208 protein-coding genes, 1 tRNA gene and 3 pseudogenes (2 of these 212 running past the window's edge) are annotated in these 225871 nt (G+C 66.9%); 111 read left to right on the top strand and 101 right to left on the bottom strand.

Features of this window, described 5'->3' with window-relative positions:
• Positions 1-191, top strand: partial view of a GAF and ANTAR domain-containing protein gene (locus ACZ9J7_RS04320; RefSeq protein ID WP_476207308.1) — the 3' portion only. The gene continues 544 nt to the left of window position 1, outside the view; only the last 191 of its 735 coding nucleotides appear in the window; its start codon lies beyond the left edge, outside the window; it ends in the stop codon at positions 189-191.
• A gap of 34 nt (positions 192-225) precedes the next feature.
• Here the strand turns inward: ACZ9J7_RS04320 and ACZ9J7_RS04315 are convergent, their stop codons facing one another.
• Positions 226-954: a Type 1 glutamine amidotransferase-like domain-containing protein gene (locus tag ACZ9J7_RS04315; RefSeq protein ID WP_476207306.1), complete on the bottom strand. Its 729-nt coding sequence runs from the start codon at positions 952-954 to the stop codon at positions 226-228.
• 90 nt (positions 955-1044) lie between these two features.
• On the opposite strand from ACZ9J7_RS04315, the gene ACZ9J7_RS04310 reads away from it, so the two are divergent.
• From ACZ9J7_RS04310 to ACZ9J7_RS04300, 3 genes are all read left to right on the top strand, one after another.
• Positions 1045-1377, top strand: a complete 333-nt coding sequence (locus ACZ9J7_RS04310) for an ArsR/SmtB family transcription factor (protein WP_476207304.1) — start codon at positions 1045-1047, stop codon at positions 1375-1377.
• Positions 1378-1389: 12 nt separating this feature from the next.
• Positions 1390-1887, top strand: a complete 498-nt coding sequence (locus tag ACZ9J7_RS04305) for an SRPBCC family protein (RefSeq protein ID WP_476207303.1) — start codon at positions 1390-1392, stop codon at positions 1885-1887.
• Between the two features lie 151 nt (positions 1888-2038).
• Positions 2039-2632 carry a DnaJ family domain-containing protein gene (locus ACZ9J7_RS04300; protein ID WP_476207301.1) on the top strand — a complete coding sequence of 198 codons (594 nt, stop codon included), beginning with the start codon at positions 2039-2041 and terminating at the stop codon, positions 2630-2632.
• Here ACZ9J7_RS04300 and ACZ9J7_RS04295 read toward each other — a convergent pair.
• Entirely contained in the window at positions 2629-3597 is a 969-nt protein-coding gene (locus ACZ9J7_RS04295) for an IS481 family transposase (protein ID WP_476207300.1), read from the bottom strand. The two genes, ACZ9J7_RS04300 and ACZ9J7_RS04295, sit on opposite strands and share 4 nt — an antisense overlap.
• A 247-nt stretch (positions 3598-3844) precedes the next feature.
• Positions 3845-6016 carry a transglycosylase domain-containing protein gene (locus ACZ9J7_RS04290; protein ID WP_476207299.1) on the bottom strand — a complete coding sequence of 724 codons (2172 nt, stop codon included), beginning with the start codon at positions 6014-6016 and terminating at the stop codon, positions 3845-3847.
• 177 nt (positions 6017-6193) lie between these two features.
• On the opposite strand from ACZ9J7_RS04290, the gene ACZ9J7_RS04285 reads away from it, so the two are divergent.
• Complete coding sequence (locus ACZ9J7_RS04285; RefSeq protein ID WP_476207298.1) at positions 6194-6820, top strand: PadR family transcriptional regulator; 627 nt, start codon at positions 6194-6196, stop codon at positions 6818-6820.
• Between the two features lie 8 nt (positions 6821-6828).
• Here the strand turns inward: ACZ9J7_RS04285 and ACZ9J7_RS04280 are convergent, their stop codons facing one another.
• From ACZ9J7_RS04280 to ACZ9J7_RS04270, 3 genes are all read right to left on the bottom strand, one after another.
• The gene (locus ACZ9J7_RS04280) at positions 6829-8148 is read right to left on the bottom strand and encodes an ammonium transporter (RefSeq protein WP_476207296.1); all 1320 of its coding nucleotides are present in this window, start codon (positions 8146-8148) and stop codon (positions 6829-6831) included.
• Positions 8149-8469: 321 nt separating this feature from the next.
• Positions 8470-9264, bottom strand: coding sequence for a carbon-nitrogen hydrolase family protein (locus ACZ9J7_RS04275; RefSeq protein WP_476207294.1), 795 nt, complete (start codon positions 9262-9264; stop codon positions 8470-8472).
• On the bottom strand, positions 9264-9500 hold the full coding sequence (locus tag ACZ9J7_RS04270) for a DUF2630 family protein (protein ID WP_476207292.1): 237 nt from the start codon (positions 9498-9500) through the stop codon (positions 9264-9266). Before ACZ9J7_RS04270 ends, ACZ9J7_RS04275 begins: the two co-directional genes overlap by 1 nt.
• 85 nt (positions 9501-9585) lie before the next feature.
• Between ACZ9J7_RS04270 and ACZ9J7_RS04265 the strand changes: the two genes are divergently transcribed.
• Complete coding sequence (locus ACZ9J7_RS04265; protein WP_476207291.1) at positions 9586-9984, top strand: hypothetical protein; 399 nt, start codon at positions 9586-9588, stop codon at positions 9982-9984.
• Here ACZ9J7_RS04265 and ACZ9J7_RS04260 read toward each other — a convergent pair.
• The 4 genes from ACZ9J7_RS04260 to ACZ9J7_RS04245 form a co-directional block, all read right to left on the bottom strand.
• Complete coding sequence (locus ACZ9J7_RS04260) at positions 9981-10313, bottom strand: DUF202 domain-containing protein (protein WP_476207289.1); 333 nt, start codon at positions 10311-10313, stop codon at positions 9981-9983. The two genes, ACZ9J7_RS04265 and ACZ9J7_RS04260, sit on opposite strands and share 4 nt — an antisense overlap.
• A 3-nt stretch (positions 10314-10316) precedes the next feature.
• The gene (locus ACZ9J7_RS04255) at positions 10317-10667 is read right to left on the bottom strand and encodes a YidH family protein (protein WP_141161464.1); all 351 of its coding nucleotides are present in this window, start codon (positions 10665-10667) and stop codon (positions 10317-10319) included.
• A 91-nt stretch (positions 10668-10758) separates the two neighbouring features.
• Positions 10759-11961, bottom strand: a complete 1203-nt coding sequence (lhgO, locus tag ACZ9J7_RS04250; RefSeq protein WP_476207287.1) for an L-2-hydroxyglutarate oxidase — start codon at positions 11959-11961, stop codon at positions 10759-10761.
• 57 nt (positions 11962-12018) lie between these two features.
• Positions 12019-12378: a YnfA family protein gene (locus tag ACZ9J7_RS04245; RefSeq protein ID WP_476207285.1), complete on the bottom strand. Its 360-nt coding sequence runs from the start codon at positions 12376-12378 to the stop codon at positions 12019-12021.
• Between the two features lie 202 nt (positions 12379-12580).
• Between ACZ9J7_RS04245 and ACZ9J7_RS04240 the strand changes: the two genes are divergently transcribed.
• Both ACZ9J7_RS04240 and ACZ9J7_RS04235 read left to right on the top strand, forming a co-directional pair.
• Positions 12581-13678: a ferredoxin reductase gene (locus ACZ9J7_RS04240; protein ID WP_476207283.1), complete on the top strand. Its 1098-nt coding sequence runs from the start codon at positions 12581-12583 to the stop codon at positions 13676-13678.
• A 13-nt stretch (positions 13679-13691) separates the two neighbouring features.
• A complete protein-coding gene (locus ACZ9J7_RS04235; protein ID WP_476207281.1) occupies positions 13692-14876 on the top strand; it encodes a fatty acid desaturase family protein in 1185 nt (394 codons plus the stop codon).
• 66 nt (positions 14877-14942) lie between these two features.
• On the opposite strand, the gene ACZ9J7_RS04230 is transcribed toward ACZ9J7_RS04235, so the two are convergent.
• From ACZ9J7_RS04230 to ACZ9J7_RS04215, 4 genes are all read right to left on the bottom strand, one after another.
• Positions 14943-16004 (bottom strand): cation diffusion facilitator family transporter, encoded by a 1062-nt coding sequence (locus ACZ9J7_RS04230; protein WP_476207280.1) that lies wholly within the window; start codon positions 16002-16004, stop codon positions 14943-14945.
• Complete coding sequence (locus ACZ9J7_RS04225; RefSeq protein ID WP_476207279.1) at positions 16001-16378, bottom strand: ArsR/SmtB family transcription factor; 378 nt, start codon at positions 16376-16378, stop codon at positions 16001-16003. Before ACZ9J7_RS04225 ends, ACZ9J7_RS04230 begins: the two co-directional genes overlap by 4 nt.
• A 146-nt stretch (positions 16379-16524) precedes the next feature.
• Positions 16525-16935 carry a response regulator transcription factor gene (locus ACZ9J7_RS04220; RefSeq protein WP_476207277.1) on the bottom strand — a complete coding sequence of 137 codons (411 nt, stop codon included), beginning with the start codon at positions 16933-16935 and terminating at the stop codon, positions 16525-16527.
• Between the two features lie 68 nt (positions 16936-17003).
• On the bottom strand, positions 17004-17747 hold the full coding sequence (locus tag ACZ9J7_RS04215) for a GAF and ANTAR domain-containing protein (RefSeq protein ID WP_476207276.1): 744 nt from the start codon (positions 17745-17747) through the stop codon (positions 17004-17006).
• Between the two features lie 292 nt (positions 17748-18039).
• Between ACZ9J7_RS04215 and ACZ9J7_RS04210 the strand changes: the two genes are divergently transcribed.
• The 4 genes from ACZ9J7_RS04210 to ACZ9J7_RS04195 all read left to right on the top strand — a co-directional run bounded on the left by ACZ9J7_RS04210 (position 18040) and on the right by ACZ9J7_RS04195 (position 22459).
• On the top strand, positions 18040-18633 hold the full coding sequence (locus ACZ9J7_RS04210) for an adenylate kinase (RefSeq protein WP_476207274.1): 594 nt from the start codon (positions 18040-18042) through the stop codon (positions 18631-18633).
• A 46-nt stretch (positions 18634-18679) separates the two neighbouring features.
• Positions 18680-19558, top strand: a complete 879-nt coding sequence (locus ACZ9J7_RS04205; RefSeq protein ID WP_476207272.1) for an NAD-dependent epimerase/dehydratase family protein — start codon at positions 18680-18682, stop codon at positions 19556-19558.
• 129 nt (positions 19559-19687) lie between these two features.
• Positions 19688-21523 (top strand): S8 family serine peptidase, encoded by a 1836-nt coding sequence (locus ACZ9J7_RS04200; RefSeq protein WP_476207270.1) that lies wholly within the window; start codon positions 19688-19690, stop codon positions 21521-21523.
• Between the two features lie 138 nt (positions 21524-21661).
• Positions 21662-22459 (top strand): phosphatase PAP2 family protein, encoded by a 798-nt coding sequence (locus ACZ9J7_RS04195; protein WP_476207269.1) that lies wholly within the window; start codon positions 21662-21664, stop codon positions 22457-22459.
• 24 nt (positions 22460-22483) lie between these two features.
• On the opposite strand, the gene ACZ9J7_RS04190 is transcribed toward ACZ9J7_RS04195, so the two are convergent.
• Positions 22484-22801 carry a MerR family transcriptional regulator gene (locus tag ACZ9J7_RS04190; RefSeq protein WP_476207267.1) on the bottom strand — a complete coding sequence of 106 codons (318 nt, stop codon included), beginning with the start codon at positions 22799-22801 and terminating at the stop codon, positions 22484-22486.
• Positions 22802-22947: 146 nt separating this feature from the next.
• Here ACZ9J7_RS04190 and ACZ9J7_RS04185 point away from each other — a divergent pair, with 146 nt between their 5' ends.
• The 4 genes from ACZ9J7_RS04185 to ACZ9J7_RS04170 all read left to right on the top strand — a co-directional run bounded on the left by ACZ9J7_RS04185 (position 22948) and on the right by ACZ9J7_RS04170 (position 25916).
• The gene (locus ACZ9J7_RS04185) at positions 22948-23373 is read left to right on the top strand and encodes an Hsp20/alpha crystallin family protein (protein ID WP_476211800.1); all 426 of its coding nucleotides are present in this window, start codon (positions 22948-22950) and stop codon (positions 23371-23373) included.
• A 58-nt stretch (positions 23374-23431) separates the two neighbouring features.
• Positions 23432-23806, top strand: coding sequence for a J domain-containing protein (locus ACZ9J7_RS04180; RefSeq protein ID WP_476207265.1), 375 nt, complete (start codon positions 23432-23434; stop codon positions 23804-23806).
• Positions 23807-23896: 90 nt separating this feature from the next.
• Positions 23897-24274 carry a hypothetical protein gene (locus ACZ9J7_RS04175; RefSeq protein WP_476207263.1) on the top strand — a complete coding sequence of 126 codons (378 nt, stop codon included), beginning with the start codon at positions 23897-23899 and terminating at the stop codon, positions 24272-24274.
• 97 nt (positions 24275-24371) lie between these two features.
• On the top strand, positions 24372-25916 hold the full coding sequence (locus tag ACZ9J7_RS04170; protein ID WP_476207262.1) for a glycoside hydrolase family 1 protein: 1545 nt from the start codon (positions 24372-24374) through the stop codon (positions 25914-25916).
• Between the two features lie 4 nt (positions 25917-25920).
• Here ACZ9J7_RS04170 and ACZ9J7_RS04165 read toward each other — a convergent pair whose 3' ends face one another.
• Complete coding sequence (locus ACZ9J7_RS04165; RefSeq protein ID WP_476207260.1) at positions 25921-27033, bottom strand: App1 family protein; 1113 nt, start codon at positions 27031-27033, stop codon at positions 25921-25923.
• 32 nt (positions 27034-27065) lie between these two features.
• The gene (locus ACZ9J7_RS04160; RefSeq protein WP_476207258.1) at positions 27066-27797 is read right to left on the bottom strand and encodes a DUF72 domain-containing protein; all 732 of its coding nucleotides are present in this window, start codon (positions 27795-27797) and stop codon (positions 27066-27068) included.
• Positions 27798-27860: 63 nt separating this feature from the next.
• Here ACZ9J7_RS04160 and ACZ9J7_RS04155 point away from each other — a divergent pair, with 63 nt between their 5' ends.
• The 3 genes from ACZ9J7_RS04155 (at position 27861) to ACZ9J7_RS04145 (ending at position 30786) form a co-directional block, all read left to right on the top strand.
• Entirely contained in the window at positions 27861-29669 is a 1809-nt protein-coding gene (locus tag ACZ9J7_RS04155) for a glycoside hydrolase family 15 protein (protein ID WP_476207256.1), read from the top strand.
• Between the two features lie 113 nt (positions 29670-29782).
• Positions 29783-30073, top strand: a complete 291-nt coding sequence (locus tag ACZ9J7_RS04150) for a hypothetical protein (protein ID WP_476207254.1) — start codon at positions 29783-29785, stop codon at positions 30071-30073.
• Positions 30073-30786 carry an HAD family hydrolase gene (locus tag ACZ9J7_RS04145; RefSeq protein WP_476207252.1) on the top strand — a complete coding sequence of 238 codons (714 nt, stop codon included), beginning with the start codon at positions 30073-30075 and terminating at the stop codon, positions 30784-30786. Before ACZ9J7_RS04150 ends, ACZ9J7_RS04145 begins: the two co-directional genes overlap by 1 nt.
• 9 nt (positions 30787-30795) lie before the next feature.
• On the opposite strand, the gene ACZ9J7_RS04140 is transcribed toward ACZ9J7_RS04145, so the two are convergent.
• On the bottom strand, positions 30796-31044 hold the full coding sequence (locus ACZ9J7_RS04140; RefSeq protein ID WP_476207250.1) for a hypothetical protein: 249 nt from the start codon (positions 31042-31044) through the stop codon (positions 30796-30798).
• Between the two features lie 183 nt (positions 31045-31227).
• On the opposite strand from ACZ9J7_RS04140, the gene ACZ9J7_RS04135 reads away from it, so the two are divergent.
• The gene (locus ACZ9J7_RS04135) at positions 31228-32409 is read left to right on the top strand and encodes a zinc-dependent alcohol dehydrogenase (protein WP_476207248.1); all 1182 of its coding nucleotides are present in this window, start codon (positions 31228-31230) and stop codon (positions 32407-32409) included.
• Positions 32410-32487: 78 nt separating this feature from the next.
• Here ACZ9J7_RS04135 and ACZ9J7_RS04130 read toward each other — a convergent pair whose 3' ends face one another.
• The 4 genes from ACZ9J7_RS04130 to ACZ9J7_RS04115 are packed head-to-tail and all read right to left on the bottom strand — an operon-like array spanning position 32488 to position 37672.
• Positions 32488-33300, bottom strand: coding sequence for a bifunctional allantoicase/(S)-ureidoglycine aminohydrolase (locus tag ACZ9J7_RS04130; protein ID WP_476207246.1), 813 nt, complete (start codon positions 33298-33300; stop codon positions 32488-32490).
• Positions 33301-33317: 17 nt separating this feature from the next.
• Entirely contained in the window at positions 33318-34592 is a 1275-nt protein-coding gene (locus tag ACZ9J7_RS04125) for a DUF6986 family protein (protein ID WP_476207244.1), read from the bottom strand.
• A gap of 1 nt (position 34593) precedes the next feature.
• The gene (aceB, locus tag ACZ9J7_RS04120; protein WP_476207242.1) at positions 34594-36192 is read right to left on the bottom strand and encodes a malate synthase A; all 1599 of its coding nucleotides are present in this window, start codon (positions 36190-36192) and stop codon (positions 34594-34596) included.
• A 34-nt stretch (positions 36193-36226) separates the two neighbouring features.
• Entirely contained in the window at positions 36227-37672 is a 1446-nt protein-coding gene (locus ACZ9J7_RS04115; protein WP_476207240.1) for an NAD-dependent malic enzyme, read from the bottom strand.
• A 221-nt stretch (positions 37673-37893) separates the two neighbouring features.
• Between ACZ9J7_RS04115 and ACZ9J7_RS04110 the strand changes: the two genes are divergently transcribed.
• Positions 37894-38649 (top strand): IclR family transcriptional regulator, encoded by a 756-nt coding sequence (locus tag ACZ9J7_RS04110; RefSeq protein ID WP_141159335.1) that lies wholly within the window; start codon positions 37894-37896, stop codon positions 38647-38649.
• 83 nt (positions 38650-38732) lie between these two features.
• Here ACZ9J7_RS04110 and ACZ9J7_RS04105 read toward each other — a convergent pair whose 3' ends face one another.
• Together ACZ9J7_RS04105 and pucL are read right to left on the bottom strand one after the other, a co-directional pair.
• A complete protein-coding gene (locus tag ACZ9J7_RS04105) occupies positions 38733-40265 on the bottom strand; it encodes a nucleobase:cation symporter-2 family protein (RefSeq protein ID WP_476207237.1) in 1533 nt (510 codons plus the stop codon).
• Between the two features lie 179 nt (positions 40266-40444).
• Entirely contained in the window at positions 40445-41353 is a 909-nt protein-coding gene (pucL, locus tag ACZ9J7_RS04100; RefSeq protein ID WP_476207235.1) for a factor-independent urate hydroxylase, read from the bottom strand.
• A 349-nt stretch (positions 41354-41702) separates the two neighbouring features.
• On the opposite strand from pucL, the gene ACZ9J7_RS04095 reads away from it, so the two are divergent.
• Complete coding sequence (locus ACZ9J7_RS04095) at positions 41703-41909, top strand: hypothetical protein (protein ID WP_476207233.1); 207 nt, start codon at positions 41703-41705, stop codon at positions 41907-41909.
• A gap of 11 nt (positions 41910-41920) precedes the next feature.
• On the opposite strand, the gene ligD is transcribed toward ACZ9J7_RS04095, so the two are convergent.
• The gene (gene ligD / locus ACZ9J7_RS04090; RefSeq protein WP_476207231.1) at positions 41921-43165 is read right to left on the bottom strand and encodes a non-homologous end-joining DNA ligase; all 1245 of its coding nucleotides are present in this window, start codon (positions 43163-43165) and stop codon (positions 41921-41923) included.
• 228 nt (positions 43166-43393) lie between these two features.
• On the opposite strand from ligD, the gene ACZ9J7_RS04085 reads away from it, so the two are divergent.
• From ACZ9J7_RS04085 to ACZ9J7_RS04050, 8 genes are all read left to right on the top strand, one after another.
• Positions 43394-43969 (top strand): nucleoside deaminase, encoded by a 576-nt coding sequence (locus ACZ9J7_RS04085; RefSeq protein ID WP_476207229.1) that lies wholly within the window; start codon positions 43394-43396, stop codon positions 43967-43969.
• Positions 43970-43978: 9 nt separating this feature from the next.
• On the top strand, positions 43979-45517 hold the full coding sequence (locus ACZ9J7_RS04080) for an NCS2 family permease (RefSeq protein WP_476207227.1): 1539 nt from the start codon (positions 43979-43981) through the stop codon (positions 45515-45517).
• Between the two features lie 97 nt (positions 45518-45614).
• The gene (locus ACZ9J7_RS04075; RefSeq protein ID WP_476207225.1) at positions 45615-46838 is read left to right on the top strand and encodes an XdhC family protein; all 1224 of its coding nucleotides are present in this window, start codon (positions 45615-45617) and stop codon (positions 46836-46838) included.
• A complete protein-coding gene (locus tag ACZ9J7_RS04070) occupies positions 46829-47764 on the top strand; it encodes an FAD binding domain-containing protein (RefSeq protein WP_476207224.1) in 936 nt (311 codons plus the stop codon). The genes ACZ9J7_RS04075 and ACZ9J7_RS04070 overlap by 10 nt, the downstream gene beginning before the upstream one ends.
• A gap of 2 nt (positions 47765-47766) precedes the next feature.
• Positions 47767-50601, top strand: a complete 2835-nt coding sequence (locus ACZ9J7_RS04065) for a molybdopterin-dependent oxidoreductase (protein WP_476207222.1) — start codon at positions 47767-47769, stop codon at positions 50599-50601.
• A gap of 87 nt (positions 50602-50688) precedes the next feature.
• Entirely contained in the window at positions 50689-51669 is a 981-nt protein-coding gene (locus tag ACZ9J7_RS04060; protein ID WP_476207221.1) for an aldo/keto reductase, read from the top strand.
• Between the two features lie 21 nt (positions 51670-51690).
• Positions 51691-52338, top strand: a complete 648-nt coding sequence (locus tag ACZ9J7_RS04055) for a uracil-DNA glycosylase (RefSeq protein WP_476207219.1) — start codon at positions 51691-51693, stop codon at positions 52336-52338.
• Between the two features lie 54 nt (positions 52339-52392).
• On the top strand, positions 52393-53904 hold the full coding sequence (locus ACZ9J7_RS04050; RefSeq protein WP_476207217.1) for an HNH endonuclease signature motif containing protein: 1512 nt from the start codon (positions 52393-52395) through the stop codon (positions 53902-53904).
• A gap of 12 nt (positions 53905-53916) precedes the next feature.
• On the opposite strand, the gene nboR is transcribed toward ACZ9J7_RS04050, so the two are convergent.
• Together nboR and aceE are read right to left on the bottom strand one after the other, a co-directional pair.
• Positions 53917-54561, bottom strand: coding sequence for a nicotine blue oxidoreductase (gene nboR, locus ACZ9J7_RS04045; protein WP_476207216.1), 645 nt, complete (start codon positions 54559-54561; stop codon positions 53917-53919).
• 24 nt (positions 54562-54585) lie between these two features.
• A complete protein-coding gene (gene aceE / locus ACZ9J7_RS04040) occupies positions 54586-57327 on the bottom strand; it encodes a pyruvate dehydrogenase (acetyl-transferring), homodimeric type (protein WP_476207215.1) in 2742 nt (913 codons plus the stop codon).
• Positions 57328-57456: 129 nt separating this feature from the next.
• Between aceE and ACZ9J7_RS04035 the strand changes: the two genes are divergently transcribed.
• Positions 57457-58218 (top strand): SDR family oxidoreductase, encoded by a 762-nt coding sequence (locus ACZ9J7_RS04035; protein ID WP_476207213.1) that lies wholly within the window; start codon positions 57457-57459, stop codon positions 58216-58218.
• Positions 58219-58236: 18 nt separating this feature from the next.
• Here ACZ9J7_RS04035 and ACZ9J7_RS04030 read toward each other — a convergent pair whose 3' ends face one another.
• Genes ACZ9J7_RS04030 through ACZ9J7_RS04020 form a run of 3 tightly spaced genes read right to left on the bottom strand, consistent with a single transcriptional unit; the run spans position 58237 to position 61282 of the window.
• Positions 58237-58614, bottom strand: coding sequence for a sterol carrier family protein (locus tag ACZ9J7_RS04030; protein ID WP_476207211.1), 378 nt, complete (start codon positions 58612-58614; stop codon positions 58237-58239).
• 40 nt (positions 58615-58654) lie between these two features.
• Entirely contained in the window at positions 58655-59671 is a 1017-nt protein-coding gene (locus tag ACZ9J7_RS04025; protein ID WP_476207209.1) for an asparaginase, read from the bottom strand.
• A 24-nt stretch (positions 59672-59695) separates the two neighbouring features.
• Positions 59696-61282 (bottom strand): molybdopterin-dependent oxidoreductase, encoded by a 1587-nt coding sequence (locus ACZ9J7_RS04020; RefSeq protein ID WP_476207207.1) that lies wholly within the window; start codon positions 61280-61282, stop codon positions 59696-59698.
• Positions 61283-61381: 99 nt separating this feature from the next.
• Between ACZ9J7_RS04020 and purD the strand changes: the two genes are divergently transcribed.
• Together purD and ACZ9J7_RS04010 are read left to right on the top strand one after the other, a co-directional pair.
• Positions 61382-62698 (top strand): phosphoribosylamine--glycine ligase, encoded by a 1317-nt coding sequence (purD, locus tag ACZ9J7_RS04015; RefSeq protein ID WP_476211799.1) that lies wholly within the window; start codon positions 61382-61384, stop codon positions 62696-62698.
• Position 62699: 1 nt separating this feature from the next.
• A complete protein-coding gene (locus ACZ9J7_RS04010; RefSeq protein ID WP_476207205.1) occupies positions 62700-63638 on the top strand; it encodes a phosphoribosylaminoimidazolesuccinocarboxamide synthase in 939 nt (312 codons plus the stop codon).
• 72 nt (positions 63639-63710) lie between these two features.
• Here ACZ9J7_RS04010 and ACZ9J7_RS04005 read toward each other — a convergent pair whose 3' ends face one another.
• Positions 63711-64976 carry a helix-turn-helix domain-containing protein gene (locus ACZ9J7_RS04005; protein WP_307362754.1) on the bottom strand — a complete coding sequence of 422 codons (1266 nt, stop codon included), beginning with the start codon at positions 64974-64976 and terminating at the stop codon, positions 63711-63713.
• 128 nt (positions 64977-65104) lie between these two features.
• Between ACZ9J7_RS04005 and ACZ9J7_RS04000 the strand changes: the two genes are divergently transcribed.
• Complete coding sequence (locus ACZ9J7_RS04000; protein WP_141159357.1) at positions 65105-65335, top strand: hypothetical protein; 231 nt, start codon at positions 65105-65107, stop codon at positions 65333-65335.
• A 156-nt stretch (positions 65336-65491) separates the two neighbouring features.
• Here the strand turns inward: ACZ9J7_RS04000 and ACZ9J7_RS03995 are convergent.
• The 5 genes from ACZ9J7_RS03995 to ACZ9J7_RS03975 all read right to left on the bottom strand — a co-directional run bounded on the left by ACZ9J7_RS03995 (position 65492) and on the right by ACZ9J7_RS03975 (position 72755).
• Positions 65492-65568: transfer RNA gene (locus tag ACZ9J7_RS03995), tRNA-Pro, on the bottom strand.
• 84 nt (positions 65569-65652) lie between these two features.
• Entirely contained in the window at positions 65653-67476 is a 1824-nt protein-coding gene (locus tag ACZ9J7_RS03990) for an ABC transporter ATP-binding protein (RefSeq protein ID WP_476207201.1), read from the bottom strand.
• Positions 67473-69281 carry an ABC transporter ATP-binding protein gene (locus ACZ9J7_RS03985; protein ID WP_476207200.1) on the bottom strand — a complete coding sequence of 603 codons (1809 nt, stop codon included), beginning with the start codon at positions 69279-69281 and terminating at the stop codon, positions 67473-67475. The genes ACZ9J7_RS03990 and ACZ9J7_RS03985 overlap by 4 nt, the downstream gene beginning before the upstream one ends.
• Positions 69282-69473: 192 nt before the next feature.
• Entirely contained in the window at positions 69474-70418 is a 945-nt protein-coding gene (locus ACZ9J7_RS03980) for a metallophosphoesterase (protein WP_476207198.1), read from the bottom strand.
• Positions 70419-70424: 6 nt separating this feature from the next.
• Entirely contained in the window at positions 70425-72755 is a 2331-nt protein-coding gene (locus ACZ9J7_RS03975; RefSeq protein WP_476207196.1) for a transglycosylase domain-containing protein, read from the bottom strand.
• Between the two features lie 37 nt (positions 72756-72792).
• Between ACZ9J7_RS03975 and ACZ9J7_RS03970 the strand changes: the two genes are divergently transcribed.
• Genes ACZ9J7_RS03970 through ACZ9J7_RS03960 form a run of 3 tightly spaced genes read left to right on the top strand, consistent with a single transcriptional unit; the run spans position 72793 to position 74410 of the window.
• Positions 72793-72948 carry a DUF4177 domain-containing protein gene (locus ACZ9J7_RS03970; RefSeq protein WP_009359196.1) on the top strand — a complete coding sequence of 52 codons (156 nt, stop codon included), beginning with the start codon at positions 72793-72795 and terminating at the stop codon, positions 72946-72948.
• A 1-nt stretch (position 72949) separates the two neighbouring features.
• Complete coding sequence (locus ACZ9J7_RS03965; RefSeq protein ID WP_476207191.1) at positions 72950-73483, top strand: RidA family protein; 534 nt, start codon at positions 72950-72952, stop codon at positions 73481-73483.
• A 15-nt stretch (positions 73484-73498) separates the two neighbouring features.
• Complete coding sequence (locus tag ACZ9J7_RS03960) at positions 73499-74410, top strand: NUDIX hydrolase (protein ID WP_476207189.1); 912 nt, start codon at positions 73499-73501, stop codon at positions 74408-74410.
• A gap of 86 nt (positions 74411-74496) precedes the next feature.
• Here ACZ9J7_RS03960 and ACZ9J7_RS03955 read toward each other — a convergent pair whose 3' ends face one another.
• On the bottom strand, positions 74497-75174 hold the full coding sequence (locus ACZ9J7_RS03955) for a Crp/Fnr family transcriptional regulator (protein WP_011775987.1): 678 nt from the start codon (positions 75172-75174) through the stop codon (positions 74497-74499).
• 196 nt (positions 75175-75370) lie between these two features.
• Between ACZ9J7_RS03955 and ACZ9J7_RS03950 the strand changes: the two genes are divergently transcribed.
• Positions 75371-76555, top strand: coding sequence for a MarP family serine protease (locus ACZ9J7_RS03950; protein WP_476207188.1), 1185 nt, complete (start codon positions 75371-75373; stop codon positions 76553-76555).
• Positions 76556-76565: 10 nt separating this feature from the next.
• On the opposite strand, the gene aroQ is transcribed toward ACZ9J7_RS03950, so the two are convergent.
• The 3 genes from aroQ to acs form a co-directional block, all read right to left on the bottom strand.
• Positions 76566-77030 carry a type II 3-dehydroquinate dehydratase gene (gene aroQ, locus ACZ9J7_RS03945; RefSeq protein WP_476207186.1) on the bottom strand — a complete coding sequence of 155 codons (465 nt, stop codon included), beginning with the start codon at positions 77028-77030 and terminating at the stop codon, positions 76566-76568.
• A 79-nt stretch (positions 77031-77109) separates the two neighbouring features.
• The gene (locus tag ACZ9J7_RS03940; RefSeq protein WP_476207184.1) at positions 77110-77871 is read right to left on the bottom strand and encodes a DeoR/GlpR family DNA-binding transcription regulator; all 762 of its coding nucleotides are present in this window, start codon (positions 77869-77871) and stop codon (positions 77110-77112) included.
• A gap of 95 nt (positions 77872-77966) precedes the next feature.
• Entirely contained in the window at positions 77967-79985 is a 2019-nt protein-coding gene (gene acs / locus ACZ9J7_RS03935) for an acetate--CoA ligase (RefSeq protein ID WP_476207182.1), read from the bottom strand.
• A 407-nt stretch (positions 79986-80392) separates the two neighbouring features.
• On the opposite strand from acs, the gene ACZ9J7_RS03930 reads away from it, so the two are divergent.
• From ACZ9J7_RS03930 to ACZ9J7_RS03920, 3 genes are read left to right on the top strand one after another with little or no spacing between them, the layout of a single operon-like run.
• Positions 80393-81838, top strand: a complete 1446-nt coding sequence (locus ACZ9J7_RS03930; RefSeq protein WP_476207180.1) for a reticulon family protein — start codon at positions 80393-80395, stop codon at positions 81836-81838.
• Positions 81839-81882: 44 nt separating this feature from the next.
• The gene (nth, locus tag ACZ9J7_RS03925) at positions 81883-82677 is read left to right on the top strand and encodes an endonuclease III (protein WP_476207178.1); all 795 of its coding nucleotides are present in this window, start codon (positions 81883-81885) and stop codon (positions 82675-82677) included.
• Positions 82674-83351, top strand: a complete 678-nt coding sequence (locus tag ACZ9J7_RS03920; protein WP_476207176.1) for an NUDIX hydrolase — start codon at positions 82674-82676, stop codon at positions 83349-83351. The genes nth and ACZ9J7_RS03920 overlap by 4 nt, the downstream gene beginning before the upstream one ends.
• Before the next feature lie 16 nt (positions 83352-83367).
• On the opposite strand, the gene ACZ9J7_RS03915 is transcribed toward ACZ9J7_RS03920, so the two are convergent.
• Complete coding sequence (locus ACZ9J7_RS03915; RefSeq protein WP_476207174.1) at positions 83368-83556, bottom strand: YegP family protein; 189 nt, start codon at positions 83554-83556, stop codon at positions 83368-83370.
• Positions 83557-83717: 161 nt separating this feature from the next.
• Entirely contained in the window at positions 83718-85457 is a 1740-nt protein-coding gene (locus ACZ9J7_RS03910) for a bifunctional 3'-5' exonuclease/DNA polymerase (RefSeq protein WP_476207173.1), read from the bottom strand.
• A 281-nt stretch (positions 85458-85738) separates the two neighbouring features.
• Between ACZ9J7_RS03910 and ssd the strand changes: the two genes are divergently transcribed.
• From ssd to ACZ9J7_RS03875, 7 genes are all read left to right on the top strand, one after another.
• Entirely contained in the window at positions 85739-86779 is a 1041-nt protein-coding gene (ssd, locus tag ACZ9J7_RS03905) for a septum site-determining protein Ssd (protein WP_476211798.1), read from the top strand.
• Positions 86776-88077 carry a TadA family conjugal transfer-associated ATPase gene (locus ACZ9J7_RS03900; protein ID WP_476207171.1) on the top strand — a complete coding sequence of 434 codons (1302 nt, stop codon included), beginning with the start codon at positions 86776-86778 and terminating at the stop codon, positions 88075-88077. The genes ssd and ACZ9J7_RS03900 overlap by 4 nt, the downstream gene beginning before the upstream one ends.
• Entirely contained in the window at positions 88074-88946 is an 873-nt protein-coding gene (locus ACZ9J7_RS03895) for a type II secretion system F family protein (protein ID WP_476207170.1), read from the top strand. The genes ACZ9J7_RS03900 and ACZ9J7_RS03895 overlap by 4 nt, the downstream gene beginning before the upstream one ends.
• On the top strand, positions 88943-89551 hold the full coding sequence (locus ACZ9J7_RS03890; protein WP_476207169.1) for a type II secretion system F family protein: 609 nt from the start codon (positions 88943-88945) through the stop codon (positions 89549-89551). Before ACZ9J7_RS03895 ends, ACZ9J7_RS03890 begins: the two co-directional genes overlap by 4 nt.
• Positions 89552-89702: 151 nt before the next feature.
• Positions 89703-90179, top strand: coding sequence for a DUF4244 domain-containing protein (locus ACZ9J7_RS03885; RefSeq protein WP_476207168.1), 477 nt, complete (start codon positions 89703-89705; stop codon positions 90177-90179).
• Positions 90176-90670, top strand: coding sequence for a TadE family type IV pilus minor pilin (locus ACZ9J7_RS03880; RefSeq protein WP_476207166.1), 495 nt, complete (start codon positions 90176-90178; stop codon positions 90668-90670). Before ACZ9J7_RS03885 ends, ACZ9J7_RS03880 begins: the two co-directional genes overlap by 4 nt.
• Positions 90670-91026, top strand: a complete 357-nt coding sequence (locus ACZ9J7_RS03875) for an Rv3654c family TadE-like protein (RefSeq protein ID WP_476207165.1) — start codon at positions 90670-90672, stop codon at positions 91024-91026. Before ACZ9J7_RS03880 ends, ACZ9J7_RS03875 begins: the two co-directional genes overlap by 1 nt.
• Positions 91027-91048: 22 nt before the next feature.
• Here the strand turns inward: ACZ9J7_RS03875 and ACZ9J7_RS03870 are convergent, their stop codons facing one another.
• On the bottom strand, positions 91049-93424 hold the full coding sequence (locus tag ACZ9J7_RS03870) for a DEAD/DEAH box helicase (RefSeq protein WP_476207164.1): 2376 nt from the start codon (positions 93422-93424) through the stop codon (positions 91049-91051).
• A gap of 85 nt (positions 93425-93509) precedes the next feature.
• Positions 93510-94202, bottom strand: a complete 693-nt coding sequence (locus tag ACZ9J7_RS03865; RefSeq protein WP_476207162.1) for a GNAT family N-acetyltransferase — start codon at positions 94200-94202, stop codon at positions 93510-93512.
• A gap of 134 nt (positions 94203-94336) precedes the next feature.
• Here ACZ9J7_RS03865 and trhO point away from each other — a divergent pair, with 134 nt between their 5' ends.
• Positions 94337-95233, top strand: coding sequence for an oxygen-dependent tRNA uridine(34) hydroxylase TrhO (trhO, locus tag ACZ9J7_RS03860; protein WP_476207161.1), 897 nt, complete (start codon positions 94337-94339; stop codon positions 95231-95233).
• A 51-nt stretch (positions 95234-95284) separates the two neighbouring features.
• Here trhO and ACZ9J7_RS03855 read toward each other — a convergent pair whose 3' ends face one another.
• Positions 95285-95848, bottom strand: coding sequence for a hypothetical protein (locus ACZ9J7_RS03855; RefSeq protein WP_476207159.1), 564 nt, complete (start codon positions 95846-95848; stop codon positions 95285-95287).
• A 49-nt stretch (positions 95849-95897) separates the two neighbouring features.
• Complete coding sequence (locus tag ACZ9J7_RS03850; protein ID WP_476207158.1) at positions 95898-96371, bottom strand: hypothetical protein; 474 nt, start codon at positions 96369-96371, stop codon at positions 95898-95900.
• A gap of 43 nt (positions 96372-96414) precedes the next feature.
• On the opposite strand from ACZ9J7_RS03850, the gene ACZ9J7_RS03845 reads away from it, so the two are divergent.
• The 5 genes from ACZ9J7_RS03845 to proC all read left to right on the top strand — a co-directional run bounded on the left by ACZ9J7_RS03845 (position 96415) and on the right by proC (position 103468).
• The gene (locus ACZ9J7_RS03845) at positions 96415-98064 is read left to right on the top strand and encodes a DUF7059 domain-containing protein (protein WP_476207156.1); all 1650 of its coding nucleotides are present in this window, start codon (positions 96415-96417) and stop codon (positions 98062-98064) included.
• A gap of 123 nt (positions 98065-98187) precedes the next feature.
• Entirely contained in the window at positions 98188-100914 is a 2727-nt protein-coding gene (topA, locus tag ACZ9J7_RS03840) for a type I DNA topoisomerase (RefSeq protein ID WP_476207155.1), read from the top strand.
• A 52-nt stretch (positions 100915-100966) separates the two neighbouring features.
• Positions 100967-101386 (top strand): SseB family protein, encoded by a 420-nt coding sequence (locus tag ACZ9J7_RS03835; RefSeq protein WP_141159392.1) that lies wholly within the window; start codon positions 100967-100969, stop codon positions 101384-101386.
• A gap of 7 nt (positions 101387-101393) precedes the next feature.
• Entirely contained in the window at positions 101394-102383 is a 990-nt protein-coding gene (locus tag ACZ9J7_RS03830) for a Ppx/GppA phosphatase family protein (protein WP_476207154.1), read from the top strand.
• Between the two features lie 251 nt (positions 102384-102634).
• A complete protein-coding gene (gene proC / locus ACZ9J7_RS03825; RefSeq protein ID WP_476207152.1) occupies positions 102635-103468 on the top strand; it encodes a pyrroline-5-carboxylate reductase in 834 nt (277 codons plus the stop codon).
• Between the two features lie 8 nt (positions 103469-103476).
• On the opposite strand, the gene ACZ9J7_RS03820 is transcribed toward proC, so the two are convergent.
• Entirely contained in the window at positions 103477-104163 is a 687-nt protein-coding gene (locus tag ACZ9J7_RS03820) for a potassium channel family protein (protein WP_026265713.1), read from the bottom strand.
• Positions 104156-105589 (bottom strand): TrkH family potassium uptake protein, encoded by a 1434-nt coding sequence (locus ACZ9J7_RS03815; protein ID WP_476207149.1) that lies wholly within the window; start codon positions 105587-105589, stop codon positions 104156-104158. The genes ACZ9J7_RS03820 and ACZ9J7_RS03815 overlap by 8 nt, the downstream gene beginning before the upstream one ends.
• Positions 105590-105693: 104 nt before the next feature.
• Between ACZ9J7_RS03815 and ACZ9J7_RS03810 the strand changes: the two genes are divergently transcribed.
• Positions 105694-106905: an acetoin utilization protein AcuC gene (locus tag ACZ9J7_RS03810; RefSeq protein ID WP_476207148.1), complete on the top strand. Its 1212-nt coding sequence runs from the start codon at positions 105694-105696 to the stop codon at positions 106903-106905.
• A 69-nt stretch (positions 106906-106974) separates the two neighbouring features.
• Positions 106975-107586: an ArsR/SmtB family transcription factor gene (locus tag ACZ9J7_RS03805; protein ID WP_476207146.1), complete on the top strand. Its 612-nt coding sequence runs from the start codon at positions 106975-106977 to the stop codon at positions 107584-107586.
• Positions 107587-107589: 3 nt separating this feature from the next.
• On the opposite strand, the gene ACZ9J7_RS03800 is transcribed toward ACZ9J7_RS03805, so the two are convergent.
• The gene (locus ACZ9J7_RS03800) at positions 107590-108927 is read right to left on the bottom strand and encodes an alpha-hydroxy acid oxidase (protein WP_476207144.1); all 1338 of its coding nucleotides are present in this window, start codon (positions 108925-108927) and stop codon (positions 107590-107592) included.
• A gap of 66 nt (positions 108928-108993) precedes the next feature.
• Here ACZ9J7_RS03800 and ACZ9J7_RS03795 point away from each other — a divergent pair, with 66 nt between their 5' ends.
• Positions 108994-109713, top strand: coding sequence for a FadR/GntR family transcriptional regulator (locus ACZ9J7_RS03795; protein WP_476207143.1), 720 nt, complete (start codon positions 108994-108996; stop codon positions 109711-109713).
• On the opposite strand, the gene ACZ9J7_RS03790 is transcribed toward ACZ9J7_RS03795, so the two are convergent.
• Complete coding sequence (locus ACZ9J7_RS03790; protein ID WP_476207141.1) at positions 109710-112208, bottom strand: beta-glucosidase; 2499 nt, start codon at positions 112206-112208, stop codon at positions 109710-109712. The two genes, ACZ9J7_RS03795 and ACZ9J7_RS03790, sit on opposite strands and share 4 nt — an antisense overlap.
• Positions 112209-113507: an MFS transporter gene (locus ACZ9J7_RS03785; RefSeq protein WP_476207139.1), complete on the bottom strand. Its 1299-nt coding sequence runs from the start codon at positions 113505-113507 to the stop codon at positions 112209-112211.
• A gap of 109 nt (positions 113508-113616) precedes the next feature.
• Between ACZ9J7_RS03785 and ACZ9J7_RS03780 the strand changes: the two genes are divergently transcribed.
• Entirely contained in the window at positions 113617-114207 is a 591-nt protein-coding gene (locus ACZ9J7_RS03780; RefSeq protein ID WP_476207137.1) for a TetR/AcrR family transcriptional regulator, read from the top strand.
• Between the two features lie 6 nt (positions 114208-114213).
• On the opposite strand, the gene ACZ9J7_RS03775 is transcribed toward ACZ9J7_RS03780, so the two are convergent.
• The gene (locus tag ACZ9J7_RS03775; RefSeq protein WP_476207136.1) at positions 114214-115248 is read right to left on the bottom strand and encodes a LacI family DNA-binding transcriptional regulator; all 1035 of its coding nucleotides are present in this window, start codon (positions 115246-115248) and stop codon (positions 114214-114216) included.
• A 346-nt stretch (positions 115249-115594) separates the two neighbouring features.
• Between ACZ9J7_RS03775 and ACZ9J7_RS03770 the strand changes: the two genes are divergently transcribed.
• From ACZ9J7_RS03770 to ACZ9J7_RS03750, 5 genes are read left to right on the top strand one after another with little or no spacing between them, the layout of a single operon-like run.
• Positions 115595-117007 carry a Gfo/Idh/MocA family protein gene (locus ACZ9J7_RS03770; RefSeq protein WP_476207135.1) on the top strand — a complete coding sequence of 471 codons (1413 nt, stop codon included), beginning with the start codon at positions 115595-115597 and terminating at the stop codon, positions 117005-117007.
• 9 nt (positions 117008-117016) lie between these two features.
• Positions 117017-117982: an NAD-dependent epimerase/dehydratase family protein gene (locus ACZ9J7_RS03765; RefSeq protein WP_476207134.1), complete on the top strand. Its 966-nt coding sequence runs from the start codon at positions 117017-117019 to the stop codon at positions 117980-117982.
• Positions 117979-118884: a 5-dehydro-4-deoxyglucarate dehydratase gene (locus ACZ9J7_RS03760; RefSeq protein WP_476207133.1), complete on the top strand. Its 906-nt coding sequence runs from the start codon at positions 117979-117981 to the stop codon at positions 118882-118884. The genes ACZ9J7_RS03765 and ACZ9J7_RS03760 overlap by 4 nt, the downstream gene beginning before the upstream one ends.
• Entirely contained in the window at positions 118884-119987 is a 1104-nt protein-coding gene (locus tag ACZ9J7_RS03755; RefSeq protein ID WP_476207132.1) for a mandelate racemase/muconate lactonizing enzyme family protein, read from the top strand. Before ACZ9J7_RS03760 ends, ACZ9J7_RS03755 begins: the two co-directional genes overlap by 1 nt.
• A 30-nt stretch (positions 119988-120017) precedes the next feature.
• Positions 120018-121469, top strand: a complete 1452-nt coding sequence (locus ACZ9J7_RS03750) for an aldehyde dehydrogenase (NADP(+)) (protein WP_476207131.1) — start codon at positions 120018-120020, stop codon at positions 121467-121469.
• Between the two features lie 57 nt (positions 121470-121526).
• On the opposite strand, the gene ACZ9J7_RS03745 is transcribed toward ACZ9J7_RS03750, so the two are convergent.
• The 3 genes from ACZ9J7_RS03745 to ACZ9J7_RS03735 are packed head-to-tail and all read right to left on the bottom strand — an operon-like array spanning position 121527 to position 125799.
• Positions 121527-122642, bottom strand: a complete 1116-nt coding sequence (locus ACZ9J7_RS03745; RefSeq protein WP_476207130.1) for a M24 family metallopeptidase — start codon at positions 122640-122642, stop codon at positions 121527-121529.
• Positions 122639-124648 (bottom strand): DUF6807 family protein, encoded by a 2010-nt coding sequence (locus ACZ9J7_RS03740; RefSeq protein ID WP_476207129.1) that lies wholly within the window; start codon positions 124646-124648, stop codon positions 122639-122641. The genes ACZ9J7_RS03745 and ACZ9J7_RS03740 overlap by 4 nt, the downstream gene beginning before the upstream one ends.
• Positions 124645-125799, bottom strand: coding sequence for a dienelactone hydrolase family protein (locus ACZ9J7_RS03735; RefSeq protein ID WP_476207128.1), 1155 nt, complete (start codon positions 125797-125799; stop codon positions 124645-124647). Before ACZ9J7_RS03735 ends, ACZ9J7_RS03740 begins: the two co-directional genes overlap by 4 nt.
• Positions 125800-126129: 330 nt before the next feature.
• On the opposite strand from ACZ9J7_RS03735, the pseudogene ACZ9J7_RS03730 reads away from it, so the two are divergent.
• Positions 126130-127503 (top strand): annotated as a pseudogene (locus ACZ9J7_RS03730) (ABC transporter substrate-binding protein).
• Between the two features lie 116 nt (positions 127504-127619).
• On the opposite strand, the pseudogene ACZ9J7_RS03725 reads toward ACZ9J7_RS03730, so the two are convergent.
• The 10 genes and pseudogenes from ACZ9J7_RS03725 to ACZ9J7_RS03680 all read right to left on the bottom strand — a co-directional run bounded on the left by ACZ9J7_RS03725 (position 127620) and on the right by ACZ9J7_RS03680 (position 141205).
• A pseudogene (locus ACZ9J7_RS03725) lies at positions 127620-129144 on the bottom strand (HNH endonuclease).
• Between the two features lie 878 nt (positions 129145-130022).
• Complete coding sequence (locus ACZ9J7_RS03720) at positions 130023-130397, bottom strand: VOC family protein (protein ID WP_476207127.1); 375 nt, start codon at positions 130395-130397, stop codon at positions 130023-130025.
• Positions 130398-130439: 42 nt separating this feature from the next.
• Entirely contained in the window at positions 130440-130934 is a 495-nt protein-coding gene (locus tag ACZ9J7_RS03715; protein WP_476211797.1) for a helix-turn-helix transcriptional regulator, read from the bottom strand.
• A 72-nt stretch (positions 130935-131006) separates the two neighbouring features.
• A pseudogene (locus ACZ9J7_RS03710) lies at positions 131007-131180 on the bottom strand (helix-turn-helix transcriptional regulator); the annotation flags it as partial.
• 204 nt (positions 131181-131384) lie between these two features.
• Positions 131385-133394 (bottom strand): beta-galactosidase, encoded by a 2010-nt coding sequence (locus tag ACZ9J7_RS03705; protein WP_476207126.1) that lies wholly within the window; start codon positions 133392-133394, stop codon positions 131385-131387.
• A gap of 33 nt (positions 133395-133427) precedes the next feature.
• Positions 133428-136652: a family 78 glycoside hydrolase catalytic domain gene (locus ACZ9J7_RS03700; protein ID WP_476207125.1), complete on the bottom strand. Its 3225-nt coding sequence runs from the start codon at positions 136650-136652 to the stop codon at positions 133428-133430.
• The gene (locus tag ACZ9J7_RS03695; protein WP_476207124.1) at positions 136649-137893 is read right to left on the bottom strand and encodes a Gfo/Idh/MocA family protein; all 1245 of its coding nucleotides are present in this window, start codon (positions 137891-137893) and stop codon (positions 136649-136651) included. The genes ACZ9J7_RS03700 and ACZ9J7_RS03695 overlap by 4 nt, the downstream gene beginning before the upstream one ends.
• A 144-nt stretch (positions 137894-138037) precedes the next feature.
• Positions 138038-138976, bottom strand: coding sequence for a carbohydrate ABC transporter permease (locus ACZ9J7_RS03690; protein ID WP_476207123.1), 939 nt, complete (start codon positions 138974-138976; stop codon positions 138038-138040).
• Positions 138966-139907, bottom strand: coding sequence for a carbohydrate ABC transporter permease (locus ACZ9J7_RS03685; protein ID WP_476207121.1), 942 nt, complete (start codon positions 139905-139907; stop codon positions 138966-138968). The genes ACZ9J7_RS03690 and ACZ9J7_RS03685 overlap by 11 nt, the downstream gene beginning before the upstream one ends.
• Positions 139904-141205, bottom strand: coding sequence for an ABC transporter substrate-binding protein (locus ACZ9J7_RS03680; RefSeq protein WP_476207120.1), 1302 nt, complete (start codon positions 141203-141205; stop codon positions 139904-139906). Before ACZ9J7_RS03680 ends, ACZ9J7_RS03685 begins: the two co-directional genes overlap by 4 nt.
• Before the next feature lie 394 nt (positions 141206-141599).
• On the opposite strand from ACZ9J7_RS03680, the gene ACZ9J7_RS03675 reads away from it, so the two are divergent.
• The 6 genes from ACZ9J7_RS03675 (at position 141600) to ACZ9J7_RS03650 (ending at position 147172) form a co-directional block, all read left to right on the top strand.
• Positions 141600-142268, top strand: a complete 669-nt coding sequence (locus ACZ9J7_RS03675) for a YesL family protein (RefSeq protein ID WP_476207119.1) — start codon at positions 141600-141602, stop codon at positions 142266-142268.
• A 112-nt stretch (positions 142269-142380) separates the two neighbouring features.
• Complete coding sequence (locus tag ACZ9J7_RS03670; protein WP_476207117.1) at positions 142381-143910, top strand: extracellular solute-binding protein; 1530 nt, start codon at positions 142381-142383, stop codon at positions 143908-143910.
• Positions 143911-144885, top strand: coding sequence for an ABC transporter permease (locus ACZ9J7_RS03665; RefSeq protein WP_476207115.1), 975 nt, complete (start codon positions 143911-143913; stop codon positions 144883-144885).
• Positions 144885-145757 carry a carbohydrate ABC transporter permease gene (locus ACZ9J7_RS03660; protein WP_476207113.1) on the top strand — a complete coding sequence of 291 codons (873 nt, stop codon included), beginning with the start codon at positions 144885-144887 and terminating at the stop codon, positions 145755-145757. Before ACZ9J7_RS03665 ends, ACZ9J7_RS03660 begins: the two co-directional genes overlap by 1 nt.
• Positions 145758-145789: 32 nt before the next feature.
• The gene (locus tag ACZ9J7_RS03655; protein ID WP_476207112.1) at positions 145790-146500 is read left to right on the top strand and encodes a rhamnogalacturonan acetylesterase; all 711 of its coding nucleotides are present in this window, start codon (positions 145790-145792) and stop codon (positions 146498-146500) included.
• Complete coding sequence (locus ACZ9J7_RS03650; RefSeq protein ID WP_476207110.1) at positions 146501-147172, top strand: DUF1961 family protein; 672 nt, start codon at positions 146501-146503, stop codon at positions 147170-147172.
• 63 nt (positions 147173-147235) lie between these two features.
• Here ACZ9J7_RS03650 and ACZ9J7_RS03645 read toward each other — a convergent pair whose 3' ends face one another.
• A complete protein-coding gene (locus ACZ9J7_RS03645) occupies positions 147236-147739 on the bottom strand; it encodes an ABC transporter substrate-binding protein (RefSeq protein WP_476207108.1) in 504 nt (167 codons plus the stop codon).
• Positions 147740-147917: 178 nt separating this feature from the next.
• Here ACZ9J7_RS03645 and ACZ9J7_RS03640 point away from each other — a divergent pair, with 178 nt between their 5' ends.
• Positions 147918-148295 (top strand): DUF7793 family protein, encoded by a 378-nt coding sequence (locus ACZ9J7_RS03640; protein ID WP_476207106.1) that lies wholly within the window; start codon positions 147918-147920, stop codon positions 148293-148295.
• Here ACZ9J7_RS03640 and ACZ9J7_RS03635 read toward each other — a convergent pair.
• Complete coding sequence (locus ACZ9J7_RS03635; protein WP_476207104.1) at positions 148292-149308, bottom strand: LacI family DNA-binding transcriptional regulator; 1017 nt, start codon at positions 149306-149308, stop codon at positions 148292-148294. The genes ACZ9J7_RS03640 and ACZ9J7_RS03635 overlap by 4 nt on opposite strands.
• 152 nt (positions 149309-149460) lie before the next feature.
• Here ACZ9J7_RS03635 and ACZ9J7_RS03630 point away from each other — a divergent pair, with 152 nt between their 5' ends.
• The 8 genes from ACZ9J7_RS03630 (at position 149461) to ACZ9J7_RS03595 (ending at position 157599) form a co-directional block, all read left to right on the top strand.
• Positions 149461-149808: an L-rhamnose mutarotase gene (locus ACZ9J7_RS03630; protein WP_476207102.1), complete on the top strand. Its 348-nt coding sequence runs from the start codon at positions 149461-149463 to the stop codon at positions 149806-149808.
• A 104-nt stretch (positions 149809-149912) separates the two neighbouring features.
• The gene (gene rhaI, locus ACZ9J7_RS03625; protein ID WP_476207100.1) at positions 149913-151079 is read left to right on the top strand and encodes an L-rhamnose isomerase; all 1167 of its coding nucleotides are present in this window, start codon (positions 149913-149915) and stop codon (positions 151077-151079) included.
• A gap of 6 nt (positions 151080-151085) precedes the next feature.
• Positions 151086-153122 carry a bifunctional aldolase/short-chain dehydrogenase gene (locus tag ACZ9J7_RS03620; RefSeq protein WP_476207098.1) on the top strand — a complete coding sequence of 679 codons (2037 nt, stop codon included), beginning with the start codon at positions 151086-151088 and terminating at the stop codon, positions 153120-153122.
• Positions 153119-154600 carry a rhamnulokinase gene (locus ACZ9J7_RS03615; RefSeq protein ID WP_476207096.1) on the top strand — a complete coding sequence of 494 codons (1482 nt, stop codon included), beginning with the start codon at positions 153119-153121 and terminating at the stop codon, positions 154598-154600. The genes ACZ9J7_RS03620 and ACZ9J7_RS03615 overlap by 4 nt, the downstream gene beginning before the upstream one ends.
• A 2-nt stretch (positions 154601-154602) precedes the next feature.
• On the top strand, positions 154603-155616 hold the full coding sequence (locus tag ACZ9J7_RS03610; RefSeq protein WP_476207094.1) for an acetylxylan esterase: 1014 nt from the start codon (positions 154603-154605) through the stop codon (positions 155614-155616).
• A gap of 243 nt (positions 155617-155859) precedes the next feature.
• Entirely contained in the window at positions 155860-156981 is a 1122-nt protein-coding gene (locus ACZ9J7_RS03605) for a 3-deoxy-7-phosphoheptulonate synthase (RefSeq protein ID WP_476207092.1), read from the top strand.
• A gap of 155 nt (positions 156982-157136) precedes the next feature.
• The gene (locus tag ACZ9J7_RS03600; protein ID WP_043452394.1) at positions 157137-157349 is read left to right on the top strand and encodes a helix-turn-helix domain-containing protein; all 213 of its coding nucleotides are present in this window, start codon (positions 157137-157139) and stop codon (positions 157347-157349) included.
• A 151-nt stretch (positions 157350-157500) separates the two neighbouring features.
• Positions 157501-157599 carry a 30S ribosomal protein bS22 gene (locus ACZ9J7_RS03595; RefSeq protein ID WP_003792170.1) on the top strand — a complete coding sequence of 33 codons (99 nt, stop codon included), beginning with the start codon at positions 157501-157503 and terminating at the stop codon, positions 157597-157599.
• Between the two features lie 60 nt (positions 157600-157659).
• Here the strand turns inward: ACZ9J7_RS03595 and ACZ9J7_RS03590 are convergent, their stop codons facing one another.
• Positions 157660-158478 (bottom strand): HAD family hydrolase, encoded by an 819-nt coding sequence (locus ACZ9J7_RS03590; RefSeq protein ID WP_476207089.1) that lies wholly within the window; start codon positions 158476-158478, stop codon positions 157660-157662.
• A 78-nt stretch (positions 158479-158556) separates the two neighbouring features.
• Here ACZ9J7_RS03590 and ACZ9J7_RS03585 point away from each other — a divergent pair, with 78 nt between their 5' ends.
• Positions 158557-158811, top strand: a complete 255-nt coding sequence (locus ACZ9J7_RS03585) for a glutaredoxin family protein (RefSeq protein WP_476207087.1) — start codon at positions 158557-158559, stop codon at positions 158809-158811.
• 10 nt (positions 158812-158821) lie between these two features.
• Positions 158822-159526, top strand: coding sequence for a redox-sensing transcriptional repressor Rex (locus ACZ9J7_RS03580; protein ID WP_476207085.1), 705 nt, complete (start codon positions 158822-158824; stop codon positions 159524-159526).
• Positions 159527-159595: 69 nt separating this feature from the next.
• Here the strand turns inward: ACZ9J7_RS03580 and ACZ9J7_RS03575 are convergent, their stop codons facing one another.
• Positions 159596-160378: a hypothetical protein gene (locus ACZ9J7_RS03575; RefSeq protein WP_476207083.1), complete on the bottom strand. Its 783-nt coding sequence runs from the start codon at positions 160376-160378 to the stop codon at positions 159596-159598.
• 221 nt (positions 160379-160599) lie between these two features.
• On the bottom strand, positions 160600-161148 hold the full coding sequence (locus ACZ9J7_RS03570) for a YceI family protein (RefSeq protein ID WP_476207081.1): 549 nt from the start codon (positions 161146-161148) through the stop codon (positions 160600-160602).
• Positions 161149-161363: 215 nt separating this feature from the next.
• Here ACZ9J7_RS03570 and ACZ9J7_RS03565 point away from each other — a divergent pair, with 215 nt between their 5' ends.
• The 10 genes from ACZ9J7_RS03565 to ACZ9J7_RS03520 all read left to right on the top strand — a co-directional run bounded on the left by ACZ9J7_RS03565 (position 161364) and on the right by ACZ9J7_RS03520 (position 175356).
• The gene (locus tag ACZ9J7_RS03565) at positions 161364-162044 is read left to right on the top strand and encodes a histidine phosphatase family protein (protein WP_476207079.1); all 681 of its coding nucleotides are present in this window, start codon (positions 161364-161366) and stop codon (positions 162042-162044) included.
• 2 nt (positions 162045-162046) lie between these two features.
• The gene (locus ACZ9J7_RS03560; protein ID WP_476207077.1) at positions 162047-162658 is read left to right on the top strand and encodes a TlpA family protein disulfide reductase; all 612 of its coding nucleotides are present in this window, start codon (positions 162047-162049) and stop codon (positions 162656-162658) included.
• Between the two features lie 15 nt (positions 162659-162673).
• Positions 162674-163429: a cytochrome c biogenesis CcdA family protein gene (locus tag ACZ9J7_RS03555; RefSeq protein WP_476207075.1), complete on the top strand. Its 756-nt coding sequence runs from the start codon at positions 162674-162676 to the stop codon at positions 163427-163429.
• Entirely contained in the window at positions 163429-165186 is a 1758-nt protein-coding gene (resB, locus tag ACZ9J7_RS03550; RefSeq protein ID WP_476207074.1) for a cytochrome c biogenesis protein ResB, read from the top strand. The genes ACZ9J7_RS03555 and resB overlap by 1 nt, the downstream gene beginning before the upstream one ends.
• On the top strand, positions 165186-166274 hold the full coding sequence (gene ccsB, locus ACZ9J7_RS03545) for a c-type cytochrome biogenesis protein CcsB (RefSeq protein ID WP_476207072.1): 1089 nt from the start codon (positions 165186-165188) through the stop codon (positions 166272-166274). The genes resB and ccsB overlap by 1 nt, the downstream gene beginning before the upstream one ends.
• Positions 166275-166446: 172 nt before the next feature.
• Positions 166447-168582, top strand: coding sequence for an Hsp70 family protein (locus ACZ9J7_RS03540; RefSeq protein ID WP_476207070.1), 2136 nt, complete (start codon positions 166447-166449; stop codon positions 168580-168582).
• A gap of 1 nt (position 168583) precedes the next feature.
• Entirely contained in the window at positions 168584-170671 is a 2088-nt protein-coding gene (locus ACZ9J7_RS03535) for a LuxR C-terminal-related transcriptional regulator (RefSeq protein ID WP_476207068.1), read from the top strand.
• 163 nt (positions 170672-170834) lie between these two features.
• Positions 170835-171890 (top strand): IniB N-terminal domain-containing protein, encoded by a 1056-nt coding sequence (locus ACZ9J7_RS03530; protein WP_476207067.1) that lies wholly within the window; start codon positions 170835-170837, stop codon positions 171888-171890.
• Positions 171891-171985: 95 nt separating this feature from the next.
• Positions 171986-173854, top strand: coding sequence for a dynamin family protein (locus tag ACZ9J7_RS03525; protein ID WP_476207066.1), 1869 nt, complete (start codon positions 171986-171988; stop codon positions 173852-173854).
• Positions 173851-175356 carry a dynamin family protein gene (locus ACZ9J7_RS03520; protein WP_476207064.1) on the top strand — a complete coding sequence of 502 codons (1506 nt, stop codon included), beginning with the start codon at positions 173851-173853 and terminating at the stop codon, positions 175354-175356. The genes ACZ9J7_RS03525 and ACZ9J7_RS03520 overlap by 4 nt, the downstream gene beginning before the upstream one ends.
• A 10-nt stretch (positions 175357-175366) precedes the next feature.
• Here ACZ9J7_RS03520 and ACZ9J7_RS03515 read toward each other — a convergent pair whose 3' ends face one another.
• Positions 175367-175936, bottom strand: coding sequence for a hypothetical protein (locus tag ACZ9J7_RS03515; RefSeq protein ID WP_476207063.1), 570 nt, complete (start codon positions 175934-175936; stop codon positions 175367-175369).
• Positions 175937-175941: 5 nt separating this feature from the next.
• Positions 175942-176331 (bottom strand): PLD nuclease N-terminal domain-containing protein, encoded by a 390-nt coding sequence (locus ACZ9J7_RS03510; protein ID WP_476207061.1) that lies wholly within the window; start codon positions 176329-176331, stop codon positions 175942-175944.
• 61 nt (positions 176332-176392) lie between these two features.
• Here ACZ9J7_RS03510 and ACZ9J7_RS03505 point away from each other — a divergent pair, with 61 nt between their 5' ends.
• Positions 176393-176704 carry a DUF4229 domain-containing protein gene (locus ACZ9J7_RS03505; protein ID WP_476207060.1) on the top strand — a complete coding sequence of 104 codons (312 nt, stop codon included), beginning with the start codon at positions 176393-176395 and terminating at the stop codon, positions 176702-176704.
• On the opposite strand, the gene ACZ9J7_RS03500 is transcribed toward ACZ9J7_RS03505, so the two are convergent.
• From ACZ9J7_RS03500 to ACZ9J7_RS03480, 5 genes are all read right to left on the bottom strand, one after another.
• A complete protein-coding gene (locus ACZ9J7_RS03500; protein WP_141182387.1) occupies positions 176701-177582 on the bottom strand; it encodes a 1,4-dihydroxy-2-naphthoate polyprenyltransferase in 882 nt (293 codons plus the stop codon). The genes ACZ9J7_RS03505 and ACZ9J7_RS03500 overlap by 4 nt on opposite strands.
• A 75-nt stretch (positions 177583-177657) precedes the next feature.
• On the bottom strand, positions 177658-178869 hold the full coding sequence (locus ACZ9J7_RS03495) for an AMP-binding protein (protein WP_476207057.1): 1212 nt from the start codon (positions 178867-178869) through the stop codon (positions 177658-177660).
• A gap of 12 nt (positions 178870-178881) precedes the next feature.
• Positions 178882-179835 carry a 1,4-dihydroxy-2-naphthoyl-CoA synthase gene (locus ACZ9J7_RS03490; protein ID WP_476207055.1) on the bottom strand — a complete coding sequence of 318 codons (954 nt, stop codon included), beginning with the start codon at positions 179833-179835 and terminating at the stop codon, positions 178882-178884.
• Between the two features lie 22 nt (positions 179836-179857).
• Positions 179858-180298 (bottom strand): VOC family protein, encoded by a 441-nt coding sequence (locus ACZ9J7_RS03485; RefSeq protein WP_476207053.1) that lies wholly within the window; start codon positions 180296-180298, stop codon positions 179858-179860.
• A 51-nt stretch (positions 180299-180349) separates the two neighbouring features.
• On the bottom strand, positions 180350-181111 hold the full coding sequence (locus ACZ9J7_RS03480) for a lysostaphin resistance A-like protein (protein WP_476207051.1): 762 nt from the start codon (positions 181109-181111) through the stop codon (positions 180350-180352).
• Between the two features lie 208 nt (positions 181112-181319).
• Here ACZ9J7_RS03480 and ACZ9J7_RS03475 point away from each other — a divergent pair, with 208 nt between their 5' ends.
• Positions 181320-182780, top strand: coding sequence for an amino acid permease (locus tag ACZ9J7_RS03475; RefSeq protein ID WP_476207050.1), 1461 nt, complete (start codon positions 181320-181322; stop codon positions 182778-182780).
• Positions 182781-182878: 98 nt separating this feature from the next.
• Here ACZ9J7_RS03475 and ACZ9J7_RS03470 read toward each other — a convergent pair whose 3' ends face one another.
• Positions 182879-183616 carry a dienelactone hydrolase family protein gene (locus ACZ9J7_RS03470; RefSeq protein ID WP_476207048.1) on the bottom strand — a complete coding sequence of 246 codons (738 nt, stop codon included), beginning with the start codon at positions 183614-183616 and terminating at the stop codon, positions 182879-182881.
• 46 nt (positions 183617-183662) lie between these two features.
• Here ACZ9J7_RS03470 and ACZ9J7_RS03465 point away from each other — a divergent pair, with 46 nt between their 5' ends.
• Complete coding sequence (locus ACZ9J7_RS03465) at positions 183663-184733, top strand: DNA polymerase IV (RefSeq protein ID WP_476207046.1); 1071 nt, start codon at positions 183663-183665, stop codon at positions 184731-184733.
• Positions 184734-184890: 157 nt separating this feature from the next.
• On the opposite strand, the gene ACZ9J7_RS03460 is transcribed toward ACZ9J7_RS03465, so the two are convergent.
• Positions 184891-185067, bottom strand: a complete 177-nt coding sequence (locus ACZ9J7_RS03460; protein WP_476207045.1) for a CsbD family protein — start codon at positions 185065-185067, stop codon at positions 184891-184893.
• A gap of 124 nt (positions 185068-185191) precedes the next feature.
• Here ACZ9J7_RS03460 and ACZ9J7_RS03455 point away from each other — a divergent pair, with 124 nt between their 5' ends.
• From ACZ9J7_RS03455 to ACZ9J7_RS03440, 4 genes are all read left to right on the top strand, one after another.
• A complete protein-coding gene (locus ACZ9J7_RS03455; RefSeq protein WP_476207043.1) occupies positions 185192-185866 on the top strand; it encodes a pentapeptide repeat-containing protein in 675 nt (224 codons plus the stop codon).
• 118 nt (positions 185867-185984) lie between these two features.
• Positions 185985-187211, top strand: a complete 1227-nt coding sequence (locus ACZ9J7_RS03450; RefSeq protein WP_476207041.1) for a thiolase family protein — start codon at positions 185985-185987, stop codon at positions 187209-187211.
• Complete coding sequence (locus ACZ9J7_RS03445; protein ID WP_476207040.1) at positions 187211-188017, top strand: enoyl-CoA hydratase/isomerase family protein; 807 nt, start codon at positions 187211-187213, stop codon at positions 188015-188017. Before ACZ9J7_RS03450 ends, ACZ9J7_RS03445 begins: the two co-directional genes overlap by 1 nt.
• Before the next feature lie 3 nt (positions 188018-188020).
• Positions 188021-188893, top strand: a complete 873-nt coding sequence (locus tag ACZ9J7_RS03440) for a 3-hydroxyacyl-CoA dehydrogenase family protein (protein ID WP_476207039.1) — start codon at positions 188021-188023, stop codon at positions 188891-188893.
• Positions 188894-188917: 24 nt separating this feature from the next.
• On the opposite strand, the gene ACZ9J7_RS03435 is transcribed toward ACZ9J7_RS03440, so the two are convergent.
• On the bottom strand, positions 188918-189151 hold the full coding sequence (locus tag ACZ9J7_RS03435; RefSeq protein ID WP_476207037.1) for a DUF6480 family protein: 234 nt from the start codon (positions 189149-189151) through the stop codon (positions 188918-188920).
• A gap of 72 nt (positions 189152-189223) precedes the next feature.
• On the opposite strand from ACZ9J7_RS03435, the gene ACZ9J7_RS03430 reads away from it, so the two are divergent.
• A complete protein-coding gene (locus ACZ9J7_RS03430; protein ID WP_476207036.1) occupies positions 189224-189832 on the top strand; it encodes a GNAT family N-acetyltransferase in 609 nt (202 codons plus the stop codon).
• Positions 189833-189840: 8 nt separating this feature from the next.
• Here ACZ9J7_RS03430 and ACZ9J7_RS03425 read toward each other — a convergent pair whose 3' ends face one another.
• Positions 189841-190761 (bottom strand): SGNH/GDSL hydrolase family protein, encoded by a 921-nt coding sequence (locus tag ACZ9J7_RS03425; protein WP_476207035.1) that lies wholly within the window; start codon positions 190759-190761, stop codon positions 189841-189843.
• 153 nt (positions 190762-190914) lie between these two features.
• Between ACZ9J7_RS03425 and ACZ9J7_RS03420 the strand changes: the two genes are divergently transcribed.
• Positions 190915-191634 carry a tyrosine-protein phosphatase gene (locus tag ACZ9J7_RS03420; RefSeq protein WP_476207034.1) on the top strand — a complete coding sequence of 240 codons (720 nt, stop codon included), beginning with the start codon at positions 190915-190917 and terminating at the stop codon, positions 191632-191634.
• Between the two features lie 92 nt (positions 191635-191726).
• Positions 191727-193697, top strand: coding sequence for a S1 family peptidase (locus tag ACZ9J7_RS03415; RefSeq protein WP_476207032.1), 1971 nt, complete (start codon positions 191727-191729; stop codon positions 193695-193697).
• A gap of 182 nt (positions 193698-193879) precedes the next feature.
• Here the strand turns inward: ACZ9J7_RS03415 and ACZ9J7_RS03410 are convergent, their stop codons facing one another.
• Positions 193880-194323, bottom strand: a complete 444-nt coding sequence (locus ACZ9J7_RS03410; RefSeq protein WP_476207031.1) for a PaaI family thioesterase — start codon at positions 194321-194323, stop codon at positions 193880-193882.
• Between the two features lie 142 nt (positions 194324-194465).
• Between ACZ9J7_RS03410 and paaZ the strand changes: the two genes are divergently transcribed.
• Entirely contained in the window at positions 194466-196577 is a 2112-nt protein-coding gene (gene paaZ, locus ACZ9J7_RS03405) for a phenylacetic acid degradation bifunctional protein PaaZ (protein WP_476207030.1), read from the top strand.
• A 178-nt stretch (positions 196578-196755) separates the two neighbouring features.
• Complete coding sequence (locus ACZ9J7_RS03400; protein ID WP_476207029.1) at positions 196756-197151, top strand: VOC family protein; 396 nt, start codon at positions 196756-196758, stop codon at positions 197149-197151.
• Positions 197152-197230: 79 nt separating this feature from the next.
• Here the strand turns inward: ACZ9J7_RS03400 and ACZ9J7_RS03395 are convergent, their stop codons facing one another.
• The 4 genes from ACZ9J7_RS03395 to ACZ9J7_RS03380 form a co-directional block, all read right to left on the bottom strand.
• Positions 197231-197536, bottom strand: a complete 306-nt coding sequence (locus ACZ9J7_RS03395; RefSeq protein ID WP_476207027.1) for a hypothetical protein — start codon at positions 197534-197536, stop codon at positions 197231-197233.
• Between the two features lie 103 nt (positions 197537-197639).
• Positions 197640-198266 carry a TetR/AcrR family transcriptional regulator gene (locus ACZ9J7_RS03390; protein ID WP_476207026.1) on the bottom strand — a complete coding sequence of 209 codons (627 nt, stop codon included), beginning with the start codon at positions 198264-198266 and terminating at the stop codon, positions 197640-197642.
• Between the two features lie 97 nt (positions 198267-198363).
• Complete coding sequence (paaK, locus tag ACZ9J7_RS03385) at positions 198364-199740, bottom strand: phenylacetate--CoA ligase PaaK (protein WP_476207024.1); 1377 nt, start codon at positions 199738-199740, stop codon at positions 198364-198366.
• A 7-nt stretch (positions 199741-199747) separates the two neighbouring features.
• Positions 199748-200224 (bottom strand): hotdog fold thioesterase, encoded by a 477-nt coding sequence (locus tag ACZ9J7_RS03380; protein WP_476207022.1) that lies wholly within the window; start codon positions 200222-200224, stop codon positions 199748-199750.
• A 269-nt stretch (positions 200225-200493) separates the two neighbouring features.
• Here ACZ9J7_RS03380 and pta point away from each other — a divergent pair, with 269 nt between their 5' ends.
• The 3 genes from pta to ACZ9J7_RS03365 all read left to right on the top strand — a co-directional run bounded on the left by pta (position 200494) and on the right by ACZ9J7_RS03365 (position 206174).
• On the top strand, positions 200494-202608 hold the full coding sequence (gene pta / locus ACZ9J7_RS03375; RefSeq protein ID WP_476207021.1) for a phosphate acetyltransferase: 2115 nt from the start codon (positions 200494-200496) through the stop codon (positions 202606-202608).
• Between the two features lie 30 nt (positions 202609-202638).
• Complete coding sequence (locus tag ACZ9J7_RS03370; protein WP_476207020.1) at positions 202639-205374, top strand: winged helix-turn-helix domain-containing protein; 2736 nt, start codon at positions 202639-202641, stop codon at positions 205372-205374.
• Positions 205375-205493: 119 nt separating this feature from the next.
• Entirely contained in the window at positions 205494-206174 is a 681-nt protein-coding gene (locus ACZ9J7_RS03365) for a hypothetical protein (protein ID WP_476207018.1), read from the top strand.
• Positions 206175-206451: 277 nt separating this feature from the next.
• Here the strand turns inward: ACZ9J7_RS03365 and ACZ9J7_RS03360 are convergent, their stop codons facing one another.
• Positions 206452-206742 carry a hypothetical protein gene (locus ACZ9J7_RS03360; protein WP_476207017.1) on the bottom strand — a complete coding sequence of 97 codons (291 nt, stop codon included), beginning with the start codon at positions 206740-206742 and terminating at the stop codon, positions 206452-206454.
• Between the two features lie 139 nt (positions 206743-206881).
• Between ACZ9J7_RS03360 and ACZ9J7_RS03355 the strand changes: the two genes are divergently transcribed.
• Positions 206882-208042, top strand: coding sequence for an acetate kinase (locus ACZ9J7_RS03355; protein WP_476207016.1), 1161 nt, complete (start codon positions 206882-206884; stop codon positions 208040-208042).
• A 13-nt stretch (positions 208043-208055) separates the two neighbouring features.
• Here ACZ9J7_RS03355 and ACZ9J7_RS03350 read toward each other — a convergent pair whose 3' ends face one another.
• A complete protein-coding gene (locus tag ACZ9J7_RS03350) occupies positions 208056-209168 on the bottom strand; it encodes a TRAP transporter substrate-binding protein (protein ID WP_476207015.1) in 1113 nt (370 codons plus the stop codon).
• Between the two features lie 159 nt (positions 209169-209327).
• On the opposite strand from ACZ9J7_RS03350, the gene ACZ9J7_RS03345 reads away from it, so the two are divergent.
• Positions 209328-209888, top strand: coding sequence for a GNAT family N-acetyltransferase (locus ACZ9J7_RS03345; RefSeq protein ID WP_476207013.1), 561 nt, complete (start codon positions 209328-209330; stop codon positions 209886-209888).
• 3 nt (positions 209889-209891) lie between these two features.
• Here ACZ9J7_RS03345 and ACZ9J7_RS03340 read toward each other — a convergent pair whose 3' ends face one another.
• The 3 genes from ACZ9J7_RS03340 to ACZ9J7_RS03330 all read right to left on the bottom strand — a co-directional run bounded on the left by ACZ9J7_RS03340 (position 209892) and on the right by ACZ9J7_RS03330 (position 213721).
• Positions 209892-211088 (bottom strand): NAD(P)/FAD-dependent oxidoreductase, encoded by a 1197-nt coding sequence (locus ACZ9J7_RS03340; protein WP_476207011.1) that lies wholly within the window; start codon positions 211086-211088, stop codon positions 209892-209894.
• A 4-nt stretch (positions 211089-211092) separates the two neighbouring features.
• Entirely contained in the window at positions 211093-211299 is a 207-nt protein-coding gene (locus tag ACZ9J7_RS03335) for a hypervirulence associated TUDOR domain-containing protein (protein WP_476207009.1), read from the bottom strand.
• Positions 211300-211504: 205 nt separating this feature from the next.
• Entirely contained in the window at positions 211505-213721 is a 2217-nt protein-coding gene (locus ACZ9J7_RS03330) for a S9 family peptidase (RefSeq protein WP_476207007.1), read from the bottom strand.
• Between the two features lie 208 nt (positions 213722-213929).
• Between ACZ9J7_RS03330 and ACZ9J7_RS03325 the strand changes: the two genes are divergently transcribed.
• Positions 213930-214127 (top strand): hypothetical protein, encoded by a 198-nt coding sequence (locus ACZ9J7_RS03325; RefSeq protein WP_387558462.1) that lies wholly within the window; start codon positions 213930-213932, stop codon positions 214125-214127.
• A gap of 210 nt (positions 214128-214337) precedes the next feature.
• On the top strand, positions 214338-214760 hold the full coding sequence (locus tag ACZ9J7_RS03320) for an Hsp20/alpha crystallin family protein (RefSeq protein WP_476207005.1): 423 nt from the start codon (positions 214338-214340) through the stop codon (positions 214758-214760).
• A gap of 213 nt (positions 214761-214973) precedes the next feature.
• Here ACZ9J7_RS03320 and ACZ9J7_RS03315 read toward each other — a convergent pair whose 3' ends face one another.
• The 10 genes from ACZ9J7_RS03315 to ACZ9J7_RS03270 all read right to left on the bottom strand — a co-directional run bounded on the left by ACZ9J7_RS03315 (position 214974) and on the right by ACZ9J7_RS03270 (position 225523).
• Complete coding sequence (locus tag ACZ9J7_RS03315) at positions 214974-215912, bottom strand: ADP-dependent NAD(P)H-hydrate dehydratase (RefSeq protein WP_476207004.1); 939 nt, start codon at positions 215910-215912, stop codon at positions 214974-214976.
• On the bottom strand, positions 215896-216705 hold the full coding sequence (locus tag ACZ9J7_RS03310; protein WP_476207002.1) for a histidine phosphatase family protein: 810 nt from the start codon (positions 216703-216705) through the stop codon (positions 215896-215898). The genes ACZ9J7_RS03315 and ACZ9J7_RS03310 overlap by 17 nt, the downstream gene beginning before the upstream one ends.
• A gap of 84 nt (positions 216706-216789) precedes the next feature.
• Entirely contained in the window at positions 216790-218481 is a 1692-nt protein-coding gene (locus tag ACZ9J7_RS03305) for an alkaline phosphatase D family protein (RefSeq protein ID WP_476207000.1), read from the bottom strand.
• A 190-nt stretch (positions 218482-218671) separates the two neighbouring features.
• Positions 218672-219811, bottom strand: a complete 1140-nt coding sequence (locus ACZ9J7_RS03300; protein ID WP_476206998.1) for an LCP family protein — start codon at positions 219809-219811, stop codon at positions 218672-218674.
• Positions 219812-219890: 79 nt separating this feature from the next.
• A complete protein-coding gene (locus tag ACZ9J7_RS03295) occupies positions 219891-220565 on the bottom strand; it encodes an arsenate reductase/protein-tyrosine-phosphatase family protein (protein WP_476206996.1) in 675 nt (224 codons plus the stop codon).
• Positions 220566-220699: 134 nt separating this feature from the next.
• A complete protein-coding gene (locus ACZ9J7_RS03290; RefSeq protein WP_476206995.1) occupies positions 220700-221332 on the bottom strand; it encodes a DUF305 domain-containing protein in 633 nt (210 codons plus the stop codon).
• A gap of 53 nt (positions 221333-221385) precedes the next feature.
• The gene (locus ACZ9J7_RS03285) at positions 221386-221805 is read right to left on the bottom strand and encodes a hypothetical protein (protein ID WP_476206994.1); all 420 of its coding nucleotides are present in this window, start codon (positions 221803-221805) and stop codon (positions 221386-221388) included.
• Positions 221806-221837: 32 nt separating this feature from the next.
• Complete coding sequence (locus ACZ9J7_RS03280) at positions 221838-223967, bottom strand: heavy metal translocating P-type ATPase (protein WP_476206992.1); 2130 nt, start codon at positions 223965-223967, stop codon at positions 221838-221840.
• A gap of 70 nt (positions 223968-224037) precedes the next feature.
• Positions 224038-224403 (bottom strand): heavy-metal-associated domain-containing protein, encoded by a 366-nt coding sequence (locus tag ACZ9J7_RS03275; RefSeq protein ID WP_476206990.1) that lies wholly within the window; start codon positions 224401-224403, stop codon positions 224038-224040.
• A gap of 142 nt (positions 224404-224545) precedes the next feature.
• A complete protein-coding gene (locus tag ACZ9J7_RS03270; protein WP_476206988.1) occupies positions 224546-225523 on the bottom strand; it encodes an IS481 family transposase in 978 nt (325 codons plus the stop codon).
• 234 nt (positions 225524-225757) lie between these two features.
• Between ACZ9J7_RS03270 and ACZ9J7_RS03265 the strand changes: the two genes are divergently transcribed.
• Positions 225758-225871, top strand: partial view of a PAS and ANTAR domain-containing protein gene (locus ACZ9J7_RS03265; protein WP_476206986.1) — the 5' portion only. Its footprint extends 567 nt past the window's final position; 114 of the gene's 681 nt are visible here — the first part of the coding sequence; its start codon is at positions 225758-225760; its stop codon lies beyond the right edge, outside the window.

The raw sequence follows: 225871 nt of genomic DNA, 5'->3' as shown, positions 1-225871 counted from the left end.
CCCTGGAAAGCAGGACCGCCATCAACCTGGCCTGCGGCGTCATCATGGCGCAAAACCGGTGTTCGCAGGAAGAAGCGATGGAAATCCTCACCAAGGTCTCCAGCAACCGCAACCGGAAGCTGAGGGACGTGGCCAAGGAACTGATTGAACAGCTCTCCGGAGGCAGTGTCCAGACCCACTTCGACTCCTAGCTTTGCGCCTGGACTGCAAACTGCCCGGGCCCCGTCAGGCGCCGACGCGGAGCGAGACGACGGCGCCGCCCCCTGCGTTGCGAATATCCCAGGCGTTGCCGCTCCCGATAACCCGGTACCCACTGGCGCCTGCCCGGTCCAGCACCACTGCCGTGTTCTCGTCAATGGCGACTGCCCACTCTACCCGGCACGCCGCCACGGCCCCCACTGCGCGGCTTACCGTCCCCGCCTGCGCGGCGTGGACATCCACCGTGAACGGAACCAGTCCCAGGCCCGTCCGGATCTCCACTGCCTCCAGGCCTTCCGAGCATCCCTCCCCGCACACGTCCACCCCGTTGATCCGGTAGCCGCCGATCAGTGCCCGGTGCGGCGCCACCATGGCCCCGGCGGAAAACCCCAAGTAGGGGCTCCCCGCGGCCACCAGGCGGGAAATGGCGGCGGCCACGGGATGCAGGCCTTCCCAATAGGCCGGCGTCAACCCGCCGCCCACCACCACGCCGTCCACGTCATCGAATGCGGCAGGATCCGCCGGCTTGTCCCCGCCCAGCGGGATGGCCACGATCCCGCAGCCAAGCCTGGCTTGGAGTGGCGCCGAGCAGGGCTCCATGAGCTCCTCCAGGCTTCCTCCGCGATGGTGCACAGCCACGGCAATCCTGGCAGCCCGGCCGGGTGCCGCATGCCGGCGGACCGCATCCGCAAACTGGTCAAAGACGCCCGGAAAGCCCAGTGGATCAGGGCCTGCCCCCACAAGGAAGATGCTCATGATCTTCAAGATACCGGCCGGGACCCGCCCGGCGTGGGAGACAGAAAATGCCATTGACCAGGGCGGCCCCGCGGGATATCGTACAACCAAATGGTTGTAGATCAGCTCCGTGAGGCCGAACTGGACCGCCTTTTCCAGGCGTTCGCCGATTCCACCCGCCGTGACATTGTCCGCCGGGTGACCGTCGAGGAGTCCTCAGTATCCGGGCTCGCCGCCCTCTATGCCATGAGCTTCGCCGCCGTCCAGAAGCATGTGGCGGTGTTGGAGCGCGCCTGCCTTGTCACCAAGGAAAAGCGCGGAAGGGAACAGATCGTGCGGGGCAACCATGAAGGACTGCAGCAAGCCCGCCGGCTGCTCGAGGACTATGAACAAGTCTGGCGGCAGCGCGCCGACCGGATGGCCCGGATTCTCACTGAAGGTTAGGAAGGCAATGCCATGACAGTCATCAGTACGGATAAGAACCCCGAGGCCCTGAGCCTCACCCTCGTTGCCGAGTTCGACGCCGGCCTGGAACGCGTCTGGCAGCTCTTCGAGGACCCGCGTCAGCTGGAGCGCTGGTGGGGTCCGCCCACCTATCCGGCGACCTTCTACAAGCACGACTTCGTTCCGGGCGGCCGCGCCAGCTATTACATGACCGGCCCCGCGGGGGACAAGGCCCACGGCTGGTGGGAGTTCACCAGCATCGAATCGCCGCGCCAGCTTGAGTTCGACGACGGTTTTGCGGACAGCGACGGCAACCCCACCGGGGAGTTCGGCATCAGCCATGCCACGGTCAGCCTGGAGCCGCTGGGGGAGCGGACCCGCATGACCATCCACTCCGAGTTCGAATCCGAGGAACAGCTGGAGCAGATGATGGCGATGGGCATGGAGGAGGGACTCAAGGAGGCAGTCGGCCAGATCGACGGCATCCTTGCCGAGCACGCCAACGCCTGACAGTGCAACAACCGCCACCTTTGCCACGGCGCCGGGTGGGCGGACGACGGCGGGCTGTTCCGTCGTCGTACGCCCACCCCGGGCGTTGAACGAGCAGGCCCGCCGCTGAATACTGGAGGTTGGGACCCGGCGAGGGAAGGCGGTGGCAGCGATGAGCGGCGGCGCAGGGGATTTCCGCAAGCGCCTGGAGCGTGCGGCCGAGGTGCGGTCGTATCGTGGTGCCGGCATCAGCGCCGAGGAGGAAGCCGCGCTGGATGCCCTCGACGCGCAGGAGCGGGAGAAGCGCAAAAAAGTCAGTGATGCCGCCCGCGCGGAATACCTGGTCCGGGACGCCATGGCGCAAGGCAAGTTCGACAACCTGAAGTACGCGGGCAAGCCAATTCCCGGCTTGGGCGAGTCATACGATCCCGACTGGTGGGTGAAGGGGCTGATCCAGCGGGAGAACATCAGCGGCCTGGGGCCGGCGGCCATCCTCCTCCGCGCTGAGGACGCCGGGCTCGACGCGAAACTGGACGCCCAGTACACGGAGCAGCAGGTCCGCGATGTCCTGGCGGATTTCAACCGGCGGGTGGTTGATGCGCGCCGCCAGCTGCAGGGCGGCCCGCCGGTGGTCACCAAGACCCGCGACGTGGAGGGGGAAGTGGAGCGTTGGCGCAGCCGGCGTGCCGTGCGGGTCGACGAGGCGCCGGCCGCGCCGGAGCCGGAACGCTCGTGGTGGAAGCGGCTGTGGAAAGGGACCGGCTAGGTGTATTGACCTGAGAGGTTGGTGACGCGGCTGGCCGGTGGCTGACCTTTGAGTGAGGTGTGACCTCGATGATGATTGTAGTGATGGAGCCAGCCAGCGAAAGCGGCAACACGCTCGGCCTCTGATCTGTAAGGACGGGCGTAGGCCCATTCGTCGAGCAGGGTGCGGTTGTAGCGCTCGACTTTGCCGTTGGTCTGAGGCCTGTAGGGACGGGTGCGTTTGTGCTTGATGTCCGGGCCCAAGGCGTCTTTGAACGCGTAGGAGCGGTAGCAGGAACCGTTATCGGTCAGGACCCGTTTGACCGTGATCCCGTGGGACTCGAAGTAGGCGTTGGCACGTTCCCAGAATCCGGCCGCGGTGTCCTTTTTCTCATCGGTCAGGATCTCCGTGTAGGCGAGCCGGGAGTGGTCATCGACGGCGTTGTGCAAGAAAGCGTGGCCCGGTCTCCTGTTCGCCGCGGTGCCGGTCTTGTTCCGGTTTCCGGCGGCCCTGCCGACACTGCGGTGGCCCCCGCCGTCGGGGATCCGTCCAAGTTTCTTAATGTCGACGTGGACCAGGTCCCCGGGTCTGTGGTGCTCGTAGCGGCGGATCACCCGGCCCGTGGCCCGGTCCAGCCACGACAGCCTCGCCAGCCCGAATCGGGACAGGACCCGGTGCACCGTGGAGGGGTGGATGCCCAGCAGATAGCCGATCCGTGCCGGGCCCCAGCGGCGGTTGACCCTGATCGCGACGATCCGCCGCTCCCGCCGCATGGAGGTCCGTCGCGGGGAGTTGATGGGCCGGCTGGAACGATCACCCATCCCGTGCTCACCGTGCTCCCGGTAACGGGCCGCCCACCGCGCTGCGGTCGTCACCGACACCTGGAACCGCTCAGCAGCACGGCGCAGCGGCCACCCGTCATCGACGATGCACCGGGCCAGCCGGAGCCGTCCCTTCGGCGTCAGAAGCGCGTTAGCATGGGACATTGAAGACCTCCTTGTGGATCGGACTCTTAGACAAGCCCCACTCCACTTGGAGGTCTTCTTTTTGTCACCTAACCACGCCGCATGTTCCTAACCTCCGTGGTCAATACAGCTAGGCGTTTTGGTTTACTTTCCCGAACAGCCCGCACCGTGCGTTGTAGTACCTGTCAGTCTGGCCCTGGTGGACCAGGCCGATCCGTGTGCATACCCGCTGCGACGCCGCGTTGGCAGGGTGCGTCACCGCGGGTGCCTAGGGCTTGTAATTCGGGTTGGGTCCGATCATCGAGGCGGGCGGTGGCGCGAACGGGGCTGCGGGATACAGCGGCGCCACCTTGAGCATGTAATTGGCCCACTGCGGTCCGGCAATCATGTACCCGTCAAGGCTGGGATAAAAGGTTCCGTTGATGGTCACGTTCTGCCCTGCCCGCTTTTGGCCTTCCAGTGCATCGCCGAAGAAGGACGCCGTGACCAGGCCGGTGGTGTAACCCACTACCCACGTGGAACCGTTGTTGTTGGAGGTTCCGGTCTTGGCGGCGGTGGGAACTTTGTCCTGTACCTTCGGGTTGATCCAGACGCCGGAACCCTTTTTCAGCACGTCCTGCAGCACCGAGTTGACGCCCCGGGCCACATCGGGTTTGACGGCGTCGTGGCAGTCGGGGGCCTGGGCGGGCAGCTTTGCCCCTGCCGCATCGGTCACCTCGGCCAGGGCGATCGGCGCACAGTAGCGGCCCTCCGTGGCGAAGGTGGCAAAGGCGTTCGCCAGGGTAAGCGGGGCCACGCCCGTGCCGCCCAGCAGGTTGCCCAGCTGATGCATGTTGACCGGCGTGCTGTCCAAGCCACTATGCAGGCCCACGGAGTCCACCATCTTCTGGATGCCGCAAAAATCGAGCTGGGCTGCCGAGGCGAAAGTGGCGGTGTTGATGGAGTTGTACAGGCCGTAGTTGACGGGCATCGGCCGGTAGAAGCCGTCCTCGGCGTTCTGCAGGTCATCGGCGGCGCCAAGGGCCGGGTTGGCCTGCGCCGTGCTGTACGCTCCCAGCACCTTCCCGCAGCTGTCCTTCCACGGGAACCCCAGGGGGTAGACCCGGCGTGAGGCATCCACTTCCGCGGTAAGCGGCTTGCCCTCGTTCAACCACTCCGCGAAGGTAAAGGGCTTCATGGTCGAGCCCGGCTGGAACCCGCCGGCGCCGTTGAGGTCGTTGCCCTGGGCGTCCCTGGCGTCCACGTTGAAGTTCAGGTTGGTATCGAACTTGCCCGGCTGGGGGAGGAACACCGTGTTCTGGGCCATGGCCAGGATCTTGCCGCTGCCCGGCTGCACGGTCAGGAGCGAGGCTGCCCACCGGTCCGGATTGGTACCCGCTGTCCCGTCCACCTGGGCCTGGGCCGCCGCCTGGAGCCTGCTGTCCAGGGTGGTGACGATGGTCAGGCCGCCGCGGTACAGCCTCCGCTCACGCTCAGCCTCCGTGGGGCCGTAGGCGGGATTGTTCAGGATCAGGTGGGAGATGTAGTCGCAGAAGTAGGGCGCCATCGCGGCATTGGCGCAGCCCTGCTGTTGCGGCGTGATCTTCAGTTCGATGGGGGTGGCCACTGCCGCGTCGTACTGGGCCTGCGTGATCCTTCGCAGGCGGAGCATCTCGGACAGGACCTGGTTCCGGCGCACAATCGACTTGTCGGGATTGGTGACCGGGTTGTACAGGGTGGGGCTGTTGACCAGTCCGGCCAGCAAGGCGGCCTGGGGCAGGGTGAGGTCCTTCGCGGTGGTGCTGAAGAAGTAGCGCGCCGCGGCCTCTATCCCGTAGGCGTTGCTGCTGAAAAACACGATGTTGAGATAGCCCTCAAGGATCTGGTCCTTGGTGTACTTCTTCTCCAGCGCGATGGCGAGCTTCATTTCACGCAGCTTGTCGCCGAAGTTCTTCTGCCCGTTGAGCACCACCGCGTCCGGCCTGTCCTGCGAGAGCTCCGCCTCGTTCAGGACGTTGGTGACGTACTGCTGCGTAATGGTGGACGCGCCCTGCTCACCGCCCTTGGTCAGGTTGGACACCAGTGCGCGCAGGATGCCCTGCGGATCCACGCCGGCGTGGGTGTAAAACCTGCTGTCCTCGATGGCGACGATGCCGTCCTTGATGAAGGGCGACATCTGGTCCAGCGGAACCTTGACGCGGTTTTCCGCATAGAAAGTGGCGATTGTCTGCCCGTCGGAGGTGAGGACTTTGGTGGCCTGCGACGGCGGCTGGACTGTCAGCTCCGCGGGCAGGCTTTCAAAGAAGCCAATGGACGAGCTGACCCCCATGCCCGCCGCTGCCACGGCCGGGACCACAAGGCTGGCGGCCAGCACGCCGCACATGGCACTCGCTGCGAGGAACCCCAGGACCCTTCCCAGGGCTGCACCAAAACCGCGCCTGCGCTTCCGCCTCTTTGCCATTCCTCAGCCCCCGCGCTCGAAGGTGGGACCAGAATACGCTCCTCCCGAGGGGTGGAACAGGTCCTTGAAGGTCAGGATTTGGTCACGCCAAACTATTGACCAGCGATAGCTACCGACATATCGTTAACTATCGCTGAAACAGCAGCGACAAACTGAAAGTGAAAGGACGATGCCACCATGAAAGGCATATTCGACGAAAAACAGCAGGGCCCTGAATTCGGCAAAGGCCGCTTTGAACGGGGGAGGGGCCGCCGGGGGCCGCATGGCCACCGCGGGCCAGGCTTCGGTCCGGGGTTTGGGCCCAATTTTGGTCCCGGGTTCGGACCCGGGTTCGGTCCCGGGTTTGGTCCGGGCTTTGGACGCGGCGGACGGCGGGCCAGCCGGGGTGATGTCCGCGCGGCCATCCTCTCGCTGCTGGGAGAGGCCCCGTCCAATGGTTACGGGCTGATCAAGACCATCGCCGCGAAGACCGGCGGCATGTGGCGGCCCAGCCCGGGATCCATCTACCCCACGCTCCAGCAGCTGGTGGATGAGGGGCTGATCGAGGCCGTCGGTGAGGGCCGTGGCACGGAGTTTGCGCTGACGGACGCCGGCAAGGCCTACGTCGCCGAACACGCTGAGGAGATGGACAACGCCTGGAACGCCGAACCGGACAGTGCCGACAGGGACTTCCACCAGAGCATTGGCAAGCTCATGGGCGCCATCCATCAGTTCCGCACCGGGGTGAGCGAGGAGCAGCGGGCCGCCGCCATGGAAAAGATGGACGAAACGCGCCGCGCGCTTTACAAGATCCTTGCGGACTAGGGCCGGACTTACGCGAAGGAGTCTTCCTTGGCGTGCCGTTCAGCGGCAGCCGGGGCCGTTGGAATGTGGGCCGCGGCCTGGCGCAGGGGGTTGAAGCCGGCTCCGATCTCACCGAAGGCATAGGCCGTCTCGGCGTGCTCAGCGAGGTCCACGCCGGCGGTCTCGGCCTCGTGGCTGACACGGAAGCCAACGGTCTTGTGGATCACCCGGGCAATGACCGCGGTTCCGACGCCGGACAGCAGGAGCGTGATGACCACCGCGGCCACCTGGGCGATGAGCTGCTGGACTCCGCCGCCGTAGAAGAGGCCGCCGCCCTGGCCGCTCACCGGGAGGGCAATGAACCCCAAAGAGAGGGTGCCGACAAGGCCTGCGCCGAGGTGGACACCCACCACGTCCAGGGAGTCATCAAGGCCAAACCGGTACTTGAGGTCCACGAACACGCAGCAGGCGGCTCCGGCCACCAGGCCCAGGCCGATAGCGGCCACCGGGCTGATGTTGGCGCAGGAAGGGGTGATGGCCACCAGCCCGGCGACCACGCCGGAGGCTGCACCCAGGGAAGTCGGGTGTCCGTGGCGGATCTTTTCGGTGACCAGCCAGCTCAGCATCGCCGCGGCAGGAGCCACCAGGGTGTTGATCCAGATGAGGCCGGCCTGTTCCACGCTGGTGGCAGCTCCGCCGTTGAAGCCGAACCAGCCAAACCACAGGATTGCAGCGCCGAGCATGATGAAGGGCAGGTTGTGGGGGCGGTGGTTGGGGTCCTTCGCGAACCCGTGGCGCTGGCCAACAATAACGGCGAGCACCAAGGCTGCTGTACCCGAGCTGATTTCCACCACGGCGCCGCCGGCGAAGTCAATGACCTGGCCGAAGATGTCCGTGACGGCCCCGCCGGCGCTCATCAGCCCGCCACCCCAGATCATGTAGGCGAGGGGGCAGTAGATCAGGGTGATCCATACGGGCACGAACAGGACCCAGGCGCTGAACTTGGCCCGGTCGGCGATGGCGCCACTGATCAGTGCGACAGTGACAATGGCGAAGGTAGCGCTGTAACCGGCTTTGAGGAGGTCCGGTGAACCCATCAGGTCCTGCAGGCCAAAGCTGGCAAAGGGGTTGCCGAACAGTCCCAGGACGCCGGTTCCGGTGGTCATCGAGTAGCCCCAGAGGACCCAGACCACGCCGACGATCCCCGCCGAGATGAAGCTCATCATGATCATGTTCAGGGCGGCCTTGGCGCGGGTCATGCCGCCGTAGAAGAGGCCAAGCCCGGGGGTCATCAGGAGGACCATTGCGGCCGAAATCATCAGCCAGACGTGTTGGGCAGTGATTTCCACCGGTGGGTCCCTTCGCAATGTGAACGTGGTGCGGGACCCGTTTGGCCCCGCGGCATTTCCCCCGGGCTCCATTTTTCGCGGCGTGTGTTTCAACCAATGCCGCCTAAAGTTGCGGCCACGTTACACAAATCGCCCGCGCGTGAAGTTCACGTATCAGCTATGTTTCGGGCATGTAAACGGCCTCTTGTCCGTTGACGTCCGCAGTATCCCGCAACCCGGCCCATTCCCTGCAGGCAAAGGCAAAAGCGGCCGACGGCGGGTGAGACCCGCCGTCAGGCGCTCTTTTGCGTGTGTTTCGAAGCTATGAACGTGGCCTCACCCTCAGAAAGTGCGGGCGTTGGCGAGGACCGGCAGTGTGGCCCGGACGTCCTCCACGGTTGACGGGTCGATGTCGACGACGGCGAGTTCAGGCTTCCCGCCCAGGACCACCACGGGCTTCCCCAGGGGTGTGACCACCGCGCTGTGCCCGATGCCGGTGGGTGCGGTGCCCGCCGGGCCGGCGCCCACCGTTTGGGGATCGCCCTGCCCGCAGGCAACCACGAACGTTGTGCTGTCCAGGGCCCGGGCGCGCACCAGCAGGTCCCACTGCTCTGCCTTGCCTTCGCCGGCGCCCCACGAGGCGCACACGATGTTCACCTGGGCGCCTGCATTGGCGTTTGCCGTGAACAGGCCCGGAAAGCGGACGTCGTAGCAGGTGGCCAGGCCAAACACGGTCCCGTCCAGCTCGAATGTCACCGGGGCTTCCCCGGCGTCCACCGTCCTGGATTCCGTGAAGCCAAAGGCGTCAAAAAGGTGGACCTTGTCGTAGGCCGCCTCCACCCCGGGCCCGGTGACCAGGAGGGTGTTACGGACCCGGCCGTCCTTGCCCGGCGTGAACATGCCGGCCACGATCGCCAGGTCCAGCTCAGCGGCCATCCTGCGGACCTCGCCGGCCCACGGTCCGTCCACGGGCTCGGCAATGTCCTTCAGGGAATGGCCAAAGGCGCGCATGGTCGCCTCGGGAAAGACCACCAGTTGGGCGCCGGCGTTCTTGGCCTGGGCGGCGTATTCCCAGACCAGTTCCAGGTTGGCTGCGGGGTCTGAACCGCTGATGACCTGCGCTACTGCAATCCGCATTACTGCCTGTAACCCTCCACTTCGCTGATCGGGCGGGCCTCGGCGTCGTTCGGGTTCTCGCCCGAATCCTTCTTGGCTCGGCGTTGGCGCAGCAGGTCCCAGCACTGGTCCAGGCTTTCTTCCACGTACTTGAGCCGTGCCTGGTCCGGCGCCTGCCCGTCGCCCGGGCCTTCGCGCAGCGAGTGCTCCTCCTCCACCAGGGCCTGGATGTGCGTCAAAATATCCTGATCGTTCATGGCTTCCCCTTACTCCGGTCCGGTCCCCTTCAGCGTACGTACCCGGTGCTGAAGGAGCCAGCCCCTGAGCTGTACCATCAACTCCATGCCCACTGCGCTCGATATGGCAGGTCCCATCCTGGAAGTGCTCACCTGGTTGTGCCTGCCCGCAGGATTGGGGCTGCTCTTCTACACCGGATTCCTCCGCCGCTTCGTGCACCCCTGGGACGTTGCCGAGGCCGTGGTGTACTCGGATTCCACCGGTGTAGGCTTCCGCTGGCTCGACCGGAAGCACCAGGTACACCACGCCCCCATGTCCCCTTATGACATCAGGGACATGGCCGCGGGGGACACCCTGCCCATCTATTACCACCCCAAGCGCCCCACGCAGTGGCAGACCACCAGGCCGGAGGAGGCCGGCAGGACGGCGTCGGTCCTGGGCCGCTGCCTGACGGCAATCGGCGCCGTGGCGCTGCTGGCCGGCTTTGTCCTGCCGATGTTCTAGCTGACCAGGACCACCACAATTCCCAGGCACCCCAGCGCGACGCCCGCAAAGGCAGTCCAAAGCACGGCGGGCAGGTCGGCTTCGATGCTTTCGCCTGCCAGGCCGTGGGACCTGGCCCGGTAACGGCGGCGCTGGGTGAAGTAGATGCCAAGGGCAGCGCCGCCGGAAATCACCGGCAGCATCAGGATGGGCGCGCCGTAGGTGGGGAGCCAGCGCAGGAAGAAAGCGCTCGCCGTGGCCAGCGCCAGCATGGTCCGCCCCCATGCGAGGGCGGTCCGCTCGGGTTGGAGGCCGGGATCGCCGTGGGGGCTGGGTGCGCGTGATGCCACAGGTCAGCGCCAGAGGATGAAGACCAGCACGACGGCGGCGGCCAGCGCGCCTGCCCCGGCCAACAGGGGCACAAAAAGCGGCAGCGGCAGCGGCGCCTTGTTGCGCATGCTCCGTTCCACCCGGAGCCAACGCAGGGCAGCACCACCGCTGAGCATCATGCCCAGCAGCAGCAACAGGATGGCCAGGCCCTTCCGGACAGGTTCGATGAAGAGGCCGGAGGTGAACGCCTCGATGGCGATGCCGCCTGCAAGCAGCGCCAGCGAAGTCCGGATCCAGGCCAGGAAGGTGCGTTCGTTGGCCAGCGTAAAACGCGGGTCCGGTTCCTCGCCGCCGGGGAGCAGCCGTTCGGCCATTCTTCCGCGCGACGGCGGGACGGTGGGCCTGGGGGGCTGCTCACTGTTGATCACCGGGCCAGTTTAGCCGCGGCAGGTGCGGGCCTGCCGGTCAGGGAGTTTGGCGGAACACGGCTTTGCCGGCCAGATGATCCCCGATGGGCAGGGCGGCAGTTGCGGCAGGGGAGGGGGCGTTCAAAACGTGGATCATCCGGTCCGTCTCTGCCAGCAGGAAATCGTGGAGGAGCGTTCCGTCCCGGCGTACAGCCTGTGCGCGGATGCCTGCCTCGTACGGCAGCAGGTCCGCTTTCGCCAGTCCCGGGGCGTATTTGCGGCATTCCTGCAGGTAGCTTCCCTTGAACAGCGAGTTGCGGACCTCGCGCACCGCGGTGGCGGCATTGGTCCGGGCCACATGCCACAGCCCCGGAAAGCGCACATAGCGGCCCACATCCCTGAGGTCCACCGAGAACTTGGGATAGCCCTCCCGGGCCAGGCCCAGCACCGCATTGGGTCCCACCGTGATGCTGCCGTGGATGGTGGGAGTGAGATGGACCCCAAGGAAGGGCAGGTCCGGGTCCGGTACCGGGTAGATGAGGTGCCTGACGTAGCCGGATTTGGCGTCCGGCAGCTCAAAATATTCTCCGCGGAAAGGAATGATCTGCACATCGATTTTCATTCCGGCCATTTCCGCCAGGCGGTCCGACTGCAGGCCCGCGCAGGCCACCAGGCGCCGGCAGGAATAGCGGGCCTGGGCTGTGCCAACGTCCACCCGGTCTGAATGCTCCACGATTGAGTCCACCCGGGCTCCGGTGATGACCCGGCCGCCGGCAGCAGAGATGAGGCCGGCCAGTTTTCGCGCCACGTCCCGGTAGTCCACGATGCCGGTGCTGGGGATGAACAGGGCGCCCAGGCCTGCAACGTTGGGTTCGCGCCGGTTGAGTTCGTCCCGGTCGATGCTCTCGCAGTCCAGCCCATGGACGGCCGCGCGTTCTTCGAGGCGGTTCAACCTGTCCAGCTCCGTGGCGGACGTTGCCACCAGCAGTTTGCCCGGCTCGGCGTACCTGATGCCATGTTCCCGGCAGAACTCCTTGGTCTGCTGCGACCCCGCCTTGCTGAAGCGTGCCTTGAGGCTGTCCGGGGCGTAGTAGATCCCGGAGTGGATGACGCCGCTGTTGTGTCCGGTCTGGTGTGAAGCCAGGGAGTCTGCAGACTCAAGCAGGACCAGCGAAGCTCCCGGTTGCTTCTGCAACAGCTGGTAAGCCGTTGCCAGGCCCACGATCCCGCCGCCGATAACGCAGTAGTCCACCCGGTCCACAGGTCCCGCCTTTCGTCGTGGCTAGAGTTTAGCCACCCCCGCTAACAGCGCGCCCGGCTATCCGCCGCTGCGGGGAGCAAACATGATCACGGCAACCCCCAGGAGGCAGACCAGGGACCCGGCGATGTCCCACCGGTCCGGGCGGAAGCCGTCAAAGGCCATGCCCCAGGCCAGGGAACCGGCCACGAACACGCCGCCGTAGGCCGCCAGGATCCGGCCGAAATGGGCATCGGGCTGGAGCGTGGCCACGAAACCGTAGGCGCCCAGCGCGATCACGCCAAGCCCGGCCCACCACCAGTCCTTGCCTTCGCGAACGGCCTGCCACACCAGCCAGGCCCCACCTATTTCCGCCACAGCGGCCAGCACGAACAACACGACGGTCTTGAAAATATTGACAGTCTCACCAGGGATACCCACGAAGCCATCATCCCAGCCGGGAATGCGGCGGGGCCCCGGACCTGGGATGGAGCCGACAGGACGCTGGGAACCTTTTGCGAGACCGAACCGTTACTCTTAAAGTGCGGTGTGGGGGCTTCGCGCCCCAACTACACTGTGACTGCTGACCGGTCATATGACGGAGAGAGAGAAATATGGCTCGCGCCGCCCTAGGCTTTGACGCATGATCCGGCTACGACAGCTGGCCCAGGCGGCTTCAGTACTCACCACCCCGTTATCGCCGGAGGATGTCCTCTCGCTCTTCAACCCTGTCTATTCAGCCCGGCAGCTCCGGGGCGTGGTGACCAGGGTGGTCCAGGAAACCGCCCAGTCGGCAACCATCTTCTTCCGTCCCGGCCGGGGCTGGAAGGCGCACCTTGCCGGGCAGTGGGCCCGCATCGGCGTCGAACTCGACGGGGTCCGCCACTGGCGCTCCTACTCACTCAGCGCCCCCGCGGGCAAGGACCCGGCCATCACCGTCACCGACGTCGGCGCCGTCTCCGGCACCCTGGTGCGCACCACCAAGCCCGGCGACGTCCTGTTCCTGGCCCCGCCGCAGGGGGACTTCGTCCTTCCGGAGCATCCCCGCCCACTCCTCATGGTCACCGCCGGCAGCGGCATCACTCCGGTGATGTCCATGATCCGTACCCTTGTGCCGCGGCGTCCGGATGCCGACGTCGTCCTGGTCCACTCCGCGCGCACGCCCGGGGACAGCCTGTTCCGGGAAGAGCTGGCAGAGCTCGCGGACCAGTTCCCCAATTTCCGCCTGGCGCACTGGTACACGGGCGAGCAGGGCCGGATGGACTTCTCCAGCACCCGTGAGCTGGACGAGATCTGCCCCGACTGGAAAGAGCGGGCAGCCTACGCCTGCGGCCCGGACAGCTTCCTGGACGACGCCGAGGCGCTGTGGAAGCGCGCGGCCTTGACCACGCGCGCCCCCGGGACCGACGTCGCACTGGCCGGCGATGCCGGCAACCTGATGATCGAACGCTTCAACACCACCTTCAACGCAGGCGTGGGGCACGACGGCGGCCTGGTCACCTTCGAGGCTTCCGACCGCGAGGTGGAGGCCGACGGCGACACCCCCATCCTGGACATCGGCGAGGACGCCGGGGTGCTGATGCCCAGCGGCTGCCGCATGGGAATCTGCCACAGCTGCCTTACGCCATTGCTCGCAGGGCAGGTCCGCGACCTCCGCACCGGGGAAATCCATGGCGAACCCGGCCAACTGATCCAAACGTGTGTTTCGGCAGCCGCCGGACCCGTCAACCTCGAACTCTGAGGAGCAGCACCGTATGACTGTCATCTCACCCACGAAAACCACCACCGCCGCAGGTGCCAGCGCCGGCACCTCCAGGACGCGCCCCGGAAAACTGGCCGAATCGGGAAGCCCCAGCGTCCGGCCACCCGCGGCCGCGCACCTCAGCGACGAACAGGTGGCTGAGCTGGGCCGTGAGCTCGACGCCATCCGGGACGAGATCCTGGGCAAGCGCGGCGCGGAAGACGCCGCCTACATCCGCCGCATGATCAAGATCCAGCGCGGCCTGGAACTTTCCGGCCGGGCCGCCCTGCTGGTCAGCAAGAACAAGGCTGCCTGGGTCACCGGCACCACCCTCCTGAGCCTGGCCAAGATCCTGGAAAACATGGAACTGGGCCACAACATCCTGCACGGCCAGTGGGACTGGATGCGGGACCCGGACATCCACTCCACCACCTGGGAATGGGACTTCGTCACCCCGTCGCGGTCCTGGCAGCACACCCACAACGATCTGCACCACCGCTGGACCAACGTGGTGGGCAAGGACAACGACGTCGGATACAACCTCCTGCGCATGGATGAGCAGCAGCCGTGGAAGCCCATCAACCTGGCTAACCCGCTGTTCAACGCCATCCTTGCCCCGGTCTTCGAGTGGGGCATCGCCATCTACGACCTCGAGCTGACCGAGTACAAAGAAGGCACCAAGTCCAAGGAGGCCCTGCTCAAGGACCTCAAGGCCCTGGGCAAGAAGGTGGTCACCCAGTTCACCAAGGACTACGCCGCCACCCCCGCCCTGGCCATGCTGACCGGCTCCGCGAAGCAGGCCCTCTTCGGGACCATCGCAGCCAACGCCATCCGCAACGTCTGGGCGCATGCGGTGATCTTCTGCGGGCATTTCCCGGAAGGCACCGACACCTTCACCGAAGAGATGGTGGATGGAGAGACCCGCGGGGACTGGTACGTCCGCCAGATGATCGGGTCCGCCAACATCTCCGGTTCCAAGTTCATGCACCTCATGACCGGCAACCTCTCGCACCAGATCGAGCACCACCTCTTCCCCGACCTGCCTTCCAACCGGTACGCGGAAGTGGCACCCAGGGTCCGTGAGATCTGCCAGCGCTACGGCCTGAAGTACACCACAGGTCCGCTCCTGAAGCAGGTGGGTTCATCATGGGCCAAGGTCTTCAAACTGGCGCTGCCTGGAAAGACTGCCCGGGCCTAGCCCAAAAATTCAAAAACACAGAAGTGGCCCGCCGGCTGGCAGGGCCACTTCTGTGTTTGGTGCCTGCTACCGCCGGGTGGCGGGAGCCAGGAGCATATGGTCAAGCTTGGGCAGTGCGTGCCGAAGCCTGTGCCCGGCGCGGTCGAGGATCTCTTCCGCCTGCGACAACTCCGTGTCAGCGACCTCGATCCGTGCCGATCCCTGGAGCCGGTGGCCGGACCACCGAAGCTGCAGGTTTCCTACCGCGAGCACGCCCGGCGTCTCCTCCAGCGCCACCTGTGCGCGGGAGACCAGGTCTGGTTCGATGCCGTCCATGAGCCGCCGGCCGATGCTCCGCACAGTGCCCCAGAGCAGCACCATGATGGCTGCGGAGATGGCCAGGCCGACAATGGGGTCCGCCAGCGGAAAACCGAGCATGACGCCGACGGCGCCGATCACCACAGCCAACGAGGTGAAGCCGTCGGTCCGGGCGTGCACACCGTCCGCCACCAGCGCGGCGGAACCGATCCTGCGGCCCACCCGGATGCGGTAGATGGCCACGGCTTCGTTTCCGGCAAAGCCGATCAGGCCTGCGGCCATGACCCAGCCCAGGTTCTGCAGCGGCTGGGGATGGATCAGCCGGTCAATCGACTGCCAGCCGGCCACGACGGCGGAGAGCGCCACCACGGCCACGATGAACAGGCCTGCCAGGTCTTCTGCCCGGCCATAGCCGTAGGTGTACCGGCGGTTGGCGGCCCTGCGCCCCAGGATGAAAGCAACCCATAGGGGCACTGCGGTCAGGGCATCGGAGAAGTTGTGGATGGTGTCCGCCAGCAAGGCCACCGAGCTGCTGAACAGGACCACCAGGAACTGCAGCACGGTGGTGGCCAGCAGCACGAACATGCTGATCTTCAGCGCCCGGACGCCCTCGGTGCTGGCTTCCATCGCGTCGTCTATGGAATCGGCGGCGTCGTGGGTGTGCGGGACGAACAGTTCAAACAGCCAGCCCTTGAACCCGGAATGGTGATGGTGGTCGTGGTCATGCCCTTCCCCGTGGTCGTGGCCGTGCCCGTGGTCGTGGTCATGCCCTTCCCCGTGGTCGTGGTCGTGGTCATGGGTGTGCGTGGACTCCTGGTGCGGCCGGCTCATGAGGCACTCCGTTGCGCGGGGTGGTTGGCGATCCGGTGGTGGGCCGGTTCCCCGCCGAGGGCATGCTCGGCCTGGAAAATAGCATCGGCCACCAGCTGCCGTGCATGCTCGTTTTCCAGCCGGTAGAGCACACGCGTCCCGTCCTGCCGCGTGGACACCATCCGGGCCAGGCGCATTTTGGCCAGGTGCTGGGAAACAGCGGCAGGGGACTTGCCCACCACGTCCGCAAGGGCGCCCACCGCCATCTCCCCATCACGGAGGGCAAGGACGATGCGCACCCTGGTGGCATCGGCCAGCATGGCGAACACCTCCACGGCCAGCTCCACGTACTGGCTGTCAGTGCCCAGGGAGCAAGCATTCTTATCTGCATTCATGCGCATATAGTGTCACATGCTTGGCTGCGGTGCATCATGGTCCACCGGTACCCCGTGGACGGATCATCCTGGGAAGAGCAGCCAACGCACCGCCGTCGGGCGCCGCCCTGCCGCTGAGGGGTTACGCCGGACTGCCGGCCGGCGGCTCAGCAGTGCGATGTGCCGGGTATGTGCGGCTCCTGGGAGGCGGCCGCCGCCGGGCATAGCTTCCCGGCCAGCTCTTTCAGCTCCTTCGGATGGAAGGGTTTGGTGAGGTAGCCGGCGGCCCCGGACGCCATGCCGGCAAGGACGTCGTCCTCCTCGGAGCGGGCGGTGAGGAACAGCAGCGGCGCGGTGGTGAGGGCGCGGATGGCGCGCGCCACCACGTGTCCGTCCATATCCGGAAGACCAAGGTCCAGGGTGACCAGGGCGGTGGCGGGATCGGCCGCTGCTGCGATGCCCTCCCCGCCCGTGGCCACGGCGGTGACCTTGAAACCTGCGCGGGCAAGGACCACGGAGATCAGGCCCCGGATATCGTCGTCATCCTCCACGACAAGGCAAACACGCTGCTGTTCCAAATTGAGCCCCCCGGCGAAAAGTTGGCACCATTCTACTGGGCGGGCGGGGATGCCGCAGGCCGCGGGGCCTAGCCGTCGTAATGGGTGCGCGCGGGCCCCTGGCCCAGGGCGTTCACCACGGCCGCGGCCACATCGTGGAGCTTGGTGTTGCGGGTGCTCGACGCGGTCTTCAGGATGGCGAAAGCGTCCTCCTGGCTGCACCGGTTCTGGGCCATGATGATCCCCACCGCCATGTCGATGACCGTGCGGGACTCAAGGGTGGCGCGGAGGTTCGCCGCCGCCTCGCTGTAATGTGCAAAGCGCACTGCAAGACGGAGCGCCAGCGATGTTTGGCTGACAAAATCCTCGGCGAACTTCAGCACCCGGCCCTCGAAGCGGTGGGCGCGCCGGGAGTAGAGCAGCAGTGCTGCCTTGGTTTCGCCTTCGAGCCGGAAGGGCAGGGCAGCAACCGACCGGACTCCCTTCGCCACGACGGCAGGGGAGTAGTCCGGCCAGCGCCCATCGTCCTCGAGGTCCGGCGCGTGGACAGTCTCCTGCTCGGTGTATGCGGTCAGGCTCGGAGTCTCGGCGAACCTGTGCTCAAGCCGTCCGATGGACTTTGCCTCCGGGCTGCTGCTGGCGATCGTCGCCGTCTTCCGCTGCCGGAGCAGGGTGATGGCGCACAGCATCTCGTCGCCGGGCTCTGAAAGGTTACGGGCGGACACCTGTGCCAGTTCGTTAAGGAAGTCCTCAACGTCGGAGCTGTTGAGGACCAGTTCATGCAGGTGCTCGGTGATGGATGTATCGGTTTTTGCTGTTGACTCGCCGGCCACGGTTTCTTGGTGCCATTCGTTCAGGTCAAAACGAGCCTGCAACACACACGCATGCCCCACAACTGGGCGGCGGAGCCGGTGATGGTCGCTGGATCGACGAACTTTCCAACGGCCTGCTGCTAAACCGATAACCAGAGTATATACATGTGCCGGTGGGGCGAATCCCATTTACCACCCGGCCGTAACACCGGTTGCTGGCGCCGGACAGGGGCCAACCGGCACAATGAAGCGGGATCCGGTGCTGCCTCCGACGGGCCCATAGACCGTGCCCCCGCTGCGGAAGGACAGGAACATGAGCAGGCTCCTTATCATCGGCCCGCCGGGCTCCGGCAAGGGAACGCAAGCCGAGCACCTGGCGCGGCATTTCCAGGTCCCCGCCGTGTCCACCGGGGACATCTTCAGGAGCAACGTCAGGCGGAAGACGGACTTGGGAAACCAAGCCGCGCGGTACCTCGACGACGGCCACTTCGTCCCGGACCACCTCACCAACGCGCTGGTGAAGGACAGGCTCATGGAAAGCGATGCGAGGCAGGGATTCCTGCTGGACGGCTATCCGCGCACCGCCCCGCAGGCATTGGAACTGGATCACATGCTCGCGGACCACGGCCACGTGCTGGACGCTGTCATCGAACTGACGGCGCCGGACGCGGAACTCGAGGAGCGGATGCAGCGGCGTGCCCTGGAGCAGGGCCGCACCGATGACACGATCGACGTTTTTCGGCGCAGGCTGGATCTCTACCACCGGCAGACCCATGAAGTAGTCTCGGTGTACGCGGGCCGGGGCATCCTGGTGTCCGTCAACGGCAGCGGTGATCCGGACGGGATCACCGCAGCGGCAATCGCCGCCGTCGAACAGTTCCTTGCAGCCCCGCGCCCTCCGTCCTGACCGAAACACCGCACGGGTGAACGCACTCCAACAGAAGGAAACACTGATGAGAATTGCCGTTACAGGCGGAACCGGAAAACTGGGACGGCACGTGGTGCGCCGGCTCACCGACGACGGCCACCAGGTCCTCACCCTGGACCGGGCAGGTGAACGCAGCCCGGAACTCCTGGTGGTGGACCTGCGCAACTACGGGCATGTTGTGGACGCCCTGCTGGGGGTGGATGACCGGCATGAGGGGTTCGACGCCGTGGTGCACCTGGGTGCCATTCCCGCCCCCGGCATCCTCCCGGACGCAGCAACGTTCGAGAACAATATGCTGTCCACCTACAACGTCTTCCAGGCTGCGCGGCGGGCCGGGATCAAGAAGGTGGTGTACGCCTCCAGCGAGACCGTGCTGGGGCTGCCGTTCGACATCGACCCGCCCTACATTCCCGTAGATGAGGAATACCCGCCGCGGCCGGAAAGCACCTACTCCCTGGTGAAGACCCTGGAGGAGCGGATGGCCGTGGAAATGACGCGGTGGGACCCGGAACTGAGCATCACGGGCCTGCGGTTCTCCAACGTCATGGATGAGGCCGACTACGAAAAGTTCCCCTCCTTCGATGACGACCCGACGCTGCGGAAATGGAACCTGTGGGGCTACATCGACGGCCGGGACGGCGCCCAGGCCGTGGCCCGGGCGCTGGAGAACGCCAAGCCGGGGTTCGAGGCCTTCATCATCGCCAATGCCGACACCGTGATGAGCCGGTCCAGCGCCGGCCTCGCCGCCGAGGTGTTTCCGGACGTCAAGGTCACCAAGGAGCTGGGCGAGCACGAAACGATGCTGTCCATCGACAAGGCGCGGCGGCTGCTGGGCTTCGAGCCCGAGCACAGCTGGCGGAACCACGCAGCAGGCGGCCCGGGCGCCGGGGAGAACCAGGCCTAACGAAGGTACGCAGCAACCGGTCCGCAGCACTCGCCAAGGGTTGGCACAGGATCGTCCAAGGAGCCGGAAGCCGTGCGCTTCCGGCTCCTATCCTTTTGGTACCGCCAACTGCCACCGCAAGGACCCCACATGCGTACCCGATTCTTCGTGCTGCCTGCGCTCACGGCGCTGCTCTCCGCCGTCGTCCTTTCCGCTGCGTCCCTGCCCGCCGCCGCGGTGCCTGTGCCCGGACCACCCGCCGCCGGCAACGCAACGGGCCGCTACCTGGTGCAGTACGCTCCCTCTGCCGACCTGGCGGCCGAGGTGTCCGGACTACGCGGGCAGGGCCTCGCCGTCGGCCGCACTTTTGAACACGCCCTGCGCGGCGCCGTTGTCAGCGCGACCCCCGCCCAGGCCGCGGCCCTGGCCCGGTCCGGGAAAGTGTTGTCCGTGGAGCCCGACGCGCCCGTGACGCTGTCCGGGACCGAGCAGCCCGCACCCTGGGGCCTGGACCGCACCGACCAGCGGACCCTGCCGCTGTCCGGGACCTACTCGTGGACCGGGACCGGCGCCGGTGTGACCGCCTACGTGGTGGACACCGGCATCCTGGCCTCACACACCGACTTCGGCGGCCGGGTGGCAGCGGGCTGGACCGCGGTGGCAGACGGCAACGGAACCACCGACTGCAACGGCCACGGCACCCACGTGGCCGGCACTGTGGCCGGGTCCACGTACGGGGTCGCCAAGGGCGCCACCCTGGTCCCTGTCAGGGTGCTCGATTGCAGCGGGTCCGGCTACAACTCGGACGTGGTGGCCGGCCTGGACTGGATCGCCGCGAACCATGTTGCCGGGACACCCGCCGTAGCCAACCTCAGCCTGGGCGGCGCGGCCAGCAGCACGGTGGACAGTGCGGTCCAGGCGGTCCTGGCTGACGGCGTGACCACCGTGGTGGCGGCAGGCAACTCCGCTGTGGACGCCTGCACAGGCTCACCGGCCCGCGTCCCCGGAGCCGTGACCGTGGCAGCCAGCGACTCCACCGACAAGCAGGCCTCTTTCTCCAACTACGGGTCCTGCGTTGACCTGTACGCTCCCGGTCTCGGCATCACCTCCGACTACTACACCTCCACCACGGCCACGGCGTCCATGTCCGGAACGTCCATGGCGGCCCCGCGCACCGCCGGCGCCGCAGCCCTGCTGCTCTCGCAGAACCCCGCCCTGGCACCAGCCGACGTGGCCGCGGCACTGGCAGCCAACGCCACACCCGGAGTGGTCACCGGTGCCACCACAGGAACCCCGAACCGCCTGCTGTTTACGGGCGCGGACGCCGTGGCTCCTGCTCCTGCTCCTGCCCCGACCATCACCTCGGTTTCGCCAACCGCCAAGGCCACCGCTGTGGTCGCGGGTACGAACGTGGCGGCCACCTTCAGCGCCCCTGTCCAGGGCGTTTCCGCCATGACCTTCGTGCTCAAAAACGCCGCAGGGGCCGCCATCGCCGCCACCGTCACGTACAACGCCACCACCAGGACCGCCACCCTCGACCCGGCCGCAAACCTCGCCGCAGACGCTACCTACACGGCCACGCTGGTGGGCGGAACCTCTGCCATCCGGGACACCGTGGGCACACCGCTGGCCACCTCAAGCTGGACTTTCACTACCGGCCCCGCGCCCACCCTCACCAGCTACACCCCGGGCAGCAACGCGCTCCTGGTCCGCCGGAACAGCAACGTCAGCGCCACCTTCAGCGAAGCCATCCAGGGCGCCGGCACCACCACTTTCACCCTCCGGAACGCCTCCACCGGCGCCGCAGTTGCAGCGTCCGTCTACCGGAACGGCACCACCAACCAGTGGATCCTCGACCCCCAGGAACCGCTGGCCGCCAAGACCCGCTACACCGTGACGCTGACGGGCGGTGCTGCCGGAATCCGGGACCTGGCCGGCAATCCGCTGGCCGGCCGCAGCTGGCAGTTCACCACCGGCTCCTACTGACCGCCGCAACGGCTGCCGGCCGTCCTTCCGCCCGGTGATGGAGCGAACGGCCTTACATGGGGATAATCTTCAGCCTAGGCATTCACACAGCACGCCCATCCGGCGTGCACATACCAGGGCGCAGGGACGGGCAGTACATTGGCACAGAAATCAGCAGGTTCCGCAGCCGCGGAGGCCAAATCCGGCAAGTGGCACACCTTCAATGAAAAGTTCGTGGTGGAGGAGCGCTATATCGACCCTGCCGACCGGCGCCGGCTTTACCGGGCTTCGGTCATCCTGGCCGTGGTGGGGCTGGCGCTCTTCATTGCCACGCTGACCAGCGTGCTGCAGTCCAACGGCCTCACTGTTGCGGACCACCCGGTGCACGACTGGCTCCTGACAACCCGCTCGGCAGCACTTACCGCCTTCATGATCTTCCTGGCCGTGTTCTTCGGCCCCATCGCCCTGCCCATCATTGTGCTGGTGGTGATCCTCGTCTGGGGATTCGCAGCCAAACATGCCTGGCGCCCCATCCTGCTGGCATCTGCGATGCTGACAGGGGTGATCATCTCCCAGATCATCCTGCACATCGTCCAGCGCTCGCGGCCCCCCGTTGACCAAATGCTGTTCGGCGCGGACCAGACCTTCTCCTACCCGTCCGGACACGTCCTGGGGGCCTGCGACTTCCTGCTGGTGGGCGCCTACCTGATCTTCTCCCGCCGCCGGAACCCCCGGTCCGCCGTCTTTGGCTTCATCGGGGCCGGGATCGGGATCATCCTTGCCATTGGCAGCCGGCTCTACCTGGGCTACCACTGGCCCACCGACACCCTTGCATCCTTCTCGCTGTCGCTGCTCATCCTGGGCGGAGTCATCGCCCTGGACACCTGGCGGACCGCGAGGATCCCGGGCGAACCGGTAACGGGAGAGCTCTCCAAGGAGGAATCCGGCCGGGAGTAGGGCCCCATCGGACGCGGAGGCACATTACTGCGGCCGGGACCTGGCGCGTTTCAGGGCCCGGTGCAGCTCCACGTTCGCTGCCTCCAGTTCCAGGACCTTGGCAATACCCGCCAGGTTGAGCCCCTCCTCAAGGAGTTCCCCGATCCGCTGCAGGACGGCGATATCGGCGTCACTGTACTGCCTGGTACCGCCGGCCGTCCTGGAGGGCGTCAACAGCCCCCTTGTTTCGTACAGCCTGATGTTCTGCTGCCCGGTGCCCGTGAGCTCAGCGGCCACCGAAATGGCGTAAAGGGCCCGCGACCCGGGCGCACGCGCGGGCCGTCCCGCCCCAGGATCTGCCATCCGTACTCCCAAAATTTGTTCCGGCCGGTACCTTGCTTCAGTTTTCCACGGGTGCTATAAAAAATCTATATCCACTGCCATAGATTTAGCTGGCATTGGACGAAGGCGCAGATCCATCACCTTGGAAGCTGAAGGAGTGGGAAATGATGTTGATGCGTACCGACCCGTTCCGTGAGCTGGACCGGCTCACGCAGCAGGTCTTTGGAACCGCCGCGCGTCCGGCCGCGATGCCCATGGACGCCTGGCAGGAGGACGGCGAATTCGTGGTGGCGTTCGACCTTCCAGGCGTGAAGGTGGACTCGCTGGACCTGAACGTTGAACGGAACGTCCTGACGGTGCGGGCCGAACGCCAGGACCCCACGCAGCCCAATGTGGAACTCGTGGCCTCGGAACGTCCCCGCGGCGTATTCAGCCGCCAGTTGATCCTGGGTGACACCCTGGACACCGGGAAGATCAGGGCCAGCTACGACCAGGGCGTCCTCACCCTGCGGATTCCGGTTGCCGAGCAGGCCAAGCCGCGCAAGATCGAGATCCAGACCCGGCAGGGCGGGATGCAGGAGATCAATACCTAGGTTCTGCCTGCGCGCCCCTGCCGGTCCCGGCGGGGGCGCCGGTGAACAGGAGGCTGGGATGACGGATGTCCCCGACTACTACGCGGTCCTGGGCGTAGGCCGGGATGCCACCCGGCAGGAGATCTCCCATGCGTACCGGGTCCTCATGCGCAGCCACCATCCCGACATGGGCGGCAGCTACGAGGACGTGGACGAACGGCCACTTGGAAACCCCGCGACGGCCGGCGCCCCGGCCCAGCGTGACGAACTCCTGGGAATCATGCAGGCGTTTTACGTGCTCAGTGATCCCGGACGCCGCGCGGACTACGACCGGCGGCCGGCTGCGGGGGCAGCCACCGTGGTTCCGGTCCGGACAGTCCACGGTCCCGGCCGTGCACCCGGACCTGTCATCCGCATCACCCCGGTGCGGTGGGAAAGCGGGCCGTGGGCCTGAAAGCGGGCCGTCGGCCTGAAACCGGCCCCGGCCCTGAACCGGGGAACCAATTAAACCCAGTCCCCATCATCCAAGGAGGCGGAAAGCTGCATGAGCGACTGGCGGCGCTACGATTCACACCTCATTCCCGCATTCCATGAGCGCTTCGAACAGCGCTGGGGCCCGGGAACCGCACCCTTCCTGGACCCTGAGGCGCACGAACAGCCGCTGCCGCGGGCGCAATGGATCAATCCGGCCACGGGCGCGGCGCTGGCAGTGGTCCCCGTCTGGACGGCGGACGAAAACCAGCAGCGTTCCTTCGGGGTGTTCTACCTGCCGCCGGCGGGCGACATCTGGGTCCTGCGGCCCGGCTATACCGGGTACCTTGAACCGTCCGACGGCGACTCGGAGCACCTGGTGACCCTCCGCAATGACGCCTTCCGCAAGGCAGTGGCGCACGCCAAGGAGTTCCTGTTCGGGTCACAGTAGGCGCCCGTGCCCGGCGCGGAGTTGCTGCTCGTCAGCCGTCTTGCGCTGTGACATTCTGGGACGTACCAAACTTCCGTGACCAAAAGGCTGGACCCCCATGCACATCACCGCCAAGGACCTCGCAGCGCTCATCCCCCCGGGGTTCACGCTTGGCGTCGCAACCGCAGCATTCCAGATCGAGGGAGCCCTGGACGAAGACGGCCGCGGACCTTCCGGCTGGGACAGGTTCGCCGCGAAACCGGGCGCCATCGTGGAGGACCACAGCCCGGTGGTGGCCACTGACCACTACCACCGGATGCCGCAGGACGTAGCCCTGCTGAAGCAGCTCGGCGTGGACTCCTACCGGTTCTCCTTCTCCTGGCCGCGCATCCAGCCCGGCGGGACCGGCCCGGCCAACCGCGCGGGGCTCGCCTTCTACGACCGGCTCCTGGACGAGCTCCTGGCCAACGGGATCTCGCCCATGGCCACCATCTACCACTGGGATACGCCCCTGGAGCTGGACGAAACGGGCGGCTGGATGAACCGCGATACGGCCTACCGGCTGGGGGAGTACGCCGCAATCGTGGCTGAGGCTTTCGGGGACCGGGTGGCCCGCTGGGTCACCGTCAACGAACCGGCAACCGTGAGCGCGAACGGCTACGCATTTGGCGTCCACTCGCCGGGCAAGGAGCTCGCCCTGGGCGCCTTCCCCACCGTCCACCACCAGCTGCTGGGCCATGGCCTGGCGGTCCAGGCCCTCCGCGCCGCCAAGGTGCCGGGTGAAATCGGGATGACCAATGTGTACTCACCCATGGTGCCGAACTCGATCAATCCGCTGGACAAGATCAGTGCCGGGGTCATGGACCTTGGCCAGAACCGGCTGTACGCGGACCCGGTCCTGACGGGCAAATACCCGGACCTGATCCGTGCGGCGAAGTTCTTCAGTTCCTTCGATCACCCGGACGGGGACATGGAGATCATCTCCCAGCCCCTGGACTTCTATGGGCTCAACTACTACATGCCCACCAAGGTGGCGGCGGGGCCCGGCAGCGGCACCGTGCCCTCAAGCATGGCGGAAGCCATGGGCAGCGACCTCAACGCCACGGGCAGCGGTGCAACGCCGTTCCACGTGGAAGCCTGGCCGGAAGCGGACATTACCGCCTACGGGTGGCCGGTCAAACCGGAGTACATGGCCGTGGCACTGAAGGAGATGGCGGACCGGTACCCCAACCTGCCGCCCGTGATCATCACCGAAGGCGGCGCCAGCTTCGAGGACATCATTGTCCGGGACAAGTCCACCAACACCCGGTTCATCCCGGATGAACGCAGGCTGAAGTACATCTCCGACCACCTTGAAACCGCGCTGCGGGCAACGGCCCCCGGTGGGGTGGCCGAGTCCGTGGACCTGCGCGGCTACTACGTGTGGTCGTTCCTGGACAACTTCGAATGGTCCGCGGGCTATAAGCAGCCGTTCGGCCTGCTGCACGTTGACTTCGAAACACTGGAGCGCACGCCCAAGGCCTCCTACTTCTGGTTCCAGGAACTCATCGAGGAACGCGACCTGGCAGCAGCCGCCGAGGCCGCCATCGCCCAGGCGGTGGTTCCGGACCTGCTGCCCAGCGACGACCTCCCCGGCAGCGATGACCTGTTGGCCAACCCCTGAGTAGTCAGCCGCGGAGCAGGTCCAACATGGCGAGCTGCTTGGCGATGCCGGCGCCGTCGGGGGAGTAGATCCACGGCACGCGGGAAGAAGCGTGGTCCCCGTCCTCGGAGTGGCCGCCGGCGAACACCGACTCGCTGACGGACAGCTGCCTGATGGCGATCGCCGCGACCTTTTCCGGGTTTTCGGCGGCGAAAGCCGAGTAAATGGCCTCGTCATGCTGCCCGTTGTCGCCGATCAGGAGCCACCGCATGTCCGGGAACTCCTGGGCGAGCCGCTCCAGGTTGCGGTGCTTGTGGTCCTGGCCGCTGCGGAACCAGCGGTCCTGGGTGAGGCCCCAGTCCGTCAGCAGCAGCGTGCCCTTGGGGTACATGTTGCGCGTCAGGAAGCGTCCCAGCGTGGGGGCTGCGTTCCAGGGGCCGGTGGAGAGGTAGATGACCGGGGCCTCGGGATGTTCAATGGTCAGGCGGTCCAGCAGCACGGCCATCCCCGGCGTGGCCATGCGTGCCCGTTCGCTGAGCACGAAGGTGTTCCACAGCGCCAGGAAGGGCCGGGGCAGGGCGGTCACCATGACGGTGTCGTCGATGTCGGACACGATGCCGAATTCCACGCCGGGTGCGATTACCTGGATCAAAGCCTCCGCGGGCTCGGTCCCCTCCGCGCGCAGGACTGCGGTGTGCCAGCCCGGGGAAAGCTGCACATCAACCTCGGTGTCGATGAGTCCGCCCCGGTCCGCCGTGACGTGGGTGACGACGTCCCCGATGGTGATCTCGACGTCGGTAAACTGCAGCGGCACCCCGGTGAAAGCACGCCAGCCCCGGATGTTCTGGTTTCCGTTTTTCGCCTCGTGCTCGGCTTTGCTCCCCGGGAGCGGCTTGTGGGTCAGCAGCACGCGCCCCAGCACCCTGACCCGCGTGGTGGAACCATAGCCCTGGTAGGCGATGGTCTGCGGTACGAACTTCCACCGCTTGGCCAGTGTGATACGGACATCGTTGACCGAGTCGGACACCCAATGCGCCAACCGGAAAAAGCGGCTTCCCGACAACGCGTACTGGCCTATCTTGTCCTGCCGTGGCGCGGGGGCGTTGTCCTGGGCTGGGTTCTGCGGAGCCGTGTCCATGCCCTAACTCTGCCACAGGGCGGCGGCAGCCTTCAGCCTGCGCCCAGGATCCCGCGCAGGGTCCAGGCATTCCGCACGGCGTTCCCGCCGCCGTCGTTATTGAAGTACGCGAAGACGTCGATGCCCGCGCTGTCCCACCCGCGGATGCGGTCCGCCCACCAGTGCATGTCCGCATCCGAATAGGAACCGCCATACAGGTGCTCGTGGTCCGGCCCGTGCAGCCGGACGTACGCGAAAGGCGCGGTGGTCCGGAGGATGCACGGAAGGTTGGCGCCGCTCATGATGCAGTAGGCCGCCTGGTGCCGCTCCAGCAAGGCGAACACCCCGGGGGAGTCCCAGCTGGGGTGCCGGAACTCCACGGCCACCCTGATCCAGGACGGAAGCGCGGCGAGGAAATAGTCCAGCCGGGCGTCGTCGCGCTCCAGCTGCGGCGGCAGCTGGACCAGGAGCACCGCCCGTTTGTCCCCCAGCTCATGCCAGCACCGGGCAATGCGCTCAATCCAGACCTCCGGTGAATAGAGCTTGCGCGCATGGGTCAGGCCGCGGGGCGCCTTGACGGACATGGTGAAACCGGGCGGCAACCGCCGGTTCCAGCCCGCGAAGGTGGTGTCCCGGGGCCACCGGTAGAAGCTGGCATTCAACTCAACCGTGCTGAACCCGGAGACGTAGCTTTGGAGCCTGTCCCGGGCGGGCAGGCCCGGCGGGTACAGGACGTTCTCCCAGTGGTCGTAGCTCCAGCCGGAGGTGCCGATATGGATCGCCATTTCCCTCACGCTACACCTGGATATTCCCCTTCCGTTCGGAGCTCTGTGTGGCAGGGTGTTCTCATGGCGCGAATTGAAGATTATGCGGTGGTTGGCGACCTTCACACGGGGGCCCTGGTCAGCAAGGAAGGCTCGATCGACTGGCTCTGCCTCCCGCGGTTCGATTCCCCTGCCTGCTTCAATGCGCTTCTGGACACCCCTGACGCGGGACGCTGGCTGTTGGCGCCGGAGGGCGGGGGAACCTGCACGCGCCGCAGCTACCGGGACGGCAGCCTGGTGCTGGACACCGAATGGGAAACGCCTGACGGAACGGTCCGGGTCACCGACTTCATGCCGCCCAGGGATTCAGTCGCCGATATTGTCCGCATCGTGGAGGGCATCAGCGGGACCGTCAAAATGCACGGAGAGCTGGTCATGAGGTTCGACTACGGCCATATCGTCCCATGGGTGCGGAAGGATAAACGCGGACTGCACGCCATCGCCGGCCCGGATGCCGTCTACCTGGTGACCCCGGCCCCGCTGCATGGCGAGAACATGCACACGGTCAGCGACTTCACGGTCAGCGCCGGCGAGAAGGTACCGTTCGTGCTGACCTGGGCGCCAAGCCACGTGGGACGGCCGGTCAGCGTTGAGGCAGAGCACGTCCTGGACAGCACTTTCGAATTCTGGCGGGGCTGGTCCTCGCAGTGCACCGTCAAGGGGAAGTACCAGGACGCCGTGGTCCGTTCCCTGGTGACGCTCAAGGCACTGACCTACGCACCCACAGGGGGCATCGTCGCGGCTATCACCACGTCCCTCCCCGAGCAGCCCGGCGGCCAGCGGAACTGGGACTACCGGTACTGCTGGCTGCGGGATGCCGCCATGACCCTGCAGGCCCTGCTGGCTGCCGGCTACACGGCGGAGGCTGCTGCCTGGCGGGACTGGCTGCTCCGGGCCGTCGCGGGTGACCCCGCCGACCTGCAGATCATGTACGGGATCCACGGCGAGCGGCGGTTGCCGGAGATGGAACTGCCGTGGCTGAAGGGCTACGAGAACTCCACCCCGGTTCGGATCGGAAATGCGGCGGCGGAGCAGTTCCAGCTGGATGTGTGGGGCGAGGTCCTTGACTGCCTGGCCCTGACCCGGAACTCACTGCTGAAGCACACGGACGAAGCGTGGGATGTGCAGATCGCCCTGATGGAGCACCTGGAAACCATCTGGGACCAGCCGGACAACGGCCTCTGGGAGATGCGGGGACCACGCCGGCATTTCACCCACTCCAAGGTCATGGCGTGGGTTGCCGCCGACCGGATGGTGAAGGGCGTACGGGAATCCGGGCTTCCGGGCCCGGTGGAGCGGTGGGAGGCCCTCCGGGACCAGATCCACGCGGACATCATGGCCAATGGGTTCGATGCCGAGCGCAACACGTTCGTCCAGTCCTATGGCCGCCCGGAACTGGATGCCAGCCTGCTGCTGATTCCCCGTGTGGGATTCCTTCCTCCCGACGACCCCCGGGTGGTGGGGACCATCGAAGCGATCCAGCGGGAGTTGACCCAGGACGGATTCGTGCTGCGCTACAAGCCGGGGGAGAGCGACGACGGCCTGCCGGGGGATGAAGGGGTCTTCCTGGCCTGCTCGTTCTGGCTGGTGGAGGCGCTGCTGGGTGCCGGGCGCCCCGAGGAATCGCGCGAACTTTTCGAGCGGTTGCTGGAACTGCGCAACGACGTTGGGCTGCTGAGCGAGGAATGGGCAGTAAAGGCCGGGCGGCAACTGGGCAATACACCGCAGGCCTTCAGCCACTTTGCGCTTGTGACTAGCGCCCTGGAGCTCCATCAGGATACGGTTCGCCGCAGTGACACTCCCTTTCCGCAGGACAAGGCGGATTCGCACTGAGGCGGTGCGGAACGGGCTGGAACTTCTCCTTCGCAGGATAGATAAGTATACTTACTAACAACTCATGGAGTGCCCCCAAGCACAGTGCCGTGATTGACGGAGGAGTGATAGTTATGGCCGGATTTTTTGAACTCGTGGATGCCCCCGACGGTGGTTACCGGATCAGGATGATGGACGGAAGCGGGAACCTGATGGCCATCTCGGTTACCTTCCCCACCAAGCGGGCCGCTGTGGCAGGGGTCGCCATGGCCCGGGAAATCGCCGGTACGGGCCTGATCCGGGACAAGAGCCTGGATGGCGCCGGATCCGTCATCCGCGAACGCGTGCGGCCCGTCAGTTCACCCAAGGAAGAAGCGGCCAGGCTTAAAAAGTCGCCCGGCGTCCGACGGGCAGCGGTGGGCTGATGGCTGAATCCACCACACCCCCTGGCGGCTCCCGCCGGGGGGTCCTGTTTGACGTTGACGGGACGCTGATCGACTCGTCGTACATCCATACCGTCGCCTGGTGGGGTGCGTTCCGCCAGTACGGCCACGACGTCCCCATGGCAGCCATCCATCGGCTCGTCGGCATGGGAGGCGCCCGTTTGGTGGACCACCTCCTGCCGTCCGGCCGCGACCGGGACGAGGACGAGGACATCATGGCCAGCCATGGCGCACTCTACGCCTCGCACTGGCCGTCGCTGCGCGCCCTGGACGGGGCCAAGGACCTGTTGGGCCAGTGCCATGCCGGGGGCGTTGCTGTTGCGCTGGCCTCCTCTGCGCGGCAGCGGGACCTGGAGGTCATGCGCTCCGTCCTAGACGCCGACGCCTTCATCGACGCCGCCACCAGCGCCAATGATGCGAAGGAGAGCAAGCCTGCGCCGGACATCCTGGAGGCAGCCCTGGAGGCTGTGGGGGTGGACGCCGCGGACGCCGTTTACGTGGGCGACGCGGTTTGGGACATGAAGGCGGCGGGTGCCTTGGGGATCCCGGCCATTGGACTTACCTGCGGGGGAATCCATGCGGCCGAACTTCGGGAGGCGGGGGCCGTCGAGGTCTATGACGGGCCGCGCCACCTGCTGCAGAACCTGGGTGCCAGCGCCATTGGGCGGCTGCTCGTGCTGGAGCCGCGCTCCTAAATCTTCCGGCTACAGCGGCTGTCCGCCCGGCAAGGAGTCTTCCTCGCCGGCGATGGCGGGCTTTGTCCAGGACACGATCACCTTGACCGATCCGTCGTCGTTCCGTTCGATATCGGTGGTGACTTCGGCGGTAGGCGCCCCCATCTCCTCGATTCGCATCCGGTAGGTGCTGACCAGTTCCGCCAGGCTTTCTTCGGTCCATTCGCCCGGACGCATGCGGGTGGAGATCTCGACCGGTTCCGGCTGGTAGAGCGACATGGCGTTCCTCTTTCTGTTTCCCGACCCTCCTACGCTAGGGGCCCTGGGTGGCGGCCACAAGCTTTTAATCAGCATGCTTACTTTTTTCCGCCAAAACAGATAGCGTCGAAGAAAGGGGTGCCGGCAGGCGCCCTGCCCCGCCCGGGGAGACCCCCGCGGGCACAGCAGAGCGAAAGGGAGACTGTGAAAGCACTGACGTGGCAAGGAAAACGATCGGTAAGCGTGGAAGAAGTGCCCGATCCCGTCATCCAAGAACCTACGGACGCGATCGTTCGGATCACCTCCACGGCAATCTGTGGCTCCGACCTCCACCTCTATGAGGTCCTCGGCCCCTACATGCACAAGGGCGACGTCATCGGACACGAACCGATGGGCATCGTGGAGGAAGTGGGCAGCGGCGTCACCAACCTCCGCAAGGGAGACCGCGTGGTGGTCCCCTTCAATATCTCCTGCGGTTCCTGCTACATGTGCAAGCAGGGCCTGCAGTCCCAGTGCGAAACCACCCAGGTCAAGGAAAAGGGCTCCGGCGCCGCCCTCTTTGGCTACTCGGAGCTCTACGGTTCCGTTCCCGGCGGCCAGGCCGAGTACCTGCGCGTGCCCCACGCCGATTACGGTCCCGTGAAGGTGGGCAGCGAGCTTCCGGACGAGCGCTACCTGTTCCTTTCCGACATCCTCCCCACCGCCTGGCAGGCCGTGGAGTACGCGGACGTCCCGCCCGGCGGCACGCTCGCTGTGTTCGGCCTGGGGCCAGTGGGCCAGTTTGCCGGACGCATCGGCGTGCACCGCGGCTTCCGGGTGATCGGGATCGACCCCGTCGCTGAACGGCGCGCCATGGCGGAACGGCACGGCGTGGAAACGCTCGATTACAGCAAAACCATCGCGGACGAACTCCGGGAGTCGACGGGCGGGCGCGGCCCCGACGCGGTGGTTGACGCCGTCGGCATGGAAGCCCATGGTTCCCCGGTGACAGGGTTCGCCCACCAGGCGCTGGGCCTCCTGCCGGACAAGCTGGCCCAGAAGGCGATGGAGACCAGCGGCGTGGACCGGCTGGCAGCGCTGCATGCTTCCGTTGATGCGGTGCGGCGCGGCGGTACGTTGTCCCTGAGCGGGGTGTACGGCGGGACGGCCAGCCCGATGCCGCTGCTCACCATGTTCGACAAGCAGCTCCAGGTGCGCATGGGGCAGTGCAACGTGCGGCGCTGGACCGATGACATCCTTCCGCTCGTGGAGGACGACGCCGATCCGCTGGGTGTCATGGACCTGGTCACCCACCGGTCCAACCTGGACGGTGCGCCTGCCCTGTACGAGAAGTTCCAGAAGAAGGAAGACGGCTGCATCAAGGTGGTCCTGAACCCCGCCGCCTGACCAACAGCATCGACAGCAGAGGCCGTTATGGACATTCCATAACGGCCTCTGCTGTCTGCCCGGATGGGTCAGGGGCGCTTAGGTGAGCTTCACCTGGCGGTTCATGTCCTTGTAGAGCAGGTAGCGGAATTCCCCGGGGCCGCCGGCGTAGCAGGCCTGCGGGCAGAAGGCGCGCAGCCACATGAAGTCACCGGCCTCTACCTCCACCCAGTCGTTGTTCAGCAGGTACATGGCCTTGCCTTCCAGGACATAGAGGCCGTGCTCCATCACGTGGGTTTCCGGGAACGGGATGACGCCACCGGGCTGGAACGTGACGATGTTGACCTGCATGTCGTGGGCGAGGTCGTTCGAGTCCGTGAACCGGGTGGTCTTCCAGACGTCATTGGTGTCCGGCATGGACGTGGGCTCCACGTCCTTCTCATTGGTCACGAAGGACTTGGCCTCGTACCCTTCAAGACGCTCGTAGGCCTTGCGGATCCAATGGAAGGAAACGACGTCGTCGGAGACGTTTTCCAGGCCCCATTCCGACCCCGCGGCCAGATACGCGTAGCCGCCCTCCTCGAGCGGGTGCAGTTCGCCGTCGAGGGTGAGGTTGACCTTGCCGCGCGTAACGAAAATGACGCCCTCCACGCCGGCCTCGAATTCGGCCTTCGGCGCTCCTCCGCCCGGTGCGATCTCGACGATGAGCTGCGAGAAGGTGGTGGCGAAGCCGGAGATGGGGCGGGCGATGATCCAGGACCGGGTGTTCGAAAAGCCCGGCAGGTTGGATGTGACGATGTCCGTCATCACGCCCTTCGGGATCACCGTGTAGGCCTCGGTGACGATGGCCCGTTCGGTGGTGAGGTGGGTCTGCGGCGGGAGTCCGCCGGTGGGGGAGTAGTACTTGCCCATTGAAAGGAATCCTTTGGCTAGGAATTGGAGGTGGTGGCGAGCCGCGGGTGGGCCAGGGCGGTGAGCTGGGGAAGCCCGACGCCGGCAAGCGCCTGGACTTCCTCGGCGCCGACTGCCCCGCACTGGACGCCGCGCAGGACGAACGCGGCCAGGGCCCGGGCGGTGGCGGGTTCGTCCATGACGCCGCCTTCGGTCCGCTCCACGTAGTTGCGCAGGCGGGCGGCGGCAGCCGGCAGGCCTTCGCGGTAGAAGGCATAAGTAGCGGCGAACCGGCTGGGCAGTTGGGCCGGGTGCAGGTCCCAGCCCTGGTAGTAGCCGCGTTCCAGGGACCTTCGGACCAGGCGCCCGTGCAGCTGCCAGGCGTTCTCCACGTTGTCGCCCACCGGGATGATGTTGGTGGAGCCGTCGGAAAGCCGGATGCCGGTGCCTGCCACGGCCAGCTGCATGACCTCCTTGGCGAAGTCCGCCACCGGGTGCTCCATGGACTGGTACTCCGCGGAGATCTGCAGCGAAGCCGAGTAGTCGTACGTGCCGTAGTGCAGCCCGCTGATCCGCCCGGGCACGGCATGCGGGAGCTGCGCCACAGGTGACGTGCCCTCCGGACCGAGGATCAGCTGTGGCGTTTCCACCTGCACCTCGAACCGCAGCCGTCCCGCAGGAAGGCCGTGCACGTCCTCGAGCCGGGAGACCGCATAGTCCATGGCCTGTACCTGCGCCACAGTAGTGACCTTGGGCAGGGTCAGGACCAGGCCATCCGGCAATTCGCCGGCAGCGGCCAGGCCGGAGACGAAGAGGTCCAGGGTCCGCAGGCCGCGGGCCCGGGTGGGAGCCTCGAAGCATTTGAAGCGGATGCCGATGAACGGGGGAGCTGACCCGGCAGCGACTGCCGTGGCCACCGCGGACGCCGCGGCAACCGCGGCGGCATCCTCGGCGTCGTCGCCCCTGTCCCCAAAGCCGTCCTCGAAATCCAGGCGCAGGTCCTCAATCGGCTCGGTTTGGAGCTTGGCCTGGACGCGGCCTGCCACGGCTTCGGCGAGCCCGGCGTCCTGGCCAAGCAGCCGGCCCAGCTCCCCGAAGCCGCCGTGGGCTTCCGCCGTCGCGATTGCCTGGGCGCCCCAGTCGGCCGCGAGCGAGGGCGTGAACCGGTCCGCTGGCACGTACACCGTGTGCACGGGCTGGCGGGAGCCGTCGTCGCCCGGGTAGTTCTGTTCCAGCAGCCGGTCGGTGCCGGCAAGCTGCCCGTCAATGTGCGCGAGGTCCCCCGCGGAGAGCGAGGACTTGGGTGCTGCCATCTCAGCCCACCAGTTCGTAGGCAGGCGTGGTGAGGAAATCGGTGTAATCGTCCGAGAGGCAGATGTCAGCGATGAGTTCGCCGGCCGGCTGGTAGTAGCGGCGGAATGCCTCGTCACCGAATTCGGTGCGGAGCCGGTCCGTTTCCTCGCCGAGGATCCGTTCTACCAGTTCCCGGGTCACGGTGTTGCCCGTATCCGCGAGGATGGACTTGTTGCGGATCTGCTGCCACACCTGGGAACGGGAGATCTCCGCAGTGGCGGCATCCTCCATCAGGTTGTGGATGGCCACGGCGCCGTTTCCGGACAGCCACACCGCCGTGTAGGCGACGGCCACGTACAGGTTCAGGCGCAGCCCGGCCTCGGTGACCTGCCCGCCGGCGGACTGGACGTCCAGCAGCTGCTCTGCGGTGACCGAAACCTCCGGGCGCTGCTTGTCCACCTGGTTGGGCTTGTCGCCGAGCACGGAGTCGAAGACTTCGCGGCAGGTGGGCACCAGGTCCGGGTGGGCAACCCAGGAGCCGTCGAAGCCATCGTTGGCCTCGCGGGTCTTGTCCGCGCGGACCTTCTCGAACGCGGCCTCGGTGACTTCGGGGTGGCGCCGGTTCGGGATCACCGCGGCCATGCCGCCCATGGCGAAGGCGCCGCGCCGGTGGCAGGTCTTGACCAGGAGCTCGGTGTAGGCGCGCATGAAGGGGGCGGTCATTGCCACGGAGGCGCGGTCCGGCAGGACGAACTCCTCGCCGGCATCGCGGAAGTACTTGATGATGCTGAACAGGTAGTCCCAGCGGCCGGCGTTGAGGCCGGAGGCGTGGTCCCGCAGTTCGTACAGGATTTCGTCCATCTCGAAGGCGGCCGGGATGGTTTCGATCAGCACCGTGGCGCGGATGGTGCCCTGGTTCAGGCCGAGGAAGTCCTGCGCGAACACGAACACGTCGTTCCAGAGCCGTGCTTCGAGGTGGCTCTCCATCTTGGGCAGGTAGTAGTACGGGCCCTGCCCGTTGAGGACCAGCTGCTTGGCGATGTGGAAGAAGTGCAGGCCGAAGTCCACCAGGGCACCAACCGCCGGTTCACCGTTCACCAGCAGGTGCTTCTCCTGCATGTGCCAGCCGCGGGGGCGCGCCACCACGACGGCGAGCGGTGCGTCGGTGCGGAGCCGGTACTCCTTGCCTTCCTCCGAGGTGTAGCTGAGCCTGCCCTGGGCGGCGTCGCGGAGGTTCAGGATGGCGTCGATGACATTGGCCCAGGTGGGTGTGCTGGCGTCCTCCAGGTCCGCCAGCCACACCTTGGCGCCGGAGTTCAGGGCGTTGATGGCCATCTTGGCCGGCGAGGCGGGGCCGGTCATCTCCACCCGGCGGTCCTGCAGGGCGTCCGGTGCCGGCGCAACCTTCCAGTCGCCGTCGCGCACGTCCTTGGTCTCGGGCAGGAAATCGAGCTTGCCCGTTTCCGCCACCCGCTGGCGCTTGACGGCACGGGCTGCCAGGAGCTCGTTGCGGGTGCCGGCGAACCGGTTGTGGAGCTCCTCCACGAAGGCCAGCGCCTTGGGGGTGAGGATCTCCTCTGCGCGGTCGATCGGCCGGGGATCTGCGACGGTGATGGCCATTTCTGGTCCTTTCCTTAGGCTGGGAGTCGGGCGGTCAGGCGGAAGCCAGTGCTGGCTCCGCGGCGGAATCGGCCGGTTCGGCAGCCGTTGCCACGTTTGAAGCGTGTGCCGCGGCGGCAACGGCTGCCGCGACGTCGGCGGTCACGTGCGGGTCGAAAATGCTCGGGATGATGTAGCTCGCATTGAGCTCATTATCATTCACCCGGTTGGCGATTGCTTCCGCGGCGGCCACCAGCATTTCCGGGGTGATGTCGCTTGCCCCCACGTCGAGGAGCCCGCGGAAGAGGCCGGGGAAAGCCAGGACGTTGTTGATCTGGTTGGGGAAGTCGCTGCGGCCGGTGGCCACGACGGCGGCGTGCCGGGACGCGACGGCGGGGTCCACCTCGGGGGTGGGGTTGGCCATGGCGAACACGATGGCGTCCTTTGCCATGGAGGCGATGTGCTCCTCGTCCAGGATGTTGGGGGCGGAGACGCCGATGAAGACATCCGCGCCCACCAGGGCCTGGTGCAGGGTGCCGGCGAAGCCCTCCTCATTCGTGTTTTCCGCGATCCAGGTGCGGTGCGGATCGTTGTACTGCTCGCCCTTGTGGATGGCGCCGGAGCGGCCCGCGGCCACAATATGCCGGGCGCCCTGGGCCTTGAGCAGCTGGATGATGGCAGAGCCGGCGGCACCGACCCCGGACACCATGATCTTCACGTCCGCGATCTTCTTGTCCACCACGCGCAGGGCGTTGACGAGGGCTGCGAGCGTCACGATCGCCGTGCCGTGCTGGTCGTCGTGGAAGACCGGGATGTCCAGTTCCTCGCGCAGGCGGGCCTCGATCTCGAAGCAGCGGGGCGCGGCGATGTCTTCCAGGTTCACGCCGCCGAAGACCGGTGCCAGGAGCTTGACGGTGCGGATGATTTCCTCGGTGTCCTGGGTGTCCAGGCAGACGGGCCAGGCGTCGACGTTGGCGAACTGCTTGAACAGGGCGGCCTTGCCTTCCATGACCGGGAGGGCGGCGGCGGGGCCGATGTTGCCCAGTCCCAGCACCGCCGATCCGTCGGTGACCACGGCCACGGTGTTGCGCTTGACGGTGAGGTTGCGCGCGGCGGCGGGGTCCTCGGCAATGGCCAGGCACACCCGGGCGACGCCGGGGGTGTAGGCGCGGGAGAGATCGTCCCGGTTGCGCAGGGGGACCTTGGGGACGACTTCGAGCTTGCCGCCGAGGTGCATCAGGAAAGTGCGGTCCGAGACGTGCTGGACGGTCACGCCGTCGAGCGCGTTGAGGGCGTCCTTGACGCGTGCTGCGTGGGCGTCGTCGGTGGTGTTGCAGGTGACGTCGACAACCAGCGTTTCGTGGTGGGACTCGGTGACGTCGAGGGCGGTGATGGCGGCGCCGGCAGCTCCGACGGCCGCGGCGAGCTCGCTGGTGGCGCTGAAGCTCGAGGGTGCTTCCACGCGCAGGGTGATCGAATTTCCGGGGCTGGGGTTCGCCATTGAATGTCCTCCTGTTTAGGCCTTGTCCGGCTTCTGCTCTAATCCGAATGTTTTCGTATTATGGATATTATTATCTACTTTATGGAAATACAAGCCCTCCGAATGCGACTGGGGGACCGCGTCGCGGCTGGTACTGCCGTGCTGTATCTTGGGTGTTCTAAGCAACTCTTTTCACGATGCGGATAAGAGTTGTCGGATTCCGAGCCACAGGAGACAACGGAATGGCAGAAAAAGCGTCCGGTGGGGTGCAGTCGGTGGAGCGCGTCTTCGAACTGCTGGAGCTCATCACTGATGCCGGCGGCGACGTCACCCTCAGCGAGCTCTCGTCTTCCACCGACCTGCCGTTGCCCACCATCCACCGCCTGCTCCGCACCCTGGTGTCGCTGGGCTACATCCGCCAGCTGCCCAACCGGCGCTACGCCCTGGGCCCCCGGCTCATCCGTTTGGGCGAGGGCGCCAACAAGCAGCTCGGTGCCCTGGCGCAGCCCCAGCTGAAGATCCTGGTGGACCGGCTGGGAGAGACGTCCAACATGGCCGTGCTGGACTCGGACATGGTGATCTACGTCGCCCAGGTGCCCTCGCTGCACTCCATGCGCATGTTCACTGAGGTGGGCCGGCGCGCCCACACCCACGCCACCGGCGTCGGCAAGGCCATCCTGGCCCAGCTCGACGACGACACCGTGCGGGGCATCGTTGCCCGCGCCGGCATGCCCACCCCCACTGCGAAGAGCATCGGCGACGTGGAGGAACTCCTGGCCGACCTCAAGCTCATCCGTGAGCGGGGCTACTCCATTGACGAGGAAGAGCAGGAACTCGGCGTCCGCTGCTTTGCCATGGCGGTCCCCAACGCGCCGACGCCTACGGCCATTTCCGTTTCCGGCCCGGTGTCCCGGGTGGACGGGAACTTCGCGGACAAAGCCGTGCCCATCCTTCGGGAAGCGGCCGAGGCCATCTCCCGCGAGCTCAACCGCACCTAAGGTCCCCTCTTCACTGACAACCACGACGGCGGCCCGCACCTTTCGCGAAAGGTGCGGGCCGCCGTCGTGGCACCCGGGGAAGGTCAGTGCTCTGACGCCTTTTCGGATGACTGGATGGGGACTTCCTTGCCGTCGCAGTCGATGAGCTTGCCGTCCTCGAACCGGTCGCCGTGCTCAAGGCATTGCAGGTCCTCCTGCCGGACGACGCGGCCGGTGCCGGCGACGAAAACGGACTGGTTCTCTGAATTGCCCGCCTTGAGATGGTTGAACAGCAGGTTCAGCACAATGGCCATGACAGCTGCGGAGCTGATGCCGGAGTGGAAAATGGTGCTGAACCAGGAGGGGAACTTGTCGTAGAAGGTAGGGGCCACGATCGGGATCATGCCGAAGCCCAGCGAGGCGGCCACGATGATCAGGTTCATATTGTTGCGGTATTCCACCTTGGCGAGGGTTCGGATGCCACTGGCAGCAACGGTTCCGAAGAGAACGATGCCTGCGCCGCCCAGAACGGCGGTGGGCACGGCGGCGACGACGCGGCCCAGCACCGGGAGCAGGCCCAGCAGGACCAGAATCACGCCGCCGGCAGCCACAACATAGCGGCTCTTGATCTTGGTGACTGCCACCAGGCCAACATTCTGGGCGAATGCGGTTTGCGGGAAGGAACCGAAGACGGGTGCCACGAGCGTGGAGACCATGTCCGCCCGAAGCCCTGCGGCGATGCGCTTGGAGTCGACCTTCGTGCCCACAATTTCACCCACGGCAAGGATGTCGGCCATGGTTTCGGTCATGATGACCAGGATGACGATCACCATGGAGATGATCGCGGCGATTTCAAAAGTGGGTGCGCCCAGGTGGAAGGGGGTGGGGAATGCTGCGATCGGACCGTCGCCGATCTTGGAGAAATCGGCCATGCCTGTTGCGGCAGCCACGATGGTTCCGCCAACCATGGCGAGCAGGATGGAGAGCCGGGAAAGGGTGGCGTTGCCCACCTTGCTCAGGACCAGGACCAGGGCCAGGGTGACCGCAGCAAGGCCGATGTTGGCGGTACTGCCATAGGTGGGCGCCTTGCTGTTGCCGCCCATGGCCCAGTTGGCAGCAACGGGCAGCAGTGTCAGCCCGATGGTGGTAATGACAGTCCCCGTGACCACTGGCGGGAAGAACCGGATGATCTTGGAGAAGACCGGAGCGATGAGCAGGCCGATGGCGGCGGAGACGATGATGGCGCCAAACACGGCGGGCAGCCCGCCTCCGCTGGTGACGATCGAGAGCATGGTGGCCACGCTGGCGAAGGAAACACCCTGGACCAGCGGCAGCTGTGAGCCGAAGAACGGGAGGCCAAGGGTTTGGATGAGGGTAGCCAAACCGCCCATGAAGAGGGCTGCGGTTACGAGGATGCCGATGTCGGCCGGGGCGAGTCCTGCTGCCTGCCCGATGATTAGCGGGACCGCGATCATGCCGCCGTACATGGTCAGCACGTGCTGGAACCCGTAGGCAAAGCTGCTGCCTATTGACAGCCTTTCGTCTTCGGGGCGTCCCGCTGTGGGGCGCTTGGTCCGTTTCTTGGAGTCGCCGGCGGTCTTGTTCGTACCGGGGGACGGGGCGTTCTTGATGTTCATGGCAGACTTTCCTGGTTCATGGCAGACGTCTTCGTCTGGCTAACTTTGTCTGGCTAACGTCGAAGTTTTAGGGCTACTGCGGTTTTACGGAACTGCGTTTTTTGGTGCAGGAAATGCGGGTTGCGGGTGGCCGGGCCGCCGAAACCTCGGTCGCGGCGGGGCCGGCCACCCGCGTTGGCTCAGCAGAAGCCGGCGATACCGGTCCACGCGTTCTCGGCGGGGACGGCCTCTTCGCGCAGGACCGTGGCCTCGATCAGGCCGTAGGGACGGTCCGCCGCGAAGAAGACCTCGTTGGGGTTGTCCAGGCCGAACGGCGAAAGGTCCACAAGGAAGTGGTGCTTGTTGGGCATGGAGAACTTGATTTCGTCGATCTCGGGGTGGGCCTCGAGGACCTTGGTTCCCATGTCGAACAGCGTCTGCTGCAGGGCGTGTGAGTAGTTTTCGGTGAAGCCTTCGAGCAGCAGGCTCTTCACGTCGTCGTAGTTCTTGTTGAAATCAAACGATGTGAAGTCGGTGCCGGCCTTGAACCGCCAGCGGGCGGAGACGTCGGTGGCAAGGATGCGGTCTGTGGTTTCCGCCAGGGTGGTGTACTTGTCCTTGGGGTACCCGACGAAGCCGGACTGGGTGGACTTCAGGACGGTCAGGTCCTTCAGCCCGGAGATAAGGTGCTCGGCAGCGCCGTCGCGGACCAGCACTGCCGTGCGGACTTCCTGGCCGTTGCGGACGAACGAGTGGTCGTGTTCGCTGCCATGGGCCTGGATGCGGTTCCAGCTGTAGGACTCAGCTTCCCAGCGGCCGCCATCAACCCAGCTGAAGCTCGAGGTGAAGTGCTCGCCGAGGCGAAGCAGGAAGGCTTCCGGGGAACCGATGCCCTCGCGGGCGAAGGCGTAGACGGTGTTCTTCTGGGTGTCGGTGGGCACAACGTGGCTGTTGTCGCCCTCCAGGTGGGCGGCCTCGAAGTCGCCGCGCAGCTGCGAGGTGACATTGAGGTCTTCAATCTGGTGGCGGTCCGTGTCTCGGGTGATCTTGACGACCCGGACCTCGGCCTTGCCGAACTGGTTGCTGCCGAGAATGATCTTGCTGCTCATGGTCTTTTCCCAACTTCCGGTAAGTGGAACCTAGGTTCCATCACTGAAATTAAGCGCGCGTTTCATGCGCGTTTCCGATGGAGCCGACCCAACAAAAAAAGAGCCGGCATCCGTTGATGCCAGCTCATTACGACCCTGCCTGCTGCTCCCAGGTTACGTGACCTGCGCCACGAGTTGCATAACAGCGTACCCCGACTCTGCGGTGGTGTACATCACAGAATCAAAATTCCGTTTGTGACCGGCGGGATGCCCGCGGTCCGTCCTGCACCTATTGACGGGATTGGCCGGCAGCCCTAGCCTTTTCATATAGCAAAAACAAATTTCCACATTACGAAAAGATGAGGTTCCGATGTTCCAGCAGGAAAACCAGCCCATGCCGGCAGCGCCGTCCGCAGGAGCGGGTGCGCAGGAGTTCTACCTCCCGCTCGGCGGCGGAGTCGACCCCGACCTCTATCTGCCAGAGGACCGCCTGCGTCTCACGGGCCGCCTGTCCAGGTGGGTGCAGTCATTGCGTACCCCGGCAGCGGGCGGGTCCAAAAGCCGGCCCCAAGGCTGAGGGTCCGCCGCTCAGGAACCGGTGCGGCCCGGCCATTGCTTTCCGGCCCAAGGGTCGTAGTCCGCGATGAGCTCCTCCTGCTGTGGCCGGTCGGCCTCGGGAACATGCTGCAGGTTCACCCGCACCCGGTACCAGAGCGAGCTTGATCCACGCATCCCGTCTACCAGGATGTCGGCCGGCTGCAGGGAATGGACGACGGCGGCATGCCGGGACTTCCATTCGTCGAGCGCGGCCAGCGCTTCGGGCTTGGTCCTGGTCCGGGCCACCTCGATGAGCGGCATCCGGGACTGCCGGCGGCCGGATCCGTTGCCGCTGCGCGGAGCCTTTTCCGCTGGCCCCAGTTCCTTTGCCAGCGCAAGCAGCCCGTCCAGCGACCCCACCGCCCCGTCTATGCCGGCGTGCGGGTCGCCGATCCCCGCATACCGCTCCGTGACCGTGGCAACAGTGAACTGTCCGGGGCGGGCGGTGCGCATCTCCTCCCAGGTCAGTGGAGTGGACACGCGGGCGTCCGGCAGGGGCCTGACCGAGTAGGCGGATGCGACCGTGCGGTCCTTGGCGTTCTGGTTGAAGTCCACGAACACGCTCTCGCCGCGTTCCTCCTTCCACCAGCGTGCCGTTGCCAGGCCGGGTGCTCGGTTCTCCACTTCCCTCGCAAGGGTCTCAGCCGCCAGCCGTACATCCGGGTACGACCACTCCGGGGCGATGCGGACCAGGATGTGCAGGCCGCGGGACCCGCTGGTCTTGGGCCATCCCACCAGTCCCGCATCGGCAAGGACCTCCTGCGCCACGTAGGCGACGTCGACGATTTGCGCCCAGTCCACGCCGGGCATGGGATCAAGGTCCACCCTCAGCTCGTCCGGGTGTTCAAGGTCTTCTGCCCGGACTGGGTGGGGGTTCAAATCAAGGCAGCCCAGATTGACCACCCAGGCAAGTCCTGCAGCATCCCTGATCACCGCCTCCTCGGCCGAAGTCCCTGACGCGTAATGCAGGGTGGTGGTATCGATGAAGGGAGGGTGGTTTTCCGGCACGCGCTTCTGGAAGAACGGTTCTGCGTCGATGCCCTTGGGGAACCTCTTGAGCACCATGGGGCGGCCGCCGGCGCCGCGCAGTGCCCCCTCCGAGACCGCCAGGTAGTACCGCACCAGGTCAAGCTTGGTCAGGCCCGCCTCCGGGAATACCATCTTGTCCGGGCTCGAGATCCGGACTTCATTGCCTTCGATTTCCAGGACCTCGGCCGGCGTCTTTGACGGAGTCATTCCGTCACGCTAGCAGTTGGGCTTTTGCGCGTCAGCCCTGTGGGACCCGGCGACCACGCTGGAAAGGGTGCCGGGTGAAGCCTTGGAAACATCGATTTCACATTGCGAAATAAATTTTCCAGAAAAGTATGGCGTGGCCCACAAACCGGTGCTAATCTCGATTCTGCCAAAGGCGGGCACCCAAACCCGGGAAGCTATCTACCAGGCGCAACTTAACCTTCACAGCACATGCTGAAGCCTGGTAACCGTTCGCACCTGGTTTTACTGGTCCTGCACGGCAACAGGCTTCCCGGCAAAAGGAAGTCGCATCATGAGTACCACCGTACGGCCGAACAGTTTTTGGCCCGCTCCATCCGGCTGGCAACGGCCAACGTCCTCAACAGCGGCGGCCCCTTCGGCGCCATGATCGTCATGGCGGACGGGCAGGCGTTCGACGGCGTCAACCGCGTCACCGCGGACAACGACCCCACCGCCCACGCCGAAGTTACCGCCATCCGCACCGCCTGCCGCGAGCTGGGCACCTTCGACCTCAGCGGCGCTACCCTCTACACCAGCTGCGAGCCGTGCCCCATGTGCCTGGCCTCGGCACTGTGGGCACGGGTGGAACGCGTGGTCTTCGCCGCGAACCGGCACGACGCCGCCTCCGTCGGCTTCGACGACGCAGTCTTCTACGAATACTTCGACAACAAGGACAGGGATTCCCTGATGCCGGTCGCCAAGCTGGAGCTGGTCGATCCCCAGGCCCCGGCCCCGCTGGAACCGTTCAATACCTGGAACACGCTCGAATCCAGGATTGATTACTAGGCGGCAGGAATGACCATCCTGGACCATTCCCACGAGGAGCATTCGGCTCCAACCGCCATCTCCCGGCAGGAGCCGCGCCCATTGGCGCAGGCGTCAAAGACGCCCCGCCCGCCTGCAGCGGACTCCTTCCTTGACCGCTTCTTCCACATCACCCGACGCGGCTCCACCCTGGCCCGCGAATTCCGGGGCGGCCTGGTCACCTTCTTCACCATGGCGTACATCGTCATCCTGAACCCCCTCATCCTGGGCGGGTTCAGCGCGGACAACGCACCCACCGATGTGGCCGGCGGCTGGCTCTCCGCGTCCCAGGTGGGTGCCGTCACCGGCCTCACCGCCGGCGTCATGACCATCCTCTTCGGCCTCATCGCCAACCTGCCGTTCGGCCTCGCTGCCGGCCTCGGGATCAACTCCTTCCTGGCCGTCTCGGTGATCCATGAGGTCACCTGGGCCGAAGCCATGGGCCTGGTGGTCATCAATGGCATCCTGATCGTGCTCTTCGGCGTTACCGGCGCCCGGACGGCCATTTTCCGGGCCGTGCCCAAGGAACTGAAGGCCGCCATCACCGTCGGCATCGGCCTCTTCATCGCCTTCATCGGTTTCGTTGACTCCGGTTTCGTCAGGCCTACGGCAGGCGGCCCGCCCGTTCAACTGGGCGACGGCGGCTCCATCACTTCCGTGCCCACGCTCGTGTTCGTCGTCGGCCTCCTGGCCATGGGCATCCTCGTGGCACGCAAGGTCCAGGGCGGACTCCTGATCGGGATCGTCGGCACCACCGTGCTGGCCGCCGTCGTGGAAGCAATCATGAAGCTCGGCCCCGCCAGTGCCGCCAACCCCGGTGGCTGGCACTTGAACACCCCGGTCCTGTCCGGCCAGCTGGTGTCGGCGCCGGACCTTGGGCTGGTGGGCCACTTCGACCTCTTCGGGTCCTTCGCCAGGATCGGGGGACTCGCAGCCACCATGCTGGTGTTCACGCTGGTGTTCACCAACTTCTTCGACGCCATGGGCACCATGACCGGCCTGGCCAAAAGCGCCGGCGTCGCCCACAAGGACGGCACCTTCCCACGGCTGAAGTCCGCGTTCATCGTGGAAGGCTTCGGTGCCGTGGCAGGCGGGGCCACCTCGGGATCCTCCAACACCGTCTACATCGACTCGGCCGCAGGCATCGGTGAAGGTGCGCGCACGGGCCTGGCGTCGGTGGTCACCGGCGTGCTGTTCCTCGGCTCGATGTTCCTCACCCCGCTCACCAGCGTGGTGCCGCTGGAGGTGGCTGCCGCCGCGCTGGTGGTGGTGGGCGCCATGATGATGGCCCAGATCCGCGAGATCAAGTTCACCAAGTTCACGGTGGCCCTGCCGGCCTTCCTCACCATCGTCACCATGCCGCTGAGCTACTCGATCGCCAACGGCATCGGGGTGGGTTTCGTCAGCTGGGCGGTGATCGGGGCGGCGTCGGGCAAGGCGAAGAAGATCCATCCGCTGATGTGGGTGGTGAGCGCCGGGTTCCTGGTGTACTTCGCCCGCGGGCCCATCAACGCCCTGTTGGGCAGCTAAGCATTGACCATTCTTTCCGGGGGCCGGGGCAACCCTTGGCCCGGCCCCCGGAAGGACCGACAATTGACACCACCGCTGCGGAAGAAGGAGCGACGCCATGCTTGACCTGATCCCTTCGCTCGGCCCGTGGGTACCCCGGCTCGCAGCCCGGGAGTTCGCCGTGGCCACCATCGTGGCGGCCTCCGGATCGGTGCCGCGGCCCGTGGGGACATCCATGCTGGTCGCCGGTTCCGGTGACGTACTGGGCAGCCTCTCCGGCGGCTGCGTGGAAGGCGCCGTGGTGGCGCTCGCCCGGGAGGCAATGGACGACGGCGTCCCGCGCCACGGGACCTTTGGCTTCAGTTCCGCAGATGCCTTCGCGGCCGGACTCACCTGCGGGGGAGAACTGGGCATCCAGATCCAGCCCGTACCCGCCGCCGTGCCTGGCGAAACCCCGCACCCGCTCCGGGCCGCCCTGCTGCAGCTCGCCGGCCTGGGCCCGGCCCACCCCGTGGCGCTGGTACGGCTGCTCGGTACTCCAGGAGGTGCCGCCGTCGTCCTCTCCGATCCGGGCGCCTTCCGCCTGGCGGCATCTTCGGAGCTGACAGGGCTGCTGCATGGGGAACCGGCCCTGCAGGTGGAATCCCTGGTGCGCAGCGGCGGTGCCGGGCTGGTACGGCTCCCGCAGCCGGGCGAATGCGCTCCGGCCAAGTCCGGCGACGCGCACCCTGCCGCGGAGCCGGCCATCCTGGTGGAGTCCAGGCTGGCGCCGCCGCGGATGCTGGTATTCGGCGCCAACGACTTCGGTGCCGCCCTGGTCCCGGCCGCCAAGCTGCTGGGGTACCACGTGACCCTCGTTGACGCCCGGCCGGCCTTCGCGTCGCAGCCACGGTTCGCGGCCGCCGACCAGGTGGTCACCGACTGGCCGCACCGCTACCTGGCAGCGGAAGCGGCGGCGGCCCGGACGGACAGCCGCACCGTGGCCGCCGTCCTCACCCATGACCCCAAGTTCGACCTCCCCCTGCTGGAAACGGCGTTGGCCCTGGACCTCGCCTACGTTGGCGCCATGGGGTCCCGGCGGAGCCACCTCCAACGGGTTGAGCAGCTCCTCAACGCGGGCGTCGCGCCGGAACGGATCGCCCAGCTCCACTCACCCATCGGCCTTGACCTCGGTGCGGTCACTCCCGCCGAAGTGGCGGTATCCGTCACCGCGGAACTGATCGCCGCCCGCACCCGCGCAGCCAGCTGCCAGCCGCTGCGGGAAACCTCCGGCACCATCCATCACCACCCGGCTGCCCCGGCGCCCACAGACCTTAATACGCAGGAGATCGCATGGACATGAACACCATCGAGGCGGTGGTCCGCACCACCGACCCCGCACAATGGCGCGACGGCGACGCCTGGCTTGCCGGCGGCACGGTCCTCTTCTCCTACGGCAGCTACGCGTTTGGCCCGCAGCCGCTCAAGCGGCTGCTGGACCTCGGCGACGCCGGCTGGACGCCCATCACCGTCACCGGAGACGGGATTGAGCTGGCAGCAACCTGCACCATCGCGCAGCTGTACGCCCTGCCTGGCTCCCCGGAGGTGGCCGGCCGCACGTGGCAAGGGCTGGACCTGGTCCGTGCGTGCTGCGATTCCTTCGTGGCGTCCTTCAAGGTGTGGAACATGTCCACCGTGGGCGGCAACCTCTGCACCTCGCTGCCCGCCGGCCCCATCATCTCGCTGTGCGCCGGGCTGGACGGTACAGCCGCCATCCTCACGCCCGGCGGCGGTACGCGCACCGTCCCCGTGGCGGAGTTCGTCACGGGGGACGCGAAAAACTGCCTGGCACCCGGCGAGCTGCTGCGCAGCGTCCACCTGCCGGCGTCGGCCCTTTCCGCCCGCGTAGCCTTCCGGCGCCTGTCCCTGAGCAACCTGGGCCGGTCCGGGGTGCTGCTCATCGGACGGCTCGACGGCGACTCCTCCCTAACCCTGACGGTCACCGCCGCCACCAAGCGGCCGGTCCAGCTGCGCTTTGAGGAAGTGCCGGACGCGGACCGGCTGGCCGCCGCCCTGGACGACGCCATCCCCGCCGGGCTCTACCACGACGACATCCATGGGCTGCCTGCCTGGCGCCGCGACATGACGTACCGGCTGGCCGAGGAAATCCGCGCAGAACTCGCCGCTCCCGCGGACGCCCAGGGTATCCCTGTCTCCGGCGACTTCTGGCCGCCCCGGGCCGGCGATGGGCTGGCCGCCGGGACCATCACACTGCCGAAAGGGGCCTGAGCATGGCCATCGAGATCAACGGAACACCTGCCGGCGCGGACCCACGTCCGGGGCAATGCCTGCGGACGTTCCTGCGCGAGCAGGGCAACACGGGTGTGAAGAAGGGCTGCGACGGCGGGGACTGCGGTGCCTGCACCGTGCACGTGGACGGGACCCCGGTCCACAGCTGCATCTATCCCGCCGTCCGCGCCGAGGGGCACTCGGTCACCACCATCGAGGGGCTGGCAGCCGCCGCCGGCGGTCCCGAGGGGCAGCTGCATCCGGTCCAGCACCAGTTCATGGAACGCCAGGGCTTCCAGTGCGGCTTCTGCACCGCAGGCATGGTGATGACTGCAGCGACGTTCGATGAGAACCAAAAGGAGAACCTGCCCCGCAACCTGAAGGGCAACCTTTGCCGCTGCACCGGCTACCGTGCCATCGCCGATGCGGTCTGCGGGAATGCCGGCCACCCCGACCCCGCCGGCCCGGGGTCCGGGATCGCGGGGGAGGGGCAGCCTGACCCGGAGCCCGGACGCTTGGGCGACGACGTTCCGGCACCTGCCAGCCGGGCAGTGGTCACCGGGGCGGCCCGCTACACCCTGGACCTCCCAAGCGACCAGCAGCGGGCGCTGCTGCACCTGAAGATCCTGCGCTCGCCGCACGCGCACGCCCGGGTGGTCTCCATTGATACGGAAGCAGCCCTGAAGATTCCGGGGGTGGTGGCGGTCTTCACCCATGAGGACGCGCCGGAGCAGCTGTTCTCCACCGCCCAGCACGAGCTCTTCACCGATGACCCGGACGATACGCGGGTGCTGGACGACGTGGTGCGGTTCATCGGGCAGCGGGTGGCCGCCGTCGTCGCCGAGTCGGTGGGCGCCGCGGAAGCCGGGGTGCGGGCGCTCCAGGTGGAATACCACGAACTGCCCGCCGTCTTCTCGCCGCAGGAGGCCCTGCGTCCCGGCGCGCCGTTGGTCCATGGAAAAAAGGACGGCAGCGCGTCCCGCATTGCCCGGCCGGACGGCAACGTGGTGGCCGAACTGCACTCGGAGCTGGGCAGCGTGGCCAGCGGGTTCGCCGCCGCAGATTTCATTCATGAACAGACCTACCAGACCCAGCGGGTGCAGCACGTGGCGCTGGAAACGCACGCGGCCATCGCCTCGGTGGATGACGAAGGCCGGCTTCAGGTCCGCACGTCCAGCCAGGTCCCGTTCCTGGTCCGCCGGACACTGTGCCGGGTATTCGGCCTCCCGGAAGACAAGGTGCATGTGGTGGCCGGCCGCGTCGGCGGTGGATTTGGCGGCAAGCAGGAAGTCCTCACCGAGGACCTCGTGGCGCTCGCGGCCCTGAAGCTGCAGCGTCCGGTCCAGCTGGAACTGACCCGCACCGAGCAGTTCAGCGCCACCACCACCCGGCATCCGTTCACCATCAAGCTGAAAGCCGGGGCCAGCAGGGAAGGGCGGCTGACCGCGCTTGAGTTGGACGTCGTGACCAACACCGGCGCCTACGGCAACCACGGACCGGGCGTCATGTTCCATGGCTGCGGCGAATCGCTGGCCGTGTACAACTGTGCCAACAAAAAAGTGGACGCGCATTCGGTCTACACCAACACCGTGCCGTCCGGCGCATTCCGCGGGTACGGGCTGAGCCAGATGATCTTCGCCATCGAGTCCGCCATGGACGAGCTCGCCGCCGGGATCGGCATGGATCCACTGGAATTCCGGCGCCGGAACATGGTCCGCGAGGGCGACCACATGCTGTCCACCCGGCCGGATCCGGAAGAGGACGTCCACTACGGCAGCTACGGACTGGACCAATGCCTTGACCTGGTCCGGGACGCCCTGGACCGCGGCAAGCCACGCTACCGGGAGGCCGGCCTGGCCGATCTTGGCCCCGACTGGATGGTGGGTGAAGGCGCCGCCCTGTCCATGATCGACACCGTCCCGCCGCGCGGCCACTTTGCCCACTCCCACGTCCGGCTCCTGCCGGACGGGACCTACCAGGCCGACGTCGGGACCGCCGAGTTCGGCAACGGCACCACCACCGTGCACGCCCAGCTCGCGGCCACGGCGCTGTCCACGGAGGCATCCAGGGTGGCGGTCCGGCAGTCCGACACCGACCTGGTGGAGCACGATACCGGTGCGTTCGGCTCCGCGGGCACCGTGGTGGCCGGCAAGGCGACCCTGGCAGCGGCGGAAGAGCTGGCTGTCCGGATCCGCGCCTTTGCCGCCGGGATCCGGCAAACCCAGGCGTCCGCGTGCGTCCTGGACGGCGACGCCTTGGTGGTCGACGGAACCCCCGTGGCACTGGCTGAACTGGCGCAGGCCGCCGCGGAAGCCGGCGTCGAACTCGCCGCCGAAGGCCGCTGGGGCGGTACGCCGCGCTCGGTAGCCTTCAATGTGCACGGCTTCCGGGTGGCGGTGAACCGCTGCACCGGCGAGCTGAAGATCCTGCAAAGCGTGCAGGCCGCCGACGCCGGGGTGGTGGTCAACCCCCGCCAGTGCCGTGGACAGATTGAAGGCGGAATCGCCCAGGCCCTGGGGGCCACGCTGTATGAGGAAGTGGTGGTGGACGACGCCGGGAAGGTCACCACGGACATCCTGCGGCACTACCACATTCCTACGTTCGCGGACGTGCCGCGCAGCGAGGTGTACTTCGCGGACACCAATGACAAGGTAGGGCCACTGGGGGCGAAATCCATGAGCGAAAGCCCCTTTAACCCGGTAGCTCCGGCGCTTGCCAACGCCATCCGGAACGCGACAGGAGTGCGGTTCGCGTCACTGCCCATCGCGCGTGACCGGATCTACCTGGGGCTGAAGGAAGCGGGGCTGGTGCGTAGGTTGGACCACGTTCCGACCTAGGCCGGCGGCAGGTCACACTTCCGCTTGGCAGGATGCATCCCGGGGTCGGATCTGACCCCGGGTTGCATCGTTGCATATAGTCGGGGGATGGAACAGCGGATTTTAGGCAAGACCGGACGCAGCGTCTCCGTCGTCGGGCTCGGTACCTGGCAGCTCGGCGCGGACTGGGGCAACGTGGACCCCGCCCAGGCGCAGGCCATCCTGGCGGCCTCGGTGGAAGCGGGAGTCACCTTCTTTGACACCGCCGACGTATATGGCGACGGCAAGAGTGAGCAGGCCATCGGGGAGTTCCTGAAGGATAACCCGGGCCTCGGTGTCACGGTTGCCACCAAGATGGGCCGCCGGATGGAACAGCGCCCCGAGAACTACACCCTGGCCAACTTCCGCCAGTGGGTTGACCGGTCCCGGAAGAACCTGGGCACGGACACCCTGGACCTGGTCCAGCTGCACTGCCCGCCCACGCCTGTGTACAGCAACAATGAGGTGTACGACGCCCTGGACACCCTTGTAGCCGAAGGCGCCATCCGTAACTACGGCGTGTCCGTGGAGCGAAGCGACGAGGCCCTGGAAGCCATACGGCACGAGGGAACCGCGTCAGTCCAGATCATCCTGAACGCCTTTCGGCTCAAGCCGCTGGACGAAGTCCTCCCAGCGGCCAAGGCGGCAGGGGTGGGAATCATTGCCCGCGTTCCCCTGGCCTCGGGCCTGCTGTCCGGCAAGTACTCCAAGGAGACCACGTTCGCCGAAAACGACCACCGGAACTACAACCGCAAGGGTGAGGCCTTCGACGTCGGGGAGACCTTCTCCGGCGTGGACTACGAGCTGGGCCTCAAGGCGGTCAAGGAGTTCGAACAGCTGGTGCCCGAGGGCGCCACTACCGCTCAGGCGGCCATCGCCTGGATCGCGGCGCAGGACGGTGTCAGCACCGTGATTCCCGGCGCCCGCAACGTCGAACAGGCACAGTCAAACGCTGCCGCGGCAGCCGTCAGCGTTGGCCAGGAGTTCGACGAAGGCGTCCGCTGGATCTACGACCACTACTTCCGCGAGGCCATCCACCCGCGCTGGTAGGGGAGCCCCGGGAGCGTGCCGGTGACGGGTTCCGTCAGCGTCTTTGTGGAACGGCTTGCGGCCGTGGAACTGGGGCCTGCCTGCACCAACTTCTTCAACTACGCAGTTCCGGAGAATGCGCTCCGGCGGCACAACCTGGAGCTCTACCTGCAGGAGATGCTGGAACGCCGGCCCAAGGTACTGCTGGTGGGTGAGGCGCCGGGTTTCAGGGGCATGCGTATCACCGGGGTGCCCTTCACCAACCGGACCATCTTCGATGGACCCGCCAATGGCTTTGGACTTTTTGGACCCGGCAAGGGCTATGTGCTGCCGCCCGAAGCCGCAGGAGTGGCCGCGGAACCTACGGCGACGGTGCTGTGGCAGGTCCTGGAAGAGGTGGGTATTCTGCCCCTGCTGTGGAGTGCTTTTCCCTGGCACCCGCACCAGCCGGGCAAACCCTTCTCCAACCGCACGCCCAAGCCCTCCGAGACCAAACTGGGCACGCCCTTCTGGCAGGATCTTGCGGCTCTCTTTGGCATCGATTCGCTGGTGGCGGTGGGCAACGTGGCCCAGCACAGCCTGCAGCGCAGCGGCCTGGACGTACCGAAGATCCGGCATCCCGCCCACGGTGGCAGGTCCGGTTTCAAACAAGGGCTTGAGCAGTTGCTGGAGCATGGGATGCCGGCCTGAGCTGATTCTCCGCGGCCGGTCTTGAATGTCGTACCCCTTTGTCATGATGGGTTTATGGGGAAGGCAGCGATGGCGAGGGCGTTTGGGGAGATCAAGGCTGCCCTTGCTGTGTTGAGTGCTGAGGTGGATGGGGCCGGTGCGGTGCCTTTTTCTGCGGCTGATCCGTTGGCTGGGTTGGCGGATGCGTGCCTGGAGATTCTGGCTGGCGCCCGTGAGGTGGAGGCCGGGATCGCTGCGGTGAAGGCGAAAGCGGCTGTGGCGTACGCGGAGAGCGCCGGTGTTGTTGCGGGGCCGGGTGTGCCGGTGCGTGCGCAGGAGATGGCGGTCGCGGCGGAGATCGGGTGTGTGCTGGCTTTGGGTCCTCGGGCGGCCTCATCGTTCCTCGCAACTGCGCACGCCGTGATGTCGACGTTGCCGCGGACGTTGGAGGCTTTGCAGGCCGGGACCGTCTCTTGGCTGCACGCTGTGGTGATGGCCGATGAGACAGCGTGTCTGGATGCCGCGGGGGCGGCGGCGTTGGAAGCCCATTTCTTGGACCCGGACGCACCGGACCCGGCGCGGGGGTGCCCGGTGGGGCAGATTCCGGCGCACCGGTTCAAGGCCAAGGCCCGCACCTGGCGGGAACGCCACCACGTAGAGAGCATCGAGAAACGCCATGCCAAAGGGGTCGCGGACCGGCGGGTGGAGTTCCGGCCGGACCAGGACGGGATGGCCTGGCTCTCCGCGTACCTGCCCGCGGACCATGCCCAGGCCGGGTGGAACCGGCTCACCGCCGCCGCCCGTGGCATGCAAGGCCCGGAGGAATCGCGCAGTATGCCCCAGCTCCGGGCCGACACCTTCGCCGGTGCGGTCCTAGGCAGCAGCATGGCCGGCGGCGACACCGCAGTCTCGGGCAGTGCTTCCGAAGCTGCCGATGGCGACGATACGGGCCACAGGGGTCTGCCACCGTCAATCCGGGCGCAGGTGTTGGTGACCGTGCCGGTGTTCTCGCTGCTGGGCCTAACCGATGAGCCGGCGTTACTGGACGGGTACGGTCCCATCCCGCCATCGATGGCCCGGGCACTCGTCGCTGAGGGTGCGGGGTCATTTTACCGGGTGCTGGTGGATCCGCGGGACGGGGCACCGTTGGAGATCGGCCGGACGAGCTACCGGGTCACCGGCGCGATGCGGTCCTGGTTGAGGCTGCGGGACGGGAAGTGCCCGTTCCCGGGCTGCAGCAACAACTCCCTGGACAACGACGCCGACCACATCCTCGCCTGGGCCAAGGGTGGCACCACCGGGATCAGCAACCTGGGACAGCCCTGCCCGAAACACCACAAACTCCGCCACACCACCGGCTGGAAACCCACCCCGGCCACCAAGAACGAACCACCCGGCTGGACCTCACCCACCGGCCGCAACTACCCGAGCGAATACCAGGACTGGGAACCACCACGCTGGCCGGACCGAATGTGGCAGGACGGAAAGCGGCCGGACCGAAGGTGGCCCGGCAGCATCGATCTCGTTCGCCATGGTGCGTCCCCCTGGGAGGATGCCCTTGAGCGGTTCCTGCGTGCTCACGCCTGACCAGCTTCGGTGCTACTGGAGCAGGCCCAGCTGGTCCGGCGTATCCACGTCCTCGCCGGTGGACTGGTCGCTGCAGTCCACCTCGTCCACCAGATCGGGGTGGCTGCGCAGGAAGCGGCGGGCCCCGGCGTCACCCGTCACCGTTGCGCAAACAGCTTCGCGGAGGGAGGCGTCGATGACCAAGGGGTGCCCGCGGCGGAGAGCCGCGCCGCCGCCGTCGTTGGAATCACGACGGCGGCGGTACGCGGCGGCGGTGATCCGCCCGGGGCGGTGGGAGGACAACAGACGTGCCACGGTTTCCGGCGTCAGGCCGGGCTGGTCCACCAGCGCGATCAGGAGGTGGTCTGCCGGGTCCGCGGCCTGGTTGCCGAGCAGGAAGGAACTTCCCATTCCTGACTCCCATTCGGAATTGGTCAGCACGCGGCAGCCGTCCAGCATGGCGGCAGCTTCAACCTGGGCCGCACCTGCACCGAGGACCACCACCACCTCCCGGCAGGCGCCGGTGAGCAGTGCTCCGGCAATAGCCTCCACCAACGGCCGTCCACGGAACGGAAGCAGGGCTTTCGGGCCCAGGCCCAGGCGGGTGCCACCTCCTGCGGCGAGCACCACCCCGGTGGTCCTCATCCCCGCTGAACCGGTCCCGTTACCATCACCCATAGCTGCACCCTATGGGAGTTGCGGTCAGGCGTCCCCACCCGCCCCGCCGGTGGTGCCGGCGTTGACGTCCAGGAGTTTGTAGCGGTCCATGGCGTACGACGGCGCATCCGCCTCCACTTCACCCCTGGCCGCGAGCAGCTGGAGCACCTTCACCACGATGGAGTGGGTGTCGTTCTTGAAGAAGCGGCGTGCTGCTGCGCGGGTGTCGGAGAAGCCGAAGCCGTCGGCGCCGAGGGTGGCGTATTCGTTGGGGATGAATTGGCGGATCTGGTCCGGGACGGCTTTCATGTAGTCCGAGACGGCGACGATGGGGCCGGTGGCGCCTTCGAGTTGCTGGGTGACGAACGGGACGCGGGCGGGCTGGCCGGGGTTGAGGAAGGCTTCCTCTTCGGCGGCGAGGCCGTCGCGGCGCAGTTCGTTCCAGGAGGTCACGGACCAGACGTCGGCGGAGACGTTCCAGTCATCGGCCAGCACGCGCTGGGCTTCGATGGCCCAGGGCACGGAGACGCCGGAGGCGAGGATCTGGGTGCGGGGACCGTCGATCTTGGCCGGGGCGAGCAGGTAGATGCCCTTGATGACGCCTTCGACGTCGAGGTTCTCCGGTTCTGCGGGCTGGATGATGGGTTCGTTGTACACGGTGAGGTAGTACATGACGTTCTGGTCCGTGGAGTCCGTGCCGTACATCCGTTCCAGGCCGGAGCGGACGATGTGTCCGATTTCGTAGCCGTAGGCGGGGTCGTAGGTGAGGACGGCGGGGTTGGTGGAGGCCAGCAGGGGGGAGTGGCCGTCGGCGTGCTGGAGGCCTTCGCCGGTGAGGGTGGTCCGTCCTGCGGTGGCGCCGATGATGAAGCCGCGGGTCATTTGGTCTCCGGCGGCCCAGAAGGCGTCGCCGGTGCGTTGGAAGCCGAACATGGAGTAGAACACGTAGACCGGGACCAGGGGGACGCCGTGGGTGGCGTAGGAAGTTCCGGCGGCGGTGAAGGCTGCCACGGCGCCGGCTTCGTTGATGCCGGGGTGGATCAGCTGGCCGGCGGGGGATTCCTTGTAGGCCAGGACCAGGTCCCGGTCCACCGACAGGTAGTTCTGCCCGGCCGGGCTATAGATTTTCGCCGTCGGGAAGAACGCATCCATCCCAAACGTGCGGGACTCGTCCGGCACGATGGGCACAATCCGGTTCCCGAACTTCTTGTCGCGGAGCAAATCCTTGAGCAGGCGCACGAAGGACATGGTGGTTGCGGCCATCTGCTTGCCTGAACCGCGCTTGGCCACCTCATAGGACTTCGCGTCCGGAAGATCAACCGCCTGGTGTCCGCCGCGACGTTCGGGAACCGGCCCGCCCAATGCGCTCCGCCGTTCAAGGAGGTAGGCGATCTCGGGTGCATCAAATCCCGGGTGGTAGTAGGGAGGCCGGTACGGGTCGGCGTCGAGTTGTTCATCCGAAATGGGAATGCGCAGGTAATCCCGGAAGTCCTTGAGGTCCTCCACCGTCAGCTTCTTCATTTGGTGGGTGGCATTCCTGCCTTCAAACCTGGGTCCGAGTCCGTAGCCCTTGACGGTGTGGGCGAGGATGACGGTGGGTTTGCCCTTGAATTCGGTGGCGGCTTTGTAGGCGGCGTAGACCTTGCGGTAGTCGTGGCCGCCGCGTTTGAGGTTCCAGATCTGGTCGTCGGTGAGGTCCGCGACGAGGTCCTTGGTCTGCGGGGTCTTGCCGAAGAAGTGTTCGCGGACGAACCCGCCGGACTCGGCCTTGTAGGTCTGGTAGTCCCCGTCGACGGTTTCGTTCATGATTTTCACGAGCGAGCCGTCGGTGTCGCGGGTGAGCAGGTCATCCCATTCCCGGCCCCAGACGACCTTGATCACGTTCCAGCCCGCGCCGCGGAAGAACGCTTCGAGTTCCTGCATGATCTTGCCGTTGCCGCGCACCGGCCCGTCCAGGCGCTGGAGGTTGCAGTTGATCACGAAGTTCAGGTTGTCCAGGTTCTCGTTCGCTGCCAGCTGCAGCAGGCCCCGGGACTCGGGCTCGTCCATTTCACCGTCACCCAGGAACGCCCAGACCTGCTGGTCCGAGGTGTCTTTCAGGCCCCGGTTGTGCAGGTACCGGTTGTTCTGCGCCTGGTAGATCGCGTTCATCGGCCCGATGCCCATGGACACCGTGGGGAATTCCCAGAACTGGGGCATCAGGCGGGGGTGCGGGTAGGAGGACAGGGCGTGGCCCTGCCGGGACTTTTCCTGCCGGAACCCGTCCAGGTCCTCCTCGGACAGGCGTCCTTCCATGAACGCCCGGGCGTACATGCCCGGGGAGGCGTGGCCCTGGAAGAAGACCTGGTCCCCGCCGCCGGGGTGGTCCTTGCCGCGGAAGAAGTGGTTGAACCCGACCTCGTACAGGGTCGCGGCCCCGGCGTAGGTGGAGATGTGCCCGCCGACCCCGATATCGGGCCGCTGCGCCCGGTGCACCATGACCGCGGCGTTCCACCGCATATAAGCCCGGTACCGGCGCTCGAACTCTTCATTGCCCGGGAACGCAGCTTCCTGGTCCACCGGGATCGTGTTCACGTAATCGGTGGTGGTCACCATCGGCACACCCACGCTCTGCGCGCCCGCGCGCTGCAGCAGGCTCCGCATGATGTATTGGGCACGCTCGGTGCCCTGTTCCCTGATCAACGCATCCAGGGACTCAACCCACTCGGCAGTCTCTTCCGGATCACGATCAGGCAGCTGGTTAGTCAACCCGCTGAGGATATGGGAGGTCTCTTCTCCTGCAGCCACGGCAGCCTCTTTTCGTCTTTGAAAGCATTAGGCGGTGTTTTCGTATGGTGAGAAAACACTTTTGCCATTCGAGATTAGGAAGACGTGGACGTACGATGCAATTATGACTGCCCGAACGAGGAGAGCATCGTGAGTACCCCTGAGCAAAACAGAAGAGTAGCCGTGGTCACCGGTGCCGGGTCCGGCATCGGCCGGGAGGTCGCACGGCAGATGCTGGCGGACGGCTACCGGGTGGCACTCGCCGGGCGCCGGGACGCGCAGTTGAAGGAAACAGCGCAAGGCCATCCGGATTCGCTCGTGGTGCCTTGCGACGTCACGCGGCCCGACGACGTCGAGCGGCTGTTTGAGGCAGCCCGCCAACAGTGGGGACGGGTGGACGTGCTGTTCAACAACGCCGGCGTCTTCGGCCCGGCAGCGGGGGTGGACGAAATCAGCCTGGAAGACTGGAACGCGACCCTGGCCGTGAACCTCACCGGCTCCATGCTGTGCGCCGCGGCAGCCGTCAGGGCCATGAAGGCGCAGGTGCCGCAGGGCGGGCGGATTATCAACAATGGCTCCATCTCCGCGCATTCGCCCCGGCCAAGAACCGTGGCCTACACCGTCACCAAGCACGCGATGACCGGGCTGACCAAAAGCATTGAACTGGACGGCCGAGGTTACGGCATCACGTGCGGACAGATCGACATCGGCAACACTGCCACGGAGATCATGGACACCATCGGCGTCGGATCAGGGGCGTTGCAGGCGGATGGCTCCCGGAAGATCGAGCCGATGTTCCCGGTGGCGGATGCGGCGCGCGCGGTGCTGATGATGGCCAACATGCCGGCCTCGGCCAGCGTGGGTTCGGTGGTGGTTACGGCCGCGGGCATGCCGTTCATCGGCAGGGGCTGACCGACAGGGAGCGCAGGCCTAGAAGGGGAGCAGGGCCGAAAGGTCCGCACGCAGGCCGGATGCCGCAACCCTGCCGGCCGTGACGGCCTCAGCCCAGGCCAGCTGCCCGGTCACCATCTCAAGCCAGGTGGCGGCGTCGCACTCAATGACGTTGGGCGGCGTGCCGCGGGTGTGGCGCGGCCCCTCCACGCACTGGGTGACGCCGAATGGCGGCACCCGGACTTCGACCGAATTCCCCGGCGCCCGCGCCGTCAGCTCCTCCAGTGAATACCTCACGGCAGTGGCCAGGACGGTCCGCGGAACGGGAGTGTCCGACGGCGGTTGCGCGCCTTCGAGCCACGCCTTCAGCGCTGCTTTGCCTTCCTGGACGTCAATACGACGGCGGGCCACGGCCATGCTTTCAATCTTCCTTTTGCGTCGACAGGGAAATCAGGAGTCAGTCCAGGAGTGCGGACACTGCCGGACCCAACCGGATCTTGCCCACCGGATGGCCGCCGCCAAGCACGGGTTCCACCACTTTCTCCAGGGCGCTGGCGACCCCCGGGATCTCGACGGCCCCGGCGGCAGCAAGCAGCGTCAGGGCCACCAGGGACGTAGCCCGGATGTTCCCGTCCAGGATCTTAACCGCAACGGAAACCCCCTGGGGCGTTGCCATGGCAAGGACCCCCTCGGCCCCGATTTTGGCGATGATCTCAAGTTCATCCATCACCAGGGTGTTGGCTTCACCGCGGCCCTGGACGGCCCAGGGATAATCGAGCATCGACGTGGCAATGGTTGCGGCCCGGGCACTGAAGCTTTGGTCTCCCGGGGCCTTGGCCAGCTGGGAGTACGCCCGGGCAAGGCCTTTGAGGGAAACAGCAGCCACCGGAGCCCCGCAGCCGTCAATCCCCAGGTGGGCAATCTTCTCCTCGGTGTATTCCTCGATCACACTCCGGACCCGCTGCTGGAGTGGGTGGTTGGGCTCGAGGTAGCGGTTGGTGTCCCAGCCGTTTTCCTTGCAGGCCCAGAGGAAAGCGGCGTGCTTCCCTGAACAGTTGAACGCCAGCCGCGACTTCCCCTTCTCGGAACGGACCAGCCAGTTCCTGGCGGTTTCGTCCTGCGGCCAGGCTTCCGGGCACTGCAGTTGGTCCTCGCGGACCCCTGCGGCCTTGAGCATGCCCGCCACCACGTCCATGTGGTCCAAGGATCCGGTATGGCTTCCGCAGGCGATGGCCACCTGGGCGCCTCGCAGCGGAACCCCAGACTGCATGGAGGCCAAGGCCTGGAAAGGCTTCAGAGTGGACCGGGCAAAGATGGGCGTGTTGATGTCGCCAAGCTCGGTAACCACCGAACCGTCGGCGGACAGGAGGACGGCGGAACCGATGTGCCGCGACTCCACAAAGCCGCTGCGTTCGATCACAGCCAGTTCGACGGCGGAGTCCACGGTAAAGGTTGCGTGCGGATTGTGCGGCATACCGCCAGTCTAGGGGCCAGCCACCTACTGGACAGTGACCATCACCGACTGCCAGCCCGAGGCGCCGTCCGGAACCGGGTCCGCGCGCTGGTCAGTCTGGACCTGCCCTGTGCCGTCGGTGGCGCGCACCTTGATGTAGTGCGGGCCGGGCGTGGCATCCCATTCGTAGGACCACTGGCGCCAGGTAACGGTGGAGGCTTCGGTGGACAGGGTGGTTTCCATCCAGTCTCCGTTGTCGATCTGGACCTCCACCTTGGCGATGCCCCGCGTCTGCGCCCAGGCGGTGCCACCCACGGCCACCTTTCCGGCAGGTACTTTCGCGAAGGACTTGGGCACCTCCACGCGCGCCATTGTCTTGATGGGGCCACGTTCGGACCAGCCACGGTTGGTCCAGTACGCCTTGTTGTCGGCGAACCGTGTAACTTCCAGGTCAACCACCCACTTGGTGGCCGAGACAAACCCGTAAAGCCCCGGAACCACCATCCGCACCGGGTAGCCGTGCTCCAGCGGGAGCGGTTCGCCATTCATGCCGATGGCCAGCATGGCGTCCCTGCCATCCTGCAGGACCTCCAGGGGAGTGGAGGCGCTGAAACCGTCGATGGACTTTGACAGGACCATGTCCGCCCCGTCCTTGGGCTTGGCCCGGGCCAGGACATCGCGGATGGGAAGGCCCAGCCATTTGGCGTTGCCGGCGAGGTTGCCGCCAACGGGGTTGGAGACGCAGGTGAGGGTCACGTGGGATTCGATCAGCTGCGCGTCCAGGAGGTCCTTGAAGGTCAGCGTGACTTCCTGCTCCACGAGGCCGTGCACGCGCAGCTGCCAGTCATCAATGTTGATTTCAGGGACGCTCAGGGCCGTATCGATGCGGTAGAAGTCGTTGTTGGGTGTCAGCCATGGGGTCACGCCCGGTACCGGGGACTGGACTCCCGCGGGGACGGGCGCGGCGGACTTTGCCGGCGCGGGCAGCGTGAGCGCGTCGCGTGCCCTGGTGACGTTGCTGCGGGCGGCACCCAGGAGCCGGCCGCCCGTGGCGGCGATGCCGGCAGCCACCGCGGTAACCCCGGCAGTGGCGAAGAATCGACGGCGGTTGGTGCCTTGGCCCTGTTGCCGGGCATCGTCGTCGTACGCCTGGTCCGCCGGTGCTTCGGGCCACTTCTTGAGCCCCCACAGCTGCACCATGAGCCGGCGCAGGACCACCAGGCCGGCAACCGTTCCCAGGACGGACGGGATGGCGTCCGCCGGGCCCACACCCGCACGGGTGACCACACAGGCCACGATCACGGCGCCCATGAAAAGCACCCCGAGGACGCCCAGCATCCACTTCCGGTAGGCCACCACGCCCAGGATGCACGCCAGCACCGCAATGGTCAGGCCCATGCCAACAAAGAGGGCGGCCTTGTCATTGGTGCCAAACGTGGCGATCGCAAAGTCCTTCATCCACGGCGGGGTGAAGTCGATGAAGGTCGAGCCCAAGGCGAACAGGGGCGTTGCGCGGGCAGTAAAGAACGCGCCGATCAGCTCCGCAACGGCAAGCACGACGGCGGCCGCCACCACGCCTGCCAGTGCGGCCTTGGGGGCGGGTCCCGTCAGATGGTTTCGAAGCTTTGTCATGTTAAGAGTTCGGAGCGGCAGGTGGCGCGGATTGACCTGGCGGGCGGCCCAGGACACAGCTTAGGAGCGGAAAGGGTGCACAAAGTACCCTTGGAGACTGTGAAGGTACTCGTCATCGGCCCCGGAGGCCGCGAACACGCCATTGTCCGCTCCCTGCTTGCCGACCCCAACGTGTCCGAAGTTCACGCGGCGCCCGGCAATGCCGGCATCAGCAAGCTGGTCCCCACACACAAAATCGACGCCAACGATCCCGACGCGGTTGCGGAGCTGGCCACCCGGCTCGCCGTGGACCTGGTGGTGGTGGGCCCCGAGGCTCCGCTGGCCGCCGGTGTCTCCGACGCCGTCCGTGAGGTCGGCATCCCCGTCTTCGGACCCAGCAAGGCCGCGGCCCAGCTGGAGGCGTCCAAGGCATTCGCCAAGGAAGTCATGGCCGAGGCCGGCGTTCCCACAGCCATGGCCCTGGTGGCCACGAACGCAGAGGAAGCGGCATCCGCCCTGGACACCTTCGGCGCCCCCTACGTGGTGAAGGACGACGGGCTGGCCGCCGGCAAGGGCGTCGTGGTGACCCGTGACCGCGACGAAGCCCTGGTCCACGCCCAGTCCTGCTTCGACGCCGGCGGCTCCGTGGTCATCGAGGAGTTCCTCGACGGTCCCGAGGTTTCCCTCTTTGTCCTGTGCGACGGCCAGAACACCGTGGCACTCTCGCCCGCCCAGGATTTCAAGCGCATCTTCGACAACGACGAAGGGCCGAACACTGGTGGCATGGGTGCCTACACGCCGCTCGAGTGGGCGCCTGAAGGGCTGGTGCAGGAGGTCCTGGACCGCGTAGCCCAGCCCACCGTGAACGAGATGGCCCGCCGCGGCACCCCCTTCGTCGGCGTGCTCTTCGTTGGACTGGCCCTGACCTCACGTGGCACCCGGGTCATCGAGTTCAATGTCCGCTTTGGCGATCCGGAGACGCAGGCGGTCCTCGCCCGGCTCAAGACGCCCCTGGGTGCGCTGCTCATGGCCGCTGCCAAGGGCGAGCTGGACAAGGCGGAAGAGCTGCGTTGGTCCAAGGACGCCGCTGTCGCCGTCGTCATCGCCGCGGAGAACTACCCGGACAAACCCCGCACGGGCGACCGCATCCGGGGCCTCAAAAAGGTGGAAGCCCTGGACGGCGTGCACGTCATCCATGCCGGAACCGCGCTGGACGAGGACGGCAAAGTGGTGTCCGCCGGCGGTCGTGTCCTGGCGGTCGTCGCCCTGGGCAGCGACCTCGTTGAAGCCCGCGAAAAAGCGTACGACGGAGTGGAGCTGGTCCACCTGGAAGGCTCGCAGTTCCGCAGCGACATCGCCCGCAAGGCCGCCCGCCGTGAAATCAAGGTTCCCTACGGCGCCACCGGCTCGATGCCCATCGTGAAAGCAAAGGCCTGACATGACTGAAACCCCGGAAAACCGCGGCTACGCCACCGAAACCCTGGACCTGCCCGGCTGGACGCACGTCTATTCAGGCAAGGTCCGCGACCTCTACGAGCCGGCCGACGAAGCCGTCCTTCAACGCTTTGGGCAGGACTGCGTGCTGGTGGTGGCGAGCGACCGCATCAGCGCCTATGACCACGTGCTGTCCAGTGAAATCCCGGACAAGGGACGCATCCTCACCCAGCTGAGCCTCTGGTGGTTCGACCAGCTGGGCGTCGAACACCACGTGCTCGGCTCAACCGCCGAGGACGGAGTGCCCGCCGAAGTTGAAGGCCGGGCCATGATCTGCAAGAAACTGGACATGTTCCCGGTGGAATGCATCGCACGCGGTTACCTCACCGGCTCCGGGCTGGTGGAGTACAAGGCTTCCGGTACGGTCTGCAACATTCCGCTGCCTGAGGGGCTGGTGGACGGGTCGCGGCTGGAACGCGCCATCTTCACGCCGTCGGCCAAGGCCTTGATCGGCGAGCACGACGAAAACATCACCTACGACGCCGTGGTTGCCCTGGTGGGGGACGACATCGCCGCCCGCCTGAGCGAGCTGACGCTGAAGATCTACACAACGGCGGAAAAGATCGCCCGGGAGCGCGGGATCATCCTGGCCGACACCAAAGTGGAGTTCGGCTACGACGCCGTCTCCGGGTCCATCACCCTTGGCGATGAGGTGCTGACCCCGGATTCCTCGCGTTTCTGGGACGCTGCCACCTACAAGCCGGGCCAGGCGCAGCCGTCCTATGACAAGCAGTACGTCCGTGACTGGCTGACCTCGCCCGAGTCCGGGTGGGACAGGTCCTCCGACACCCCGCCGCCGGCGCTGCCGGCAGATGTGGTGGAGCGTACCCGCAGCCGGTACGTCGAGGCGTACGAGAAGATCACCGGCAAGACCTTTTCCTAGGACTTAGCCAAAAGCCGGGGAGGCCCATGTGGATGGGCCTGCCCGGCTTTTTGGTCAGCTTGCCCTCTTTGGTCAGCTGGCCTTGGAAGCCGAAGCCGCCCGTTTCTGTGCCAGGTTGATTTCAAGGATCGCATCCAATGCCTGCTGGACCCGGTCCTGCGCGCCGGCGGCGGCAAACGCCTTTCGTGATTCCTCCAGGTGCACCAAAGCCTCCTCTGTTTCTCCTGAGGCTTTCAGGGACTTGCCAAGCAGAAGTGAAACTTCCCCGGCTGTGTGCTTGCCCAGGGCGTCGCGTTCGGCATGGATTTCACGGAGCTTTTCGACGGCGGCCACGATGTCCCCGGTCAGGTAGAGCCAGCGCGCGCGAATAAAGGCGACTTCGAGTTCGTCGCTCTTGGTTCCGCCGACGATCGAGAAGGCCAGTTCCGCACGTTCGATGGCTGCCAGTGTTTCCGGCTCCACGATTCCAGACGATAGACGGACGGCTGCGGAAGCCTTGTTGAACCGGGCCCAAAGCTCAATATCGTTAGCGGGAGAGAGCAGTCGTGCTGCCCGCTCGTGGTGCTTGACGCCTTCGGTGTAATCGTGCCGCATGAACGCCACATTGCCGACAACCCAGGCGACTTCGCCAGCAAGCTGGGACATGGAGTGCTCGTCCACCTGCTCCAGCAGGGCCTGGCAGTACTTCCAGGCTTCATCCAGCCGTCCGCTTTCGGCGAGGGCGCCAATGAGAATCCGGTGCGCGCCGATGAGGACCGTGGACCCCCTGGGAAGGTTGACCGATAACTTTACGGCCTCAAGCGCATGGTCCACAGCGAGTGCCAATTGGCCCTGGCCATGGCAGACAGCGGCCAGCATCTGCAAGGCGCGAACGCCCAGGCCGACAGACTCTCTCGCCATGGGGTGTTCGAGGAGGCGTTCGATAATCTTCTGGCACTCCGGCAGGTCGCCCTGCTTCATGAGGCACTCGGCCTGCATGTAGGTCATATTCCACCAGGCACTGGTGTTTTTGCCGTCGAGCGCTATTTGCGCGGCGGTGGCTGCGTGGCTTGCCGCCAACGGATAATCCCGCAGATCCCATGCTTGGCGGGCGTAAAGCCCAGCGAGGACATATTCGGCGTCGCTTACGGAAATAGGTTGGCTCCAAGCCTCCAGTGCCTTGGGTGCCAACTCGAGCCGCCGGGCCAGTTCTTCGATAACTTCAGCTGTTGGTTCGCGCCGACCCGTCTCAAGTAAAGAGATGTAGCTGGGTGAATACAGGTCCTTGCCCAGTTCGGCCTGTGTCAGTCCACGCTCGAGGCGCTCCGCCCGGAGCTTTTCTCCGAATCCGTTGCCCACGCGTTTCCTCCTTCTGGACAGCCGGGACTGTGAATGCTTGACAGCCCCTGTGGAAAATATTTTACAATGTGTGTCAACAAGGACAGTGCTGGCTTTGTAACGAATCCGACTCGTATTGAGGAACTTATATGTTGAAGAAGATTGCAACCGCGGCCGCCTTGGCTGGGGCCCTGGCCTTTTCCGCGGCGGCTCCGGCCGTTCTGTCTGCAGGTTCCATCGCCGATAACTCGGGTACGTCGGTAGCTATTGGCAACTGGCCTGACCCCGCCTCCACCAAGGCGAAGAAGGACAAGAAGACCACCACTACCACGGACACCTCGATCGTCACCTACATCGGTAACTGGCCTGACCCGGCGTAAATAGCTTCCTCACAACAGGAGGCGAGGACAGCCCCGGAGCAACAGCTCCGGGGCTGTTCCTTTTAAATCGGCGAGAAACTTAGGCCGGCAACAAACTGTCGTAACCACATCGAGATACAAAAAGAGGGCCTCCGTAGGGAGACCCTCTTTCCGTTATGGTCGGGATGACAGGATTTGAACCTGCGACCTCTTCGTCCCGAACGAAGCGCGCTACCAAGCTGCGCTACATCCCGATCCGCTGCAAAAGCAACTTTACAAGGATAGCCGATTCCTGGTCCCGATGCGAAATCCGGGGGCCGGGCCCCGTGCCGGCAACCTCAGACCAGCGAATCCTTCCATGCGCCGTGGAGGTCAGCGAACCGTCCGCCGCCGCCAATGAGTTCTTCGGGCGACCCGTCTTCCACGATCCGTCCGTCGTGGACCACCAGCACCCGGTCCGCCGTTTCCACCGTGGACAGGCGGTGGGCGATGATCAGGGCCGTCCTCCGTGCTGCCTCAGTGCCGGTCAGCAGCCGGGCCAGCCCTGCCTGCACCAGCCGTTCGGACGGGATGTCCAGCGAGGAGGTGGCCTCATCCAGGATCAGCACGGCTGGCCGCGCCAGGAAGGCCCTGGCAAAGCTGATCAGTTGGCGCTGGCCGGAGGAGACCCTGCCGCCGCGCTTGTTGACGTCCGTGTCGTAGCCCTCGGGGAGCTCCAGGATGAACTCGTGCGCTCCCACGGCCTTGGCGGCCTCTTCGATTTCGGCCCGGGACGCTTCCGGACGGCCCAGTGCGATGTTGTCGGCAACGGAGCCACTGAACAGGAAGGCTTCCTGGGTGACCATGACGATGTTGCGGCGGAGGTCGGTGGTGGCCAGGTCGCGGAGATCGACCCCGTCCAGGGTGAGTGTTCCAGAGGTGACGTCGTAGAAGCGGGCGATGAGCTTGGCGAGGGTTGATTTTCCTGCGCCCGTCTGGCCCACCAGCGCCACGGTCTGTCCGGCCGGGATGTGCAGGTCCAGGGCGGGAACCACCAGGGGGCCGTCCCCGTAGCGGAACTCAACGCCGTTGAAGTCGATCCGCCCCGTGGCGGTGGGCAGCGCAACCGGGTTCTTGGGCGGCCGGACCGTGGGCACCTCTTCTAGGAGCCCGGAGACCTTCTCCAGGGCTGCCTGCGCGCTCTGGAACGAGTTGTAGAACATGGCCATCTGGTCCACGGGCTGGAAGAACCGCTTGGTGGACAGGATAAGGGCAAGGAGTACGCCCACTGCGAGGTCGCCGCCCAGCACGCGGAACCCGCCGAAGAGCAGGACCACTGCCACGCAGACGTTGCCGATCAGCACCAGGCCAGGCTGGAAAATCCCGTTGAGGTTGATGGAGCGGACAGTCACCTGCCGGTAGTCTTCAGCCAGTTTCCCGTAGCGCTCCGAGTTCTCCTTCTCCTTGCGGAAGGCCTTCACGGCTCGGATGCCGGTCATGGTTTCCACGAAATGCACGATCAGCCGGGCGGAGACCACACGTGATTCGCGGAAGGCGATCTGCGAGTGCTTCTGGTACCAGCGGGCCAGGAAGAACATCGGTACGCCGGCGGCCAGCACCAACAGCCCGCTGCGCCAGTCCAGCGCAAAGATGGTGGCGGCGGTGAAGGCCATGAACAGCATGCCGGAGGCCAGGGAGCTGACTCCCGAATCAAGGAGTTCGCGCAGCGCCTCCAGGTCAGAGGTCTGGCGCGCGATGATGCGGCCGGAGGTGTACTTCTCGTGGAACTCAAGGCTAAGCCGCTGCGTGTGCCGGAACACCCGGACGCGGAGATCCAGCAGCATGGCCTGGCTGAGCCGCGCCGTGGAGGTGACGTACAGGGCGGTGAGTCCCGCCGTCGCGATCGCTGCCAGCAGGTAAGCGACGCCGGTGAACACCAGCGGGAGGTTATCGCCGGCCTGGAGCGCTGGGAGGGCATGGTCGATGCCGAAGGCAATCAGCGCCGGGCCAGCCACGCGCGCAGCCTGGGAGAGCACCACCATGGCAATAGTGAGCCAGAACCGTACCCGCACCGGACGGATCAGCGACCCCAGCAGGGCCAGGGACCGGCGTCGGACTGCCCGGCTCTCAGCCTTGCTGAGGTGGGCATTGTCCTCGTTGGCTGTGCCAAACGCTGCGCTCATCGGGTCACTTCCTCGGCCTGGTCTTCAAGCGCCGACAGTTCGGAATCCAGGTCCCGCGGCTCCCGGTCCAGGCTGGCGATGACGTAGCGGTAGTGCGGGTTGCGGGACAGCAGTTCGGTGTGGGTTCCGACGGCGGCGATGCGCCCGTTTTCCAGCAGCGCCACCCGGTCAGCGAGGGCCACGGTGGAGGGCCGGTGGGCGACGATGAGGGTGGTGGTGTCCTTCAGCACCTCCCGGAGGCGTGCCTCCACCAATTCCTCGGTGTGGACGTCCAGGGCGGACAGGGGATCGTCCAGCACCAGGACGCGCGGCCGCGCGGCAATGGCGCGCGCCAGGGCAATGCGCTGCCGCTGCCCTCCCGACAGGCTCAGGCCTTCCTCGCCGATCAGCGTGTCCACACCCTGGGGCAGGGAGTAGGCGAAATGGGCCTGGGCAACGTCGAGGGCTTCATCGAGTACCTCCTCGGAGCGGACCGGGGCGCCGAGGAGCACGTTGTCCCGCACCGAATTCGAAAAGAGCGTGGTGTCCTCGAAGGCCACCCCCACCATGCGGCGCAGTTCGTCCACGTCGAAGTCCCTGATGTCGATGCCGTCAATGCTGATGGCACCGCTGGTGACGTCATACAGGCGGGGAACCAGTTGGATCAGGGCACTCTTGCCGCTGCCGGTGATGCCCACCAGGGCCATCGTCTCCCCGGGCCGGACCTCGAGGTTGATGTCCTTGAGGATCGGCTTGTCCGGGGCGTCTTCGAAAGCAAAGGTTGCGTTGGTGAAACGGAGCGCACCGGCGGGCTGCCCCGGGCGCCGTGGCTCCGCCGGGCTGGTGATGGTGTTGGGGGTATCCATCACCTCGTAGTGGCGGTCGACGGCGGTCTTGGCAGTGAGTGCCATGGCCAGCAGCATGCCGGAGAATTCAACGGGGGAAGCGATGACCGCGGCCGTGGCGAAGAAGGCAACCAGCGAGCCGATGCTGAGCTGGCCACTGGCGCACAACATCACGCCGACCACCAGTCCGGCACCGAGGGCAAGTTCGGGGAGCAGGGTGACCACCATGGTGAAGGTCGCCTGGTGGCGTGCTTTCGCAATCTCCGTCTGGCGCAGCTCCTCCGCCTGCTCGTTGAAGTTTTCCAAGGCTTCGCGGCTGCGTCCAAACGCCTTCAGCACGCGGATGCCATGGACCGATTCTTCAACGGTGGTGGCGAGGTCGCCGGCCTGGTCCTGGCTGCGACGGGCAACCTTGCTGAACCGGGTACGGAACCGGAAGCTGTTGATGGTGATGGGAACGGCGGCGGCAAGGAAGATCAGGGCCAGTTGCCAGCTCATGGCAAACATGGCAACGATGCCGATCACCACGGTCAGGGTGGTGACCACCAGCATGATGGCGCCGAAGGCCATCCACCGCCGCAGGAAGTTCAGGTCCGTCATGGCCCGGGACAGCAGCTGTCCGGAGCCCCAGCGGTCGTGGAAGGAGACGGTCAGTTCCTGCAGGTGGTCGTAAAGCGAAACCCGCATCCGGGTTTCCACCGTGGTGGCGGGGTTGATGACGAACTGCCGCCGGAGGGCCACCAGGCCCGCCTCGGCGATGCCCAGCACCAGGATGACGCCCGCTGCGGTCCAGACTGCCTCCGCGGTACCCCCGGGCTGAAGGGCTGTATTGACCAGGACGCGCAGCACCTGGGGGATGGTCAACGCCACGATGCTGGCCAGCAGTGCACAGAGAAGTCCCAGCACAAGCCTGGGAAGGATGGGCCGGACATGCGGATAAACACGGCTGATGGATCGGAAAAAGGGAGTCTGCTTGGCCATGCCCGCTTCTCAAGCTCTAAAACGAATGTAGTTTCCTCTAGCAACTACCCTATGCCATCGAGTGAGACGATTCACAGGGACGTTGGCACCCTTCGACGGCTTGCACAGTTATTGCACTCCGTAATGCCCGACGCGTCTTCAATTCTGGCCCCAGGAACGCTGTTTTGGGACTCCGGCTGATGGGGCGACAAGTCAGCTGGGGGAGGTCAGGGTCAGCAGGACGGCCTCGGGCTTGCAGGCGATCCTTACCGGGGCGAAGCGCGAGGTGCCGATGCCGCCGGAGACGTTGACCGGCGTCGTCCTCCCGTTGCTTGACCAGTCATTGAGGCCCTTGGCGCGCCACGTGGGAATGTCGCAGTTGGCGATGATGGCCCCGTAACCGGGGATGCACAGCTGGCCGCCGTGGGTGTGGCCGGCGAGCAGGAGGTCTGCGCCGCTTTCCGTGAAGTGGTCCAGCACGCGCTGGTACGGCGCGTGGATGACGGCGATCCGGAGGTGGTCATTGGAATCCTGGTTGACCGTTCCCCGGGGCCATCCGGCGTAGCGTTCCCGCTTCAGGTGCGGATCGTCGACGCCGGAGAAATCGAAGCGCATGCCGTTGAGGATCAGCGACTGGTTGCGGTTGGTCAGGTCCACCCAGCCGCTCATGCCGAACCCGGAGCGGAGGCGCGGCCAGTCCAGGGCGACCGGCTTGGGCTTCACCTTGGAAGGACCCAGCAGGTAGGACGCAGGATTCTTGGGGCTCGGGGCGAAGTAGTCATTGGAACCCGGGACAAAAACGCCGGGAAACTGAAGCAGCGGCTTCAAGGCATCCAGCAGCGGGTCCACAGCCTTGACGTGGCTGAGGTTGTCGCCCGTGTTCACTACCAGGTCCGGCCGGAGGTCCGCCAGCGACCCAAGCCACTCAGTCTTCTTCTTCTGCCCGGGGACGAAGTGGATATCGCTCAAGTGAAGAATCCGGAAAGGGTCCCTGCCGGGCGGGAGGATGGCCAGGGTTTCCTCACGGAGGACGAACTGGTTCTTCTCCCAGAGCCCATAACCGAAGGCGGCCATCCCGGCCGCGGTTCCGGCTCCTGCAGTGACGGCAAAGCCGCGCCCGATGGAACGGGCGCGGCTTGCCAGGCTATCGATGTCCATGCGTGGTCAGCCGTTTCCCTTGCCGTTGCCGTTTCCGTTGTTGCTGGGTGCGGGCGCCGGCGCCGGCGCCTGGGTGGCGGGAGCCTGCGTTGGCTGCGTGGACGGGACCGGGACCGGGGCCTGGGTGGCCTGCGGCGCGGTGGTGGCGGGGGTGGTGTTCCGGGTGGGGCCGCTGACCATGTTGCTCGGCGGCGCGGGGAACGGGTTGGTCCCGTACGCCGGGGCAATCTTCGTCATGAAGTTGGAGAACATGGGGCCGGCAATCATGTAGCCGTCAATACCGGGGTAGAACTTCCCGTTGACCGTGATGTTCTGCCCTGCACGGGTCTGGCCGCCCAGGGGGTCACCGAACCAGGCGGCGGTGGCCAGACCGGTGGTGTGTCCAACAACCCAGGTGGAGCCGTTGTTGTTGGACGTACCGGTCTTGGCGCCGATGGGGAAGCTGGTCTTGGTGGAGAGCCGCGGCCGGATGAGGGAGCCGGAGCCCTGGTTCATGACTTCCTGCAGCGCGTAGTTCACGCCGCGGGCAACCTCCGGTTTGATGGCGTCGCGGCAGCTGCTGGACTGGGCCGGGAGCTGCTTGCCGGTGGCATCGACAACCGAGGTGATGGCGATGGGTTCGCAGTACTTGCCGTCGTTAGCGAAGGTGGCGAAGGCGCTTGCCATGGTCAGCGGCGCCGTCTGGGTGGAACCGAGCAGGTTGCCCAGGGTCATCATGTCCACCTTGGGGTTAGGCTCGCTGCCATCCGCGGACGGGAGGCCACTGTGCAGGCCAACGGCGTCAACGATCTTCTGGATTCCGCAGAAGTCCAGCTGGGCGGCGGAGGCGAAGGTCACCGTGTTGATGGAGTTGTAGAGGCCCTCAAGAACCGTGAGCGGTTTGTACCACTGCGGCTCGGCGTTCTGGAGGTCGTCCGCCGCGCCCAAGGACTTCTGCGCCGTGTTGTAGGCGCCGTTGACCTTGCCGCAGGTGTTCTTCCATGGGTAGTTCAGCGGGTAGACGCGCTGGGCTGCGTTGACCACGGTGTTCATGGTCTTGCCCTCGTTTAGCCACTCAGCGAAGGTGAACGGTTTCATGGTGGAGCCGGGCTGGAAGCCACCAACGCCGTTGAGGTCGTTGCCGTCCTTGTCCAGCTTGTCCACATTGAAGTTCAACTGGGAATCGAAGCCCTGGCCGGGCAGGAAGGTGGTGTTCTGGGCCATCGAGATGATCTTGCCGGTCCCCGGCTGCACCGACACCATCGACGATCCCCACTTGTCGGGATTGGACCCCGTGGCTGCGTTGACCTGCTCCTGGGCCGTGGCCTGGGCGTTCGGGTCAAGGGTGGTGGTGATGGTCAGGCCGCCGCCGTAGATCAGGCGCTGGCGGTCCTTGACGTCTGCGCCGTAAGCCGGGTTGTTTTCCAGCAGGTGCAGGATGTAGTCGCAGAAGTACGGGGCAGACGCGGCGTAGGCGCAGCCCTGCTTCGGCTGGGTCACCTTGGGCTCCACCGGGGTGGCGACGGCGGCTTCATACTCTTCCGCGGTGATCTTCTTCTGGTCCTTCATCAGCCCCAGCACCAGGTCCCGGCGCTGCTTGGACTTCTCGGGGTTGGTGATGGGGTCGAAGGCGGAGGGGCTGTTCACCAGGCCGGCAAGGAGCGCTGCCTGCGGCAGGGTCAGGTCCTTGGCGCTGGTGCTGAAGAAGTAATGCGACGCCGCCTCGATGCCGTAAGCGTCACGGTTGAAGAACACGATGTTCAGGTAGCCCTCAAGGATCTGGTCCTTGGTGAACTCCTTCTCCAGGGCGATGGAGAGCTTCATCTCGCGGAGCTTGTCGCCGACACCCTTGTTGACGCCGTTGAGTTTGATCTGGTCCTCTTCGCCGGCGGCCGCGAGGTTGGCGTTCAGGACGTTGTTGACATACTGCTGCGTGATGGTGGACGCGCCCTGCTTGTTGCCGCGGGCCGTGGCGACCAGCGCGCGGAGGATGCCGGTGGTGTCCACGCCGCCGTGGTCGTAGAACCTGCTGTCCTCCACCGCGATGATGGCGTTCTTCATGTTCGGTGAAATCTGGTCCAGCGGAACCTTCGTGCGGTTCTCCGTGTAGACGCTGGCGATCTCGCTGCCGTCCGCAGCCAGGATCCTGGTGGTCTGGCTCGGGGGATCAACCTTCAGTTCGGCGGGAAGGGAATCGAAGAAATCGATGGAACCGCTTGCCGCGCTGCCGGAGACAGCCGCGGCAGGGACCAGCAGGCCCGCCACGAGGACACCGCAAATCGCGCTCACACCAAGGAAAAGAAGGATCTTACCCAGTGTGGTGGCAGTGTCGAATAAGGGGTTGTTGCGAGTCGCCATGTTTTCCACTTTACCGGCAAGGGCTACGCTTTCTCTCATGACCAAATGGGAGTACGCGACGATTCCGCTCATCATCCACGCTACAAAGCAGATCCTTGACCAGTGGGGAGAGGACGGCTGGGAGCTCGTCCAGGTAGTCCCCGGACCCGACGGTAACGGCCTTGTCGCCTACCTCAAGAGGGAGAAGCAGTAGCATGAGCACCCCCGCAGAAGCCCAGTCCAGCGCGGCAACGGCGCCGGTTTCCGCCGTCGAGCAGCGCCTCGCGGAACTTGGCCTTGCCCTCCCGGAAGTTGCCGCCCCGGTAGCCTCCTACGTTCCCGCTGTCGTCTCCGGAAGCCACGTCTACACCTCGGGCCAGCTGCCGTTTATTAACGGCAAACTCGAAGCTACGGGCAAGGTTTCCGCCGGAACGGAAGGGTTCGCCGATGAGCCCACGGTTTCCCCGGAGGACGCCCAGCGTTACGCGGCTGTGTGTGCCGTTAACGCCCTCGCTGCCGTCAAGAGCGTGATCGGTGACCTTGACCGCATCACCCGCATCGTCAAAGTTGTGGGATTCGTCGCCTCGGATCCCTCCTTCACGGGCCAGCCCGCCGTCGTCAACGGTGCCTCGGAACTGCTGGGCCGCGTCCTTGGCGACGCCGGGCAGCACGCACGTTCCGCCGTCGGCGTTGCCGTTCTTCCGCTCGACTCTCCCGTAGAGGTCGAGCTGATCGCCGAATTCAGCTAAGACCGGACAACTCCCTTGCCGCATCTCGCACGACGCCTTTTTGCACTGCCCCAGGATCTTGAAGGGGCAGCGCAAAGCTGGCTCGAACACGGCGAGCGGACCCCCAGGGCCGCACGCTTTGCATCATCCGTAGTCCTCCTGCGCGATTCCCCCACCGGTTTGGAGACGTGGCTGGCTTACCGGCCTGGCTCCTCGCCGCTGGGGGTCCTCGCCTTCCCCGGCGGGTCCCTTGACCCGGCCGACGACGAGCCCATGGGGTGGCTTGGCCCGTCGCCGCAGCACTGGGCTGAGCAAATGGGAACGGACGACGTCGGGCTGGCGCGCCGCCACGTGGTGGGAGCCATCCGGGAACTCTTCGAGGAAACCGGCATCCTGCTGGCCGGCCCGGACATGTCCAATACGGTCGAAGCCACGTCAACGTCCGAATGGATGCGAGCCCGCGTGGCCGTCGCGGACCAGGAAAAGACCCTTGCCCAGGTCCTGGGCAAGCGCGGACTTTCCCTCCGCACCGACCTGCTGAAGTCCCTGGTCAACTGGCGCAGCCCCGACTTTGCGCACCGCAGGTTCGACACCCGGTACTTTGCGGCCACCCAGCCGCTTGGCCAGGAGCCGTCGCTGCTTGAGGGCAAAGGCGTATGGGGCCGGTGGGTCAACGCCGCGCAGGTGGTCCAGGAACGGAACACCAGCAACCTCGGTGACGAGGCAGGCCAAGACAACACCGTGGGCCGGCCCTTGGGCGAACTGCTCGTGCCGGGCTCTGAAATCATGCTGGAAAAGATGGCGACGGCCAACGGCTGCATCGCGTACCTGAGCTACAAGCGGAAGCACCACGTGTACCAGCCGGCCCTGGTCGAAGAAGACGGCAGGCTCATGCTCGAGGTCGAGGCGGCCAAGACCGTGGCGGGGGACCACCAGCGCGAACGCTGACGCCGCCCGGTTGAGCTCGTCAGTGTGACGGCTCCGCCGTGCGCAATAAAAAGGCCGCCCCGTGGGGCGGCCTTTTTTATATGGTCCTAGCGGGAGCGCTGGCGGAGGCGCTGCATGTCCAGGATGACCACCGCGCGGGCCTCGAGCCGGAGCCAGCCACGCTGGACGAACTCGGCCAGGGCCTTGTTGACGGTTTCGCGGGAAGCGCCCACCAGTTGCGCCAGTTCCTCCTGCGTGAGCTCGTGTGCCACCAGGACGCCGTCCGTGGCCGGGCGGCCGAAGCGGTCCGCAAGGTCCAGCAGGGCCTTGGCCACGCGGCCCGGGACGTCGGAGAAGACGAGGTCCGAGAGGGAGTCGTTGGTGCGCCGCAGTCGGCGGGCCAGGGCCTGCAGCAGCTGGGCCGAGACCTCGGGGCGGGTGCGCAGCAAGGCGTTCAGGCTCTCGTTCTTGAGCCCGGCCAGCCGGGTTTCGGACACCGCGGTGGCGGTGGCCGTGCGGGGGCTGGGGTCGAACAGGGCCATCTCGCCGAAGAGCTCACCCGGGCCGAGGATGGCCAGGAGCGACTCGCGGCCGTCCGGGGACGTGCGGCCGAGCTTCACCTTGCCGGAGACGATGAAGTACAGCTGGTCACCCTGGTCGCCTTCGCGGAACACGGATGCACCGCGGGAAAGGTCCACCTCGGTGAGCTCGTCCGTCAGCAGCCGGAATGCGTCGTCGTCGAGCGTGGCGAAAAGGGGTGCTCGGCGCAGTACCTCGATGTCCATGAAATCTCCTGAGTAAAAGTATCGGCTGTGGGCGCTTTTGCCATTGTTTCAGAATTTTCAAGGTTCTGTGACGAACTTGGCACGGGAAACACGGGCGGGCTGGCCGCAGCCGGTCTTCCGCAGGCCGCGGCAGCCCACAGAAGGTTGTCAGCGTCCGCCACTAGAATGGGGGTTCAACTGTAAATAAGGAGCCTTTGTGGTCGGCCTGACTGTCCTGGACATTGTCCTGATCCTGGCGCTGCTGTCATACCTGATCTATGGCTTCCGCAATGGGTTCCTGGTCACTGTCGGCGGCCTTGTGGGCTTTGCTGCCGGCGCCATCGCCGCGTTCTTTGCCGTCCCCCTGGTCAGCACGTTCGTTGAGGACTCCGGGTGGAGGCTCACTGCGATCATCGCTGCCGCCGTCGTCCTGATGGCGTTGGGGCACGGCCTGGGAACCATGGTGGGGCGCCAACTCCGCGGCGTGGTGCGGATCCGGCCCCTGCGGGCGGTGGACCGGCTCGTGGGCGGGGCGCTGAACCTCGTGGTCTCCGCCCTGGTGATGTCCATGCTGGCGTTCAGCGTCAGTTCACTCGGCGTGCCCGTTGTGTCCCAGCAGTTGGCCGAATCCAAAGTCATCCGCTTCATCGACGGGCTGACGCCCACACCGGTCAAGGCCACCATGGCGGAGCTGCGGTCCACGGTGATCGGCAACGGCATTCCCACCCTGCTGGAAGGGCTGGACCAGGGCCAGGCGTTCCAGGTGCCGAACACCAGCACGAATACGCCCGCGCTTAACAAAGCTGCCCAGTCCGTGCTGAGGATTGCCGGCACTGCCTATGAGTGCGGGCAGAACCAGACCGGCAGCGGGTTTGTCGTCTCAGAGGACCGGGTGGTCACCAACGCGCACGTGGTTGCCGGCGTGTCGCAGCCGGTGGTGGAAATGCCCGACGGCGGCGCGATGCCCGGACGGGTGGTCTACTTCGACACCCGGCGCGACCTTGCAGTCTTGGCCGTGGACAACCTGCCCTCGCAGCCGTTGCAGTTGAGCCGCGACCTGCCCGGCGGAAGCCAGGCCGCGTTCGCCGGGTACCCGCACGGCGGTCCGTTCCAGTCCAAGCCGGCCACCGTCCAGGACATTGCCACGGTCCTGGTTCCCGACATCTACGGCAACAATCCCTCTCCGGAGGACATCTACCGCCTTGCCGGTGACGTCCAGCCGGGAAATTCCGGTGGCCCGCTGCTCACCACGGACGGCCAGGTGGCAGGAGTGGTCTTCGCCAAGGCAACCTCGGACGCCGAGGTGGGGTTCGCCATCACCATGGGTGACCTGGACCCGGTAGCCGAGCAAGCGCCGTCGCTGTCCTCACCGGTTTCCTCGGGACAGTGCATCAAGAAGTAGTCTTTTCCGGCTACAGGACCTCTGCCAGGTAGTCGATGGCGAGTTTGTAGCCAAACACTCCCGCGCCCACAATCACTGCCGCGCATACAGGCGACAGGTAGGAGTGGTGCCGGAATTCCTCCCGCTGGTGCACATTGGTGATGTGAACCTCGACGGCGGGAAGCTGCACGGCTGCCAGGGCGTCACGAAGTGCCACGGAGGTGTGCGTGAAGGCGCCCGCGTTCAGGACGATTCCCACGGCGGTATCCCGGGCCGCATGGATGGCGTCCAGCAGGACGCCTTCATGGTTGGACTGGACGCACTCCACGGCGAAACCGTGGTTCTTCCCGGCGGCGGCAGCCAGCTGTTCCACGTCGGCGAGGGTGGAGGTGCCGTACTTTTGCGGCTCCCGCGTACCCAGCATGTTTAGGTTGGGGCCATTGATTACGAGGATGGTGCCGCGGCCGGCTGCGACAGTGGAGGAGGCTTCAGTCATGCCTGCAAATCTATCGGTTGGCCCTCCCCGCCGCGCATTCTTACGAAGTATGCGGACTGCGGGCTCCAGAATTGATGGGCTATACGGGGACCACGCGCAGCTTCGAACGTTCGCCCAGGACGCGCCGGGCCTCGGCGCTGAGGCCGTCATCGCTGATGACCTCGTCCACATCATCAAATGCGGCGATGGAGCTGATACCCAACATGCCCCACTTGGTATGGTCAGCCAGAACCACAGTCCGGCGGGCGGCTGCCATGAAAGCGCGGTCGGTCTCGGCCTCGAGCAGGTTTGGCGTGGTGAACCCGGCGTGGGCATCCATGCCGTGGACGCCCAGGAAAAGGACATCAAGGTGCAGCTGCTTGAGGGCTGCCGTGGCGATGGGCCCGACCAGGGCGTCCGACGGCGTGCGTTCGCCGCCGATCAGGATCACGGTGGACCCGCCGGGGTGGAAGAGGTCGGCAATCCGCATCGAGTTGGTCACCACGGTAATGCGGGGACCCTCGGCCAGCTCCCGGGCCAGTGCCCACGTCGTGGTGCCGGCGCCTAACCCAACCGCCATGCCCTCATGGACCAGGGCCGCCGCTTCCACGGCAATGGCCCTTTTCTCCGCGGTCAACTGCGTGGACTTCAGCTCGAAGCCCGGTTCATGCGTGCTGGCGTCCCCGGGCAGTTTCGCGCCGCCGTGGATGCGCTCCAGCTTCCCGCCCTCTTCGAGCTGCTCAATGTCCCGGCGCACGGTCATCAAGGACACGCCCAGCTGCGCGGCCAGGTCCGAAATCCGCACCACCCGCTCCCGCTGGACAGCATCCACGATGGCCTGGTGTCGGGCGGCTGCAAGCATGTGAACGGGTTCCTTCATCGGGGATACAGGTTTGCTCCCAGCATACGGCGACGGCGCCGCCCGGGGAGGGCGGCGCCGTCGTCTAACTGATGCGACTACTTCCGGAGTGACGCGGCGATCTGCTGCATGATGGTCGGGTCCGACAGGGTGGTGGCGTCGCCCGGGTCGCGGCCTTCGGCGACGTCCTTGAGCAGGCGGCGCATGATCTTCCCCGAGCGGGTCTTGGGCAATTCCGGCACCACCAGGATGTTTTTCGGCTTGGCGATGGGGCCGATTTCCTTGCCCACGTGGTTGCGGAGTTCCTGGACGGTGGCGTCGCCATTGTTCGCGGCGTCGCCCCGGAGGATGACAAACGCGACGACGGCCTGGCCGGTGGTTTCGTCCGTGGCACCCACGACGGCGGCCTCCGCCACGGCGGGGTGGCTCACCAGTGCGGACTCGATCTCCGTGGTGGAGAGCCGGTGCCCGGAAACGTTCATGACGTCATCCACCCGGCCCAGCAGCCAGATATCGCCGTCTTCGTCCCGCTTGGCGCCGTCGCCGGCGAAGTACATGTTCTCGAACCGGGACCAGTAAGTGTCCTTGAAGCGCTCCGGGTCACCCCAGATACCGCGCAGCATGGAGGGCCATGGCTCGCGGATCACCAGGAAACCGCCGTGCCCGTTCGGGACGGACTCGCCCATTTCGTCGACGACGTCCACGGCGATGCCGGGCAGCGGCACCTGTGCCGAACCGGGCTTGGTGGCGGTGACGCCGGGCAGCGGGGCGATCATCTGGGCGCCGGTTTCGGTCTGCCACCACGTATCAACGATGGGTGCCTTGTCGCCGCCGATGACCTTGCGGTACCACATCCAGGCTTCGGGGTTGATCGGTTCGCCCACCGAGCCCAGTACGCGGAGCGAGGAGAGGTCGTACTTCGCCGGGATCTCCGAGCCCCACTTCATGAAGGTGCGGATGGCCGTGGGGGCGGTGTAGAGGATGGAGACCTTGTACTTTTCCACGATCTCCCACCAGCGGCCCTGGTGCGGGGAGTCCGGGGTGCCTTCGTACATGACCTGGCTGGCACCGTTGATGAGCGGCGCGTAGGCGACGTACGAGTGGCCGGTGACCCAGCCGACGTCGGCCGTGCACCAGTAGACGTCCGTCTCAGGGTGGAGGTCGAAGACTGCCTTGTGTGTGTAGGCCGCCTGGGTGAGGTACCCGCCGGTGGTGTGCAGGATGCCCTTGGGCTTGCCGGTGGTCCCGGAGGTGTAAAGGATGTAGAGCGGGTGCTCGGAGTCGTGGCCGACGGCAGTGTGCTCGGCGGACGCGGTGTCCACGGTGTCTGCCCACCAGTGGTCCCGGCCCTCGGTCCAGTCCACGTCCTGGCCGTTGCGCTTGACCACCACCACGTTCTGTACCGTGTGGCCGTCGTGGGCCAGGGCGTCGTCGACGGCGGCCTTGAGGGGGCTGGGCTTGCCGCGCCGGTAGGTGCCGTCCGCGGTGACCACGAGCTTGGCCTCGGCGTCATCGATCCGCGAACGCAGTGCTTCTGCGGAGAAACCGCCGAACACTACCGAGTGGACCGCGCCGATCCGGGCGCAGGCCAGCAAGGTGATCACGGCCTCCGGGATCATGGGCAGGTAAACCGCCACGCGGTCGCCCTTGGCCACGCCCAGGGACTCGAACGCGTTGGCTGCCTTCTTCACTTCTTCGGTGAGCTGCGCGTAGGTGTAGGTCCGCGTATCGCCGGGTTCGCCCTCGAAGAAGATGGCCACCCGGTCGCCGTTGCCAGCTTCGACGTGCCGGTCCAGGGCGTTGTAGGCGGCATTGAGTTCGCCGCCCACAAACCACTTGGCGAAGGGCGGATCGGACCAGTCCAGGGCCTGCGTGAAGTCCTTGTTCCAAGTCAGCAGTTCCCGCGCTTTTTTGGCCCAAAACGCCGGCCGGTCAGCGTCCGCTTCCCCGTATTCGGAGGCGGTAACGACGGCGTTGGCCGCGAACTCAGGGGAGGGCGGGAAGGCCCGGGTTTCGTGCAGCAGGTTCGCGAAGGCATCGCCCTGGTGGCCTTGGTCCGCCGGCTGGGCGGAAGCGGAAGGAACGGTGGCCGTGGAGCTGGGGGTGTCCTGGGACATGTGAACCTCATCATTCATCGATCGTCGCCGCGCGGAACGCCGCCTGCGCAGGGCCCTCCGTTCGCACGGCACTGGGCGCCAGCCGGGCGGACGCACCGCAAAGAGCTGTTCCGCAACCTAGCCTAATGCTTGCCGCGCACGCCTTGTGCTCCCCGTCACAAACACGACCATGAGCGGCATTTTTTAAGCGGTGAATGGCGTCTTCGTTACTTGCCGTGGTCCCCTGCGGGCCTGCTCCAGCTAGTGATCAGCCAGGCTGTTGACTAGGCTGAGATGGAATTGTGACTTCACTTTGGGCCGCCCCGGCCAAGCATAAACAGTGCCCGGCCGGGGCAGGACCGCATGTCAAGACGGCACAGTTTTCGGGTCCGGACCGGGCCCGGTGCCGCCACGCTAAGGAGAGCAGAATGAACCAGCAGAGCTTCGGCCAGCGAACGGCCCCGGACACCGGGTCAGGTCCCGGAGGCTCCGGATCCGCCGCCGGGGGACCAGGGCACCCTGCCCCCGCCGGCAACGCGGCAACGGGACAGGCTGCCGGACCCAAGGCTGCCTCCGGAAAGATCGACCCCAACGCCCACCAGGCGGTTCTGGGCCCGTTCACCGTTCGGGACCTCGCTGTCTTTGCCGGCACGCTGATCCTGTTCGTCGCGTCCCTGCTGCCCCTCTTCGGTACCCGCTACAACCTGTGGAACCTGAACAACCTGTTCTTCCTGGGGCTGGGCATCATCCTGCCGTTGATCGCCAGTGCACTCTTCGCCGCGCGCAGGCTCGCCCCCGCCACGAAGATACGCGTGGGTTCGCTCTCAATTGACCAGTTCGCCTCCGTGGTGGCCTCCTTCGCCGTGGCTTTCTTCTTCCTGTCCGTTGCGGGCGGCTATGTGACCAGCCTGCTGGTGGGCCTGATCGGCTCCCTGGTCCTGTTCGTTGCCACGGTGCTGGGCCGTTTCGTGCCCTATCTGTCCGGTGATTTCAAGGACCGGCCCGAGATGCCGGCGCATGTCGTGGCCCGGGAAGCCGCGGTCCCGGCCCGGAAGCCGCGGGCCCCTAAAGCGCCCAAGCCGGAGACCGGCGCCAACCAGTCCAAGGCCGGCTTCAAGGGCGCCGGCATCTTCGGGGGTGCCGGTGCCGGTTCCTCGGCGGTCCAGCCTGGATCTGCCAGCCCGAGCCCTGAACCTGCGAAGCCTGAACCTGTCCGCTCGGCACATGCGCCCGCCACCGCTGCCGTTCCGGTGGCCGCCGCCGGGACATCAAACCCGGGAACCGCCGGAGCCGCAGCTGCCGCCGCAGGAGCCGGTGCCGCGGCCGCCGCATCCGGTGCCCACGGGCCTGCCGGGTCCGCATCGACCGCGCCCGCCCGCGAAGCTTCCGAACGGACCCCTGAAGTGGAGGCCGGGCCGCCCACCCAGGCAGCCGACGTCGTCCGCCCTGCCCCTGAAGTGGAGGCCGGGCCGCCCACCCAGGCAGCCGACGTCGTTCGTCCTGCCCCTGTGCCGGATGCCGGCGAGACCCGGCACGCGGACATTCCTGCGGCCAATGCCCCCCAGGCGGCGTGGGAGCCGCCCGCTGCCACCGCGGTACACCAGCAGGTCCGGTCCGAACAGCCCATCGGGGCAACGGTGGACCCGGCAAGCCGCCACGATGACACCGACGGGCAGCCGATCCACGAGGCCTTTTGGTTCGCCGTGGCCCAGCACCGCACCGCGTTCGATCCCCGCACCGGAGCGCCCGCCTTCGTGATCGAGCCCGGTGGCTGGGTGCTGGCGCTCGAGGACCGCGGCCACGAGTTCCTGGTGCAGCACACTGACGGACGGCTGGGCGTCCTGCGCGACCTCAGCAACATCGAGCGCGGCTGACACCGGTGGCCGGGGCCCGCACCAAGACCGGCCAGGCCACGGGGATGCCCGTGGTCTCATCCGAATCAGTCCTCGCGCTGAAGCGGAGGGCGCGGCGCATCCATAGGGCCCTGGCCGAGAAATACCCGTACGCCCACGCGGAACTGGACTTCCGGAACCCGTTCGAACTGCTCGTGGCCACTGTCCTGTCCGCCCAGACCACCGACGTCACGGTCAACCAGGTCACCAAGGTGCTGTTCGCGCGCTGGCCTGATGCACGGGCACTGGCAGAGGCGGATCCCACGGAGCTTGAGGCCATCCTCAAACCCACCGGGTTCTTCCGTGCCAAGGCGAAGAACGTCCAGGCCCTGTGCACGCGGCTGGTGGACGAGTTCGACGGCGAGGTTCCGGGCCGGATGGAGGAACTGGTCACGCTGCCCGGGGTAGGGCGCAAGACGGCCAACGTGGTGCTCGCCAACGCTTTCGGCGTCCCGGGCATCTCGGTGGACACCCACTTTGCCCGGCTGGCCAAGCGGTTTGGCTGGACGCAGTCAGAGGATCCCGTGCAGATCGAACAGGACGTGGCGGAGCTGTTCGAGCGCAGGGACTGGACCATGCTGTCCCACCGGGTGATTTTCCATGGCCGCCGCGTCTGCCACGCCCGGAAACCCGCCTGCGGCGCCTGTCCCGTTGCCACCTGGTGCCCCAGCTACGGGCTGGGCGAAACCGACCCCGCCAAGGCAGCCAAGCTCCTCAAATACGAACTGGCCCCCGGCAGCGAGGAGCTGCTGGAGCGGTACCTGGCAGAGCAGCACCGTGCCGCGGAAATCCGGATGGCTTCCCAAAAGAGGACCCCGTGAGCGCACGCGAAGACCTCGCCGAGCTGGTGCGGCGCGCCGAAACCGGAACGGCCGGACCTCCTGATCCGCGCTGGGCGGCGTTGACCGTTGATGCGGCACGTGCCCGCAGGGCTGCAGTCCTGATGCTCTTCGGCGTCCTTGACGACGTCCCCGCTGTATCCGGCAAACCGCTCGCCCCGGCGGACCTCGACGTCCTGCTCCTGGAACGCGCCCACACGCTGGGCTCCCACCCCGGCCAGGTGGCCTTTCCCGGCGGCGGGATCGACAAGGGCGAAACCCCGGTAGCGGCTGCGCTTCGGGAAGCCGAAGAGGAAACAGGGCTCGATGCCGGCGGAGTTGAAGTTCTCGGAACACTCCAGGAACTGGGCCTGGCATACAGCAACTTCCTGGTGACGCCAGTCCTCGGGTGGTGGCACGCGCCCTCACCGGTCCGCGTGGTGGATTACGGGGAATCCGCGCAGGTGTTCCGGGTGCCGGTCCGGGACCTGCTGGACCCGGACAACCGGGTGATGGCCACGGTCCACCGCGCGGGCCGCACCTTCGACAGTCCCGCGTTCACCGTAAATGGCGTGGTGGTGTGGGGTTTCACCGGCATTGTGCTGAGCGGCCTCTTCGACCAGTTGGGCTGGTCGGTTCCCTGGGACCGGAACCGGCTCCATCCGATGGGTGTCTAGGGGGGTATCCGGGGCCTCAGGCCCGCCGGCGCAGATCCACCACGATTCCGGTGGCCGCGTTCTCCCGCATCGCCTTGATGCCGTCGCGCAGCATGGCCAGGGACTTGAACGTCGGTGAAAAAGCAACGGTGTTGCCCTCGGCGTCGGTGAGCCGCAGCCGGTACGAATCGTCGTCTGCGCGGTGTATTTCAAATCTTCCCGCCATGGACGGGGACCTCCCTGGTATGCGTCGTTGCATCAGCGTGTGGACCGGTCTGTTTCAGTCACCGCTTTCGACTGTAACCTCCGCCACCGCACCCGTCGACCTACTGCCGGGTAGGTTACCTTGCGTCTCGTTGGCAGGATTTTCAGGACCCGCGGGACCTGCTATTTGGCCAGGTCGTAGGAGTCGACGACAGCGAGGCTTACCGGGAACTCCACCGGGATCCGCCCGAACAACAGCTCCTTCGCCGCCACGGCTGATTCCTCAATGGCTGCGATGCAGGCGTCCACCCTGTCCGCGGGTGCATGCACCATCACCTCATCGTGCAGGAAGAAGACCAACTCGGCCCGGACAGGGCCGCCGCCGCTGGCGCCGGTTCCCGCCGTCGCCAAGGTGCGCAGGCGCCGTCGTAATTCCGCGAGCCAGCATGCCGCCCAATCCGCTGCGGAGCCCTGGACCACGAAATTCCGGGTGAAGCGCCCGCGGGACCGGGCGATGGACTCTGCCCGCCGCTGCTCTTCGGCGGTGGTGGAGCGCTGGCTCAGGAACCACCGCTCCGAGGGCGGCGGGCTGCTGCGGCCCAGCCGGGTGGTCACCGTTCCACCGGCTTCACCCGCCCGCGCCGCACGCTCCACAAAGTCGACGGCGCGCGGATAGGTGCGCGCCAGCTGCGGCATCAGGCGGCCTGCCTCACCGGAGGTTGCCCCGTACATGGCGCCCAGCAGTGCCATCTTCGCTTTGGCCCGGTCCCCGCCGAAGCCCTTGGCGGCGATGCCGGCATATAAGTCCTGGTCCCGTGCCGCCTCGGCCATGGTGGAATCCTGGGCCAGGGCCACCAGGACACGAGGTTCCAGTTGCGAGGCGTCCGCGACGATCAGTTTGTGGCCCGGATCTGCATGCACCGCACCGCGGACCTGGCGCGGGATTTGCAGTGCGCCTCCGCCCCGGGAGGCCCAGCGTCCGGAAACCACTCCGCCCACCACATACTCGGGGCGGAACCGTCCGCCGTCCACCCAGACGTCCAGCCAGGACCAGCCGTTGGCCGTGTGGAGGCGGGAAAGCTTCTTGTATTCGAGCAACGGCTCGATGACGGGGTGGCTGGATTCTCGAAGCTCCCATTTCCGGGTGCTCTTCACCTCGATGCCGTTGCGGTGCAGGGCCCGCATCAGGTCCTGCGGCGAATCCGGGTTGAGCCCCGGGGAGTTGAGCAGGGCGCGCAGCTCCGCAGCCAGCGCCTCCAAGCGTTGCGGACGCTGTCCGGCGGGCGGGCGGGGACCCAGGTGGCCCACCAGGATCTGTTCGTGCAGGTCCTCCCGCCACGGGACCCCGGCGTGCTGCATCTCCGCGGCCACCATAGCGGCTGCGGACTCCGCCGCGAGCAGCAACTGCAGGCGGTTCCGGCGGTTCTCCTCTGTCCCCACGGCGGCCAGGGCTCCCTGCTGGGCAGCATACTCGGCGCGGAGTTCATCCAGGGTCCACCCCGGCGCCGGCCCGGCGGCAGGTTCGTCGAACAGCGCGCCCTGGTCGGCAGGGGGACGCGGGGGAAGCAGGGTTTTCGGTGGAAGCAGGGGATCCTCCACCGGAACCCTGTCGGTGTTTTTGGCGTAATCGGTCTGGGCGCTGAACTGCGAAAAGGCCAGGATGTTGCCGCACAGCGTGACGTCGTAGCAGCGCTCCACTTCCACGCCGGCGGCGAGCAGCGCGGGGTACCAGTCCTGGGTCCGGTGCCAGATCCAGCGGGGCGGCTGGCCGCCCGGGCGCCGGGCCTCCAATTCACGGACGACGCCGGCAAGCCCGCCAGGTGCCACCACCCTCGGTTCGGGGTTGGCGGGTAAGGGGTGGCCGGCCTGTGTCAGTTCCTGCAGTGCCGCGCCGCGGGGGTGGGCGGCAAGCAGTAGGTACATGCTCCCATTGTGCCCTGCCGGGAGGGGTTGCTTGGTTGTCCACATAGGGGAGGTTCCCCCTTAACTGGCGTTTGCTGCCGCGGCAGAGTGGCTGCATGAGCAGGCATCAGCTGAATGCAGCGCAGCCCGGGCCGGAGCAGGTCCCGGATTCTTTCCGGCGCCCACCGGGCCGGGGATCACCAGCCCGTGCACCGTCGCAGGACAACGCGGCGGCCAGCGCACCCTGGCTGCCGGACAGTTCCCATCCGAATGGGTCAGCGCCGGACGGTGCGGGGGAGGTGCTGCTGGTTACCTCATCCGCCGTCCTCCGCGCCGAAGTGGAACGCATCGTGGCGGCCGCCGGCTCCCGACTGCGCGCTGTTCCGGATGCGGTGGAGGCCGGACGCTACTGGGACGCTGCCTCAGCCGTCCTGGTGGGCAGCGACGTGCGGGAACTGCCACCACGACGGCGCACGCCCGCAGTCCTGGTAGGCCTGGACGGCGAAGGCGACAGCCTCTGGCACCTTGCGGCCGCCCTGGGTGCCGACCGGGTTGCCGTGCTGCCCGATGCTGCTGCCTGGCTGGCGGACCACCTGAGCCGGTCGCGCTCCCCGGGCCCGGGCGGCCTGGTCCTTGGCATCACGGGTGGTTGCGGCGGGGCAGGGGCCACCACTGCCGCTATTTGGATAGCCCAGGCCGCGGCTGGCCTGGGGGCGCGCGTGCTGCTCGTTGACGGCGACCCCTGGGGCGGGGGCCTTGAACTGGCGCTCGCCGCCGAGGAAACCCCCGGACTGCGCTGGCCGGACCTCGCCGAGGCCAGGGGCAGCATCGACCCCCTCCAACTGGCCGATTCCCTGCCGGTGGCAGGAGGCTTCTCCTTCCTGTCCTGGCCCGCAACCCGGGAACAGCCGTCCCCCGTCGCTGCTGCGGCCGCAGCCGGGGTGCTTGACGCCGCCCGCCGGGGCTATGAGCTGGTGGTCGTGGATGTGGGCAGGGGTGCAGAGCCGCTCCGGACTGTGGCCTGGGACTGCGACCGGATCATGGTGGTGGTGCCGGCACAACTGAAGGCGGCGGTGGCGGCGGTGCGGCTGCTCCAGGAACTCCCGCCGGTGGAAGCAGCTCTCCTGGTGCGTGGCCGGCCCGGTGCGGCGCTGGACAGTTCCCTGATCGCCGATGCCGTCGGGCTGCCTGTGCACGGCCGGATGCCGGAGCTCCGGGCTGTCCCCGGGGCCATGGAGTCGGGCCGGCTGCTGGACTGTGGGAAGCGGCGGGCAATCCGGCATTTCGGCGCCACCGTGCTCGACTGGCTTGGCGAGGACCTGCAGGCGGGGGATGCCGCATGAGGCGCGCGACCGGTGCCCCTTCGAGTCCCGCCTCCGCCATCGTCAGCCCGGCCGGTCCCGCAGGCCTGGGCGCACGGCGCAGCGCCCGGATCCTGGAGGCAAGCCAGGCCGTCCGCCCGGAGCGCGGAAGGGATGGTGCCGGACGTGGCCGCGTCGATTCAGGGCTGCTGGAATCTGTCCGTGACTCAATGATGGCCGAGGCAGGGGGTGTGACCCCCTCCCGCGTCGCTGCGGCCGTCCAGGCCACCGGCAAGCTGCTGGGCACCGCCGGAGCGCTCGCCGCGGTGGAACGGATCAGCGCCGAGCTCAACGGGCTGGGCCCACTGCAGGAGCTCACGCGTGACCCCGCAGTTACAGACATCTTCGTCAACGCCCCCGATTCCGTGTGGGTGGACCGCGGCGCCGGCATTGAACGCGCCCCGGTGGTGTTCGATGGCGAATCCCAGCTGCGCGCGCTTGCCTGCCGGCTGGTGGCCGCCGGCGGCCGCCGCCTGGATGACGGTTCACCGTGTGTCGATGTCAGGCTTGCCGGCGGCTACCGTGTCCATGCCGTGTTGCCGCCGGTTTCCACGTCCGGGACGCTGCTCAGCATCCGGATCCGCAGGGAGCGGGTCTTCGCCATGGAGGAGCTGCGGACGGGAGGCATGTTCACCCATCGGGTGCAGGACGTGTTGGAACGGATTCTCGAGCGGCGGTTGAGCTTCCTGGTCAGCGGCGCCACAGGATCCGGGAAAACCACGCTGCTGTCCACCCTGCTGGGCCTGTGTTCCCCGGACGAACGCCTGGTCCTGATCGAGGACGCGGCGGAACTCAACCCGGTCCACCCCCACGTTGTGGCCCTCGAAGCTCGCCATGGAAACCTTGAAGGCGGCGGCGCCGTCGACTTGGGGGAGCTGGTCCGCCAGGCCCTGCGCATGCGCCCGGACAGGCTGGTGGTGGGGGAGTGCCGGGGCGCAGAGGTCCGGGAGCTCCTGACTGCGATGAACACCGGGCACAGCGGCGGCGGCGGAACCATCCATGCGAACACGGCTGCCGCGGTCCCCGCCCGGCTCAACGCGCTAGGAGCACTCGCCGGGCTGGGTCCCGAAGCGGTCCGTCTCCAGGCAGCCAGCGCCCTTGACGTCGTCATCCACGTTGGCAGGACGCCGAGGGGCAGGGAAATCCAGTCCATTGGACTCATTGCCGATGGACCGCAGGGGCTGGCCGTGCAGCCGGCAGTGGGGGAATCGGGCGTCCCCGGTCCGGGCTGGCCGGCGCTTGCTGCCCGGCTGGGAATGGATGCCGAGGGTGCCCTGTGACGCTTCTCCTCACCATCCTCCTGTCCTGCGCTGCGCTGTTGCTCCTCAAGCCTCGCCTGGATGCTGCTTCCAGGCTGCGCACGGCAACGGGCCACAGGACCAAAGTGTCCGGCTCCGGGAAGGGACGGGCGTTGCCGTGGGGCAGGGCTGCAGGCGGCCGCGCGCAGGTCCGGAGCCCAGGCCTGACTCTCATCGTGCAGCAGCTGGCGGCGCTGCTGCGGGGCGGCCGGACGCCGGCGCGGCTGTGGGATGAGCTGTGGACGGTATATGGCACGGGTAACGATGCAAACCAGCGCCCGGGGGACGCACCCCTGCCCGGCGCGGCGCCCTCCGGCTGGGCGCCCTCCGGCTCGGTGCCTTCCGGCTGGGCGCCTTCCGGCTCGGTGCCTTCCGGGCCGGTCCTGACGGCGGGTTCTGCCGCCGTCCTGGCTTCGGCGCGGGCCGCTGCCGCCACCGGGGCACCCGTTTCGGAAACCATCCGCCGGGCGGTATCCACGGCGCTCCCGTCCCAGGGCCGCGACGCAAGGACCTGGCTGGAGCTTGCCGCTTGCTTTGACATTGCCGAGGCGAGCGGTTGTCCGCTCGCCGACGTGCTGACCCGGTTCGCGGCCCAGCTGGAAGCGGGGGATGATGCGGATGCGGCCCGGCAAACGGCCCTCGCCGGTCCCAAGGCAACGGTCCGGCTCCTGACCTGGCTTCCTTTGATTGGCCTTGGGCTCGGCGCCGCCCTGGGCGTGGATCCGCTGGCCACCCTGCTGGGGACACCCCTCGGACTGGCCGCGCTGGTCGGCGGGGTGGTCCTCACCGCCGCGGGCAGGGCCTGGTCCGCCAAGCTGGTTGCGGCTGCTGCCGGGCCAGGGACGCCGTGACTACGGGGTGGGTGCCGGGCCTGGCCTTGTTCCTGCTGCTCGCGGCCGGGGCCTGGCTCGCCTGTTCCAGCCAGTCCGTGACGCGCCGGCGGCTGCACCGGCTGTTGCCTGCCGCTGACAGGACCCAGCGGGCGGCAGGTACAAAGAAGGCGTCAGCCCGTGAGGACAGCGGGCTGAAGGACACAGCCATGATGCTCGAGCTTGTGGCCGCGATGCTGGATGCGGGCGCCGGAATTGGCCGGTCCCTCGACCTGGTGGCCGCATCGGCTGCTCCCCAGTACCGTGACTCGCTGCGGCCGGTGGTTTCGGCGCTCGCCATCGGCGCCGACTGGCACACAGCCTGGCGCAGCTCCGCCGTGCGGCTCCCCGAAATCCTGGAGCTGCGGGACGCCCTCGGCTTCGCTGCACTGACAGGTGCACCGTCATCGGCGATCCTGTATGCCCAGGCCGCACGGCTTCGCCGGGAACGCTTCCGGGAGGCCGAAAAGCGCGCCGCTTCACTCGGCGTGAAGCTGGTGATACCCCTGGGCCTTTGCTCGCTGCCGGCCTTCATCTGCCTTGGCGTCGTTCCGGTACTGCTTGCCCTGGTGCCGTCCGGGTCCTAGGCATCCCTTCGCGGCTGCACGTCCCCTCCTCCACAGCGGCGAAGGGGCACGGCTTATCCACTTAGCCCATCCCATCACTTACCGGCAACTGCTGCGCCGGGAAGAGTCAGGAGCGCCGGAACACTGCCGGCATCATCGGAAAGGAAACCAGATGTCCATCAACTACTACTACCGCCGCAACTACTCCGCCGGAACATCCGCTGTGGCCGCTTCCCGGTACGCGCTAACGGGACGAACCGGCAGCCGTGGCCGCGCCTCCGGGAGGCCGTTCCCCTACGCCACCGGATCTGCGGCAGCCGCCTCAGTTCCCGTCGCATTCGATCCGCAGGCACCGGGAACGGGGTTGCCCTCTCGAGCAAACTCGTTGGCGTGGCCTGGCAACGTGGTGGAGCTCTATCCCGGAGCCGGAGCCGGAACCGGTACCAGACCCGGTACCGGAGTTGCTGTCACCAGGGTCCGGCGCAGCGTTCGGCTGTTGGGCTCCGAAGCCGGCATGGCCACGGCCGAATACGCCATCGCTACCCTGGCCGCCGTCGGATTCGCCGGGCTGTTGGTGTTCATCCTCCGCAGCGACGAGGTGCGTGGTTTTCTCCTCAACCTCATCCGCACGGCCTTGGCGCTGCCGTGACGCGTTCGGCAGGGGTACTGACGCCACGGAAGCCACCCGAAGCCGTGGCCTCCATGGCGGCCCGCGTCAACGGGGACCCTGAATCGGCCGACGGGACGGCGAACGCCCGGGGCACAGTAACGGCCGAGTTCGCAGTGGCGCTGCCTGCCGTGCTTGGACTGCTGGCCATTCTGCTGGCCGGGGCGGCCGCGGGCATGACGCAGCTTCGCATCGAAGAGGGAGCCCGGGCCGGTGCCAGGGCCCTGGCACGGGGCGAGGACCCCGCAATGGTGGAACGGACCGTCAGGACGCTCGCCGGCGGTTCGGCAACCGCGTCAGTCTCCGCCGACGCCGGGTGGTTCAATGTCACGGTCACCGACCGGGTCCCGGGCCCACTGGGTTCCTCGATTCCGTGGACCCTCACCGCCCGCGCTTCCACGCGCAGCGAGACTCCAGGGACCGGCGCTGGCGGCGTCGGCGAAGGCACGAGCGATGCCGGGGCCGTCAGGTGATGCAAAGCCCCGCGGATGGCCGTGAACGTGGCTCAGGGACGGTCCTTGCGGCCGGGCTGGCCCTGGTGGTCATCACGGCAATGGCTGTCATGCTGCTGCTTGCGCAGGCTGCGGTGCTCGCCGGCAGGGCCGCAACGGCAGCGGACCTCGCAGCCCTCGCCGGGGCGGACGCCCTCCGCGGCCTCACCACGGGGAACCCCTGCACGGTCGCGGCCGAAGTGGCAGCCCGCCATGCAGCGACGGTAGTGAGCTGCTCCGAGGGTTCGGGACAAACTGTTGAAGTGCTGACTGAGCTCGGCGAACGGCCGCTGCTGGGTGCCGCGACCGGACGGGCCCGGGCAGGTCCTCCGCCATAGGGATGGAGATCCCGTGCCGGGTTCAGCTCCGGGCTTCGAGATCCACCGGAGTGGGTTCAGTGGCGTCCTTGAGCAGCACGTCCAGGAGGGTAACCGCCGCCGCCTTGTCCAGCGGGTTGTTCTTGTTGCCGCATTTAGGGGACTGCACACAGGATGGGCAACCTGCTTCGCATTCGCAGGCCTTGATGGCATCGCGGGTCGCCGCCAGCCAGACCATGGCCTTGTCGAATCCCCGTTCGGCAAAGCCGGCTCCACCGGGGTGCCCGTCATAGACGAATATGGTGGGCACCCCGGTGTCGGCGTGCAGGGCAGTGGACACCCCGCCGATGTCCCACCGGTCGCTGGACGCCACCAGCGGCAGGAGTCCTATGGCGGCGTGCTCCGCAGCGTGCAGGGCCCCCGGGAACTGCGCCTCGATGAGGCCAGCGCCAGTCAGCGAACGGTTGTCGACTACGAACCACACGGCCTTGGTGAAGAGGTCGCGGGCACCCAATTCCAGCGGCTCCTCGCCCAGGACTTCATTGGAAATCAAGGCCTTGCGCTGGAAGGAGACAACCTGGGTGGTCACCTTCACGTCGCCGAAGTGGACGGTCACGTCCCCCCACTGCATGGTCCGCAGGGTCTCCAGGACTTCGATCTGCGTTACGTCCCGGGCGGTCGTGTAGTAGTCCGGGTTGGCCCGGCGGACCATGACGCAGTGGTCGTCCTCGTTCAGGTCCTCCACCACGTAGGTGTCGCCCTGGTGGACATACACCGCACCGGTGTGGGCCTGGTAGTGGGTCTGCGGCGAGTCCATGGTGCCAAGGAGGGATCCGGTCTCGGCGTCGACGATGCTCACGGGGCCGCCGCCGTCCGCCCGGAGGTTGACCATCGCCGCGGCACTTTGCGAGTGGGTCCAGAACCAGCCCGCGGGCCGCCGCCGAAGGTAGCCCTGGGCCACCAGCCGGTCCAGGAGCATTTCAGCGGTAGGCCCAAAGAGGTCCAGCTCGGCCGGGCCCAGCGGAAGTTCGGCCGCCGCCGCGCACAGGTGCGGCCCCAGAACGTAGGGGTTGGAGGGGTCGAAGACCGTTGCCTCCACCGACACGTCGAAGATGGCTTCGGGATGGTTTACCAGGAAGGTGTCCAGGGGGTCGTCGCTGGCCACAAAGGCGGCAATGGCGTCCTGGCCCGCCCGGCCGGCCCTGCCGATCTGCTGGAACAGCGATGCCCGCGTGCCCGGCCAGCCCGCCACCAGGACGGCATCAAGGCCCGAAATATCGATCCCGAGCTCCAATGCGGACGTGCTGGAAACGCCCAGCAGCTGGCCCGACCGCAGGGCTTTCTCCACGGCCCGGCGTTCCTCCGGCAGGTACCCCGAACGGTACGCGGCGACCCGTTGAGGCAGGCTCGGATCGACCTCGTCAAGGAGGCGCTTGGTGATGGCCGAGATGGTCTCTGCTCCGCGGCGGGACTTGATGAAGGCGATGGTGCGGATCCGGGCGGACACCAGGTTGGCCAGCAAGTCCGAGGTTTCCGCCACGGCTGTGCGCCGCTCCTTGGCTCCGTTCTCGCCCCTGACCTCGGTCAGTGCCGGCTCCCAGAATGCCACGGTGGTGGCGCCGTGGGGGGAGCAGTCGCGGGACACTGCTTTGACGGGCGCGCCGATGAGGCGGGAGAAGGAGGCATCGGGCTCGGAAGCGGTCGCTGAGGCGGCAATGAACACCGGTTCTGGGAATGCGGTCCCGGCGCCGTAGTAGGCGCAGATCCGGCGGAGGCGCCGCATCAGGTTGGCCACGTGCGAACCGAACACACCCCGGTAGCTGTGTGCTTCGTCCACGATGACGTAGCGGAGCCGGCGGAAGAAACCGGCCCACCACGCGTGGTTGGGGAGGATGCCAAAGTGCAGCATGTCGGGGTTGGCCAGGATGAAGTTGGCGTGGTCCCGGATCCACCGCCGGGCGGAGGAATCGGTGTCGCCATCGTAGGTTTCCGCCCGGACCGTGGGCAGCTTCAGGGCGCGGATGGCGTTCAGCTGGTCCGCCGCCAGCGCCTTGGTGGGGGAGAGGTAAAGGGTGACGGCGCCGTCGTCGTGGATCTTGCCCGGGTCCGCAAGTACGCGCAGCTCGGACCGGTGGATCGCATCCAGCGCCGGCAGCTGGTACGCCAGGGACTTGCCGGACGCAGTGCCGGTAGCCACCACAACGTGCTGGCCTGAATGCGCGGCATCAGCCGCGTCCACCTGGTGCCGGTACGGTTCGCGGATCCCCAGCGAGCCGTACGCCGCAGCAATATCCGGATGAACCCAATCAGGCCAGGGCGCGTGGACTGCCTCCCGCGCCGGTATGGTGCGGACATGACGCAGCTGCTCCGGTTCCGGGCCGCGGCCCAGCAAGGGAATCAGGGAGTCATGGGGGTTCACCCCACCATTCTTCCATTCGGCACCGGGCCCATGTCCCCGGTTCGCCGACGGGAAAACCGCAGGGCTGCCTCCGGCGGGAGCAGGGTCAGCTCAGCGAGAGGTCCGCTCCGTCATGGGACGCAGACAGCATCAGGACCCGCGCCACCGTGGTCCAGCCAAGATGCGAGTAGAGCTTCTGCCCATCCAATGAAGCCAGCAGCAGGCCGGTACGGACATCGTGCCCGAAGGCCTGGGCTGCCAACGCGCGCATGATGAAGCTGCCCAGGCCCCTGCGCTGGAACGCCGGCTCCGTGATGATTTTGTCGAACACGGCGGTGTCACCCACCACGAACACCCTGCCGCTGGCCGCGATGGCGTCCCCGGAGCGGACCTCCGCGTAGTGGACACCGTCCTGTTCGAAAGTGGACAGGTTCAGGTCGTCGTCGGAAAGCCAGGGGTCCTCAGCGTCCTGCGTCTCCATGTCCACAATCATCATGGTCTGCGAATCAGAGGTGACGTTCAGGCCTTGCCGGGCTGCCAGGGCCGCGTACCGGGAGGGATCGTTGGTGAGGATGGTCAGGACCCGGGCGGGGGATTCCGCCGTCCTGGCGGCGAGGGCGCCGAACTCATCGTCGGTGGGTTCGGACGCAAAGATCTCCCACTCCCCGCTGGTGTCAGCGCGGAGCGCGGCGGGAAATCGACCCTCCGTGGAGGTCCGGTAGCCGCGACATCCGGCCCAGCCGGCAACCCACACTTCGAGCAGGCCAGTGATGTCTTCAACCAGGGTTTCCGGGCTCATGGCAAGAACACTATTCCAGCCCGATCGGAAGCAACAGAGGGGGCGGCAGTGCTTATGCAATTGTGATCAGCGTCGGGCCCTGCCGGCCGGTGCCACGCCGGAGAGGGACAAACGCAGCCGGTACCCTTAAATACGTGGCTTTGAACAAGATTGTGCTCTTTTACGGTTTTACCCCCCTTGCAGACCCGGAGGCTGTCCGCCTTTGGCAGCGTGCCCTGTGCGAGAAGCTGGGACTGACCGGCCGCATCATCATTTCCAAGGACGGGATCAACGCCACCGTGGGCGGGGAAATCGGTGCAGTTAAGCAGTACGTCAAGACCACCCGGGAGTATGCCGGGTTCCGGGACATCGACGTCAAATGGTCCGATGGCGGCGCGGCGGACTTCCCGCGGCTCAGCGTGAAAGTGCGGGACGAGATCGTCTCCTTCGGCGCGCCCGGGGAACTCAAGGTCGACGCGGCGGGCGTGGTGGGCGGCGGGAAGCACCTGAAGCCGGAGCAGCTCCACGAACTCGTTGACGCCCGGAAGAAGGACGGCGAGGACGTGGTCTTCTTCGACGGCCGGAACGCCTTCGAGGCCCAGATCGGGCGGTTCAAGGACGCCGTGGTACCGGATGTCGCCACCACCCACGACTTCATCAAGGAGCTGGAATCCGGCAAGTACGACGACTTGAAGGACAAGCCGGTGGTGACCTACTGCACCGGTGGCATCCGCTGCGAGGTGCTGTCCAGCCTCATGGTGAACCGCGGCTTCAAAGAGGTGTACCAGCTGGACGGGGGGATTGTCCGGTATGGCGAGGCGTTCAAGGACCAGGGCCTCTGGGAAGGCTCGCTCTACGTCTTTGACAAGCGCATGCACCTGGAGTTCAGCGAGGACGCCAAGACCATTGGCCAGTGCGTCCGGTGTTCGGCGCCCACCAGCAAATTCGAGAACTGTTCCAACCCGAGCTGCCGCACCTTGACGCTGTACTGCGCCGATTGCGCCGCGAACCCGGAGACGCTCCGCTGCCCGGACGGCTGCGCCGCGGCCTGACCCGCCACCGGGCACGCCGCGGCCTGACCCCGGTTGCCGTGCCGGCAGGGCTCAGAGCCGTTCCACACGGAACGCATAGTCCGCTGCGGTCCGGGCCTCCACCCGGACCGTGAGCACGCTGTCCGTCGATACATAAATGACGTTTTGGCGGTTGACGCCGCACCGCAGGCCCAGATCCACCAAGGTAAGGGTCTCCGTGCTGACCGTGAAGGTCACCCGGCGCTGGCTGCGGCACGCGATGGCCAGCATGTAGGTTCCGGTTGCCAGCACCGGCGACCGGACGGTGCGGACTTCCGCGGCAGCGAGGAGTCCTGCCTCGGCCTGGACCACGGGGCCCGTGGTGCCCGGAAGCGCCCGCGATTGCCAGTCCCCCAGATCGGCCTCGCCGACCGGATCCTGCTGCAACGGGTCGCGGGTGAACGCCGGCGCCGGGGCAGCGGTCGTGGTGTCCTGCGCGCTGGAGGCCCGGCCGTCGTCGTACGTATATTCACAGCCAGCCAGGGCACCTGCCGCAAGCACAAGTCCAAGGGCGACGGCGGCGGCCGGCTTCAGCGCCAGCGGCGCCCGTGCTGTCCCTTCCGGAAGGGGCGTGGAGAATCCCCGCACGCTGGGCATAGTCCGACTTTAAGCCCCCGCCGGGCAGCAGGCCAGAGCCGGAACGGCGTTATTGCGCCGGTGCCAGCTGGTAGGCGTAAAGCAGCGGAGCGTCCACGCTGGAGCTGCTGATTTCGACCCGGCCCGCGGCGGGCAGGTTGATCCGGGTGGCCTCCTGCCGGCCGTTGCAGGCGGCACCGGCTTCGGCTACGGCCTTGCCGTCCAGGGACACGGCGAAGAAGGCCTTGCCGGTGCCGTCGCACACCGCCGTGAGCGTGTAGCTGCCCGCGGGAACCCTGGCGGCCTCCTGCACAATGCGGTCCCGGTTGAGGATCTTGCCGGAATCCTGGAGAACAACAACAGCCGGGGACGACGGCATCGCTGTGGCCCGCCACTTCGATACATCTGCGTTTTCCACCGGATTCGACGGTGAACACCCTGCCACGGCAAGGCAGAGGCCAGCGGCAACCACTGCCCCCGGCAGCGAACGGCGTGCAGCGGCGGCCATGCGGGCGCGCGGAAGGAAGGCAGAGCGGGAAGGCATGGGACCACCGTACCCCGCACCCACCCCGGACTAAACTTGAGCGGTGCCTGCATCCCCTTATGAGTTCACCGCCGGAAACACTCCCGACGCTCCCCGCAGCGACCTCCCCGCGTTGCTGTCCGCGCTCGCCGCCGACCTGCGCGGGCTGGACTACACGCTCGACGGCGTGGCCCAGCTGCTGGGCCCTGAGGCCTCGGCGGCGCTGAACCGGGACCAGATCATCCCCGCGGTCCTCGCAGTTGAGCAGGCGGTGCGGGCCGACGCCGGCGCTGTGCCGCTCGCCGCCGTCGTCCGCCTTTGGCTCCTCGCCGAACCCCAGGAAAAGGAAATGCTCGACGCCGCACTGCCGGGCACCGGTGCCGACGGCCTCCTCGAACTGGGGCTGGTGCAGCCGGTCCCCGGCTCCGGCATGCTCACCGCGAAAGCCGACCTGCGGCCGTACGGTTGGGACAAGAACGACGACGGCAGCGGCGGCGCGGAGCTGTGGGTGGCCAGCGACCTCGCCGCCCACCAGCAGGCCGGCGTGCTCCGGCACGACCACGTCCTGGGCATCGGCCAGGCATCCACCACCCTGGTGCAGACCACTATCCGCCGCCACACCGGGCGTGCCCTGGACCTCGGGACGGGCTGCGGCATCCAGGCCTTCCACCTGCTGCACCATTGCCAGCATGTCACCGCCACCGACATCTCCGAACGCGCCCTGGCCTACGCCCGGTTCAACATCCTCCTCAATGCCGAGGCGCTCTCCGTGGACCCTGACCGCCTCGAAGACAGGGTCAGCCTGCGCCTGGGTTCACTCCTGGAGCCGGTGGCCGGTGAAGAATTCGGCCTGGTCGTCTCCAACCCGCCGTTCGTGATCACCCCGCGCAGTGCCGGCGAGGACGCGGCTGACCAGTTCACCTACCGCGACGGCGGCCTGCCGGGCGACGGGATCGTGGCCTCCCTGGTGGCGGACCTGCCCGGCGTTTTGGCACCCGGCGGGTGGGCCCAGATGCTGGGCAACTGGGAAGTCACCGCCGGCAGCAGCTGGGAAGAGCGGCCAAAGTCCTGGGTGCGGCAGGATACGGACGCCTGGTTCATCCAGCGGGAACTGGTCAGCCCGGAACAATACGCCGAAACCTGGCTCCGCGACGCCTCCGAATCCCGCGACCGGCAGCACTACCGGGACGCGTACGCCGCCTACCTGGCCGATTTCGGATCCCGGGATGTTGCCGGCATCGGCTTCGGCATGGTCTGGCTCCGCCGCCCCGCTGACGGCCGCGCTGCCGCCATCAGCCGCTTCGAGGAAATCACCTACTCCATCGAGCAGCCCATCGGCCCCCACCTGGGTGCCGCCGTCGAACGCGCCGACTGGCTCGCCGCCCATGACCTTGCGGCCACGCACCTGCTCGTGGCGGAGGACGTCACCGAGGAGCGCCACCAGCGCCCGGGCGCCGAACACCCCGGCGTGATCCTGCTCCGGCAGGGCGCCGGGCTGCGCCGTACCAATTTGATGAGTACCGAGCTGGCCGGCTTTGTGTCCGCGTGCGACGGCGACCTCACCGCCGGTCAGATCGCCGGCGCTTTGGAGGCCCTCCTGGGCGGCGGGGAGGGGTTCGACGCCGGGACTTTCCAGGGTGCGCTGCTCGCCGACGTGGCCAACCTGGTCCGGGACGGCTTCCTGCTTCCGGCCGGAAATCCCGCCCTGGAGTAGGCCCCCTCAAGCCCTCAACGGAGCCCCGTCTTTTCCACATGAATGCGCACGATTGCCCAAAATATGGTGAACTAGGCGAACATGGGCTCATCTGCCCCAGCAACCTTTTTCTGTAGGAGCACCGTGCCAAGCAAGGCCAAAACCGGCAAGAAACTCGTGATTGTGGAGTCTCCGGCCAAGAGCAAGACCATCGCCAAGTACCTCGGCGAGGGCTTCATCGTAGAGGCCTCCATCGGTCACATCCGCGACCTGCCGCAGCCGTCCGAACTCCCCGCCGAGCTGAAGAAAACCTCCGTCGGGAAGTTCGCCGTCGACATTGACCACGACTTCAAGCCGTACTACGTGGTGTCCCCGGACAAGAAGAAAAAGGTCACCGAGCTCAAGGCCGCCCTCAAGGATGCCGACGAACTCTATCTCGCAACCGATGGGGACCGCGAAGGCGAAGCCATCGCGTGGCACCTGCTCGAGGTGCTCAAGCCCAAGGTCCCCGTATACCGGATGACGTTCGGCGAAATCACCAAGGAAGCCATCCAGCGCGCCATGGGCAACCTGCGCGACGTGGACCAGGACCTGGTGGACGCCCAGGAAACCCGCCGCGTGCTGGACCGGCTCTACGGCTACGAAATCTCGCCCGTCCTGTGGCGCAAGGTTGCCCGCGGCCTCTCCGCCGGCCGCGTGCAGTCGGTGGTCACCCGCATGGTGGTGGACCGCGAACGCGAACGCATGGCCTTCAAGGCCGCGTCCTACTGGGACCTGACCGGCCAGTTCGGCGCGGATTCGGGCTCCTTCAAGGCCAAGCTTGCCGCCGTGGACGGCGCCAAGGTGGCCACGGGCCGCGACTTCAACGACAACGGCGAGCTCACTTCCCGGAACGTGGCCCACCTCAATGAGGAACTGGCGACCTCCCTGGCTGCCGGACTGCAGAACGCCGACTTCCGGGTCCGCTCGGTGGACACCAAGCCGTACACGCGCCGCCCCGCTGCGCCGTTCACCACCTCAACGCTGCAGCAGGAGGCTGGCCGCAAGCTGCGTTTCTCCTCCAAGAGCACCATGCAGATCGCCCAGCGGCTGTATGAAAACGGCTACATCACCTATATGCGTACGGACTCCTCCGCGCTGAGCGACGAGGCCGTCACGGCGGCCCGCCGCCAGGCCTCCGAACTGTACGGCCCCGAGTACATTCCGCAGTCGCCGCGCGTCTACTCCAACAAGGCCGCCAACGCACAGGAAGCACACGAGGCCATCCGCCCCGCCGGTGACTCCTTCCGCACCCCTGCCCAGGTGGCGAAGCAGCTCTCCGGCGACGAGTTCCGCCTGTACGAACTCATCTGGAAGCGTACGGTCGCCTCCCAGATGGGCGACGCCAAGGGCTCGACCGCCACCATCCGCCTCGGCGCGGTGTCCGCCGACGGCCGGGACGCAGAGTTCTCCGCCTCCGGCACCGTGATCACGTTCCCCGGCTTCCTCGCCGCCTACGAGGAAGGCAAGGACGAGACCCGCGGCGACGACGACTCCGACGAAGCCCGGCGGCTGCCCAACGTGGCCAAGGACGACTCGCTCACGGCTTCTGACATCCAGGCCGTGGGCCACGAGACCTCCCCGCCGCCGCGCTACACGGAAGCCTCGCTGACCGCGGAGCTGGAGAAGAAGGGCATCGGCCGCCCGTCCACGTACGCCTCCACCATCTCCACGATCCAGGACCGCGGCTACGTCCGGAAGCAGGGCTCGGCCCTGGTGCCCAGCTGGATCGCCTTCTCCGTGATCCGGCTCCTGGAACAGCACTTCTCCGATTACGTGGATTACGAGTTCACCGCCGACATGGAAGGCGACCTGGACAAGATCGCCAACGGCCAGGAAGCCGGCGCCTCCTGGCTGCGTCACTTCTACTTCGGCGAGGATTCCGATCCGGGCCTGCTGAGCATCGTCAACAACCTGGGTGAGATCGATGCCCGGGAAATCAACTCCATCCCGATCACCGACGAGATCACGCTCCGGGTGGGCAAGTTCGGCCCTTACCTGGAAAGCTCTGCCGCCGTGGTGGACCCGAAGACGGGCGAGATCGTCGAATCGGCGCGTGCCAACGTCCCCGAGGACCTGGCCCCGGACGAACTGACCGCGGCCAAGGCCATCGAACTGATGGAGACGGCGGCGCCCGAGGAACGCGTGCTCGGCGCGGATCCGCACACCGGACACACCGTGGTGGCCAAGAATGGCCGCTACGGCGCCTACGTCACCGAGATCATCCCGGAAATGACCGACGAGGAACTGGCCAACCAGCCGGTGGAGTACTACAAGAACGGCAAGCCCAAGCCGCCGAAAAAGCCGGTCAAGGCCAAGCCGCGCACGGGTTCGCTCTTCAAGTCCATGACGGTTGAATCCGTCACCCTGGACGAGGCGCTGCAGCTCATGAGCCTGCCCCGGGCACTGGGGGAGGACGCGGAGGGCAACCTCATCACGGTCCAGAACGGCCGGTTCGGCCCCTACCTCAAGAAGGGGACTGACTCACGCTCCATCGGCTCCGAAGAGGAAATCTTCACGATCACCCTGGAACAGGCGCTGGAGATCTACTCGCAGCCCAAGCAGCGCGGCGCCCGTGCCGCGGTGCCGCCGCTGGCCGAGTTCGGCCCGGACCCGGTGTCCGAGAAGAACATCGTGGTGAAGGAAGGCCGGTTTGGCCCCTACATCACGGACGGCATCACCAACATCACGGTTCCCCGTGCCACCTCCCTCGAGGAACTCACGCGGGAACAGGCCGTGGAACTGCTCGCCGAGAAGCGCGCCAAGGGACCGGTCAAGCGGACCACCACCCGCAAGGCTCCGGCCAAGAAAAAGGCCACGGCCAAGAAGTAACCAAGTGGCCGGCGCGTTTGCGCCGGCCACAGTATCGTGATCGGCTAGGGGAATGACTGAACAGCCCGCGCACACGGACCTCCAGCCGCTCAACGACCTCGAGGAGAAGCTCGCCACCGGTGGCCAGCCGGACGCAGACCCTGTGGACGTCATCCTGTCGTTCCTCAACAGCGAGGTCTACATCATCAGCTCGGACACGGTGGAGGGCGTCGACTCCCAGGTGGAGCCCCTGGTTTTGGCCAATGCCGACGGCGACCCCGTCCTGGCCGTCTTCTCGCACCCCAGCAGGGTGGACCAGCAGTACCTGGAAGCCGCTCCGAACGTCCTGGGCACGCAGGGCGCTGCCATCATCGCCAACATCGGCGACGAACTGGGCATGGTGATCAACCCGGGCGCGGCCTACGGTTTCGAGATCAACCCCGAGGGTGTTGCCAACATCAGGCGCGACTTCAAGCGCGCCGACGAGCAATAATGTCCCCATGCGTCTAGGCGTCCTCGATATCGGGTCCAACACTGTCCACCTGCTCCTGGTGGATGCCCACCCGGGCGCCCAGCCGGTCCCGTTCGCTTCCCACAAACGGCCGCTGTCCCTGGTCCAATACCTTGAACCGGACGGCAGCATCAGCGATGAGGGCCAGCGGGAGCTCACGGAATTTGTGCTGGAAGCCTGGGAATTCGCGGCCCGGCACAAGGCAGAGGACCTCCTGGCTTTCTGTACCTCAGCGATCCGGGAGGCCACCAACGGGCCCGCCGTCCTGGCCAGGGTCAAGCACGAGACCACGGTGACCCTGCAGGAACTGAGCGGCAGCGAAGAGGCGTCCATGACGTTCTTCGCGGTCAGGCGCTGGCACGGGTGGGGCGCCGGGCCCATCCTGAACCTGGACATCGGCGGCGGCTCCTTCGAAATGGCGTTTGGCCAGGACGAACTTCCCGAGGTGGCGACTTCCGTGCCACTGGGCGCCAGCCGGCTAACCCGGGACTGGCTGCCCGAGGACCCGCCGACCGCTAAGAGCGTCAAGGAACTGCGGCGCTATATCAGGGCCACCCTCAAGCCTGCCGTCCGCGAATTCGACGGCCTGGGCCGGGCCAACGTGGTGGCCGGCACCTCCAAGACGTTCCGGTCCCTGGCCCGGATCGCCGGTGCCGCACCCAGTGCGGAAGGACCCTACGTCAAGAGGGAACTGCACGCCTCGGACCTGGGAATCTGGACGCAGCGGATCTCGGCCATGAGTTCGGAAGACCGCCTGCACCTTCCCGGAGTCTCCGAGGCCAGGGCACGCCAGGTCCTTGCGGGCGCGTTGGTGGCCGAGGCAGCCCTGGAGATGTTCAAGTTCAAGAAGCTCCGCATCTGCCCGTGGGCGCTGCGTGAAGGGCTGATCCTGCGGCGCCTTGACCAATTGGTCTTTGACGGACCCCTGGAGCCGGCACCCCACGTGGCTGGCTCCCGCACCGTGGAGGCAACTGTCTAGCCCTTGACGCACCCTTGACGCCGGGGCGCCAAAGGAGCTGGCCGTTAAACGCGGAAGCACCGGGGCCGGCAACAGGAAAATGGGGGAAAACCTGTTGCCGTGCCACCGGTGCCCTGGCAAACATCCCCATGCCTGCCGCATCACTCGCACCCTCAATGAGGTAATAACTACGTTAGGACGCCAAGTTGTGTGCTGCCTGCGCTGAGGATGGGAGTTGCCTGTGAATGCCTGCGAACTGTAATGATGGAGGCATGAGCAACCGAATCGCATTCCTTGGCTGTGGATCCATGAACGAAGCCATTCTTGGCGGCCTGCTGGAGGCAGGGAAGGACCCGGGGGATGTGGTTGCCACCGTCCGCCGCGCGGAACGCGCCTCGGAGCTGGCCGAGCGCTACCAGGGGATCACCGCCATTGCCGGTGAGGAAGAACCGGACAACAACAAGCAGGCCGCCAAGGGGTCCGCCGTCGTCATCCTCGGCGTCAAGCCGGTGGGCATCGCGGACCTGGCGAAGGAAATCAGCCCCGCCCTGTCACCGGAAACCGTGGTGGTCAGCGTGGCCGCGGCCGTGTCCATCGCCCAACTGGAAGCCGCACTCCCTGCGGGGCAGCCGGTAATCCGCACCATGCCCAACACTCCCGCCAAGCTGGGCCGCGGCGTCGTGTCCGTCTCGCCGGGCACGCACTGCAGTCCTGAACAGCTCCAAATGGTCAAAGACCTCCTGCAGGGTGCCGGAACCGTCGTGGAAGTCCCCGAAGGGCAGGTGGACGCGCTCTCGGCCATCAGCGGCTCCGGTCCCGCCTACGCCTTCTATCTGGCCGAGGCCATGGCCGCGGCAGGGGAGGAACTGGGCCTGGACCGCGAGCTTTCCCTCCTGCTGGCCCGCGAAACCGTGGCCGGTGCCGGCCTCATGCTGGCCGAACCCGGCGCCGACCCCGCAGCCCTGCGCAAGGCCGTCACGAGCCCCAACGGCACCACAGAACGCGCCATCGCCACCTTCGACGAACAGGGCATCCCGGCAATCATCGCCGCCGGCGCACGCGCGGCAGCCGACCGGGCAGCGGAAATCACCAAGCAGCTCGGCTAGCGGACGGACTAAGGCCGGGCGGCGAACCGCTCCAGCAGGTCCACGTGGCCGGAGACAATGAGCATGTCCCGGGAGGACACCTTGGTCTCGGGCCGGGCGTACGTGAAATCTTCACCCGGGGACTTCACTCCCACAATGGTCACCCCGTACTTGGAGCGGACCTTTGACTCGTCCAGGGTGAAGCCCACGGTTTCACGCGGCGGGTACATTTTCACGATGGCGAAGTCGTCGTCGAACTCGATGAAGTCGAGCATCCGGCCGGACACCAGGTGCGCGGCGCGGACTCCGGCGTCGGCCTCGGGGTAGATGACGTGGTTCGCGCCGATCCGGGTCAGGATCTTGCCATGCGACGGGGTGATTGCCTTGACCCAGAGGTGCTCGATGCCCAGGTCCACCAGGTTCACGGTGATCAGTACCGAGGACTCGATGGAGGTGCCCACACCCACGACGGCGGAGCTGAACTCCTGGGCGCCGAGCTGGCGGAGGGCATCAATATTGGTGGCGTCGGCCTCCACCACGTGGGTCAGGAGGGGTGCCCATTTCTGCACCAGGTTCCGGTCCCGTTCGATGGCGAGCACTTCCCGGCCCTGCTTGACCAGCTGCTCCGCGGTGGATGATCCAAAGCGGCCCAGCCCGATCACCAGGACCGGAGCGTTGTGGGCGGGGCGCCGGGGGGCGTCTGTGGAACTAGCCAATGATCGGCCTCTCTTCGGGGTAGTGGTACAGCTGGCTGCGCTGGCGCAGGGCCAGGGCAGCGGCGAGGGTAACGGTGCCCACGCGGCCGGCGAACATCAGGGCCGTGAGGACGTAGACGCCCTCGGGGGGCACCTCGGCGCTGAGGCCGGTGCTCAGGCCAACCGTGGCGAAGGCCGAGATCGTCTCGAACAGCACCCGGTCCAGTGATGCGCCGCTGAACTGCAGGAGCAGGAACGCGGAGACGGAAACCAGGGTGGCGCCGGCAACGATCACGGATATGGCCACCCGCATGGTGCCCTGCGGAATGGTCCGGCCGTACACCTTCACGTCGGCATCGCCGCGGGCCTCGGCAACGATGGCCAGGAACATCACGGCGATGGTGGTCACCTTGATGCCGCCCGCCGTCGACGCCGACCCGCCGCCGGCGAACATCAGCGCGTCGGTCAGCAGCTTGGTGGTGGATTCCATGTGGTTCTGGTCCACCAGGTTGAATCCACCCGACCGCGTCATGACCGATGCAAACAGGGAGTGGGTGATCTTGTCACCGAGGCCCATCGGCCCGATGGTCCGGGCGTTGTCCCACTCCATGAGGGCCCACAGGAACGTGCCCGCGGCGAGCAGGATGAGTGAGACCTGGATGGTGAGCTTCGTGTGGAGGTTCCATTTCTTCCAGTTCAGCCCGTTCTGCTGCAGCACCATCACCACGGGAAAGCCCAGGCTTCCCAGGAAGACGCCCACCATCAGGGGGATGAGGATCCACAGGTCCGTTTCGTAGGGCACGATGCCGTCCGAATGAGGGGTGAAACCGGCGTTGTTGAACGATGAAATGGCGTAGAAGATGCCGTGCCAGACAGACTGCCAGAACGGCTCGCCCAAAATAAGGAAGCGCGGGACCAAGGTCAGCGCCAGGATGCCTTCGATGACCACTGAGGTCGTGATGACGATCCGCAGCAGGGTGCCCACTTCGCCCAGGCGGCCCGCGTTGTTCATGGACTCCGCGGCGATGATCTTGCCGCGCACCCCCAGCCGCTTGCTCACCATGAGGGCGAGCAGCGAGGCGAGGGTCAACGTGCCCAAGCCGCCGATGAAGATGCCCACCAGGATCACCAGCTGGCCGAAGAAAGACCAGTGGACCGCCGTCGATACCACCGTGAGTCCCGTGACGCAGACGGCCGAGACCGCCGTGAACAGCGCCTGGTGGATGGGGGTGGGGGTTCCGTCGGCGGCAGAGACCGGCAGGGTGAGCAGGAAAGTAAAGAGTGTGCAGACGGCGGCGAACGCAGTCAGAGCCAGCCGTGCGGGGGAGGTATTGGCGATGTCGTCAATGAAGTCGCGCAGCCGGGTGAAGATCCAGAGGCCCTCCCGGTCCTGCGCCGGGGGGTGCCAGGGGGCCGGCGTCCGGGGCCTCGACTGGCTTTGCGTCATGTGTGGCTTTTCCTCGGTTGAAACGGCTTCCTTCAGTAGTAAACCACTAAAGCCCGCGTCATGGCCGGGCCGGCGGCGGCGCAGGCTCGGGTAGCCTGTGATTGATGACATACCTGCCCGGACTCCGCCAGCCCGCGCCGCCAACGATGGTGGCGTGGAGTCCTGACATGACAGCCTACAACTTCGGCCCCGGCCACCCCATGGCACCGGAGCGAATGGACCTTACGGCGCGCCTCTCACGCAGCCTGGGGCTCTTCGACCTGGACCATGTTGACCTCGCGGCGCCGGAGGTGGCATCCGACGCGGAGCTGGAGTCCGTCCACTCGGCCGACTACGTGGCAGCCGTCCGCAGGGTCAGTGCGGACCCAACCCGGCCCGACGAATCACGCGGGCTGGGAACCGAGGACGACCCCGCGTTTGCCGGCATGCACGAGGCCGCGGCCCGCCTGGCCGGCGGCTCGCTGCTGGCCGCCCAGCGCCTGCTGGAAGGATCGGCCCTGCATGCGGTGAACTTCGGTGGCGGCATGCACCACGCGGCCCGGGAGCGCGCCAGCGGATTCTGCATCTACAACGACGCCGCCCTTGCCGTGCAAAAGCTGCTTGACGGCGGCGTGGGCAAGGTGGCCTACATCGACGTCGACGCCCACCACGGGGACGGCACGCAGAACATCTTCTGGGACGAACCGCGGGTCCTCACGATCTCGCTGCACGAGACGGGGCTGACCCTCTTCCCGGGGACCGGGTTCGCCAACGAAACCGGCGGTCCGGCCGCGGAAGGGACGGCCGTGAACGTCGCCCTGCCGGCCGGTACCTCCGATGCCGGCTGGCTGCGCGCCTTCTACGCCGTGGTGCCCCAGCTGGTGGGGGCCTTCGAACCGGAAGTGATCGTCAGCCAGCACGGATGCGATTCGCACCGCAACGACCCCCTCACGCACCTCAACCTCAGCGTGGACGGGCAACGCGAGGCGGCCAGCGCCGTCGGGAATCTGGCCGAGCGCTACTGCGGCGGACGCTGGATTGCCACCGGCGGCGGAGGCTACAACGTTCTGGATGTGGTGCCGCGGGCCTGGAGCCACCTGGTGGCCATCGCGGCGGGACGTCCCGTGCCACTGCGGACCCCTGTGCCGGCGGACTGGCGGCAGTACGTAATGGAGAAGTTCGGCAGGGAGGCGCCCAGCCTCATGGGGGACGACGTGGAGCTCTGGTGGCGGTCCTGGGAAGTGGGCTTCGACCCCAATGACGCGGTGGACCGCACCGTCATGGCCACCCGCAGGGCAGTGTTCCCGCTGCACGGGCTGGACCCCTGGTTCGACTAGTCCGTCCGGAAACCTGTGCCGCCGAAATAGTTGATGCCTTGAGACGTATATGTCGCTAGGGTGGGAGGCATGGTGACAGACGACGTATTTGCCGTCATAGCGGAATCCACCCGGCGGGATATCCTGGTGGCGCTTCGGGCAGGCGACAAAGCCGTGGGGGAACTGGTGGAGGAACTGGCGGCGAGCCAGCCCACCATTTCCAAGCACCTGAAAGTCCTCCGTGAAGCACAGCTGGTCAGCATGCGCGCGCAGGGCCAGAAGCGCTACTACGCCCTGAACCGGGGCCCTTTGGAGGGCATCGCCAGCTGGCTGGAGACATTCGACGTCGGCACTGGCGGCAGCAGCGCAGCCTCACCGGAGGGACCCGGCCGGGTGGCCGCCGGCCAGCCGGTCCCGGCCCACCTGCAGGAAAGCGTCGCGGCAGCGGTGGCCCCGCTGCCGCAGGCCGCCAGGGCTGCCGGGCCTTCGCAGCCGGCCCGGGAGGACATTCCTGCGCCCGTCCTGGTGAGGGAAGGCGCAGAGCTGAGCCCCGCCGTCGTCATTCCCGGCGGTACGGCCGCCCCGTTGAGCGACGACACCGTGCCGCAGCAAATCGGCCGGACCGTTGGCCGCGCCGCCACCAAGGCAGCCGACCTGCTGGCCAACCTCCCCACCCTGCCGAAATTCGGGCGCAAGAAGTAGGACTTAACGGGGCAGCAGCCGCACGTGGTCCGGGGTGAGCTCGGAAATCCGGCTGACACCCAGCAGCGCCATGGTGCGGGCCATGTCCTTTTCAAGGATCTGCAGGGTCCGGTCCACACCCGCGCGTCCGCCTGCCATCAGCCCGTAGAGGTACGCGCGGCCGATCAACGTGAAGTCGGCGCCCAGTGCCAGTGCCGCCACGATGTCCGCGCCGCTCATGATGCCGGTGTCCAGCATGATGGCGGCATCACTGTTGTCAGCGGTGAAGGCCTGCCTGACCTCGGGGAGCAGGTGGAACGGGATGGGGGCCCGGTCCAGCTGGCGGCCGCCGTGGTTGGACAGGACCACGCCGTCGGCGCCGTGGTCCACCACGCGGCGGGCATCCTCGACGGTCTGGATGCCCTTAACCACCAGCTTGCCCTTCCAGGTTTCGCGCAGCCAGTCCAGGTCCCCGAACGTCAGCGTTGGGTCGAACATGGAGTTGATGAGGTCCGCGACAGTGCCGGTATAGCGGGACAGCGAGGCGAACGTCAGGGGCTCGTGGGTGAGGAAGTTGACCCACCAGGCGGGCCTGTAGGAGGCGTCCAGCACGGTTTTGAGGGTCAGTGCAGGCGGGATGGTCATGCCGTTCCGGACGTCGCGGAGGCGCGCGCCTGCCACGGCGGTGTCCACGGTGACCATGAGGGTGTCGTTGCCGGCTTTGGCGGCACGCTCGATCAGTTCCAGCGAGCGGTCCCGGTCCGTCCACAGGTACAGCTGGAACCAGTTCCTGCCGTTCGGGGCGGCGTCGGCCACATCCTCGATCGAGGCGGTGCCCATGGTGGACAGCGTGTAGGGGATGCCGGCGGCTTCGGCCGCCTGCGATCCGGCGTACTCGCCCTCGGACTGCATCATCCGGGTGAAGCCGGTGGGGGCGATGCCGACGGGGAGACGGGACGGCTTGCCCAGGATGTCGGTGCCGAGGTCGATGCTGGAGACGTTCCGGAGGATGCCGGGCCGGAACTCGATGTCCAGGAACGCCTGGCGGGCGCGGCGGAGGGTGATCTCCTCCTCCGCGGCGCCATCCGTGTAGTCAAACGGCGCCTTGGGGGTGCGCCGTTTGGCGATGTCGCGGAGCTCCCAGATGGTGCTGGCCCGCTGCAGCCGGGCCGCCTTGCTGAATTCCGGCTTCTTGAACTGCATCAGGGGCGCCAGGTCCGAGTACTTGGGGACGCGCCGCTTGAGGGCGGCAGGCAGGGCGGACGTCGACGGAGCCCTGGCAGGTGCCGGTGCTGCGGGAATGTCCGTGGCATCCGGCGCCGGGGTGGCTTCCGGATTGTTGGGCTGAATGGTGTGGGTCATGGCTCCTCCTATGGTCCAACCACACTCTAGGGCATGTGGTTGGACCACATCAAGTACCATTGGCCTATGCGCACCCACCAGTTTGTCCTGCAATGGATCGAGGACAGGCTCTCAGCCGGCGACCTGGCCGTCGGCGGCCGGCTCCCGGCGGAGCGCACGCTGGCCGAACAGCTCCAGGTCTCCAGGACATCGGTACGCGAGGCCATTCGGATCCTCGAAGCCATGGGCGTTGTGCGGTCCGGCGTCGGTTCCGGTCCGGACGCCGGGACGGTAGTGATCTCAGACCCTGCCGCGGCCCTTGGTTCGGCCCTTCGGCTCCACGTGGCCACGCAGCACCTGCCGGTGGCAGACATCGTGGAAACCAGGGTCCTCCTGGAGTCCTGGGCTGCCGCCCAGGCGCGCCCGGATGCGCCGGAGCTGGAAGAGGCGGCCACGCTCCTCGCGGCAATGGATTCACCCGGGGGCCTGTCCGTGGATGACTTCCTGGCCCTCGATGTCCGGTTCCATTTGGCCTTGGCCAACGCAGCAGGCAATGCAGTGGTCAGCGCCATGATGGGATCGCTGCGCGAATCCATCCAGGGGTACGCGGCCGGCCTGACCGGAAACCTGCCGGACTGGAACGCCACAGCCTCGCGCCTGCGCACCGAGCACCATGCCATCCTGGCCGCGGTCAAGGAGGGCGAGGGCCGCCGGGCAGCCCAGCTGGTGGCTTCCCATATCGAGGGATTCTACAAAGAAGCGGGGCTGGGCAGGGATCACCCTGCCCAGCCCCGCCCCGCGGGCTAGCGGACCTCGATTTCCAGTTCCTGGAAGTCGTCCCCGGAGTGCCTGCCCACCAGGATCCGGAAAGTGCCGCGCTCAAACTGCCAGCCGCCGTCGTAATGCGCAAAGGAGCGTGCCGGAATCCGGACCTCCACGCTCTCGGTGCCGCCGGGCGCCAGGTGGGTTCCGGCGTAGCCGGCGAGCCAGCGGACCGGCCGGTCCACGGCGGATTCGGGACGGTCCAGGTAGACCTGCACCACTTCGCGGCCAGAGCGGCTGCCGGTGTTGCGGACGGGAACGTGGACGACCACGTCGGCGCCGGCCGGGACCGATTCCCGTGCGTGGGCGGCGTCGAACTCGAACGTGGTGTAGCCCAGGCCGTAGCCGAAGGGAAGGGCCGGTGCGGCACCGCCGGCGGCCTGCTGCTTGAGCCACGCGCGGTAGCCGACGTGGATGCCCTCGGAGTACACCACCTTGCCGTCCACCGGGGTGGTGTCCAGGACCGGGACGTCGGCCAGGGCCGCAGGCCAGGTGGTGGGAAGGCGGCCGCCAGGTTCCTCCGTGCCCAGCAGGATGTCGGCGATGGCACGGCCGAATTCCTGCCCACCGAACCAGCCGAGCAGGACAGCGCCCACCTTGTCCAGCCACGGCATGAGGACCGGCGAACCGGAGTTCACCACCACGACGGTGCGCGGGTTCACGGCCGCCACCGCTTCCACCAGTTCGTTCTGGCGGCCCGGGAGGTCCAGGTCCGTGCGGTCAAAGCCCTCTGATTCGATGGCGGCGCTGGTCCCCACCACTACTACCGCTACGTCGGCGGTCCGGGCGGCTTCCACCGCCGCGTCGATCTCGGCCTGGGGATCCTCCACTACGGTTTCCTCGCCCAGGAGGATGGCCGTGAAGGGGATTGCCTGGTCTGAGGGGAGGTCGTACACGGCCTCAATGCGCACCGCTTCCCCCGCGGCGGTGGTAACCGGGTGGACGGTCTTGGGCGGGTCGAACAGGGCCGCGCCGAGCACGTCGGTGTCGTCTTCAAGCTCGCCGTTGAACACCTCGTCACCGTTCAGGGACAGCCGGGTCCGGCCCACGGTGCCGATGCCCAGGTGGTGGATCCCGGCCACCGGCGCGGTCCATTCAGTTTCCATCCGGATGGCTGCCGCACCCTCGGGGATGCCGACGCCAAACCAGATCAGGTGCGAGGCCAGCCGGTCCTCACCCGAGATGACCGACCCGTCGCCGGCCAGGAAGGTCACCCGCAGGCCGGGCACGCCGGACACGGGGTTGTGCAGCGAGGTACGGGGGAAGGCCTGCAGGCCCTCCGCCACCTTGGCGCCGCGTGCATAACTGACCCGGACGCCTTCCGGCAGCGCCGCACGCAGGCCCTCAAGGGGTGAGATGTTCTGCTTGGGCATGACGGTGGCACTGCCGCCGCCCTGGGTGCGGGCCTCCTCCGCGTTGTGGCCGCTGACGGCGATGCTCGCCAGGGCCTGCGGATCCAGGGGCAGCAGGCCGTCCCTGTTGCGCACCAGGACGGCGCCACGCACTGCGACTTCACGGGCGACGGCGGCGGCATTCAGGGGGGCCGGCAGTTCCGAGACGGAGGGGGAGACGCCCTCGAGGGAGCCGACGCGGGCGGCGAGCCGCAGGATGCGGACCACCTTCCCGAGAATCGCGGACCTGCTCACGCGGCCATCGTTCACGGCGGCCAGCAGCTTGGGTCCCCAGTGGCCCACCGGCCCGGGCATCTCCAGGTCCTGGTTGGCGTTGGCGGCTTCCACCGATCGGACGCCGGTCCAGTCGGACACGACGACGCCGTCGAAGCCCCATTCGGTGGACAGCGGCGTCTTCAGTAGGTCGTTTTCGCTGGCGGTGGTGCCGTTGATGGAGTTGTAGGAGCTCATCACCAGCCACGCGCGGGCCTCGGTGACGGCGTCCTCGAAGGCGGCCAGGTAGAGCTCGCGCAGGGGGCGCTCATCCACCACCGAGTTGGACGTGAAACGCTCGGTTTCAGCCTCGTTGGCAAGGTAGTGCTTGGGGGTTGCCCCCACTCCCATGGACTGGACGCCCGCAACGTAGCCGGCGGCCATGGTGGCGGTCAGGCGGGGGTCCTCGCTCATGCACTCGAAGTGGCGGCCGCCCAGCGGGGACCTGTGCAGGTTGATGGTGGGGCCCAGGACTGCGTGGACGCCCTTGCGCCGGGCTTCCTGGCCCAGGACCTGGCCGTAGCGGCGGGCCGTCTCCACGCTCCAGGTGGCGGAGAGGGCAGACGACGACGGAAGCGAGACGGAGTCGTGCCGCTCATCGAAGTCTTCGCCCCGGACACCTGCCGGGCCGTCGGACATGACCACGCGGGAGAGGCCGATGGAGGGCAGGGAGTGGGTTGCCCAGACGTCGGCGCCGGTCAGCAGCTGGATCTGTTCTTCGAGGGTGAGGCTCTTGGCCAGGTCAAGGATGCGGGCTTCGGCATCCGGTGAACCGGCGGGGGGTGCCGTGACGGCGGGGGAGAGCGTGGGGTTCATTTACTTGACTCCTTTGATGCGGGTGACGAGGACGGCGCCGATGATGCCGACGACGGCGCCGCCGATGAAGAGGGCCGGGTAGCCGCCAAGGGTGATGACGGGGAACGCGATGGCCGGGACGAGGGACTGGGGGAGCGCCTGGGCGATATTGAAGACGCCGAAGGTCTTGGCGTTTTCACTTTGGCTTCCGGGCAGGAGGTCGGCGATGAGGGCCACATCGACCGCCCCGAAGCAGCCGAGGCCCAGGCCGGCGAGTGCCTGTCCCACCAGGACCTGGTCGGTGGTGCTGCTGGTGGCAATGACAATCAGGCCGGCCATCATGATGATGGCGGAGGCGATGACCATGGCTTTGCGTTTGCCGATCCGGTCGCTGAGCCAGCCGCCGGCGATGCTGGTGACAACGGTCCCGGCCGAGCTGACCAAGGTGGCCTGGAAGACCAGGGCCGGGACTGCGGTTTCTGCCACGTGCAGGTGGTCGGCGAAGAAGTAGGGCAGGTAAAGCAGTCCGGCGCAGTAGCCGACGTACACCAGGAACTTGGTGAACCAGGCCCAGCCGAGGCCGGGGTAGGTACGGGGGTTGAAGTAGAAGGAGCCCGCAATTTCCTTCAGGTTCAGCGGGGCCGGCTTTTCCGTCAGTACACGGTCCTTGAAGGTGAACGCGAAGATGAGCGTCACGGCGGTCCCTACGACGCCGGGGACCACCGCCATCTGGAAAGCATTGTCGAACAATTGGGCGAAGAATGCGGCGGCAACCAGCCCTATGGGCAGCGTCATTCCGATCAGGCCCGAGAGGCGGCCGCGTTCCGCGGGCGCCGTCTGGTCGGGGAGGGTCGCCACCAGGGGGGACAATGCAGCGTTGAAGCTGAGCTGGGCGATCACCCAGGCAACCAGCACGCCGGTCACGTTGGTGGCGGAGCCCAGGAGGATCAGCGACCCCAATCCAATCAGGGACCCGCCCACGATCCACGGCTTGCGCATGCCGAAGCGGGAGGTTGTGCGGTCGCTCAGCCGGCCGAAGAACGGATTGGCAACCAATGCGATGAGGGCCCCGACGCCGGCCACCAGGCTGAGTGCCCCGGCGCGCGTTTCGGGGGTGGTGATTTCAGAAACCTTGATGGCGAGCACCACCAGGGCCGGAGCCAGGACGGCCATCCAGAGCCCGGCGCTGGCGATCGGCATGCCGATGACGTAGGCGAGGGGTGTGCGGGCGGGCGTTCCGGCGGGAGCGGTTGAAACAGTGCTGGTCTGGGTTCCGGCAGGTGATCCTGCGGAATCCCCGGTGATGGTCGTGACGGCCACGGTGCCTCCTGACAAAAAGTGACCCTCCGTTGGGTCCTGCGAAAGATCGTACCGGTAAAAACCGAGTGTGACTAGGTTTTGTCGCTGAAGGGTGAAATACACTGGCCTGATGCCTTCATCAAAGCCGCGCGGCCAGTACGCCAAGGGAGCGGAACGCCGGGAACAGATCATCCAGACGGCCACTGACGTTTTTGCGACCGAAGGCTTTGAAGGCACCGCGCTCAAGCGCGTGGCGGAGCTGGTGGGCGTCCGGGAAGCCACCCTTTTCCATTACTTCCGGGGCAAGCAGGAACTCCTGACCGCTGTCCTTGCCGAGCGGGACCGGCGCAGCCTGTCGGCGATGGGGGCTGAAGAGGCAGGGCTGGCGCTGATGGTGCGTTCCGCGGAGCGGAACCGCCGTGAGCCCGGCCTGACCACCCTGTACGCGGTGGCCTCAGCCACGGCCAATGACCCGGCGCACGACTCGCACGCCTATTTCAAGGAGCGCTACGCCGAGGTGGTTGACGTTCTGGCGGCGGACATCGAACGCCGCCAGTCCGCGGGCCAGGCGCGCTCGGACCTGCCCGCGGCGGACCTGGCCCGCCTGGTGGTGGCGGTTTCCGACGGCCTGCAGCTGCAGTGGCTCTATGACAAGGAAGTGGACGTGGCCGACGGGCTGCGCGGGTTTATCGACGTGCTCCTGGCACCGCCGCCCGCGTAGGGAGCCTTAGCCGTGGACCGTGCTGCGGGGCGCCTTGGCGGGGCCCGTGCTGGCCCGGACTTCGAGCCGCGGCTGGTAGCGGCCGCCGGGGGTCCCGGTCGCCTCCTTGCGGATCAGCGCCCGGAGCTGCTGCCAGGCCTGCTCTCCCAGTTCGGTGATGGGGACCGCGCCGGTGGTGAGCGCCGGCGTCGTATATCTGGCAAAGGGAATGTCATCGAAGCCCGTTACCGAGATGTCGCCGGGGACGTCCAGGCCACGTTCATGGAGGCCGCTCATCAGGCCCATGGCCACAAGGTCGTTGAAGGCAAGGATTCCGGTGGCCCCGCTAGCCAGTACGGCATCCACTGCCTCGTGCCCGGTGTCGAAGTCCGAGCCACCGTCCAGCATGGTCACCTCCACCTCGGGGTGGGCGGCCTTGAACGTCTCCAGGCCCTTGAGCCGCAGGTCGTTGGAGGCGCTGTGGGGCGGCCCGGCGAGGAAGGCCAGGCGGGTGTGGCCCAGTTCCACCAGGTGCCCCGCGATGTCCTGGACGCCCTGGCCGTAGTCCACCACCAGGCTGGGCACGTCCGGGGCGGCTGTGGTGCGGTTGATCAGCACGAGCGGGTGGAGTGAGGGGACGATCTCCTCGAGCTCCGCATCGGTCATACGTGGAGCGCACAGGACCAGTCCGTCACAGCGCCTGCGGGCCTCGCCGGCCAGGATCGATTCCTCGCTGGACACTTCGAATGAATCGGCGATGAGCACCCGGTAGCCATCCTGCGCTGCCGCCCGGCTCAGGCCCCGGAGGATCGCCTGGAAGGTGGGGTTGGCGAGGTCCGGCACCACGATGCCGATAGTGTCCGTCTTTCCGAGGGCAAGGCTCCGGCCCACCGGGTTGGGCTGGTACTTGAGTTCCGCAGCCGCGGCCCGGACCCGGGCCGCGATGTCCGGATCCACTGTGAAGTTGCCGTTCATGACACGCGAAACGGTGGCATGGGAAACCCCCGCCTTGGCGGCGACGTCAGCGATGCCGATGCGGCCGCTTGCCGATTTCCTGGCCATGGGAACCCCTCTTCCTTGCCGCCCGGCCGGCGCCGCCGCGAACTGTTGCTGTCCGGTGGTGGCCCGGCCCTGCTGCGGGTGCTTTGAAAGAAAGCATATACGGGTCCGCGAAAACGATTTCCCCTGCCTTTCCCGGTGATTTTCCGGTGCGGGTCGCGAGGCGCAAGCTGCAGTCGCCGGAAAACGCTTTCTTCCAGTGCTGGAGTGATTGACTGATCCGCTGCCGTCTTGATACAACTTCTATAGAGATGCGAGAAAACGCTTTCTCGGGCGGGCTGCCTCAGCGCCACCCCGTCCCGCGGGGAGCGTTCAAAGGCCCGCGCATGAGCTTTCGAAAGGACCCCCCATGGCCAATACAGCCGAGACCACTCCGGCCGCCGCCCCATCCGCGCGTCGGCGCGATGGGCAAAAAGCCCGGATCGCCCTGATCGGCACCGGCGGACGCTCCGAGATGTACATCCGCGCCATCTATGGCAAGCACGCGGACACCGCCGAACTGGTGGCTTTTTCGGACGTGAACCCGGGGCGCGTGGAGTTCTACCAGAAGCTCATCCAGGAACTGGGCGCGCCGGGCCCCGTGGCTTCGTTCGATCCAGCCGAGCTCACCGCCTATATCGAGGCCAACGCCATCGACCGGGTCATCGTCACCACGCCCGATTACACCCATGCCGACTACATTGTGGAGGGGCTCCGGGCCGGTGCGGACGTCGTCGTCGAAAAGCCCCTGACCATTGACGCCGAAAGCTGCCGCCGCATTGTCCAGGCCGTCCACGAGACCGGACGGAACGTGGTGGTCACCTTCAATTACCGCTACTCGCCGCGCAACAGCGCCCTCAAGGAGATCATCCAGAGCGGCGTGATCGGCAAGGTCACCTCCGTCGACTTCAGCTGGGTCCTGGACACCGTGCACGGCGCCGACTACTTCCGCCGGTGGCACCGGGAGAAGAAAAACTCCGGTGGGCTGCTCATCCACAAGGCCTCCCACCACTTCGACCTGGTCAACTGGTGGATCGACGACGTCCCTGAGCGGGTCTTTGCCTCCGGCGGCCTGAAGTTCTATGGCGACAGGAACGCCGCAGAGCGCGGCCTTGGACCCCGCCCCGAACGCGGAACGCCCGACGCCGGCGCCCCCGTGGGCGGCAGGGATCCCTTCGCCCTGGACCTGAGGGAGGACGAACGGCTCAAGGCCCTCTTCCTCGATAACGAACACTACGACGGCTACCGCCGCGACCAGGACGTCTTCACCGCAGGAATCACCATCGAGGACAACCTGGCGCTGGTGGTGGAGTACCAGGGCGGCCCGCGCCTGAGCTATTCGCTGAACGCCCACAGCCCCTGGGAGGGTTACCGGGTGGCGGTCAACGGCACCGAGGGCCGGGCGGAGCTGGAGGTGGTGGAACGCGCCGCCGTCCTGCACAGCACCGACCAGAAGACCGTGGTGGACCCGAGTGCCACCCCGGTGGAGGAGGAAGACGCGGTGCGCCGCAACGGCGAGCGGCTGGTGGTCCAGCGCCACTGGGAGGCTGCCTACGAGGTGCCGATCGTCAACGGTGAAGGCGGCCACGGCGGCGGTGACGAACTCCTGCTCTCGGACCTCTTCAACGGGCCCGGCGAGGACCCGCTGGGCCGTCCCTCCGGCTACCTGGACGGGCTGCGCTCGGTGTCCGTGGGCATTGCCGGCAACCGGTCCCTGGAAACGTCCGTGCCCGTGCGCGTCGAGGACCTGGACCTCGGCGCCGACCTTCGCCGCGGCAAGTAGGGGAGCACCATGAGCAGGATCCTTGTCACCGGCGGCTCCGGCCGCCTGGGCCGGAGCGTGGTGGCGGGCCTAGCCGAAGCGGGCCACCACGTCACCTCCGTGGACCGCGAAGCCGTGCCCGCAGGACTGCTGCCGCCCGGCGTCGTCCAGGAAACCGCCGACCTCCTGGCCCCGGGCGAGGCACTGCGTCTCTTCCGGGACGCCAAGCCCGACGCCGTCATCCACCTTGCGGCGATCGCGGTGCCGTTCAGTGCGCCCGAAGACGTGATTTTCGCCACGAATACCCGGCTCGCCTTCGCCGTGATCAGCGCGGCGACGGAGGTGGGGGTGCCGAAGATTGTCACGGCCAGCAGCCCCACGGTCCTCGGCTACGGCTGCCCGGCGGGCTGGCTGCCGCCGTCGTTCCCGCTTGATGAACGGACCCCGCCGAAGCCCTGGAACGCCTACGCGCTGTCCAAGCTCATCGCGGAGCAGACCATGCAGATGTTCGCCGCCGCGCAGGGGGAGAAGATCCGGTACGCCGCGTTCCGTCCCTGCTTCGTCATCTCCCCGGAAGAATGGAAAGGCGCCCCCACGCAGCAGGGCCACACCCTCGCCGAACGCCTCGCCGACCCCGCCCTCTCCGCACCCGCGCTGTTCAACTACGTTGATGCGCGGGACGTCGCGGACTTCCTGGACCTGCTGCTCCAAAAGATGGACGCCATTCCCAACGGGGAAACCTTCTTCGTTGGCGCCGCCGACGCCCTCGCAACGGCCCCGCTCGCGGAGCTGATGCCAAGGTACCTGCCAGGCAGCGAAGCGCTCAGCGCGGGCCTCACCGGCACCAGCCCCGCCTTTTCCATCGCGAAAGCCCAGGAACTCCTGGGCTGGCAACCCAGGCGCAGCTGGCGCACTGAACTCACGTCCCACCATCCCCTCAACGACGAGGCTTCCGCGCTGGTTGAGGCCAGCAGCGGCGGCAAGGAGACACCATGAAATTCGACGGCGTACTGTTCTTTCCCGTCACCCCGTTCACGGCCGAAGGCGCCGTTGACGTGGAACTGCTCAAGGAGCACATCAGCTCCCGGCTGCCCTTTGGTCCCGGCGGCGTCTTTCCTGCCTGCGGCACCGGCGAATTCCACGCCCTCAGCATCGACGAGGTCCGCACCGTGGTAGCGGCCGCCGTCGAGGTTGTGGCCGGGAAGGTTCCCGTCGTGGCGGGTGCCGGCGGACCTTTGGGACACGCCCTTGCGGCCGCCCGTGCAGCTGAAGAGGCCGGCGCCGACGCCCTCCTGGTGCTCCCGCCCTACCTGGTCACCGGCCCCACCGACGGCCTGGTGGCCTACATCGAGGCGGTCGCCAACGCCAGCAGCCTGCCCGTCATTGTGTACCACCGCGGCAACGCAAAGTTCACCGCCGCTGCCATGGCCAAGCTGGCCGCGAACCCCAAGGTCATAGGCTTCAAGGACGGCCTGGGCGACGTTGGCCTGGCCCAGGAAATCGTCACTGCCGTCAAGGCAACGGGCCGGACCGACTTCGCCTTCTTCAACGGGCTCCTCACGGCTGAACTGACGCAGGGCGCCTACCGCGGCCTGGGCATCCCGCTGTACTCCTCCGCGGCGTTCGCCATGGCACCGGAAATCGCAAAGGCCTACTACGACGCCTACGCATCGGGGGACGAGGACCGCCGCAACGCCCTGCTCGAAGGGTTCTACGCGCCCCTGGTCCGCCTGCGCGACCAGACTCCGGGGTTCGGGGTGTCCCTGATCAAGGCCGGCCTGCGGCTGGGTGGACTGCCGGTCGGTTCGGTACGGCCGCCGCTGGTGGATCCCACGGAGGACCAGCTGGTGGAGCTCAAGGCCATCCTCGCCAGGGGCTACGAGCTGGCCGGGCACTGATGAGCGCCCCGGCGGCCGCGGCCACACGAAGCACCCCTCGCATCACCGGCCTGTCCACCCGGCTCCTTACCGTGCCGCTGCGCCGGCACTGGGGCGCGGAGGCGCCGGAGAACCACGTGATCGTCACTGAGCTTCACACGGACGACGGCGGTGCGGGGCACGGTTTCTCCTGGACGCCCACCATCGGCCCGCAGGCGGTCAAGGCGCTGCTGGACTACGACATCGCTCCGTTTGTCAGCGGCCTGCCGTCGAACCCCGAGACTGTCTGGGACGCCCTGTGGAAACGGCTGCATGAAGCGGGCGGGGGCGGCCTCACCACCATTGCGATGGCCGGCGTGGACCTTGCGCTGTGGGACCTGCAGGCGCGCGGCGCTGGGACGTCCGTCACCGGCCTCCTGGGCCAGCGGCAGGATTCGGCTGAGGTCTACGGCTCCGGGGTGAACCTGCACTACACCCTGGACGAGCTCGTCGCACAGACCGAACGCTGGGTCGCTGCCGGGCACCGCGCGGTCAAAATCAAGGTGGGCAAGCCGGACCTGCGCGAGGACGCCGAACGCGTGGCAGCAGTACGGTCAGTCCTGGGACCGGACCGCAGGCTCATGATCGACTCCAACCAGCGCTGGGACCTGCCCACCACCCTGCGCGCGCTGGAAGTCCTGGGTGAATTCGGGCTGGACTGGCTGGAGGAACCCCTCCGCGCGGACGATCTGTGGGCCTACCGCAGGCTGCGCAAGCATTCCCCGGTCCCCATCGCCCTCGGCGAAAACCTGCACACCATCTACAGGTTCCGCGATTTCATCGAGGCAGAGGCGGTGGACATTATTCAGCCGAACATTATCCGGGTGGGTGGGATCACCCCGTTCCGGCGGATCGTGGAGTTCGCCCGTACCCACAGCATCAAGGTCATGCCGCACCTGCTGCCGGAACTCTCCGGCCAACTGGCACTGACCCTGGCGGAGGCCACCCTGGTGGAGGACGTCGAGGAGGCGTCGTTCGGGCAGCTGGGGATCCTGGACGGACCCGCGCCCGTGCGGTTCAGCAACAGCCGCGTGACCCTCACGGACCAGCCCGGACTGGGGTTCCGCTTCCGGGACGCTTTGTAGCCAAGAATTCCAAAAGAACAGGTACCTGACGTGACAACAGCAACGCTTTCCCTGCCCGGACTCACCACCGCCGCCACGGCGGCAGCCCGGCTCTCCGCCGCCGCTTCTGATGTTGAGCGTGCGGGATGGCTTCACGCGGTGGCCGACGCGCTGGACGCCAACGCCGCCGAACTGGTGGAGATCGCCGACGCCGAAACCAGCCTGGGCGTTCCCCGCCTGACGGGGGAAGTGGCACGCACCACCGGCCAGCTTCGGCTGTTTGCGGGCGTCATCACCGAGGGCTCCTACCTCGAAGCGATCATCGACCACGCGGACCCCTCTGCCACCCCGCCCAAGCCGGACCTGCGCCGCATCCTGCGGCCCATCGGCCCCGTCGCGGTGTTCTCAGCCTCGAACTTCCCCTTTGCCTTCTCCGTGGCCGGGGGCGACACCGCCTCGGCGCTCGCCGTCGGCTGTTCCGTGATCGTCAAGGCGCACTCGGGCCACCTCCGCCTTTCGGAACGGACCGCCGCCATCGTCGCGGAGGCACTCCACGGGGCGGGCGCACCGGAAGGCCTGTTCGCACTGGTCAGCGGCCGCGACGTGGGCACGGCACTGGTGCAGGATCCCGCCATCAAAGCCGTGGGCTTCACCGGGTCCATTCCCGGCGGCCGTGCCCTGTTCGACCTCGCCACGTCCCGTCCGGACCCCATCCCGTTCTACGGCGAGCTGGGCAGCCTGAACCCCGTGGTCATCACGGCGGCCGCGCTGCGTGAGCGCTCCGCGGAACTCGCCACGGGGCTGGCCGGGTCCTTCACCCTTGGTGCCGGCCAGTTCTGCACCAAGCCTGGCCTGGTGTTCATCCCCGCCGGAACATCCTTCGCGGCCGACGTGGCCGAGGCCAGCAAGGACAAGCCCGCCCATGCCATGCTGACCGGGAGGATCGCGGAGGCGTACCCGGACGGGCTGCGGAGCTTTGCTTCCGTGGACGGGGTGGACGTGGTGGGCGGCACCGTGGACCAGGACGCAACCGCCAACGGTGCGGCCCCGGTGGTTTTCGCCACCACCGCGGCCAAGGTGCTGGACGATCCGGAACAGTTGCTCGAAGAGTGCTTCGGCCCCACCACCATCCTCATCGAGTACGCGGACCAGGACGAGCTGTCCGCAGTGCTGGCCACGGTTCCGGGGAGCCTGACGGCCACCCTCCATGCCCAGCCCGGCGAGGACATTGCCGGCCTGGTGGAGCAGCTGTCCGGGCTCGCCGGACGGGTCCTGTTCGAAGGCTGGCCCACGGGTGTCGCCGTGAACTGGGCCCAGCAGCACGGCGGTCCCTACCCGGCCACCACGTCGCTGTTCACCTCGGTGGGCGCGACGGCGGTCCGCAGGTTCCAGCGCCCCGTGGCCTACCAGGACGCCCCCGAATCCGTCCTGCACCCGGCACTGCATGACGGCAACCCGCTGCGCATTCCCCGCCGCGTGGACGGTGAACTGCAGCTGCCGTAACCGGCCAAGAAGAAATCCCCCGCAGCCATTCGGCTCCGGGGGATTTCTTTGTGTTTCCTACAGTTGCAGCGTCACTGGCCGGTCCAGCCCGTTTACGGTGGCCACCGGCCAGCGCGGGTCCACGGTGAGGACCTGCAGCCCGTTCTCCGTGAGCTGCACCGTGTCCTCGATCTTGACGCCCGGACCGGACGGGTTCCAGGTGAAGGCCTGGTCCGGGACCACCGTGTCCGTAGCGGCGGAGGTCACCCTCGGGTCCCGGCCCGCGTAGCCGGCCGGGCCGCCCTGATGGTGCTGCTCCCACTGGTCCGCCCCGAAACCATGGCGGACATAGGCGGCCTGGATCTCGGCGAAGATCCTGTCCAGCCGTGCGCCGGGGACCGTGGCGTCGAAGATGTCCGCCTCAACTGCCGCGATGCGGGCCTCGGCGTCGCGCTCTTCGGGGGTGCCGTCGTCGAACCTTATCCAGCGGGTGATGTTGGCAATGAGGCCGTCGCGGCGGGCGCAGACCACCGCCATTGCACGCCTGCCAAGGGGGGAATGCGTTGCCAGCGGGTGGCGGAAGGTGCTGCGGGAGCTGCCGTTGCACAGGAGCACCAGCGGCTCCGCGCCGGCCGCCACCACGCGCCCGGCAAGAGCTGCAGCGAGTTCAAATTCCGTGGTGTCCGGCCGGGCAGCGGACAGGACGTCCGTCATGATGCCTGCCATCTCCGCGCCCAGGCGGGAGTAGCGGCCGCTCTCCGCGGGAAGGAGCCGTTGGCGGGCGGCCCGCAGTTGGAGGGCAGCGTCCTCTTCCGCCAGCGGTGGAGCGGAGGAACTGCCGACGGCGGCCGCAGTCTGGTGCAGGTCCCCGTACCAGGGGGCGGTGTGCAGGGTAACGCCGGCCGGCAGCTCTTCGGCTGCAATCCGGGCAGCTTCATTGTTGAAAGTCACCAGGTGGTCGCCATCGCGGTCCACCAGGAGGGCGGCGATGGGATCTCCGGCCAGGCTGATGTGCACCCGGCTGCCGTCCAGGTACCAGGTGAGGGCCGTGTTCGTGGTCAGGAGCAGGGAGTCGCGGCCCGCGGAATCCAGGATGTCCAGGACGCGCCGGCGCTTGATGGCGCGGTCTGCCGGCGCTCCGGGAGCCATGCGGTGCTCCTGCCGGGGAGCAGCCGTGGTTGTTGTCTCGGTCATGAGGGGTCCCCCTGCTGGTGGATCAATGTTTCAATGTCGGGCGTGGCCAGGAAGCCGTCGGCCAGGAAAACGGTGATGCTGCGCCGCACCGGGCTGCCCGGCCGGGCGATAACGGGGCTGTCCCACGCCAGGGACTGCCCGACGCCCGGGTAGCCCTCTACCCGCACGAACCACGGGTCCGCAGCATGGTCGGGGGCGACGAACACCAAGGTGGCCGGGCCGCCGTCGAATGTTCCCGCCCAGGCGAGCCAACGCGTGACGCTGCCATGCGTTGCCGACTCGCCGCTTCCCGCCGGCGTCCAGACCGTGGCCCCTTCGCAGGCGGGCAGGCGCCAGAAGAATCCGCCATATCCGCCTTCGAACCGGCCGTTGGAGCCGGGGCTGCCAAGGCTGACCGGCTTGTTTCCGGCGGGGGAGAGAGCGAAGTCCAGGGACAGGCGCCAGATGGCGGGCGCGACGCCGGACCACGCCCAGGTGCGTTCCTCCACGAGGATGGGGGCGCCGTCCGGGCCCTTCCAGCTCAAGGTCTCCTGCAGGGTTCCCCCGTGCCCGCCGGCGGCATCGGTCTGCTGTACGGCCGTGGCGCTGATGCTGCCGTGGTCCGGGCGCCAGACGTATTGCCCGGCTTCACGGGTGTAGGTGCGTCCGCCCCAGAAGTTCACGCCGTCCACATCCTGCAGGGCCACTCCGGCGCCCAGGTGCCACACATGGTCCAGTGGCTGGTGGTCCGTGACCACCGTGCCGCCCAGGGTGCGGACCGGGTGCAGGTAGGGACGCGGGGAGGAGACTGCCCGGATGTGGCTGCCGTCCTGGTACTCGGCTACGGGGCTGCCGTCCACGCTCAGCGTATGGACGGGCGGAAGGTGCCGGGCCCAGGGGACGCCGAGTTCGGCGAAGGTGGATTGTGCCTTGACAGCCCGCTGGATCAGGTCTGGGATGCCGCGAACCACGGGGTGGGCGTCGTCGCCCTCGCCTTCCCAGGACAGGTGTTCCGCGCCTATCGGGGCCGGTGCGGGGGAGGTGCGGATGGCCTCCAGCACGGTGGTGAACGCACCGGTGTCCTCCAACCCGCACAACAGCGGCTCACCGGTGGCGCGGGCGGCGAGCAGGTTCTCCAGCAGGTCGGTGCGCCCGTACGACTCGCGGCGCTCGCCGTCCGGGGAGGTGATGACCACCTCGTCTTTTGTGTAGGAGAGGGTGATGTCGCCCAGCGTCCCGTGCACGGTCACGGTGGGGTCGAGCTGTTCAGGCGCGCAGAGCGTCAGGGCACACAGCAGCGTGGTTCCCTGCGCGGTGCGGACCCGGATGATGGAGGTGTCATCGCTTTCGGTGCTGTTGGCCCGGTACAGGTCAGTTTCCACGGAAGCGACGTCGGCAGCAGAGTGCGCGCCGGCCAGATGCAGCCCGGTGGCAACGGCGTGGGCCAGCGCATTGGTTGCCACGCCATCCACCACGTCGGTGCCGTCCAGGCTGCGTTTCCCGGCCCAGCGCGACCGCTTGAAATAGGCCTTGGTCCGCAGCCACTGTCCGCTGGCACTGATGCCCAGGACGGTACCGATGTTCCCTGCGTCCACCATCTCCCTGATGGCCGGCAAGGCGTGGGAGCCCAGGCTCTGGAAGCCCACCTGGACCAGGCGGCCGCTGCCTTTCGCGGCAGCAACAACCTGCTCGAACTGGGCCAGCGACGCTACCGGCGGCTTTTCGACGTAGACGTCCATTCCGGCTTCCAGTGCTGCGGCCGCCAGCGGGGCATGCGTCTGGATGGGGGTGGCAATAATGACGACGTCGGCCCCCGGCTGGGCGGCCAGCAGCGCGGCAAGATCGGGGAACACGGCGACCGACCCGCCGAGGGTGCCGGGGTGCGGCGGGTTTGGATCGGCCACAGCTACCAGTTCAAGGGCGCCGACTTTTTCAAGCCGCGCAAGGTTGGCGAGATGGCGCTCGCCGAAGCCGTGTACGCCTACCAGGGCCACCCGCGGGATGGCGGCGGAATGCTGTGTGGTCATCGGGGTCCTTGGGGAGTGTTGTGAATGGGCCGGCGGGCCAAGGCCTGCGCCAGGAAAGCGAGGGCTTCGTCCTGCATGGCAGCAGTGAAGACGTGGCCCCCGGCCCACAAGCTGCCCGTGTACCTGTCGGTGCCGGCATGCATTGATTCCAGCAGTTGGTGCGCCTGGCGCATACCGTCCTCTGGAAAGAGTTGATCGGCCAGGGCGTATTGCACCAGGAACCGGGCGGCCGCCGACCTGCCGGTAAGCTCCGGCCAGTCGCCCAGCTTCCAGAGGCCGGGAGTCTGAAGCAGCCACGAGTGTGCGTCCAGGTAGGCGGGGAGGAGGGATTCGAAGGTGGTCATCATGCATGCCACCACGGACGCCTTGATCCGGGGGCTCAGGGCAGCCAGGGTGAGCGAGCGGCCCCCTCCGCCGGAGAATCCGATGCAGCCCAGCCGGTCCTGGACCACGCCTGGCTGGGTGGCCAGGACTTCCAGGGCGGCGAGGTCGTCGTGGGCCACCATGCCTGCCAGGCTGGTGCCCAGCAGTCCTGCAGTTTTGGCAACCGTGTTCTCGTGGAAGCCCGCGGCCGCGTTGTATTCGTCCGCAGCGGAAGGAACGACGCCGTCCTCCCGCCATTGCGCGTGCTGCGCCCCGACTGCCGCTGCAGTACGCCACGGAGCTGCGGAGAGGTCGAAGCGGCGGCTGCCCCAGGCGAAGGTGTCGTGGGCCAGGACAACAAAGCCTTGTCGGGCGATGTCAGTAGCCAGGGCGCGGCCATCGTAGTGCCCGGCACGGGCGGATGCGGCTGACGGGTGGTTATTGGGGAGCTCCACCAGCCGGTCCGCGCCGCCGAACTTGTTGCCGCCGTGGCAGTGCAGTGCCAGGACGCCCGGCAGGGGATCCTGGCTCCCGGCAGGCCGCACCAGCCAACCCGTGGTGCGCGGCCCAAAGCCCAACTGCCAGCTGAGCTGGGAGGTGGTGGCGCCGGCGTCCGTTTTTTCCCACTGCACCGTCACTTCCGGCGGTGCCACCGAACCCGGTACACCCAGGGCGTCCGATAGTTCCTGCGCCGCCGCCGGCGACGTCCGGTGCCGAGGGTTGCTGCGCACGTAGGCAGGCCAGTCCTCGTAGCCGGCGATGGCACTGGGCCGTGGTGCTGGGCTCATTGTGGCCGGCTCCTTCCTCGGATCGCGTATTGGGTGGACCTATGGCCCTGGCCGTTTCCACGGCGGGCGTAGATTCCAAGAAAACGGTTTCTGCCAACTTAACAAAGGGTTGTTGGCGCGTCAACCGGCGGCCGTTCCGGGTTGGACGGTGCCCCATGGGCCTGGGGTCGAACGAGCTTGGCGGCCGGGACGCTGTCGATTCCAATTTTCCGGTGGAGCATCTTGTTCTACAAGTTTAAAGCTTATAACATCAGTTCTGGAAAGCGCTTTCACACTCTCCCTCAGATTCAGCACCCATCCCCAACAGATCAACGATGATCGGAGTACACAGTGCCACGTTCACCCCGTCCTGCGCCGCCTGCGAATCAGCCCCCAGAAGCATCTGCACCCGGCGCGCCCCGCCGCTCCAGAAAGGGCCGTGTCCGATGGGCGGCCGCGGTTGCTGCCGCGACGGCTGCCGTCCTGGCCCTCAGTGCCTGTGGCGGGGGAGCGGCACCGAAAAGCGCGGACGGCAAAGTGGAAATCCGATTCACTTGGTGGGGTGGTGATAAACGCGCGCAGCTGACCCAGGCGGCCATCGCAGCCTTCGAGGCGGAGAATCCCAATATCACGGTAAAGCCGGAGTTCGGTGACTGGAGTGGCTACTGGGACAAGCTCGCCACCCAGACGGCGGCCAACGATGCTCCCGACGTCATCCAGATGGACGAAAAGTACATCACCGAATACTCAAGCCGCGGCGCGCTCCTCGACCTCTCCAAATACGGCGTTGACACCTCAAAGCTTGACCAGGCAGCGCTGAATGCCGGCAAGAGCGACAAAGGATTAACTGGCATTGCTGCCGGTATCAACGCGGCCACCATCCTGGCCAACCCCGCGGTCTTCCAGGCAGCCGGCGTACCACTGCCCGATGACTCCACGTGGACCTGGGAGGATTTTGGGCGCATCGCGGCCGACATTACTGCCAACTCCCCGAAGGGTACGTACGGTTCGGCCGCCTACGGAACTGACGAGGCATCCCTGGGTGTGTGGCTCCGACAGAACGGTAAGTCCCTGTACACCTCGGACGGCAGGCTGGGCTTCGAACCGGGTGACATCGCCGGCTGGTGGGCCTTCCTGAAGCAGTTGAGCCAAAACAAGGCCGTGCCCCCTGCTGCCGAAGTGGTGGAGGCTGATGCTGCGCCGCTGGACCAGAGCGGCCTGGCAACCGGAAAGAACGCGATGGCCTTCTGATGGTCCAACCAAGCGCCCGCGCTGGAGAAGGCATCCGGCGGCGACCTGAAGATCCTGCGCTTCCCCTCCAAAGCCGGTGCCGCCGATGAGGCCCAGCTTTGGTACAAGGCCTCGCAGTTCTGGTCTGCCTCCTCACGCACCAAACACCCGCAGGAGGCGGCAAAGTTCATCAATTTCCTCACCAACAATGTGAAAGCCGGCGAGGCACTCCTGGCGGACCGCGGCGTGTATCCCAATTCGGATGTCCGTGCGGCGATCGCTCCCAAGCTGACCCCGGCCGATACCAAAGTGGTCAAGTTCATTGACCAAATCAAGGATGAACTGGGCGAGGCTCCGGCCCCGCCGCCGAAGGGTGCCGGTGCCATCCAGGAGATCATCAAGCGGTACACCTCAGAGGTCCTCTTTGAACGCTTGTCCCCGGATGAGGCCGGCAAGAAGGCAACAGACGAAATGAAGACAGCCATCCGCGGTTAGGCAGTGGGCAAATATGCCAACCCGGTTCTGCCCCGGGGGACTAACGGTTCCCCCGGGGCGGAGCTGTTTAAGGGCAGAGCAGTTCGAGCCAAGCGCAGCTGCCTGGCGCTGGTTCCCTATGGGACGCTGCTCTCCCTGGGCCGAGACCGCTGCCGACCATCCCCCGGTCCGTGGGCCCGTGGTGCTGCCACCCTTCCCAGTACGTGGACGGCGGGGCCCTTCAACCGCTTACCGGGCTCCAGTCCGTACTCGCCCCGAAGCGGCGGGCATTCCTCGAGGCCCCGCTGCGGCACGTTGGCGGACGGCACGTCGGCGGTCGGAAGTGCGGTGCCGGGGAGCGGTGGGGCTGTGGAGTGGTAGGTGTGGCCGGTGGGGGTGGTGGTTGCGACGGTGTGGCGTGGGCCGGGGATGGTCTTGGCGGTCCAGCCTGGTGTTTCTTTGGTGTGGTTGCAGGCTTCGCAGAGGCCTTGGCCGTTGCTGCTCGTGGTGGGTCCGCCGTTGTGCCAGGAGGTGATGTGGTCGTGGTGCCTGATGGGGGCGTCGCAGTACGGGGTCCGGCAGGTGTCATCCCTGGACCTGGAGGAGCCGTTTCAGTCCGGCCGGGAAGAGCCGGGCTTTGGAGTCCATCGCCACGAGTTCGCCGCTGCCGGGGGCGGTGTAGAGCCGGCGGACCCACAGCTGTAGTTCGTCCGCACCCGCGTGCCCGGTCGCCGGCGCCGCGGCCATTTCGGATCCTCCGGTGAAGGCGATGGTCCGTGCCCGTACGGCGGGGATGGTCCCGTAGCCGGGGAGCCGTGCTGGTTCTGCATCGGCCTGGAAGAGGGTGCGGTCGGTCATGACGAGCTGGATCTCCACCCCGGTCAGGCCGCCGGGGGTACCGGTGAGGCGTTCGACGAGGGTGTCGGCCATGACCTGTCCCCGCGACCGGTCGTCCCCGGCAGCCCGGGTAGTGTCGGCGTCCCGAACCAGGGCTGCGTAGGCGGCGACGCCCTGGGCGGCGGGGAGCAGCGCGGTCAGGAAGGTCATAGTGTCAGGGGCTGGGCGCAGGCTCACACCCCGTTCCGTGACGGCCCGGGCTGCCCGCTTCGCCACGGAGGCGGGGTCCCTTCGGTACGCCGCGGCCCGGACGGCGGCGATGATGGCTTTGTCTCCCGTGCCATTCAGGGTGCCGGTATCAGGGGCGAGTTCCTCATCAACTCCGGCCCGGTCCTCGGGGGTCAGGCAGATGGTTTCCTTGACGATCAGTGTTACCCGCCACTCGTTCAACAACCCGGTCCGGAACGCGGCGAGGGTGTGCGGCATGCCGATCAGGGTTTTGGCCAGGCCCAGCAGCCGGGAACCTTTCGCCGGGGACTCCCGCCGCGCGAGCGCGATCTGCGCCGCGACCCCGGCACCCTGCTCGACGGCCGGGACCCCGGCGTCGGCCTGTTCCCGCCGCTGCGATAGATCAAAGGCCACTGTTGTGTCGGTTTGCCGGGCACAGGCGAGTGATTTCAGGTCTTCGAGGCCGCGAATCTGGTCAATCATGCCCGCAGCATCAGCAGGAACCGGGACCCGGGCAAGCAGCGCCAGGACGTCCGCGATGGAAGGTACCGGAGGCTTCGTCTCCAGTACTGTTGCCGCCCCCACAACCGCTTCCATAGCCAGAGTCTTCCAGCACCCTCTGACAATTCCATTGGTCTTTGCGTCCTATGTGGAAAAGGCGGCTTCTAACCATCCCCGTCACTGCTGAAAGTGGTTGATTGATGGGTACTCCACTCGGCGGCGGACAGGATTTTTGAGTTCGGCATGGACGCTGGCCCCCGGGTGAGTGCCCCGTAAGAGGATCCCCTACCGGACGCCACACTGTTGCGAATCAGGACACTTGCCCGCGGGTCTTCAGTTAAAGCTGACCGGCACGGGCTTGAACCTGAATGGGCCCCCGCATCCGACACCGAAGGGATGCTCTCCAGTAGATTCCGTTTCCACTGGCAAGTTAAGGACTGTTCGGCCGCCGAGCGCAGAAGTCGCTTCAACATGGACTGAGCTGACGCTGACGGGCTGGGTTCGGTAAGGCGCAGATTGAGGTACCAACCACTTCCGCTCGTCATCAGGTTCAACCGCTTGAGGCATGCACCCTTCCCCAAAACACGCTGCCACGGATTCCGGTGGAGTTGAGAAGAGCAACTCCACGGGACCTGTGTAGGCATAACCAACGGCTGGGCACACTCTGGGATCCCGGGACATGCCGGCGATTACAGTGATGACCATCAGCACTGCGGCAATGATGCCGCCTGCCAGGAGGAATGCCCACCTACGCCTCATGAAGTGAGATTAGTCCTCAATGTCCCGGTGAAGGATCCATTACCCAACTACTGGGACTGTCTTTTCGAATCTGAGTAGCCCAAACGGCGACTGCATTCGTATCCAGCCGGGACAGCTTGGCTGTCAGGGACTGCATCGCAGAGCGATCCCCGAGCGGGCACGCGCCGTGTTTGCGCTGCAGACTCAACCTTCCGGGGCCGAAGAGGTGATTGAGCTCAGCTGGCGGGGCGTGAGAACAGGTTGACAAGGTTTCCATCAGGATCGCGAAACAGCGTCGACCTGTTTCCCCACGGCATGGTGGTCGGTTCGAGCACGATATTCTCCAGCGCAGCGTGGAGTCGAGCAAAATCGGCGTCCACGTCCGGCACGAGGAATTCGATGATGAGACTGTCATTGCTACCGAACCTGGGAGCCTGGTCACCAAGCATGCTCACGGTCTCTGTGCTCCCGATCGCGATAACGCACGTGCCCGTACGGATCTCTGCGAACACGGGAGCCGGCCGCAGAGCGGTCGCACCCGTGACTGTCTCATAGAATCGGGTGAGCCGCTCTACGTCGTGGGTGATGATGCGGATTGATGCGAAGTCCATAGGTGCTCCAGTTTGTAGGGGTCTTGCCTCGACCCGTCCAGCCTAAATTGATGTCCCGACACCGTAGTGTCGGTGTTTAGCGACTTCTCCGCCTGGGTTGACCTCGCGGAGAACCCCATGGACTATGCCGAGGTCCTCGGGATGCAGTGGGCGCTGCGGCGGCTTTTCGCCGGTCGGTTCAGCCATGCTGATGCGATCGCCACGGAACGCACGAACGCCTTCCCGGAGACGGCACCAGGCAACCAGATACCAGTCGCGGCCCTTGCCGATGTAGCCCATAGGTTCGACTTCCCGCGAAGTCATGATGGTGTTCCTGTCGACGTAGGCGATGCGAAGGACCTGCCCGGATCGGAGCGCCTTTGCGAATTCGTCAGGCACCACTGCCGTGGGGCCCTCGTCAAGGAGATGGATGCGCATAGCAAGTTCCGCAGTCTCTCTAAGATGTCGATCGTCCATGACGGCAGCGACTTTCCGCAACGCAGAACTGGCCGCGTCTCCGAACGGAGACGTCGCCAGCATCCCAAGCGCGATTGTCACGGCGAGAGCTTCGTCAACGGTGAACCCGAGCGGCGCCAGGGTGTGCGCCCTATCAAGACAGTAGCCACCGGAACGTCCAGGTTCTGCCCAAATAGGGACGCCACTCTGTTGCAGCGCCGACAAGTCCCGCTCAATGGTGCGCGCACTGACACTAAATTTCTCGGCAAGCCAACGGGCACTCCTAGGGCGCGGCGCCACAGCTCGCAGCTCCTCAACGAGTGCATAGAGCCGGTCCGTGCGAGTCACGTCTCGATCCTATAATTCCTACCCCTAAACCAGCCTGGTGGTCTCCACGACAGACCCGCTGCGACGCCGGTTAGAAACCGCCAATCATCCGAAAGAGGCGCAGCAGCCTCTAAAACAGAAACAGCTACCGGCCAACAACGATCCAGCCACAACGGCGGCACCCTAAGCCGAGTGCCGCCGTCGGGTGTTCCAGGACGCGTGTGCCTAGCCCTCGGCGACTACCGCAACACCGCCGGCCGGAACCGCGCCGCCAAAGGGCTCACCCGTAAGCAGGTCGGTGCCGGTGGCAGTAACCGAGGCATCCGAGCGCGTGTGGTTGATCGCGAACAGGAAGCCCTTCCCGTCCTCGGAAAGACGGCGGACAAGCTCCACCCCCGCATCGGCCTCGGCAACAGCGGCAACCCCGGATTCGGCGAGCAGCCTGTCCAAGAGGGCATCGATCCCGTCCGGGTCCGGGAACGTGGCAAGGTACCAGGCCGCCCCGGAACCCACGGGCCGCCGGGTGAGGGAAGGTACGCCGTCCAGCGGATACTCCGTAAAGGTCTGTACCGCCTCGGCGCCGGCCAGATGCACATGCTCGCTCCACACCGACGAGACCGTCCCGTCGCTGAGTTTCAGCTGGGACCCGTCGAGCAACGGGTGGAACTCTTCCACACGCACGCCCAACAGCTCGCGGAACGCACCCGGATAGCCGCCCAGCCGCACGTGGTCCTGCATATCCACAATCCCGCTGAAATAGCTCACCAGCACCGTGGCCCCGGCTGCGGCGGCCGCAGCGATGTTGGCGGCGGAGTCATCGGACACGGCGTACAGCGTGCACACCAGCACCAGGTCATACCCCTCCAGCGACGCGGACGGGTGCACCAGGTCCACGGAAATTCCGCGGAGGAACAGGGCACGGTGGAACGCCCGCAGCAGGTCCAAATACTTCACGTCGATACTGGGCTTCGAATCAATCTCGCTGGCCCACCACGCCTCATAGTCGAAAACAATGGCGGCCCGGGATTGAACCCGCGAACCGCGGACGGGTTCCAGCCGTCTCAGCGCGGCGCCCAGCTCCACAACCTCGCGCCACACCCGCGTGTCCCGGCCGCCGTGCGGCACCATCGCGGAATGGAACTTTTCCGAGCCGGCAAAGCTCTGGCGCCACTGGAAGAACATCACGGCGTCCGCCCCGCGCGCCACGTGCGCCAGGGAATTGCGCAGCATCTCGCCGGGCAGCTTGGGCTGGTTGCGCGGCTGCCAGTTCACGGCCGACGTCGAATGTTCCATCAGGATCCATGGGTCACCGCCCGCAATGCCCCGGGTAAGGTCCGCGCTGAACGCGAGTTCCACCTGCCGTTCAGGGTCGGCGGCCACGAGGTAGTGGTCGTTGGCGATGACGTCCAGATCGTTGGCCCACGCGAAGTAGTCCATGGACTTGGTGGCGCTGGAGGCCATCAGGTTGGTGGTGCAGGGGATGTCCGGGGTCACTTCGCGCAGCACAGCCACGAGGTCCCGGTAGTAGTCCATCAGGGCCCAGGAGTTGAACCGTTGGAAGTCCAGCTGCTGGCCCGGGTTGAGCGTGGACGGGGCGACGGACGGCGGCAGGATTTCGTCAAAGGAACCGTAGTTCTGGGACCAGAACGCCGTGCCCCAGGAGGCGTTGAGCGCATCGACGGTCCCGTACCGGCGCTCCAGCCAGGCGCGGAAGGCGGCCGCGTCCTCATCCCCGTAGAACTCGGAGATGTGGCAGCCGAGTTCGTTGTCCACGTGCCACAGGGCCAGGGCCGGGTGGTCCTTGTAGCGTTCGGCGATCACGCGGGTAATGCCGGTGGCGTAGCGGCGGTACACGGCCGACGACGGCGTATAGTGCCGCCGCGAGCCCGGCCCCAGCACGGTCCCGTCAGCCGTGACCGGCAGGATTTCCGGGTGCTTGCGGACCAGCCAGGCCGGGGGAGCGGCGGTGGCGGTGGCCAGCGCCACCTTCACCCCGATGCCCGCGAGGTTGTCCATGACCTCGTCCAGCCAGCCGAAATCGTACCGACCCTCGGCCGGCTCCAGCAGGGCCCAGGAAAAAATGCCCACGCTGAGGAAATTCACCCCAGCCTCCTGCATCAGTTCCAGATCCTCCGCCCGCACGCTGCGGGGCCACTGTTCCGGGTTGTAGTCGCCTCCGAAGGCGAGGCCCTGCACCCTGCTCCAGACAGGGGACGGGCCGCTGGTTTCCTGCATATTTGGGGCTCCTCGTGTGTTCATCTGGCTTCTTCACTCCGGCGCGAAGGTCCACGTTCCAGTGTGGACCCGGAATTCCCTGGTGGTCCCGGCAGTACTGGCTGCACCTTCCGGAAGCGACCTGGGGGCCGGCCCATCCGGCGTCGGCCCCTTGACCTCGTAGGGACCTGCCGGCAGCCGGACTGTAGCCAGCACTCCCGGCGGCACGCTGCACTCCACCTCCACGAGGGGACCGTGCCGGCGCCAGCTGACGTCCGCCCAGCCGTTCCCGGCGGGCACACGGCCCCGGGCGTGGTCCAGGCAGCACAGCGGCGGCTCAATCAGGACTTCGCCGGGCGTCACGTTCCGGACGCCCAGCAGGTGTTCGAGAATCTCCTGGATTACCGATGCGGACCAGGCGTGGGACTGGCTGTAGTCGGTGCCGTCCACCAGGTCCCAGGCCTCCCAGGTGAATGTGGCGCCGCGTTCCAGGAGCCGGGCCCAGCCTGGCTGGCCGCTGTTGGTCAGCAGGTCCAGGACCGCGTCGGTCATGCCCTGGCCCAGCAAAGCGCGGACCAGCCGGTGCACGGTCATCGGCCCCTGCCGCATCCCCATGGCCGCGATCCGGACGGCATCCTCTTGGGCGTCGGCCGGATCGGTGATGCCCAGGGACAGCGGGAAGGAGGTGGCGTGCTGCGACGCGTGGGAACTGGGTGTCCCGTCCCCGTGGAGGCCGTCGATCATCACCCCGTCAACCCGCAGGCGTGACCGGATGGCACCGGCCAGGGTCCGGGCCGACGCCGCATAGCGGGCTGCTGCATCCGCGTCACCAACTGCGCCGCAGAGCCGTGCCGTTGACATCAGTGCCGAGTACGCCTGGGCGTTGACTGTGGTTTTGGCCGCACACTCCATGTCGTACCCGAACCGGCCAGGCGCGGGCCAGTCGACAATGCCGTGCAGGTAAGGGCCGGAGCCGCCGCCCAGCCTGGTGACCAGCCCCGCCGTCGGGCCTTCCCCGGGAATGTACCGCAGCGCATAGTCCGCCGTATCGCAAAGGTGCGGCAGCAGCTCGCGGATGAGCGCGAGGTCCCCGGTGCGGCGGTGGTACTCCTCGGCCCACTCCGGGACCATCAGGGAGAAATCGGGAATGTCGCGCTTGCCGTCCCCATTGGGGTAGACGGCGTTGTAGCGCCCTTTGTCCTCCCCATCGGTCCAGTAACGGCGCGCAGACCAGCCGAACTCCCGCAGCGCCTGCGCCGTGTAGGCATGCTCGCCGAACAGGGTCATGGTGGCGTAGGAAATGTTCGCGGCGTCAGCCAGGAACTGGCCTTTTTCCCGCGTTGGTGTGTCCACGAACTGCTCCTGCACCCCGTACAGCGCCGAATCCCGCAGCAGCCCGAAGACGGCGTCCAGGGTGGGATCCGAGCTGGAGAAGCTGCCCTCGCCGGGATGGCGTCCGCGGACCACCACAGCACCGACCCTGGATACCTCAGCAGGATCAACGCCGGGAAGCTCCAGGTAACGGAAGCCCAGGTGCACGGTGGCGCGGAACTGCTGGGGCCCTGCCGCCTGGGTATAGGGGAAGGACATGTCCGTGTTTTGGCTGGCCGTCTTTCCGGCATCCACCCGGCCGTCCGGGCGGAGGACGTAGCCGGCCCGCAGCATCACGGTGCGGCCGGGGACGCCGTCCAGGAAGTCGATCATCGGGCGCCCGGGCAGGACCTGGCCGAAGTCCGCAACCAGGGTGCCGTCGCCGGCCGCCAGGAATTCGCGCGGAGCCACGAACTCTTCGGCCAGGGACGTGCGGCGCGGGTGGAGGCGGGGAAAGTCCGACGACGGGTGGTGGCCGCACAGGATTGCGGCGGGCAGGTCGTCGGCAGGGTTGAGGGACGCCGCGGCCTCCCCGTCCAGGTGTTCCACGGGGTCGCCCTCGTCGTTCCGGTAGCCCGACTGCCGGTATGGCGCCTCACCTGCGGACCAGCCGGGACCCGAACCGAACACCTCGCGGCGCCCGTCCGTGTATTGCACGCTGAGCCGGGCCAGGAGGCCCGGAAGTCCCGCGGCCCTGCCCTGGCCCGGGCCGTACCAGTGCAGCAGGGCTGTCACCGGAACCGGCGTCCCTTGCGGCTGTGCGGCCAGCACGACGGTGACGTCCGCGGCGTCGTAGTAGCCTTCCCCGGGGTATCCGAACGACGTCACGCTGAGGCTGTGGACCCCTGCGATCGACACTTGTGCGTGATGGTTGGCTGCCAGGTACAGGCGCGCCCGTTCGACCTCGCCGGTGAGCTCAACGGCGGTGCGGAACAACGTCCATTCGTCAGGCTGGCGGAAGGCAGTGGTCCGGGTCCAGGCGGCCAGGCTGTCGCACCCGGCCTCCGCGCCGCCGTCGAACTTTTGATCCATCAGCGGCGAGCCCCCGGCGACAACCCGGAGGGACGCGTACTCAGCCTGGCTGCGCGGGCCTTGGTGCAGGGCCAGGCGCCCCTCCAGCCCGGCCGGCTCCTGCACCGCCATCAGCTCGGCGCCGTTCACGGACACCGTGATGCGGTTGCCGTCGTCCGCCACGGCCACGTCCAGCCAGCCCCCATCCGGCCCCGGCTGGATCCCCGCATCCGCACTTGCCAGCACTGTGGTGGGCGGAGTGGCTGCGGCAGGAATCTCCCATGCGGGAGTCCGCCGCAGCACCAAGGTGCCGGCCTGGTCCAGTTCGAGGAGCACACCGGTCCCTGGTCCGCCGCTACGCAGGATCATGCCCGCCCGGCCCATCACGGGCCGCAGCCGGGCTTCCAGCTGGAAGCTGCGCACGGGCGGGCAGGGGAGGGGGAGGAACGGCGATCCCGCCACGCGGAGCGCGCCGTCCAGAATCTCGAGTGGTGCCCGGCCGCCGGGAGTACGGCGGATCCATTCCGCCTGCCAGGAGCCGTCATCCAGGCCCGTGCTGAATGGGCTGGCAGCCGACCATTCGCCGGCGGCTCCGGTGGCGTCCCGGACCCGGACGCGCCAGGCATAATCCGCATCGGTTTCCAGCCCGGGACCGGTGTAGGGGATATGCCGGTGCTTGTTGTCCGCAACCCAGCCGGAGCTCCAGGCCTGGGCCCCGGAGCCGTCTTCCAGCGCTATCTCATAGCCGGACTGCCGGGCCCGTGCAGGGTCGTGGTCCCCGGCCTGGGCCAGGTCCCAGCCGAAGGTCGGGCGGCCGGAGGCCGTGAGGCATTCTTCGAGCCCGTCCGTCAGGAGGTGGACGGCCAGGAGTTGGCCGGAACTGGATTCATCGTTCATGGGGCCGCGGGAACCGTGAAGGCCACCGGAGCCGAGTGCGCCCAGGGAAGTCCAAGTTCGCTGAACGTGGCATGCTGCCGGCCGGCCTGTTCAAGGGCCGCCTCGATCCCCGCGACCACTGCATGCGCGGAGTCGCCTTCGCCTTCCCAGCGGACGTGTTCCGCGGCGATCAGTGCGGGCGCCGGTGCGGTGCGGATGGCCTCCAGGACCAGCATGAAGGCGCCGCTGTCCAGGAGCGGACTGATCAACGGCGTGCCGTTGCTGCGGTGGGCCAGGAGGTTTTCCGTAAGGTCGTCCCGGCAGAAGGTCTCTTCCGTGGTGCCGGCTTCCGTTGAAACGGTGAGGCGGTCTTCGGTGTAGTGGAACACCGCTGTTCCCGCGGTTCCCTGGAGGGTCACGCAGGGTTCAACGGACCCGGCGGCGCACAGCGTCAGGGCGCAGGTGATGGGCAGGCCTGCGGTGGTGCGGATCCTGATGACGGATGTGTCGTCGGATTCGATGCCGTTGGCGCGGTAGAGCTCGGTTTCCACGGAGGCGAGATCGGAGGTGGTGCGTGCACCGGCGATCCGGAGGGCTGTTGCGACGGCGTGCGCCAGCGGGTTGGTTGCCACGCCGTCCACGACGTCCACGCCGTCGATGGTGCGCTTTCCGGCCCAGCGTGACCGTTTGTAGTAGGCCTTGTCCCGGACCCAGCGCCCGGTCGTGGAGATGCCCTGGAGCGTGCCGATTGTACCGGCCGCCAGGAGGTCTACGATCGCCGCCAGGGCGTGCGAACCAAGGCTTTGGAACCCGATCTGCACGCTGCGGCCTGACGCCGATGCCGCCTCTGCAAGGCGCGTGAAGTCGGCCAGGGATGCCACGGGCGGCTTCTCCAGGTAGAGGTCCGCGTGGGTGGCCAGCGCTGCAAGTCCCAGCGGTGCATGGGTCTGGATGGGGGTGGCCACAATGATGGCATCCAGGTCCGGGGTATGGGCCAGGAGCTCGGGCAACCCCGGGAAGACCATGGACGACGCCGGCAGGGACCCCGGTGCGGGCGGATTGGGATCTGCTGCGGCAACGAGTTCGACGGCGCCTGCCGTGGCGAGCCGTTCAAGGTTCAGCAGGTGCTGGGCACCGAAGCCGTGCACGCCGACCAGCGCCACGCGCGCCGGCGCATTTCCCTGTTGGGGCCGGCCGGTCCTGCGGTCCCCAGATTCCCGTTCAAGTGTTGTTGGAAGTGCCGCGCCGGCAGGCGTTGCCATGGTTCTCCATTCGGCCCAGCAGGGCAATCAGGTCTGGGGCGCCGTCGTCTGTGGCTGGCGCGCTTCAAAATAGGGGCCCGCCGGGACGTGCAGCGGGCAGGCAAAGGCCGGGGTGCTTGTTTGGCCACGCACCCCGGCCAGTGCTTATTTGATGCCGGTGGTGGCGATGCCTTTGACCAGGAATTTCTGGCCGACGAGGAAGGCGATGAAGACGGGCAGCAGGGTTACGACGGACATCGCGAACATGGAACCCCAGTCGGTGCTGGATTGTGCGTCGACGAAGCTGCGTAGCGCGACGGGGACGGTGAACACGTCAGGGGAGGTGAGGTAGATGAGTTGGCTGAAGAAGTCGGACCAGGTCCAGATGAACGTGAAGATGGTGGTGGTGGCCAGGGCGGGGGTCATCAGGGGGAGGATGACCTGCAGGAAGATGCGGGGGTGGCCTGCGCCGTCGATCCTGGCCGCTTCATCGAGTTCGCGGGGGATGCCGCGGATGAACTGGACCATGAGGAAGGTGAAGAACGCGTCGGTGGCGAGGAACTTCGGGACGATCAGGGGCGCGAAGGTGTTTACCCAACCGATCTGGGAGAACAGGATGTACTGCGGGACGATCACCACGTGGATGGGGAGCATGATCGTGACGAGCATGGCACCGAACATCCATTTTTTGCCACGGAAGTCCAGCCGGGCGAAGGCGTACGCGGCCATCGAGCAGGAGACGAGGTTGCCGATCACGGCGCCCAGGACCACGAGGGCCGAATTGATCAGGTAGGTGCTGAACGGTGAGGTCAGGGCGTTCCAGCCGGTGGCGTAGTTCTCCGCGTGGACCTCGGTGAGCCACAGGCCCGGGGCCCGGAAGACGTCCTCGCTGGGGCGGAACGAGGACACGACCATCCACAGCAGCGGGTAGATCATGATGATTGCCGTGGCGATCAGGACCGCGTGTTTCAGGACGCTCTTGGCCCGGTGCTTGGGGCGGGGCGGATTGCCGGCCGGAGTGTTGGGCTCCCGGCGGCCGTTTGCGGGGCCCGGGGTGGACAGGGGGGCGTCGGTGGTGACGCGCGGGGCTGATTCAGTCGTCATAGAACACCCAGAATTTCGATGCGTAGAAGTTGACGGCGGTGAAGGCGCCGACGATGACAAGCAGGACCCAGGCCATCGCCGAGGCGTAGCCCATGTCGAACTGGCCGAAGCCTCGCTGGTAGAGGTACAGGGTGAAGAACATGGTTGAGTCGGACGGACCGCCGGTACCGCCGGAGACGATGAACGCCTGCGTGAAGGACTGGAATGCGCCGATGATCTGCAGCACGAGGTTGAAGAAAATGATCGGGCTGAGCAGGGGCAGGGTGATCTTCAGGAAGCGGGTGGTCCGTCCGGCACCGTCCACGGCTGCGGCTTCGTAGTACATGGTGGGAATCTGCCGCAGCCCGGCCAGGAAGATGATCATGGGCGAGCCGAAGGTCCAGACGTGCAGCAGGATGATGCTGCCCAGGGCGGTGCTGGGGTCCGAGATCCAGCCAGGGCCGGTAATGCCGACCATGGCCAGGAGCTGGTTGACCAGGCCGGAGGTTCCGAACATCTGCTTCCAGAGGATTGCAACCGCCACCGAAGAGCCCAGGAGGGACGGCAGGTAGAACACCGAGCGGTAGAACGGCAGGCCCTTGATGCCTTTGTCCAGGGCCATGGCCACGGCCAGTGCCAGGCCGAGCTGCAGCGGGACGCCGACTATCACGTATGTCAGCGTGACCCGCAGGGAGTTCCAGAACCGGTCGTCCTGCATCATGCGGGTGAAGTTGTCGCCGCCGATGAAGTTCGGGTCCTGGATCAGGTTGTAGTCCGTGAACGAGAGGTACAGGGAGATCAGCATCGGCCCGATGGTGATGGCGACAAGGCCCACGATCCAAGGGGCTAGGAACACCATGGCGGCGCGGTTGTCCTTGAAGGTCCGCTTGACGTTGTCACGTCCGCCTCGGGATTTCTTGCCGAGGCTGCCCAGCTCGGTGAGGACGCTCATTTCTTGGCACTCTTGATCATGTTGTCCGCTTCGGACTTGAATGCAGCGGCTGCATCCTGGGCGCTGGCGCGCCCGAACAGGACATCGGTGGCGTGGCGGCCCAGGGCGTCGGCGGCCTTGCTCGACCCCGTCGGCGGGACAGCGGGCGCGTCGCCGAGCTCGGGCTTGATCGCCGTGAGGTAGTCGAGGGCGGTCTTGTCGGTCGGGGTGAGCTGGGGCTTGATGGCGTCCTGGATCTTCGCGGATGTCGAGAACCCGCGCTCGGTGGTGATGATCTTGGCAGCGTCCGTGCTGTTGACGAGGAAGTCGATGAACGTCGCCGCTTCGGCCGCGTTCTTCGAGCGGGACGACGCGGACCAATACATCGAGGGCTTGTAAAAGAGCCCGTCATCCTTGGGGTTGCCGTCCTGGCTCGGAACGCGCAGCAGCTTGATGTCGCTGCCGGTGGCCTTCTGGAGGGCGCCGAGCTGATTGGTCCACCAGAACGACATGCCGGTCCGGTTCGTAGCGGCGAGGGTCTGCTCGACGGGGGCGCCGATGTCCTCTTGCGCCACGCTCGCCGGAGGCGCCGCATTGGCGTCCATCAGTTTCTTCTGGAACGCCATGTAGGAGGCCACGCCGTCCACGGTGAAGCCGGTTTGGCCATCCTGCGTGTAGAGCTGCTCTCCCCGCTGGCGCAGCCAGATGTTGAGGCTCTGGTCCGTCAAACCATACGAGGATCCAAAGGTGCCAGTGGCTGCCGCGAGAGCCTGGGCCGTCTTCAGGTAGTCGTCCCACGTCCACTTCGAGTCGTCGGGGATGGCGACGCCGGCCTTCTTGAACAGGTTGACGTTGGCGAAGACGGCAAGCGCGTTCTGGCCGGTGCTGATGCCGTTCAGCTTGCCGTTGTACTGGCCGGCCTTGATCGTGTTCTGGTCGAAGGCGGACAGGTCCAGCTGGTTCTGCTTGGAGAGGTCCAGGAGCGCGCCGCGTCCGCCATACTCGGCAATGTAGGCGAGATCCATCTGGATCACGTCAGGGGCATCGTTTGCGGCGGTCTGGGTGGCCAGTTTGTCCCAGTACCCCGACCACACGCCGGGCTCGCCCTGGATCTTGATGTTCGGATGGGCCTGCTGGAAGGCGTCGATAACCTGCTGGGTCTGGCTATTACGCACGTCGTTGCCCCACCAGGAGACACGCAGTGTTACGGAACCATCAGCGTTCTTCGCGCCGCCGCCGGTGCCGCAAGCGGAAAGCGCCCCCACAGCGGCAGTTCCGGCAAATAGTGCCAGCGCCGATCGTCGGGTAAACGTTGTCATTGTCTCTCCTTTGAGGTCATGAGTTGCTGTGCTGCGCATCCGCTATGGAATCGGGGGATGCATGTGTTCTACGCCACGTTCTTCTCCCTACTAGGAAAGCGCATTCCGGAGCACTTGGCAAGGGCTTTCCCAATCCGCATCGCAGGTTGCCTGATTCGACCGCGCAACTGCGGGGCATTTCCATCCATGGGGTGGCTCAAGAATTTGCGGGGAAGCGCTTTCCTCCTTGCACCGCAAGGGGAGCAAGCTTGGGCGATGGGCTTATGTAACGATTCAAAATTGCACTTGACCAGCCGGCACTCCGGGTCTAGATTTTCGAGAAACCGATTACTGGGGTGGAGCGGACGCGCATATTCCGCACCCGAAGCCATGAAGAACAGAAGGGAGCCGTGCCATGTTGTCCGGAACCTTCAGTGCGCGTGCCTACGCATTTTTCGACACGCTCTTGTGGATAGCGGGCCTGAACCTGCTGTGGATCGCCTTCACGCTGATGGGCGCCGGCGTACTTGGTGCCGGACCCGCCACCGCCGCCGCGCACATTGTGGTCCGCAGGAGGGCCGCCGGGGACGGCGCTCCGCTGCTGCGCGGGTTCACCTCGGCCTACTTCCGGAACTTCGCCAGGGCCAACCTCCTGTCGGTTCCGGTCATGGCCGTCACGGCGGCGCTTGTCCTGAACTGGAACTACTTTGCGGGAAGTGGCGGAATCTTCGCCCGGTCCATGGCGGCGGCAGTCCTTGCCGCGGCAATCTTCCTGGCCGGCGCAGTCTGCTACCTGTTCCCCATGTACGCCCGGTATGAGCTGCCATTGCCGCAGTACCTGCTGATGTCATCCCGGTTCGCCGTGCGGCACCTGGCGGGAACGGTCATCCTGCTCTTCGTCTCCGCGGCAGTGGTATTTGCCAGCAGTTGCCTCCCGGGACTGGTTCCGTTCTTCAGTATCGGAGCCTGGCTCTACCTCACGGGCTGGTTGTGTGACCGTTTCTTCACGGCCAATGACCAGTCGGTGGCCCCGGACGGTGGACCTGCCGCCGGAAGCACCCTCCAGGGAGCGTCCACCGCCTGACAATCCGTCCGGCTTCCGGGCGGTTCCAGTACTCTGCGCGGAAGCGCAAATGAAACGTATCAATCGCGGGTCCAGCGAACCCAACCCCCAATGAAGTGGAAAAGGAAGAAACATGATCCATCGGAAACTGACCCTGGCCGCCGCCGTCGTCACTGCCACTGCGCTGTCCCTCACGGCGTGCAGTGGTGGAAACGCCCCCGCCGCGGACCTCACCTCGGTGTCCATCATGGCGCCGTTCCTGGAAGCCCAGCCGCCGGCAGCGGACGGCGCGGTCCAGAAGAAGCTGGAGGAGCTCACCGGCAAGCAGGTCAAGATCAACTGGGCACCCAATGCTTCCTATGAGGACAAGACCAACATCACTCTTGCAGGGTCCGACATCCCCCAGGTCATGGTGATCCAGACCAAGAGCCCCGGGTTCGTCAAGAACGCCCAGGCAGGTGCGTTCTGGGACCTCACCGACAAGCTCGACAAATACCCGAACCTCAAAACCACCTTCCCGGACATCCAGAAGAACTCCAGCGTCAACGGAAAGGTCTACGGCCTGTTCCGTGAACGCTCTCCGATGCGCACCGCCGTGATGTTCCGGCAGGACTGGCTGGACAAGCTGGGCCTGCAGCCGCCCAAGACCGTGGAGGACCTGTACAAGGTGGCAAAGGCCTTCACCGAACAGGACCCGGACGGGAACGGCATCAACGACACTTGGGGCATCACCATCCCCAAATGGGGTGCACTGGGAACCAACAGCCCCTACGACGTGATCGAGGAATGGTTCGGCGCCGGAAACCGGTGGACCGAGCGGGACGGGAAGCTGGTTCCCAGCTTCGAAACCGACGAGTTCCTCCAGGCCGACCGGTTCATCAAGAAGATGGTGGACGAAAAGCTCATCAACCCTGACTTTGCCACCTTTGATCCGACGAAATGGAACGAGCCGTTCTTCAACGGCAAGGGCGGCATGATTGTCGACGTCGATTCCCGCGTGAGCGTCCTGGTCAACCTCTTCAAGCAGGCAGACCCCAACAACTTCCAGAACAAGGTGGGCTTTGTCGGTAACCTGGTCGGCCCCGACGGCAAGCTGCACGCCCATCCCACCGACGGCTACTCGGGCTTCCTGGCAATCCCCAAGGCGAGTGTGAGGAGCGAGGCCGAACTGGACAAGGTCCTGGAGTTCCTGAACACCATGAACGGCAAGGACGTTGCCGTGTTGCTCAACAACGGCATCGAGAACGTGAACTTCACGGTGCAGGACGGCAAGGCGGCGGCCATCAAGCCGGAAACTCCTGAAGGAAAGGCCGTGAGCACCGACATCAAGAGCTACGCCCAGCTGGGCATGAACGTCGCCGGGAACCAGTTCTACCCCGTCAAGCAGCCCACCGACTACGAACAGCAGGTCTTCGACAAGCGCACTGACGTCATGGCTGAGGACCTCAAGAGCGCCGTCTACAACCCGGCCGCACCCTACGTATCGGCCACCTACGTGGCCAAGGGCGCGCAGCTGGACAACATTGTGGCCGATGCCCGGATCAAGTACCTTGCCGGGCAGATCGATGAGCAGGGCCTGAAGGACGCCATCAAGCTGTGGGACACCAGCGGCGGCGACAAGGTCAAGGAAGAGATCAACAAGCTGTGGCAGGACAACAAGTAAATGGCCACCCCTGTCATTGACACCCTCGCCGGGGAGCGGGCGGGAAAGACCCCGCCCGCTCCCCGGAAAGGGGGCAGGTTCTCCGTCCACTTCGCGCACTACAAGTGGCTCTACCTGCTGCTGGTGCCCGGCGTGGTGTACTTCGCGGTCTTCCGCTACGCCCCCATGTACGGGGTATCCATCGCCTTCAAGGACTACGTCCCGTTCCTCGGCGTGAACGGCAGCCCCTGGGTGGGGCTCCGCAACTTCGAGGACTTCTTCGCCAACCCGGACTTCCCCCGGCTGCTGGGCAACACCCTGATCCTGGCCTTCCTGAACCTGGGCGTGGCCTTCCCGCTGACCATCGTCCTGGCGCTCCTGCTGAACGAAGTCCGGCTGTCCATCCTCAAGCGCACGGTCCAGACGCTGGTGTACATCCCGCACTTCCTGTCCTGGACCATCGTGGCCTCGCTGAGCTTCCTGCTGTTCGCCCTGGACATCGGACCGCTGTTCCAGTTCCTGAACAACACCATGGGCACGCACATCGATTTCCTGAGCGACCCGGCCTGGTTCCGCCCCCTGATCGTGCTCCAGGAGATCTGGAAGAACACCGGCTGGGGCACCATCATCTTCCTGGCCGCCCTCTCCACCGTGGACCAGGACCAGTACGAGGCCGCGATCATCGATGGCGCCGGCCGGTTCCGACGGGTCTGGCACATCACCCTGCCGGCAATCCGCTCCACGATCATCGTGATGCTGATCCTGGCCATCGGGCAGATGCTCAACACCGGCTTCGAACAGATCTACCTGATGACCAACGCCCTCAACCGTGAGGTGGCCGACGTGTTCGACACCTACGTCTACTTCGTGGGCATCACCCAGGGCGCGTACAGCTATTCCACCGCTGTGGGCCTCTTCAAATCCGTGGTGGGCATCGTGCTGATCTTCGGCACCAACTGGCTGGCCAAGCGATTCAACCAGAGCGGACTGTTCTAATGAAGATCCATAACACCCGCGGCGGCCGCATCTTCGACGCCGCCAACTACGTCTTCCTGTCCCTGATCGGCATCATCACGCTGCTGCCGTTCGTCTACGTCTTCGCAGGCTCGTTCGCCACCGAAGCCGAAATCACCCGCCGGGCATTCTTCGTCTGGCCGGAGCAGTTCACCCTGGGTTCCTACGAGTACATCTTCGCCACCCCTGCGTTTGTCCGGGCCCTGGTCACGACCATCCTGGTCACCGCGGTGGGCACCCTGGTCCAACTGGCCTTCACCGTGACCATGGCATACCCGCTGGCCAAGAAGAGCCTGCGCGGCAGGAACGTGATCCTGTCCCTGGTGGTATTCGCCATGGTCTTCTCCGGCGGCATGATTCCCACGTTCCTGCTGGTCAAGGACCTGGGCCTGCTGAACTCCTACTGGGCCCTGATCCTTCCGGCGGCCATCAATCCGTTCAGCCTGATCATCATCAAGAACTTCTTCCAGGAACTCCCGGCGGAACTCGAGGAGTCGGCCAAGATGGACGGCGCCACGGAGATCGGGATCCTGTGGCGGATCCTCCTGCCGCTGTCCAAACCGGTCCTGGCCACGTTCGCGCTGTTCTACGCAGTGGGCATCTGGAACGACTTCATGTCGCCCCTGCTGTACCTGAGCGACAACTCCAAATGGACCCTGCAGATGTACCTGCGGCAGGTCACGGCGGCCTCGGACCTGCTGGGCACCGGCAACGTTGATCCCAACTACATCCCGCCGGAACAGGGCGTCAAGTTCGCCGTGATCGTGGTGGCCACCCTGCCCATTCTCATCTTCTACCCATTCCTGCAAAAGCACTTCGCCAAGGGCATGCTCATCGGCTCCGTCAAGGGCTGATCCTGCCAGCGCCTACTAGGGAAAGATCAATCATGAAGATCCTGCTGGCCGGAGATTCCACCGTGGCCACCTGCCCCACCCACGAGTTCCCGATGAGCGGCTGGGGCGCGCACCTGGCACGGTTCACCTACACGTGGGGGACTGTGCACAACTTCGCCAAGGGCGGCGCCAATACCGAATCCTTCCGCGACGAGGGGCTCTGGGCGGACCTGCTCGCCACAGCAGGCGCCGGGGACGCGGTGCTCATCCAGTTCGGCCACAACGACCAGAAAAAGCTGCATCTTGCCGCCCGCACGGGCTACGCGGCGAACCTGCGCACCATGGTGGGGGAGGTGCGTGGCGTGGGCGCGGCTCCGGTGCTCTGCACATCGGTGGAGCGCCGGCACTTCCGGGACACGCCGGCGTCGGACGTTCTTGAGGAGAGCCTTGAGGACTATCCGGAGGTGGTCCGCGAACTGGGTCCGGAGCTGGGGGTCCCGGTGATGGACCTGAACGCCTGGACCCGGCGCCTCTATGGTCGGCTGGGGCGGGAGGGTTCCGGGGAGCTCTTCTGCCACTTTGCGCCGGGGGAGCACGCGGCCTGGCCTGCCGGGTTGGCCGACGATACGCATTTCTCGCAGCAGGGTGCCACCCTGGTGGCGGCGGAGGTGGCGCGCCAGCTGGCGGGCCTGGGCTACGGCGCGCCCCGAACCCAGGAACCATCCGAAGCCGGGGAATTCATTACGACGTCGGGACGCAGCTGAGTGGGCGCCGCAGGCCTGGGGACAAGCGTCCTCTACCGCAATCCGCTGGCGGGGCCCGGCGACGTTGCCGGGTGGGTGGCCGAAGGGCCGTTAAGCCGGGGCAGCCATAACGGGGCGCTGGAACTGTCCGGCATGCTTGACGACCGGGAGTTCGGCGACCATGCGCACTGGACCTTCTGGTGCCCGGAAGAATTCCCTGACCACATCCGCATCAGCTGGGAGTTCCTGCCGCTCGCGGAGCCCGGCCTGGCGATGCTGTTCTTCGCGGCTGCGGGCCACGGCGGGCGGGATCTCTTCAGCCCGGCCCTGGCGCCCCGGACAGGCTACTATCCGCAGTACCACTCGGGCGATATCGACGCCCTGCACGTCTCCTACTTCCGGCACAAGTTCCCGTCCGAGCGGGCATTCCGGACCTGCAACCTGCGCAAGAGCGCGGGCTTCGAACTGGTGGCGCAGGGTGCGGATCCGCTTCCGCCCACGGAGGACGCCACGGACTTCTACCGCCTGGAGCTGGTGAAGGACGGGCCGTTGGTGGAGTTTTCCATCAACGGGCTGCGCCTCTTTGAGTGGCGTGATTCCGCCGGCAAGGTACTTGGCGGCGGACGGATTGGTTTCCGGCAGATGGCTCCGCTCCGGGCCGCCTACCGGAACCTGGTGGTGGAAAGTCTCTAGGCAAAGACAAAGATGGGCAGTCCCGGGGGACTGCCCATCTTGCTGCCTGTGGACTTCCTGGAACTAGAGTCCCAGGAGCCGGTTGAGCAGGTTGGCCAGGCCGCTCAGGCCGTTGCCACCGTCCAGGAGCCCGGTGACGGCGCAGAGCAGGTTGCCCACCAGGTTGCCCGCGCCGGTCTGCGAGGTGATGTTCAGGACCACCTGGTTCAGATCGACGTTGAGGCCCAGCAGGTCCAGGTGCAGTGGGCCGAGGACCAGGTTCAGGACGTCGCAGCTGCCGCCCGAGGCCAAGGCGGCAGCGGTTGAGGGTGCTGCCGCGGCAGTTGTGGTCACCGTCTGGTTGACGGGGGTGGCCTTACCGGTGAGGTCGGTGAGGGTACCCTGCACCAGGCCTGTGACGTTCAGCTGGCCGTTCTGGGCGCTGAAGCCCGTCGGCGTGAACGAGCCGACCAACGTACCCACGCCGTCGATGGTCTGGTTGATGGTGCCGGAAACGTTGGCGGTTTGTGTTGTCTTGGAGGCGGCGGAAGGAGCCGCGGGTGCCGCTGCTGTCGCCGGGCCTGCCATGCCAAAGAGCATGGCGCCGGAGAGGGCAATGGCGGTGACTGAAGCTGAGACCTTTGCTGATGAGTCAAGCTGGTTGCCGGGGAAACGCGTGGCCTATGGTGGAGCGATGGGCGCCCTTCCAGTCCCTTGTGGGGCAAGATGGAGGAGTTCAGGAACTGCCCACTGGAGGGAGGCGGGTATGGAGCCGGTAGTGGTCGACGGCGGCAAGGGCACGGTGGAACTGCGCGCTGACGGGGTCATCCACCTCATCTGGGAGCCCAAGGTCCGCATCGAAGTCGAAGATGCGCAGGCGGCGATGGCCGCGGTAAACCAGATAGCGGGAGACGCAAACTACCCGATGCTCGTGGACATGGCCACCACCGAGAACGTGAGCATCCAGGCCCGCTCAGTGTTCTCCATCCCATGTGCGGCCAACAGGATCGCCCTGCTGGGGACAAGCCCGGTGGACCGGATCATCGCCAACTTCTTCCTGGGCGTCCATGTCCCGCCCTGCCCCACCCGCTTCTTCACCTCGCGGACCGAATCCCTCAAATGGCTGCGGCCCGCGGAGAACTAACCAGCGGCGGCGGTGCTCTGCCGGACCACCAGTTCCGGGGTGAACACTACGGAACGGTGGACGGGGTTCTGGGACTCCACCTCTTCGGACAGCAGCTCGATGGCTGTCCTGCCCAGCAGCTGCGTGGGCTGGCGGATGGAGGACAGGGGAACCACCGCGGAGGCCGCAAAGTCGATGTCGTCGTAGCCGATCAGCGCCACGTCCCCGGGAATGCGGAACGTGTGCGTCATGGTGAGCGACTGCATGACGCCCAGGGCCAGGAGGTCGTTGGCGCAAAAGATGCCGTCCGGCAGCTCTGCCCGACCGCGCTCCACCAGCATGTCTCCCACGCTGCGGCCGGCCAGGACGGTCTGCCCCTCCGCATCCAGGACTTCCAGCGTGGCGTCCCGTTCCTCCTTGACGGCCCGCCGGGCCCCCTGCAGGCGGTCCGCCACCTGGCGGATGGAGGTGGAGCCGCCAACAAAGGCGAGCCGGCGGCGTCCGGTGTCCAGCAGGTGCCTGGCCGCCAGGTATCCGCCGGCGTCATCGTCCACGGCAACTGAGCTGAACTTGGACTCGTCGGCCTGCCGGTCCACCAGTACCGTGGGGACGCCACGCTCGCGGAGGAGATCCAGCCTGTCCGTCACATCGCCCACCGGCGAAATCAGCAGCCCCTGCACACGCTGCTCCTGGAAGAGGTCGATGTAGTTCGCTTCCCGGCCGGCGTTGTGGCCGCTGTCGCCCAGCAGGACGGCGCTGCCCTGCAGCGCTGCGGCGTCTTCCGCCGCGCGGACAACGGACGTGAAGAACGGGTTGCCTACGTCCAGGACGATAAGCCCGATGGTGCGGCTGTGCCCCACGCGAAGCTGGCGCGCGGCGTCATTGCGGACAAACCCCAGTTCATCGATGGCTGACAGGACCCGCTCCTTGGTCCTGTCCGACACCCGGTCGGGATAGTTGAGGACGTTGGACACGGTGCCAACGGCCACGCCCGCGTGGGTGGCCACGTCCTTGATGCTGGCTGTGCGGTTCATCGGTTCTCCGTGCTGACATGCCCCCGCCGGGAAGATCCCTGCGGCAGATCAAAAGTTTCTGCCATTGCTTGACACCTGCTCAAATCCAAGAGTACTTTGAATCGTACCAATGAAACGATTCAAAAAATCTTGGCGTTTTGGAAGGGGCACCGATGAGGGTGTGTTTCCGTTCTTCGGTCCAGCCGCAGCTGATTGATGAATACCGGCGCCGGCACGCCGCAGTGTGGCCGGAGATGCTGCAAGCACTCAAGGACGCGGGCTGGCACAACTACTCCCTGTTCCTCGGTGGGGACGGGCTCCTGGTGGGATACGTCGAGTGCGACGACTTTGACGCAGCCCGGGCCCGGATGGCCCTGACGGACGTCAACGCCCGCTGGCAGGCCGAGATGGCCACACTGTTCGAGAACACCGGCCAGGCGCCCGACGAGGGGTTCCAGGTCCTGGAAGAAGTGTTCAACCTCGACGGCCAGCTTGCAGCCGCAGGCTCCCCAACCCAGTAGTCCACAATCCAGTAGTTCCATACCCCGGCAACTACAGCGAAACCCAGCTCCTGCAGCGGGGCAGTACCAACAGACCACAGCACAAGACACCGGAAAGAACCATCATGAATGATGTAGCAAAGGCGCTGGGCAGGCTCGGGGAGCTTGCCATCGAGGTCCCTTCGTGGGCCTATGGGAATTCGGGGACGCGGTTCAAGGTGTTCGGCACGCCGGGCACGCCCCGCACGGTCCAGGAGAAACTGGCCGACGCCGCCAAGGTCCACGAGCTGACCGGCCTGGCGCCCACCGTGGCGCTGCATATCCCGTGGGACAAGGTGGATGACTACTCCGCCCTCAAGGACTATGCGGCCGGCCTGGGCGTGGGACTGGGGACCATCAACTCCAACACGTTCCAGGATGACGAGTACAAGTTCGGCTCCCTGACGTCCTCCAACGGGGCGGTCCGCCGCCGCGCCATCGACCACCACCTGGACTGCATCGACATCATGCACGCCACAGGCTCCCGCGACCTGAAGATCTGGCTTGCCGACGGCACCAACTACCCCGGCCAGGACGACCTCCGCGGCCGGCAGGACCGCCTGGCCGAGTCCCTGCAGGAGATCTATGCAGCCCTGGGCGATGAGCAGCGCCTGGTGCTGGAGTACAAGTTCTTCGAACCGGCTTTCTACCACACGGACGTTCCGGACTGGGGCACTTCCTACGCGCAGACCCTGGCCCTGGGGGAGAAGGCGTTTGTCTGCCTGGACACCGGGCACCATGCCCCGGGCACCAACATCGAGTTCATCGTGATGCAGCTGCTGCGGCTGGGAAAGCTGGGCTCCTTCGACTTCAACTCGCGCTTCTATGCCGACGACGACCTCATTGTGGGTGCCGCCGATCCGTTCCAGCTCTTCCGCATCATGCACGAGGTGATCCGTGGCGGCGGGTTCGGCAAGGACTCCGGTGTGGCCCTCATGCTGGACCAATGCCACAACCTGGAGGAAAAGATCCCGGGCCAGATCCGCTCCGTGCTGAACGTCCAGGAAATGACGGCACGCGCCCTGCTGATCGACACCGCGGCCCTCACCGAGGCCCAGCGCGCCGGGGACGTCCTGGCCGCCAACGGCATCTTCAACGATGCCTTCTACACGGACGTCCGGCCCATCCTGGCTGAGTGGCGTGAATCCCGCGGCCTGCCCGCGGACCCGATGGCCGCCTACAAGGCCAGCGGATACCAGAAACAGATCAACGAGGACCGCGCAGGCGGCCAGCAAGCCGGATGGGGCGCCTGAGAAGTTATGACGAACAAGACTGTTGAAGAACTGATTGCCCGTTCGAACCGTTTGGGTGCGGACAAGCGGAACACGAATTTCGCCGGCGGCAACACCTCGGCCAAGGGCACCGAAACGGACCCGGTTACGGGCCAGGACGTGGAACTGCTGTGGGTCAAGGGCTCAGGCGGAGACCTGGGCACCCTGAAGGAGCAGAACCTTGCGGTGCTGCGCCTGGACCGGCTGGCCGCGCTGAAGAACGTCTACCCCGGCGTGGAGCGCGAGGACGAGATGGTGGCCGCGTTCGATTACTGCCTGCACGGCAAGGTCGGCGCGGCCCCGTCGATCGACACGGCGATGCACGGGCTGGTGGGCGCCGCGCACGTGGACCACCTGCACCCGGACTCCGGCATCGCCATTGCCACTGCCGTGGACGGCGAGGCGCTGACCGGGAAGATCTTCGGCGACAAGGTGGTGTGGGTGCCGTGGCGCCGCCCCGGGTTCCAGCTGGGCCTGGACATCGCCGCGATCAAGGACGCCAACCCGCAGGCCATCGGCACCATCCTGGGCGGCCACGGCATCACCGCCTGGGGCGCCACCAGCGAAGAAGCAGAGGCCAACTCGCTGTGGATCATCGACCAGGCCGAAAAGTACATCAAGGACAACGGCAAGGCCGAGCCCTTCGGCGCCAAGCTCGCCGGTTATGGGGCGCTGCCCGAGGCTGAGCGCCGTGCCAAGGCAGCCGCCCTGGCACCGGTGATCCGCGGCCTGGCCTCCACGGACAAGCCGCAGCTGGGGCACTTCAGCGATGACGCCGTCGTCCTGGACTTCCTCGAGGCAGCCGAACACCCGCGGCTCGGCGCGCTCGGCACCTCCTGCCCGGACCACTTCCTGCGCACCAAGGTCAAGCCGCTCATCCTGGACCTGCCCGCCGACGCCAGCGTGGAGGACTCGATCGCCCGGCTGCACGAACTGCACGCCGACTACCGCGAGGACTACCAGGCCTATTACGACCGGCACAAGGACCAGGACTCCCCGGCGCTGCGCGGCGCGGACCCGGCCATCGTGCTGGTCCCCGGCGTGGGCATGTTCTCCTTCGGAGCGAACAAGCAGACCGCCCGGGTGGCCGGCGAGTTCTACATCAACGCCATCAACGTCATGCGCGGCGCGGAGGCAATCTCCACCTACGCCCCGATCGAGGAATCCGAGAAGTTCCGGATCGAGTACTGGGCGCTGGAGGAAGCCAAGCTCGCCCGGATGCCCAAACCCAAGTCCCACGCCACCCGCATCGCGCTGGTGACCGGCGCGGCCTCCGGCATCGGCAAGGCCATCGCAACACGGCTGGCGTCCGACGGCGCGTGCGTTGTCATTGCCGACCTGAACCTTGAGAACGCACAAAAGGTCGCCGAGGAGCTGGGCGGTGCCGACGTCGCCATCGGCGTCCAGGCGGACGTCACCGACGAGGCCCAGGTCGCCGCTGCGATCGACGCCGCTGTCCTGGCGTTCGGCGGCGTGGACCTGGTGGTCAACAACGCCGGCCTGTCCATCTCCAAGCCGCTGCTGGAAACCACCGAAAAGGACTGGGACCTGCAGCACAATGTCATGGCCAAGGGCTCATTCCTGGTGGCCAAGGCCGCCGCGAAGGTGATGATCGCCCAGGGCATGGGCGGGGACATCATCTACATCTCCTCCAAGAACTCCGTGTTCGCCGGCCCCAACAACATCGCGTACTCCGCGACCAAGGCCGACCAAGCCCACCAGGTCCGGCTCCTCGCGGCCGAACTGGGCGAGCACGGCATCCGCGTCAACGGCATCAACCCCGACGGCGTGGTCCGCGGCTCCGGGATCTTCGCCGGCGGCTGGGGCGCCAAGCGTGCCGCCGTCTATGGTGTGGACGAGGAAAAGCTGGGGGAGTACTACGCCCAGCGCACCCTGCTCAAGCGCGAGGTCCTGCCCGAACACGTGGCCAACGCCGCCGCCGTCCTCACCAGCAACGAACTGTCCCACACCACCGGTCTGCACATCCCCGTGGACGCCGGGGTGGCGGCGGCCTTCCTGCGGTGAGCACGGTGGCAGGCGCGGCTGACGCGCATGTTGCCTCCAGGGTGTTTGCCGGCGTCGACATCGGCGCCTCCTCCGGCCGCGTGATCCTTGGCCGCGCTGGCGGGAGCGGAGTCTCCCTGGAGACCGTCCACCGCTTCCCCAACGGCGTGGTGGAGCACGACGGCGGCCTCCGCTGGGACTTCGACGCCCTGTTCGCGGAAGTACTTAAGGGGTTGGCTGCCGCGGCGACAGTCGCCGCCGTGCAGGGGGAACGGATCGCCAGCATCGGCATCGACACGTGGGCCGTGGACTACGGACTGGTCAACAAGGCCGGTGAACTGGTGGACCAGCCCTACAGCTACCGCGACGACCGCAGCCGCGCCGCCGTCGCGCCCGTACACGCCAAGCTGGACCCCAGCCGCCTGTACCAGACCACAGGCCTGCAGTTCCTGCAGTTCAACACCATCTACCAGCTGGCCACCGAGAAGGACCTGGACGGGCTGCAGGCACTCCTCATTCCGGACCTGATCGCCTTCCGGCTCACCGGCGCGCGGCGGACCGAGGCCACCAACGCCTCCACCACCGGACTGTTTGACGCCGTGGCGGGGGAGTGGGCCACCGAGTTCTTCACGGCGCTGGGCCTGCGCAAAAACCTGTTCCCGCCGCTGATCCAGCCCGGCGAAACCGTCGGAACACTCCTGCCGAAGGTTGCCGCCGCCGTGGACCTGCCGCAGGACACGAAAGTCGTGGCCGTCGGTTCACACGACACCGCTTCAGCGGTCGCCGCGGTCCCCGCGGACCAGGAAAACTTCGCGTACATCTCCTCGGGCACCTGGTCGCTGGTGGGGCTGGAACTGCAGCACCCGGTCCTGACCGGGGGCAGCCGGGAAGCGAATTTCACCAATGAACGCGGCGTGGACGGCACCACCCGCTACCTGCGCAACGTGGGCGGACTGTGGCTGCTGAGCGAATGCCAGCGCACCTGGGCGTCGGAAGGGTTCAAACCCGACCTCACGGCCCTGCTGGCCGCGGCCGCCGCACTGCCCGCCGGCGGACCCCAAATCAACGCCGACGATCCGTACTTCATCGCCCCGGACAACATGCCCGAGCGCATCCGTGCGGCGGTCCGGCGCACCGGCGATGTCCTGCCCAACGATCCGGCCACCATCACCCGCTGCATCATGGACAGCCTCGCAGCCGGCTACGCCAGGACCATCACCGCTGCGGAACGCCTCGCGGGCCGTTCCGTGGACGTGGTGCACGTGGTGGGCGGCGGCTCCCAGAACGCCCTGCTCTGCCAGCTCACCGCCAACGCCACGGGACGTCCCGTCGTCGCCGGACCGGTCGAAGCCACCGCCCTGGGCAACGTGCTGGTCCAGGCGCGGGCCGCCGGGGCCGTCGACGGCGGGCTGGCCGAGCTCCGCCGGATCGTCGCCACCGAAACCAGCCTGGACCGGTACCAGCCACTTGTCGCTGCGCGCCAAGGATGCGTGAATTAGGAATGCCCCTCTTCGACCTTCCCCTGGCCCAGCTGCTCAGCTACACCTCCGGGGTCACGCCGCCGGGGGACCTCAAGGCGTTTTGGGATGCCACGGTGCGGGAGGCCCGGGCGTATCCACTGGCCGCCACATTCGAACCGGTGGAGAACTACCTCACCGTGATTGAGACCTTCGACGTCACGTTCTCCGGTTTTGGCGGTGCTCCGGTCAAAGGCTGGCTGCATCTTCCCGCCCACCGGGAGGCTGATGTCCAGCTTCCGGTGGTGGTGCACTACATCGGCTACTCGGGCGGGCGGGGCCTGGCCAACCAGGACACCCGCTGGGCGCAGGCCGGGTACGCCCACTTCATCATGGACACCCGCGGCCAGGGGTACGGCGGCATGGTGGGCGACACCCCCGACCCCCACCCCTCCGCCGGGGACGTGGTACACGCAGGCCTCATGACCAGGGGCATCGCCAGCCGGGAGGACTACTACTTCCGCAGGGTCTATGTGGACGCCTTCCGCGCCGTGGAGGCGGCGCAGGCACACCCCGCCGTCGATCCCGCCAAGGTGGTGCTGGCGGGCGTCAGCCAGGGAGGCGGCCTGGTGGTGGCCACTGCAGGGCTCACCGCGGGACGGCTCGACGGCGTCATCGCCGCGCTGCCCGATGTCCCCTTCCTGCAGGACTTCCCCCGTGCCATCGACATCACCCCACGCGGCCCGTACCCGGAGATCGCCCAGTTCCTCGCCCGGCACCGGGACCGCTACGACGCCGCCCTGAAGGTCCTCAACTATTTCGACGGCGTCAATTTGGCCCGCTGGGCCTCCGTTCCGGCACTGTATTCCGCTGCCCAGATGGATGACATCTGCCCGCCGTCCACGGTTTTCGCCAGCTACAACGCCTATGGCTCCGCGGCAGCATCGGGCAGCACTCCCGGCAAGGAGATCGAGGTGTACCGATTCAACAACCACGAAGGCGGCCAGGAACACCACTGGATCCGGCAGCTGCAGTTCCTGCGCAAGCTCCTTGGGTAGGCGAGTGCACCGGAATGTGACGCAACCGATTTTGCGGCCTCCGTGTGCCGGGTTTATGGTCACTTCCATGACTAACCGTTGGTATGCGTATTTTTCGTTGGCTCTGGAGGAGCCCGCGTCTAACTGACACGCATCCAACTTCCTTCAGAGCCAACAGGGCAGAGATCATTCTCTGCCCTTCGCCGTTTCTCCGGCGGGTTCTGAAATCCGGGCCCGCTTCCCATCTGGAACAGGACCCCGAACATGAGCACCGCAACAGCAGCAGCACCGGCCAGCGACACCAAGTCCACCTCGAACCTGCGCGTCAGCGAATTCACCCCGCTGCCCACCCCGTCGGCACTCCTCACCAAACTGCCCCTGGACGCCCGGGCCGCCGCCGTCGTCGAACGCGGACGCGATGAGGTGCGCGCCATCATGGACGGCGTGGATGACCGCCTGCTGGTCATCGTGGGTCCCTGCTCCATCCACGACCCCAAGGCCGGACTCGAGTACGCGCGGCGGCTGGTCAGCCAGGCAGAGAAGCACAAGGAAGACCTGCTGATCGTCATGCGGACCTACTTCGAGAAGCCGCGCACCACGGTGGGCTGGAAGGGCCTGATCAACGATCCCCGGCTGGACGGCAGCCATGACATGGTCACCGGCCTCCGCACGGCCCGGCAGTTCCTGCAGCAGGTCACCGCGCTGGGCCTGCCCACCGCCACCGAATTCCTGGAGCCGATCAGCCCCCAGTACATGGCGGACCTGATCTCGTGGGGTGCCATCGGTGCGCGCACCACGGAGAGCCAGATCCACCGGCAGTTGGCGTCCGGGCTTTCCATGCCCATCGGTTTCAAGAACGGGACCGACGGCGGCCTGCAGGTAGCCATCGATGCCTGCGGTGCCGCCGGGGCGGCGCAGGCGTTCCTGGGAATCGACGGCGAGGGCCGGGCAGCGCTGGTGGCAACGGCAGGAAACCCCGACACCCACGTCATCCTCCGCGGCGGCCGGAAGGGCCCCAACTACTCAGCGGCCGATGTGGAACGCGCCTCCACCGAACTGGCGGGCAAGGGGCTCAATCCCCGCCTGATCGTTGACGCGAGCCACGCCAACAGCGGCAAGAGCCACCACCGGCAGGCGGAGGTCGCATTGGAGATCGGTGCCCAGCTTGAGGACGGGGGAGTGGCGGCCCGGGCGGTTGCCGGCGTCATGCTGGAAAGCTTCCTGGTGGGCGGAGCGCAGAACCTGGACGTTGCGGAGCACGCCGCGGGACGGGCGGAACTGGTCTACGGCCAGAGCGTGACGGACGCCTGCATGGACTGGGATGTCTCGGCGTCTGTCCTGGAGCAGCTCGCGGCGTCGGCGCGGAAGCGGCGGCAGCAGAATTAGGGGGCGAAATAGGGGAGGCCACTACTTTCACATCTGCCACATGAACATCTAGAGTATCTATTTAGGTGGTTGGTGGATGGCTCAGCATCGGAACACCGCATTGGCACGTACCTGGGGTCACTGTTGTCCATCCGTCAGCAAAGGAAAATAGGGAAATGTCGGCAGAACAGAACTTCTCCAACGCGAAGTTCCTCACCGTGGCTGAAGTGGCCGAGGTCATGCGCGTCTCCAAAATGACTGTTTACCGCCTGGTCCACTCCGGCGAAATGCCCGCGGTGCGCTTCGGCCGCTCCTACCGGGTCCCCGAAAACGCCGTCGAACAGTACCTCAAGGGTGCTGTTGTGGACGGCCACACCGAGACCGCCTGAGGCCACCTGTCCTGAGCCGCTCCCGATAAGCGGTACCCTGTTAAGGAACGTTTTACGTCATTGTAAGAATCTGTCAGTTGTTCAGTTCGTAGCTTTGTCCACGGACATTCCCCATCAGGCAGGTACTGCATCTAGTTTGTAAGGAACTTTCGTGGGTTCAGTTATTAAGAAGCGTCGCAAGCGTATGGCCAAGAAGAAGCACCGCAAGCTGCTTCGCAAGACCCGTCACCAGCGCCGCAACAAGAAGTAGCGATACTTCGAACAGCGTGGAAATGCCCGTCGCCTTCCAAGGCGGCGGGCATTTTTTTGGCTACGCCCGGGGGCCGCGGATGCGGGCGAAGCCTTTCCAGAGGCCGTAGATGGCGCCGCCGAAGGTCGCTGCCTTCAGACCAAGGGTGGCGGCGCGGCGGCCGGCGCGGAAATCATAGACCGGCCAGTTCCGGTCGCGGGCGTGGCGGCGGAGCTTGGCGTCCGGGTTGATGGCCACCGGGTGGCCTACGAGCGAGAGCAGCGGAACGTCATTGTAGGAATCGCTGTACGCCCAGCAGCGCTTGAGGTCCAGGTCCTCCTGGTCCGCGATGGCCTGCACGGCTACCGCCTTGGCCGAGCCGTGGAGGATGTCTCCCACCAGGCGTCCGGTGTACATGCCGTCCGACACTTCCCCCACCGTGCCCAGGGCCCCCGTCAATCCCAGCCGGGTGGAGATCACCGTGGCCACTTCGATGGGCGTGGCCGTTACCAGCCAGACGCGGCGGCCCACGCGGAGGTGCTGTTCTGCCAGCGCCTTGGCACCGGGCCAGATCCGCGACGCGATCATCTCGTCGTAGACCTCTTCACCCAGCGCCTTGATGTCGTCAACGGTGATGCCGGCGGCGAGGGTCAGGGCCGAATCGCGGACCGCATGGACGTCGTCGATGTTTTCCCCGCGCGCCACGAACTTGAACTGCTTCCACGCGAACCCGGCAGCCTGGATCAGCGTGAACGCCCCCCGCTGGTGCATCTTGCGGGCCACATGGAAGAGGCTGGCACCGCGCATCAGGGTATTGTCCACGTCGAAAAACGCCGCCTCACCGGGCTGCGGCGCAGCAACCGGCCGTGTAACGACGGCGACGTATTTCTCCTCGGGCATGGACTTGAGTCTAGTCAATCCACCCGCCCGGCGCCGTCGGCGTCACCTGCACCGCGCGAACGGCGATACCGTTAAGCCATGGCTACCCCCCGCGTCGTCCTGGTCACCAAAGCTGACTGCCACCTCTGCGAAGAGGCGCGCGACGCCGTCGGCCGGGTCACGGCCGCGTTGGGCCTTGAGTGGAGCGAAGAGCTGGTGGACAACCAGCCCGAACTGCGGGAGCGCTACGCCGAAGAGATCCCCGTGGTCCTGGTGGACGGGGTGCAGCGCGACTTCTGGAAAATCGACGAAGCCCGGCTGGAACGCGTCCTGCAGCGCGCCATGGCCAAGTAGGGGGATGCCAGTGACGTCCTTGGATTCAACCCCCCAGCCTGTGCCGGACGTTCCGGATGCCGCGGGCACACCGGCCAAGCAGATTCCTCCCGCTGCCGTGGCCCGGTTGACGCTCTACCTCCGTGCCCTGAACACGCTGCTGGCCGAGGGGGTTGAGCGTGTCTCGTCGGAATCGCTCGCAGAAGCCTCCGGCGTCAGCTCCTCCACGCTGCGCAAGGACCTGTCCCACGTGGGGTCCTACGGCACCAGGGGAGTGGGCTACGAGGTGCAGTACCTGAGCCGCCACATCGCTGCGGCCCTGGGGCTGACGCATGACTGGAAAGTGGCCATCGTTGGAGCCGGAAACCTGGGCAAGGCACTGGCGCGCTACGGCGGCTTCGAATCGCGGGGCTTCGACGTGGTGGCCATTTTCGACGCGGACCAGATGGTGGTGGGCAACGAGGTGGGATGGCTGCGGGTCAGCGACGTGGCAGACCTCGAGACCGTCCTCCACCGCACCGGGGCAAACATGGTGGTGCTGGCCCTTCCCGCGGCCGTGGCCCAGGGCATCTGCGACCGGGTGGTGGCTGCCGGCGTGCACAGCGTGCTCAGCTTTGCTCCCGTCATGCTGCAGGTCCCTGAGGGAGTCAACCTCCGCAAGGTGGACATGGCCACCGAGCTCCAGATCCTGGCCTATCACGCCCAACGCGCGCAGGCGCCGGGACAGCCGGCCTGAGGACAGGTCTAAAAGCGGTGGCCCGGGATGCTGGACATCCCGGGCCACCGTTGCAGTCTGCCGTAGGCTTTACCGCCCGTAAGGGTTGCCGAAGCCGCCGGAATAGGGGTTGGCGAACGGCTGCTGCTTCCGGAAATACGGGGCAGCGGCCGGGAGGTAGAGCAGGACAATGGCGGCAATGCCCAGGACCGTCCCGAGCGTTCCGAAGGTGGGGACCCCGAACAGGCCCAAAACGGAGAGTGCCGCGAACACGGTTCCGAGGATGCGTGCCCAGTTCCTGCCCTTGCGGATGAAGAACGCCACCAGCAGGTAGAGCGCGACGCCGATGATCGCGAAGACGACCAGGGTGCCGGCGATGACGCTCTTGATGTCGTCATACGTGACGGCTGCTCCGCTGGCTTTCACCTGCTGCTCGAAAGCCTGCCGGAACTGTGGATCATCGAGTTGGGTGAGGCCGGCGAGCACGGAAACGACAAAAATCACCGCGGACGCGATCAGCAGCCAGAACGAGATGTTCACCAGCTGCGGGATGCCGTTGCTTCCCGCCGGCTGTGGCTGCTCCGAGGGGTACTGGCCGTACGGGGACTGCCCATACGGCGCCTGCCCGTACTGGGGTGCATTCTGGGCATACTGGGAACCGTACTGCGGTGCATTCTGGCCATACTGCGGCGCTGCGGGCGGCTGCGAACCGTACTGGGGCTGGTTCTGCCCGTACTGCGGTGCGTTCTGGCCATACTGGGGCGCATTCTGGCCGTAGCGCGGCTGCTCGGGTCCGGGCTGCTGGCTGCCGGACTGGTCATTGCCGGAGTAGGGATCTTGGGGCGCGGGAGGCGGGACGGGAGGAGTACTCATGGGCGTTCCTTCTGCAGGTCGGGATCCAGGTAGGCTGCCGGGAATCGGTCCTCAGCCTTCCCCCCAGCATGGCTTAGCTCCACCGTACCCCCGGCAGGCGGAGATGTGGGTGATTCGGGCGGCATTCACGCCCACGACCGTGCCTGCAGGGCGTATTTAAACAGCACACCCCGGCACCGGGCCGAAAAGGCCTGGTGCCGGGGTGCGCCGGGTGGTGAAAGTTATGCTGCGGGCGCGATGAAGGCGAGTTCGAGGTTGATGGCAACCTTGTCGCTGACCAGCACGCCGCCGGCTTCGAGGACGGCGTTCCAGGTGAGGCCGAAATCCTTGCGGCTGATGGTGGTCTCGGCGGTGAGGCCGGCGCGGGTGTTGCCGAACGGATCGACGGCCACGCCGTGGAGCTCGGTCTCGAGGGCCACGGGACGGGTGACGCCCTTGATGGTGAGGTCGCCCTGGAGCTCGTAGGCGTCGCCCTTGGTGACGATTGCATTGGAAACGAAGGAGATCTCCGGGAACTTCTCAACGTCGAAGAAGTCTTCGCCGCGTACGTGGCCGTCACGGTTGACGTCGCCGGAGTCGAAGCTGGAGGTCTTGATAGTGGCGTTGACCTTGGAGTCGGCCACGTTCTCGGCGAGGTTCAGGGTGGCCTCGGCCTCTTTGAACTGGCCGCGGACCTTGCTGATGCCCGCGTGACGGACGGTGAAGCCGATCTCGCTGTGGGAGTTGTCCAGGGTCCAGGTGCCGGTGGTGACGTCTGCGGGAAGTGCCATGATGTTGCTCCTTGGTGTGAATGCCTGCTGTAGTCCTGCGGTTGAACCTTCATCGGTTGAAGCCTCAACTATCTTGCTGCATCCAGTATAAACATGCGTTTGCATGTTTTGTTCCCGGTTTCGGAACATTTCTTCAGAAACTTAAGTTCTACTCTTTGTAGAAAGCGCGTCCGGGAGATTTCGGATCGCACGCCATCTTTGAGAAACTGGTAAACATGCCCCAAGCCACTGTCCATCTGCTCCGCCACGGCGAGGTCCACAATCCCGACGGCGTTCTCTATGGACGGCTCCCCGAATTCCACCTCTCCGATCTGGGGCAGGAGATGGCCCGCACCCTGGCCGACCACTTCCGGCAGCGCGCCGAGCGCGGAGCCCGGATCACCTACCTGGCCGCCTCGCCGCTTGACCGTGCGCAGGAGACGGCACGGCCGACGTCGGAAGCGCTGCGCCTGCAGATCCACACCGACCAGCGCATCATCGAAGCGGAAAACTACTTCGAGGGCATGAAGGTCACCAAGGCCGAACTCCGCCGGCCGAAGCACTGGCCGCGCCTGGTCAACCCGCTGCGCCCGTCGTGGGGCGAACCGTACAAGGAGCAGGCGGCGCGGGTAGCGGCTGCTGTCCAGGACGCGCGGCTGCAGGCCATCGCACTGGCCGCCGGCGACTTCGGTGCCGCAGGCCCCGAGGCGATCCTCGTCAGCCACCAGCTGCCCATCTGGGCAGCCCGGCTGAGCGCCGAAGGCCGCCCCTTGTGGCACGACCCGCGCAAGCGCGAGTGCACCCTGACATCCCTTACGTCCCTGGTTTTCGACGACGACGGCTCGCTCTTGCGGGTCGAGTACAGCGAGCCCGCGGCGTCCCTTCTTCCCGGTGCCGCCAGCACCCCTGGAGCCTAGCAGTGAGCAACAACACCCTTCCCTCGCGCCGGAGCCTGCTTTCGGCAGGCGGCCTGGCCCTGACCGCGCTGACCCTTGGCCTGTCCGGCTGCGCCCAGGAGGATGCGCTGGCCAAGCAGGCCAAGGCCGGCGACAACAAGAACTATGTTGCCGGCGACGGCTCCGTAACCGAGTTCGCCGTCGGGGACCGCAAGGAAGCCGTGCAGATCCAGGGAGCGCTTTTCAGTGGCGCCGCTGTGACCCCGGCCGACTTCCAGGGCAAGGTCAGCGTCCTGAACTTCTGGTTCGCCGCCTGCGCACCGTGCCGTGTGGAGGCGCCGCTCCTGGAGGAGCTGCACCAGGAGTTCAAGGACCAGGGCGTACAGTTCTTCGGCGTCAACCTCCGGGACGAGAAGCCCACGGCCGAAGCGTTCGAGAAGACCTTCAACCTGACCTACCCCAGCTTTGACGACAAGGACGGCGGCGTCCTGCTCTCCGTTTCCGGCCTGGTCCCGCCCGGTGCCGTACCCACCACGCTGGTGCTGGACAAGCAGGGCCGCGTGGCCTCCAGGGTCCTCGGCGAAATCGAGAAGGGCACCCTGAAAGCCCTCATCACCGCCGCCGTGGCGGAATAGGGACGGGCCGGGACCGTGAACAGCCCCTTCGCCGAAGCCATCCTCAGCGGCTCCCTCCTGCTCGCCATTCCGGTGGCCCTGCTGGCAGGACTGGTGTCGTTCCTTTCGCCCTGCGTCCTTCCCCTGGTGCCCGGCTACCTGGGCTATGTGACCGGACTGAGCGGCGTGGACCTGCAAAAGCAGAAACGCGGGCGGATGCTGGCGGGCATTGGGTTGTTCGTCCTGGGCTTCTCCGTGATCTTCGTCCTGCTGGGCGGTGCATTCGGCCAGCTGGGCACCCTCATCACGGGCAGCCAGAATGCCTGGATCACCCAGCTCCTGGGAATCCTGGTCATCATCATGGGGATCGTCTTCATGGGCGGTTTCGGCTGGCTGCAGCGTGACGCGAAGATCCACGCAAAGCCGCCCGCCGGGCTCTGGGGAGCGCCCCTGCTGGGCCTGACCTTCGGCCTGGGCTGGGCCCCGTGCGTAGGCCCCACCTATTCCGCCGTGCAGTTGCTCAGCCTCTCCGGCGGGTCCTCTGCCGCCAAGGGTGCATTCCTGGCTTTTGTCTACAGCCTGGGACTTGGCATCCCGTTCCTGCTGATCGCCCTGGCCCTGCGCCGGGGCCTGGGCGTCATGGCATTCTTCCGCAAGCACCGCGTGGCCATCCAGCGGACCGGCGGCGGGATCCTGGTGGTCCTCGGGATACTGATGGCCACCGGGGTGTGGGGTGCCTGGGTGACCGGGCTGCAGTACTGGTTCCAAACCGACGTGAAGTTGCCGATCTGATGAGCGAGCGTGTGAACGTAAAGAAGAAGCAATCCGCCCCTGTAGCAGAGGCGAAAGCCCAGGCCGCCCTTCCGGCCCTGGGACCCAAGGGCATGCTGCGGTGGGCCTGGACCCAGCTGACCAGCATGCGCACCGCGCTGTTCCTGCTGCTGCTCCTTGCCGTCGCCGCCGTCCCCGGATCACTGTTCCCGCAGCGGCCGGCAAACCCGGCCGTGGTGACCCAGTACATCAAGGACCACCCGGACTACGGCAAGCTGCTGGACTCCCTGCAGCTCTACGACGTCTACTCCTCGGCCTGGTTCTCGGCGATCTACCTGCTGCTGTTCATTTCCCTGATCGGCTGCGTGGTGCCCCGCGCCATCGCCCACTACAAGGCCATGCGTTCCCAGCCGCCGCGGACCCCGCAGCGCCTGTCCCGGCTGCCCGAATACGGCACCCTGGTGATCCCCTCCGGTGCCGCCATCCCGTCGTCGGACGCCATTAACGGTGCCGCCCGGGTGCTGCGTAAGCGCGGCTACCGGGTGGAGGTCAGGGATGCCGACGGCGCCCTTCCGTCCCTGGGCGCCGAACGCGGCTTCATGAAGGAAGTGGGCAACCTGGTCTTCCACACCTCGCTCATCGGCGTGCTGGTGTCCGTGGCAGCCGGCGGCCTGTTCGGGTACAGCGGCCAGCGCATCCTGGTGGAAGGCGACACGTTCGTGAACACCCTGGTGGGCTACGACCAGTTCAACCCTGGCACCAACTTCCAGTCCAGCCAGCTCCAGCCCTACTCGCTGCAGCTGGACAAGTTCAACATCACGTTTGACCGTGAATCCAAGGGCAAGTTCGGCCAGCCCATCGACTTCGCCGCTACGGTGACCACCAAGGAAAACCCGGACGCTCCGCCCAAGCAGGAGACCCTCAAGGTCAACGACCCCGTGAACCTCGGCGGCACCAGCATCTACCTCACCGGTAACGGCTACGCCCCGGTGGTGACCATCCGGGACGGAGCGGGCAACGTGGCCATGCAGGGCCCCGTGGTGGCAAAGCTGCAGGGCGAGAACTACTACTCCTCCGTGGTGATCAAGGTTCCTGACGCCCAGCCGGACCAGCTGGGCTTCGTGGGCTTCTTCCTGCCCACCGCGTTCGTCACGGACAAGAACGTCTCCTTCAGCGCGGACCCCGAGCTGTTCAACCCGCAGCTGACCCTGAACTCCTACTATGGCGACCTGGGCCTGAACAAGGGTGCCCCGCAGAACGTCTTCGAACTGGACGTCAAGAACCTGACCCCGCTCAACGCCCGGAACCTGGCGGCCGGCGGCATCACGCTGACCCCCGGGGCAACGGCCACCCTTCCGGACGGCAAGGGCAGCATCAGCTTCGACGGCGTCAAGCGGTACATCGGCGTGGACATCCACCACAACCCGGGGCAGCTCTACGCCCTGGTCTTCGCCCTGCTGGCCGTGGCAGGCCTCATCCTCTCGCTCTACGTCAACCGACGGCGCGTCTGGGTACGCACCGGCACCGCCGCCGACGGCCGCACCATGGTTGAATACGGGCTCCTGGCCCGCGGCGAGGACCACCGCCTGGCCGGCGAGGCAGCCGCGCTGCGGAAACTCTTCGCCGCAGAGTGGCAGCTGCCTGAAGAGGGGGCCCCTGAGGATGCCGCTTCCGGGGACGCCGCCCCGTCCCAGCAAACTCCCAGCCGGACAGGCGATAATGTCGCAGGCTCCGTCAGCACCCCAGCAGGCCCCACCGGGCCCGAAAAGGACCACTAATGCCATTTGGAATCAACGAAACCATGGGCCAGTACAGCGAACTCTTCATGCTGCTGGCGGCGGGTACCTACACGGTGGCCTTCATTGCCTTCGCCTGGGACCTCGCCAAGAGCAGCAAGGCCCTGCGCGCCGTGGACCTCAAGGCCGCGCAGGCCGGGACCGCCGCCAAGGTTCCCGTGGGGGCCGGTGTTGCCACGGGTTCTGCCGGGGGCCGGCTGAGCGGGCCGGCCGACCGTGCCGAGCGCCCGTCGTCGTCCACTGCCAAGGCCGGCGGCGCAGGAACCGACGGCATCGTCACGGCCGACGGCGATATGAAGTATGCCGCGGAGCGCCGGGTTCCGGCGCGGGTCGCCGTTGCCCTGACCACCCTCGCCGTCCTGATCCACGCCGCCGGCGTTGTCACCAGGGCGCTGGGAGCCGGGCGGGTGCCGTGGGGCAACATGTACGAATTCCTCACCACCGGCGCGTTCCTGGTGGCGGCCGTCTTCCTGCTCTCGCTCATCCGCCGCGACCTGCGCTTCCTGGGCACCTTCGTGGTGGGCCTGGTGATCATCATGATGGTGGCCGCCTCGGTGGCCTTCTGGACCCCCGTCGGCCACCTCGTTCCCGCTCTGCAGAGCTACTGGCTTGTTATCCACGTTTCCATCGCAGTGCTTTCCTCGGCCCTGTTCACCCTGACGTTCGCGATGTCGGCGCTCCAGCTGGTCCAGTCCCACCGGCAGAAGACCGTTGCCGCCGGCGGGACCGACAAGCTTGGTTTCATGCGCCTGGTGCCCTCCGCACTGAGCCTTGAGAACCTGTCCTACCGGATCAATGCCATCGCCTTCATCGGCTGGACCTTCACCCTCATGTTCGGCGCCATCTGGGCCGAAAAGGCCTGGGGCCGGTTCTGGGGCTGGGACACCAAGGAGGTGTGGACGTTCGTGATCTGGGTTGTCTACGCAGGCTACCTGCACGCCCGGGCCACCCGTGGCTGGACCGGAACCCGCGCTGCCTGGCTGTCGATCGTCGGCTACTTCTGCGTGATCTTCAACTTCACCATCGTGAACACCTTGTTCAACGGGCTCCACTCCTACTCCGGCCTCTAGGAGGGCCTTCCCGGCCTGCAGCGACCGGGAAACCACCCACAATGCGGCACCTGCCCGCCAAATAACCATTCGATGTAGCAACAGGGCTGTCCCCGGGTCCCTCGGAATGCTACGTTGGTGACGTTCACTGTGATGAAGCTTGCATGTGGACGGCCAGCCTTCCGAGGTAACAATGAGCTACGCACTCGCCGTAGACGTCGGGACCAGTTTCACGGCAGCCGCCGTGGTTCGCTTTCACCAAGGTCCTTCCGCTGTGCCCGAGTGCCTGCCCCTGGGCGCGCGTGGAGCATCCGTCCCCTCCGTGGTCTACTTCCCCGAGGAAGGCACCGTCCTGGTGGGCGAGGCTGCGGAGCGCCGAGGACTGGACTCACCGGAGCGAGTTGCCCGGGAATTCAAACGCCGCATCGGCGACGACGTCCCCATCATCCTGGGAACCCTGGCGCTTCAGCCGGAGGACGTCTTCGCCACCGTAGCCCGCTGGGTGGCAGACCGGGCCGCCGAACGTGAGGGCGGTCCGGCGTCGGCCGTCTTCCTGACCCACCCCGCCGCGTGGGGCAGCCACCGGCTGTCCGTGATCCGCGAGGCCCTCACCGCCCACGGCGTGGAGAACGTGACCCTCCTCCCCGAACCGGAGGCCGCAGCACTGCACTACGCATCCCAGGTGCGGGTGGAGGAAGGCAGCACCATCGCCGTGTACGACCTCGGCGGGGGCACCTTCGACACCGCTGTCCTCAGGAAGGCCGGCAGCAGCCGCTTCGAACTGCTGGGCCGCCCTGAGGGCATTGAAGACCTTGGCGGTGCCGATTTCGACGCCGCGGTGTTCAGCTACGTCGCCGCCCACACCGGCAATGCCCTGGCGGACCTTGACGCCGCCGATCCCACGGTCCTTGGCGCCTTGGCCCGGCTCCGGCGCGAATGCGTGGAAGCCAAGGAAGCCCTGTCCGCGGACAGCGAGGCAAGCATTCCGGTGCTCCTGCCCGGCGTGCAGCAGCAGGTCCGCCTGGTCCGTTCAGAGTTTGAGGCCCTGATCGAAGAGCCCGTGCGGGAAACGGTGGACGCCCTGGAACACTCCCTGGCGCAGCTCCACCTTGCCCCGGCGGACCTGTCCACGGTGCTGTTGATCGGCGGCTCGTCGCGGATCCCGCTGGTGGCGCAGGTGGTCTCCGAGGAGCTGGACCGTCCCATCGCGGTGGACGCTGACCCCAAGTCCTCCATCTGCCTGGGGGCGGCCGTGGCGGCACTTCTTGCCCACACCGCAGCAGCCCTGGAAACGGCGGAACCGGCAGGAACCGAACCCGTAGAAACCCCTGCCTCGCTGGCTGAAACGGTCACCGCAGGGGCACCGCCCGTCGTCGTACCCGCCGTGCCACCGGCCCCCACCGGCCCGGCAATGCCCAGCTGGTCGCGCAAATATGCGACGGCGGGAGCCGGGCCCGGGCAGGGCGCCGGCCGGCGTGAGTGGCATGGTGAAAGGGGCGCCCATGCCCCGAAACCCACCGTCCGCATCACTGCCGTCGCCGCGGCGGCTGCCCTCCTGACGGTCCTTACGGCCACTGCCGCGCAAAGTCCCGACGGCTTCGGAAGCCTGACCGCCATGTTCGTGCCGCAGGCCGGCGCGAGCACGGAGGGTGGCTCCACCGGCCCGGCAGCTGCGGGCGCAGGGGGAACCCCAACAGCGGGTGCCCCCCAGCCACTCGCAGGCATCGAAGCAAGTGTCCGGAAGCCGATCGGGCAGGAACCGGGACTCGACGTCTCCGCCTCACCCACCACGCGCCAGGCCCCGGGCGGTGAAGCCGCCGTGGGCGGAGCAAACCCGGGCGGACCGGCGGCCGCCGGCGGGAATCCACCTCCCGGAACCGACGCGGGTGCCACAGGGACGGGCATTGTTCCCGATTCAGCCACCGTGGGTCCGGCAATGCCGCCAGGCACCGCCGACCCCATGCCAACAGACCCTGCCCCCGTTGACACGGCGTCGCCGGACACCACGACGCCCACGCCCACGGACAGCGCCCCGCCAACAACGACGGACCCGGGAACGTCGTCGCCCAGCGGCACTGTCGACCCGTCGGGCTCCGGCACCCCTACTCCTGATCCCGGCACGTCGTCCCCCGGCACCGGGGAAACGACCCCCACCGTAGTGCCCACCACCATGGCGGCTCCGGACCCGACGGGTGATCCCGCCATTTCCCCCACGGCTGACCTGACGCCCACCCCGGCCGTTGCACCGTCACCCACTCCGGACGACACCACCGCCAGTCCCATTGAAACTGCCGTCGCGACGGCCTCGACCACCTCACCGGGGGCCTGACATGGATGGAAACCTGCAGCGGGCAGAGCGGCCCGTACCACTGCACACCGCACCGGACCACCAGGGGCACCCACCCCATGTGGCCGAGCTGATGGCCAAACAGCTGAAAGGCGCGAACGCTGCCCTGCGGGAGCTGCTGCTGGCGCTCTCGGTTGGCTTCGCCCTGCCCGGCCCGCTGCCCGCAGACCTCCAGCACAAGCTCATGAGCGGCACCGTGGAGGACCTCGATTCCCTGGTGGACCGCGCCGAAGCCGCCGGACTGCTGACGCCGGACGGCACGGTGGTGGGGACCGCCCAGCACGCGCTGCTGAGCGCCGCGCCCACCGCCAAAGTCCACGCGCTCCAGCGCGAGCTCGTGACAGTATTCGCGTCCTCGGGCCAACCACTTGGCCACCTGGCCCGCGAGTTGGCCAGGGGCGGCCTGGCGGATCCCCGGGTGGCCGCGGAACTGGAGCAGGCGGCGGACGCCATGTTGGAAACCGACCCCCGGCTTGCATCGCAACTCTACGAGGAAGCGCTCCTGGCCGGCGCCGATCCGCTTGCCTTGGCAGCAAGGCGCGCCCAGGCCGCGGCCGGTGACGGGGAACTCGACGCAGCGGCGCGCATCATCGATGCCCTCCTGGTCAGCCCGGACCCGCCGGACGTGCGCCGCGGGGCCGACGTCGCTGCTGCCGTGTGGGCGCAGCGCGGCATGCTGGCCCGGGGCGCGGACGTTTACAGCTGGCTGGGCCCGGGACGGGTGGGACCCTCCGCGCCGCTCGCTGCCGTGGCCATGATCGGCGCCGGTGACCGGGCAGCGGCGGAGGCCTTCTTCCGGCCCGAGGCTCCGGCGGCCTCGCCAACGCTCCTCGCGGCCGCACTGGTGCAGACCGGCCAGGGAATCCTCGCATCCCTGGGAGACAAGCCGCACCAGGGCATCTCCATCCTGATCCACGCCTCGGACATGCTGAACTCTGCGGGCACCGCCCTTCCGCTGCCCGAGACGCCAGCTGCGCTGGCGGCCCTGCTGGCCCTGCACAGCGGGGAACCACACCTGGCCGAAACCGTCTGCCGGGCGGCCGCAGCTGCCGGGCAAGGCGGCCATACTGCCCAGCCCCGGCTCCTGCTGCTCCAGGCCTGGGCAGCCATGATGCAGGACAAACTCGAGGACGCCCGCCTGGCCGCCACGGAGGCGGCCAAAGCAAACCATTGGCCGCTGGTCCCGCGCGATGAGTTCATGAGCGCGGCCCTGGAAGTGGGGCTTGCCCGCAGGAACGGCGACGTTCCTGAACTGATCAAGGCCTGGGAACGGGCGCGCGAAGCCATGCTTCACACATCAGTGGACCTGTACAACCTGCTGCCGTGGGGGGAACTGCTGATCGCGGCGGCCAGGCTGCGCGAGACGCGCCGCGTGGCGCAGTATCTCGAAGACGCCTGGAAGTTGCTGGGCCGCCTGGGCGGCCCCGCACTATGGGCTGTTCCCCTGCACTGGTCCGCCGTGCAGGCTGCGCTGCTGAGCGAAAGCCCGGCCGATCTCGCCCCGCACGCAACCGCATTGGCACGGGCGTCTGCCCACAGCCAGCTCGCCGCCGTCCTCGCCACGGCAGGCAAAGCCTGGGTCTCCGTGCTGGCCGGCCGCTTCCGGACCGCGGAGGTGGAGGGTGCGGCAAGGCTGCTCGGTGCGGTGGGAATGCCGTGGGAGGGTGCCCGGCTCGCCGGCCACGCTGCAGCCCGTGCCGAGGAGCGGCGCGACATGATGCGCCTGCTCTCGTGCGCCCGGGACCTTCATCCGCAGGGAAGCCCCGCCGGCGGGGCGTCGGGGGCAGCGGAAGTGCAGGCAGGCAACAGTGCCGACAACGGAGGCAAAGGGGCCCAGCCAGACGCGTCCGGTTTGAGCGAGCGGGAAAAGGAAGTGGCCAGGCTGGTGCTTGAAGGCAAGACGTACCGGGAGATCGGCGAGGCCATCTACATCTCACCCAGGACGGCGGAGCACCACATCGCCAGGATCCGGCGCCGGCTGGGGGCGGAAAACAGGTCCGACCTGCTGGCCCGCCTGCGCCTGTCCCTTGGCGTGGAACATTCCCAGCAGCTGAATCCACAGCAGGAATAACCCTAATACCCCTAGGCGCAGGGGTGTTGGTGCCCCGGAACGGCATTTACGCGTAGGGGGGATGCGCCCGATGCCCTGTCCCCGGTGACGAATCTAGGTTGGAACCACTTGGATACGTTCACCGGATGATCCACAACTCAATGAAGATGTGAGGACCACGCATATGCCAACACTCGCAAATGACCTCGTCCAGTTCCTCATGCAACTCTTTGGGAACCGGGAAGCGATCCAGGAGTTCCTGGATGACCCGGAAAGGGCGCTCGAGGAACACGGGCTGGCCAACGTATGCTCGGCTGACGTTGACGCCGCGATGCCAGTCGTCCTCGACTACGCGCCCATCACCCTCAATGCCCTGTCCTTTGTCCGGGGCAACGCCGGCAGCATATGGCCCGGGTCCGCAGGTGGTTCGGCCACACACGCCGGAAACGCACCGGCCATCCACGCCGGCGGGATGGCTGCAGGCTATGGCAGCGCCACCTACGACCACGATGACCACTCCCATGCGGTACAGCAGCTCCAAAACGTGGTGAACCACTTCTCCTACACCACGCAGACCACCATGCTGGACGACCGGGATACCACCACGGACCAGTCAGTCAGCCAGAACATCTGGGCGCATGGGGACGTGGAGCAGTGGTTCGACAACCACGCCGCGGTGGCTTCGGGCGACCGCGCGGTCGCCGCCGGTGACGACGCCGCAGTCCGGGACTCCAATAACGTCAGGGATTCGTACAACACCGACCATTCGACCGATAACTCCACGGACAACTCCGTCCATGCCGGCGGCGACGTCAGCATCGGCACGGAGCAGACGGACATCTCCGGCTCCTTCAACACCGACCTCGGCCTGGACGTGGACGATTCCTTCAACGACAGCTCGGACAATTCCTACCACCCGGACTATTCGGACCATTCCGTCAGTACCGACCTGGACCTCGACGCCAGGGACTCGTTCAACGATAATTCCGACAACTCCACGAACAGTTCGGTGGAGGTGGACGATTCCTTCAACCATGACAGTTCCACCACCACAGCAGTGGAAGTCCACGTGGACGATTCCTTCCAGGACAACCCGGCCACGAGCATCGTGGAGGACAACCTGGTGGTCGCGGACAACCCGCTCGATTTCACGGAGGACAACTCGACGCACCCAGATGTGGACCTGGACAGCCACGCGACCATCGATGATGCAGTGGTTGACGACTCCACCGCGCTGTAACACGCTAGTTCGGTAAGGCGAACCGCCCGGCGGGCGGGCACTGGGCAGGGGGACACGCTGTGGCAGAGGAAGGACCGGCAAGGCCAACGGGGCCCATGACATCCGGGCAGCTGGTGAAGCTCCTGGAACAGGGGCTTCAGCTGGTGGGCGACCGGGACCGTGCCGACCTCCGCCGGAGGCTGGGCCAGGCCATGGCCCGGCTGCAGGACCCCAGCATCCGGGTCATTGTGGTGGGGGAGTTCAAACAGGGCAAGAGCAAGCTCATCAATGCCCTGGTGAACGCTCCGGTCTGCCCGGTGGACGACGACATCGCCACCTCCCTGCCCACCATCGTCCGCTATGGCGAACCGGCCTCGGCCGCCGTCCTGGTCCCCACAACGGATACGTCTGCCGGGGACGCTGCCGGCCATGCCGCGGAGGACAGCGTGGAGCGCCGGCCCATCGAACTTTCAGACTTGCCGGCTTTTGTCTCCGAGCAGGGCAATCCGGGCAACAGCCGCAAGCTCACAGCCGCCGAAGTCTGCCTGCCCCGCCGCATCCTGACCGGGGGCCTCACGATTATCGACTCTCCGGGTGTTGGCGGCATGGGCTCGGCCCACACCCTGACCACCCTTACCGCCCTGCCCACCGCGGACGCCATGCTGCTGGTTTCGGACGCATCCCAGGAGTACACGGAACCAGAGCTGCGGTTCCTGCGCCAGGCCATGCGGATTACTCCCAGCGTGGCCGCGGTCCTGTCCAAGACGGATCTCTACCCGGACTGGCGGCACGTCGAGGAGCTGGACAGGGCCCACCTGGAGCAGGTGGCACCGGAGATCCCGCTGTTCCCGTTGTCAGCCGACCTCCGCCTGGAGGCTTCACGGCTCCAGGACGCAGAGCTCAACAGCGAATCGGGCTTCCCGGACCTGGTGGCCCACCTGCGCAACGACATCGTGGGAAAGGCCCAGCGCATCCAGCGGCGCTCCGTCAGCCAGGACCTGCTCTCCGTCACCGAAAACCTCCGGCTGTCCCTCCAGTCCGAACTGGAGGCGCTGGAGAACCCCGGCGGCACCCCCCAGATGCTCGCAGCGCTGGAACAGGCCAAGACGGAAGCCGACGAACTGCGGAAGCGCTCCGCCAGGTGGCAGCTGACGCTCAGCGATGGCATCAACGATCTCATCGCCGACATGGAATACGACCTCCGTGACCGCCTGCGCCGGATCCAGCGGGAAGCCGAGACTGCCATCGACCAGGGCGACCCAGGGCCGGTCTGGACGCAATTCTCCCAGTGGCTTGAGGAATGCGTTGCCGCTGCGGTTTCGGACACGTTCGTCTGGACCAGCGAGCGGTCGCAATGGCTGGCGGCACAGGTGGCCGAACACTTCGCCGCCGACGAGGTTGCCCTGCCCGTCCTGCATGTCTCGGAGTCCGGGGACGCGCTGGACCCGGTGGACCAGATGCCGGAGCTGGACCCCGGCCGCGTGAACCCGATCCAAAAGGTCCTCATCGGTATGCGCGGGTCCTACGGCGGCGTCCTGATGTTTGGGCTGCTGACCGGCATTTTCGGAATGGCCCTGATCAATCCGCTCTCGGTGGGCGCCGGGCTGCTGCTGGGCCGCAAGGCCTACCGGGAGGACAAGGAAACACGGCTGAAGCGCCGGCAGGGGGAGGCGAAAGCGCTGGTCAGGCGGCAGCTGGACGATGTGACGTTCCAGGTGGGAAAGCAGCTGAAGGACAGGTTGCGCCTGGTGCAGCGCACCATCCGGGACCACTTCACCGAGATCGCCGACGAATACCACCGGTCGCTGTCGGATTCGGTGGCAGCGGCCCAGAAGGCAGCCAATTCCTATGCCCAGGAAAAGGAGGGCCGCATTCGGGACATCAGGGCTGAACTGAGGAAGGTGGATGCCCTGCACCGCGCCGCGGAAGCGGTGTCCGCCGAGGTTTCCGCTGCCGGAACCCGTTCTGCGGCGGGGGTGGGATGACGGCGTCCACCACGGCCGGAGCCGCAGGGCTGATCCGCGAAGCCCTTGAGGTGTATGCCGATGACCCGCTCGCCATCAAGGCGCTGCAGGGCCATGCCCAGCGTTTGGCCGAGCCTTTGAGGATTGCCATTGCAGGGATGGTGAAAGCAGGGAAATCCACCCTCCTGAACGCCATCATCGGCGAGGAAATCGCACCCACCGACACCGGCGAATGTACGCGGATTGTCACCTGGTACCGGTACGGCCACACGCCCCGGATCACGTTGCACCTGGTTGGGGGCGAGCCCCGGAACCTTCCCCTGAAGCGCGTGGACGGCCGCTTGGTGCTCGTCCTCGACGGCGCGCGGGCGGAAGAGGTGGAGCGCCTCGACGTCGAATGGCCTTCGCCGGCCCTGCGGGCCATGACCCTGATCGATACCCCCGGGATCGCCTCCCTTTCCCAGGAGGTGTCCGCACGGTCGGTCAGGTTCCTTACCCCGGAGGATTCGGCGTCGGAAGCTGATGCCGTGGTCTACCTGCTGCGGCACCTGCACGCATCCGACATCCGGTTCCTGGAGTCCTTCCGTGACACGTCGGCCGGCCGCTCCGGCACCGTCAATGCCATCGCGGTGCTGTCGCGGGCGGACGAGGTGGGGGCCGGGCGCATCGACTCGCTGCTGTCCGCCGGTGCCATCGCAGAACGGTACAGCCGGGACCCCAACCTGCGGAAGCTCGCGCTCGGGGTCGTCCCCGTGGCGGGGCTCCTGGCCCAAAGCGCCCGCACCCTGCGCCAGGCGGACTTCGAAGCCCTCCAGCTCCTGGCCACCGTTGACCGGGCTGCCCGCGAGCGGATGATGCTGTCGGCCGACAGGTTCCGCCGCTCCACGGAACCGCACGAACTGACGGAAGAGGCCCGGGCCTCACTGCTGGAACGCTACGGACTCTTTGGTATCCGGCTGGCTGTGGTCCTGGTCCGCAACGGGTTTGGCGACCCCACCCCGCTGGCGCACGAACTGGCAAGGCGCAGCGGGCTGGATCCATTGCTGGAACTGCTGGACCGTCAGTTCCAGGCGCGGGCAGAAGCGTTGAAGGCCAGGACGGCGCTGGCAGCCGTGGAAAGCCTGCTGGCCGGGCGCCCCCGGGAGGGGACTGAACGCTTGGCGGAGTCCCTGGAGCGGCTGCAGGCCAACGCGCACGAATTCCGTGAGCTGCGGTTGCTGGCCGCGCTCCGGACCTCGGGGGTGGAACTGGCCCCGGAGCTGGCGGCGGAAGCCGAACGGCTTATCGGGGGCCTGGGCGCCGACGCAACCCAGCGGCTGGGCGTGGCGTCGGGCACGGATCCGGAGGCACTGGCCGCCGAGGCGCGCAGCGTGCTGGCCCGCTGGCGCAGGGTGTCCGAAAATCCCCTGACCGCACGGTTCGCCGTCGAAGCCTGCCGGGTGGTGATCCGCAGCTGCGAGGGCGTCCTGGCGGCTTGCACTGGCAGGGAAACCGGCACGGCCCGGCAGCCGCAGTCAGCGTAGGGGTGCGCGCTCAGCCCCGGCCGCGGCCGCCCTTGAGCCAGGCTCCCGCCGGGGGCAGGAACAAGAGCACCAGTCCTGCGAGGGCCAGGAGCAGCCCTGCGCCCCACAGCATCACGACGTAGCTGCCCGCGGCGCCACCCGGGACCAGGAACGCGGAGGCAAGGACCATGACGGGGACATGGATGGCCAGCAGCAGGACTAACGTCCAGCGGGCCCAGGTCCTCCGGCCCAGCACGGCTGCCAGGACAGCGGCCTCAAGCGCCGTCACCAGGAGCAGGGCAACGATGCTGCCCCAGAACACGATGTTCGCCGCGGTACCCACCGATTCGGCGTCGCGGTCTGCGGCCATGCCCGCCACCACGCCGCGAAGCCGCTGCAGGTTGGAGTCACGGGCTGCGAAGGACCCCAGCAGGACCGCCAGCCCGGCGGCGAAGCTGAAGAGCCAGAGCGAGCGGGCGGCACGGATGGTGCGCGGCACCGCGGGGGTGGCCGGGATGGGCGGCGGGGCGGAATAGGACAGGCCGGGCCTTGGTGGGGGAGCGGACAGGCGCCGTTCTTCGCCGCCGGCTGGGGACGCCATGGGCGCTATTTCAGTCCGTCGGTATCGTGTTCGTCGGTGCCGTGCTGGTGCTTCCCGCCGTCCTCCTTGGCCTTGGATTCGAGGTCGTCGCGTAGTTTCCTGAGGCGCTCGGCCTCGGCCTGGTTGCGGCGGCGTGCCTCAAGGTTGCGGAGGAAGTCCGGGTCATCATCCGGAGCGGTGGGGTGCGGGTAGCTGGGCCGCGGCTGCGTGGAGCCCCGCGGCCGGCCGATCAGCAGCCACAGGACGGCGCCGAGGACGGGCAGGACAATTTGGACGATGATCCACGCGGGCTTCGAAATCCCGCTGGTCAGGCGGCCTTCAGTGCGGATCACGTCCACCAGGCCATACACAAAGATGACGAGGACTGCGACGGCCAAAGCCACACGGAAGAGCATGCCATTAAGTCTATCGTCAGGACGCGCAGGGGCCGCTGGCCGGGGCGGCTAAACTTGAATAGTGGCCTTTTTGAAATATTCCCTGATCCGCCTGGCGATCTTCGTGCCCCTGTTCGTCCTGTTCATGCTCCTGCAGGTCGGGGCGCTGATGGCCGTCATCTGCGCCGCGCTCATTGCCTTCGCCATTAGCTACCTCTTCTTCCAGAAGCAGCGCGACGCCGCCTCCGCAGCCTTGCAGTACCGCTTTTCAGGGAAGGCCAAGCCCCTGCGCTCCGCCGGGGAGGTCCAGGACGCCAACGCCGAGGACGCACTGCTGGACGCCAACCCGGACATCACCATCAACAACGCCAAGGGCAGCAGCAAGAAGGATTAGAACCCGTGGCTGAGGATCAGCCCCAGTGAGAACAGCACGCTGTAGCCGAGATTGATCAGGCCGGTCTGCTTCAGCACCGGGATCAGGCTCTTGCGCTTGCGGCCGTTGATCATCAGCCAGGCCGGCATCAGGCAGGCCGGAATGAGCAGCAGCACGATCAGGATCCACGGCCGGCCCGGTGCCAGGATAACCACCAGCAGGATCGCGACGGCGAGCATCAGGACGTAGCTTTCGCGCGCGTGCTTGTCGCCGAGGCGCACGGCCAGGGTCTTCTTGCCCGCCTGCATGTCCGTGGGAATGTCGCGGACGTTGTTGGCCATCAGCAGTGCCGTGGCGATCAGCCCGGTACCGATCGCGCCGATGACCGCGGAAAGGCTGATGTGCCCGGCCTGGGTGTAGGTGGTGCCCAGGGTGGCCACCAGGCCGAAGAAGACAAACACGAACAGGTCGCCCAGCCCCATGTAGCCGTACGGGTTCTTGCCGCCCGTGTAGCCCCACGCCGCCATGACGCAGCCCAGGCCCACCAGGATTAGCCACCAGGCCTGGGTGAGGACCACCAGGACAAGTCCGAACACCATCGCCAGCGCGAACGTCCCGAACGCCGCCCACTTGACGTGTTCCGGTTTGGCGGCGCCGGAGCCCACCAGCCGCAGGGGGCCCACGCGGTCGTCATCGGTGCCGCGGATGCCGTCCGAGTAGTCGTTGGCGAAGTTCACGCCCACCTGCAGCAGGAGCGCCACCAGCGCCGCGAGGATGGCGTTGGGCAGGAGGAACGAGCCCATTTCATAGGCTGCGGCAGTGCCGATCAGCACCGGCGCGATCGCTGCCGGCAGCGTCCGGAGTCGGGCGCCTTGGATCCATTGGGCGGCTGTTGCCACGGTTAGTACCTCGTGTTGTTTCGGTAAGACGGCTGGATGGAACGTGCGCACCCGCCGCGGTGGTGCAGGTCCACTCTACTTTCCCCCGTGCAGCGTGCTGAGTTCGGCGGTCATGGCGAGCCGGTCCGGCTTTCCGTTCGGCAGCATCCGCAGCGCCGGCGCGGTGAGGACCGTTTTGGGCGCCAGCACCCCCAGTTCCTGCTGCCAGTGCCGTTGAAGGGCGACGGCGGGATCCCCGGCTTCCTGCCCGGGCCCGCCTTCCCCGGCGGCTCCACCGTCGGGTGCGAGCGCCACGTAGGCCGCCACCGCCTGGCCCCATTCGGCCGAGGGGACGCCGGCCACGAAAGCTGCCGTGACGGCGTCGGCCTGTTCCAACTGCTCCTGTACGTGGCCGGCGGAAACCTTGACGCCGCCGGTGATGATGACGTCGTCGGCTCGGCCCAGCACGGTGAGGCGGCCGTCGTCGTCGATCGAGCCAAGGTCGCTGGTGCGGTACCAGCGCACGCCGTCCTCCTCGAAGAACGTCCCGGTCTCTTCATCAGGGGCTTCGATGTACCCGGCGGCCACGGTGTCCCCGCCCAGGAGGATGCGGCCGTCTTCAGCTACCCGGACGGAGACGCCTTCCAGGGGGTAGCCGTCGTACACGCAGCCGCCGGACGTTTCCGCGGAGCCGTACGTGGTGACCACCCGTACTCCGGCGTCGCGGGCGGCGGCAAGCAGGGCCGGGGAGGCAGGCGCGCCGCCCAGCAGGACCGCGTTGAAGCGCCGCAGCACGGCGAGCGTTTCAGGGGAGGGCTGGTCCAGGAGCCGCTGGAGCTGCGTGGGGACCAGTGACGTAAACCGGATCTTGTCCGTCAGTTCCAGCGCGGCGGCGGTGAAGGCCTCCGGGGTGAAGCCGCCGGACATGTCCATGACCCAGGGCCGGGTGCCGGCGAAGAGGGACCGCACCAGCACCTGGATGCCGGCAACGAACTGGACGGGCAGGGCCAGCAGCCACTGGCCCTCGCCCTTGAGCCGCAGGGCGGTGGCCATCGAGGACGCCGCCAGGCACTCCACGGTCAGCAGGGTCGCCTTGGGTGCCCCGGTGGACCCGGAGGTGCGGACCACTGCCACGGCGTCGTCGCAGCCGGGGGTCTCGACATGCCCAACGACGAGGCCGCCTTCCGGGCCCACGGACAGTTCGACGGCGGGGCCCTCGCCGTGGAGGGCGGCCGCGAGGGCCTTCAGTGCGGGTTCGATGTTGAGAGGACCGCCGTGGGGCGTGCTGGGTGAGGCTTCGCTGTTCATTGCCGTCCTGCCTTAGAAGTAGTGCGGGAAGCGTGACCAGTCGGGGTCGCGTTTTTGCAGGAAGGCCTCCTTGCCCTCCACGGCTTCGTCCGTCATGTAGGCCAGCCGGGTGGCTTCGCCGGCGAACACCTGCTGGCCGGCCAGTCCGTCGTCGGCCAGGTTGAACGCAAACTTCAGCATGCGGATGGCCTGCGGGGACTGCCGTGCGATGTCCGCGGCGTACTCCAGTGCCACCTCCTCGAGGCGGTCGTGGTCCACCGCCTCATTGACCGCGCCCATGCGGACCATGTCTTCCGCGGAATATTCGCGGGCCAGGAAGAAGATTTCGCGGGCCGTCTTTTGGCCCACCTGCCGGGCCAGGAGCGCTGAGCCGTAGCCGGCGTCGAAGCTTCCCACCGTGGCGTCGGTCTGCTTGAACTTGCCGTGCTGCCGGGACGCGATGGTCAGGTCTGACACGACATGCAGCGAGTGGCCACCGCCGGCTGCCCAGCCGTTGACGACGGCGATGACCACCTTGGGCATGGTGCGCATGAGCCGCTGGACTTCCAGGATGTGCAGCCTGCCGGCCCGGGCGGGGTCGATGGTTTCCTGGGTCTCGCCGTCGGCATACCGGTAGCCGTCCCGGCCACGGATCCGCTGGTCGCCGCCGGAGCAGAAGGAATGGCCACCGTCCTTGGCGGAGGGGCCGTTTCCGGTCAGCAGGACCGTGGCGACGTCGGGTGTCATCCGGGCGTGGTCCATGGCGCGGTAGAGCTCGTCCACGGTCCCGGGCCGGAACGCGTTGCGGACCTCCGGGCGGTTGAAGGCGATGCGGACCGTTGGGAGGTCGCGCACCCACGCGCCGCCGGAATCCCGTTCCACCTGCCGGTGGTACGTCATGTCCTGGAAGTCATCGAAGCCGGAGACCACCCGCCAGCGCATGGGATCGAAGACATCGGACACCGGGGCGGGGATCTGGTTGCTCACCGTCCAAGTCTAGTAATCGGCGTCAGCTGATGCAGAACTCGTTGCCCTCAGGGTCCGCCATGGTGTGCCAGGAGTGCGGGCCCTGCCGCGCCGACCAGAGGAAGGAGGCGCCCCGGGCTTCGAGTTCACGCCGCACCTCGTCCTTGTCCCGGCCGTCCAGCCTGACGTCCCAGTGCACCCGGTTCTTCACGGTTTTCCCCTCGGGTGCGGTCTGGAAAAGGATGCGCCGCTGCGGGGCCTTGGCGTCAATTTCTTCCGGCGGCCGGATGGCGGCGCCGTCCTTCCACACCAGGTTTCCGTGGTGCGTCGTGGTCTGGTTTTCGGTGGCGTAGCCCTGCTCAATCATGGAGCGGATAAAGCCTGCATCCTGCGGTTCCACCGTCCACTGCAGGGTTTCGGCCCACCAGTCGGCAAGCTCGTGCGGGCTGGCGCAATCGACGACGATCTGGATGTTCAGTCCCATCCGTCCACGGTAAGGGCGGGAGGCGCGTTGGGGAAGGTCCGGTGCGGGTGCTCAGGCCTGGACGTTCTGCATCTGGCTGATCAGCTCCGGCGGGATGGCGTACACCAGGACCACGGCGAGCAGGTTCTTCGCGGCATGGACGAAGTAGGAGAACATCACGTTCTTCCCGGTCCACATATAGACGAACACCAGCGTGGCGCCCATGGCCAGGTAGGGGAGCAGCGCAGTCAGGGTCACCGCCTCCTGGCCCACGATATGGAGGGCTGCGAACAGCACCACCGACAGCGCGCAGCAGATCCAGATGTTCACGCGGCGGGACATCTTCCCAATGAGGAGGTGGCGGAAGATGTACTCCTCGACGAACGGACCCACCACCACCAGCAGCGGAACCATGAGCCATGCCGGGACCTGCTGCATCAGTGCCTGCAGCCCTGCCTGGTTGGCCGAGGTTTCAACCTGCCCGTTGGCTGCCACCACCACGGCGGTGAGGATCATCATGGCGATGACGGCTGCCGGCACCATCAGGAGCGTAAACCAGGGCCGGGTTGCCAGGACCTTGAGGTCCCGGACCACCACCCTCCGGGCGGCCAGGAGCGCCAGTATTCCCACCGAGGCATAGAAAAGCAGGTTCACGGCATAGGACGCCGCTGCAGGGGATGGGGCAAGCTGCCGGAGCAGAGGCGCGAGCACGTTGCCGGCAACCGCGAAGAACCCGGCAATGGCAACGTAGAGGCACAGCGTGGCCAGGTCCAGCCGGGAAAAACGGTACAGCTGCGGCTGCGGGGCGGGCGGTAAGCGTTGGGCTGTGGCCATGCCCCCAAGCCTATCGCCGGGGCGGCCGTGTAGTGCGCGTCACGTACCACCCCGGACCGTCTTGTAAGATGGTCAGGTCGCGTGAAGCTTCGGCAGTTCGGCCGATCCACCCTCACATCTGCTGGTCCCAAGGCCTAAAGGCCGAATTTTGTGAGCTTGATCATACGAAGACCGGATGCGGCCAACCCCCAACCCACAAGGAACAGTTGTGCCTCAAAGTACCCCCACAGACCTAAAGAACAGCACGGCGCCATCCTCCGCCGTCGACCCGTCCCTCAGCGCCGAGGGCTACAAAAAGACGCTGGGCCGACGCCACGTCACCATGATCGCCATGGGCGGCGCGATCGGCGTCGGCCTTTTCATGGGCGCCGGCGGACGCCTCGCCTCCACCGGCCCCGCCCTGATCTTCTCCTACGCCATCGCCGGCGTCATTGCCTACCTGCTCATGCGGGCCCTGGGCGAACTCATCATGTACCGCCAGACCTCCGGCTCGTTCGTCAGCTACGCCGGCGAAATGTTCGGCAAGAAGGGCGCCTTCCTCTCCGGGTGGATGTACTTCATCAACTGGGCCATGACCGGCATCGCCGAGCTCATCGCCATCGGCCTGTACTTCCAGTTCTTCTTCCCCAACGTCCCCGTCGAACTGTCCGCCATCGCAGCGCTGGTGCTGCTGGTAGCCGTGAACCTGTTCAGCGTCAAGGCATTCGGTGAGTTCGAATTCTGGGCTTCCGTCCTGAAGGTCACCGCAATCGTCATCTTCCTGGCCGTGGGCACCTTCATGGTGGTCACCAACGCCAAGGTGGGCGAGGGCCACGCATCGGTCAACAACCTCTTCGCAGCCGACGGCGGCATGTTCCCCAAGGGCGCCCTGGTGATGATCCTGGTCCTGAACGCCGTGATCTTCGCCTACAACGCCATCGAGCTGGTGGGCATCACCGCCGGCGAGATGCAGAACCCGGAACGCGAAGTCCCCAAGGCGATCCGCGCCGTCGTCCTCCGCATCGTGGTGTTCTACGTCGGCTCCGTGACCCTGCTCGCCATGCTGCTTCCCTCGGACCAGTACCACGCCGGCACCTCCCCGTTCGTCACCGTCTTCGGCCAGATGGGGCTGCCGTGGATGGGCGACGTCATGAACATGATCGTCATCACCGCTGCATTGTCCTCGTGCAACTCGGGCCTGTACTCCATTGGCCGGATCTTCCGGACCATGGCCAACAACGGCCACGCCCCGCAGTGGCTGACCCGCATGTCCACCCGCCATGTGCCCTACGCGGCGATCCTGGCCATCGGCGGCGTCTACCTGGTGGGCATCCTCCTCAACATCTGGCTGGGCGGCTCCCACGCGTTCGACCTCGCCCTGAACACGGCCTCCATCGGCGTGATCTTCACTTGGGGTTCCATTTTCGCCAGCCAGATCGCGCTGCGGAAGAAAAAGGGCAACGTCTCCAGCCTGCCCATGCCCGGTTCGCCCTGGACCAGCTGGGCCGGACTCATCGCCCTCCTCGTCATCACCGTGCTCATCGGCTTCGACACCATGACCAGCAAGGACGGCGAGGTCTTCTACCTGGGCCTCTGGACGCTGGCCACCATTCCGTTCTTCGCCGTCGTCCTCTGGCTGGGCTGGCAGAAGGTCAAGAACAACCAGCCCAAGAGCGAGCTCTTCAGCTAGCTTTCCGGACAGCGTTCGACGGCGGGCCGCCCCTTGGAGGGCAGCCCGCCGTCGGCGTTTCCGCAGGGTGCCGGGACACGTCCGGGTGCCCGGGCTGCTTAGTCCTTCAGGTACCGGGCGAAGTGGTCCTCGATGCGCCGCCAGGCCTCGGGTGCTGACTCCGGGTCCGGACCCACGCCCATGACCCGCATCAGCGGCCTGAGGAGTACCGGCCCGATTTCTTCGTCGTTGAGGAAGGCGTGGCCGGCGCCGGGAAACTCCTTCACGCTGTGCTCGATGCCTAACTGGTCCAGGGCAGTTTCGAGGCGCGCCGCGGCCCCCTTCAGGGACCTGTCCGCGCCGCCGTAGTTGGCCACGATGGGGCAGGAGCCACGCAGTGCCTCCACCAGGTCCTGCTGTTCCTTGCCCGGCAGTCGGCCGTAATTGACGGAGGCGGCGTCGAACCCGTCCCTCGCGGTGAGCAGGGCAAAGCCGCCGCCCATGCAGAATCCGATCACCCCGGTCCGGCCGTTGCCCAGCGCCGATTGCGCCAGCCAGGCACGGGCTGTGGCGATGTCGGTGAAGGGCCTGCCCGTGCGGGCCGCCATGGCCCGCATGGTTCCCACCAGGCACCGCCGCGGGCCGCCGTCGCTGTACAGGTCCACCGCCAGGGTGAGGTATCCGGCCTTTGCCAGCCGGTCCGCGTGCCGCCGGGTCTGGTCATCCAGGCCGAACGCTTCATGGATCATCACGACCCCGGGAAAAGGACCCTCTCCAGCGGGTACGGCAAGGTAGCCGTTCAGGGAGGGCGAGCCGCCGGCAGCGGCGCTCTCTGCGCTCAGGTCTACGTTCGTCATGGGCCAAGGCTAGCCCCTTGGAGTCCGGCCGGGCAGACTGGGCTCTGTGAGCGAACCGTGGGTGCTGCATGTGGACCTGGACCAGTTCATTGCGGCCGTCGAAGTGCTGCGCCGCCCCGAGCTGGCGGGCAGGCCGGTTATCGTAGGCGGCCGCGGCGACCCCACCGAGCGTGCCGTGGTGTCCACAGCGTCCTACGAAGCCCGGGCCTACGGCGTGGGATCGGGCATGCCTCTGCGGATCGCGGCGCGAAAAGTGCCGGACGCGGTGATCCTGCCGGTGGACCATGATGCCTACCTTGAGGCGTCCGGGACGGTGATGGCGGTGCTCCGTTCCCAGCCGGGAACCACGGTGCAGGTGCTTGGCTGGGACGAGGCGTTCGTGGGCCTTGAGTCGGACGATCCGGAGGCCTTCGCCCGCCAACTCCAGCAGGCTGTGCTGGCGGAAACCCGGCTGCACTGCAGTGTCGGCATCGGCGACACCCTGGTCCGCGCCAAGGTTGCCACCACATTCGGTAAACCCGCCGGTGTTTTCCGGCTGACGGAGGGCAACTGGCTGGAGGTCATGGGGGAGCGGCCCACGATCGAGCTGTGGGGGGTGGGAAAGGCGGTGTCCCGCCGCCTCGCCACCCTGGGCATCAAGACCGTTGCCGACCTGGCAGCCGCCAGTCCTGCTGACCTGGTTCCCGAATTCGGCCCCAAAATGGGGCCCTGGTATGCGCAGCTTGGCCGGGGCGACGGTTCCCGGACCGTTGATGACACCCCCTGGGTGGCCCGGGGGCACAGCCGTGAAACCACCTTCCAACGGGACCTTACGGAGGCGCAGCAGATTGACGACGCCGTCCGCGAGCTGGCCGCGCACGTCCTTGAGGATGTCGCTGCCGAGGGGCGGCCCGTGGTGGGCCTGACGTTGAAGGTGCGCTACGCCCCGTTCACTACCAAGACCTATGGCCGGAAGATCCCGGTGACCACCGATGCCGCAGAGGTGTTGGCCGAGGCGCTTGGGCTGGCGGCGAAGATCGAGCCGGGGCGTCCTGTCCGGCTCCTCGGGCTGCGAGCCGAAATGACCATGCCGGACGACTCCCGGCAGGGGCACACCCCCACCCGCAGCGGCTGGTAACCCCATCGACTGCTGAGTAGATGCCGTTTTGGCCCCCCAAAACGGCATCTACTCAGCAATCGATGAATCGGGACAGCGAAACGGCGGCAGATCCATCGGATCCGCCGCCGTTCTGGCTGTGGCAGCACGCCGTTCGCTGCGGCTGCCCCAGCAGGGACTAGTCGCGCTTGAATTCGTCCTTGACGCTCTCGCCCACCTTCTTGGCATCTGCCTTGACCTGGTCGGCCTGGCCTTCTGCTTTCAGGCGGTCGTTGTCGGTCGCGTTGCCTGCAGCTTCCTTGGCCTTGCCGCCAAAGTCCTCTGCCGCGTTACTGATCTTGTCTCCGAGGCCCATGCTTCCGGCCTCCTTTCGTTTCCGTCGATCAACCGTGCACTTTCACGATAAGCAAAGCCTGCTTACTATTTCAAGCCCTCCGGTGTGGTGTTCCGTGTCGGGGGTGGGCGCTAGGCTCGGGGCTATGGACAAAGTGCGTGGCAGGCGGCCAGCGGCAGTTGCGGCGCCCAAGCTCTCCCCGGTGCGGCTGCCGGACCTCGAGGACCCGCCGGAACTCACTATCCAGCACGCTGGCAGGCATGACAACGTTCGGTTCAGCCGCATCGACGGGGACGGGCTGGAGCTTGGCGGAGCCGTCTTTTCCGAATGCCTTTTTGAGGGTACTTCCTTCAATGAGGCGCAGCTTCGGGGTGCCTCATTCCGCGACAGCATCCTGGGGGAGCTGTATGCGCCCGTGTTCCGCGGTGCCCGCAGCACCTGGCGCGAGGTTGAGATCCGAAATCCCCGCCTGGGCTCCGCTGAACTCTATGAGAGCGGGTGGCAGTCGGTCCGGATCGACGGCGGCAAGGTGGACTACCTCAACCTCCGCGGGGCAAAGCTCACCGACGTGCTGATCAGCGGCTGCATCATCAACGAACTGGACCTGGGTGCCGCCGTGGCAACAAGGGTGAAGCTGGAGGACTGCACGGTCGGATCGCTCGACCTGGCCGGCGCCACATTGAAGGACTTTGACCTCAGGGGCACGGAATTCCGCAAGATCAGCGGCCTGGGCAGCATGTCCGGACTTGTCATTGATGAGTACCAATTGGGCCTGCTGGCTCCCCTGATCGCCGCACACCTGGGGGTGACCGTCCTGTAACCGGATGCGCAGCATGACCCTGCCGTGTACCATTTACAGAACGAACGGTCGGTAAGTGGAGGATTCTGCTGTGCCGGCCGCCGATGACAGTGCTGTTTATCGCGTGAAGGGTGTTTCCATGGCTGCAACCGCAGGTCCACAGGCTTTCCTTGTTGGCGGCGTCCGAACGCCCGTGGGCAGGTACGGAGGGGCGTTGTCCGCCGTGCGGCCGGATGATCTCGCGGCCCTCGTGGTCCGCGAAGCCGTGGCACGCGCCGGCCTGGACCCGGAGAGCATTGACGAAGTCATCCTGGGCAACGCCAACGGCGCGGGCGAGGAAAACCGCAACGTGGCCCGAATGGCCACCCTGCTCGCCGGGCTGCCGCTGCACATTCCGGGAATCACGGTCAACCGGCTTTGCGCATCGGGTCTGAGCGCCATCATCCAGGCAAGCCACATGATCAAGGCCGGCGCCGCGGACATTGTGATCGCTGGCGGCGTGGAGTCCATGAGCCGCGCCCCTTGGGTCCAGGAGAAGCCTACTGCTGCGTTCGCGAAGCCGGGCCAGATCTTCGACACCTCCATCGGCTGGCGGTTCACCAATCCCCACTTCCAGCACGGCGGGCTGTCCCGGGATGGGAAGATGACCTACTCCATGCCCGAAACGGCGGAGGAGGTGGCCCGCGTTGACGGCATTTCCCGCGAAGACGCTGACGCGTTTGCCGTCCGGTCCCACCAGTTGGCCTTGGATGCCATTGAAGCCGGCAGGTTCAAGGATGAGATCGTGCCGGTCACGGTCAAGACCCGCAAATCCGAGACTGTGGTGGACACGGACGAAGGCCCCCGCCCCGGCACCACCCTGGACGTCCTCGCCAAGCTCAGGCCCGTGGCGCACGGCGGCTCCGTGGTCACGGCCGGAAACTCCTCCTCGCTGAACGATGGCGCGTCCGCCATCATCATCGCCTCCGAAGCAGCCATTGAACGGCTCGGCCTCACGCCCCGGGCCCGCATCATCGACGGCGCCTCTGCCGGCTGCGAGCCCGAGATCATGGGCATCGGCCCCGTGCCCGCCACCCAGAAGGTGCTCAAGCGGAGCGGCTTGAGCGTCGGCGACCTGTCCGCCGTCGAGCTTAATGAAGCCTTCGCCACGCAGTCCCTGGCCTGCATCCGGCGGCTTGGGCTGGAACCGGAGATTGTGAACCGCGACGGCGGCGCCATCGCCCTGGGGCACCCGCTCGGCTCCAGCGGGTCGCGGATTGCCATCACCCTGCTGGGACGGATGGAACGCGAGGACGCGAAGTTCGGCCTGGCCACCATGTGCGTCGGCGTGGGACAGGGCACTGCGATGCTGCTGGAGAAGATCTGATGGCGGCGCCGGTGGACCTCGCGGCAGGGAACTTCTCCGCGCTCCTCGTCGAGGAACTCGAAGACCGGGTGGTGGTGCTGCTCAACAGGCCCCAGGTAAAGAACGCGATCGACCAGCAGATGGTAGACGAACTCCACACCGTCTGCACAGCCCTGGAACAGAACCCCAAGGTGCTGATCATCGCCGGCGTGGACGGGGTCTTCGCCTCCGGTGCCGATATTGCCCAGCTGCGCGAACGCCGGCGGGACGACGCCCTGCAGGGCATCAACTCCACCATCTTCGTGAGGATCGCCAAGCTGCCCATGCCGGTCATCGCCGCACTGGACGGCTACTGCCTGGGCGGCGGCGCGGAACTTGCCTACGCCGCAGACTTCCGCATCGGCACCCCCAACGTCCGGATTGGCAACCCGGAAACGGGGCTGGGAATCCTGGCCGCGGCCGGCGCCAGCTGGCGGCTCCGGGAACTCGTGGGAGAGCCACTGGCCAAGCAGATCCTGCTGGCGGGGCTGGTCCTCGGCGCCGACGAAGCCAAGGCAGCCAACCTCATCACGGAAATCCACGACCCCGCCGATCTCCTGGACGCGGCCCACAGCCTGGCCAACAGGATCGGGCGGCAGGACCCGTTGGCCGTCCGCATCACCAAATCCGTGTTCCATGCGCCCGCCGAGGCGCATCCGCTCATCGACCAGCTGGCCCAGGGCATTCTCTTCGAGTCGCAGGCAAAATTCGACCGGATGCAGGCATTCCTGGACCGCAATGCAGCGAAGAAGGCAGCCGCCTCCAACAACCCCGCCGATGGAAAGTAGACCATGAGTAATTCATCAGTAGCCCCCGGCCTTCCCTCCCTCGTTGGCGTGCTGGGCGGCGGCCGCATGGGCGCGGGCATCGCCCACGCCTTCCTGATCAAGGGCGCCAACGTGCTGGTGGTGGAGCGCGACGACGTCTCCGCCGAGGCCGCGCAGGAACGGGTTCAGTCCGCGGCGTTGAAGAGCATCGAGCGAGGTGCAGTGGATGCCAACTTCGAAGAGCTGGTGACCCGGCTGACCGTCAGCACCGACTACGACGCCTTCAAAGACCGCCAGCTGGTGGTCGAGGCCGTCCCCGAAGACTGGGACCTCAAGGTCACGGCATTGAGGGGAATCGAGGAACGGCTTGGGCCGGACGGCTACATTGCGTCCAACACCTCCTCACTGTCCGTAAACGGCCTGGCCCGTGAACTGAAGCGGCCCGGGAACTTCCTCGGCCTGCACTTCTTCAACCCCGTACCGGCATCCACGCTGATCGAGGTGGTGCTGGGCGAACGCACGTCTCCCGGACTCGCTGCCGCGGCCAAAACCTGGGTGGAGGCACTCGGCAAGACCGCCGTCGTCGTCAACGATGCCCCGGGGTTTGCCTCTTCACGCCTCGGGGTAGCCATTGCGTTGGAGGCGATGCGGATGGTGGAGGAGGGCGTGGCCTCGGCGGAGGATATCGATGCCGCCATGGTGCTGGGCTACAAACACCCCACCGGTCCGCTGAAAACCACTGACATCGTGGGCCTGGACGTCCGCCTGGGCATCGCCGAATACCTGCACTCGACGCTGGGGGAGCGGTTCGCGCCGCCGCAGATCCTGCGCGATAAGGTGGCGCGCGGTGAACTCGGCCGCAAAACCGGCAAGGGATTCTTCGACTGGCCCAGCTAGGCTGACCGCCGGCCGGAACACGGCCTAGTCAAAAAAGCCCACGATGTAGCCGATGAAGTACAGCAGGAACAGCAGCACGCCCGCTCCGATGGCCGCCAGCCAGAAAATCTGCTGCCCCCTGCCGGATCCCTGCTGGCGGGGCTCCTGGGTTCCCGCCACCGAACCTTCGCCAGGCGGGGTTTCTCCCGGGGGCACGCCGCCGCCGGGCTCCAGGCCGGTGATCTTGTCGTCTTCCGGGTCCGGATTGGTTCCTGACACGTTAACTCCCTTGCTCGCGGTCTGGGTTTTCCCAGCGTAACCGGCCCCGGTGAATGGTCCTAGGCTGGTGCAGTGACTTTCCTTGAACCCCTTACCCTGACCGGCCGGCATGTAATCCTGGAGCCGCTGGCAGTGGAACACCATGACGGATTGCTGGAAGCGGCCAGGGACGGCGAACTCTGGAAGCTCTGGTACACCTCCGTTCCTGAACCGGACGCCATGGCCGCGGAAATCCGGCGCCGGCTCGCCTTGCAGGAGTTGGGATCCATGCTGCCCTTCACCACCCGGCTCATTGATCCGAGCACGGGCGGGCCGGGCCGCATCATCGGCATGACCACCTACATGAACATCGACCCGGCCACGCCCCGGGTGGAGATCGGCTCCACCTGGAACGCGGCCTCCGTGCAGGGGACGGGGACCAATCCCGACTCCAAACTCCTGCTGCTCCGGCATGCCTTCGAAGTGCTGGGCTGCCCGGCCGTGGAGTTCCGCACGCACTGGCTGAACCACCAGTCGCGAGAGGCCATCGCTCGGCTGGGCGCCAAGCAGGACGGCGTGCTCCGGAGCCATTCACGGACCAGCGACGGCAACCTGCGCGACACCGTGGTGTTCTCCATCCTGGAGCATGAATGGCCGGCGGTCCGCGCGGGGCTTGAGTACCGGCTGGACCGGCGGGGTTAGGAACAGGGCTACTGGCGGGCGAGCTGCTGCAGATTTACCGATGCCTGCAGGACTGCGGCGTAGGCTTGATGTCCCTCTTTGTTGGGATGGAAGTTGTAGTCTGCCGCGAAGTTTGTCGGCGATAGTTGAATCCAAGGGTCGGGGAACGAGTTGACTGAGTGTCCGTTGAACGCGGACGTTACGTCTATGTACTGGACGTTTGTCCCTGGGAACGCAGCGGCAATCTGCACCGCTCTGGCTATGGTGGCATTCAATGTCAGAGTCGCGCTATTCATCAGTACCTGATTTGCCGATGGTATCGGAGCGATCGGACTGTTTGGGTCAAACAGTTTGGGGTAGCCCAGCACAGCGACCTTGGCGTTTGGGGCGGCGATTTGGATAGATGTGTAGGTCTGAACCAAGCCGGCAGTTAGAAAAGCCAGGGCGGTGCGAGAAGTCGCCTGCGACAGGGCTGCCCCACACGTCGCCTCATCGGAAAAGGCACATACTCCCAACACGCGTGCGAAGCCGAGATCGTTGGCTCCGGCGGTGATTGTTACGAGGTCCGTTCGCTGTGAAAGGGCCCGGCTCTTTACCAGGGTGCGAATTTGTTCTTGAACTGTCGGAGTGTAAAGAACTCGATCGTACGTTGGGCTCAATCTGGAGAGTACGGCTCCATGGCACGCAGCGTTGCCGAGGAGATTGGCCGGAAGCTTCTCTGCTGCTACATCGACGTAGCCTGGATGACTTTGCCAGCAAGCAACGCCTGCCGGTCGAGTCGGGTCACCGGCGCCCGTACCCGCGGTATAGGAATCACCCAACGCCGCATAATCAACCACAGGGGGCGGCGCTGCGCCTGCAGGGGTGGCTGTGAAACCGAGCATCATTCCCAGCGCAGCGATGCCGGCTAGGAAGGCTGCGTAACGCCGTCGTAATGGTGAGTGTCCCACGTAGTTCTCCTTCGAACGTGAATGCCCGTGCAGGGTCAATGCGTGATGCCACAGTACGACCGGAGCCACGGGCCCGTCATGGGGCCTTTCTACCCTTCCCTGTAGAGGACTTTGGGGGGCACCATCCAGCAGCGTGTGTGGTTAGCTGTGCGGATGGGCGAACAGGGCAGGTCCGTGGTCTGGGATGGTGCGGTCAACGCGTGGCACGTAGCCGGTGGAATCTATCGGATGGGGCGGCGTGAGTGGCTGACCGAAGAAGGGTGGAAACAGGCGTTCGACGACGGCGTCCGCACCGTGGTGGATCTGCGGAACCCCGCGGAGGGCCGGCGCCGGGACGCTGATCCAGTGGTACCTGCCAGCGCATGGGCGGCCTTCGAGGTGGTCCAGGCGCCCACCGAGGAGCCGGGCAATCCGCGGTTCGCGGCCGTCACGGGAGCTTATCTGAACGATCCCGCCCACTATCCCGAGAATGCCAGGCTTTTCCCGGAGAAACTGGTGGGCGTCTTCCGGGCCTTGGCCCTTGCAGCACCGCGGGGAGGCGTCGTACTGCACTGCGCCGCCGGGCGCGACCGCAGCGGACTGGTTTCCGCCATGATCCAGGACCTGGCGGGCGACTCCGACGAGGAGATCACCGCGGGCTACCGGCTGGCCGCCCGCGGCATCAACGAGCGTTACCGCACGCACGGGCCGCCCCACAGCCGGGAGCGGTACCTGACAGAGGCGGAACTTGAGCCCCTCCTGGAGCAGCGCGGGCTGGCAGTGGTGGAATTCGTCCGCACGTTGGATACGCCCAACTACCTCCTGGCCCATGGACTGCTGGAGGCGGAGCTGGATTCTGTTTCCGACCTCGCATGCCGGAAGATAACCTTGTGACTTAAGTTACTGAAGTGACTGCTGAGATTTTTCTGGCAGTTGAAGTCACAGGCGCCTCAACGCGGGCGTGGACGAGCGGAACGGCGAGCCCCATGAAGAAAATCTTTGCCGCAGGAACCATGGCCGGCGTGATGCTGTCGTTCGGGTTGGCCGCCGGACCTGCAACGGCCCAGCCCGTGCCGGCCACCTCGGACGTTCCCACGGACACAACCGGCCCCTCCAGCGCCGGCCTGGCTGAGGCGCTTCGTCGGGATCTCGGCATCAGCCTGGCCGAATTCGATGCTGCCGGCGAACTCGGCCGCCGTGCCGCCGAGGCGGCGCCCGGCCTGCGGACCCTGCCGGGCTTTGTGGGCATCAGCCTGGACGCCGGCATCATCAAGGTGGCGGGTGACGGTGCGGAACTTCGGGCCAGGGTGGATGAACTGAACCGCTCAGGCCACCCGGACTTTGTACTGGTCGTCCCCGCGTCCACATCGGCTGCCCAGTCCGCCGCCCCGCTGACGGACACGTCCCCGGCAGCTCCGGCACCCGTCCTGGTCGCGGGGGACATTGACCAGCTGTACAAGGCCTACATCCGCGACGTCGGCCCCCGGGGCCTCCAGGCCATCGCCTATACCGGCGGCCATTTCGTCATCCGCACCGGGCCCGTCAATACTCCTGAGTCCGGAACCCAAATTAACCAGCCGGAGGCCACCCCGGCCACCAGCGGGCCAACCGGCATCAGCAAAATGACGCCGGCGCAGTTTGTTGCGCAGTACACCAACGTCAAACTGGAGAAGGGCGCCGCGGTCAAAACCGAAGGGGATCTTCTTGGCGGGCAAGGCTACTACGCCGACAACACTGCGATCTGCTCGGCCGGTTTCAGCGCGTTCAGCCCGGCGGGGCTGCCCCTGGTCCTGATGGCCGGGCACTGCACTGCCGATGGGCTGGCGCGGCAGGCGGCGGTGGAGCCTCCCGGGTGGGCGCCCGCCAGCGGCCCCGGCGCTGCCACGCCCCAACCGAGGCCTCCGCTGGCACCCCTGGGCACCTTTGGGTTCAGCCAGTTCGGGGGGCCCGGCAACTCGGCGGCAGCTCCGGACGGATCGGTGGCCGGAACTGATATCGCCGTCATCCAAAACATCGCGCCGTCGGTGAACCCGTTGCCGGCTACCACCACCTGGGCGGCTCCGTCGGCACCGGACCCTGTCAAAATCATCGGGACCGTGGCACCCTTCCAGGGCCAGGACGTCTGCAGGTCGGGCCGGACGTCCGGCTGGAAATGCGGCACGGTCGATTCGGTGGGCATCTGGATGATGCCGGGCGAGAAGAGTCTTCCGCCCAACTACGACAACGATCTCCGGCCGGTCCGCGCGTTTGATTCAGCGACGGTCAAGTCGGCCGGAGGGGACTCCGGCGGCCCGTGGATCAGCGGCAACTTCGCCGTTGGTACCCACACCGGGGCCGAGAGTGAGAACGGCGTCCAGACCCGGGCCATTGCAGCAACCCTGCAGGATGCCCTTGCCGTGCTGCCCGGCTACCAACTGGCATTGTTCCTGAACAAGCCTGCCGTCACGGCACCGGCCTCGGGGAAGGCCTACCAGCCTGGCCAGCAGATCAGCGGCCAGGTCCCCGCGGCTCCAGCATCTGCGGTCGCTGCCGGATCCTCGGTCCGCGTCACCTTCCAGGGAAAAGACCCGTTTGAGGTGCCCGTGGACTCCACCGGGACGTGGAGCTTCACGGCTCCGCAGGATGCGGGTACGCTCCGGTTCACCGCGGAAACGGTGAACGGGTACAGCAAGTCCGGTGCGAACAGCTTCGAATTTGCGGCCGTCGCGCCGCCAGCCCCCGGCGCCAACCAGCCCGGCTCCGACCCCGGCGACAACCAGCCCGGCTCCGACCCCGCCGCCAACCAGCCCTGCACCGACCCCGCCGCCAACCAGCCCTGCTCCGGTCGCTCCCGCCGCAACCGTGCCTGCCCCGGCTGTCCCTGCTCCCGCAGATCCGTCACCCATCCCGCCCGCGGAAGCTCCCGCCGTCGTACCTCCGCCAACAGCCACCCCGGCCCCAAGTGCGCCTCCCGCTGACCTTGCCGACACGGGTGGAAACGGTGATGCCGGCAGCGGCGGACTGGCCTTTACCGGACCATCCGGATTAGTGCCGGCGGCGGCGGGTGCGGCCGCTGCGCTGGTCCTTGGGATTCTGCTGACGGTCATTGTCCGCCGCAGGAAGAAGACGTCGGACTAAGGTTCGACGGGCGGAGCCGCCGCTACTTGTGGCGCTTCATCAGCAGGTTGGTGATGCGCAGCGTGCACAGCCGCTGGCCCGACTCGTTGGTGATCAGCACCTCGTGCGTGGTGAGCGTGCCGCCCAGGTGGATCGGGGTGGCGGTGATGGTCACCTGGCCCTCCCGAGCAGAGCGGTGGTGGGTGGCGGAAACATCCACGCCCACGGCCGTCTTGCCCATGGTGCTGGCATGGATCACAGCTGCCCAGGACCCCACTGCCTCTCCCACAGCCAGGGAAGCGCCGCCGTGCAGCAGTCCGAACGACTGCCTGTTTCCTTCCACGGGCATGGTGGCCACAACGCGCTCCACTGACTCCTCCAGGATCTTCACGCCCATCTTCTCGTCCAGCTCCCCGAGGGTAATCTTCCAGAGTTCGTGCTCGGAGGGCTGGCTTCCGGCGTCATCTTTCCGGGCAGCGGCATTCATGGATTCTCCTTTGAGGCGGCAATTCCGTACTGGCCTTCTAGTCTGCAGCACGGCACGTCATGTATGGTGAATATATTACCGAACGGACGGTCAGTAATGACCGGCCGCTTTGCCTGCCCCCTTGTTGGAAGGACCGTCAACGATGACCACCACAGCCACAGCTCCCGAGGCCACGGTCGACACCGTGGAGACAGTGCCCAGCTTCGTCATGGACGCCTGGTGGACGCCCGACGCCGGCTCCTCGGCTTCCGCGGTCCCCGTCCGGGACGCGAGCACGGGGGAGATCCTGGCCAAGGTGAGCACGGAGGGGCTGGACCTCGGCGCCGTCGTGGAGTACGGCCGCACTACCGGCCAGGCCGAACTCGGCCAGCTGACCTTCCACCAGCGTGCACTCAAGCTCAAGGAGTTGGCGCAGTACCTCAACGCGCGCCGGGAGCACTTCTACGCCTTCTCCTACCAGACCGGCGCCACCAAGATCGACTCCATGGTGGACATCGACGGCGGCATCGGCGTCCTGTTCACGTTCGGCTCCAAGGGCCGGCGTGAACTGCCCAACGCCCAGGTTGTGGTGGACGGCCCCATGGAGGTGCTCTCCAAGGATGGCTCCTTCGCTGGCGAGCACATCTACACCCGCATCCCCGGCGTCGCGGTACAGATCAACGCCTTCAACTTCCCGGTCTGGGGCATGCTGGAGAAGTTCGCCCCCGCATTCCTGGCCGGCGTGCCCACCATCGTCAAGCCCGCCACCCCCACCGGATACGTTGCGGCCGCCGTGGTCAAAGCCATCGTGGAATCAAACATCCTGCCCAAGGGCTCGCTGCAGCTCATCTCCGGCTCGGTCCGCGGCCTGCTGGATGTCCTGGACTACCGCGACCTAGTGGCCTTCACCGGTTCCGCCTCCACGGCCAAGTCCCTGAAGGCCCACCAGAACGTGGTGGAGGGCGGCGTCCGGTTCACCTCCGAAACCGACTCCCTGAACGCCGCCATCCTGGGCCCGGACGCCGTGGAGGGCACCCCCGAGTTCGATGCCTTCGTCAAGTCAGTGGTCACTGAGATGACCGTCAAGGCCGGCCAGAAATGCACCGCCATCCGCCGGGCCATCGTGCCGCAGGAACTGGTGCCCGCCGTGTCGGCAGCCATCGGCAAGCGCATCGCCGAGCGCGTGGTCCTTGGTGACCCCCGCGGCGAAGGCGTCACCATGGGCGCCCTTGCGTCGGTGGAACAGATGGAGGACGTCCGCGCCGCCGTGCAGTCAATGCTCGACGCCGGCGGTGAGCTTGCGTACGGAACGCTCGATTCGCCGTCGGTCACCTCCGCCGACGGAACCACCGGTGTAGTGGACGGTGGGGCCTTCATGGCACCTGTGGTCCTGAACTGGGACAACCCGGAAGCCGAGTCCGTCCACTCGCTCGAGGCGTTCGGACCGGTGTCGTCCGTGATCGGCTACAGGGACCTGGCCGACGCCGTCCGGCTCGCCGCCCGCGGTGGTGGCTCACTGGTGGCCTCGGTGTGCACCAATGATCCTGAGGTGGCCCGCGAGCTCGTCACCGGGATCGCCGCCCACCATGGCCGCGTCCTGATGCTCAACCGCGAGGACGCCAGGTCCTCCACCGGCCACGGCTCGCCGGTTCCCCACCTGGTCCACGGCGGTCCGGGACGCGCCGGCGGCGGCGAGGAACTCGGCGGCATCCGATCCGTGCTGCACCACATGCAGCGGACGGCCATCCAGGGCTCCCCGAACATGCTGACCGCGGTCACCGGTGTGTGGCACACCGGGGCTGACCGCAACTTCACCGTGGAAACCGAGGGGACCCACCCGTTCCGGAAGCACCTTTCAACCCTTCGGATTGGCGATGCCGTCCGCTCCGACCTGCGCCAGGTCACGCTCGATGACATCAGCGCGTTCGCCAACTCCACCGGAGACACGTTCTACGCCCACACGAACGAAGAGGCCGCGGCAGCGAACCCGATCTTCCCGGGCATCGTGGCGCACGGCTACCTGTTGTTGGCATGGGGCGCCGGGCTGTTCGTGGAGCCCGCACCGGGCCCCGTCCTGGCCAACTACGGGCTGGAGAACTGCCGGTTCACCAAGCCCGTTGCCGCCGGCGATTCCATCCGGGTGACCCTCACGGCCAAGAAGATCACCCCGCGCGAAACGGACGAATACGGTGAGGTGGCCTGGGACGCCGTCCTGACCAACCAGGACGACGAGATCGTGGCCACCTACGACGTCCTCACGCTCGTCGAAAAGTAACCACACGCCCCATCACTTACTGCCGGTTTTTCCCACACGCCCCATCACTTCTTTGAAGAAAGTGATGGGGCGTTTGGGTTTGGTGGGCGGGAGGTGATGGGGCGTTTGGACCCGGTTCTTTTTGGGGCCGCCGGGCGTATGATTCTGCCCGTAGGAGGTGGCCCCAATGCCCCTGAAAATGAACACAGCCACGACCATCCTGCCTGTCGACGATGCAGCCCGTGCCCGGAGTTTCTATACCGAAAAGCTGGGTCTCCCGCACCGCGGAATGACGGACGATGGCAGCGAATTGCTCGGCACCGACGGCGGGCCGTTGCTGCAGCTGATGCCGGTCTCCGACGGCAGGCACTCGGACCACACGGCACTGAGCTTTGAGGTTGCGGATATCGAGGCCGCCGTCCGTGACATGGAGGCCAGGGGCGTCCTGTTCCAGGACTACGACCTGCCCACCCTGAAGACGGAAAACCACATTTGCACCACGCCATCCGAGAAGTGCGCGTGGTTCATGGACACCGAGCACAATATCCTCTGCGTCCACCAAAACCTCGGCAGCGAGCCCGAGTACCAAGTCTAGGCACGCGGCACGCTGAGGAACTAAAACAGCAGGGGCGCCCCATATGGGGCGCCCCTGCTGTTTTAGTGGTTGCCGGGCGTCAGCTTTCGGCGCCGCCGTGCAGGCCGTCGTCGCTGCTGTCGTCCTCGCGTCCGGTGCCGCGGCCGTCCTCGCTGCGGTCGGAGAGGTCCATGTTGCCGCGGGCCTCGTCCATGGTGGGGCCGCCCGGCGGGACGCTGTAGGTATCGGGGCGGATTCCGTGCGACTGCTCCTCGATCAGGGCCTGCTCCTCGCTGAAGCGGATCGCGTTGGCCTCGTCGCCGGCGTCACCGGGAATGTCCTCGCGGAGCTTTGACGGATCCGGGACGATGAATCCTGCGTCGGGATCTTCTTTATGGGTACTCATCTTCCCTACCTCCCTGGAGTCACTGGTTTCATACCACCGTAGCCGGGGAGCCGCTAAATACCAAGCACGCTTAGTACTTTGCTGCGGCCACTGGCTTTGGGCTCTATAAGTCTGCGTGCAGGCCGTCGAACGCCATGGTGATGACGTCGTCGGCCAGGCGCTGCGGGGACAGGGCCCCGCCGGGCTTGTACCATTCCACGATCGAGTTGATCATGCCGAACAGGAGCCTCGTGACGGTGCGGGGATCGATGTCCTGGCGGAGCGAACCCTCGTCGCGGGCAGCCGAAATCAGTACGGCCACCTTGTGGTCGAAGGCCCGGCGGCGTTCCAGCGCGTCCCGCTCGATTTCCGTGTTGCCGCGCAACCGCAGCAGCAGCGTGACGAAGGGCAGGCGGTCCACCAGCACCGCCACGGTTTGGCGAAGCACGAACTCCAGCCGGGCATCAGCGGCCCCTGAGGTGGCTTCCGGCTGCTCAAGAATGGACTCAAGGCCGCCGAGCGCGTGGTCGAGGGCAAGCTTGAGCAGGTCGCCCTTGGACGGCACGTGGTGGTAGATCGCGGACTTGGAGATGCCCAGGTTGTCCGCCAGGATCCCCATGGACGTGGCGTCGTAGCCATGGCGGTTGAAGACGTCGACGGCGATGCGCAGCACAGACTGCTGGTCGTAGCCGGGGCGGCCGCGCTTGGCGGTGCCGTTGGCCGGGCTGGATGTTTCGGTGGTGCTGGGCATAGTGGCTAGTTTCTCACGAACGGTCGGTCGGTCGGGGAGCTCCGGGCCGGCCGGGAGTTATCCCGGCCGGCCCGGCCACGCCCCGCAGCATGTTCCGCTACGCCTTGGGCCGCATGTCGTAGATGCGGCGGAGCTTGCCGTTGGACCGCTCCAGCGAACCGGGATCCACCACGTTCACGGTGCACGAAGAACCCACGTGGATCTTGATCTGTTCCTTCAGGGTGCGCGCCGCCGTCGTGCTCTGCTCAACGGTGACCGCATCCCGGCGCTCGATCCGGACGGTCAGCTGGTCCATCCGCTGGCCTTCCGGCCGGGTCAGCTCGAGCTGGAAGTGCGGGCTCAGCTCGGGGATGCGGAGGGCGATTTCCTCGATCTGGGACGGGAACAGGTTCACGCCGCGCAGGATGATCATGTCGTCGCTGCGGCCGGTGATGCGGCCCATCCGGCGGTGCGCGGGACGTGCCGAACCGGGCAGCAGGCGGGTCAGGTCCTTGGTCCGGTACCGGATGATGGGCAGGGCTTCCTTGGTGAGCGAGGTGAAGACCAGCTCGCCGTGCTCGCCGTCGCGCAGGACGTTTTCCTTGCCTGGGGCCGGGTTGAAGGGGTCGATGATTTCGGGGCGGAAGTGGTCCTCCCAGATGTGGCTGCCGTCCTGGGTTTCAACGGCCTCGCCGGCAACGCCCGGGCCCATGACCTCGGACAGGCCATAGATGTCGCACGCCTTGATGTTCATCATCACTTCGAGTTCGTGGCGCATCTCCTGGGTCCACGGCTCGGCGCCGAGGACAGCGAACTTCAGCGACGTGGAGGCGGGGTCGATGCCCATGTGTGCCATGGCGTCGGCGATGGTGAGCAGGTACGTGGGGGTGGCCAGGATGGCGTCCGGCTTGAAGTCCTGGATCAGCTGGATCTGGCGCTCGGTCTGGCCGCCGGACATGGGGATGACGGTGCAGCCCAGGGCTTCGGCGCCTGCGTGTGCGCCCAGGCCGCCGGTGAAGAGGCCGTAGCCGTAGGCGTTGTGGACCTTCATGCCGGGCCGGATGCCCGAAGCGCGGAAGCTGCGGGCAACGAGCTTGGCCCAGTCGGCCAGGTCCTGCTTGGTGTAGCCGACGACGGTGGGCCGGCCAGTGGTGCCGGAGCTGGCGTGGATCCGGGCTACCTCATTCTGCGGCACCGCGAACATGCCGAACGGGTATTCCTCCCGCAGGTCGTCCTTGGTGGTGAAGGGGAAGTTGCCAAGGTCCTCGAGTTCGCGCAGGTCGTTGGGGTGGATCCCGGCTTCGTCGAACTTGCGCTTGTACAGCGGCACACGCTCATAGGCGTAGGCCACGGTGTGCTGGAGGCGGGCGAGCTGGAGGGCCTCGAGTTCGTCGCGGGAGATGGTTTCCTCGCGGTCCAACACGGCGTCGGTGCCGGCGGCGGTGTCCTGGGTGGAAGCGGCAGCGGCGGGGGTTTCGGGGGCATGCAGGGTCATGATTTTCCTACTTCTTGGGGATGGTGCGGCTGCGTCCGCGGAACTCGGCGATGAGCTCGCCCGGGGTGCTGGAACTGGGCTGGCCTTCGGGAGCCGGCGCACCGGCGTCGGCGGCGAAGATTTGGATGTCGTAGAGTCCGCTGCGTCCGGCGCTGGAGCGGCGGTCCGCGACGGCGGTGAGCACCTGGCCCCGGAATGCGGGCTTGAGGAAATTGATGTCGACGCCGGAGGCAACGGTGATGGTGGTTTCCTCGCCGGGTGCAGGGTGGATGGGGTTGCACGCCAGGGCGAAGGCAGTGTCGCCGAAGGCGAAGATCATTCCGCCGTGGGCCATGCCGAAGCCGTTGAGCATTTCCTGCCGGAGCGTCATCCGGATGGTGGCGTGGCCGTCGCTGAGGGCGAGGACCTCGATTCCCATCCACTCGGAGGCGTAGTCGTTTTCCAGGATGGGGTGGGTAGCCCCGGAAAGTGTAGTTTCAGCCATGCGTCATTGCCTCCAGCTTTATTTACCGAATGTTCATTAGGTAATCCCATAAGGGGGTCCGGTGTCAAGAGGAGGCGGCCCGCGCGCGGACGCTCCTGCCCGGTTGCCGGGCCTGGGGCGCCCCTTGATCGATTGCTGCGTAACTGCCGTTTTCAGCGCTCAAAACGGCGGTTACGGAGCAGTCGACGCTGGGTCAGGCGCCCCGCGCACAGCCTCGAAGTGCAAGGATTGGGGGGACCGGCACCAGCACCAACAGCAAAGGGCGGACCATGGCCACAGGCATCTACGTCAGCGCAACCACCCCCGGCTCGGGCAAGTCCCTCGTGGCCCTGGGCCTGGCGGACACCCTCCACCGGCACGCCGACAGGATCGGGTTCTTCAAGCCAGTGGTCCACGGGCCCTCGGCTGCCGATGACCCCATGGTGGCGCTGATGAAGGCCCGATTCGCCCTGGAGGACGAGCGCTGCCGCGGGGGCCTGACCTACGAAGAGGTCCGCACCCTGCTTGCGGAAGGAAACCGAGCGGAAATCGATGCCCGGTGCGTGGAGATCTTCGCGGACATCGCCCGGCACTGCGACGTGGTGATCGTGGAGGGGACGGACCTGGTCGGCCAGGACTCCGCCGTCGAGTTTGACCTGAACGCCCGGCTGGCCAACAACCTCGCCACGCCCGTGGTGGCCGTGGTGGGCGCCAAGGGGCGGACCGTCCCGGAAACCGCTGCCGCCGTCGAAGTTGCCCGCAAGGAGCTCGCCGCCGAACGGTGTGCGCTGCTGGCCATCATGGTGAACAGGGCCAGCGCCGGCGACCTGGACGCCATCGCGGCCGCTCTGAAGCCCGGCGCTTCCGGCCGCCCCGTGTACATCCTGCCGGAGCTGGAGGAGATCGCCCGGCCCACCACCGGCGAGGTGGCGGCGGCCCTGGGCGTCCGCCAGATCGCGGGAACCCCGGACATGGAACGCGACGTCCGGGACATCAAAGTGGCCGCAATGAACGTGGGCAACTTCCTTAACGTGCTGGACGAGGGCGCCCTGGTCATCGTGCCGGGGGACCGGGCCGACGTAATGGTGGCTTGCCTGGCCTCGTCCTTCTCACCCGAATTTCCCGTGGCCTCCGCGCTCATCCTCACGGGTGGCCTGGCACCGGACGCCAACATCTACCCGCTCCTGGCCCAGGCGCCGTTCCCGGTCTTTGCCGCCGACGAGGACACGTACCAAACGGCCCGCCGGGTGTCAGAGGTGCGCAGCGAGATCTGGTCGGGCCACCGGCGCAAGGTGGCATCAGCCCTGGGCCTCTGGTCCCGCCGCGTGGACGAGGCCGAACTGGTGGAGCGGCTCCACCTGCCCAGGGCGGAACGGATGACCCCGCTGCGGTTCCTGCACGACCTGATCGAGCGGGCCCGGGCGCAGCGACGCCACGTGGTACTGCCGGAGGGGACGGATGTCAGGATCCTTCGGGCCGCCGAGATCCTGCACCGCCGCGATGTCTGCGACCTGACCCTGCTGGGCCCCGAATCCGACGTCCGCGAGCTGGCAGCCGCCAACGGCATCGACTTGTCCGGCATCAATGTCATCGACCCGGCCACCTCGGACCTGCGGCTGAAATTCGCCGAAAAGTACGCGGAACTGCGGGCGCACAAGGGCGTGGACCTGCCCAAGGCGCTGGAGGTCATGCAGGACGTCAGCTACTTCGGCACCATGATGGTCCAGCTCGGCGTGGTGGACGGGATGGTGTCCGGTGCCGCCCACACCACGGCGCACACCATCCGGCCCGCGCTGGAGTTCGTGAAGACGCGGGAGGGCGTGAAGATCGTGTCCTCGGTGTTCCTGATGCTCATGCCGGACCGCGTCCTGGTCTACGGCGACTGCGCCGTGAACCCGGATCCGAATGTGGAGCAGCTGGCCGACATCGCCCTGGCGTCTGCCGAGACCGCGGCGCAGTTCGGGGTGGACCCTCGGGTGGCCATGCTGTCCTATTCGACCGGCGGCTCCGGCGCGGGCGAGGCCGTGGACGAGGTCCGGCAAGCCACCGAACTGGTGCGCCAGCGCCGGCCCGACCTCGCCGTCGAAGGACCCATTCAGTACGACGCCGCCGTGGACGCCTCGATCGCCGCGTCCAAGATGCCCGGTTCCTCCGTGGCCGGGCAAGCCACGGTGTTCATTTTCCCGGACCTGAATACCGGCAACAACACCTACAAGGCCGTGCAGCAGAGCTCCGGGGCCGTGGCGGTAGGGCCGGTCCTGCAGGGGCTGCGCAAACCGGTCAACGACCTCTCCCGAGGCTGCACGGTGGAGGACATCGTGAACACGGTGGCCATCACTGCCATCCAGGCTCAGTCCCCAGTGCAAACACAGGCCCCGCTTCAAAAGGACGACGCCGGCACTTAGGCAGTTGCTTGCGTCGCCTAGGGTGATCACATGGAGCAGCCGTTGATGGCCACCAAGCTTTACGTTCCTGTCCCCCCGCGGGGCCTGGTGGCCCGGCCGCGCCTTTTCGAAAAACTGGTCCACACCGAAGGCGCCGCACTGACGCTGGTCTCGGCCCCGGCAGGCTTCGGGAAGACCGCGCTCCTCGCCGACTGGCTCGCAGACACCACGAAGCAACAGCGGAGCGTCGCCTGGCTTTCGCTGGAACCGGCGGACAGCGACCCGGCCACGTTCTGGGCTTATGTCATAGCTGCCTTCCGGAAAGCGCTCCCCGGTATCGGCACCGCAGCGCAGGAACTGGTCGCGTCCCCACCATTGGCAACAGAGCTTGTCCTGACCGTGCTGCTCAACGACCTCGCCGCGGCCGCCCATGACATCTGGTTGGTCCTGGACGACTACCACGCAGTGGACAGCCCTGCCATCGCTGACGGTATTGCCTACTTCCTCAAACACCGCCCGCCCAACGTGCACGTGGTGGTGTCCACGCGCTCGGACCCTGGCCTGCCCCTTTCGCGCTGGCGGTCACGGGGAGAGCTCCTGGAGATCAGGGCAGCAGACCTGCGGTTCACCCGGGACGAGGCTGCGGCTTACCTCAACGGCGCGGCCGGGCTAGGACTGGCCGACGCACAGGTGTCAACGCTGGAGCAGCGGACGGAGGGCTGGATTGCCGCCTTGCAACTTGCCGCACTGTCCATCCGGGACCGGCCAGACCCCGCCGGTTTCATTGAGGGCTTTGCAGGTGATGACCGGTACGTCGTGGATTACCTTGTGGACGAAGTATTGCGGCACCAGACGGACAATGTCCGGAGCTTCCTGGAGCACACGGCAGTCCTCGATCGCCTGACGGGTCCCCTGTGCGATGCCGTGGCTGGAACCGAGGGTGGCGGCGGCATGCTGGCAGACCTGGAGCGGGCAAATCTCTTCGTCATTCCCCTCGATGACAGGCGGGAATGGTACCGCTACCACCACCTTTTCGCCGACGTCCTTGGAAGCAGGCTGCTCAGGGACGATCCCGGGCGCGTTCCGGTACTCCACCGGCGAGCCAGCCGCTGGCATGCGTCCCACGGTGGCACCGCCGACGCCGTCCGGCACGCCCTCGCCGGCCAGGACTACGAGTTCGCCGCCCTGCTGGTGGAACAGGCTGTGCCGCTGCTCCGGCGCAACCGCCAGGACACGGTGCTGTTCGCGTGGCTTCGGAAACTCCCTGACGGCACCATCCGCCGCAGCCCGGTGCTCACCGTCTTTTATGGGGCGATGCTGATGGCGGAGGGCGACCTGCGCGCCGTGGAGCAGCGGCTTGCCGACGCCGAGGAAATGCTTGCGGCCGCGGCTGCTGTCCGTCCAAGGAAACCGGACGACCCGCCGGACCCGGAGAACCTGGAGCTTCAGGCCTTACCGGCGACAATCGCCACCTACCGCGCAGCGCTCGCCCTGGCCCGGGGAGACACAACCGGTGCCGCGACGTATGCGCGGGAGGCCCTTGAACGCGGGCGCCCGGAGGACCACCTGTCGCGCGGTGCGGCGGCTGGTTTCCTGGGACTGGCTGCCTGGGCTGCCGGGACGGTTGATGAAGCCCGGCAGACCTTCACGGAGGCAATAGCCAGCCTTCATGCCGGGGGCAACCTTCTCGACGGGTTTGGCAGCACCGTGATCCTGGCGGACATTTTGCTCACGGCCGGCCAGCCCGGTGAGGCGCGCAGGATCTGCAATATTGCGCTGCAGGCTGCCGCAGACCATGGGGAATCGCTGGTGCGCGCCAGCGCCGAACTGCACGTGGTACTCAGCGAAATGTCACGGCAGGCCGGCGAACCTGCCGCGGCAAAAAGCCACCTTGATGCCGCCGCAGAGTTCGTCGAACGCGGGCCGATGACGGAAAGCCGTTACCGCTGGTTCCTGGCCGCTGGATTGTTGGCGCAGGATGCGGGTGACGCTGGACGGGCGGTCAGCTGCCTGGACCGGGCAGAGGAGCTTTACCGGCCCGGTTACTTTCCGGAGGTGCGCCCTGTTCCCGCAGTCAGGGCACGCCTCTGGATACGCCAGGGTAACCTCGCCGCCGCCGGCGCCTGGGCCCGTGCGCTCGGGATCACAGCGCATGACGACCTCGGTTACCTTGGGGAGTACAACCAACTGACCCTTGTCCGCCTGATGATCGCCGAGCTGCCGGCGGATCCTGGTGCCGCTCTTGATGCACCTGACCTCCTGGACCGGCTGGCCACCAATGCCGCGGCATCCGGCCGGGCGGGGAGCCTGATGGAAATCAGGATGCTCCAGGCCGTGGCCCTTGCTTTGTTGGGCCGTCGGGCGCAGGCGCAGGAGGCCCTTCGGGAGGCCCTCACGGCGTCACCGGAACCGGAGGCCTACGTGCGGTTGTTCCTCGACGAAGGGGCACCCGTGCAGGAACTTCTGCGCGAGATCGTACGGTCGGGTGACGGGACGCACCACGGCACCGCTGCAACCGCCCGGCACCTGCTTGGCATGGCTGCCCCGACCGGGAAGGAGCCGGCACGCTTGGGGAAGGCGCCGCCGGCCGTCATTGATCCGCTGAGTGAGCGCGAACTGCAGGTCCTCCGGCTCCTGGGCACTGAGCTCAGCGGCCCGGAAATTGCCCGGGCCCTCTTCATTTCGCAGAACACCCTCCGTACCCACACCAAGCACATCTTCACCAAGCTTGGCGTGACCAGCAGGCGGTCGGCGGTCGCCCTTGCGCGACGTCATGGCCTGGCCTGACTCCCGGGTCACCCTCACGGATCACATCATCGGGTGATGCCCGCTCACCCAACGGATTCCTACCTTGGACTTATCCGGCAGCGCTCCGCAGCCGGAACCCCAAGGCTTAGGAGCCCACCATGTCCATCACCACCACCCGCCTCACCCGCTGGGCCGGCGTCAGCGCCGCCGCCGCGGGTGCACTGTTCATCGGTGTCCAGATCAACCACCCGCACTTGGACGCCGAGTTCGCTGTCACGACGGAGTATGCAGTCCGCCAATCCCTCAAGATCCTCATGGCCTGGCTGTCCCTGATCGGCATCACCGGCATCTACCTTCGTCAGGCTTCACGGGGAAGCGTCCTGGGGTTGGTGGGATACCTTGTATTCGCCGCGGGCTACCTCATCATGACCGGCATGGAACTGATCGGACTTGTGGTCCTTCCAACGGTGGCCCGGACCAATCCCGGCTACGTGAATGACGTCTTTGCCCTGATCCTGGGTGAGCCGGTGCATGGTGATGTGGGCCTGATGACGGTGCTGAACCTGGCCGGTGCAGCCACATTCCTGGGTGGCGGCCTCTTGTTCGGCATCGCACTGTTCCGTGCCCGGGTCCTGGCCCGCTGGGCCGCCGCACTCCTGGCCGCAGCCTCGGTGGCAACCCTGGCCATACCCTTCCTGCCGCAGGTCAACGAGCGGCTGTTCGCCATTCCCACCGGTGTGGCCATGATCGGCCTTGGGTACTCCCTCTGGCGGGGGCTGAAGCCTGCTGGCGAGTCCCCGGCCCCAACCCAGGTACTGGGCCAGGTCGGTATGCCGTGACCGCCGTCCCTCGACAAGAGAAGCCCGGCCGGTACCGCATCCGTGTCGGAGGGCACCTTGACCGGAACTGGTCTGCCTGGTTTGGAGGGCTGGCGGTGACGCACGACGACGGGGGAACCACCTCCTTAAGCGGGACGGTCCCGGACCAAGCGGCCCTTCACGGGCTGCTTGCCAGGGTCCGTGACCTTGGCCTAGTGCTCATCTCGGTGGAGGCGGAGGGAACGCATGACGGCGGTACCGGGCTTTTCCAACAAAGCCCGGTACCGCCGTCGAACGCCTAGCTGTTGTCCGGCTTGGCGGGGCTCTCAGGGTCTTCCTGCTTTGCGGGTTCGTCGGAGAGGCCCTGCGGTGTGAGGTCCAGGTCTTCGGGGTTCTCCGGTGCTTCCGGCGCCTCGCCGGTTTCCGCAGCCTTTAGATTCCCGGTATCGTCCAGCGCCGGGTTGGCGCCCTCCACCCCCGTCGGATCACCCTTGCTGCCCGAATCCGGTTGCGCGTTGAGCGGGGCGGTGCTGCTGGATCCCGTGTTGGTGGGGTCGTTCTCGTCGATCGAATTGGGCTCGTTCGTCATGGAATTGTCCTCTCGGCGTGGTCCAGCCTGGTCTGCCGACTCTATGCACAGGCTTCGCTGCTCCGCAAGGAAACGGCGCGGAAGCGTGGCCACCTATAGTGGGGGTTGAACTGCAGACGCCAGGCTGAGGAGGCCCCGCATGCTCGTGCTCGTCATCAACTCCGGTTCGTCGTCGTTGAAGTACCAGGTCCGTGACGTGGCGGCCGGGACGGTGCTCACCGAGGGATTGATCGAGAAGATCGGCATGGGCAACGGCGGCGGCGGGGACGGTGAGGTCGAAGGCCCGCGGGACCACGCCGAGGCCCTGGAACAGGTTGACGCGGCGATCCACCGGGAGTTGGGGGACCGGGAACTGGGCGCCGTGGGGCACCGGGTGGTCCACGGCGGCGAACGGTTCGCCGAGCCCGTGCTGGTGGACAACGAAATCACCCGTGCCATCGAACGGCTCAACCCGCTGGCTCCGCTGCACAACCCCGCCAACGTCCTGGGTATCCGCGCCATCACCAGGAAATGGCCCAAGATGCCGCAGGTGGCCGTCTTCGACACCGCCTTCCACCGCACCCTGCCCGAGCATGCCTGGCGCTACGCCGTCCCGGACGAGCTGTACACCAACCACGGCATCCGCCGGTACGGCTTCCACGGCACCTCGCACGAGTACGTTGCGCGCCGGGCCGCGGCGCTGCTGGACCTCCCCATCGAGGAGTTCGACGGCGTCATCGCCCACCTGGGCAACGGCGCGTCCGTCACCGCCATCCGGGGCGGCCTCTCCGTGGACACCTCCATGGGTTTCACCCCGCTCGAAGGCCTGGTGATGGGCACCCGCTCCGGCGACCTGGATCCGTCCATCCTGGTGTTCCTGGGCCGTGCCGGATGGACGCCGGAAGACATTGACACCATGCTGAACCGTGAATCCGGGCTGAAGGGCCTGGCCGGCAACAACGACATGCGCTCCGTGGTGGAAGCCTCGGAAGCCGGCGATGAACGCGCTTCCATGGCGCTCGCCGTCGCCTCCTACCGGCTGGCCAAGTACATCGGCGGCTACCACGTGGCCGTCGGCGGGGCCAAGGCGCTGGTGTTCACGGCCGGAATCGGCGAGAACTCGCAGCAGTTCCGGGCGCACGTGGCGGACCGGCTCGGTGCCCTGGGCATCGAGCTCGACGGCGGCCTGAACGCTGAGCGGTCAAAGGAACCGCGCGTCATTTCCACGCCGTCCTCGGCAATTCCCGTCCTGGTGGTTCCCACCGACGAGGAGCGTGCCATCGCGGAGGCGACGGCCGCCGTCGTCGGGTCAGCCTCCTGATCCCGTCTGATCCTCAGTAGGTGTCGTAGTCGCATGGTTTGACCGCGGGGTCTGCCGGAGTCCTGGCGGCCAAATCCTGGAGCCGTCCAATCATTTCCTTGGTATCCGCGTCCTGCTCCAGGACCCCGTAGACCGGTGCTGCGGCAGCACGGAAGGCGGCGAGCTCCTCCTCTGTTGCCAGGACCACCTTGCCGCCACCCTCGCAGTACTTCCGGACTTCCGCTGAGAGTGGTGCCAGCAGGGCGGAGGCCCATTCCCTGGTGGAATCGGCGGCCTCCTGGAGAATCCGCTGTTCGTCCCCGGTGAGGGCAGCCCTGGCCTTGTTGTTGATCACCAAAGTACTGATCTTCGAATGCACCACAAGGTTTCCGGTGGCGACTGCACGCCCCGTTGTGTTCCGTGCCCTCGGCAAATCCCGGGCGTAGGCCATGGAGGATTCGGCGCCGCCCACCGTTCCCCGCTCCACGCCATCACCGAATTCCTGGTCGGCCAGGTCCACGGGGACGGCGCCCAGGGACGCGAGGACGGCAAAGGTGGTGTCGGACCGGGGCGCCCTGACCACCATGCCCTTGACATCCGCCAGGGTGAGGATGGGTGTGGTGAAGGAGAACAGCATCCTCGGACCGTCCGGAAAGAGCGCCAGGCCTGTGACCCCTGCATTCTCGAGGCTGGCCAGCATCCCCCGCGCATGCTCCGGTTTCACTACTTCCTTGATCATGGCACTTGATGACACCAGGAAGGGCGCGGAGAGTGCCCGGAAATCCAGTACACCTTCGGTGTCCCACGTCCGGGCCGGCACCACGGCCATCTCCAGGTCTCCGCTCATCACCCGGCGGGCAACCAGCTGGTCCCAGCCCTTGTCCGTGTCCCCTCCCGCCCGGTACACCGGGTCAACCACCAGGGTTCGGTGGGACCGGGCCTGCACCTGCCGGGCAAATTCCTCGATCTGGCCGCGGGTTGGTCCGATCGCATCGTCCTGGGTGCCGATGCGGAGCACTTTGGCGCTGGGGGCTGCTGTGGTTGCTGCCCTGGTGGGGTCCTCCGAGGAGTCCTCGTACGTGCAGGAAGCGGCGGCCAGCAGAATGCCGACGGCGACCAGGGCTGCCCAGGGCTGTGCGGACTTCACTCTTGCCCCTACTTTCCAAGCTTTCCAAAGGAACAACACGGGCGCCAGCGAGCCGTACGCGAACGGTACTCCCGGAGGTTCGCCGGGGCAAGAGGCCGCCGACCGTGAGAGGTGGGAGCCGTCGTCGTTCTTTGCCGGGCGGTGGCGTAACCTCGATCCATGCCTGAGATCCGTCTGCCCATCACCACCGAGCGGCTGGTCCTGCGCCGGTTCGACGGCGGTGACCTGGACGCCTTCCACGCCTACCACTCGCTGCCGGACACCGCCCGTTTCCTGCCGGGGCCAGCGAAGACCTATACGCAGTCCATGGAGCGGGTGGGCAGGTACGCCAACTTTGTCTTCGAGAAGGAGGGCGACTGGGTGGCCCTGGCCATCCAGGAAGCAGAAGATCCGGGCCTGCTGGGTGAAGTGGTCCTGAAATGGCTACCGGGCCAGGGCCAGGCCGAAGTTGGGTGGACCCTGGCGCCGGCGGCCCGCGGCAAGGGCTACGGCACGGAAGCGGCCGACGCCGTGCTCCGCCTCGGCTTCGAGGAACTTGGCCTGCACCGGATCGAGGCGCGGCTGGATGAACTCAACCATGCCTCGGCCGCACTCTGCAGCCGGCTCGGCATGCGGCTGGAGGCACGGCACGTCGATAAATGGCGTTACAAGGGACAGTGGGCCACCGAGCTTGTCTACGCCATCCTGGCTGCCGAATGGCGTGTCGGGGCCGGCGGTTAGCTATTAAGCCCGGCCCTTGAGGATCAGGTTCCAGTAAATCTTGGGAAACAGGTCCCGGTCCACAACCCAGGACAGCCGGCTCTCGTTCCAGGTAGGCACCCGGGGGATGGTGGGCTTGGGCCGGTAGGTGTCGTCGAATTCGGCGAACACCACGGTGTCCCGTGACACGGTGAACGGGCAGACCGAGTAGCCGTCATACCTCGCCCGCAGCGGCTTTCCTTTCCTGGCGGCCACGAGGTTCCTGGCCACCACCTTGGTCTGCTTGCGGAGCGCCCCGCCGGACTTGGAATTTGTGGTCCCCGCGGCGTCGCCCAGGGACCACACGTTGGGATAGCGGAGATGGCGCAGCGTCTGCCGGTCCACTTCCACGAAGCCGCCCGCGTCACCGGCAGCCGGCAGGTCCGTGGCCTTGAGCCAGTCCGGAGCCGACTGCGGCGGGACGGCATTGATGAAGTCGTAGGCCAGGTCCTCCGTGGTGTGGGCCGCGTGGTCCCGGATGGTGGCCCTGCGCCCGGCAGGGCTGACCGCCACCAGCTCACTGTTGGTCCGCAGTTCAATCCCGTACTCGGAGATCTTGCGGTTCAGTTCGCGGTCCACCTCCGGCACCCCGAACACGGTGGGGTAGGGCTGCACCATCACCACCCGGATCTTGTCCAGGACCCCCTGTTCCCGCCAGTAGTCGCAGGCCAGGTACATGGGTTTCTGGGCGGCCCCGCCGCACTTGATAGGGCCCGCCGGCATGGTGAACACGGCGGTCCCGGAGGTCATGGCGCTGAGCAGCGTCCAGGCTTTGGGGGCCAGTTCGAACTCATAGTGGGAGGCGCCGTTCGGCGAATGGACCGCCTCGGCGAGTCCGGGCACCGCGTCCCAGTCGTACTGCAGCCCCGGGCATACCACCAGCTGCCCGTACGCCACCCGGGCCCCCGATTCCAGGGTGACGGTGTTGCCCATCGGATCCACGCCGGCGGCGGCATCCCGGATCCAGGTCACGCCGTTGGGGATAACCGATTGCTGCGGCCGGATGGCCTCCCCGGCCTGCGCCCGGCCGCCTGCGATATGCGAGAAAAGCGGCTGGTAGAGGTGGTGGTCCCGGGGTTCGATCACTGCCACGTCCTTGACGCCGTAGCGCTGCAGCCGCGCCGCCAGGGAGATGCCGGCGTTCCCTCCGCCAATGACCACTACTTCGTGCTGGGCAGCCACGGGACTACTTCTTCTCGGTCAGCGCGGATGCTTTGTGCGCCGCCCGGGCGCCGGTCTTGTCCGATTCCACCACGTACTGCGGCTCATCCTCGCTGGCGCGGTGGGTGTTGCCGTCGAGCTCGAAGTCACTGGTCTTCTTCTCAACGATCCTGCCGTGCGTCTTGCCCAGTGAAGTGTTCCACTCCACGTGCGTTCCCTTACTCAATGACATGCCTGCTCCTCTGGTATCCCGTGCCGAAAAACAAGTGCCCCCCCAATGGTAAGCATGGTGAGCTTTTACGGGTACGCCCAGGCGCATCGATTGCTCCGTAACTGCCCTATTGAGGGCTGAAAACGGCGTTTACGTGGGCCCACGCCGGCAGGGTTCCCCAGCCGAGCTTGCGAGGCCAGGGGGCCGGTGGGGAGCAATCGATGGGTTACTTCAGGCCGGCGCCGGGGAGGAGTTCCGTAGCGCCCAGGGCATCGGCGATGAACGCGTAGTCCCAGGCGCGTTCGCGCCACTGCACGTACCGGCCGGAGGCGCCGCCGTGGCCGCCGTCCATCTCGATCTTCATGACGATGGGCTCGGTCCCCGTGGTCTTGTTCCGCAGTTCCTGCACCCACTTGGCCGGCTCCACGTAGAGGACCCTGGTGTCGTTGAAGGACGTCACGGCGGCGATCTTGGGGTACGCCACCTCCCGCACGTTCTCATACGGGGAGTAGGACTTCATGTAGGCGTAGGCCTGGGGATCGGTGATGGGGTTGCCCCATTCCTCCCACTCCAGCGCGGAGAGCGGCAGGTCCGGGTCCAGGATGCTGGTGAGCGGGTCCACGAACGGCACCTGCGCCACAATGGCGGCGTACTTATCGGGTGCCATGTTGGCGATAGCGCCCATCAGCAGCCCGCCCGCGGAGCCGCCGAGCGCGGCGATCCGGGCCGGGTCCACCCATCCGGAGCCTGCCAGCCAGTCGGTGGCGTCCACGAAGTCGGTGAAGGTGTTCTTCTTGGTGAGCTTCTTGCCGTCCTCGTACCAGTGCCGCCCCAGCTCGCCGCCGCCGCGGATGTGGGCGATCACGAACACGATGCCGCGGTCCAGCAGCGACAACCGCGCGATGCCGAAGCCCGGGTCCATGCTCATCTCATAGGAGCCGTACCCGTAGACCAGGCCAGCCGCCGTCGAATCCTGCTTCACGCCCTTGTGCCGCAGGACGGACAGCGGGATGCGCGTGCCGTCGCCGGCGGTCGCCCATTCCCTGGTGGCTACGTAGTCGCTGCCGTCGTAGCCGCCCAGGACGGGGCTTTCCTTGCGCAGCAGCAGCTCACCGGCCGGCTGCTCGGGCGTGGGCAGGACGAAATCGTAGATGCGCGACGGCGTGAAGTAGGACGTGTAGCCCAGCCGGATGACGGGGGATTCATAGTCCGAGCCGCCCACACCGGCGGTGTAAAGCTCCTCGTCGAAAGCCGGTTCCACGGGCTCCTGCTGGGCGGGCGTGCCCAGGCCGGCCAGTCCCATCACCTGCACGCGTTCGATGGTGTCCTTGCGGATGGACACCACCAGGTGCGTGGCGGTGACGCCGGCGCCGTTGACCCGCACGTCGTCGGAATGCCCGACGACGGTCTGCCAGGCTTGCTCGGCCAGCGGCTTTTCCAGCTCGGCCGGGTCAGCCAGGGAGACCATCGAGTTGATGGCGCCGCGGTTGTGCGTGAGCAGGATGCGTTCCTCCCCGTCCAGCAGGAAGGGCTCTGCCTCGTACAGGACGCGCTCGTTGCGGGAAATCACCGTGGTGACGGTGCCGGCAGGATCGTCGAAGCGCAGCAGCCTGGTTTCGCTGTACTCCGAGCATCCGATCCCCAGCACCAGGTGGCGGCGGTCCGCGGAGAGTTCGAAGCCCAGCCACATGGCGGCGTCGTCCTCCTGGTACACCACCACGTCCTCCGACACGGGCGTGCCCAGGACGTGCGCCTTCACCTGGTAGGGGCGCCAGGAGTCGTCCACCACGGTGTAGAACAGGCGGGTGCCGTCCGGGGAGAACGCCACCCCGTAGAAGATGTTCTCGATGACATCCGGCAGCAGGCCGCCCGTGCGCAGGTCCTTGATCCGCAGCGTGAAGCGTTCGTCGCCGGCGTTGTCCACCGCATAGGCGTACAGGTTTCCGTCCACGGTGACCGCCGTCCCGCCAACGGAGAAAAACGGCTTGCCTTCGGCCTCCACGTTGCCGTCCAGAAGGATCTCCTCGCCCGGGATTTCCACCCCGGCCTCCACGGCCGGCGGCGTCCAGTCGGCCACCTTGTCCCCGGTGTCCTTTGCTTTTACCCGGCAGTGGATGCCGTACTCCTTGCCCTCCGTGGAGCGGCTGAAGTACCACCACCCTTCCTTGCGGTGCGGGACGGACAGGTCGGTTTCCTGGGTGCGGCCCTTGATCTCCTGGAAGATGGCCTCCCGGAGCGGTGCCTGGTGCGCGGTGACGGCTTCCTGGTAGGCGTTTTCGGCCCGCAGGTGCTCCACCACCTCCGCCGATTCCTTGTCCCGCAGCCACTCGTAGTTGTCCACGAAGGTCTCCCCGTGGTGGGTGCGCTCGGTGGGGATCTTCTTGGCGGCCGGGGGAGCCGGGACCGCAGTGCCGGCGGAATCCTGCAGGGAAGTGGAGGTCATGGATTCAATATATAGACCGCCTCCGGCAAGTCGGCAGGACGTTCGCTGACTGCGTGACTGGCCCAGGCGCCGGACGGGACTGGGCGCACGGTGGAAACCTCCCGCCGTCGTGATGGAGCAACCGGGGAGGGGAGGGTGGTTGCCGGCGGGGCGCAAGCGTAGGCTGGTCAGTTCAAGGCACATCCGCCCAGCGTGAGAAGGGAAGTTCATGACCATCCCGCCAGTGCACGAACCTGAGCCGTTTCCGCCGGAACCCGGCCCGGAGCCCACCTCCCCGGACCCCACCCAGCCGCGCCCGCCCGGCCCGCCATCCCCGAACCCGTTCCCCGCGCCGGAGCCCCCGGGCCCGCTGCCCGTCCCGGATCCAGGCCCGGCGCCGCTCCGCCCGGACCCCACCAGGGACTGACCGCCAACCTCGGAAATGGCCCTTCCACTGCCTGCTATGCACAGCTGGAAGGGCCCGTTTTTGTGCCCGCGGGGGCCGGAAAATCTTCCGGAATCCGCTGCTGGAAACCCTTGCGGACCTGGTCTTCCAGTGCTAAAAAATCTATATCAGCCACCATAGATCGGCTGATATGGGAATGATGTTGGACCATCTCTTACGAGGAGGGAAGCCATGTTGATGCGAACCGATCCGTTCCGCGAGCTGGACAGGCTAGCCCAGCAGGTCCTCGGCACGGCTGCACGCCCGGCGGCGATGCCGATGGATGCATGGCGTGAGGACCAGGAATTCGTCGTGGCCTTCGATTTGCCCGGCGTTACGGCGGACTCGGTGGACCTGGATGTTGAACGGAATGTCCTGACGGTGCGGGCCGAACGCCCGGACCCCGTGGACAAGGACACCGAATTGGTCGCCTCCGAACGGCCGCGCGGCGTCTTCAGCCGCCAACTGATCCTCGGCGACACGCTGGATACTGACCACGTCAAGGCCAGCTACGACGCCGGCGTCCTGACGCTGCGGATCCCGGTCGCCGAAAAGGCCAAGCCGCGCAAGATCGAGATCGAAACGAAGGGGGCAAAGCAGGAAATCGCCGCTTAGTTTCACCATAGGACCGGGAGGCGGGCACATCTGTTGACTGCCTTTTTGGGGCGTATCGCCATTCTGTGCACGCCACAGCGCCAGACAGCGCATCGGCAGCGTAGGCCTTAACCTCCCGCCACGGTGGCCCCCGGTTCCGGCCGGGGGCCATCCACGCGTCCGGGGACACGCGTCCGGGATCCGGCCGCCCGGCCCCGCCGCCGGGGCCTGCGTTCAGACGCTGAGTTCCAGCATCAGCGCGGGCAGTTCATCGGCCAACTCGCGGGCCAGGAATCCCAGCGGCCCCATCCTGCTGGCCAGCCGGTCCGCGGCCGCCGCGTGCAGGTGCGTACCCCAGCAGGCTGCCTGCGCGGCGGTGGTGCCGCGCGCCCGGAGCCCGGAAATCGCCCCCGCCAGCACGTCGCCGCTGCCGGACGTGCCCAAACCGCCGTACCCGGTGGTGATTTTCCACAGGGCTGGGCCGTCGGCATCGAGCCCCGGTGGCTTGCTGATCAGCCCCTGGCAGCTGACCACGGCACCAAACCGTTCAGAGATTTCGGCGACGTCCTTTTCGAGGTCCGCCACGTCCCGTCCCAGCAGGATCGCCGCTTCGGTGGGATTCGGCGTGAGGATCAACCGGCCGCGCCAAGGGTCCAGCTGGTCCTCCAGGTGCACCAAAGCGGCCAGTGCATAGGCATCGAGGGCGACGGCGGGACCTCCTTGGCTGCCGTCGGGATCGCCGGAGGTGCCGTCGCCGCCACGGCCAGCCTCGCGGCGAAGCATGGCCTGCAGCAGTTCGCCGGCGAGGTCGGGGTCGTCCAGCCCGGGCCCGACCAGCAGGGTGTCCGCCCGGTCCAGGTAGGAGGAGATGCCATCGAGTTCGGCCTTGACGGAGCCGCCGGACGTTTCCGGCATCGCGATGGCCCCGCATTCCGGTACCGCCACTCCAAGTTGTACGGCCACCGACTCCGCCACGGCCAGCGTAAGTTTCCCCGCTCCCGCACGCAGCGCCGAAACGCCTGCCAGCAGTGCCGCGCCGGGGGTGGAGCGGGCGCCGCCCACCACCAGCACCGAGCCGCGGGAATACTTGTCAGCGCCCGGTGCCGGCAACCGCCAGTCCCGCAGGAGCGAGGGCGTTACGGGGACGGGAGAGGAGTCACTGCGGCCGGACACTGGTATCTCCTCCGTGCTCCGTGACCGCGACGCCCTGCTCGGCCAGGTGGTCGGCAACATTGAAACTCTCCAGTGTCCACGGGCCCGCGCCGGACGGGCGGACGAACCGGGTCACCGACGCGTTGAGGATGGCTTCCCTGGCGGCAAGGTCCAGCAGCTCTTCTTCACTGAGCCCCTCCAGCACGTAGCGGAACAGCATGATCACGGCGTCGTGGCACACCAGCATCACCCGGTGTCCGTTGCCCAGGTTGTTCAACTCCGCCAGGACGGACCGGAGCCGCAGCGCCACGTCGGCCCAGGATTCCCCTCCGGGCGGCCGGTAGTACAGCTTGCCGAGCCAGTCCCGGCGCTCGGATTCCTCCGGGTAGCGGTTCTCCACTCCCAGCCGGGTGAGCCGGTCCAGGATGCCCAGTTCACGGTCCCGGAGCCGCTCGTCCGTGTGCACCTGCACCGGCCACCCGGCGGTTTCCACCGCGATCTCGGCCGTCTGCCGGGCCCGAGCATAGGGGGAGGACACCACAGCGTCCGGCCGCAGCTCCGCAGCGATCCGGCCCAGGGCGCTGCCCAGCGCTTTGGCCTGGTCCCGTCCCGTCCCGGACAGGTTCACGTCCGCATCGCGGGCGGGAACCTCGATGACCTCCACCCCGGCTTCCCGCGCCTCGGTGGCCGCAACGTTGCCTTCGCTTTCCCCGTGCCGGATCAACAGCAGCTCCACGGCCCCGGCCTCCTGGACTGCCTGGGTCAGGCCGTCGTCGTCCGCCGCAGCAGTACCCTTCGTCCGCTCATCCTTCACAACACCACCCCGTCCGCTCGCCGTGCCAAATGCAGGAACATTACCCACGGCGTACCCACGGCACGGCGGAAAATAACCGAAGGCCTACCGCTCGGGGGTCAGGACCTTCGAGAACACGGTGGCGCCGTTGGCGTTGCGGAGGCTCACGGTGAAGCTGTTGTCCTCACCCAGCTGGACGTGCCCGAAGAACTGGTTTTCGCCGTCGCGCGGGGACTCACCGGCGAAGCGTCCGGCCTTGGAGAACACCACCTCGGGACCGAACGTGCCGTCCATCGCGTTGGGGCCGAAGGATCCTGCCGCGATGGGGCCGGCCACGAACTCCCAGAACGGGTCGAAGTCCGTGAAGGCTGCGCGTTCGGGGGAGTAGTGGTGGGCGGCGCAGTAGTGCACATCGGCGGTGAGCCACACCGTGTTCTTGACGCCGTTGCGCTTGAACGCACTCAGCACCCCGGCGAGCTCCAGTTCACGGCCCAAGGGGGCACCGGCGTCGCGGTTGGACACGCTCTCCTCGTTCACCGGGCCGTCCGGCACCACGACGCCCAGCGGCAGGTCGTTGGCGATCACCTTCCAGGTGGCCTTGGATTTGCTGACCTCGCTGACCAGCCAGTCCACCTGCTCCTGGCCCAGGATGGCGGTGGCGTAGGGTTCCTTGCCGTCGGTGTTGGGGGACTTGTAGGTGCGCATGTCCAGGCAGAAGATGTCCAGCTGCGGGCCCCGGGAAATCTTCCGGTAGATGCGGGCGGGCTGGTACGTGCCGGCGTCGTCGAATGTTCCCGGGCGCCAAAGGGCCGAACTGTCCGCGATAGGCATGTTCTCCTGCCATGCCTGCCGGCCGCGGGCGGCGAGGGTGTTGACGTCCCGCACCGTGTAGCGGGAGTCGTCCAGGATCTGGCCTGGGTACCAGTTGTTGTGCGTCTCGTGGTCATCCCACTGCGCAATCACCGGCACGTCCGCGAACAAGGCCCGCATGTTGACGTCCATGGAGTTGTAGCGGTGCCTGCCGCGGAACTCGGTGAGCGTCTCGGCAACCTTGGACACCTCTTCCGTCACCAGGTTCCGCCACACCTGCCCGTCCTTTTCCACCACGGTTTCGGCGATGGGGCCGTCGGCGTAGATGGTGTCGCCGGAGTGGATGAAGAAGTCCGGGCGGGTCTGGTGCATGGCCCGGTAGCCGCGCATGCCGCCGATCTCCTCGTTGATGCCCCACCCCTGGCCGGCCGTGTCACCGGTCCACACAAAGCTTTGCGCGGACGACGCCGGGACCCCGCCGCCGTTGCCCGTCCCACCGGTGCGGCCCTTGCCGTTGACCGACCCCGTGTCCGGCGCCGTGCGGAAGCCGCCGCGGACCGTCTCGCCGGCCGCGCCGCCGTCGTCCTCGAAGCTGATCTCCAACGCGAAGCGGGTGTTGGACGGCAGGTTCCCGGCGTGGATCTTCGCGGTGAAGTCGGACGCCTGGGTGGCGCGGGGCCCGCGGAGGACCCGCTCAAAGGCGCCGCGCCCGCGCAGGACCTCGCCGGCGTCGTCCACTGCCCGCAGGACCGCCGTCATCCGCCCGGCGCCCAAGGCACGGGACCAGAGCACGGCGGAATCGGAGGTGACGTCGCCTGTGGCGATCCCGCTGGGCAGGGTGAGCCGGTTGCGGACCAGCGGGACGCCGGCGGGAGACTGGGTGGCGGCCGTTGCGTTGGCTGCAGGAACGGAGGCCAGCGCGGCGGCGAGGACGGAACTCTTGACGATGGTGCGGCGGGAAACCCCGGCCTGGGAAGATTCAGTCATGTCCCCAGCCTTTCCCGGGCCGGCACACAAACGCTGGCGGCCGGGTGAACCCGGGGTGTACGACGCACAAATTCACCCGCGACGCGCAGATTCCCTGGCGCCCCCGGGATGTGGGCCGCGGAAAGGAATATCCGCCGCGGCAAGGGGTATGCGCATCGCTGCGCCGCCATGCCGCAGCGCGCCGCCAGGGCTAAGGCTTCGCGAAGTCGCCGATCCGGCCCTCCCGCAAGGCCGCACCCACCGCCGCAATGCCGGCGTAATCGGGAAACAGCACGGACTGCCCTGCTACAAAGCCCGATCCCAGCGTGGGAAGGGTCATGGTTCCGATGGCGTTCACGTCAAGGTTGCGCAGGCTGTACGCGAGGATGGCAGCCTGGACGGGGTCAAAGGCCTTGTCCACCGTCAGGCAGCAGGAGGCAAAATCGACCAGCGACCGCACCGCTGTCACGTCGTTCAGGGCACCGCCTCCCGTGAGCCGGGCCAGGATCGCGCGGAGCATGATCTGCTGGTCGCGGACCCGCTGGAAATCGCCGTCGGAGAAGGCGTAGCGCTCGCGGGAGAATTCGAGGGCGGCCTGGCCATCGAGGTGGTTCATGCCGGCGCTGAAGACGTGCTGGGTTTCGATGCTGGACTGGAAGTCCATGGGCACGTTGACGTCGATGCCGCCCAGGCCGTCCACCAGGAGCTTGAAACCGCCGAAGTCAAGCATCAGGGTGTGGTCGATGGTGATGCCCAGCAGCTGCTGCACGGTGGCGGTCTCCATGTCGATACCGCCGTACTGCAGCCCGGCGTTGATCTTGGCGCTGCCGAAACCGGGGATGTCCACCCAGTTGTCCCGGTTGATCGAGATGAGGTAGAGGTTCCGCCGGTCGGCAGGGACGTGGACCACCATGAGGGTGTCGGCCCGCTGGTCCTGGGGTTCGCCGGTGGCAGCGGTGTGGGCCGCGGCGTCGCGGGCTGGGGTGTCACGGATATCGCTGCCGATGACGAGGATGTTCATAGGGACCGCCGGCAGGTCCGGGATCGGCGCCGGTGGTGGCGGTGGGGCAGGGACCGCTGGAGGAGTTTCCGACGGCGTGGGCGAGGGCGTGGGCGACGGGCTGGGCGACTGGGTCTGGGTGGCTGCCGGCTGGGCTTCCTGGCCAGCACGGTTCAGGCTGAAGACCGCGACGCCGGCGGCCACCACCAGCACCAGCGCCACCAGCGCGGCGATCCAGCGGCGCCGCCCCAGGGCAAGCATCCAGGCAGGCCGGGGGGAACGGGTTGGGCCGGGTTTCCGGGAGCCGGAATTTCCGGCGCCGGATGAATCAGAACCGCCTGGAACGCTCATGCCGCCTCCACCTCATTGTGACTGGTGGGATCAGTGTCCGTCCCGCAGGCCCCTATTGGCTACAGGAGTATCCAAACTGTCACCTGGCGCCCCCATGGACCGGGGAGTTGAGCCGTGCGTGGCGCAGGATGGAGACAATCGCAGGGGCCAGTTGGTCCTCCATCTCCCGGTATACCTCCGGAGCGCGGCGGTAGGGGTCCACGATGTCGTTGTCCGAGGAATCGGCCGGCAGCGAGAGGTGCCTTACTCCGGCGGCCCGCGCCGGCAGCCCCCGCCACAAGGCGGCATTGGCGCCGAGCCCGCCATCGACGTCGGACCCGGTGTCCTGCGAAGGCGCGACGGCGGCGGGCTGGCTGTCCGCCCGCTGGCGGTCTTCCCGTTGATCGAGGACATCGAGCATCCGCGCGAACTCACGGATGGTGAACGTCCGCTTGAGCAAGGAAGCGTCAAGCTGGAGGACCTCTCCGCGGTGGCCGGAGGTCATGGTGAGCACCAGGTCCACCCCGCGCAGGATCTTGGGCGTCAGCTGCCGCGCGGCGAACCCTTCCGGGTCCCCGCCGAAGGTCCGCACGATCTCCGCGGAGAGAGGCTGCATCGGCTCGCCCACCAGGGCCCGGGTACCGGCGCTGGACACCTGAAAGCCGCCCGGCACCGCCTGGTCCAGCCCTGCCTGCAGCAGCCGCTCAGCCACCGGCGACCGGCAGATGTTTCCGGTGCAGACGGTCAGGATTCGTACTGGTGTGGAAGTGTCCAAGGAGGTGTTCTCTTTTCCCAGCTGGTGCCGGACCCGCTCGGGCCCGTGCCTTTCAACTTAACACGCGACGGCGCGCAGCGACCTCCCGGACCGGGGTGCCGCCGCCGCGCCGCGCGCTTTCGCGGGTCCGCCTGCTACAGCGCGGCCAGCAGCTGTTTCATCTGGGTGATCTCCGCCTGCTGGGCATCCACGATGCCATGGCCCAGCTTGACCGCGTCCGGGAACTTGCCGGCGCTGAGTTCCTGCTGGGCCATGTCGATGGCGCCCTCGTGATGGCCGATCATCTGCTGGAGGAACAGCCGGGCGGCCTCGGCACCGGTAGCGGACTTGAGCTGGTTGATCCCGTCGTCGTCCACCATGCCTGCCATGCCGTGCCCGGAATGGTCACTCATCACAATGGGCACGTTCCAGCCGGTGAGCCACCCGGTCATCTGCTTGATCTCCGGTGCCTGGGCCGCCTTGATCTTGGTGGCAAGCGCGGTGACGTCGGCGGGCATGTCCTTCTTGGCCAGGATGATGTCGCTCATTTCCACGGCCTGGGAGTGGTGCGGAATCATCATCTGGGCAAACATGATGTCCGCCTGGTTGTGGTCGGTGCCGGCGCTGGGCGTGCTGCCGGCGCCAGGCATGGTGCTGGACATGGCGCCGGAGCTGCCGTGGTCCATGGGCATGCTGTTGCCGGAACCGGCATTGGCGGCGCATCCGGCGAGGCCGAGCGAGGCGGCCAGGGCAGCAGCGATGGAAAGGGTCTTGAAAGTGGTGTTCATGGTCGTCCTTCAGGAGTAATGGAACTGGGCCGTGCTGGGTGGCGCAGCCCGGCTTACGTCCGGCTGATGGACAGCTCGCAGGGCGTGGGGCTCGGCGGCAGGTAGCTGTAGCCGGGCGCGGGATTGCCGCCGGCCGGCTGCAGCGGCAGGACGGCCAGGGTTGCCTGCGGCGGGGAAATGGCGAGCGGGCCGCTGGGCGCGGACGGGACGCAGGGCGCCCCGGACTCCTTCGCTCCCGGGCACGCGTCGCCGCAGGCGGCCGAGGCCAGGTCCGGTGTGTCCACGGCAGCTGCGGCCGGCGCGTGGGCAGGCTGCGGAGCTGTGCTGTGCGGAACAGCCCCCTGTGCCATGGACCCGTGCGAAGCGTGCCCGGAGGTCAGGACATGCATGCCCAGCAGCCCCGCGATCACGGCCAGGGCAGCGGCGAACAGCCATGCCCTGCGAAGGAGGGCCGGCACGGCACGGGTGGCCAAGGCCGTCCCTCCTTCCGTTCGGACTGCAGTACTCAACGTACCTCTGACGGGTTCAGTTTCAGGCGCCGGAGGAGCTGGGCGTTCAGTGCCACCACCACGGTGGACGCGGACATCAGCACGGCACCCGCCGCGGGGGAGAGGACCACCCCGGCGAAGGCCAGGACGCCGGCGGCCAGCGGCACGGACAGGATGTTGTAGCCGGTGGCCCACACCAGGTTCTGCCACATTTTCCGGTAGCTGGCGCGGGACAGGTCCACCATGGACAGGACAGCCCGGGGATCATTCCCGGCCAGCACCACACCGGCGGACTCCACGGCCACGTCGGTTCCGGCGCCGATGGCGATGCCCACCTCAGCCCGTGCCAGGGCAGGGGAGTCGTTGACGCCGTCGCCCACCATGGCCACCTTCATCCCGCGGCCCTGCAGCTCGGCGACCTTCTTGTCCTTGTCGGCCGGCAGGACTTCGGCGAATACCTCGTCGATGCCCAGGTCCGCGGCCACGGCCTGCGCCACCTGGTGGGCGTCGCCGGTAACCATGGCCACCTTGACGCCGCGCCGCTGCAGGGCCGACACGGCCTGCCGCGACTCCGGCCGCACCGCATCCTCCATGCTCACGGCACCCAGGACCGTGCCGTCGTCGACCACGTGCAGCACGGCGGCGCCGCGGTCCCTCCACGTGCGCGTACTGGCAGCCAACGATTCAGGTTCGACGACGCCGAGCTCGCGCAGCAGCGCCGGCCCGCCCACGTGCACCGTACGTCCGTCCACGCCGGCCCGGACGCCGCGGCCCGTCAGGGCGGTGAAGCCGGTGGCGCCGGGGAGCCGCAGGTTCCGTTCCCTGGCGGCCCGCACGATGGCGCGCGCCACCGGATGTTCGCTGTCTGACTCCACCGCGGCGGCGAGTGCCAGCACGGTGTCGGGATCGGCGTCGTCCGCCACGGCGACGTCCTTCAGTTCCGGTTCGCCGGTGGTCAGGGTTCCGGTCTTGTCGAACAGGACAACGTCGATGGTGCGCATGCGCTCCAGGGCCATCCGGTTCTTGATCAGGACACCGGCGCGCGCGGCCTGTTCGGTGGAGATGGCAATCACCAGCGGGATAGCCAGGCCAAGGGCGTGCGGGCAGGCGATCACCAGGACGGTGACGGTGCGGGTGACGGCGTCCGGGACGCTGCCGAGCAGGGTCCACGCGATGAAGGTCAGGACGCCGGCGCCGGCAGCGAAGTAGAAGAGGAACGCCGCAGCGCGGTCCGCCAGTGCCTGCGCACGGGAGGATGACGCCTGGGCTTCCTCCACCAGCCGCTGGATCCCGGCCAGTGCAGTCTGGTCCCCCACGGCCGTGACCCGGACCCGGACGCTGCTGTCGGTGGCCACGGTACCGGCCACCACCGCATCCCCGGCGCCGCGGGCCACGGTCTTGGACTCCCCGGTGATCATGGACTCGTCGAACTCGGCCTGCCCGTCCACCACGCTGCCGTCAGCCGGCATGCGGGCGCCGGGCCGGACCAGGACCAGGTCCCCGGGGCTGAGGTCGGATACCGGGACAGTCTCGGTGCCGGTGTCCGTGATGCGTTCGGCCTCGTCCGGCAGCAGGGCGGCCAGCGCATCCAGGGCGCCCTGCGCCGACCCGAGGGCGCGCATCTCGATCCAGTGGCCCAGCAGCATGATGGCCACCAGCAGCGCCAGCTCCCACCAGAAGTCCAGGTCGAACCCGCCGATCCCCAGGCTGGTGACCCAGGACGCAGCGAAGGCCACGGAAATGGCCATGCCGATCAGCAGCATCATCCCCGGCGAGCGGTCCTTCAGCTCCTGCACGCCGCCCTTGAGGAACGGCTGGCCGCCATAGAGGAAGATGACCGTACCCAGGACCGGCGGGATCCAGGCCGAGCCTGTGAACTCCGGCGGCATGTAGCCCAGGAGATGGCCCATCATGGGGCTGAAATAGACCACGGGGACGGCGAGGGCCAGGGTCAGCCAGAACCTGTTCTTGAACATGGCGGTGCTGTGCCCGGCGTGCTGGCCGTGGGTGTGGACGGTGTGGTCGTCGTCGGCCGGGGTGCCGTGTGCGTGGCCGGCACCGTGCGCCGGCGGCTGGGTGAGCGTCCCGCTGGGCCGCTGGTGGTGTCCATGGCCGGTGGAATGCTGCATGTGCTGATGGTCCTGCATTTGTCCTCCTTGGAGGCAATCGCTACCCGGACCTGGTCCGGGGCTGCGGAATGTGGGGGCGCCGGCTGTCTCAGGCCAGGGCGTAGCCGGCCGACGTTACGGCCTGGCGGATGTCGGCGTCTGGGGCGGTGCCGGTGACGGCCAGCAGGGAGCGGCCGCCGGGGACCAGGTCAACCGAGGCTGAAGCAACGCCGGTAACGGCGGACACGGCCGCCTCGACAGACCGGACGCAGTGCCCGCAGGTCATGCCCTCCACCGCGAAGCTGCGCTGGGTGCTGGCACCGGCCTCGGCCTCGGTTTCGGTCAGCACGACGGCGGCGGGGGACACCTGCGCGGACGGAACGGGGAGGGCGGCTGGCTGGGCGGCACTGGAAGGGCCGCAGCAACTGCAGCCGGAGGACGCGAGGGGGAGCTGGGGGCGGTTTCCGCTGTTCATGTCAGGTCCAATCCGTTGAAGACATCAAGGGGTGCTGGGGTTGAACGGCTGTGAAAGGCTGGGGCGCGTGCGCCGGCCGGGACATACCACTTCACTGACAACACCGCCAATATACCCCCTAGGGGTATACGGGTCAAGTGCCCTAGGTGTAATTCCCACTGAGGTTGTGAACGCGGCTGATGGGGGTTGTGCCGCCGATGCCGGTATGGGTTCTGTGGTGATTGTAGTGGTGGAGCCAATGGTCGTAGGTGGCGGCGCGTTCGGCTTCTGAAGTGTAGGGCCGGGCGTAGGCCCATTCCGTAGCGAGAGTGCGGTTGAAGCGTTCTACCTTGCCGTTGGTCTGCGGCCGGTAGGGGCGGGTCCGCCGATGCTTGAGGTGTGGGCCCAGGGCTGCTGCGAAGGCCCGGGAGCGGTAGCAGGATCCGTTATCGGTCAGTACGGCTTTGACGGTGATGCCGTGGGCGGCGAAGAACCCTGCTGCGCGGATCCAGAAAGCGGCGGCGGTTTCCTTCTTTTCGTCGCCGAGGATTTCCGAGTACGCGAGCCGTGAGTGGTCATCGACGGCGTGGTGCAGGTACGCGTACCCGGTACCGGCCCTTCGGTTCCTACGGCCCAGCGCCCGGCCCAGGGCGCGGTGCCCGCCGCCATCGGGGATGCGCCCGAGTTTCTTGATGTCCACGTGGACCAGGTCTCCGGCGTTGTTGTGTTCGTAGCGCTGCGGTGCAGGCTTCCGGACCGGCAGCCCGGTGCCCTGGTCCAGGCAGGCCAGCCGGGGCATCCGGTATCGGGCCAGGACCTTGCCCACGGTCGAGCGGGCCACGCCCAGGTGGGCCGCAATCCGGTGCGGTCCCCACCGCCGGTTGAAACGCAACGCAACGATCCGGCGCTCGGTGCGTATGGGTGTGCGGTTCGGGCTCCGCCGCGGGCGGGAGGACGCGTCAGCCATGCCGTCCTCACCACGGGCGAGGTACCGGTCTACCCATTTCTTTGCGGTGGCGGGCGAGCACTGGAAACGCTCTGCGGCTCGGCGCAACGTCCAGCCCTGCTCGATGACTAAGCGGGCGAGCTTACCCCTGGCCTTGGGTGTGAGGTCGGCGTTGGCGTGGGTAACGTAGGACACGAGGGCCTCCTGGCGTCGAGATGAGTGTGGTAACCCAAATCGATACCGGAGGCCCTCGCCCTTTACATCACGCCACGCTGTTCACAACGTCCGCGGGAATTACACCTAGGGCATTTCCCGAGTGGCGTCCATAGGGCCTCCCGCACTACCTTCCCTCCACCGGGGCGGCCATACTGGAGGGAGCGAGGACAAAGCCGGCCCGCTGGGGGCCGGCGTACGCCGGGAGGTGGACCTGTGACGGAGCTCAGCGGCCTGTACACGTATTCGAGTGCCCTCGGGGACAGCGAAACCGATGCCGGAACCTTCAGGGTGGACATCGAGCCGGCAGGCCCAACCTTCCACTGGTCC

This window comes from Pseudarthrobacter sp. TE9888, from assembly GCF_056279345.1.
Note: the sequence above shows the minus strand (reverse complement) of the source record. Positions and strands in the feature narration are given on the sequence as shown.

Coding starts and splice junctions, on each gene's coding strand:
- ACZ9J7_RS04200 (WP_476207270.1), top strand. CDS start 19,688: ATGCGTACCCGATTCTTCGTGCTGCCTGCGCTCACGGCGCTGCTCTCC.
- ACZ9J7_RS04080 (WP_476207227.1), top strand. CDS start 43,979: ATGACCATCCTGGACCATTCCCACGAGGAGCATTCGGCTCCAACCGCC.
- ACZ9J7_RS03320 (WP_476207005.1), top strand. CDS start 214,338: ATGTTGATGCGAACCGATCCGTTCCGCGAGCTGGACAGGCTAGCCCAG.
- ACZ9J7_RS04230 (WP_476207280.1), bottom strand. CDS start 16,004: ATGAGCCGGCCGCACCAGGAGTCCACGCACACCCATGACCACGACCAC.
- ACZ9J7_RS03685 (WP_476207121.1), bottom strand. CDS start 139,907: ATGAGCGTCCTCACCGAGCTGGGCAGCCTCGGCAAGAAATCCCGAGGC.
- ACZ9J7_RS03665 (WP_476207115.1), top strand. CDS start 143,911: ATGGCCACCCCTGTCATTGACACCCTCGCCGGGGAGCGGGCGGGAAAG.
- ACZ9J7_RS03975 (WP_476207196.1), bottom strand. CDS start 72,755: ATGGCGACTCGCAACAACCCCTTATTCGACACTGCCACCACACTGGGT.
- pta (WP_476207021.1), top strand. CDS start 200,494: ATGGCCACAGGCATCTACGTCAGCGCAACCACCCCCGGCTCGGGCAAG.
- ACZ9J7_RS04095 (WP_476207233.1), top strand. CDS start 41,703: ATGTTCCAGCAGGAAAACCAGCCCATGCCGGCAGCGCCGTCCGCAGGA.
- ACZ9J7_RS04225 (WP_476207279.1), bottom strand. CDS start 16,378: ATGAATGCAGATAAGAATGCTTGCTCCCTGGGCACTGACAGCCAGTAC.
- ACZ9J7_RS03705 (WP_476207126.1), bottom strand. CDS start 133,394: ATGCAGGAAACCAGCGGCCCGTCCCCTGTCTGGAGCAGGGTGCAGGGC.
- ACZ9J7_RS03765 (WP_476207134.1), top strand. CDS start 117,017: ATGAGCAGGATCCTTGTCACCGGCGGCTCCGGCCGCCTGGGCCGGAGC.
- ACZ9J7_RS03645 (WP_476207108.1), bottom strand. CDS start 147,739: ATGGCAGGCCCGGCGACAGCAGCGGCACCCGCGGCTCCTTCCGCCGCC.
- ACZ9J7_RS03930 (WP_476207180.1), top strand. CDS start 80,393: ATGAACCAGCAGAGCTTCGGCCAGCGAACGGCCCCGGACACCGGGTCA.
- ACZ9J7_RS04175 (WP_476207263.1), top strand. CDS start 23,897: ATGAGCGACTGGCGGCGCTACGATTCACACCTCATTCCCGCATTCCAT.
- ACZ9J7_RS04070 (WP_476207224.1), top strand. CDS start 46,829: ATGGACATGAACACCATCGAGGCGGTGGTCCGCACCACCGACCCCGCA.
- ACZ9J7_RS03420 (WP_476207034.1), top strand. CDS start 190,915: ATGGGCGAACAGGGCAGGTCCGTGGTCTGGGATGGTGCGGTCAACGCG.
- ACZ9J7_RS03605 (WP_476207092.1), top strand. CDS start 155,860: ATGAGCACCGCAACAGCAGCAGCACCGGCCAGCGACACCAAGTCCACC.
- ACZ9J7_RS03540 (WP_476207070.1), top strand. CDS start 166,447: ATGAGCTACGCACTCGCCGTAGACGTCGGGACCAGTTTCACGGCAGCC.
- ACZ9J7_RS03690 (WP_476207123.1), bottom strand. CDS start 138,976: ATGACGACTGAATCAGCCCCGCGCGTCACCACCGACGCCCCCCTGTCC.
- nth (WP_476207178.1), top strand. CDS start 81,883: ATGCCCGTGGTCTCATCCGAATCAGTCCTCGCGCTGAAGCGGAGGGCG.
- ACZ9J7_RS03495 (WP_476207057.1), bottom strand. CDS start 178,869: ATGAACAGCGAAGCCTCACCCAGCACGCCCCACGGCGGTCCTCTCAAC.
- ACZ9J7_RS03535 (WP_476207068.1), top strand. CDS start 168,584: ATGGATGGAAACCTGCAGCGGGCAGAGCGGCCCGTACCACTGCACACC.
- ACZ9J7_RS03575 (WP_476207083.1), bottom strand. CDS start 160,378: ATGAGTACTCCTCCCGTCCCGCCTCCCGCGCCCCAAGATCCCTACTCC.
- ACZ9J7_RS03305 (WP_476207000.1), bottom strand. CDS start 218,481: ATGACTGAATCTTCCCAGGCCGGGGTTTCCCGCCGCACCATCGTCAAG.
- ACZ9J7_RS04105 (WP_476207237.1), bottom strand. CDS start 40,265: ATGAACATCAAGAACGCCCCGTCCCCCGGTACGAACAAGACCGCCGGC.
- ACZ9J7_RS04190 (WP_476207267.1), bottom strand. CDS start 22,801: ATGGCAGATCCTGGGGCGGGACGGCCCGCGCGTGCGCCCGGGTCGCGG.
- ACZ9J7_RS04180 (WP_476207265.1), top strand. CDS start 23,432: ATGACGGATGTCCCCGACTACTACGCGGTCCTGGGCGTAGGCCGGGAT.
- ACZ9J7_RS03775 (WP_476207136.1), bottom strand. CDS start 115,248: ATGGCCAGGAAATCGGCAAGCGGCCGCATCGGCATCGCTGACGTCGCC.
- ACZ9J7_RS03865 (WP_476207162.1), bottom strand. CDS start 94,202: ATGAGCCCGGAAACCCTGGTTGAAGACATCACTGGCCTGCTCGAAGTG.
- ACZ9J7_RS03585 (WP_476207087.1), top strand. CDS start 158,557: ATGGCTACCCCCCGCGTCGTCCTGGTCACCAAAGCTGACTGCCACCTC.
- ACZ9J7_RS03620 (WP_476207098.1), top strand. CDS start 151,086: ATGACGAACAAGACTGTTGAAGAACTGATTGCCCGTTCGAACCGTTTG.
- ACZ9J7_RS04010 (WP_476207205.1), top strand. CDS start 62,700: ATGACTGAAACCCCGGAAAACCGCGGCTACGCCACCGAAACCCTGGAC.
- ACZ9J7_RS03800 (WP_476207144.1), bottom strand. CDS start 108,927: ATGACCCACACCATTCAGCCCAACAATCCGGAAGCCACCCCGGCGCCG.
- ACZ9J7_RS04145 (WP_476207252.1), top strand. CDS start 30,073: ATGGCTGAATCCACCACACCCCCTGGCGGCTCCCGCCGGGGGGTCCTG.
- ACZ9J7_RS03680 (WP_476207120.1), bottom strand. CDS start 141,205: ATGACAACGTTTACCCGACGATCGGCGCTGGCACTATTTGCCGGAACT.
- ACZ9J7_RS04295 (WP_476207300.1), bottom strand. CDS start 3,597: ATGTCCCATGCTAACGCGCTTCTGACGCCGAAGGGACGGCTCCGGCTG.
- ACZ9J7_RS04130 (WP_476207246.1), bottom strand. CDS start 33,300: ATGGGCAAGTACTACTCCCCCACCGGCGGACTCCCGCCGCAGACCCAC.
- ACZ9J7_RS03390 (WP_476207026.1), bottom strand. CDS start 198,266: ATGCCCAGCACCACCGAAACATCCAGCCCGGCCAACGGCACCGCCAAG.
- ACZ9J7_RS03395 (WP_476207027.1), bottom strand. CDS start 197,536: ATGAGTACCCATAAAGAAGATCCCGACGCAGGATTCATCGTCCCGGAT.
- ACZ9J7_RS03480 (WP_476207051.1), bottom strand. CDS start 181,111: ATGGCCACAGCCCAACGCTTACCGCCCGCCCCGCAGCCGCAGCTGTAC.
- ACZ9J7_RS03985 (WP_476207200.1), bottom strand. CDS start 69,281: ATGGCCAAGCAGACTCCCTTTTTCCGATCCATCAGCCGTGTTTATCCG.
- ACZ9J7_RS04285 (WP_476207298.1), top strand. CDS start 6,194: ATGAAAGGCATATTCGACGAAAAACAGCAGGGCCCTGAATTCGGCAAA.
- ACZ9J7_RS03805 (WP_476207146.1), top strand. CDS start 106,975: ATGGTGACAGACGACGTATTTGCCGTCATAGCGGAATCCACCCGGCGG.
- ACZ9J7_RS03300 (WP_476206998.1), bottom strand. CDS start 219,811: ATGAGCGTTCCAGGCGGTTCTGATTCATCCGGCGCCGGAAATTCCGGC.
- ACZ9J7_RS04165 (WP_476207260.1), bottom strand. CDS start 27,033: ATGGACACGGCTCCGCAGAACCCAGCCCAGGACAACGCCCCCGCGCCA.
- ACZ9J7_RS04155 (WP_476207256.1), top strand. CDS start 27,861: ATGGCGCGAATTGAAGATTATGCGGTGGTTGGCGACCTTCACACGGGG.
- ACZ9J7_RS03670 (WP_476207117.1), top strand. CDS start 142,381: ATGATCCATCGGAAACTGACCCTGGCCGCCGCCGTCGTCACTGCCACT.
- ACZ9J7_RS04110 (WP_141159335.1), top strand. CDS start 37,894: ATGGCAGAAAAAGCGTCCGGTGGGGTGCAGTCGGTGGAGCGCGTCTTC.
- ACZ9J7_RS03965 (WP_476207191.1), top strand. CDS start 72,950: ATGAGCACCCCCGCAGAAGCCCAGTCCAGCGCGGCAACGGCGCCGGTT.
- ACZ9J7_RS03485 (WP_476207053.1), bottom strand. CDS start 180,298: ATGGGACTGAACATCCAGATCGTCGTCGATTGCGCCAGCCCGCACGAG.
- ACZ9J7_RS03760 (WP_476207133.1), top strand. CDS start 117,979: ATGAAATTCGACGGCGTACTGTTCTTTCCCGTCACCCCGTTCACGGCC.
- ccsB (WP_476207072.1), top strand. CDS start 165,186: ATGCCATTTGGAATCAACGAAACCATGGGCCAGTACAGCGAACTCTTC.
- ACZ9J7_RS03460 (WP_476207045.1), bottom strand. CDS start 185,067: ATGGGCCTCGGAGACAAGATCAGTAACGCGGCAGAGGACTTTGGCGGC.
- ACZ9J7_RS04140 (WP_476207250.1), bottom strand. CDS start 31,044: ATGTCGCTCTACCAGCCGGAACCGGTCGAGATCTCCACCCGCATGCGT.
- ligD (WP_476207231.1), bottom strand. CDS start 43,165: ATGACTCCGTCAAAGACGCCGGCCGAGGTCCTGGAAATCGAAGGCAAT.
- ACZ9J7_RS03345 (WP_476207013.1), top strand. CDS start 209,328: ATGCCTGAGATCCGTCTGCCCATCACCACCGAGCGGCTGGTCCTGCGC.
- ACZ9J7_RS04315 (WP_476207306.1), bottom strand. CDS start 954: ATGAGCATCTTCCTTGTGGGGGCAGGCCCTGATCCACTGGGCTTTCCG.
- ACZ9J7_RS03675 (WP_476207119.1), top strand. CDS start 141,600: ATGTTGTCCGGAACCTTCAGTGCGCGTGCCTACGCATTTTTCGACACG.
- ACZ9J7_RS04235 (WP_476207281.1), top strand. CDS start 13,692: ATGACTGTCATCTCACCCACGAAAACCACCACCGCCGCAGGTGCCAGC.
- ACZ9J7_RS03875 (WP_476207165.1), top strand. CDS start 90,670: ATGCAAAGCCCCGCGGATGGCCGTGAACGTGGCTCAGGGACGGTCCTT.
- proC (WP_476207152.1), top strand. CDS start 102,635: ATGAGCAACCGAATCGCATTCCTTGGCTGTGGATCCATGAACGAAGCC.
- ACZ9J7_RS03885 (WP_476207168.1), top strand. CDS start 89,703: ATGTCCATCAACTACTACTACCGCCGCAACTACTCCGCCGGAACATCC.
- ACZ9J7_RS03795 (WP_476207143.1), top strand. CDS start 108,994: ATGCGCACCCACCAGTTTGTCCTGCAATGGATCGAGGACAGGCTCTCA.
- ACZ9J7_RS03510 (WP_476207061.1), bottom strand. CDS start 176,331: ATGCTCTTCCGTGTGGCTTTGGCCGTCGCAGTCCTCGTCATCTTTGTG.
- ACZ9J7_RS03290 (WP_476206995.1), bottom strand. CDS start 221,332: ATGAACACCACTTTCAAGACCCTTTCCATCGCTGCTGCCCTGGCCGCC.
- ACZ9J7_RS04275 (WP_476207294.1), bottom strand. CDS start 9,264: ATGCGGATTGCAGTAGCGCAGGTCATCAGCGGTTCAGACCCCGCAGCC.
- ACZ9J7_RS03695 (WP_476207124.1), bottom strand. CDS start 137,893: ATGGCAACGCCTGCCGGCGCGGCACTTCCAACAACACTTGAACGGGAA.
- ACZ9J7_RS03990 (WP_476207201.1), bottom strand. CDS start 67,476: ATGAGCGCAGCGTTTGGCACAGCCAACGAGGACAATGCCCACCTCAGC.
- ACZ9J7_RS03410 (WP_476207031.1), bottom strand. CDS start 194,323: ATGAATGCCGCTGCCCGGAAAGATGACGCCGGAAGCCAGCCCTCCGAG.
- ACZ9J7_RS04300 (WP_476207301.1), top strand. CDS start 2,039: ATGAGCGGCGGCGCAGGGGATTTCCGCAAGCGCCTGGAGCGTGCGGCC.
- ACZ9J7_RS04160 (WP_476207258.1), bottom strand. CDS start 27,797: ATGGCGATCCATATCGGCACCTCCGGCTGGAGCTACGACCACTGGGAG.
- ACZ9J7_RS03660 (WP_476207113.1), top strand. CDS start 144,885: ATGAAGATCCATAACACCCGCGGCGGCCGCATCTTCGACGCCGCCAAC.
- ACZ9J7_RS03355 (WP_476207016.1), top strand. CDS start 206,882: ATGCTCGTGCTCGTCATCAACTCCGGTTCGTCGTCGTTGAAGTACCAG.
- ACZ9J7_RS04255 (WP_141161464.1), bottom strand. CDS start 10,667: ATGGCCGAACGGCTGCTCCCCGGCGGCGAGGAACCGGACCCGCGTTTT.
- aceB (WP_476207242.1), bottom strand. CDS start 36,192: ATGGCCATCACCGTCGCAGATCCCCGGCCGATCGACCGCGCAGAGGAG.
- ACZ9J7_RS04065 (WP_476207222.1), top strand. CDS start 47,767: ATGGCCATCGAGATCAACGGAACACCTGCCGGCGCGGACCCACGTCCG.
- ACZ9J7_RS03440 (WP_476207039.1), top strand. CDS start 188,021: ATGAGTAATTCATCAGTAGCCCCCGGCCTTCCCTCCCTCGTTGGCGTG.
- ACZ9J7_RS04030 (WP_476207211.1), bottom strand. CDS start 58,614: ATGGCCGTGGCCCGCCGTCGTATTGACGTCCAGGAAGGCAAAGCAGCG.
- ACZ9J7_RS03365 (WP_476207018.1), top strand. CDS start 205,494: ATGTCCATCACCACCACCCGCCTCACCCGCTGGGCCGGCGTCAGCGCC.
- ACZ9J7_RS03470 (WP_476207048.1), bottom strand. CDS start 183,616: ATGACGAACGTAGACCTGAGCGCAGAGAGCGCCGCTGCCGGCGGCTCG.
- ACZ9J7_RS03755 (WP_476207132.1), top strand. CDS start 118,884: ATGAGCGCCCCGGCGGCCGCGGCCACACGAAGCACCCCTCGCATCACC.
- acs (WP_476207182.1), bottom strand. CDS start 79,985: ATGTCCCAGGACACCCCCAGCTCCACGGCCACCGTTCCTTCCGCTTCC.
- ACZ9J7_RS03445 (WP_476207040.1), top strand. CDS start 187,211: ATGGCGGCGCCGGTGGACCTCGCGGCAGGGAACTTCTCCGCGCTCCTC.
- ACZ9J7_RS04115 (WP_476207240.1), bottom strand. CDS start 37,672: ATGGCGAACCCCAGCCCCGGAAATTCGATCACCCTGCGCGTGGAAGCA.
- paaK (WP_476207024.1), bottom strand. CDS start 199,740: ATGACCCTGCATGCCCCCGAAACCCCCGCCGCTGCCGCTTCCACCCAG.
- ACZ9J7_RS03515 (WP_476207063.1), bottom strand. CDS start 175,936: ATGGCGTCCCCAGCCGGCGGCGAAGAACGGCGCCTGTCCGCTCCCCCA.
- rhaI (WP_476207100.1), top strand. CDS start 149,913: ATGAATGATGTAGCAAAGGCGCTGGGCAGGCTCGGGGAGCTTGCCATC.
- ACZ9J7_RS04075 (WP_476207225.1), top strand. CDS start 45,615: ATGCTTGACCTGATCCCTTCGCTCGGCCCGTGGGTACCCCGGCTCGCA.
- ACZ9J7_RS03415 (WP_476207032.1), top strand. CDS start 191,727: ATGAAGAAAATCTTTGCCGCAGGAACCATGGCCGGCGTGATGCTGTCG.
- ACZ9J7_RS03630 (WP_476207102.1), top strand. CDS start 149,461: ATGAGGGTGTGTTTCCGTTCTTCGGTCCAGCCGCAGCTGATTGATGAA.
- ACZ9J7_RS04185 (WP_476211800.1), top strand. CDS start 22,948: ATGTTGATGCGTACCGACCCGTTCCGTGAGCTGGACCGGCTCACGCAG.
- ACZ9J7_RS04050 (WP_476207217.1), top strand. CDS start 52,393: ATGGGGAAGGCAGCGATGGCGAGGGCGTTTGGGGAGATCAAGGCTGCC.
- ACZ9J7_RS03280 (WP_476206992.1), bottom strand. CDS start 223,967: ATGCAGGACCATCAGCACATGCAGCATTCCACCGGCCATGGACACCAC.
- ACZ9J7_RS04000 (WP_141159357.1), top strand. CDS start 65,105: ATGTTGAAGAAGATTGCAACCGCGGCCGCCTTGGCTGGGGCCCTGGCC.
- ACZ9J7_RS03790 (WP_476207141.1), bottom strand. CDS start 112,208: ATGAACCCCACGCTCTCCCCCGCCGTCACGGCACCCCCCGCCGGTTCA.
- ACZ9J7_RS04305 (WP_476207303.1), top strand. CDS start 1,390: ATGACAGTCATCAGTACGGATAAGAACCCCGAGGCCCTGAGCCTCACC.
- ACZ9J7_RS03640 (WP_476207106.1), top strand. CDS start 147,918: ATGGAGCCGGTAGTGGTCGACGGCGGCAAGGGCACGGTGGAACTGCGC.
- ACZ9J7_RS04085 (WP_476207229.1), top strand. CDS start 43,394: ATGCTGAAGCCTGGTAACCGTTCGCACCTGGTTTTACTGGTCCTGCAC.
- ACZ9J7_RS03955 (WP_011775987.1), bottom strand. CDS start 75,174: ATGGACATCGAGGTACTGCGCCGAGCACCCCTTTTCGCCACGCTCGAC.
- ACZ9J7_RS03400 (WP_476207029.1), top strand. CDS start 196,756: ATGAACACAGCCACGACCATCCTGCCTGTCGACGATGCAGCCCGTGCC.
- ACZ9J7_RS04125 (WP_476207244.1), bottom strand. CDS start 34,592: ATGGCAGCACCCAAGTCCTCGCTCTCCGCGGGGGACCTCGCGCACATT.
- ACZ9J7_RS03275 (WP_476206990.1), bottom strand. CDS start 224,403: ATGAACAGCGGAAACCGCCCCCAGCTCCCCCTCGCGTCCTCCGGCTGC.
- ACZ9J7_RS04025 (WP_476207209.1), bottom strand. CDS start 59,671: ATGCCGCACAATCCGCACGCAACCTTTACCGTGGACTCCGCCGTCGAA.
- ACZ9J7_RS03735 (WP_476207128.1), bottom strand. CDS start 125,799: ATGAGCCCAGCACCACGGCCCAGTGCCATCGCCGGCTACGAGGACTGG.
- ACZ9J7_RS03635 (WP_476207104.1), bottom strand. CDS start 149,308: ATGAACCGCACAGCCAGCATCAAGGACGTGGCCACCCACGCGGGCGTG.
- ACZ9J7_RS03600 (WP_043452394.1), top strand. CDS start 157,137: ATGTCGGCAGAACAGAACTTCTCCAACGCGAAGTTCCTCACCGTGGCT.
- ACZ9J7_RS04310 (WP_476207304.1), top strand. CDS start 1,045: ATGGTTGTAGATCAGCTCCGTGAGGCCGAACTGGACCGCCTTTTCCAG.
- paaZ (WP_476207030.1), top strand. CDS start 194,466: ATGACCACCACAGCCACAGCTCCCGAGGCCACGGTCGACACCGTGGAG.
- ACZ9J7_RS03330 (WP_476207007.1), bottom strand. CDS start 213,721: ATGACCTCCACTTCCCTGCAGGATTCCGCCGGCACTGCGGTCCCGGCT.
- ACZ9J7_RS03915 (WP_476207174.1), bottom strand. CDS start 83,556: ATGGCGGGAAGATTTGAAATACACCGCGCAGACGACGATTCGTACCGG.
- ACZ9J7_RS04240 (WP_476207283.1), top strand. CDS start 12,581: ATGATCCGGCTACGACAGCTGGCCCAGGCGGCTTCAGTACTCACCACC.
- ACZ9J7_RS04290 (WP_476207299.1), bottom strand. CDS start 6,016: ATGGCAAAGAGGCGGAAGCGCAGGCGCGGTTTTGGTGCAGCCCTGGGA.
- ACZ9J7_RS03450 (WP_476207041.1), top strand. CDS start 185,985: ATGGCTGCAACCGCAGGTCCACAGGCTTTCCTTGTTGGCGGCGTCCGA.
- ACZ9J7_RS03745 (WP_476207130.1), bottom strand. CDS start 122,642: ATGACCGAGACAACAACCACGGCTGCTCCCCGGCAGGAGCACCGCATG.
- nboR (WP_476207216.1), bottom strand. CDS start 54,561: ATGGGTGATGGTAACGGGACCGGTTCAGCGGGGATGAGGACCACCGGG.
- resB (WP_476207074.1), top strand. CDS start 163,429: ATGAGCGAGCGTGTGAACGTAAAGAAGAAGCAATCCGCCCCTGTAGCA.
- ACZ9J7_RS03370 (WP_476207020.1), top strand. CDS start 202,639: ATGGAGCAGCCGTTGATGGCCACCAAGCTTTACGTTCCTGTCCCCCCG.
- ACZ9J7_RS03720 (WP_476207127.1), bottom strand. CDS start 130,397: ATGGACTTCGCATCAATCCGCATCATCACCCACGACGTAGAGCGGCTC.
- ACZ9J7_RS04210 (WP_476207274.1), top strand. CDS start 18,040: ATGAGCAGGCTCCTTATCATCGGCCCGCCGGGCTCCGGCAAGGGAACG.
- ACZ9J7_RS03970 (WP_009359196.1), top strand. CDS start 72,793: ATGACCAAATGGGAGTACGCGACGATTCCGCTCATCATCCACGCTACA.
- ACZ9J7_RS04170 (WP_476207262.1), top strand. CDS start 24,372: ATGCACATCACCGCCAAGGACCTCGCAGCGCTCATCCCCCCGGGGTTC.
- ACZ9J7_RS03565 (WP_476207079.1), top strand. CDS start 161,364: ATGCCCCAAGCCACTGTCCATCTGCTCCGCCACGGCGAGGTCCACAAT.
- ACZ9J7_RS03590 (WP_476207089.1), bottom strand. CDS start 158,478: ATGCCCGAGGAGAAATACGTCGCCGTCGTTACACGGCCGGTTGCTGCG.
- ACZ9J7_RS03810 (WP_476207148.1), top strand. CDS start 105,694: ATGACATACCTGCCCGGACTCCGCCAGCCCGCGCCGCCAACGATGGTG.
- ACZ9J7_RS03835 (WP_141159392.1), top strand. CDS start 100,967: ATGACTGAACAGCCCGCGCACACGGACCTCCAGCCGCTCAACGACCTC.
- ACZ9J7_RS04060 (WP_476207221.1), top strand. CDS start 50,689: ATGGAACAGCGGATTTTAGGCAAGACCGGACGCAGCGTCTCCGTCGTC.
- ACZ9J7_RS03700 (WP_476207125.1), bottom strand. CDS start 136,652: ATGAACGATGAATCCAGTTCCGGCCAACTCCTGGCCGTCCACCTCCTG.
- ACZ9J7_RS03780 (WP_476207137.1), top strand. CDS start 113,617: ATGCCTTCATCAAAGCCGCGCGGCCAGTACGCCAAGGGAGCGGAACGC.
- ACZ9J7_RS04150 (WP_476207254.1), top strand. CDS start 29,783: ATGGCCGGATTTTTTGAACTCGTGGATGCCCCCGACGGTGGTTACCGG.
- ACZ9J7_RS03850 (WP_476207158.1), bottom strand. CDS start 96,371: ATGCCTTCCCGCTCTGCCTTCCTTCCGCGCGCCCGCATGGCCGCCGCT.
- ACZ9J7_RS03520 (WP_476207064.1), top strand. CDS start 173,851: ATGACGGCGTCCACCACGGCCGGAGCCGCAGGGCTGATCCGCGAAGCC.
- ACZ9J7_RS03655 (WP_476207112.1), top strand. CDS start 145,790: ATGAAGATCCTGCTGGCCGGAGATTCCACCGTGGCCACCTGCCCCACC.
- ACZ9J7_RS03530 (WP_476207067.1), top strand. CDS start 170,835: ATGCCAACACTCGCAAATGACCTCGTCCAGTTCCTCATGCAACTCTTT.
- ACZ9J7_RS03980 (WP_476207198.1), bottom strand. CDS start 70,418: ATGGACATCGATAGCCTGGCAAGCCGCGCCCGTTCCATCGGGCGCGGC.
- ACZ9J7_RS03900 (WP_476207171.1), top strand. CDS start 86,776: ATGAGGCGCGCGACCGGTGCCCCTTCGAGTCCCGCCTCCGCCATCGTC.
- ACZ9J7_RS03610 (WP_476207094.1), top strand. CDS start 154,603: ATGCCCCTCTTCGACCTTCCCCTGGCCCAGCTGCTCAGCTACACCTCC.
- pucL (WP_476207235.1), bottom strand. CDS start 41,353: ATGAGCAGCAAGATCATTCTCGGCAGCAACCAGTTCGGCAAGGCCGAG.
- ACZ9J7_RS03570 (WP_476207081.1), bottom strand. CDS start 161,148: ATGGCACTTCCCGCAGACGTCACCACCGGCACCTGGACCCTGGACAAC.
- ACZ9J7_RS03815 (WP_476207149.1), bottom strand. CDS start 105,589: ATGACGCAAAGCCAGTCGAGGCCCCGGACGCCGGCCCCCTGGCACCCC.
- ACZ9J7_RS04205 (WP_476207272.1), top strand. CDS start 18,680: ATGAGAATTGCCGTTACAGGCGGAACCGGAAAACTGGGACGGCACGTG.
- ACZ9J7_RS03855 (WP_476207159.1), bottom strand. CDS start 95,848: ATGCCCAGCGTGCGGGGATTCTCCACGCCCCTTCCGGAAGGGACAGCA.
- ACZ9J7_RS03455 (WP_476207043.1), top strand. CDS start 185,192: ATGGACAAAGTGCGTGGCAGGCGGCCAGCGGCAGTTGCGGCGCCCAAG.
- ACZ9J7_RS04265 (WP_476207291.1), top strand. CDS start 9,586: ATGCCCACTGCGCTCGATATGGCAGGTCCCATCCTGGAAGTGCTCACC.
- ACZ9J7_RS03360 (WP_476207017.1), bottom strand. CDS start 206,742: ATGACGAACGAGCCCAATTCGATCGACGAGAACGACCCCACCAACACG.
- ACZ9J7_RS03940 (WP_476207184.1), bottom strand. CDS start 77,871: ATGCTTGCAGCCGCCCGACACCAGGCCATCGTGGATGCTGTCCAGCGG.
- aroQ (WP_476207186.1), bottom strand. CDS start 77,030: ATGACTGAAGCCTCCTCCACTGTCGCAGCCGGCCGCGGCACCATCCTC.
- ACZ9J7_RS03525 (WP_476207066.1), top strand. CDS start 171,986: ATGACATCCGGGCAGCTGGTGAAGCTCCTGGAACAGGGGCTTCAGCTG.
- ACZ9J7_RS03740 (WP_476207129.1), bottom strand. CDS start 124,648: ATGACCACACAGCATTCCGCCGCCATCCCGCGGGTGGCCCTGGTAGGC.
- ACZ9J7_RS03910 (WP_476207173.1), bottom strand. CDS start 85,457: ATGTACCTACTGCTTGCCGCCCACCCCCGCGGCGCGGCACTGCAGGAA.
- ACZ9J7_RS03380 (WP_476207022.1), bottom strand. CDS start 200,224: ATGGCTGAAACTACACTTTCCGGGGCTACCCACCCCATCCTGGAAAAC.
- ACZ9J7_RS03325 (WP_387558462.1), top strand. CDS start 213,930: ATGACCATCCCGCCAGTGCACGAACCTGAGCCGTTTCCGCCGGAACCC.
- ACZ9J7_RS03830 (WP_476207154.1), top strand. CDS start 101,394: ATGCGTCTAGGCGTCCTCGATATCGGGTCCAACACTGTCCACCTGCTC.
- ACZ9J7_RS04020 (WP_476207207.1), bottom strand. CDS start 61,282: ATGACAAAGCTTCGAAACCATCTGACGGGACCCGCCCCCAAGGCCGCA.
- ACZ9J7_RS04270 (WP_476207292.1), bottom strand. CDS start 9,500: ATGAACGATCAGGATATTTTGACGCACATCCAGGCCCTGGTGGAGGAG.
- ACZ9J7_RS03335 (WP_476207009.1), bottom strand. CDS start 211,299: ATGTCATTGAGTAAGGGAACGCACGTGGAGTGGAACACTTCACTGGGC.
- ACZ9J7_RS03770 (WP_476207135.1), top strand. CDS start 115,595: ATGGCCAATACAGCCGAGACCACTCCGGCCGCCGCCCCATCCGCGCGT.